Source organism: Nitrospirillum amazonense (genome assembly GCF_029594735.1).
Classification (GTDB): Bacteria; Pseudomonadota; Alphaproteobacteria; order Azospirillales; family Azospirillaceae; genus Nitrospirillum; species Nitrospirillum amazonense.
On record NZ_JARPAF010000001.1, the window covers coordinates 904,962 to 1,135,647 of the forward strand.

Genomic DNA, 230,686 nt, shown 5'->3' on the forward strand with positions numbered 1-230,686 from the left:
TGCGACGGCTCAGCGCCCTCTCCCCTCAGGATATCGCCAGCTACCGCGATCGTATGCTGGCCTGCGACTACGCCCCCGCCACCATGGTGCGGCGGATCAACCTGATCGCCACGGCCATCGCCCATGGCCGGCGCGAGTGGGGCATACACCTGCCAGCCAATCCCGCCGAAGCCAAGCTGACCGCCCGCCCCAAGGGCGCTGACCGCAAGCGCGAGCGGCGCCTGCAGCCCGCTAGGGTCGAGGTGACGCGTCAGCGCCATCCGGATACCGGTGCCGAGGCTGAACTATGCCACCACATCCCCGCCGAAGAGGAACGCCTGATGACAGGGCTGGCCGCCAGCAAGCACGGAGCCTGGCTGGTGCCCATGGCCAAGTTGGCGCTGGAAACGGCCGCGCGACAGAGGGAGATCTGTGCACTGGACTGGAGCGACGTGGATCTGGCGAAACGCGTCATGACCATCCGCGGCCTGTCAGGCGACGGCTCAAAGAACGGTGAAATCCGCAAGGTGCCGCTGTCCACCGCAGCGGTGGACGCCCTCCGCTCCTTCCCCTCTTACGGAAACAAGAATGGGCCTGTGGTAGGAGAGGACCAGAGGTTGCTGAAAGTGACCTTTGGCCGCGTAGTCGACCGCGCCGGCATCGCGGACCTGACCTTCCACGACCTGCGGCACGAGGCCACCAGCCGGCTGGCCAAGATCTACACCACCCCGCTGGAGCTGATGCGCATCACTGGCCACAAGACGCTGTCCATGCTGGCCAGATACTACCACGCGGACGCCGAGGAACTGGCGCAGCGGCTCGCTTGAGGCAAGCGCGCATGGCAGCGTGGTGCCGCCTGGGAGGCAGTGAACCGGCGTTCGACGGCCGTGAACGGCTGTTCAAGGGATGTGAAACACCGTTCATCATCAGAATCGTCGGGATCACGCCCCGGCACATGGTGTAGGGACGCATCCGCCGGGTCGGGCCAAGCAAGTCGTGAAAGAACCTTTGCTTCCCGGCCGGCACTGGCGGCGGCGACCCGCCGCTGGCACTTTGTCTCCGCGCTGTATCGGACGGGCTTCGGCAGGCTGGCCTTGGCCATGCTGACTCCGGTCCGCTCATGGACGCGGTCGACCTGGAACGAACCGCAAATCCTCTGCTTCTTATCAAAAGGAAAGTCCCAGCCACGGTCGCATTAACAGAATGTGAACACGAGGGAAGTATTAACTCCTAAGTATAGCCTATCCTGTAGCATTAATTTTGCGACCAAACAGACCGCAGGCCCATTTTTCGACCACTCCACTTTTCTCATTTCAATCACTTCTGCTCATACCTGCGTAATCACGGCCAGTCGAGACAAGTCGATTTCGAGAATTGGCAAAAAAATCGTGATCATTCGAAACGGCCACATTGTGGTATACTTACGTAGCCACCCCATAAATCTTCTTTCCGAAACAATGCTATAGGGGGCAGGCGGCGCCCCAGGCCGGGGGCCGTCCCATATCCACTCCTGTGCAGCTTGCCGGCAGTCTCGGCCCATGGAGTGCGGCGTTTTAACGCGCAACACCGACGTCTGGATTGTGGCGCCGGGTACAATCACGCGGACACAACTTTTAATTTTGCAGCTACATCACCTTTTGAATAGGGTCAAGTATTTGCCGATATCCGGCAAATACCAATACAATCCAAAAAATGGCATTTAACACTTTTTTAAGTTACACATAATCAGGATGCGCCATCGAATCAAATGGTGAAAACCATGAGCAGAACCGCATCAGTATCCATGAATTTTGGCGGCGTTAAGATTCCACATAACGCCTATATAATGACATCAAGCATCACGATTAATATCCTGTCCTTGGCGATGCCGATTGCCTTGCTACAGGTATATGATCGTATTTTGCCGAACCATACCATTGATACGATGTTCATGTTGGCGGGCGGAATTGTTACCGCGTTGCTGATGGAGCTGTTCCTACGAATTGCACGGCAGCGGATTTTCAGTACGCGTAGTGCCCAGTATGAAATATCCGAAAGTCGCCGCGCCATTTTTCATCTGCTGGACAGCGATATACAGGCGTTTCAGACGCACACCTCCGGCGCGCACATGGAAAGGTTGAATTCCATCGCGTCTTTACGGGATTTCGCGTCAGGCCAGATCATGGTCAGCCTGTACGACATTCCCTTCGTCGTCATCTACCTGGGCATCATCCTATACATCGGCGGCATCCTGACCCTGGTGCCGCTGGTCAGCATACTGGCCATCGTGCTGCTGGCCCTGCCGGCCATCCGCATGGCGCGCACCTCGCTGCTGCGCGTGGCGGAGGCGGAGGACAAGCGCCTCAGCTTCATCATCAGCCTGTTGAGCGGCATCCAGTCGGTGAAGGCCATGGCGCTGGAGCATCCGCTGCTGCGCCGATACGAGAAGCTGCAGGAGCGTCGCCTGGGCGAGAACCGCAGCGCCGAGCTGTCGGCCCAGCACCTGGGTGAGATCGGGCAATGCGTGGTGCAGGTCGCGGGCCTGCTGACCGTGGGCTTCGGCAGCCTGCTGGTGCTGCGCGGCCAGCTCAGCGTCGGCGGCCTGTCGGCCTGCGTGCTGCTGGTCGGCCGCGCCCTGTCGCCCATGCAGAACATCCTGCAGCTGTGGTCGCGCCTGCAGCAGGCCGCCATCGCCCGCGAACAGATGGACGCCCTGTACGCCATGCCGCGCGAACGCCACGCCATGGGCACGGCCGACGCCAACCAGACGCAGCCGCGCATGGTCCTGTCTGGCCTGTCCTTCGGCTTCAAGCCGGAACAGGAGGTGCTGAGCGGAATCGACCTGGAACTGAGCAAGGGCGAGATCATCGCCCTGGTGGGCCCCAACGGCAGCGGCAAGACCACCCTGCTGTCCCTCATGGGCGGCTTCTACCAGCCCAGCCGCGGCCGCATCACCCTGGACGGCCTGGATCTGGACCAGTACGACCCGGAATCGGTGCGCGAGGCCATCGCCTTCCTGCCGCAGCAAGAGATCCTGTTCCGCGGCACCATCACCGAGAACATCACCCTGTTCCGGCCCGAGTATGACGAGCTGGCCCTGGTGGCGGCGGAGCGGGCGGGCATCTCCGACCTCATCCACGCCCTGCCCCACGGCTTCGCCACCTTCGTGGGCGACGGCGCCACCGAGCCCCTGCCCCGGGGCCTAGCCCAGCGCATCGCCGTGGCCCGCGCCCTGATCCACAAGCCGCGCATCATCCTGTTCGACGATGCCAACTCCGCCGTCGACGACGAAGGCGACCGCCACCTGTTCGGCCTGATGAACGAGCTGCGCACCGAATGCGCGCTGGTCCTGGTCAGCCACCGGCCTGCCGTCCTGAAGCTGGCCGACCGCATCTACCGCCTGGCCGACGGCCAATTGGATCGCACCCTGGAGTTCGCATTATGACGCTTCTCCTCGACAGCGGGGCGTCCCAGCGGGACCCCATGCTCCGGCCCCCGGCCCTGCCGGTGCCCGCCGCCACGGTCAGCGTGAACTGGACCGAATTCCTGGACCCGCTGGCGCAGTTGCTGAACCGCCATGGCTGGTCCGGCTCCCGCCGTCAGATCCTGGAGGCGCTGCCGTCCGAGGCGCGGGCCAACCCCATGGCCGACCTACGCGACATCCTGGGCCGCCTGGGCTACGTCAGCGCCCTGCACACCGCCGATGGGTTCTCCCTGGATGATCTGCGCCGCATCGCCGGACCGGCAGACAAGGCCGTGGGCGTCATGCTGCACATTCCCCTGGGTGCGGCCCCCACGCTGGTTGAGGTGCTGGAGAACCGCTTCGTCGTGACGCGGCCGCAGGCCGAGGCCACGCCAGCGACCGCCGGGGGCGACGACGCCCTGCCCGCCGGCACGCTGGTGACCGTGCGCCCCGGCACCCTGCCCCACAGCGGGACGGAACGTCAGGGCTGGCTGCGCAGCCGCATCGGCGAGAGCACGCCGCTGATCTTCGCCAGCATGGCCCTGACCCTGATGGCCAACCTGCTGGCCCTGGCCAACCCGCTGTTCGTGATGACCGTCTATGACAAGGTCATCGCCGCCAACACCCCCTGGCTGCTGGTACCGCTAGGCATCGGCGCCATCGGCGCCTCCCTCTTCGAACTGACCATGCGCCGGCTGCGCAGCCACACCATGGCCCATGCCGGCGCCCGCCTGGGCTATGTCGTCGGCAACGCCGTGTTCGGCCGCCTTCTGAGCCTGCCCAGCGCCCTGACCGAGCGGGTCAGCATTGCCGCCCAGGTGGCCCGCGTGCGCGACATCGACCGGGTGCGCGACCTGCTGACCGGCCCGCTGGCCCAGGCGACGCTGGACCTGCCCTTCATGTTCCTGTTCATCGCCGCCATCTTCGTGCTGGGCGGCTGGCTGGGCCTGGTGCCGCTGGTGGCGGTCGGCGTCTATGGCCTGCTGGCTTTCGTGGCCAACGCCGTCACCCGCTATCGCGTCACCCAGGCCGCCGTGGCCAATTCCCGTCGCCAGGAACTGACGCTGGAGATTATCGAGCGCATGCGGTCCATCCGCACGCTGGGCCTGGTGGACATCTGGCGCGACCGCTACGACACCGTGGCCCGAAACGCGGCGGAAGCCAATCTGCGCTACGGCCAAGCCTCGGCCACCACCAGCACCATCAGCCAGATCCTGGGCACCATGACCGCCCTGGTCACCCTGGTGTTCGGCGTGCATCGCGTGCTGGCCGGCGACCTGACCACCGGCGGCCTGATCGCCAGCATGATGCTGATCTGGCGCATGCTGGGGCCCCTGCAGGCTGCCTTCATGGCCAGCGCCCGGGTGGGTCAGATCCGCTCCTCCATCCGCCAGATCGAGACCCTGATGGCCACGCCGCCGGAACGGTCGGAAACGGTGCGACCGGACCGCGTGGCCGAGATCCAGGGCCGCGTCTCCTTTACCCGCGTCACCTTCCGCTATCACCGTGAGCCGGAGCCCATCCTGGCCAACGTCGGTTTCGAGGTGGCGCCGCGCGAGGTGGTGGCCATCGTCGGCCGCTGCGGCGGCGGCAAGTCCACCGTACTGAAGCTGATCAGCGGCCTATACACGGCCCAGGGCGGCTCCGTCCGCATCGATGGCCGCGACATCCGCCAGTTCGACCCCATCCAGCTGCGCCGCTCCATCGCCTTCGTCACGCAGGTGCCGCAGTTCTTCCAGGGCTCTCTGGCCGACAATTTGCGCCTGGCCGCTCCCCTTGCCAGCGACGCCGAGTTGATCGACGCCCTGGACCAGGCCGGGGCGCTGGACACGGTGAAGGGCCTGAAGGACGGGCTGGACACCTGCTTCGACATGCACTCCGCCCCCCTGCCCACCGGCGTGCTGGCCCGCCTGTCGCTGGCCCGCGCCTACCTGCGCAACACCCCGCTGGTCCTGCTGGACGAGCCCATCAGCGGCTTCGACTTCGAGGGCGAGTTCGCCTTCATGTCGGCCATCGAGATGCTGCGCCAGCGGTCCACCGTCTTCTTCGCCACCCACCGCCGAGGCCACCTCGGCATCGCCGACAAGGTCCTGATCCTGGAGAACGGGACCACCCGTTACTTCGGGACCGCCGAAAAGGTTCGCGACCGTATTCCGAGAGGCATGATCTGATGCGCGCCGTAGCCCTGCCCAACTGGTTCCGCCTGCCTGAGTTCGCCTCCGACGAACTGGTCACCGACCCCGGCATCTCGCCCCTGACGCGCAGCACCATCCTGGTGGCCGGCCTCTGCCTGACGGCCGCCATCGCCTGGGCGGTGCTGACCCCGGTGCACGAGGTCGCCACGTCGTTCGGTGAGATCGTCCCCTCCCGCTCGGTCCAGGTGGCCCAGCACCTGGAGGGCGGCACCGTCGCCGAGATCCTGGTGAAACAGGGCCAGCTGGTGGAGGCCGGCCAGCCCCTGGTGCGGTTCGAGGGGGCCACCACCCGCTCCAGCCGCGATCAGTACACCGCCCGGCGCATCGCCCTGCAGGCGCAGATGGAACGGCTGCAGGCCTTCGCCGAGGACCGGCCGGCCGACTTCGCGCCTTATGCCAGCCAGCCCGACGTGGTGGACAACAACCGCCAGCTGCTGGCCGCCCAGATCGAAGCCAAGAGGAACCAGCGCGCCGTGCTGGCGAACCAGGGCCAGCAGGCGGCCGCCTTGCTGACCGCCAGCAAGCTGCAGCTGGCCTCGGTCATGACCGACCTGGACATCGCCGAGCATAAGGTTCAACTGCGTAAGGATCTGGTGGAAAAGGGGCTGAACTCCAAGCTGAACCTGCTGGAGGCGCAGCGCGACCTGGCCAGCGCCCAGTCGGAGAAAGCCCGCCTTGAGGGAGTCATCGCCAGCACCCAGCACAGCCTGGGTGAGAACAGGTCCCGCCTGTCGGAGTTGGACGGCCGCCTGCGGCAAGAGGCCCTGGACAAGCTGGAGACCACCGGCGCCCAGCTGGCGGAACTGAACAAGCTGATCGAGGGGCAGGAGGACCGGGTGGACCACCTGGTCACCGTGGCGCCCGTGCGCGGTATCGTCATGGAACTGCCGGTCAAGACCATCGGCGGCGTGGTCGCCCCCGGCGGGATCGTCGCCCGCCTGGTACCCGTGGATGACGAGCTGATGGCCGAGGTGCGCGTCTCCACCCGCGACATCGGTTTCGTCCGTCCCGGCCAGCCGGTGAAGGTGAAGGTACAGGCCTTCGACTACGCCCGCTACGGCCGCATCGACGGCACGCTGGACACCGTTTCGCCCACCACCTTCATGGACGAGCAGAAGAACCCCTACTACCTGGCCCGGGTGAAGCTGGCTGCCTCCTACGTCGGACATGACAGGGAACGCTACCAGGTGGTGCCCGGCATGACGGTTCAGGCCGACATCACCACGGGCGAGAAGACGGTATTCCAATACCTGCTGAAACCCATCTACACGACAGTGGACAGCGCCTTCCATGAGCGCTGAGCCCGCCGCCTGACAGCGGATCCGGGAGCGGCCTCGACACCGCCGCCCCCGCGACCGCCCCGCTTTCTCCGCCTCAACGACCGCGAGCGGGTGCCCGGCACCCGTCTCATTCCGGCCCCCCTTATGACGGGAACACCGCCATGGCTCAGCAGAGCGACAAGTCGTCGTCGAACGCCAAGACCCAAGCCCTTCGCGACCAAGCCGCCACGCAGCAGAACAGCCGGCCATTGAAGGCGCTGGAACGGCCGGGCGCCGACACGGCGCGGGACCCACGCTCTGAAAGCGGTTACCTCAGTTCCGTCCATAACGGCAGCCAGCTGGAAGGCGGCGCCAGCACCGTCCAGGCGCCGGCCACCGGCGCCTACGCCAACAACGTCACGGAGACGGCGGCCCTGTCCAGCACGGCGCCGTCGCTGCAAGAGAACACCACCGACCTGATCTCCAGCGGCGGCACCAGCAGCGGTGGCGGCACGTCCTTCCTCGGCGGCGGCGATACCCGCGGCGACCCGGTGGGCAGCGGCGGCACGGCGCCGGCCCTGACCTCCTCCACGGCAGCCCCGGCCCAGGCCCGCGCCACCGTCCTGCCCTCGACTGCCACCCCGGTCCACGCCGAATCCGCCCCCGCCGTGGCCGCCCCGTCCAGCCAGACCAATACCCAGCAGACCGCGCTGGACAGCACCAACACGAACACCAGCACCACGGCGACCAACACGGGCACGAATACCGGTGTCGGCACCGGGACTGGCACGGCGACCACGACCACCCCGTCCACGGGCGGCACGTCCCCTGGAACGTCGTCGGGCTCGTCCTCCACCGGCGGCACCGCCTCATCCGGCACCGACGCCGGCACAACCAGCGGGGGCACGACCACCGGCGGCACCAGCACCGGCGGCACGGATCATACCGGCACCGCCAGCGACGCCTCGACTGGCAACACCACCACACCGTCCACCGGCACGAACACGGGCACGGGCACCCAGGCCGGAACCGGCAGTACCGGAACCGGCGGCACCCAAGCTGGCGGCGGCAACACGGGCACCGGCTCGACAGACCCCACCACCGGCAGCGGTGGCACGGGCACCACCCCCACCGATCCCTCAACCGGGACTGGATCGGGCGGCACCGACCACAGCACTGATCCGACCACAGGCACGGGCTCCAGCGGTGTCGAGGCTGGCGGCGGCAACACCGGCTCCGGCTCGACCAACCCCACCACTGGCAGCGGCAACGGAACCTCCCCCACCGATCCCTCAACCGGGACCGGAACCGGCGGCACCGACCACGGCGCCGATCCGACCACCGGCACGGGTTCCGGCGGCGTTGAGGCCGGCGGTGGCAACACGGGCACCGGCTCAACCGACCCCACCACCGGTGGCGGTGGCACGGGCGCCACGCCCACCGATCCCTCCACCGGGACCGGTTCTGGTGGCACCGATCACGGCACCGACCCGACCACAGGCACCGGCTCCGGCGGCACCCAGGCTGGCGGTGGCAACACCGGCACCGGCTCGACCAACCCCACCACCGGCAGCGGTGGCACGGGAACCTCGCCCACCGATCCCTCAACCGGAACCGGCACGGGCGGCGCCGACCACGGCACTGACCCGACCACCGGCACAGGCTCCGGCGGCACCCAGGCTGGCGGTGGCAACACCGGCACCGGCTCGACCAACCCCACCACCGGCAGCGGTGGCACGGGAACCTCGCCCACCGGTCCCTCAACCGGAACCGGCACGGGCGGCGCCGACCACGGCACTGACCCGACCACCGGCACAGGCTCTGGCGGCACCCAGGCTGGCGGTGGCAACACCGGCACCGGAACGACCAACCCCACCACCGGCAGCGGTGGCACGGGAACCTCGCCCACCGATCCCTCAACCGGGACCGGCTCGGGCGGCGCCGACCACGGCACTGACCCGACCACCGGCACGGGCTCCGGTGGCACCCAGGCTGGCGGCGGCAACACCGGTACCGGCTCGACCAACCCCACCACCGGCAGCGGTGGCACGGGAACCTCGCCCACCGATCCCTCGACCGGGACCGGAACCGGCGGCACCGACCACGGCACCGATCCAACCACCGGCACGGGCTCCGGCGGTGTCGAGGCTGGCGGCGGCAACACCGGTACCGGCTCAACCGACCCCACCACCGGCAGCGGTGGCACCGGCACCACGCCCACAGATCCCTCAACCGGGACTGGCGCCACCGACCACGGTACTGACCCGACCACCGGCACAGGTTCCGGCGGTGTCGAGGCCGGCGGTGGCAACACCGGCTCCGGTTCGACCAGCCCCACCACCGGCGGCGGCACGGGCACCACCCCCACCGATCCGTCCACCGGAACCGGAACCGGCGGCACCGACCACGGCACTGATCCGACCACCGGCATAGGCTCCGGCGGCGTCGAGGTTGGCGGTGGCAACACCGGCACCGGCTCGACCAGCCCCACCACCGGCGGCGGTGGCACCGGCACCACGCCCACCGATCCCTCAACCGGGACCGGAACCGGCGGCACCGACCACGGCACTGGCCCGACCACCGGCATAGGTTCCGGCAGGGTCGAGGCCGGCGGCGGCAACACCGGCTCCGGCACGACAGACCCCACCACCGGCAGCGGTGGCACGGGCGCCACGCCCACCGATCCGTCAACCGGGACCGGAACCGGCGGCACCGGCCACGGCACTGACCCGACCACCAGCACAGGCTCCGGCGGGGTCGAGGCCGGCGGTGGCAACACCGGCACCGGTACGACAGACCCCACCACCGGCAGCGGCGGCACGGACACCTCCCCCACCGATCCCTCGACCGGAACCGGCGGCACCGACCACGGCACTGACCCGACCACCGGCACGGGCTCCGGCGGGGTCGAGGCGGGCGGTGGCAACACCGGCTCCGGCGCGACTGACCCCACCACCGGCAGCGGTGGCACCGGCACCACGCCCACAGATCCCTCAACCGGGACTGGCGGCACCGGCCACGGCACTGACCCGACCACCGGCACGGGCTCCGGCGGGGTCGAGGCCGGCGGCGGCAACCCCGGTACCGGCTCAACCGACCCCACCACCGGCAGCGGTGGCACGGGCGCCACGCCCACCGATCCCTCAACCGGGACCGGCGGTACCGACCACGGCACTGATCCGACCACTGGAACGGGCTCCGGCGGCGTCGAGGCTGGCGGTGGCAACACCGGCTCCGGCGCGACCGACCCCACCACCGTCGGCGGTGGCACGGGCTCCGGTTCCACCCCCACCGATCCCTCAACCGGAACCGGCGGCACTGATCCCGGCACCGGCACGGGTTCCGGTGGGACGACCGATCCTGGCACCGGTGGACACACCGATCCAGGTACAGGTGCCTCCATCAGCCTGACGCTGTCACCTGCACTTGGCCTGGAAGATCACTCCATCGGCGTTTCCATCTCCGTCGGCTTGCCCGCCTCAGGTGCTTCCGGAACCGTTAGCGTCACCATCGATGGTGTTCCGGCCGGCGCCACCCTGTCCGCCGGCATTGATAACCATGACGGCACCTGGACGCTGACCGGCGATCAATTGGTGGGCCTGACCCTCACCCCCCCGACTGACTACAGCGGCACCCTGAATTTGGGTGTGACAGCTCATGCCACGCTGGACGGCACGGATATCAGTGCCGCCGGCAGTCTGGCCGTCACCGTCGCCCCCGTGGCCGACGCCCCCACCCTGACGATCCTGCCCGCCGTTGGCCTGGAGGATCAGCCCATCGCCCTGACCATCGCCGCCGGGCTGCATGCCCCGGCGGATGGCGAGACCCTGTCCGTCACCATCGCCGGTGTCCCCGCCGGCGCCACCCTGTCTGCCGGCACTGACAACGGCGACGGCACCTGGACCCTGACCGGCGCCCAGCTCACCGGCCTCACCATCACTCCGCCGGCCGACTACAGCGGCACGCTGAACCTGTCCGTCACCGCCCATGCCGAAGTGGGCGGCACCAGCGCCGACACCACCGGCAGCCTGGCCGTCACCGTCGCCCCGGTGGCCGATGCCCCCACCCTGGCGATCCTGCCCGCCGTGGGCCTGGAGGATCAGCCCATCGCCCTTACCATCGCTGCCGGCTTGCACGCTCCGGCCGATGGCGAGACTTTGTCCGTCACCATCGCCGGTGTCCCCGCCGGCGCCACCCTGTCCGCCGGCACCGACAACGGCGACGGCACCTGGACCCTGACCGGCGCCCAGCTCACCGGCCTCACCATCACTCCGCCGGCCGACTACAGCGGCACCTTGACGCTGTCCGTCACGGCGGAGGCTGCGGTCAATGGCACCACTGCCGACACCACGGGCACCCTGTCCATCACGGTGGCGCCCGTGGCGGATGCGCCGGTGTTGAGCCTGCAGGCGTCGGTGGGGCATGAGGACCAACCCATCGCGTTGAGCATCTCCGCCAGCCTGGTCGATCCGGCACAGGGTGAGACACTGTCGGTGACAGTGGCCGGTGTACCGGCGGGCGCCCACCTGTCGGCGGGCGTGGACAACCACGACGGCACCTGGACACTGAGCGCCGGCCAGCTGACGGGCCTGACCCTGACGCCGCCGGCCGATTACAGCGGCACGCTGACCCTGTCCGTCACAGCCCATGCCGAGGTGGGTGGCACCAGCGCCGATACCACCGGCACCCTGGCGGTGACGGTCGACCCCGACACCGTGCATGTCGGCGTGGGCATCGACGCCCCGGGCCTGACCCTGCTGCCGGCCATCGGCCTGGAAGACCAGCCCATCGCCCTCACCATCGCCACCAACCTGCCCAACCCGCTGGCGGGGGAGACGTTGAGCGTCACCATCAGCGGCCTGCCGGCCGGCGCCACCCTGTCCGCCGGCACCGACAACGGTGACGGCACCTGGACCCTGACGGCCGTGCAGCTCACGGGCCTGACCATCACCCCACCCGCCGACTACAGCGGCACCCTGACCCTGGGCGTCACCGCGCATGCCGAGCTGGCGGGGGTGGAGGCCACCACCAGCGCCAACCTGGCCGTCACCGTCACCCCCGTGGCCGACGCCCCCACCCTGGCGGTCCTGCCCGCCATCGGGCTGGAGGACCAGCCCATCGCCCTCACCATCGGTGCCGGCCTGGTGGCCCCCGCCGCCGGTGAGACGCTGAGCGTCACCATTGCCGGCGTTCCTGTGGGCGCCATCTTGTCCGCCGGCACCGACAACCACGACGGCACCTGGACACTGACCGGCGTCCAGCTCACCGGCCTGACCCTGACACCACCGGCCGATTTCAATGGCACCCTGGCCCTGAGCGTCACCGCCCATGCCGAGGTGGCGGGGGTGGAGACCACGACCAGCGGCAGCCTGACGGTCACCGTCCTGCCGGTGGCCGACGCCCCCACCCTGGCGGTCCTGCCCGCCATCGGGCTGGAGGACCAGCCCATCGCCCTCACCATCGCCGCCGGCTTGGTGGCGCCAGCCGATGGCGAGACGCTGAGCGTAACCATCGCCGGCGTTCCCGTGGGCGCCACCCTGTCCGCTGGTACCGACAACCACGACGGCACCTGGACCCTGACCGGCGTCCAGCTGACCGGCCTGACCATCACCCCGCCCGCCGATTACAGCGGCACGCTGACCCTGTCCGTCACCGCCCACGCCGAGGTGGGCGGCCTGGAGGCCACCACCAGTGCCAGCCTGGCGGTCACCGTGGCGCCCGTGGATGTCTCCATCGGTGCCGGTGCCAGCATCGAGGCGCCCAGCCTGGTGGTCCTGCCCGCCGTGGGCCTGGAGGACCAGCCCATCGCCCTGACGCTGGCGGCCGGCCTGACCGCCCCGGTGGCCGGGGAGACGCTGCACGTCACCATCAGCGGCCTGCCGGCCGGCGCCACCCTGTCCGCCGGCACCGACAACCATGACGGCACTTGGACACTGACCGCGGCACAGCTGACGGGCCTGACCTTGACGCCGCCCGCCGACTACAACGGCACCCTGGCCCTGAACGTCACCGCCCATGCCGACGTGGGCGGCCTGGAAGCCACCACCAGTGCCAGCCTGGCCGTTACCGTCACGCCCGTGGCCGATATGCCCAGCCTGGCCGTCCTGCCTGCCGTCGGGCTGGAAGATCAGCCCATCGCCCTGAGCATCGCCGCCGGCTTGGCGGCCCCCGCGGCGGGTGAGACCCTGTCCGTCACCATCGCCGGTGTGCCGGTCGGCGCCACCCTGTCCGCCGGTACCGACAACCACGACGGCACCTGGACCCTGACCACCGCCCAGTTGACCGGCCTGACCCTGACGCCGCCGGCCGATTACAACGGCACCGTCACCCTGACCGTCACCGCCCATGCCGAGGTCAACGGCACCAGCGCCGACGCCAGCGGCAGCCTGTCGGTCACCGTCCTGCCGGTGGCCGACGCCCCCAGCCTGGTGACGCTGCCGGCGGTGGGCCTGGAGGACCAGCCCATCGCCCTGACCATCGCCGCCGGGCTGCATACCCCGGCCGATGGCGAGACCCTGTCCATCACCATCGCGGGCGTGCCCGCCGGCGCCACCCTATCCGCCGGCACCGACAACCACGACGGCACCTGGACCTTGACCACCGCCCAGCTGACGGGCCTGACCCTGACGCCGCCGGCGGACTACAACGGGACCGTCACCCTGACCGTGACGGCGCATGCCGACGCCAACGGCACCACCGCCGACACGACGGGCAGTGTGTCGGTCAGCGTGCTGCCGGTGGCCGACGTGCCCAACCTGGTGGTGCTGCCCACCGTGGGGCTGGAGGACCAGCCCATCGCCCTGACCATCGCCGCCGGCCTGGCGTCTCCGGCGGCGGGGGAAACCCTGTCCGTTGTCATCAGCGGCGTGCCCGTGGGCGCCACCCTATCCGCCGGTACGGACAATCATGACGGTACCTGGACCCTGACCGGCGTCCAGCTGACCGGCCTGACCATCACCCCACCCGCCGATTACAGCGGCGCGCTGAACCTGACCGTCACCGCCCACGCCGACGTCAACGGCACGGAGGCCACGGCCAGCGCCACCGTGGCCATCACCGTCCTGCCCGTGGCCGACGTGCCGAACCTCGTGGTCCTGCCGGCGGTGGGCCTGGAAGACCAACCCATCGCCCTCACCATCGGCGCGGGCCTGGCGACGCCGGCGACGGGGGAGACCCTGTCCGTCGTGGTGAGCGGCGTACCTGTGGGCGCCACCCTGTCGGCCGGCACCGACAACCATGACGGCACCTGGACACTGACCGGGGCACAGCTGTCCGGCCTGACACTCACCCCGCCCGCCGATTACAGCGGCACCCTGAACCTGACCGTCACCGCCCATGCCGACGTGAACGGCACCGAGGCAACGGTCAGCGGTGGTCTGGCGGTCACCGTCCTGCCTGTGGCGGATGTCCCTAACGTGGTGGCCCTGCCGGCCGTGGGGCTGGAGGACCAGCCCATCGCCCTGACCATCGCCGCCGGGCTGACGACGCCGGCTGCGGGGGAAACCCTGTCGGTGGTGGTGGGCGGCGTGCCGGTGGGCGCCACCCTGTCCGCCGGCACCGACAACCACGACGGCACCTGGACCCTGACCGGTGTCCAGCTGACCGGCCTGACTATCACCCCGCCCGCCGACTATAGCGGCACCCTGAACCTGACCGTCACCGCCCATGCCGACGTGAACGGGACGGAGGCCACGGCCAATGCCGCCGTCGCCGTCACCGTCCTGCCGGTGGCGGACATCCCCAACCTGGTGGTGTTGCCGGCGGTCGGACTGGAAGACCAGCCCATCGCCCTGAACATTGGCGCCGGCCTCACCACGCCCGCGGCGGGGGAAACCCTGTCGGTGGTGGTCAGCGGCGTGCCCACCGGCGCCGTCCTGTCGGCCGGCACCGACAACCATGATGGCACCTGGACCCTGACCGGTGTCCAGCTCACCGGCCTGACCCTCACCCCACCGGCCGATTATAACGGCACCCTGAACCTGACCGTCACCGCCCATGCCGACGTGAACGGCACCGAGGCAACGGTCAGCGGCAGCCTGTCGGTTACCGTCCTGCCTGTGGCGGATATCCCCAACCTGGTGGCCCTGCCGGCCGTGGGGCTGGAGGACCAGCCCATCGCCCTGAGCATCGGCGCCAGCCTGGCGACCCCCGTGGCGGGCGAAACCCTGTCGGTGGTGGTGGGTGGCGTGCCGGTGGGCGCCAGCCTGTCGGCCGGCACCGACAACCATGATGGAACCTGGACCCTGACAGCCGCGCAGCTGACGGGCCTGACCATTACCCCGCCCGCCGACTACAGCGGCACCCTGAACCTGACCGTCACCGCCCACGCCGACGTCAATGGGACGGAGGCCACGGCCAACGCCGCCATCGCCGTCACCGTGCTGCCCGTCGCCGACGTGCCCAACCTGGTGGCCTTGCCCGTGGTGGGCCTGGAAGACCAGCCCATCGCGCTCAACATCAGTGCCGGCCTGGCCGCGCCGGTGGCGGGCGAAGCCCTGTCGGTGGTGGTCAGCGGCGTGCCCACCGGCGCCGTCCTCTCGGCCGGCACCGATAACCATGACGGCACCTGGACCCTGACCGGCGTGCAGCTGACCGGCCTGACCATCACCCCGCCCGCCGACTACAATGGCACCATCACCCTGGGCGTCACGGCGCATGCCGACGTGAACGGCACCGCGGCCTCGGTGAGCACCGGCCTGACCGTCACCGTCCTGCCGGTGGCTGACATCCCCAACCTGGTGGTCCTGCCGGCCGTCGGCCTGGAAGACCAGCCCATCGCCCTGACCATCGGCGCCAGCCTGGCGACCCCTGCGGCGGGTGAGACGCTGACCGTCACGGTGAGCGGCCTGCCGGCCGGCGCCGTCCTGTCCGCCGGTACCGACAACCACGACGGCACCTGGACCCTGACGGGTGCCCAACTGACGGGCCTAACCCTGACTCCGCCTGCCGACTATCACGGCACCCTGACCCTGGGCGTCACGGCGCATGCCGACGTGAACGGCACGGACGCCGCCATCAGCGCCACTGTCGCCGTCACCGTGTTGCCGGTGGCCGATATCCCCAACCTGGCGGTCCTGCCCGTGGTGGGGCTGGAAGACCATCCCATCGCCCTGACCATCACCGCCGGCCTGGCGGCCCCGGTGTCGGCGGGGGAGACGCTGAGCGTCACCGTCGCCGGCCTGCCCGCCGGTGCCAGCCTGTCCGCCGGCACCGACAATCACGACGGCACCTGGACGCTCACCAGCGCCCAGCTGACCGGTGTCACCCTGACACCACCCGCCGATTACCATGGCAGCCTGAACCTGACCGTCACCGCCCATGCCGACCTGAACGGGACGGACGCCACGGCCAGCGCCAATTTGGCGGTCACGGTGCTGCCCGTGGCCGACATCCCCAACCTGGTGGTGCTGCCCACGGTGGGGCTGGAGGACCAGCCCATCGCCCTGAACATCGCCGCCAGCCTGACGGCGCCGGTGTCGGTGGGTGAAAGCCTGACGGTCACCGTGGCCGGCCTGCCCGCCGGCGCCATCCTGTCGGCCGGCACGGACAACCATGACGGCACCTGGACCCTGACCGGGGTGCAGTTGAGCGGCCTGACCGTCACCCCGCCCGCCGACTACAACGGCACCCTGAACCTGACCGTCACCGCCCACGCCGACGTCAACGGCACGGAGGCGACCGCCAGCGCCAACCTGGCGGTGACCGTGCTGCCTGTCGCGGATATTCCGAACTTGGTGACCTTGCCCGTGGTGGGCCTGGAGGATCAGCCCATCGCCCTGAACATCACCGCCGGATTGGCAAGTCCGGCGGCGGGCGAGACCCTGTCTGTGGTGGTCAGCGGCGTGCCGGCGGGCGCGACCCTGTCCGCCGGCACAGATAACCACGACGGCACCTGGACGTTGACCGGGGCTCAGCTGACTGGGCTGACCCTGACCCCGCCGGCCGACTACAGCGGCACCCTGAACCTGGCCGTGACAGCCCACGCCGACGTCAACGGCACGGAAGCCTCGGCCAATATCGGGCTGGCTGTCACGGTGCTGCCGGTGGCGGATATCCCCAACCTGGTGGCCCTGCCCGTGGTGGGCCTGGAAGACCAGCCCATCGCCCTGACCATTGCCGCCGGCCTGACCGCCCCGGTGGCGGGGGAAACGTTGAGTGTCACCATCAGCGGCCTGCCGGCCGGCGCCACGCTGTCGGCCGGTACCGATAATCATGACGGCACCTGGACCCTGACCACGGCCCAGTTGACCGGCCTGACCCTCACCCCGCCCGCCGATTACCATGGCACGCTGAACCTGTCCGTCACCGCCCACGCCGACGTGAACGGCACCGAGGCGACCGCCAGCGCCACCGTCGCCGTCACCGTCCTGCCCGTGGCAGACATCCCCAACCTGGCGGTCCTGCCCGTGGTGGGTCTGGAAGACCAGCCCGTCGCCCTCACCATCGCCGCCGGCCTGGTGGCCCCAGTGGCGGGGGAAACGCTGAGCGTCACCATTGCCGGCATGCCGGCGGGCGCCACGCTGTCCGCCGGCACAGACAATCATGACGGCACCTGGACCCTGACCACGGCCCAGTTGACCGGCCTGACCCTCACACCGCCCGCCGATTACCACGGCACCCTGAGCCTGGCCGTCACCGCCCACGCCGATGTCAACGGCACGGAAGCGACGGCCAGCGCCACCGTGGCCGTCACCGTCCTGCCCGTGGCCGACGTGCCCAACCTGGTGGTCCTGCCGGTGGTGGGGCTGGAAGACCAGCCCATCGCCCTGACCATCACCGCCGGCATCGCCACACCGGCGGTGGGAGAGACCCTGTCCGTGGTGGTTGGCGGCCTGCCGGCCGGCGCCACGCTGTCGGCCGGCACCGACAACCATGACGGCACCTGGACACTGACCGGGGCACAGCTGACCGGCCTGACCCTGACACCGCCGCACGACTATCACGGCACCCTGAACCTGACCGTCACCGCCCATGCCGACCTGAACGGGACGGAGGCGTCGGTGGGCGCCAGCCTGGCCGTCACCGTCGTGCCCGTGGCCGACGTGCCCAACCTGGCCGTCCTGCCCGTGGTAGGGCTGGAGCATCAGCCCATCGCCCTGAACATCGCCGCCGGCATCGCGGCCCCGGCGCCAGGTGAGACGCTGACCGTCACCGTCAGCGGCGTGCCGGTGGGCGCCACCCTGTCCGCCGGTACCGACAACCACGACGGCACCTGGACCCTGACCGGCGCCCAGCTGTCCGGCATCACCCTGACCCCGCCCGCCGACTATCACGGCACGCTCAGCCTGGGCATCACCGCCCATGCCACCCTGGCCGGTGTCGAGGCCACCACCAACGCCAGCCTGTCGGTGACGGTGCTGCCGGTGGCCGACATTCCCAACCTGGCGGTCCTGCCGGTGGTGGGGCTGGAGGATCACCCCATCGCCCTGACCATCACCGCCGGCATCGCCACGCCGGCGGTAGGGGAAACCCTATCGGTCGTCGTCACCGGCGTGCCCGTGGGCGCCACCCTGTCCGCCGGCACCCATAACGCCGACGGCACCTGGACGCTGACCGGCGCCCAACTGACCGGCCTGACCCTGACCCCACCCGCCGACTACCACGGCACCATCACCCTGGGCGTCACCGCCCATGCCGACCTGGCGGGGGCCCAGGCCTCGGTCAGCGCCAACCTGGCGGTGACGGTGCTGCCGGTGGCCGAGGTGCCCAACCTGGTGGCCCTGCCGGTGGTCGGCCTGGAAGACCAGCCCATCGCCCTCACCATCGCCGCCGGCCTGCCCACCCCGCTGGCGGGGGAAACCCTGTCCGTGGTGGTGGGCGGCCTGCCCGCCGGCGCCACCCTGTCCGCCGGCACGCATAACGGCGACGGCACCTGGACCCTGACCAGCGCCCAGTTGACGGGCCTGACCGTCACTCCGCCGCATGACTACAACGGCACCCTGAACCTGACCGTGACCGCCCACGCCGACCTGAACGGCACGGAAGCGACGGCGAGCGCAAACCTGACCGTCACGGTGCTACCCGTGGCCGACATCCCCACCCTGGCGGTGCTGCCCACGGTGGGGCTGGAGAACCAGCCCATCGCCCTGACCATCGGCGCCGGCTTGGTGGCCCCGGCCCTGGGCGAAACCCTGTCCGTCGTCGTCAGCGGCGTGCCGGTTGGCGCCACCCTGTCCGCCGGTACCCACAACAGCGACGGCACCTGGACCCTGACCGGGGGCCAGCTGACCGGCCTGACCCTCACCCCGCCCGCCGACTACACCGGCAGCCTGACCCTGGGCATCACCGCCCACGCCGACATCAACGGCACGGACGCGGCGATCAGCGCCAACCTGGCCGTCACCGTGCTGCCGGTGGCGACCATACCCACCCTGGTGGTCCTGCCCGTGGCGGGCCTTGAAAGCCAGCCGGTGTCGCTCAACATTTCCGCCGGGTTGGTTAGCCCCGTGGTGGGAGAGACGCTGTCGGTGGTGGTCAGCGGCGTGCCCGCCGGCGCCACCCTGTCGGCCGGCACCAACAACCATGACGGCACCTGGACGGTGACCGGGGCCCAGCTGACCGGCCTGACCCTGACCCCGCCAGCCAACTACCACGGCACCCTGGACCTGACCGTCACCGCCCACGCCGGCCTGAACGGTACGGACGCCGTGGCCAGCGCCCACCTGTCGGTCAATGTGCTGCAGGTGGCGGACATCCCGACCGTGGCCGTCCTGCCGGCCGTCGGGCTGGAAAACCAGCCTGTGGCGCTGAACCTCACCGCCGGCCTTGCCGCCCCGGTGGCGGGCGAGAGCCTGTCCGTGGTCGTCAGCGGCCTGCCCCTGGGCGCCACCCTATCCGCCGGCACCCACAACGCCGACGGCACCTGGACCCTGACCGGGGCCCAGCTGACCGGCCTGACCCTGACCCCGCCGCACGACTACAGCGGCAGCCTGAACCTGACCGTCACGGCCCACGCCGGCCTGAACGGCACGGACGCCACGGCCAGCGCCAACCTGGCCGTCACCGTCCTGCCCGTGGCCGACGTCCCCAACCTGGTGACCCTGCCCGTGGTGGGCCTGGAGAACCAGCCGGTGGCCCTCAATATCACCGCCGGCCTCGCCACCCCAGTGGTGGGAGAGGCCCTGTCGGTGGTGATCAGCGGCGTGCCCGTGGGCGCCACGCTGTCCGCCGGCACGCACAACAGCGACGGCACCTGGACCCTTACGGCCGCCCAACTGACGGGCCTCAGCATCACCCCGCCGCACGACTATCACGGCACCTTGAACCTGACCGTCGCCGCCCATGCCAGCCTGAACGGCACCGACGCGGTGGCCAGCGCCAACGTGGCCGTCAACATCCTGCAGATCGCCGACGTTCCCACCCTGGCGGTGCTGCCGGCCGTGGGGCTGGAGAACCAGCCTGTGGCCCTCAGCCTGACCGCCGGCCTGGCCGCGCCCGTGGCGGGGGAGACGCTGTCCGTGGTCGTCACCGGCGTGCCCGTGGGCGCGACGCTGTCCGCCGGCACCCATAACGCCGATGGCAGCTGGACCCTGACCGGCGCCCAGTTGACCGGCCTGACCCTGACGCCACCGGCCAACTACCACGGCACCCTGGACCTGACCGTCACCGCCCACGCCGGCCTGAACGGCACCGACGCCGCGGCCAGCGCGCACCTGTCGGTCAACGTCCTGCAGGTGGCGGATATCCCGACCCTGGTCACCTTGCCGGCCGTGGGCCTGGAGAACCAGCCGGTGGCCCTCAGCCTGACCGCCGGCCTCGCCACCCCCGTGGTGGGCGAGACGCTGTCCGTGGTCGTCACCGGCGTGCCGGTGGGCGCCACCCTGTCCGCCGGTACCCACAACGCCGACGGCACCTGGACCTTGACCGGCGCCCAACTGACGGGCCTCAGCATCACGCCGCCGGCCAATTATCACGGCACCCTGAACCTGGGCGTCACGGCGCATGCCGGCCTCAACGGCACCGACGCCACAGCCAGCGCCACCGTAGCCGTCACCGTGCTGCAGGTGGCGGACATCCCGACCCTGGTCACCCTGCCGGCCGTGGGCCTGGAGAACCAGCCCGTGGCCCTGAGCCTGACCGCCGGCCTGGCCGCCCCCGTGGTGGGCGAGACGCTATCCGTGGTCGTCACCGGCGTGCCCGTCGGCGCTACCCTGTCGGCCGGCACCCACAACGCCGATGGCAGCTGGACCCTGACCAGCGCCCAACTATCCGGCCTGACCCTGACCCCGCCCGCCAACTACCACGGCACCCTGAACCTGACTGTCACCGCCCATGCCGGCCTGAACGGCACCGACGCCACGGCCAGCGCCAACCTGGCGGTGAATGTCCTGCAGGTGGCCGACATTCCGACCGTGACCGTCCTTCCCGCCCTGGGCCTGGAGAACCACGCCATCGCCCTGACCCTGGGGGCCGGCCTGCTGGCCCCCGTGGTGGGCGAGACGCTGTCCGTGGTCGTCACCGGCGTGCCCGCCGGCGCCACCCTGTCGGCCGGCACCCACAACGCCGATGGCAGCTGGACCCTGACCGGCGCGCAACTGTCCGGCCTGACCCTGACCCCGCCCGCCAACTACCACGGCACCTTGAACCTGGCCGTCACCGCCCACGCCGGTCTGAACGGCACCGACGCAGCGGCCAGCGCCAGCATGGGCGTCACCGTCCTGCCGGTGGCCGATGTGCCCAATCTGAACCTGGGCACGTCGCTGGGCCTGGAGAACCAGCCCATCAGCCTGAACCTGGCCACCAGCCTGCCGGAGGCGATCACGGGCGAGACCCTGGCAGTGACCATCAGCGGCCTGCCCCTGGGCGCCACGCTTAACCACGGCGTCCTGCAACTGGACGGCAGCTACCTGCTGACCCCGGCGCAGCTGGCGGGGCTGACCATCACTCCGCCCGCCAACTACACCGGTACCCTGACCCTGTCGGTCGACGCCCACACTTCAGTCAATGGCACCAGTGCCGATGCCACCGGCAGCCTGTCGGTCACCGTGCTGGCCACGACCCAGGCGCCCACCCTGGCGGTCGCCGCCGCCGTGGGACTGGAGGATCGTCCCGTCGCCCTGACCATCGCCACCTCCCTGGTGGCGTCGGTGGCGGGTGAGACGCTGTCCGTCACCCTGACCGGCGTGCCGGCGGGCGCCACCCTTTCCGCCGGCATCCACAACGCCGATGGCAGCTGGACCCTGACCGGCGCCCAGCTGTCCGGCCTGACCTTGACCCCGCCAACCAACTACAGCGGCACGCTCAGCCTGGGCGTCACCGCTCACGCGGCCCTGGGCTCGGTGGAGAGCACCACCAGCGCCGTCCTGCCGGTGACAGTCACAGCCGTGGCCGACACGCCCCACCTGGCCGTCCTGCCCGCCAACGGACTGGAGGACCGCGCCGTCCCGCTGACCATCATGGGTAGCCTGACCGACACCGACGGGTCAGAGGTCATGAGCATCGTCGTCAGCGGCCTGCCGCTGGGCGCCACGCTGAACCACGGCATACTGCAACTGGACGGCAGCTACCTCCTCACCCCGGCCCAGCTGTCCGGCCTGACGGTGACGCCGCCTACCAACTACAGCGGCACCTTCAACCTCACGGTCACGGCGCACGGGACCGAGACCAGCAACCTGAACGACGCCGCCACCAGCCTGATCCTGCCGGTGACGGTGGCCGGCGTGGCCGATACACCCACCCTGGTAATGACCCCGGCCCTGGGCGTAGCCAACGCCACCATTCCCCTGGTAGTGGCCCCGGTCCTGGGCGACACCGACGGGTCGGAGCAGCTGTCGGTCACCGTATCGGGCGTCCCGGCCGGCGGCACGCTGAACCACGGCCAATTAACGGCCGTCCTAGCCAACGGCACAACGGTATGGTCGCTGTCACCCAGCGACCTGTCTGGTCTGACGCTGACTCCGCCGCACAACTACAGCGGCATGCTGAACCTGACCGTCAACGCCATCGCCACGGAGACCGGTAGCGGCAGCACGGCCAGCGTCAGCGGCACCCTGGGCGTCACCGTTCTTGGGTCCTTGGGCGTGCCCAACCTGCTGCACAGCGACGTCTCGGTCAGCTTGGGTGCGGCCGTGGGGGTGCAGGGGACGGCCACGGCGCTGGACCTCACCACGGGGCTGTCCGCCGCCGCGTCGGTGAGCGACCTCAACTCCGTCGTTGTCAGCGGCCTGCCCGCCGGCGCCTCACTGAATCACGGCATCCTGCAGCTGGACGGCAGTTATCTGCTGACGCCTTCTCAGCTGACGGGGCTGACCATCACCACGCCCTCCAGCTACAGCGGCAGTTTCAACCTCAACGTCTCCTACGGTGTCGGCGTCGGCGCACAGGCGGAAACGGTGGGCGGCACCCTGGGCGTGCAGGTCGCGGCCGTGGCCAATGTCGGCTCGGTCGTCACCTCGGCCGTCAGTGGGCTGTACCACACCGCGCTGGGCCTCAACGTCGTGGGCTCGCTGCTGGACACGGTGGGGACGCAGCAGCAGTCCTACATCATCGGCGGCGTTCCCAACGGCGCCCACCTGTCCGCCGGCATCAACAACGGCGACGGCACCTGGACGGTGCTGCCCAGCCAGATCACCGGTCTGACCGTCACCCCGCCCATCAGCTACAGCGGCACCATGAACCTGACGGTGACGGAAGTGGCGCGCGACGCGAACGGTTCCGTCGCCGTCTCCGCCACCCAGCCGCTGGCGGTCACGGTGGCCTCTGAAGTGGTGGGGGCGCTGACCGGCCTGCTGCTGACCCCCGTACACGGGTTGGAGGACACGGCCATCACCCTGGGCACCAGCCTGGTCAGCCTGAACCTGCTGGGGGCGGCCAGCGTCACCATCGCTGGCGTACCTGCCGGCGCCACCCTGTCGGGCGGCACGAAGAACAGCGACGGTACCTGGACGGTGGCCAGCGGCCTGCTGAGCACCTTGAAGATCACCCCGCCCACCAATGATGCCAGCGACTTCCAGCTGGGCCTTTCGGTCAAGGTGCTGGGCATCACCACCCAGATCGGCCTGCTGAACGTGCGGGTCGACGCCGTGGCCGACGCCCCCACCCTCACCGTTACCGGCTCCGCCAGCGTGACGGAGAACCATAGCATCCCGCTGACCATTACCGGGGCGCTGACGGACACCGACGGGTCGGAAACCCTGTCCTATGCCATCAAGGGCTTGCCGGCCGGCGCCACCCTCAGCGCAGGTCACTATAACGCCCTGACCGGCGACTGGGACCTGAAGGCGTCGGAAGTGGCCAACCTGACCCTCACCCCGCCCACCAACTACAGCGGCACGCTGAACCTGCAGGTGGTGGCCATCTCCTCGGAGTTGGAGGGCAACTACACCAGCACGTCGAAGAGCCTGTCGGTGACCGTCACCCCGGTTACGCAGCAGCCCATACTGACCATCACGCCGTCGACGGGAGCGGAGCATACGCCGATCGCCCTGCATGTCGGCGCGGCCCTGGGCGATACCGACGGGTCGGAACACTTCACCACCATCCTGGTATCGGGCCTGCCCGCCGGCGCCACCCTGAACCATGGCACCAGCCTGGGCGGCGGGGTCTATTCCCTGACCACTGCTGACCTCACCGGCCTGACGGTGACGCCGCCCACCGGCTACAGCGGCACGCTGAACCTGACGGTCAGCGCCACGGCGCAGGACGGCACGGCGGCCACGGCTACCACCACCGGCACCCTGGCCCTGACGGTCACGGCGGTGGCCGACGCCCCCACCCTGACCCTGCCCACCACGCCGGTGGCGGTGACGGCCGGGGCGGCCACGGCCCTGAACATCGCCGGGGCGTTGGTCGACACCGACGGGTCGGAGCGCCTGTCCGTCACCATCGGCAACGTGCCCACGGGTGCGGTGCTGTCGGCGGGCCTGAACAACGGCGATGGCACTTGGATCCTGACGGCGGCACAGCTGGCCGGCCTGAAGGTCACCCTGCCCAGCACCGTGACCAGTGACGTGAACCTGACGGTCACGGCCCACGCGCTGGAAACCAGCACGGGCAGCGCGGCGGACACCACCAGCACCGTCACCCTGCATGTGACCCCGGCCGCCGCCGGCGTCCATCTGGCGGCCCTGGATACGGCGACGACGGAGGATACGGCGGTGGCCCTGACCCTGGGCGTATCGACCGACAACCTGGACGCCAACGGCCATGTGTCGGTGACGGTCACCGGCCTGGCCAGCGACGCCGTGCTGAACCACGGCACCCACAACGCCGACGGCAGCTGGACGCTGACCACCGACGACCTGGCGGGCCTGACCCTGACCCCGGGTCACAATGACGCCAGCGCCATCACGGCGCACGTCGCGGCCACCGCCACCACCGGGGCCGGCGTCATCTCCACCACCAGCGGCGACGTCCACATCGCCGTCATGGCGGTGGCCGACGCCCCTACCCTGCAGACGACGGACACCAGCGGCAGCAACAACGGCCCCATCGCCCTGAACATCCAGTCTGCCCTGGTGGATACGGACGGGTCGGAAAACCTGCATGTCACCGTGGGCGGCCTGCCCGTGGGCGCCATGCTGACGGCGGGGACGGACAACCATGACGGCACCTGGACGCTGCAGTCGTCCGACCTGGCGCATGTGTCGCTGGTGCCCTCGGGCACCGAGACGGGCACGCTGGCCCTGACCGTGACGGCCACGGCGCAGGAGGCCAACGGCAACACGGCCAGCACCACCAGCCTGCTGCACGTGGCGGTGGCTGATAGCCATAACCTGGCGACCGACGGGCTGCTCGCCTCCGGCCTCAGCCTGTCGGCGGTCAGCGGCCAGACGGTCTCGCACGCCATCGTGTCACTGGACCCGCTGGCCTTCCACACGGGCGACAGCCTGTCGCTGGCCGGCCTGCAACTGGACACGACGGCGGACGGCCGCACCATGATCGCCAGTACCAATATCGAGGTGGTTGGCGGCGGCTTCGACAGCGTGCACCATAGCCTGACGCTCGCCGGCGACGCCGATGCCAGCACCTACCAGTCCGTCCTTCAGGCCTTGAACCTGAACGCCGGCGCCGACAACGGCACGCGGGCCATCAGCATCGACCTGTACGACCAGGGCGGCGCGCACATGGCGTTGGGTCACTTCGACCTCAGCCACACGGTGGGCACGGTGGGAGACACGTTGACGGCACTCAGTACAACCTTGAGCACGGGCCTGGACACCACCTTTGACAGCTCTACCTCGTCTTCGGGGCTGGACAGCGCCGTGGCCGATCCCTTCAGCGGGTCATCGACGGTGGACACCACCGTCCACCACGACACGACCATCCACACCGGGTTCTGACCACATCGGACTGAGAGATGCCAGAAACACCACGCGTGCTTATCGTCGACGACGATCCGGTCATGCGGGACCTGGTCAGCGTCATCACCATGGCCCAGGGCTTCGAGGTTCTGCAGGCCAGCGACGGGGCGGAAGGGTTGTCCATCATCCGCAACGCCCCGCGCATCGACCTGGTGATCAGCGACTGGGAGATGCCGTTCATGGACGGCGTCGAGTTCTGCCGCCAGATCCGGGCGCTGCATATGCCCAAATACATCCACGTCCTGCTGCTGACCGCGCGTCAGCGGCAGGCGGACTTCCTGGCGGCGATGGAGGCAGGGGCGGACGATTTCCTCAGCAAGCCCTTCAACCCGGCCATGCTGTCAGCCCGGCTGGGGGTGACCAAGCGCCTGCTGGCCCTGCAAAGCCGCCTGATGCAGAACAATGAGCTGCTGACGCGGACTAATGAACGGCTGACGGAAACCTACACCAAGCTGCAGGAGGATATGGACGCCGCCGCCCGCGCCCAGCGCCGCCTGCTGCCGGAACCGCTGAAGACCATGGGGCGGGCGCATTTCGCCTCCTGCCTGGTGCCATCGGCCGACATCTCCGGCGACATGTACAATTTCTTCGAGCTGCCGGACGGCTCCATCGGCTTTTACATGGTGGACGTCGCGGGCCACGGCGCCCGCGCCGCCCTGATGTCGGTGACGCTGAACCGCCTGCTGAACGCCGACGCCTTCGTCAACGGTGACGGGCGCCAGCACCACGGCCGGCCGCACGCGCCCCACTCCGTCGTGTCGGAACTCAACCGCCGCTTCGTGCCCGACAGCGAGATCGTGGACCACTTCACCATGATCTGCGGCGTGCTGGACCAGGACACCGGTCAGCTGCGTTTCTGCCAGGCCGGCCACCCCCACCCGGTGGTGGTGCCGCGGAACGGGGCACCCCACGCCGTGGGCTCCGGCGGATTCCCCGTGGGGCTGCTGGACGGCATGGACTACGATGACACCATCGTGTCGCTGGCACCCGGCACTCGAGTGGTGCTGCATTCCGACGGCGTGACGGAATGCGCCTCCCCTGACGGGGAGTTCTACGGCGAGGCGCGCCTGCATAAATTGCTGGATGAAGTACGGGAGCTGCCCATCGACCAGGTCAGCGACGCAGTGCGTGAGGCCCTTTACGCCTGGCGTGGCGGTACTGGTTTCGACGATGATGTAAGCGTACTGGCATTTGAAATTCATAGTTGAGGTCGGAGCAGCATGCTTACCATCACGCAAGCAAACGGTACCAACGTCCTGACCATCGACGCCGGCCGCCTGGACGCCGCAATCGCCGTTCGGTTCAAGGATACCTTCCTGGCGCAGGAACTGTCGCCGGGGCCGGTGCTGATCGACATGACGGGCGTGTCGTTCATCGACTCCAGCGGCCTGGGTGCCCTCATTTCCATCGTCAAGCACCTGAAACTGCCGGGCCGCCCGGGCATCTGCGGCCTGCAGCCATCGGTCAAGACCATGTTCTCGCTGACTCGTATGGATCGCGTCTTCGCCATATACCCCGACGTCGCCACCGCTCTCGCCACCCCTGCCCAGTGAGCCAGCCTCCATGGACGCCGGATCGATCCTGCACGTCTCGATCCGGAGTCGCCTGGAGGATGTCGGCTTCCTCACCCAATTGCTGGTCGATGCGGCCGGCCAGGCCATCCAGGCGGACTGGATCCTGCTGGAAATCGGCCTCGCGGAGGTGGTGAACAACGCCATCAAATACGCCGCCGGCGGCCTGCCCGACGGGCACGTCACCCTGAAGGCGGACATTCGGGAAGGCCAGCTGGTGGTGGAGGTCGAAGACAACGGCCTGCCCATGCCGTCCGACACCCAGTCGGCGTTCGAGCGGGCGGGCGACATGAGCGACGTCATGGCCCTGTCCGGCCGCGGCTTTTCCCTGGTGCGCCACTGCTTCAGCGACGCCCGCTTCCGCAACGAGGACGGCGTGAACCGCGTGACCCTGTACTACCCCCTGGCGCAAGAGACCGCCCCGCTGTGACGCGCTATTCCTTGCGGTGGCGCAGTAGCCAGATGATGGTGGAAATCTGGCAGAGGGCGGTCGCCAGGGTGAAGACGGTCACCAGGACGCTGCCACCACCACCGCCGGGCTGGGTGAACGGCAGGCCCAAGGCCACGATTGTAGCCACCACCTCGACCGCGAAGATGGCGCTGAGCAACAGGCGAACCAAGCCCTGGGTCTGGCTGGGCACGCGGCCCCAGAAGATCAGCGCCCAGTTGAGCACGAACCCACCAGCCCCGCCCCATCCAGCGCTTCCACCGGCTCAAGCTGCGCCCGCAGCTTGAGCGAACAGTCCAGGCCGATGCCCAGGAAAGTGATGCCCACCACCGCGAGCGCAGAATGGAAAGGGTGGCCGGGGAATGGACGTGAAGCGCACCTGGATTTTTGGAGATGGTTTGGCTTGAGGCGAGTTGCCAGCGCCCGGAGCCCTCGGCCCGGCGGTGCAGCGCTTGCGATGGGTGCCTGATGTGGCATACAGTCGTGACACACGCCGATCCACAAAATCTGGCGCCCTAATAACCAAGGCGATCAATCCCTTGGGCCTCGGTCGGCGAAACCTCCCCTAGGGGACGCCATAACTCCAGCGCTTTAGCTGAACTTTGCGGGACAGTTACGGGACAGTTCACCTCGCGGAACACTGCGAGGCCCCCGCCCGCTATGATCACCCTCACCCCCCGAGAGAATCGCGAAGGCCAAGTCCTAGGCTACCAGGCCAAGGTCCGTCGCATCGGCCACAAGCCCGTCTCCAAGACCTTCGAGAAGAAGAAGGACGCCGAGCGCTGGGCATCAAGGTCGAGGTGTGCTGCCGCCACCCCCGACAACTCCCCGCCGTTTGGCTATAGGCACCCGCAACGCTGGGGTCGCGGGCCAGCGCCAGATTGGCGCCCCCTATTTCCGGTTCTTTTTGACGATGGCCGCCGTGGTCGTCTCGACGTTGCGAGGCTTGGGCGTCGGCATCTGCTGGATGCGGCGGACGTTGCGGCCGTGGCCCTTGGCCTCCGTCACCAAGGCGCCATCCCGCATGACGAAGCGACCGCGAACCAAGGTGTGCACCGGCGCCCCTTTGGCCGCGTGGCCGTGGAAGGGCGTGCTCGAGCCCTTGGACTTCAGCTTGGCTGAATCCACCTGGGTTTCCCGCTCCATGTCGATGATCACCAAGTCGGCATCCGATCCCGGCAGCAGGGCGCCCTTGCGCGGATAGAGGCCAAAGGCCTTGGCCGGGGCGAGCGAGGTCATGCGCACATAGTCGGTCAGCGACAGGCGGCCGGCGCCCACTTGCGTCAGCATCAGCGGCATCTGCGTCTGCACGCCGGTGAAACCACAATCCGTCGTCCAGATGTCGTCGCGGTGCTTTTCCTCGTGCGAGTGCGGGGCGTGGTCGGTGGCAATCATGTCGATGGTGCCGTCCTGCACCGCGCGCCACAGCTGGTCCTGATGCGTCTTCTCGCGCACCGGCGGGTTCACGCGGATCAGCGACTTCTTTTCGGTGTAGGCGCGCTCATCCAGCAGCAGGTAATGCGGGCAGGTCTCCGCCGTGATGTCCACGCCACGCGCCTTGGCCTCCCGCAGGGGGCGCAACTCGTCACCCGAGGAAACATGCAGGATGTGGATGCGGGCGCCGGTCCACTCCGCCAGGATGGCGGCGCGGGACACGGCCTCCGTCGCCACCACCGGCGGCCGGGCGTCCAGGTGGGCCAGCGGGTCGCAGCGGCCGGCCTCCCGCAGCTTCTTGGACCGGCGCGCCATGATGGAGGCGTTCTCGGCGTGCAGGGCGATGCGGTAGCCGTGCTTGGCCACGATCTCGAAGCCCTCCAGGATGGCGCCGGTGGGCGGCGACGGCAGGTTGCCGAAGGTGTTGCCCATGAAGCACTTGAACCCGGCCACGCCGCCCTCGATCAAGGCCTCAAGTTCCGTCAGGTTCTCCTCCCCCAGCAGGCCATAAATGCCAAAGTCGACATAGGCTTGCTCGGCGGACTTCAATTTCAGGTTCAATGCCTCCACCGTGCCGGTGGGCGGGTTGGTGTTGGGCATCTCGAACACCGTGGTGACGCCGCCCATGGCGGCGCTGGCCGTCCCCGTTTCCCACGTTTCCTTGTGGGTGTAGCCGGGGTCGCGGAAATGCACATGGGCGTCGATGGCACCGGGCAGGACGTACTTGCCCTGAGCGTCCACCACCTCCGCCGCCTCGGGCATGGATTCAGCGGCGCCGATGGACAGGATGGCGCCGTCCTTGATGGCGATGGAGGCCTGGAACTGGGCGCTGTCCGTGACCAGCGTGGCGCCGTTGATGACGATGTCTGCCTTCATGATGCTTTTCCCGCGAGGATGCCTAAATCGGATGCCGAAATCGTATGGAGGGGTCAGAGGACGGCCCAGCCGCCATCGACCGGCAGGTCGATACCGGTGATCTGCTTGGAAACGTCGGACGCCAGGAACAGGCAGGCGGCGGCCACGTCGCGGGCGGTGCTGATGCGGCGCAGCGCGTACTCGGCCGCGTGTTCGGCGATCACCTCCTCCTCCGTCAGGCCGCGGGCCTTGGCCACGGCGGGCATCACCTTGGTGCGGAAGCGCGGGCCGTCCACCATGCCGGGGGCGACGATGTTGACGTTGATGTTGTGCGGCCCCGCCTCGATGGCGGTGGACTTGGTGATGCCGCGCAGTCCCCACTTGGAAGCCGAATACGCCATGCGGCCGGCGCGGCCGCGCAAGCCGAAGGTGCCGCCGACATTGACGATCTTGCCATAGCGGCGCGCGATCATGCCTGGCAGCACGGCGCGCATGGTGTTGAAGCAGCCGGTCATGTTCAGACGCACGATCTCGTCAAAGGCCTCCGGCGTGGTGTCCCACGCGGTGGTTCCCACCGGGCCGGTACCGCCCGCCACATTGACCAGCACGTCCACCTGGCCGAATGCTTCGACCGTTGCCGAAACGGCGGCATCGCACTGCGCGGCGTCCAGCACATCGCACGACAACACCAGCGCGCGCACGCCCAGCCCTTCTATTTTTGCCGCCAGATCATTCAGCGGCGCCATATCGCGCCCTAATATCGCAATATCCGCTCCTTCCTCCGCAAAAGAAAGACAGATTTCCGGCCCCATGCCCTTGCCAGCACCTGTGACAAGAATCTTCTTTCCTGCAAGGAACAGATCCATTTCATTCCTCTATATTGCTTCAGGCAACTATGGATATTTGGTCAGATTTAGATCAATCTGGAATGTAAGGTCGGATGGTCAGCACCCACCCCGTTGACATTAAAGATAAGCCGTTGCCACAGTTGTGCTAAAGCTGGGGTGGGGCGTAGCCAAAAACGAACAGGGATCCGTCATGGCTCTGCGTAATCAGCGAATTTGGATCTACATAAACGAGGTCGCCCGCATCGGATCGGTCCGCCAGGCGGCGGAACGGCTGAACGTCACCCCCTCCGCCTTGCTGCGGCGCATCCAGGATGTGGAGCACGACCTGGGCGCCCCCATCTTCGAACGTCATTCCTCCGGCGTCCGCCTGACGGCGGCCGGTGAGGTGCTGATCCGCTGGATCCGCTCGCAGTCGGCGGACCTGCGGCGCGTCTATTCGGAGATCGAGGAACTGTCCGGCCTGCAGCGCGGCGAGATCAGGCTGGCTTGCAGCCAGGCGGTGGCGCGCGGCTTCGTGCTGCGCCAGGTCGCCGCCTTCCGCAAGAAACACCCCAACGTGCGCTTCAAGATCACGGTCACCGACCATTCGACGGCCATGCGCCAGCTGACCGCATTCGATATCGACCTGGTGCTGATTTTCCGCCCGCTACGTCATCCCGAGCTGCACCCGATCATGTCGATCGGCCAGGGTCTGGTCGCCATCATGAGCGCCGACCATCCGCTGGCGGCCAAGGACATCCTGCGACTGCGCGAGTGCGCGGAGTATGAGACCGCCATGCCGGAGTCATCGTTCGGCGGGCGTGAGATCATCGAGAACCGCCTGGCGGCCAGTTCGGCCAAGCTGTCCATCGGCGTGGAGTCCAACAGCTTCGACCTGCTGGGCGACCTGGTGGCGGTGTCCAACCTGATCGCCTTCCAGATCGACATCGGCGCCGACCTGTGGCGCAACGACCCGCGCTATGCCGTGCGCCGCATCAGCGACCTGGACCGTACCTATGGGCCGCTGGTCCTGGGCCAGTTGAAGGGGCGCCCCCTGCCCCTGGCCGCCGCCAAGTTCGCCGAGCAGATGGCCCGGGAACTCAACGACTGCCGGTCGCTGCCCACGCTGGGCGACTATTACCCTGAGGAGGAGCAGATGCCCTTCGAGGGTCAGCCGACGCCGCTTCCGTAAAGGCGGGCGGCCGCTTCGGCGGAGACGAAGCCCTCCTCCACATCGCGCGCCACCAGGTCCGCGGCGCGCGATGTGGCCGCCCCCAGGCCGGCGCCGCCGGGAATGTCCAGAATCAGCCGATCACCTGCCGGAATTTGCTGAAGGCCCTTGGCCCGCATCGCCTTGCCTGACGCCAGACGCACCGACCCTTGCGAACCGTCACCGCCGCCGTCCCGGCCCTGGGCGGGATGGTCCACACGCTCGAACATGGCCAGCACCTCGAAGGCGCTGCCGTCGCGCATCGCCACCTCCACCCGCTGGCCCAGGCCGCCGCGCCGTTCGCCGATGCCGCCGCTGTCCGTCAGCAATTCCTTGCGCCAGATAACGATGGGGGCGCTGTTCTCGGTGATCTCCACCGGCATGGCGCGCACGCCGCTGGGGAAGGCGGTGCCGGACAGGCCGTCCTGGTGGGGACGCGCGCCCGAACCGCCGCTGTTGAAGAAGATGGCGTCGAAGCTGTCACCGGCCTGGGGCTCCCCCGCCGGCTGGCGGCCGCGTAGCTGCACGCTCCACAGACAGGAGCTGCCCTCCGCCGGCACCCGGTCCGGGATGGCCTGAGACAGGCAGCCGAACACGAGGTCGGGCAGCATCTGGCCGATGACATGGCGGGCGGCCACCGGCCAGGGCCGCTGGACATTGACGATGCTACCCTCCGGCGCCACCACCTCGAACGGCAGCAGGGCGCCGTAATTGTTCGGCACCTCCGGCGAGATGACGCAGCGCAGGCCGAAGATGGTGTAGGCACGGCAGTAATTGAGCACCACGTTGATGCCGCGCGGCACGCAGGCGTCGGTGCCATCATAATCCACCAGGATGCGCTCACCCTCGATGGTCAGGCGGGCGCGCAGGGTGATGGGATGGTCATAGCCGTCGATGGTCAGGCTGCTGGTCCAACTGCCCTGGGGCAGCTTGGCGATCTCCGCCCGCGTGGCGGCCAGCGAGCGGTCGACGATATAGTCGGCGACACCGGCCAGATCCTCCAGCCGGAATTCCGCCAGCATGGCGCTGAGCCGCCGTGCCGCTGATTCGTTGCTGGAGATATAGGACAGCACGTCGCCCCGCACCTGCAGCGGCGTGCGCACGTTCAGGCACAGGATGTCCAGCAGGTCCTGGTTCAGCACGCCCCGGCTGGCCAGCTTCATCAGCGGGATCTGCAGGCCTTCCTCGAAGACCGACCGGCCGTCCGGCCCCTGGCCCAGGCCACCGATGTCCACCTGGTGGCAGCAGACGCCGAACAGCCCGACGATGCGACCCTGATGGAAGGCGGGCGACAGCACGGTGACGTCATGCAGATGGCCGGCCGTCAGCCAGGGGTCGTTGGTGATGAAGTGATCCCCCTCCGCCATCGTCGGCACGGGGAACTTGGCCAGGAAATGCCGCACGCCGGCCGCCATGGAGTTCACATGGCCGGGGGTGCCGGTCACGGCCTCCGCGATCAACCGGCCCTGCAGGTCGAACAGGGCGGCCGACAGGTCGCCGGCATCGCGCACCGTGGTGGAAAAGGCCGTGCGCATCAGGGTCTGGGCCTGTTCCTCCACGATGGAGATCAGGCGGGTCCAGATCACCTGGGTGCGCAGTTCATTCAACGCTGCCGTCATGGCGGTTAACCTTCCTCACGCCGGGTCAGGATGAGATAGCCATTGGCGTCCATCCAGGCATCGAAACGGGGCGAAACCACCGTGGTGGTCTCACGCTCGGTGATCAGGGCCGGCCCCTGGATCCGGTCGCCCGGCCGCATGGCCTCGCGCCGCACCAGGGCGAAGGACAGCGCGACGCCGCTGTCGGGGTCAATCACCGGCCGCCGCTCCGTGACCTCCACGTCGCGGGTGGCCGTCACCATCGCCATATCTTTAGGCTTCCAGGCCGGCGATCCTACGGTCACCCGCCAGGTCAGCGCCTCGATGGGCAGGTCCAGGGTCACGCCGCCGTACTGGGTGCGGTAGGCCGTCTCAAACGCCGAACGCAGCAGGTCCACATCCTCGGGCACCAGCGTGCGGGCCGGGATCTCGAACGGGATCTCATAGCCCTGGTCCTTGTAGCGAGCCAGGCAGGTGCGCCGTTCCACCTGGGCCGCACCCGGGGCACCCGCCTCCACCAGGGCCCGCGCCTCGGCCGTCATGCCGTCCAGCAGGCTGTTGAGCCGGTCGAGGTCCAGCTGGTCCAGCCGCAGGGTCAGGCTGCGCGCCATCTCATAGGACACCGGCGCCCGCAGGAAGCCGATGGCGGAGCCGACACCGGCACCCGACGGGATGATGACCTCACGGATGCCCAGCTTCTCGGCGAAGCGCGCGGCATGCACGGGAGCCGCACCCCCGAAGGCGATCAGGCTGCGGTCATCCAGGGTCATGCCCTGTTCCACGGCGTGGACACGGGCCGCACTGGCCATGGTTTCGTCCACGATCTCGCTGACGCCGATGGCCAGCGTCTCGGCCTTGCCGTCCCAGATGCCCAAGGCCGCCAGGGCGTCGTGGGAGGCGCCGGCGTTCAGCGTGACCTTGCCGCCGGCGAAGCGCGAGGGGTCGATGCGGCCCAGGGTGATGTCGGCGTCCGTCACGGTGGGGCGGGTGCCGCCCCGGCCATAGGCGGCCGGTCCGGGCTCGGAACCGGCGCTGTGCGGGCCCACCGCCAGGCGGCCGGCGTTGTCGACCGAGGCGATGGAGCCGCCGCCAGCGCCGATCTCCACCATCTCCACCACCGGGATGCGCAGCGGCAGGCCGCTGCCCTTGCGGAAACGGTGGGCGCGGCCGACCTCGAACACCTGCGAGGTTTGGGGCGTGCCGTCGTTGATCAGGCAGATCTTGGCGGTGGTGCCGCCGACGTCCAGGGCCACCACCTGCCCCACGCCCCGCTCCGCCGCCACCGACGCCGCGAAGATGGCGCCGCCCGCGGGGCCGCTTTCCACCAGCCGCACGGGATAGCGGGCGGCAGCGTCCACGGTGGTGAGGCCGCCGGATGACAGCATCAGGTACAGCGGGCAGCTGAAGCCCATGGCCTTCAGCTTGTCATCCAGGCGATGCAGGTAGGCGTCGACCAGCGGCTGGACGTAGGCGTTGGCGACGGTGGTGGAAAAGCGCTCATACTCCCGCATCTCGGGCGAGACCTCCGACGACAGCGACAGGCTGACGCCCGGCATCTCCGCCGCCAGGATCTCCGCCGCCCGACGCTCATGGCTATCGTTGGCGTAGCTGTGCAGGAAGGCGATGGCCACGCTGCGGATGCCCTGCTCCCGCCACTGGGCCGCCGCGGCGCGCACCGCATCGCCGTCCAGCGGCACCAGCACCTGGCCGCGCGCGTCCATACGCTCCGCCACGCCGACGCGCAGCCGGCGCGGCACCAGGGGCTGGGGCTTTTCCATGCCGATGTCGTACTGGTCGAAGCGGCTTTCGCTGCCCAGGGCCAGGACGTCGCGGAAACCCTCGGTGGTCAGCAGGGCGGTGGGCACGCCCCGCCGTTCGATCAGGGCGTTGGTCGCCAGCGTGGTGCCGTGCACCACCAGCGACACCTCGGCCGGCGCCACGCCCGCCTCGTCCAGCAGCAGGCGCACGCCGTCCAGCAAGGCCCGCTCCGGCGCGTCGTAGGTGGTCAGCAGCTTGGTGGAATGCCGGCGGTCGCCCACCTCCAGCACGATGTCGGTGAAGGTGCCGCCGATGTCGGCGCCGATACGCGCGCCCCTGGGCGTGGACGGGCCGCGGTCAGTTGTAGATGTCATGGGGATTCTTGGACAGCGTGGAATAGAAGCGGGCCAGATGGTCGGCGACGCGTACGGGCTTGTACTTCGGCTCGGCACCCGCCAGCAGCTCGGGCAGCGGGGCCACGACGACATCGCGGTCGGGGTTGGCGAAGTAGGGCACGGAGAAGCGGCGGGCGCCGTCGCGGTTGCGCACGCGGTGATAGTTGGACAGGAAGCGGCCGTTGGACCACCACATCATCATGTCGCCGACATTGATGGTGAAGGCGCCGCGCACGGGCGGCGCCTGGATCCACACGCCGTCGCGGCGCTTCACCTCCAGCCCGCCGATGTCCTGCTGCGCCAGGACGGTGAACGGCCCTTCGTCCGTGTGGGCCACCATGTTGGACACCTCATCCTGGGCATCCACGGGCAGCGGGGGGTAATAGTTCATGCTCAGCTGCGAGGCCGGCTGGTGGAAGCAATCGTCGAAACGGTCCTCCGCCACGCCCAGGCCCAGGGCGAAGGCGCGCAGCAGCTCGCGGGAAAAGGTCAGCATGGCGGCCAGGTAGTCCTCGCTGGCCTGCTTGAAGGCCGGCATGTCGTCGGGCCAGCGGTTGGGCTTGTCGAAGATATCGGCGTGCCGCATGTCGCGCGGGTTGGCCGGCCATTCGTGCTGCAGGCGATATTGCTCGAACATGCGGGTGTTGCGCGACAGCGGCTGGGCCTCCGGCGCGGGAATCCAGCCGCGATACCAGTCCGGCGTCGCCATGGCTGTCCGGCGGTCCGCCTTGTCGCGGGAGAAGAAGGCGTCAGCCTGGCCAAAGATGCCGTCCACCGTCGCCTGCGGCACCCCGTGACCCGCCAGGTAGAAGAAGCCGATCTCCTCACAGGCGTGCGCGATCTCGGCGGCCACCCGGCAGCGCGCGGCCGCATCACCCGACAGGAACGGCGCGAAATCGATTAAAGGTAATTCAGCCAGGGAAATGGCGCTCGCGGCGGCAATATCGTCCGCGCTGCGTTCGCTTCTGCTCATTTCAACCTCCGAGACTATTCTTTGAGCCCACCCCGTCAGGCGGCCCAGTGCTTAGGACGGACGGCCCGTTGCGATGATGATTACGGCAACGCGGCAAGGCAATGCGGTGCTTTTTCCTGACGGCGCCGTGGCCGAATGATCACTGTTGCAGTATCCCGCAGGCGCAATAGTTGGCTTGGCCCGCGAAATACCAGTCAATCCTCCGGTGGAATCTCCACCCGCAGACCGTCGTGGTCCGGCGTCAGCGTGATCTGGCAGGACAGCCGCGACGTGTCGCGGCGATGCGCGGACAGGGCCAGCAACTCGTCCTCCTCTTCCGTCGCCGTCGATGCCGGCTCGACATAGACGTGACAGGTGGCGCAGGAACAGCAGCCGCCGCACATGGCCAGCACCTCATCGAAGCCGTGGTCGCGCAAGCCCTCCATCAAGGTCGTGCCCGTGTCCATCTCGACGGCGCGGCCGGTGCCGTCCCGGCTGACAACGGTGATGATCGGCATGGGTGTCCCTATCCCCCAGGAAAATGAAGCCAGGCAAGACCAGGCAAGAAACGAAACCGGTCACGCGGCGGCGGCCAGGTCCTTCAGCGGAACGCTAACGTCGGCCACGGCGGCCGGGTCACAGCGGGCACCACCCTCCACCAGGGCGCGGCCCTGGGTGTAGTCGCGGATGGCGTTGACGCAATCCAGCGCCACCACCCGGCCGGCGCGGAAATAGACGATGGAAAAGCTGCGCGCCGCCGGGTCGCCCCGCAGGACCGCTGCGTCATGGCCGGCCGACAGGCCCACGGTCTGCAGCTTCAGGTCATATTGGTTGGACCAGAACCACGGCACCGCGTGATAGGGCTCCGCCGCCCCGGTCAGTGCCTTGGCCACGGTGATCGCCATGTCGTTGGCGTTCTGCACCGATTCCAGGCGGATGCGCCGGCCGGCGGCATAGGCGTTGGCGTGCAGGGCGCAATCGCCGATGGCGCGGATATCGGGCAGCGAGGTACGGCAGAACGCGTCGACCACGACACCGTCGCCGCCTTCGGCCCCCGCCGCCAGCAAAGGCTCCACCGCCGGCGTGATGCCGATGCCCACCACCACCATCTGCGCCGGGATCAGGGCGCCATCCGCCAGCCGCACGCCGGTTACCCGCCGCCCGTCCCCGACGATATCCTGCACCTGGGCGCCCAGGCGCAGGTCCACGCCCTGCGCGCGGTGTTCATCCTCATAGAAGCGGGACAGTGCTTCCCCTGCCACGCGGCCCAGCACGCGGTCCGCCTGTTCCAGCAGGACGACGGGCTTGCCAGCCGCGCGCAGCACCGCCGCCGCCTCCAGCCCGACATAGCCGCCGCCGATCACCACCACCCGCTCCACTGCCGGCAGTTCCGCCCGCAGGGCATCAGCGTCGGCGCGGGTACGCACGGTGTGCACGCCGGCCAGATCGCCACCCGAGCAAGCCAGGCGCCGGGCTCGGCCGCCGGCCGCCCAGACCAACTGGCCATAGCCGAAGACCTCGCCCCCGGCCGTGGTCACGGTATGGGCCGCCGCGTCCACCGCCACCACCCGACGCCCCGGCAGCAGGGTGACGCCGCGCGCCTGCCAAAAGGCAGCGGGGCGGATCAGGATGCGCTCGAACGGCTTGGCGCCGGACAGGTAGTCCTTGGTCAAGGGCGGGCGTTCGTAGGGCAGCTCCGGCTCATCCCCGATCAGGGCGATGCCGCCGGTGTAACCCCGCTGGCGCAGCGTGACGGCCACCTGGGCACCGCCGTGCCCCGCGCCGACGATCAGAACGTCGTGCTGCATGTTACCCTACCCGCCAAACGGCCTTGTGACGCCGCCGGCCGGGTCTGGCGGGCGGTCCTGTTGATGATTACGGCAACGCAACAGGCCGGGGCGGTGCTTTTTTCTACAGACGCCGTGGCCAAATGATCACTTTTTCCCGACCCGGCCGGCGCATTAGTGATTCTATGGAACAAAGGGATGTTGGGTCGAACCATGGAACGGGCACTGACGGGCGCACTGGCGGGCAAAGCGGCACTGGTGACGGGGGGAACGCGAGGGCTGGGCCTGATGCTGGCGCGCACCCTGGCGGATGCCGGCTGCGCCGTCGCCGTAATCGGCCGGGACCCGCAAGCGGGAGCCAGTGCCTTCGATCACCTGCAGGCCCGCGGCGGCCCGGTGTGCGCGCTCAGCGCCGACGTCACCGACGAACAGGCGATGAAGGCCGCCGCCGCCGAGGCCGAAGCGCGCTTGGGCCCGCTGGACATCACCGTCTGTGCCGCGGGGGTCAGTTCCCCCCGCGCACCCATCTGGACCAATTCCGCCGACACCTACCGTCACTGCTTCGACACCAATGTGCTGGGCGTGTTGAACAGCCTGACGGCCACCCTGCCCGGCATGGTGGCGCGCGGCGGCGGCAAGGTCATCGTCATCGGCGGCACTTATGGCCACAAGGGGGTGGCCGGCTTCTCCGTCTACGCCGCCTCGAAATGGGCGCTGCGCGGGCTGGTGAGGTCCGCCGCGCTGGACGCGGCACCGCATGGCGTCACGATCAACATGATCTCGCCCGGCGGCGTGGACGGCGAACGGTTGCGCCGCCTGTTCCGCCAGTCGGCGGCAGCCAATGGCGAGCCCGAGGACGCGCCGTTGAAGCGCTTCACCGCCGGCACGGCGCTGGGGCGGCTGGTGGGCGAGGATGACGTCGCCGCCGCCATGCTGCATCTGCTGGGCCCGGGCGGGCGGATGATGACGGGCCAGGACATCGTGGTCGATGCCGGTATGGTCGTTTAAGTCATGGTCGTGTAGGGCATGGTGATTTAAGGAGAGCTTGAGACATGAGCGATTTGAGCGGCTTTCGGCGCGAAACACAGATCCTGCACGCGGGCCGTGACCCGAAGGCCAATCACGGCGTCGTGAATCCACCTGTCTACCATTGCTCCACCGTCCTGTTCGACAGCGTGGAAGCGCTGCTGGAAACCCGCAAGGACCGGGCGTCGGGCGCCTATGTCGGCTTCACCTACGGCCGTGAGGGGACGGAGACGACCCGCGCCTTCGAGGACGCCGTAACCCTGCTGGAGGGCGGCTACCGCGCCGTCACCACTTCCTGCGGGCTGGGGGCCATCTGCGCTTCGCTCACCGCCTTCCTGTCGGCGGGCGACCACCTGCTGATCGTGGACAGCCTGTACGGCCCCGCGCGCGCCTTTTGTGAGGATTTCCTGCGCAAATTCGGCGTGGAGATCACCTATTACCGCCCCACCATCGGCGCCGGGATCGAGGCGCTGTTCCAGCCCAACACCAAGGTCGTCTATCTGGAGTCCCCCGGCTCGCTGACCTTCGAGATGACGGACGTGCCGGCCATCACCAAGCTGTGCCGGGCGCGGGGCATCAAGACCATCATGGACAACACCTGGGCCTCGCCCGTGTGCTTCCGGCCGCTGGAACATGGCGTCGACGTCTCGGTCAACGCCGCCACCAAGTACATCTCTGGCCATTCCGACCTGATGCTGGGCATCGCCGTCTGTACGGAGGAAGCCTTCATCCCGGTGAAGAAGACGGCCTCGGGCTCCGGCTACTGCGGCGGGCCGGACGACGTCTACATGGCCCTGCGCGGCCTGCGCACCCTGGCGCTGCGCATGAAGCGGCACCAGGAATCGGCCCTGCGCGTGGCCCTGTGGCTGCAGCAGCGCCCGGAGGTGGCGCGGGTGATGTACCCAGCCCTGCCCGACGACCCCGGCCATGCCATCTGGAAGCGCGACTACGACGGCGCGTCGGGCCTGTTCGGCGTGGTGCTGAATGCCTGCACCGACGCGCAGTTCGCCGCCATGCTGGACCATATGGACCTGTTCAAGCTGGGCTACAGCTGGGGCGGGTATGAAAGCCTGGTGGTGCCGACCTACCCGTCCGACCTGCGCTCCGCCGTAACGTGGGAGGCGCCGGGCCCCTCGCTGCGCCTGCATGTCGGCCTGGAGGACCCGGAGGATCTGATCGCCGACCTGGAGCGGGGCTTTGCCCGCCTGGCCGCCGCCCGCTGACCCCAAGCCCTAGGAAAGTTCCCATGACCCTGATCGACATCACCGCCGGCGGCTTTCGCTTCACCGCCCGGTTGGAGGAAGAGCTGGCGCCCGTCACCTGCGCCCGCTTCCTGGCCATGCAGCCCTATGACGAGAAGCTGATCCACGTGCGGTGGAGCGGCGAGGGCTGCTGGATCCCCATGGGCGACACGCCCTATGACCTGCCGTGGGAGAACGCCACCCGCCATCCCGCCCCCGGGCAGTTCATCTTCTATCCCGGCGGCTACAGCGAAACCGAGATCCTGCTGGCCTACGGCGGCGTCGCCTTCGCCAGCAAGCTGGGCCCGCTGGCCGGCAACCACTTCCTGACCATCATCGAGGGCCAGCAGCAGCTGCCGGCCCTGGGCCGCAAGGTCCTGTGGGAAGGGGCGCAAGCCATCAGCTTCCGGCCCCGCGCATGAGCGCCCCCTCCCCCGCGCACCCTTTCCTGGACGGCCAGCCCAAGGCCCTGTTCATCGGCGGCCGCTGGCAGGCGACGGACGCGGTCTTCGAGACGCGCAACCCCGCCAACGGCCAGGTGCTGGCCACCGTCGCGCGCGGCACGGCGCGGGAAGTCGACGCCGCCATCACCGCCGCCCGCACGGCGTTCGAGGATGGGGCCTGGCCCCGCTTCTCCCCCGCCGACCGGCAGCGCCTGCTGCTGCGCCTGGCGGACCTGCTGGAACGGGACGCGGAAGATTTCGCCCGCATCGACACCCTGGAAATGGGATCGCCCATCCGGCACACGCGCGGTAGCGTGGCCCTGCTGGTCGATCTGCTGCGCTATTACGCCGGCATGGCGCGGGGGATCGAAGGGCTGACGGCGCAGCCGTCCGACCGGGACATGTTCGCCTGCACCCTGCGGGAGCCCGTGGGCGTCTGCGGCGCCATCATCCCATGGAACGGGCCGCTGTGGGCCTCCGTCCTCAAGCTCGGGCCCGTGCTGGCCACCGGCTGCACCCTGGTGTTGAAGCCGGCGGAGGACGCCTCGCTGGCGCCGCTGATGCTGGCGCGCCTGGTGGAGGAGGCCGGCGTGCCGCCCGGCGTCTTCAACGTCGTCACCGGCTTTGGAGCTGAGGCGGGCGCCGCCCTGGCGGCCCATCCGGGCATCGACAAACTGGCCTTCACCGGATCGGACACCACCGGGCGCGCCATCGCCGCCGCCGCGGGCGCCAACCTGACGAAGCTGTCGCTGGAGCTGGGCGGCAAGTCGCCCAACATCGTCTTCGCCGACGCCGACCTGGACGCGGCCGCCCGCGCCGCCGTCATCGCCGCCTTCGCCAATTCCGGGCAGGTGTGCAGCGCCGGCACCCGCCTGTTCGTGGAGCAGTCCGTGCATCGGGAGTTCGCCGAGCGGGTGGCGCGGATCGCCCAGACCTTGCGCATCGGCGACGGCATGAATCCGGACACTGATCTGGGCCCCCTGGTCAGCGCCCGCCAGCTGGCCCGCGTCTGCGGGCATATGGACGACGCCCGGACCGCCGGCGCCACGGCCATCAGCGGCGGGGCCCGACTGGGCGGCGCCGGCTATGACCAGGGCTTCTTCTTCCCGCCCACCGTGCTGGTGGACGCGCGCGACGACATGCGCGCGGTGCGGGAGGAGATTTTCGGCCCCATCCTGGCCACCCTGCCCTTCACCACCGAGGATGAGGTCGTCACCCGGGCCAACGCCACCCCCTTCGGCCTGGGTGCGGGGGTGTGGACGCGCGACGTGGGCCGGGCCCATCGCCTGGGCCGGCGCCTGCGCGCCGGATCGGTCTGGGTCAACTGCTACAACGCCATCGATCCAGCCATGCCCTCGGGCGGCATGAAGGCCAGCGGCTATGGCCGCGAATATGGCCGTGCCCACCTGGATGAGCATCTGGAGACCAAGAGTCTGTGGATCAGCTCCCGCTGATCCCGTCAGGCGCCGGGGTCCCGGTCGAGGCCTACAGCCACTTGGCCACGGTGGGCTTTTGGAATACCTGCAGCTGGTCGATCAGGCCATCGGCATCCGGGTCCAGGGCGATGCCGGCGCGATGCTCGGGCGGCAGGAAGCGCTGGGCGATCATGGTGTCGACAAAGGCCATGAATGCGTCGAAATAGCCGCCGACGTTCAGCAGGCCCACCGGCTTGTCGATGTCGCCCAGCTGGTTCAGGGTCCAGGCCTCCATGAACTCCTCGGTGGTGCCGATGCCGCCCGGCAGGGCGATGCAGGCATCGGCCAGGGTCAGCATCCGTTCTTTGCGCGCCCGCATGCCGTCCACGATCTCATGCAGGCTGAGCGTGGGGTGCAGATGGTCCTTTTCGAACAGGCGGCGGGTGATGACGCCGTGGACTCGTCCGCCTTCCGCCAGGGCGGCGTCGGCCAGGATGCCCATCAGGCCCTTGTGCGTGCCACCATAGACGATGCCGATGCCCCGGCGCGCCAGCGTGGCGCCCAGCTGCGCAGCGGCGTCCTTGAACGCGTCGCCCAGCCCGGTGTTAGACCCGCAGAAAATCGCAATATTCTTCAGCGCGCGCGTGGCGGCAGCAGGCGTTTCGACACTCATGTCGTGAGGCATCCCCTGGTGGAGCGAGCAGTCAAAGCATAGGTCATGGCAGGGGCCTATACAACGCGACGGCCGGTTTGTTTCGGCACCGCCCTGCCGCCGTTTAGGCAACGGGGCCGGTATGCACCCGGGTGCATACTGTGGAAAACCACGCGGGCGCACGACAGCACCCTGCGAATTACTGGCACGGGTCCCGCTTTCAACCGAACACGCAACCGGCGCGCGGGCACGAACGCGCGCGGGGCATCGCATAAGGCCGCCTGGCACCAAGGAAGAACAGGAACAACCGCATGACTCCCGAACAGAACGCGCTGATCACCCGGTCGGGCCCCGATACGTCACTGGGCAAGCTGCTGCGGCGCTATTGGCAGCCCATCGCCCTGGTGGAGGAGTTGGAGGGCGCCCGCCCCGCCAAGGCGGTCCGCGTGCTGGGCCAGGACATGGTGCTGTTCCGCGATGAGGCCGGGCGCCTGGGCCTGCTGGACCGCGACTGCCCCCACCGCAACGCCGACCTGGCCTTCGGCCGGCTGGAGGGCGGCGGCCTGCGCTGCCTGTTTCACGGCTGGCTGTTCGACGTGAACGGCAACTGCATCGAAACCCCGGGTGAACCGGCGGGCAGCAAGCTGTGCACCCGCATCCATCAGCGCGCCTATCCGGTGGTGCAGAAGAGCGGCATGGTCTTCGGCTATCTGGGCGACGGTGATGCGCCGGCCTTCCCGGACCTGGACTGCTTCATCGCGCCGGACAGCCACGTCTTCGCCTTCAAGGGCTATCTGGACTGCAACTGGCTGCAGGCGCTGGAGGTCGGCATCGACCCCGCGCACGCCAGCTTCCTGCACCGCTTCTTCGAGGATGAGGACGCGGCCGGCAGCTATGGCCGCCAGTTCCGCGCCCAGTCCGCCGACAGCGACATGACCATGACCCAGGTGCTGCGGGAGTATGAGAACCCCGACATCAGCGTGGAGAAGACGGACATCGGCCTGCGCCTGACCTCGCTGCGCGCGCTGAACACCGGCGACACCCATGTGCGCGTCACCAACCTGCTGTTCCCCCAGGCCTTCGTCATCCCCCTGTCGGAGACGATGACCATTACCCAGTGGCATGTGCCCATCGACGATGTCAGCTGCTATTGGTACGCCGCCTTCACCGGCTTCGCCGAGCCCGTGAACAAGGAAGAGATGCGCCGCCAGCGCCTGCAACTCTACACCCTGCCCGACTACAAGCCGCGCCTGGGCCGCCACAACGACTATGGCTATGACGTGGTGGAACAGCGCAGCCGCACCTACACCGGCATGGGCGAGGACATCAACGTCCACGACCAGTGGGCGGTGGAAAGCCAGGGCCGCATCCAGGACCGCACGCGCGAGCACCTGGGCACGACGGACAAGGCGATCGTCGCCTACCGCATGATGCTGATGAGCCAGATGCGCAAGTCCGACCAGGGTGAGGCGCCCCTGCTGGTGTTGGACGCGACCGCCGCGGCCGGCGTCACCGGCCCCGCCACCGTGGACGGTGTCGCCAAGGCGGGTGAGGACATCCAGGCCTATTGGCAGCGCACCGACGCCCGCCGCCGGGCGCAGGCGCCGTGGACCGCACCCGTCAAGGCCAGCGCCTGATGCCGGCCTTCATCGAACGCCACGGCCTGTGGACGGACGACCAGCGGCGCCAGGCGGATGAAGTGCTGGCCCGGCTCAAGGGCGAGGACGTACGCCAGGTGCGCCTGTCCTTCCCCGACATGCACGGCCTGCTGCGCGGCAAGACCCTGCTTCCCGGCGCCGTGCCGGGGGCCTTACGCGACGGCTGTGCCATCACCTCCACCCTGTTGCTGAAGGACACCGCCCACCGCACGGTGGTGCCGGTGTTCACCGCCGGGGCCGGCATCGGCAACGCCGACCTGCAGGGCGGCGGCGACGTGGTCATGGTGCCTGACCCCGCCACCTTCCGGCACCTGCCCTGGGCGCCGGGCACCGCCTGGATGATGTGCGACCTCTACCACGCCGATGGAAGGCCGGTGGCCCTGTCCACCCGGCGGATCGCACAAGCGGCGACGGCGCGGCTGGCCGATCTCGGCTTCGACTATGTCAGCGGGCTGGAGGTGGAATTCCATCTGACCCGGCTGGTCGATCCCAAGCTGGCGCCTGCGGATTCCGGGCAGCCGGGCATGCCGCCGGAGGTCACCCTGCTGCACCAGGGCTACGCCTATCTGACCGAGCAGCGCTTCGACCAGATCGAGCCGGTGCTGGACATCCTGCGGCGCGACTGCCTGGCCCTGGGCCTGCCGCTGCATTCGCTGGAACTGGAGTTCGGGCCCAGCCAGTGCGAGTTCGTGTTCAGCCCCGGCAGCGGCATCCAGCCGGCCGACGACATGATCCTGTTCCGCAACGCGGTGAAACAGATCGCCCGGCGCCACGGCTACCATGCCAGCTTCATGTGCCGGCCGCAGTTGCCCAACGCCATGTCCAGCGGCTGGCATCTGCACCAGTCCCTGCGCGACCGCAGGACCGGCGCCAACGCGTTCGCGGCGGCGGATGGCGCGCCCAGGCTGTCCCGCATCGGCCGGCTGTTCCTGGCCGGCCTGCTGCGGGGCGCCGCAGCGGCCACGCCCTTCAGCACCCCCACCATCAACGGGTACAAGCGCTACCGCGCCAACAGCCTGGCGCCCGACCGGGTGGCCTGGGGGGAGGACAACCGGTGTTAGGGGACACATAGAGTTGGAGTGAGGCGGGATCTGGCGGGACATACCGGGATCCTATGGGACAACCCAGGCAATCCGGGCAGTCCAGGCCCACCACGAGGTGCGCGGACGGGGCGGCGTTGAAGTTGGACGGCGCGGGCGTCCGGGGCGGTTTCGACACATGAAATTGGAGAAGGTCGGCGGTCGGCGCAAGGGCTCTTAGAGGGCTCTTAGCCGGGCCGCCGCTGCTATTCAGGTAGCCCCAATTCCAGCACAGGTTCTGGCCGCGAACGAGAACCCTTGGCAGCCGAGGCGGCGTAACCACCGCGCGCGCATTAGTATTCGATGACACCATATGGCGCGAATATTCATGTAAGAACAGGCCGAAAACCGAAAACCTATCCCTGTAGTCAGGCAACACTAACGCCATCTTAACAAATACCTCCGCACAGTCCCAGGCGGGGCGTACGCCCTGGGGGTTAGCTGCATGCGGCTATGGAGGTACTTGCACTACCTCTACGGTGGCCGGGCCGGCCGGTCCACCACCCCCGCCTTACGCCCTGGGGGGTAAGGCATATCCTTATGGGGTAAGACAGGGTTGTCAACTCTTAGGATATGTATGGCGCGTTAATGCTACCTATTGGAATACATAGGTAATCAGTTAGCCGGCCTCGCGATCTGTCATCCCCTTGACACTATTGGCCATTCTGGCCTTCTCGCCCTCCGATGCACTTCCTAGCCATTCATAGCCGCGGAGGAAAAAATCCGTCAGCTTCTCCGGCGGCATATCTAAGATGCCCGGCTGGTGCCGGATGGCATCACAGAAGCCCAGCAGGGTAGAGCGAAGACGATCCCGATCCAGTGGAGCTGGGGACGCTCCCCATTCGGCCACCGGCTGCTGCAAGGCGTTCGCTCGAGCGCGCATTTCCCCTTCGCCTGTCAGAAGCCAGTGCAGGGAAACATCGTAAACGGAAGAAATCCTAGCAAGGGTGCTGATCGACGGCTCTGTGGTGCCGCGCTCATAGGTTCCCAGTGTGTCCGGAGCCAAGTCAAGAGCCTCGGCAGCGTCAATACGCTTCATCCCACCTCGGGCGGTAATAAGGCGCTCTGCAAAGGCGCTTTTGGGCTTAAACGGCGGGGCCATTCCTGGAACTTTCCTGGAACTGCGGTTCCCTGCTGCGCTCTGAGTTCCAGAACTCGCGCAAGCCATTGAACCAGCTATAAAAACGATAAATCTTCGGCATTGCGTTCAGGGACGCGGCTTGGAACTTATTTTTCTCGCCATCGACGCTTGCAAAGACGACAAATCTTCGTCATTATCCCTCTCATAACGAACCTTTCTTCAAAGAACCCTTCTTCGACCCTACGGAGCCATGCCGGGCAATCCGTGGAAAGGAGCACTATAGCATGGGTTGGCATCCTGCCGACATCCGAGCGGCCGTCGAAAAACGCGGCAAAACGCTGAAGGACGTGGCGCTGGCCGCCGGCATCCATGCCGATGCCTGCCGCTTCGCTCTTCGCCATCGCCACGTCCAGGGCGAGCGCGCCCTGTCCGAATTCCTGAAAATCCCGCTTTGGGAGCTGTGGCCCGACCGTTGGTCCGTTCATGGCATCCGCCTCGATCACCGTACGAAGGAACTCCGTCAACGCCACAACCCTAAGGCGGTGGTTGGTGATGTGTCCTGTCAGAAAAGTAGGGCTGCCTGAACATGGTTAACGAAACGAAGTCGCCGAAGATCGGTGAGGAATTCGACGCCGACATCATTGACATCGAGGTTGGGGAGCGCCTGCGGGAGGTGGACCCGGCCCGGGCGATGCTGGTCGCATCCAGCATGCGGGATCGGGGGCAGTTGACGCCCATCCTGCTGAAGCGCCGCAAGGCCAAGACCGGGGCGCCCTGCTGCGTGTGCTGGCGCGGGGGGAGCCGGGGGCCACCCGCATCGAGAACCGCATCGGCGAGCCCGCGGCCAACCCCTACCTCTACCTGTCCTCCCAGATGCTGACCGGCCTGGCCGGCATCGAGGCCGGGGAGGAACCGCCGCCCGCCGTCGACAGCCCCTATATGGCCGAGGCCGAGGCCCTGCCCACCAGCCTGGAATCGGCCCTGGTGTTGCTGGACCGCAGCGACATCCTGCGCCGCGGCTTTGGCGACGGCTTCGTCGATCACTTCCTGATGATCAAGCGCGCCGAGGTCGCCCGCTACAACAGCACGGTGACCGACTGGGAACACCGCGAATATTTTGATTTGTACTGAAGGCGCGCCAAAGTGAAACGCCCCGGTCAGCCGATCGGGGCGTTTTCTCTGCTGGCGCCTCACTTTTCCTAGGATGCGACTGCGTCCGCCGGGGCGAGAACCGAAGGGCGGAGCGAGGAAGCCAAGGCGGCGGAGGCCGCCGCCCGGCGCCTGAGGGCGAAACTAAAGCGTCGCCCCGCCGTCGATGACCAGTTCCTGGCCGGTGATGTTCCGCCCACCGGGGCCCACCAGGTACAGGACCATCGCGACGATGTCCGACGGTTCGCTTGGACGGCCAAGCGGGATCCCCATGTTGGCGACGTAGCGGGTCAGCGCCTCATCCTCGCTGACGCCGTCCTGCTCCGCCCGAACGCGCCAGGCGGCCTTCATGCGGGGCACAGCCACGGGGCCGGGGGCGATGTAGTTCACGGTGACGCCATCGGGCCCCGCCTCCAGCGCGGCGCTGCGCGACAGGCCGCGCAGGCCCCATTTGGAGGCGCTGTAGCTGGACCGGCCGGCGCGGCCGCGCATGCCGTGGTTGCCGCCGATGTTGACGACGCGCCCACCCTTGGCCGCCCGCATGACGGGCAGCAGGCGCGACAGCACGATGAAGGGCGCGCGCAGGTTGGTGGCGATGACGTTGTCGAAATCCGCCACGCTGAATTCCCCGATGGGCGGGGACAGCGGCCCGGTGGTGCCGGCGGCGTTGACCACCACGTCCACCCGGCCAGCCGTCCATTCCAGGAAGCGGGTCAGCGCCTGGTCCAGGGCCTCGGCGTCGCGCACGTCCACCGTCAGGACCAGGGCGTCGCCCCCCTGCCCGCGCAGCCGGCCGGCCAGTTCCTCCAGCGCCGCCGTCCGGCGGCCCGTGATGGCGACGTCATAGCCGGCGGCGCCCAGCGCCAGGGCGATCTCGCTGCCGGTGCCGGCGCTGGCGCCCGTGACCAGGGCCACAGGCCGTTCACGCGTCGTCCCCTGGGGGGCCACTTACATCGCCTCCGCGAAATAGCGGCGGTTGGATTCCGCCTGGATCTTGTAGATGGAGCTGCCGGCACGCGACGGGAACGGCAGCTTCACGTAGTTCTGCTCAAACCGCACCTCGCTGGTCGGCGGGCCGGCGACGATGCGGCTGTCGTACTCCTCCCAATCCACCTTGTAGAACAGGGGAAAGGCGTCGGTGGCGGCGTATTCGTAGAACAGGATCCGGCGCGACCTGCCGGAACGGTTGACGCTGGAGCCATGCAGGGTCATGGGGTGGTGAAAGCTGACGGTGCCCGGCGGGCCGGCCAGCAGCGCGGCCTTGTCCAGCGCGATCTGGCTGACGTCCACGGCGCCGGCGAAATAGCCTTCCTCGTCATGGTGGTCCAGCAGTGGCCCCTTGTGGCTGCCGGGGATGACCTGCATGGCGCCGTTCTCGGCCGAGGCGCCATCCAGCATGATGGAAGCGACACAGGTGGACATGTTGGTGTGGGGGGCGAAGGCCCAGTCCTGATGCCATTCCAGTGCTGCGCCGCCGTTGGCCGCCTTCATGTTCATCTTGGTGTGGTTCAGGCGGATGTTGGGCCCGATCAGCCGGTTCAGCACGTCGACGATCTTGGGATGGCCGGCCAGGCGGGCATAGAAGGGATCGATGCGGTTGGGCTTCTTGATGCGCTGGATGGTGCGCTTGCCGTTGGCGTCCTGGTCGAAATCGAACCAGGCGTCGTCGGCGATGCTGTCGGCCGCGCGCGCCTCGATCCGGGCGGTCAGCTCCAGCAGTTCATCCAGCACGGGACCGGCCAGCAGGCCCGGCACGACGGCGTAGCCGTGGGCGCCGTAATGAGAGACGATTTCGTCGACGTTCATCCTCAATCTTCCTTCGGCAAAGGCAGGTCGGTGACGACCATGTGCGCCTTGTAATGCGTGATGCAGAGCGGCAGGCGGGCGGCGCGGGCGGCGATCTGGCCGGTGGCGCCGCAGGCCCAGAAAACGGGGACCTCGTCGGGGTTGAGCCGGGTCAGGCCATGGCCGCCATAGCTCCGTTCCAGATCCCGAATGCCCAGATCGCCGGGTAGCCCCAAGGACACCGGCGCGCCGTGGAAGGCGGGGTAGCGGGCCGACAGGATGGTGGCCTTGATGGCGTCGGCCGGGCGCAGGGCCCGCATGGACACCACCAGCTTGCCGGCGAAGGGTCCGACGGGTGTGGTGTCGCGGTCGGTCACATACATGGCCGAGACATTGCCCTCATCCAGGTGGCGCAGGCGCACGCCGTGACGCTGCAGCAGCGCCTCGAAGGAAAAGGAGCAGCCCAGGACGAAAGCCACCAGGTCATCGCGCCAGAAGGCACTGGCGTCGACCGGCGTGTCCACCAGTTCCCCATCGCGGAAGATCATATAGCCGCCGGTGTCACGGGCGATGTCCATGTCCTGGGCCAGGGACGGGATGGCCCGTTCCCCCGGCGCGCTGCGGCCCAGCAGGGGCAGCGCCTGGGCATTGGCGCGGCAGTAGGCCTCGAACGCGTCGGCATAGTCCGCCGGCACGGCCACCAGGTTGCCCTGCACCACGGTGCGCGCCACCAGGTTGGTGAAGCCGGTGAAACGGCGTTCCCGTATGGCCCGGCGTACCGCCACCGGGTCGGCGGGATCGAACGCACCGGCCACGCCGGACCTCGCGTCAGGATGTGACATCAAGCTCATGGCGCCGATCATATCCAGCAAGGGTGTTGCCGGGAGTTGCTATTTTTTGCCCCGGCCGTTGCCGAAGCGGCCCTGGGTTTATGCTGTGGCCAGGGTATGGGTGGTGGAAGACCATCACCATCGGGACAAGACCATGGCGCGCATCCTGATCATCGGCAGTTCGGCCGGCCTGGGGCGGACGGTGGCGCAAGGATGCCGGGCCGACGGCGGCTGGGTCGCCATGGCGGATGGCGCCACCGACGCCACCGGCCCCTGGGACCTGTACATTCCCGTAAATCCGGCGGATCCGGAAGCCCCTGCCCGCGCCATGGAAGCCATCCGGGCCGACCAGGGGGCGCTGGACGCCGTGGTGGTCGCCGCCTCGCTGGTGCAGACCGCCCCGGTGGGCCAGTGGACGGCGGCGATGTGGGATGAGGCGGCGGCCATCAACCTGCGCCTGCCCTTCCTGGCGGCGCAGGCGGCCCTGGACCTGCTGGGCGCCTCCCCCAATGCCAGCATCATCTTCATCTCCTCCACCGCCACGCTGCGCGGGCAGCCGCTCACCCATGCCTATCAGGCGACCAAGGCGGGGCTGGCCGGGCTGGTCCGCAGCCTGGCGGCAGAGCTGGGCCCCAGGGGCATCCGGGTCAATGGAACCTTGGTCGGCTGGGTGGACACGCCGCAGACCCGGGCCTTCTGGTCGAAACAAGAAGACGCCGACGCGGCGCGCCAGGCGGTGGACAGCCGCATCCCCCTGCGCCGCCATGGCGGGGCCGAGGAAGCGGCGGCCCTGGTCCGCTATCTCATCTCCCCCGCCGCGTCCTACGTCACCGGCACCATGATCCCGGTGGACGGCGGCGACACGGCGGTTTGAGTTTAAGAGGCTGAAACGGCCGGCGCCGATCGGCGCTGCGCGCCCACCACACCCGGCAACGCCACCAGGGCCACCACAAGGCCGGCCAGGGCGATGGCGACATAAACACCCCAGGCCGATGACGCGAAGTAGAGGGTGGGCGTCAGGAACGACGCCAGGGAAACGAATTGGTTGACGGTGCCGGCCATCGTGCCGCCCCCCAGCGCCTGGCCGGCGACCAGCGGCATGGCCGCCATACAGACACCCGACAGGGCGCCGAAGGTGAACAGCCAGCCCATCAGCCCCGCCACCGCCAGCACCAGCGGACTGCCCGGGAAGAACAGCAGGAACTGTGCCACCATGCCCACGCCCACCATGATGGTGAACAAGGTGCGGGGCGGGAAATCGCGGGCCAGCAGGGTGCCGGTCACGGTGCCGCCCAGCAGGACGGCCGCGATCTTCGCCACCGCGACGATGCTGGCGGACGCCGCCAGGGACACGCCGTGCACCTTGGCCAAGTAGGTGGCGGCCACCAGGCTGGTGCCATAGGAGATCATGCTGGGCAGGGCGGCGCTGACCGCCAGTTGCAGCACGTCCCGGCGTCGCAAGGCGGCGAACAGGCGGCCGACCTGTTCCCGGACGGGCACCCCATCGGCCTTGCGCGGCGGCACCTGGGGCAGGAACACGGTGCCGAGCCAACACAGCAGCATGAACGCGCCGTGCAGCGCCGGCGCCACCCGCCAGTCAGCCGCGGTGGTGAACGGCGCCGCGACCAGCAAGCCCAGGGAGAATCCGACGGGGGCGTAGGTGGACCACAGCGCCATGGCCCTGGTGCGGGTGGCACCGTCGAGCCCGCCCATCAGCATGGCGGCGCCGCCGTTCAGCACCCCGACATAGCCGACACCGGCCAGCAACACACCGACGTCCAGCAGCCAGACATCCCGCGCCAGGAAAACCACGGCGTCGGCCAGGGCCAGCACCGGAGCGGCCAGCACCAGGGTCCGACGCGGCCCGATGCGGTCGACGATGCCGCCGCCCACCATGGCCATGATGGCCGCCGGCAGGGAGAACAGGGCGATGGTCAGGCCGATGGCGGCGGCCGGGGCCTGCAGATCGGCGGTGATGCGGACCGTCAGCGGCGACAGGATGCCGACCAGCGACATGGCGCCCAGCCCGATGCCGTACACCACCAGGATGGCCAGCCATCCGCCCCGCTTTACCGCCGTCGCCATCATCGTGCCGCTTTCCCACATGGGTCCCCAGACGCCAACTGTGAGGCGCCGGCGCGTCCCAAGCAAGCCGGGTACGGGATTAGCACCGGGCCGTTCACAAAAACCGCACCACGGCCGCGTTGTCGCCCGGGCAACGGCCCATGGTAGAAACGGACACGGGGGAAATGAAGGCACGGCCCTAGGCTGTGGACCATCCATCACCACGACAAAAAGATCGGACAGCGTATGGTCAGGATTTCCAAGCGCGCGCTTCTGTACTTTTCCCTGGCGCTGCTGTCGGGAACGGCCCTGGCGCGGGCCGCGACGCATAGCGCGCCCGACATCGAGGGCGACGGCGGCGTTTCGGCCTTTTACCGCTGGGACGCAGCGATCACCCAGCCAGGCCTGCCCTTGCGGGAGGAGACGTTCCCGGCCACCCTGTCGCGGCCCAAGGTGGCCGGGACGGCGCTGCGCATCCTTTACACCGCCACCAGCGGCGTCGGGCGCGGCCTGGTGCCCGTGTCCGGCATCGTCTACCTTCCCGCCGGCGCGCCGCCCCCGGGCGGCTGGCCCATCCTGGCCTGGGCCCACGGCACCACCGGTTTCGCCGATGTCTGCGCCCCCTCCTGGCGGGGCCAGCCGGCGCGGGACGTGGCCTATCTGCAGCGCTGGATGGAGGCCGGCTTCGCCGTCGTCGCCACCGACTATGAGGGGTTGGGGACCAAGGGCGTCCACCCCTACCTGCTGTGGAAGTCCGAGGGCCGGTCCATCCTGGACGCCGTGCGCGCGGCCCTGAAGGCCAAGCCGGGCGTGCTGCGTAATCAGGTGGTCATCGCCGGACAGTCCCAGGGGTCCGGCGCCGCCCTGGGGGCCACCTACCTGGCGCCCGACTACGCACCGGACCTGCACGTCCTGGGCACCGTCGCCACCGGCCTAGTGGTCACCTTCGCTGGCCCCCAGGGCGATGGCTATGTGAAGAAGCCGGAGCAGTACACCGACCCGCGCCAGATGGATCCGGGCTTCGCCATGCTGCGCATCGCCGGCATCGACCGCGCCCTGCATCCGGAACTGGACCCGGCGGACTTCGTCACGGCCAAGGGCCGCCCCCTGCTGGACGCCGCGCGCACCTCCTGCCTGCACGACCTGTTCGCCTTGTCCAAGGAAAAGGGCCTGACGGGGGAAGAGGTCTTCGTCCCCGACCTGAAGCCGCTGGACGCGGACATGGAGCCCAACTTCGTTCTGCCGGTCGCGAAGATGACCGTGCCCATCTTCGCCGGCACCGGCCTGGCCGACGGCATGGCCGGCACCGCCGGGCAGTACAACGCCGTCAAGGCCATGTGCGACGCCGGCACCAGGGTGCAATGGCACGTCTATCCCGGTCTCAGCCACAACGGCGCCGTCAACGGTTCCCTGGCTGACAGCCTGCCCTTTGTCCAGGCCCTGCTGAAGGGTGAAACACCCAAGGGCAACTGCGCGGGCATCACCCCGCCGGGGCCCGTGCAGGCGTCGACGCCAGGCATCCCCTTCAACGATTGAAGAGTTCCCCGGCAACAAGAAGGGCGGCGGCACCATCACGATGCCGCCGCCCCAGTTTCAAGCCTACGGGAAACTTCAGGGAAACACGGGATCAAGGCAGCGGCGTGAGAACCTCCCCCACGCCGCCGCGGGAGGCCACCGCTGATCGACCATGATCAGCGGTGGCACGCATCAGTAGCGGTACTGCGCCGTCAGACCGATGGTGCGGGGGCGATAGCCCTGATCGTAGTACAGCGTGCCGCCGACGCCGTCGTGGTTGCGCGCCAGCACATCGGTGGAGTTGGTGACGTTGTCGACGAACAGCGACAGATCCAGGCCCGAGAACCGGGCGCCGGCCCGCAGGGACAGATAGTTGGTGGCCCCCAGGGCGTAGAGGCCGGCGTCATAGCCGTAGGTGCCCTGGATGTTCTGCTGGATGTTCTTGCTGGCGAAGCTGTAGTCGGCACGCAGATAGCCGACGACGTTCTCGTTGACCGGCATTTCACCCTCGCCATAGACGTGGCCAGACCACAGCGGCCCACCGATGCGCTGGCCGGCCGCCTTCAGCAGCAGGTTGTTGCCACCATAGATGTTCTCATCGTAGGTGATGTGGGTATAGCCCAGCTCCGTGCCGAAGGTCAGGCCGCGTACGGGTCGGATGGCGGCGGACAGCTCCATGCCCTTGCCGGTGGCCTCACCCAGGTTGGAGATGTAGGAGAAGCTGCAGGTCGGCAGGCGGATGGACTGCTGGATGTTCTTCCACTTCAGCAGGTAGCCGCTGGCGTCCAGGCTCACCATGCCGCCGAACAGCTTGTTCTTGCTGCCGCCCTCATAGGACCAGAGGTTGTCGGACTCATATCCGGTGGGGCTGGAGGTCAGGCCCAGGGTCTTCAGATCGCTGGCGCAGAATTCGCTCGCGACCGCCGCCTGAGCGCCGCCGGGGCGGAAGCCTTCGGTGGCGGAGGCGTAGAGCATGTGGTCCGTGTCCAGCTGGTAGGAGACGCCGACCTTGGGCGTCCAGGCGCCCTCGTTCTGACCCACCGTCTTGACGGTGCGGACGCCGCCGTTGGTGGGGCCGTCCTTGGTATCGGTGAAGTCGAACTCATCCAGGGTGTAGCGTACCGCCAGGGTGACCTTCAGGTCCTCCATCGGCTTGATGTCGATGGCGCCATAGCCTGCGTACTGGTGGTCGTTGGCCGAGACCAGGTTCACGTAGCTGTAGCGGTTGTCGTACTGCTTGTAGCCGTTGACCAGCACCCCCGGGAAACGGCCCGAGCCCGTGTAGTTGGTAAAGTACTGCCGGGTGCGGGAGTAATAGGCACCCACCGTCCAGTCCACGTACTTGTTGTCATAAGACTGCGCCCGCAGTTCCTGCGTCAGGTTGCGCTGGTTCAGCGTCAGGTAGTCGGCCGTGTTGGACAGGGTCTTGTTGGAATAGCTGCCGAAGGGGTTGCCTGACCGCAGGAAGGAGAAATAGGTGCCGTAATCCAGCGTCTGGTCCTGCTGACGCTCGAAATAGGACGTGTTGGAAATGATGTCGATGTTGTCCCACCGGTACTTCATCGCCAGGGCCGGCATGGTGAAGCGGTCGCGGGTCGGTTCCAGGTTGGCGACACCGGTCTTGTAGTCGGCATCCCCGGTGTTGCCGTAGCCTTCCCAGTAGTCATTGCGGGCGTTGGACTTTTCCAACTGATAATAGATGCTGGGCGTGATCGTCAGGTCCTCGATCGGTCGCCATGAAGCGGCCAGGCGGGCCTCCCGCGTGTCGCTGAAGTTGACGTCCTTGTCGATGACCGTGTTGGTGCCCTGCTTCACCTGGTCGATATAGCCGCCGCTATGCTGGTACCAGGCGCTGGCACGCACCGCCAGGGTATCGGAAATCGGCCCGCCGACGGCGGAGCCGGCCTCATAGCTGGCGGCGCCGTTGTAGGTGGAGGCAACCTCCGCCCGGGAATAGATCTCCAGCTTGTCGAAGCTGGGCTGGGGGGTGATGAAGCGGACAGCGCCGCCCTCCGCGCTGGCGCCGAACAAGGTGCCCTGCGGCCCGCGCAGCACCTCCACCCGCTCCAGGTCGAACACCTTGGGATAGGGGTTGCCGCCGTAGTAGCCGACGTTGCGAATCTGGATGGGCGTGTCGTCGATATAGATGGCGGTGGTGGCCGAGCCCACGTCCGAGGACAGGCCGCGGATGTAGATGTTGGTGCCGTTGTTCGCGGTGACGCCCGCCGACGGCGCGAAGCGAAGGGCGGGCGTGACCCGGGCGATATCGTCGATCTTGCGGATGCCCTCCTGGTCCATCTGGTCCTGGCTCAGGGACGCGACGGACAGCGGAACCTTGCTGATGCTTTCACCGCGACGCTGCGCGGTCACAATGATCTCCGTGAGCCCGTCCGCATCCGACGCCGGCTGAGCCTGGGCCCAGGCCGCCGTGGCGCCAACGACAAGGCCGGCCGGGGCAGCTGACAGAACAAGAAAGGCCAGGCCGGCGCGACGGACCGGCAAGCGGCGGGTACGTGGATGACGTTCAGACATAAAGAGTCCCCCTTACCTGAAACATTAGTGCCCCCTGCTGTTTGTTATGTCGCTTGTGAGCCGCGTACCTTGCGGTACGGGACCTTGGATGCGACTGCGGTTATTTCGGCATCCGTCCAGCAGGACCGTGCCACCAGGACGGTAATTTTCACCAGTTCCGCTATCGCCCGCTGGCTGGTAGTGCTGGCTGGTGGCTGGCTGCCGCATGTCCCGACAGCCCTCATCGTCCGGGGAAAATGCGGCCAAGGCCATTGCAAGAACGGAACAGTCCCGTTGCTAAATCCGTGCGACGGCATGCCGTTGTCGGGGGCGCACAGCGGCGCTGCGGAACTGGCAACCGAAGGGACCCCCGTTTCCGTTACCCTCTCTTCCCCGTCGCCCTATCATGGTGGGCTGCAGCCGGAAACCGTCGGAGCGAGCATGTCGGATCAGACCCCCCTGGTCGTGCGGGCCGGGCATCTTATCGCCTCTGCCGACCAGGCCCCCGCCGGTCCGCATGAGGTGGTCATCGCGGATGGCAAGGTCGTGAGCGTCCGTCCTGTGGACCATGACCAGCTGGCGCCCGATGAGGCCCGCCTGTTGCTGATGCCGGCCCTGGCCAACGCCCATGACCATGGCCGCGGCCTCGGTCCCCTGGCCTTTGGCGCGACGGACCAACCCCTGGAGACCTGGCTGCCCGACCTCGCCCGCCAGCCGCCCCTGGACTTCTATCAATGCGCCGCCATCGCCTTTTCCCGCATGGCGGAATCCGGTATCGGCGCCGCCAATCACTGCCACAACACGCAAAGCAGCCAGACCTTACTGGCCGAAGCCGAGGCGGTGTCGCGGGCGGCGCGGGACGTGGGCATCCGCGTGGCCTTCTGCTGGCCCTTCTTCGATGCCAATCCTGTCGTTTACGGGGACCTGGAGCCCCTGGCGGCGCACATGGGCGCGGCGGAATTCCAGGCGTTGAAGGGCCGGGAGGCCAGCATGCGCGACTGCGCCACCAACCTGGCCCTGATGGATCAGGCACGCGCCTTCGAGCATGCGCTGTTCACCCTGCAATATCATCCCGTCGGGCCGCAATGGGTTCAGCCCGCCACGCTGGCGGCGATCGCCCGCGCGTCGATGGAGGATGGCCGGCGGGTGCATATGCATTTGCTGGAAACACGCCACCAGCGGGCTTGGGCGGACCAGCGCTACCCGGACGGCATCCTCCGCCATTTCGATGCCATCGGCTTGCTCTCCCCGCGCCTGACGGTGGCGCACGGCGTCTGGCTGCGCCCGGATGAGTGCGCCCTGCTGGCTGACCGGGGGGTCACGGTGGTCGTCAACACCTCGTCCAACCTGCGCCTGCGGTCGGGCGTGCCGCCCATGGGCCTGCTGGCGCAAGCCGGTACGCCCCTCGCCTTCGGGCTTGACGGAATGAGCCTCGATGATGACGACGACATGCTGCGGGAGATGCGCCTCGCTTATCATCTGGCGGGCGCGGCGGCGGGCGACGGTGAAGCGCTATCGCCGGCGGATGTGTTGAAAGGCGCCTGGGAAACAGGGCGTCATACCATCCTCGGCAACGATGGTGGCGGCCGCCTGGCGGTGGGGGCCCCCGCGGATATCATGGGCGTCGACTATGCCACCATTGCCCACGACGCCATGACATCCAGGTCAAACGTCCTTTCCCTGTTGATAGGCCGCGCGCAAAAACGCCACGTTCGGCTACTTGTTGTCGGCGGCCGTGCTGTTTTCAGCCGGATGAACGTTTCGACGTCTGGCCAAGACCCATCTATTCTTTACCACAACAGACTATTTCCGACTGATCAGGCCCTCACCGAATCAGAGGAGAGTAAAATAAGAAAATATCAGTCGCTATTGAGGCTATATTACGACATTAAACAAACCCCAAGATGAAAGTGATATTGCGAACCACACCGGAATATTCCCTGAAGGAACTTAGTGTCAGGTAGATGATCTGGCGCTGATTGGAATTCGTTCTCCCGTCAAATTCTTCAGTGTGACATGCCTTATATGGATGCGGCCTGATCGCGCCGATCCACACTTTGATGTCGCTTATCTAAAGGGATCAAGGCGATCACCTGCTCCAGGCTCGTGTCCTCGGTGCCGGATCATCTGATCATCACCAAGCTTGCATCAGAGCCAATTGATCATTCCAATTAATTGGGCCGCTGCCGGATTGTATGATAGCGGGATAAGATATCGATCCAATCGGAAGCCCTGACTTACAATCACATCATCTGGCGCCGCGCCAAATCGCCGAAAACGCCGCCTTGGGCGATAAGGTCGGCATAGCTGCCGTTTTCCACCAGGCGTCCCTGGTCCATGACGAAGATGCGGTCGGCCTCGATGATGGTGGACAGGCGGTGGGCGATGACCACGCGGGTGGCCCGCAATTCGCGCACGCTTCGCGTCACGATGGCTTGGGTAGTGTTATCCAGGGCGCTGGTGGCCTCATCGAACAGCAGGATGCGCGGCCGGCCGGCAAGGGCCCGCGCGATCATCAGCCGCTGCTTCTGCCCGCCGGAGATCACTCCCGCCCCTTCCGCGATCACCGTGTGCATGCCCATGGGCATGGCGCGGATGTCCTGGTCCAGGCCGGCCAGGCGCGCCGCCTCCCACGCGTCGTCCACCGTCAGGCGGGTGGAGGCGCCGATGATGTTGGAGGAGAGGGGACCCGGGATCAGCTTGCCGTTCTGCAGCACCACGCCCAGTTGCCGGCGCACCGCCCCCAGATCCAGGCCCGCCAAATCCTGGCCGTCGTAATAGATGGCGCCCCCCTGAGGCCGCTCGAACCCCAGCAGAAGGCGGAACAGGGTGGATTTGCCGGACCCGGACGCGCCGACGATGGCCACGAATTCCCCCGGCCGGATGCTGATCGACACGTCGTCTAGGATCAGGGGACCGTCGGCGCTGTAGCGGAAGCTGACATGGCTGATGTCGATGGCGCCCGTGAAGGGCCGCGGGGCGGCCTGCACCCGGTTGGGTTCGGGCATCGCCTGCAGCAGGGGGCGCAGGCGTTCGTACAGGGGGGCCGCGCTCAGCGCATTGGTCAGCGCCATGGTCATGGCCAGGGTGGCGGCGAAGAACTGGCTGAAGGCGGCGTTGAAGGCGGCGAAGGCCCCGGTGCTGAGTGGCGCCGCAGCCTCCACCGCCGCGAACAGGCAGAGCGAGGCCAGGACGACGTAGCCGGCGTTGAACACCTCCAGCCTGTCGCCCAGGCGCTGCACACCGAAGCTGAGCGTCTTCTGCTGGGCGAAGCGCGTCGCCCACAGGGCGAAGGCGCGCTTCTCCGCGCCGTTGGCGCGCAGCTTGGCCATGCCGGTCAGCAATTGGAAAACGCGGGAGGCCAGGTCGCCCTGCACGGCGATCATGCGCCGCTCCAGCCGCAGGCGCAGCAGGTTGATGCCCACCGCCGCCGCCATGGCGATACCGGCCAGCAGGGCCACCAACAGGCCCAGGCGCCAATCGATGGTGAAGAGGAAGGCGAAGCTGGCCAGGCTGAAGATCCAGCTTATCAGGGCCGACTGGGCGCTTTCGCTGATGCTGTGCAGGATCTGCGTGGCGCCGAAGATGCGCTGCGTCAGATCGCCCGCGGCGTAAGTCCGGAAGAAGGGGGCCGGCAGGCGCAGCACGCGCTGCATCACCGCCGCCTGGACACCGATGGCCGCCCGCGCGTCGACCCGCAAAAGCGCGATGGCCCGTGTCAGCTCAAAGGCGCTGACGCCCAGGGTGGCGGTCAGCAACAGCAGGATGAACTGTCCCAGGCGTCCCGGCCCCCCCGCCGGGATGACGGTGTTGATCAGGGCGCCGGTGGCCACGGGCACGCCCAGGCCCAGCACGCCGCCCAACGCGCCCAGCAGCAGCAGGCGGGCGATGTCGCGGCCGCTGCCGCGTAAGGCGAAACGCGCAAGGCTCCACAGCGTGATCCGCTCATCCGGCAGGGGCCGGTAGAAGACGAAGGCCTGGGTCTCCAGCCCGGCCGCCTGCCGGGCATCCAGCCGTACCCGCGTCCCGGCGGCGGGGTCCCAAAGCCACAGCCCGTCGCCGCGCGCGGCCGGCAGCAGCGCCACGGGCGCGCCGTCCTTGCGGAAGGCCAGCAGGGGCATGGCGCCGTCCCGCCACCAGTCGCGGCCGGTCAGGGCAACGACACGCCAGGCGGCACCGGCCTGGCGGGCCAGGCTTTCCAGGCGCTGGATGGGGGCATCGGCGGCGGAGGCCGACACGGCCGGGGTGATGCCGGCGGCGCGGAAGACCTGCCGGCAGGCATCGACCAGGGCGTCGCCCGTGCCCAGCAGTACGGCGGAATCCGCCGCCTGCCCGGCCAGCACCTGGGCCAGATCACCGATGGACGAGGCGAACATGCGGCCGTCGGCTCGGGCCTTGTCCTGTAGCCGTTGATCGAGGGAGTTATCGGTCATTGGTCGGTCGCGATCAGGGTGCTGTAACGGCCGCCCAGGGCCATGAGCGCGTCATGGCTGCCCCGTTCGGCGATGCGCCCGCGATCCATGACGATGATCTCGTCACAGTCGCGGATGGTGGACAGGCGGTGGGCTACGATGAGACAGGCGCAGCCACGGCGGCGCAGATTGCCGTCGATGGCCTTCTCGGTCAGTGGATCCAGGGCGGACGTCGCCTCATCCAGTACCAGCACGCGCGGCCGCCCGGCCAGGGCGCGCGCAATCTCCAGCCGCTGGCGCTCTCCGCCGCTGAAGTTGGCCCCCGCCTCCTCCACCGGCGCGTCATAGCCGCCGGTCCGGGCCACGATGACATCGTGGATGGCCGCATCACGGGCGGCGCTGACCATTTCCTCCGGCGGCAGGGTGCCGTCCCACAGGCTGAGGTTGTCGCGGATGGTGCCGGCGAACAGGTAGACGTCCTGGTCGACGCTGCCCAAGGTGGCGTGCAGCCGGTCGCGGGCGATCTGGTCGCGTGGAATGCCGTCCAGCAGCACCTGCCCCTCCCATGGTTTCAACACGCCGGTGACCAGGCGGGCCACGGTGGACTTGCCGCTGCCCGAGCCGCCCACCAGGGCGACGCGGCGGCCGGGTTCCAGCGTCAGGCTGAAATCCTCGATCAAAGGCGCCTCCAGCCGGCTGTAGCCGAAGCGCAGGTTGCGCAGCTCCAGCCGCCCGGCCAACGCCCCCCCCTCGGACGCCCCGCCCTCCGGCACGCCGTCCCCAGACCCGTCAACGGCGGCGGGGAAGTTGAGGACATCGTCCAGGCGGGCCATATCTCCTTGCGCCTCCTGCAGCTTGCCGGCCAGGCCCATCAGGTTGGTCACCGGCTGGGTGAAGCTGGCCATCAGGCCCTGGAAGGCGACCAGCATGCCGATGGACATGCGCCCGTCGATCACCCGCAGGCCCCCCAGGCCCAGGATGGCGACGGAAACCAGCGCGTTCAGCAGGTTGGGCAGCACGGCCAGCAGGCGGGTGTTCAGCTCCAGCCGCTGCTCGCCATTGATGACCTTGGCCAGATGGCCGGACCAGCGCGCGAAGAAATCCCCCTCGCCGCCCGTGGCCTTCAGGGTCTCGATGGTCTCGACGCCCCCCATGGTGACGGCCATCAGCTTGCCCCGGTCCTGCAGCAGCCGCAGATTGTCATCCCGCCGCTTGCGCGCGATGGCCCTGAGGACCACCAGGTTCAGCGCCGTGATGGCGATGCCGGCCAGGGTCAGGCCCACGTCGTAGGTGGCCATGATGGCGGCGTAGAACAGGACGGACAGGACGTTGACGGCGTTGGTGGCGAGGTCGCCCGCCAGCAGATGGGCCACGCGGTCGTTGGCGGTCACGCGTACGCTGATGTCGCCGACATAGCGCTGGTTGAAGAATTCGATGGGCAGGCGCAGCACATGCCAGAAAAAGCTGGCGGAGGATTGCAGCGACAGCCGCATCTCCAGGCGCAATAGTTGCGACTGCTGCAGGGCGGTCAGCCCCATGCGCAGCAGCGCCGTGACCAGCATGCCCAGCAACAGCGGCGGCAACCAGCCATCCAGGCGCTTGATCAGGATCTCATCGATGAACACCTGGGTGAACACCGGCAGCGCCAGGCCCGGCAGCACCAGGGCCAGGGTGGCGATGACGACGAAGGCGAAGGCGGCACGCACGCCGTGCAAACGGCTGGCCAGCGCCCTGGCCAGGCTGGGCTCGTTGCCGCCCTTCTGGAAATCGGGCCCCGGCGCCATGGACAGGGTGACGCCGGTGTAGCCGTCGCTGAATTCCGCGTCCGTCACCGTGCGGGGGCCGGTGGCCGGGTCGTTGATGTGGACCACGCCCTTGCCGAACCCCTCCACCACCAGGAAGTGGTTGAAGTTCCAGAAGACGATGGCGGGCATGGGCGCCTGGCGCAACTGCCCGATGTCATAGCGCTTGCCGCCGGCGGTCAGGCCGTAGGCGCGGGCGGCCTTGACCACGTTGCTGGCCTTGCTGCCGTCGCGGGAGACGCCGCAGGCGGCACGCAACTCCTCCAGCGACACGTGGCGGCCGTAATGGGCCAGCAGGATGGCCAGGCTGGCGGCGCCGCACTCCACCGCCTCCATCTGCAGGATGGTGGGGGTGCGCAGCCGGCGCTTGAAGGGAAGACCGGCCATCAGTCGCGCACCCGGCTGGGCGAGGACTTGTCCAGGAAGGGGAATAGCAGGGCGATGGGTCGGCGGCTTTCCAGCACGAAGCTGCCACTGCACAGCGTGCCGCTGCTGATCTCCAGCTCGTCGCCGGCGGGGGAGGACCAGCGGTAGCCGCTTTGCGACCGCGTATCGGGCACCAGATCGACCTCCACGGCGATGGGGGGCCCCTCCGGCGCCAGTTCGTCCACCAGGGCGGGGTTGGGCAGCAGGGCCAGCATGCCGGCCTGCGTCGCCGGATATTTCGATACCGAGCGCACCCGGCCGATGAGATAGCCGTCGCGCTCCCTCAGGCTGGTGACGGGGGAGATTTCCGTGGTCATGCCCGGCCGCAGCAGCTTGGCGTTGCTGGAGGGCGGCAGGTACAGCACGGCGCGCAGCGGGGACTCCCCGTATTCCATGCTGACGATGGGGTCGCCGGGCTTCACGGCGTGGCCGTTGGTGGCCATGACCTCCACCACCTCGCCGTCATGGTCGCTGATCACCCGGTGGTCCAGCGCCGCCTCGAAGCGCAAGCGGTCCAGTTCCTGCTGCGCCTGGGCGCGGGTCTCACCAGCACCCGGCCCGGTGGCGGTGGCCAGGGTGCGCACATAGGCCTCGGCGGAGGCGATCTGCTGCGCCAACGCCGGGTCGATGATACGGCCCAGAACCTGGCCCTTGGCGATGTGCTGGCCGGGGCTGAGATGCTCCATGTCGGCCACCACACCGTCGACCACCGCCACGACGTTGAAGGTGCCGCCGTCATGGATCAGCACACCGCGCCCCATCATACGCGATGGCAGGGTGCCAAAAACGGCCCAGGCCAGGATCGCCGCCAGCAGGACGGCGGACGCCCACAGCGCGATCCAGGCGCGCGCCGGCGTCACCTGGACCAACTGGTTCAGCTGTTCCGGGGAGGACAGGCCGTCCAGGGCCGCCTTGCGGAAAATCGGATTACTCATGCCCCCAATGCCCCCATCAGCGCCCCATCACATGAAAATCGGGATGGGATTCAAGTCACTCTCGGCCAACGGCCGCTCCAGCCAGCCCAGGCGCACCGGCACGTCGTAAAGCCGCCCCGGCGCGAAACGCGCCCAGTAATGGCGCAGGCCCGGCACCACCACCTTCACCACCGGCAGGCCCACGTCGGCCCGCGTCTGGTCCAGCACCAGCATCTCGAGCCCGGCACGGTCGAGGATGGACAGGCAATGGTCGATGTCGGCCAGGAAACCACCGGTGTGCTGCACCGGAAAATCCGCCAGCCGCACGGGCGCTCGGGTCCCGTCGGCGGCCAGATAGGGCTGGTTCGCCAGCGTGGCGCCGGTCAGCCAAGCCACCGTGTCCGGCTCCTCCAGCTCGGCATCCTGGCCATCATCGGCCAGGCCCAGCAATTGGTTCATTTCGGCGAAGGCGCGCTGCAGGGCGATGCGGGCGTCCAGGTGGCAGCCCATGCCCATCAGGATGCGCTCGGCTGGTGTTCCCACCTGCCGGGACAGGGCCACGAACACGGGGATGCCCAGGTCGGTGGTCAGGTCCAGGGCCCACACTTCCCGCCCGTAGCGGTCGCGGTAATGGTCGCGCAGTTGGGTCAGGTAGGGATCACCGAAGCCGTCGACCGCCACCGCCGGGCGCGCCAGGCGGTTGTACCACCAGATGGCGGCGGCATCGCGCTCCACCAGCTCGAAAAAGCCTTGCAGGATGGCCTCTTCCCGGGTGTTGCCGGCGGCACTGCCGTTGGAACAGCCGACGGCGTAAAAGTCCGGCGCGTCGCGGCCTCGGACGTTGTAGTACAGCAGCTGCGTGGGCAAGTGGCGGTGCCGCTGCCGGGTCAGCGACCAGACGGGCGTCCAGTCGATCACCGCGTCGTCCGGCAGCGGATGAGGCGTGACGTTGAAGGCCGATCCCTTGGCGTTTTGCGCCACGCGGTCGGCGAACTGGGCGTCGCTGTAGTGCATCACGGCATTGGGGTGGATGGCCTGGCCCACATCCCAATCCCGCCAGGCCCGGGGGATGCGCACCTCCCCGCCCGACAGCTCGCCGCTGTACCGCTCAATGGCCTCGCACAGGGCACTGGCCTTGGCCTGGGCCTCCGACACCCCTTTGCCGGAGGCGTTGCTGCGCAAATTGCGTTTCAGGTCGTTCAGGCTTTCCATGGGGCGGGCGGCGTTGGTGCCCGCGGTGTAGACATGGGTCAGGCCCTCGCCCGCCGGCCCGGCCCGCTCCAACGCGCGCACCACGCCGGTGATGGGACTGACCAGGTGCGCGTAGGTGGCCAGGGTCGTCTCAGGCGCGACGCTGCGGTGCCCGCCGTCGGCGCGGAAGGCGGCCGTGCCCATGCGCAATTCCAGGGGACGGGCCACCGGCACCGGGGCCTTGCCGCAGGCGGGGCAGGCCGGATTGCGCGCCAGGACGTGGGCCTGCTGCGCGAGGGTGGTCAGGTCCAGGCTCAGCACCCGTCCCGTCAGGCCGCAGGGCGCGCCGGCCAGGATCAGGGCGGCCGCCGCCACCGCGTTCTGGCAGGTCGCGGCATGGACGGCGGGCAGCAACGCCCGAACCGGCCGTGGGGCCTCCCGCCCCTGCTGGTCGGCGGCCAGGCGGAACAGGGCGCGGTTGCGGGCCAGGCGCCGCTGCAGACAGCACCAGCATCCCGTCTGATGTGGGACGAAATGCGGGCCCAGCCATTGCTCCCGCCCGCCCGTACGCAGCAGCAGCCAGGGCCGGCCGCTGGCCAGGGCGGCGGCGTTGATGGTCGCCAATTCCGGATGCAGGTAGTCGTCGGCCGCGACGATCCACAGATCTGCCCCATCGGCCGTCCCCTCCTGCAGGCCGGCCGCCACCAGGGCGGCGCGCAGGGGGTCGGCATCCACCGGTCCCACCGCGATCACCGCCACGCGCCGGGCCGCCAGGGCATGGCGCGCGGCCGGCGCGTCCACGCCGACCGCGTGCCAATAGGCCGCCTCCGCCCCCGTCTGATCCGGGGCCGCCTCCACCAGATGCCCTGCCCGCTCCAGCAATCCCAGCACGTAGTAGACGCGGGCCGCGTCCACCCGTCCGGCCAGCGCGTCGACGATGGCGTCGGTAGTGTGCCGGCCGTCCAGCAAGGGCACGATCCCCTCGTATACGGCGCCGTGCAGCGCCCTGCCGCCGTCTTCCGACAGCAGCAGGACGCCTTCGCCCGGGAAAACCGTCGCCTGGAGATGCGCCTTGAGGAGGGGAATTCTCAACATCGGATCCGCAACGCCGCGCTGTTGGATACGCTCAGATGCACCGCCGGGTGGGATTGCCGGGGGGCTTGGGCTTCACCACGGCGGGACCGCCGCAGGAGAAGGCGAAGCGCCCGCCGGCGACGGCGTCCAGATCGGTGTCGCTGATATCCGTGGGCTTGGCCGGCAGAACCAGGGTGTAGGCAGTGTCGGTGTTTTCCACCACGCGGAATGTCACCCCGGCGGGCATCGCCACCCCCTCCGCCGCCAGCACGGCCGCCGGGTCGGCCAGCAGCCGCGCCTTATAGGTGTCGTCGCTCCAGGCCTTGGCAACGATCTTGCCGTAGGCCTTGGCATTGTCATCGGTCTGCATGCTCTTCTTCCCTTCTCTTATGTCGTGATGGTCAGGCGCAGGCCAGCGCCGGTGTCGGCTGCATAAGCTCGGCCAACAGGTCGCGCATGGCGTCATCGCCGGGATAATCGTCGCCCCCGCCCATGACGCGCGCGGTGTTGAACGCCTCCCGCGCGATGATGGCCCGGTCCCACGCATCCAGGCTGGCAATGAACTCCAGGCTTTCGTCGACATGGCCGATGTCGCTGCCCACGGCGCTGTGCACCCGCAGGCACCGGGTGGCGAAGACGCCGGCCGGCAAGGCGGCCTCCACCTCGGCGATGACCTCGGCGGTCACGTTCAGGCTAGTGCGTTCCAGGACATAGGCGTAGCCCAGCACGGCGATGGGTTCCGGGGATTCCGCCAATTCCCGGTGCCGTTCGGCCAGGGCCATCGCCGTGCGGGGGCGCAGGCGTTCCACGAAGGTCGCCGCTGGCAGGCCCAGGGCCTCCATGTCCAGCCAGGCCAGGGTGTCGTGCCCCGTCTCCTCCTCCGCCACGTGGCGACAGTGGGCGGCAACGGCGAGCTGGCCCCGCTCCTCCAGCCGGTCGGCCGCGCGGCGCATGGCGCCCGGCGTGACGCCCGTGGTGCGCCAGCCGGCGGCCAGGCCGTGGACATAGCGCAGGAACACGTCGCGCTGGGCGGAGGACGGACGCGGCCCGGTGGCGGCGGCCACGGCGGCGGAGAAGCCGGCATACATGGCACCGGACATCAATTGCCGCGTCGACCGTGCCGAGCCCTGCGCCGACAGGGCGTCGGCCGGGCCGGCCTGCCATGGCGGCAGACGGTGCAAGCGGAACCGCTCGTCGGAGGCTTCCAGATACAGGCCGCCGGGCAAAGACAGGCGTTCGGAAAAGTCGCTCATGGTCAGGGTCCCCTCACACGAAAATGGGAATGGGGTTGAGTTCGGCCTCGGTCAGCGGCCGGTCCAGCCAGCCCATGCGCACGGGCACGTCGTACAGCCGGCCCGGGGCGTAGCGCGCCCAGAAGTGGCGCAGGCCGGGGACGACCACCTTGACCACCGGCAGGCCCAGTTCCGCCCGCGTCTGGTCCAAAACCAGCATCTCCAGGCCGGCGCGATCCAGGATGGACAGGCAGTGGTTGATGTCGGCCAGGAAGTCGCCGCTGTGCTGCACGGGGAATTCCTCATACCGCACCGGCGCCTGGGCCGGGTCGGGCGCCAGATAGGGCTGGTTCGCCACCGTGGCCGTCTGCAGCCAGTGCAGCGTTTCCGGATCCTCGATCTTGCCCTCCACCTCGGCGGTGGCCAGGCCCAGCATCTGGTTCATCTCGGCATAGGCGCGCTGCAGGGCGATGCGGGCGTCCAGATGGCAGCCCAGGCCGAACAGGATGCGCTCCTGCGGGGCGTCGACCTCGCGGGACAAGGCGACGAACACCGGGATGCCCAGGTCCGACGTCAGGTCCAGCGCCCAGGTCTCCCGCCCATGCTTTTCCCGGTAATGCCGGGCGATGCGCGGCAGGTAGGGATCATTGAAGGTGTCGGTCGCGACACCCCAGCGGCGCAGGCGGTTGTACCACCACAGCGCGGTGGCATCGCGCTCCACCAGTTCGAAGAAGCCTTGCAGCAGCGCCTCCTCCCGGGTGTTGCCGGCGGCGTTGCCGTTGGAACAGCCCATGGCGTAGAAGTCCGGACCGCTGCGCCCACCGTCGACCCCGTAATAGACCAGCTGCGTGGGCAGATGCTTGAACCGCTTCTCGGTCAGCGACCACAGGGGCGTCCAGTCCACGGCGTGATCATCGGGCAGCGGAAGGGGCGTGACGTTGAAGACCGATTGCTTGGCGTTTTGCGCCTCACGGTCGGCGAACTGGACCTCGCTGTAGCCCATGACCGCGTTGGGGTGGATGGCCTCCCCCTCGGGCCAGTCGCGCCAGGCCCGGCGCACCCGCACCTCATCGCCCGCGATCTCGCCGCTGCTGCGCTCCAGCGCCTCGCACAGGGCGCTGACCTTGGCCTGCGCCTCTGACACGCCCTTGCCGGCGCTGCTGCTGCGCAGGCTGCGCTTCAGGTCGCGCAAGCTGCCGATGGGCCGGGCGGCGTTGGAACCCGCGACATAGACATGGGCCAGCGTCTCATCCGGCGGCGTCGCCGGCTGCAACATATTGACCACCCCGGTGATGGGGCTGACCAGGTGCTGGTAGGCCGCCAGCGTCGCTTGTGGCGGCACGCTGCGGTGCCCGCCGTCGGACTGGAAGGCCGCCCGCGCGGTGCCCAATTCCAGTGGCCGCGCCACCGGTTCCGCCGGCGTGCCGCAGGCGGGGCAGAGCGGGTTGGGCGTCAGGACGTGGATTTGCTGGGTATGAGTCACCCAGTCACGGCTGACCACCTGGCCCTTCAGGGTGCTGGGCAGGCCCGCCAGGATCAATGCCGCCTCCAGCGCCACGGCGTGGCAGGTGGCGGCCAGGGTGACGGGCAGGCCGACGGGCGGTACCAGCGGACCCTGCACGTCCAGCTTAGCGGCGGCGAAGCGGTGGGTGGCGCGGTTGCGCGTCAGCCGCCGCTGCAGGCATTCCCAGCAGGCCGTGGCGCCGGGTTCGAAATAGGGGCCCTGCCACTGCTCCCGCCCACCGGCGCGCGTCAGCACCCAGGGCCGTTCCGCCGCCAACGCCCGGCTATTGATGTCCCGCAACTCCGGCCGCAGATAGTCGTCGGCCAGCACGATCCACAGGTCGGCCAGCTCGGGTGTTTCTTCCGCCAGGCCCGCCGCCGCCAGCGCCGCCCGCAGGGGGGCTGCGTCCACCTCGCCGACCGTCATGAGCGCCACGCGGCGGGTGGCGTGCGCATCCTGAACCGCCCGGGCGTCGGCGCCCGCCGCCTGCCAGAAGCCGGCGACGGACGGGGCGAGATCGGGCGACGGCGCCGCCAGATGGCCCTGCTCCTCCATCCGAGCCAGGGCGAAGTAGACGCGCGCGGCATCCACCTGTCCCGCCAGGGCGTCGGCGATATCATCGGCCGAGCGACGGCCGTCGATCAGGGGCACGACCTTCTCATACGCGGCACCGTGCAACACCTTGGCGCCGTCCTCGGTCAACAGCAGGACACCTTCGCCAGGGATGACGGCGGCGCGCAGGTGCGCCTTCAGGGCGGGAGTTTTCAACATGGATAGGGTGCCGCGTTCGTCTGGGTGGGGATGGGTCAGAACATCGGGGCGCAGGCCGAGTGGGCCGCCAGGTCGAAGCCGCCGGACACCACGTCCAACTCCTCGTCGCTGAGGTCGGCCGGCCGGGCCGGCAGCACCAGCGTGCAGGCGGTGGCGGTGTTCTCCGCCACGGTGACGGCCATGCCCGCCGGAATGTCCACCCCCTCGCCCCGCAGGACGGCCACGGGGTCGGCCTTAAGGCGAGCCTTGAAGGCGTCGTCAGCCCAGGCCTTGGCGACGACACGGCCATAGGCTTTGGCTTTTTCCTCATGCGTCATGGCGCAATTCCTCTCGCGGTCAGGGGTTGAATGGCTATGCAGCCCGGTCAGATGGCGCAGTTGGCGCAACACAGGCACCAGTTGGCGCAGTAGGAGGGGTCGCCCCCGCCCACGACGCGGCCCAATTCCTCTTCGGTCAGGTCCACGGGCTTGGCCGGCAGCACCAGGGTCCGGACGGCGTCCGTATCCACCGCCACCCGGACGGTGACGCTGGCGGGCAGATCGACCCCCTCCTCCCGCAGCACCGCCTCCGGATCGGCCAGCAGGCGCGCTTTGAAGGCGTCGTCAGCCCAGGCCTTGGCGACGATCCGGCCGGTGACGGCGGCGTTCCCCTGGTTCATCCCTTCCCTCATGGCCATTGCATGAAGCTGTCGTAACAGACGGCGGACAGGGCGCCGGCCGTGCCCTCCAGCACGTCCTCGGCCAAATCCCAGGGCCGCATCGGCAACACCAGGGTCTGAACGGCGGCAGTGTCCTGCAGCACCTGGACGAGGGCGCCGACCGACAGGTCGATGCCCTCCTGCCTCAAGACCGCCGCAGGATCGGCCAGCAGCCGCGCCCGATAGGCCTCGTCCCCCCAAGCCTTGGTGATGATGTCGTCGATCGCCGCGTCGCTTTCCGCCTCCGTCATGGCGGCATCAAAAGGTCGAGCCGCAAGGGATGACGCACAGGATGGCGCCGGCGGCGGTGCTGTCCAAATCCTCGTCCGACAGGTCGGTGGGCCGGGCCGGCAGCACCAGGGTGTAGGCGGTGCCGCTGTTCTCCACCACGTTCAGGGTGACGCCGGCCGGCACCTCCACCCCCTCGGCCTTCAGCACCGCCGCCGGGTCGGCCAGCAGGCGCGCCTTGAAACCCTCGTCGGTCCAGGCCTTGGCGATGATGCGGCCGCCGACCTTGGCGTTCTCTTCGTTCAGCATTTCCTCTTCCTTTTCGGAATGTCACAGCATGGGGGGGCCCCCGTGGCGGCATGCACCGCCACCGGACGTCTCTATCGGGGCCTTAAAACATGCTCAGGCACGCAACGCAGAAAGCGCCGCCCCCCGAGGCACCGTTCAGGTCATCATCCGACATGTCCGCCGGCCGCGCCGGCAGCACCAGGGTCTGGACGGCGGCGGTATCCTCCACCACCTTGAAGGTGATGCCCGCCGGCAAGTCGGCGCCCTCGGCGGTCAACACGGCGGCGGGGTCGGCCAGCAGGCGGGCCTTGTAGCCCTCATCGGCCCACGCCTTAGCGATGATCTTGCCGGTGATTTTCAGGTTTTCTTCGTTCGTCATGTCACTGTTCCTTTCATGATCCGGCATCGGCCGGACTTTAGAGGGTGAAGCACCAGCCGAAGCCGCCGCCGACGCCGTCCAGTTGATCGTCGGACAGGTCGGTGGGCGGAGCCGGCAGGATGAGGTTGAGATGCGTGGCGGTGTTCTCCACCACGCTGACGGTCACGCCCGCCGGGAAGTCGACGCCTTCGGCCGTCAGCACGGCGGCGGGATCGGCCAGCAGCCGGGCCCTGAAACGATCGTCGGACCAGGCTTTGGCGATGATCTGGTTTAGAGTGTTCGCGCTCAGCATCGCGCCCTTTCCCCCATGCTTCTTGGGCCGGCATTCTTTCAAAGAGTGATCGGACGAAGGGCGCCCCGGGACATTTAGGAGATGCCCGAACCAAAGGGGTCAGAAGGTGTACAGCTTGGGCGGAACCCCCGGCCCGGGGACCGGCCGGCCGCCGGCCAGGTCGCCGAGATCCTCGTCCGACAATTCCGACGGCCGGGCCGGCAGCACCAGGGTCTGGACGCCGGCGCCATCCTCCACGATCTGGAAGGTGACGCCTTCCGGGAGGTCCAGGCCCTCGGCCTTCAGCACTGCGGCCGGATCGGCCAGCAGGCGGGCCTTGAAGCCGTCATCGACCCAAGCCTTCGCGATGATCTTGCCGGTGATCTTCGCCGTCTCTTCGTTCATCATGTCTTGGTTTCCTTATATCTCAAGGACCGCACAGGCACATGCAGCGGGGCCAAGGCGTTCCGCCGGCGATGCCCGCCATGTCTTCATCGGTCAGGTCCGCTGGCCGGGCCGGCAGCACCAGGGTTTGGACGGTGTCCGTATCCTCGATCACCGTCAGGCGAACGCCGGGCGGCACCACCACCCCTTCGGCCGCCAACGTGCCGGCCGGGTCGGCCAGCAGGCGCGCCTTGAAGGCGGCATCGGCCCACGCCTTGGCGACGACCCTGCCGTATGCCTTATCAGTGTTCCCCGACATCTCCCCGCCCTCCCCGCCGGATGCCTTAGAGGCAAAAGTCGCTGGACATGACGCAGCTGCACCAGCCGCCCGCGACCTCGTCCAGGTCGTCGTCGGACAAGTCCGTCGGCCGCGCCGGCAGCACCAGCGTGTACCGGGTCGGCGTGTTCTCCAGCACCGTCACGGTCAGGCCCGCCGGCACGGCCAGGCCCTCGGCCTGCAGGACCGTCACCGGATCGGCCATCAGCCGTGCCTTGAACCCATCGTCGGACCAAGCCTTGGCCACCACCCGGCCATAGGCCCGGGCGCTGTCTTCCCCCACCATCTCGTCTCTCCTCGATGTCAAACGCCTTGATGCCAAAAGGAAAGTTCGGTCCCCGTCAGAGCTAGGCCCCGAACCTCAGAGACTGAGTTCACAGATAACGCTCCAGCGGCAGGCGCCCCCGGCGGCCCGGTCCAGGTCTTCGTCGGACAGGTCCGTCGGCCGCGCCGGCAAGACCAAGGTCTGGACCGTGGCGCTGTCCTCCACCACCTTGAAGGTGACGCCGGCCGGTAGCGCCAGGCCTTCGGCCTTCAGGATCGCGGCCGGATCGGCCAACAACTTGGCCTTGAAGCCCTCATCGGCCCAGGCCTTGGCGATGACACGACCGGTGATCTTCAGGTTCTCTTCCGCGTTCATGCTCATACTCCCCCATCTTGAGTGGCGCAGCCGACTGCTTGCCCAATACCGGTCGCCTTCGTACCGTTATTGACGTGGCCATGTACTGGCTGCCGATCTCGAGTGAGAGTATTTACGGGGCCGGATCTTGTCTGTAGAACAAACGCGCGACACTGGCTGTCGCACACCCCTGTATGGCAGTGTCCCTCATGCAGCCCATGCCCACCACAGCCCAGGCACCGTCCCGTGTGGCCGTCGCGATCGTCGAGGACGACGCCGGCTTCCTGGACGCGCTGCGCCAGGCGGTCCGGACCGCGGACGATCTGCGGCTGTCGGGCGTCGCCGCCACCCGCGCCGACGGGCTGGCGTTGCTGGACGGGCCGCCGGCAGACGTGCTGCTGGTCGACCTGGGCCTGCCCGATGGCAGCGGCATCGACATCATCCGCGCCGCCGCCCAGCGCTGGCCGGAATGCGCCATCATGGTCAGTTCCAGTTTCGGTGATGAGACGCACGTCATGCGCTCGATCGAGGCCGGGGCGGCGGGCTATCTGCTGAAAGACAGCGCGCCGGTCCGCATTGTCGATGAAATCCGCAGCCTGGCCGCCGGCGGCAGCCCCATCAGCCCCATCATCGCCCGGCAGATCCTGCTGCGCTTCCGCGACCGTGGGACGGACCTGACGCCCCCGCCGATGGCCGAGACCGGCCCGGCCGGGACGGAAGCCCCGGAGGAGACCCCATCCCTGCTGTCGCCGCGCGAGAAGGAAGTGCTGTCCCTCATCACCAAGGGCTTCACCACGGTGGAGGTGGCGCGGATGCTGGACCTGTCACACTTCACCGTCCGCACCTTCGTGCGGCGCATTTATAGCAAGCTGGAGGTCACCTCCAAGGCGGAGGCCATTTATGAGGCCAGGACGCTGGGCCTGCTGAACGGTTGATCCCTTGGCCCCGCGACCGCCGCTGATGACCTTCCGTCCCGCGTCCCTGCTGGCCGCCGCCGTCCTGCTGTTCTCCGCGATGTCGCTGCTGATCGCCGGCGTCCATGACATGGTGGGTGAACCGGGGAAGGCCGTGCACCTGACGCGGGCCGAGATTCTGCTGGCCGACGGTGGCACGCCGTCCCGGCCACCCACAACGTTGGATGGCGGGTCGCCGACCGGCGCCTGGCAGGCTATCGGCCTGCCTTATGCCGAACCCATGGTTCCGGTCGATCGCACCGTGCCGGCCATGGCACCCGGCTATCCCGCCAACACCTGGATCCGGCTGTCGGCACCCGACCTGACGGCGGGGCCCGGTCCGATGGCCCTGTATGGCGCCCGCATCGACACCGACGGCCCCTACGCCATTTACGTGAACGGCAGGCTGGTGGACTGGCAGCAGCGGCAGGGCCGCCCGTGGAACGGCCTGTTCACACCCCTATGGGTGGTGCTGGACCAGGACGCCAATGGCGGGCCGCCGACCGACATCCTGATCCGCCTGGACCACGCCCCGACCACGCCGGTGGCCCTGTCCACCCTGTGGCTGGGGCCGGAACCGGCCTTGAACCTTCGCCACCGCGTGCGTCAGCTGCTGCAGCGTGAGCTGCCCATGGCGTTGAACTCCGCCTTCCTGGCGGTCGGTGTGTTCGCGCTGGTCGTCTGGTTCCGGCGCCGGCACGACACCGGCTATCTGCTGTTCTTCGGCCTGGCCGCGATCTCGTTCGCGGCCCATCTGCATTTCTACCTGGATGTGCCCATCACCAGCGACTGGTTCGCCTGGCTGACCATCAACGCCCTGTTCTGGCTGATCGTCATCCTTCACCTTTTCCTGCGCATGTTGCATGGCCGGCCGCTGACGCTGCTGACCGGCGCCGTGGTGGGCGTGACCAGTATCCTGACCTTTCTGACCCTGCCCATGGTCGGCGTCCTTCCGGTGCTGCCCAGCACGCCTGTCATCGTGCCCCGCATCTACGCCGTGGCCCTGGTGATGGCGGCCACGGTCAGCGTGGTGGGCGTGGCCTGCGCCTGGCGCCGCTTCCCCGAGGCCAGATTGCTGGCCGCCGCCCTGGCCATCTGCACCGTGCTGGGCCAGACCGATTGGATGATGCACAACCATGTGCTGAGCCCCGAGGGATGGTTCCTGGGCGCCTACACCAATGCCGTGACCTTCGCCATGTGCGGCACCGTGCTGTACCGGCGCTATATCGCCGCCATCGCGGAGGTGGAACGGGTGAACGCCAGCCTGGCGGAACGCCTGCGCGCCCGGGAAGCCGAACTGGAGGTGAGCCACCAGCGCCTGCGCGAGGCCGAACGGCGGCGGACCATAAGCGAGGAGCGCCAGCGCCTGATGCAGGACATGCACGATGGCGTGGGCGCCTCGCTGATCAGCGCCATCCGCTCCGTCGAAAAGGGAGCGGTGGACGACACCAAGGTCTCGCAAATCCTCAAGGGTTGCCTGGACGACCTGAAGTTGGCCATCGATTCCATGGAACCGGTGGATGCCGACCTGCTGCTGCTGCTGGCCTCGCTGCGCTACCGGTTGGAACCGCGGCTGGAAGGCTCCGGCATTACCCTGGTGTGGAACGTACAGGACTTGCCGACCCTGGAATGGCTGGACCCGTCCAGTGCCTTGCACATCCTGCGCATCCTGCAAGAGGGCATCGCCAACATCCTGCACCACGCCCAGGCCAGCCGCATCCGCCTGGACACCATCCCCGACACCCAGGGTGATGCGCCCGGTGTCCGCGTCACCATCGAGGACGACGGCCGGGGCTTCGACGCTGAAGCGACCGTGGCCTCCCCTTCCGGGCGCGGCCTGCGCAACCAGCAGCGCCGCGCCCAAGCCCTGGGTGGCATGGTCGCCTGGAATTCCAGCCCCTCGGGCACCCGTTTCAGCCTGTGGCTGCCACTCAACCGCGACATGCCCGTGGCTGCCGGCTGACGCCTTCGCGAGCGACGGAACTTAAGCTCCCATAGCGGCCGCGATTGATACGGCCGGCGCTCGGACACCCCAAGGGCGGCGCCAATGGGAAGTGAATCCGTCCGCTGATTCCGGACGGGGACCAACCCGTATCTGGATAATACGGCTGGACCTTAGAAAAAGATGTCTTCCAGATCGTCCGCCGTGGCGGCCGGTCCGGGCACCGCCGCTGGCGCCTGGTTCTTTCCGGGCGCGAACCGGTCCAGCACCTGGCGTTCGCGGGCCATGGTGTAGCTGCGGGCCATCTGGGCGATCAGCGGCTCGGCCCGCGCTGGGACGTTACCCAGGTGCGGGCCCGGAGCGAGGAGGGCCAGGTCGGCTGCGGCCTGCCGCAGCACCTGGCCCATTTCACCATGTGCGGCGGCCCGATCCACCGTTTCCTGCAGAAGGTCCACCACCGTCTCGCCATCCCGTTCCAGGGTCTGCAGGGCGGCAGCGAGGTTCTGGCCGGCGGTTCCCAAGCGGGCGATGGAACGCGCCATGATGTCGGCCATGGCCGCGGTATCCGCAGCACTGGTGTCGCGCGCCTGCCCCGACAGGCTGGCGGCGATGGCGGCGATTTGGTCCAGTTCGCCCATCACGCCGTTGGCCTCCACCGCGATCTCATTGGCGTAGAGGCGCAATTCCTGCGCGATGATCGACAGCGGCCGACCAACGGTGCCCAGCCGGCCACAGCGTAGGCTGGTGTTCAGGCCCATGATGCGGATGTCCGCCTCCAGGGCGCGCATGGTGCCGATCTGGCTGGCCAGCCGCGTGGTCGCTTCCGACACCGACGCTGCCACCTCGTCAGCCTGGCGCCGCGCCGCGCCATAGCCCTGCAATAGGGCATCGACCTCTGCGACCTCCCCTTCCAGTTCACCCACAAAGGTGCCCTGCTGGCTGCCGGAGGCACCGAAGGCGTCATGCCCCAGGTTCAGGATGTCGCGGGCGTCGCGTGCCAGGTCGCGCAGCGAGGTCAGTATCTGCCCGATCTCCTGCGCCAGTTCGTCCGCCGTGTCGTCCAATTGCGCCGCCTGCAGGCGGCAGCAAAACCCCGTGGTCGTCGCCACGTCATCGGGGGTGGGGGCGCCGTCAGGCTGGCGTGGACCGGCCTGGGCCGCCATCTCCGACACCAGGCCCAGGGCGTAATCGACATGTTCCATGCGCTGGCGCGTGATGTCCCCCACCTGCAGCGCCATGACCGCCAGGCCGATGCGCTTGGCGATGTCCTGGGAACGCTGGCCGACGGTGGCGGCGATGGCGCCCGCCCGCCCGCCACGATCGACCACCGTGCCGATGCTGTGGGCCAGCCGCTGGGGAACGGTGCGGATGGCGGTCGCCTGCCGCGCATCCAGGGCGGATTGGTCGGCGGCGGCGGCCTGCAAGTGCCGGCCCACACCCGCCAGTTCAGCGGCGAATTGGTCCAGGCTGGCCTGCGCCAGCCCCAGTGTGCGCCGGATTTCGGTGGCGAAGTTCATGAACTCGGCACTGGTGTCGCCGATGACCGCCGCGGCGATCTTGGCGTTGGTGGCCAGCATGCCGACGCCCTTGATCGACTTGTCCATACGCGCCAGCCTGCCGGTTATGGCCGTGACCAGCGCGGTCAGCGTGCGGAAGGACCCCGCCTCGCCGCCGGGGTTCAGGGCTGAGACGAAGCGCGCCACCTGCGACAGATCCTGCGTGGCCAGGCGCAGGCCGTCCCCCTTCATCTCGTCGGACAGCGTATCGAAGGTGCGGGTCAACGCCGTCAGGATGTCAGCCGAGGTTTCCAAGCGGCGGCCGATATCCAGGAAACGCGTGTCGGTCGATATGGACGCGGCCCTGATCGCCTTGGCCACGGTATCCAGATCCCTGCCCATGCGTATCCCCAGTCAATTTTTCGGCGTGTTGATGGCCACTTTTCATCAAACAAGTAAATTGGTGGTTAATACTGGAGTGACCATTCACCCATGTGGTGATGTGGCATCATAATGAACCCGTGAACGTTGGACCGCCCCTCGCCCGCCTAACATCCCCCAAAGAGGGGGCGGCCTGGACGCCAATTGTGATGAAGTGTGACTTCTGGGCGATGACTGTAATGGTTTCAGAATTTTTGTTAATTGCCTATTTACATTGAATTTTATTCAAAATTCTTTCCGGCCATATTGATATATATCAGTCAATATGCCGGTTGTCATTTACACTTTATCAACCAACTACCCATAAGGTGCGTCAGTCCATCCGGTTTGATTGGCATTTGCGTTGGGAAAATTCTTTTAAAGGCAAATCCTTCTCACTGATCAATAAATTCGCGACCGGCGAATACCGGCCGCAAAAGGCGAACCCATGTTCTTTTCAAAGCAACTCAAGCGGGGTGCCTATGATGCCGAAATCCTCGAATGACGATGTCGGGAAAGTCGTTTTTGAGGGCGCCCGCACACTGCGTAACGCCGAAGAGACACATGCGGCCCTCCTGAGCGCGATGAAGGCCCATGCCGTTCTGGAAATAGACTGCGGCGCGCTGGACGAGGTGGACATCAGCTTTGTCCAACTGCTGCTCGCCGCCCGGAAAAGCGCCAGGGATGCCCAGCGGGTACTCAAGCTGGCGCAGCCGGTTTCCGGGCCGCTGCGCGACACGCTGCACCGGGGCGGCTTCCTCATGACCGCAGAACTGGCGGCCGGTGTCCCCGCCCCCGCCGACCAGACCACCGATAGCGATTTCTGGCTGCACACGGAGGCACGATGATGGCCAAGACCGTCCTGAGCGTTGATGATTCCTCCAGCGTCCGCCAGATGGTGAAGCTGACGCTGTCCGGCGCCGGATACGACGTCGTGCAGGCCAGCGACGGCGCCGAAGGGCTGGCCAAGGCCAAGGACACGGTGGTGGACCTGGTGGTCACCGACCTGAACATGCCGGTGATGAACGGGCTGGACCTCATCCGCGCGCTGCGCCAGCTGCCCGCCTATCGCGGCGTGCCGATCCTGTTCCTGACCACGGAATCCGATGCCGAGATGAAGCAGGCGGCCAAGGCCGCGGGTGCCACCGGCTGGATCACCAAGCCCTTCCAGCAGGAACAGCTGGTTGCCGTCGTGCGCAAGGTTCTGGGCGCATGAGCACGCTGGACCCGGCCACCATCTTCCGCCAGGAAGCGCAGGAACTGCTGGAGCAGCTGGAGCAGGCGCTGCTCGACCTTGAGCATGCGCCGGACGACGACGACCTGATCAACAGCGCCTTCCGCGCCCTTCATACCGTGAAGGGATCGGGGGCGATGTTCGGCTTCGATGCGGTGGCGGCCTTCACCCACCATGTGGAGACGGCGTTCGACCTGGTGCGCAAGGGCAAGGTGGCACCCAGCCGCGCGCTGATCGCCGTGGGGCTGGCGGCCAAGGATCACATGCGGCTGCTGATCGAGACGCCCGACCTGGCGGAGGCCGCGGACGGCGACGCCATCCTGCAGTCGCTGAAGCAGATCGTGGGCGGCCCGTCGCCATCCATGGCGGCGGCTGAAGCCGCGCCGGAGCCGGAGGATGCACCGCAGGGAACGTCCCCGGAAGGCACGTCCACCTGGCGCATCCGCTTCCGGCTGGCCCGGGACGCCATGGCGATGGGAACCAATCCCCTGCTGCTGCTGGACGAGTTGCGCGGGTTGGGCGTGGCCACGGTGGTGGCGCGGACCGAAGGTGTGCCGGCGTTGGAGGAGATGGCGGCGACGGAGTGCCACTTGGCCTGGGACGTCGTGCTGACCACCAGCCAGCCCCGCACCGCGATCGAGGAAGTCTTCATGTTCGTGATCGACGACATGGAGTTGTCGATCGACGCCATCGGCATGGCCGGCGAAGGCCGCCGCATCGGCGAAATCCTGGTGGACCGGGGAGATGTGGCGCAGCAGGCGGTGGACGCCGCCGTGGCCGCGCAGATGCCCCTGGGCACGTTGCTGGTCAAATCGGGCGAAGTCTCCCCCGACACCCTGGCGGCGGCGCTGGCGGAGCAGCAGCATGTGCGTACCGGCCTCGGCGCCGCCGGGACCGGTCCCTCGGCTCTGCCAGGGAACCCGCAGGGCGGGGTCAAGGGCGCCGCCAAGGCGGTGGACAGCATCCGGGTGCCGGCCGAGCGGCTGGACGAGTTGATGGACAGGGTCGGCGAACTGGTGATCGTGCAGTCCCGCCTGTCGCAGGTCGCAGCGTTCAGCAACGACGCCGAAGTGAAGGCGATCGCCGAGGAGATCGAGCGCCTCGCGCACGAGCTGCGGGACACGACCATGGGGGTCCGCACGGTGCCCATCGGGTCCCTGTTCGGGCGTTTCCGCCGGCTGGTCCACGACTTGGCCAACGAGCTGGGCAAGCGCATCGAACTGGTAACGGTGGGTGAGGAAACCGAACTCGACAAGACGGTCATCGAACGCCTCAACGACCCGCTGATCCACCTGATCCGCAATGCCATCGACCATGGCCTGGAGGCGCCGGAGGGGCGCGCGGCGGCGGGCAAGCCGGCGGCGGGGCGCATCACCCTGACCGCCTGCCATGCCGGGGCCGAGGTCATGGTATCCATCAGCGACGACGGCCGGGGCCTGGACCGCGCGCGCATCCAATCCCGCGCCGAGGACCAGGGACTGATCCCGGCCGGCGCCAAGCTGTCGGACGCCGAACTGTTCCAGCTGATCTTCGAGCCCGGCTTCTCGACCGCGAAAGAGGTGACCAGCCTGTCCGGCCGCGGCGTGGGCATGGATGTGGTGAAGCGCGCCATCGAAGGGTTGCGCGGCAAGATCGATATCGCCAGCACGCCCGGCGAGGGCACCCGGCTGACCCTGCGGCTGCCGCTGACGCTGGCCATCATCGACGGCCTGCTGGTGCGCGTCGGCACCGGGCGCTACGCCTTGCCCCTGTCGGCGGTGGAGGAATGCGTGGAACTGTCGGCGGAGGAGGACGCGCGCTCACGCGGGCGCAGCTTCCTGAACATCCGGGGCGACTTGGTGCCCTTCCTGCGCCTGCGCGAGCTGTTCCAGGTGACAGAGCTTCCGGACCGCTACCAGAAGGCGGTGATCGTCTCCTTCGGCGGGCGGCGGGTTGGCCTGGTGGTGGACCAGGTGATCGGCAATCACCAGACCGTGATCAAGTCGCTGTCCAAGCTGCACGCCGATGTCGAGACCTTCGCCGGCGCCACCATCCTGGGCGACGGCGCCGTGGCCCTGATCCTGGACATCGCCAACTTGGTCAAGCTGGGCATGGCCTACGAGAACCGCTTCAAAGCCGCAAGCTGACGGCAGGGGGACATCATGACAGCATGGAAAAGCGGCGCGCCGCTGGAAGTCCTGACCCTGGGCCTGCAAGGCGAGGTTTTCGCCCTGGAGGCGGCGCACGTGCGCGAGATCCTCGACCTCATTCCCGTGACCGGCGTGCCCAACAGCCAGCCCTTCGTCGGCGGGCTGATCAATGTGCGTGGCAAGGTGGTGCCGCTGGCGGACCTGCGCCTGAAGTTCGGGATGGAGCTGCAGCCGCCGACCATCGACACCCGCATCGTCGTCACCGAGGTGATGATCGACGGGGACCCCGTGATCGTCGGCATCCGCGCCGACAAGGTGTACGAGATCACCCAGATGGCGGCCTCCGCCCTGGAAGAGACGCCGCGCATCGGTATGCGCTGGCGGCCGGAATACATCCGCTGCATCGCCAAGCGCGGTGCCGAATTCATCGTTGTCCTGGACCTGGAACGCATCTTCTCCCGCGGTGACGCGCGGGACGATGCGGCCACCCCATCCCAACGCTCCGCAGCCTGACGGGAGAACCTGATATGCGTGTTACCATCAAGCTGAAGTTGGCGTTGACCTTCGCCTTCATCATCATGCTCAGCACCGCCACGGCGGGGTTGGGCATCAGCAGCCTGGCCGCCATCAACACCACGATGCGCGACATGATCGCCGGCCCGGTGCAGAAGCTGCAATGGGCGGAAGAGGTGCTGGTCAACCTGGTCCAGATGGTGCGGGCCGAGAAGAACATGCTTCTTTCGACCAACCCCGAGCAGATCGAGAAGTACGACCAAGAGATCACGCGCTATCGCCAGGACTTCGCCGACCTGGTCGGAAAGGTCCAGGCCATCATCAGCGCGGAGGGCAAGCCGAAATGGCAGGCGCTGCAGGCGACCTGGCAGCAGTTCCTGGCCGCCGACGACAAGATGCGCGAGCTGGCCAAGCGCGGCGAACAGGCCAAGGCCCTGGAGATATCCGTGGGACCGGCGCGCCAGCTGGTGGGTGAGGCGCAGCGGCAGTTGGCCGACATCATCGAGCTCTACCGCACCCAGATGGCGCGCGCCGATGCCGACGCCGTCGCCCAATACGAAAGCGCGCGCCTGATGCTGGCCGTCGCCGTGCTGGCGTCGCTGCTGGTCGCCGTGGCGGCCGGAACCTGGATCGCGCTGGGCATCAGCCGCGGCCTGAACCGGGCGGGCGCCTTGGCCCAGGCCGTGGCGGACGGTGACCTGACCCGCACCGCCGAGGTGACGTCGCGCGACGAGGTGGGCGACCTCATGCGCCATATCAACAGCATGGTCGAGAAGCTGCGGGGGGTCGTGGGCGAGGCGACGTCGGCGTCGGAGAACGTGTCGTCGGGCAGCCAGGAGCTGTCGGCGACGGCGGAGGAGCTGTCGCAAGGGGCGACGGAGCAGGCGTCGGCGGCGGAGGAAGCGTCGGCGTCGATGGAGCAGATGGCGGCGAACATCAAGCAGAACGCGGACAACGCCAGCCAGACGGAGAAGATCGCGCGGCAGTCCGCGGCGGACGCGCAGACCAGCGGCGAGGCGGTGACGCGGGCGGTGCAGGCCATGCGGACGATCGCGGAGAAGATCACCATCGTGCAGGAGATCGCGCGCCAGACGGACCTGCTGGCCTTGAACGCGGCCGTGGAGGCGGCGCGGGCGGGCGAGCACGGCCGCGGCTTTGCCGTGGTGGCATCGGAGGTGCGCAAACTGGCGGAGCGCAGCCAGACGGCGGCGGCGGAGATCAGCACCATGTCGTCGCAGACGGTGCAGGCGGCGCAGGAGGCGGGTGAGATGCTGACGCGCCTGGTGCCGGACATCAAGAAGACGGCGGAGCTGGTGGCGGAGATCAGCGCGGCCTGCCGGGAGCAGGACATCGGCGGGGAGCAGATCAACCAGGCGATCCAGCAGCTGGACAAGGTGACGCAGCAGAACGCCAGCGCGTCGGAACAGATGTCGGCGACGTCGGAGGAGCTGGCGGCGCAGTCGGAGCAGTTGCAGGCCAGCATCGCCTACTTCCGGGTGGATGGGGCAGCGCCCGCGTCGGTCGCGGCCGCGCGCCGGCCGTCGCGGCCGGTGGCCAGCGCCGCCAAGCCGGCGCCCGCACCCGCGCGCCCGGCGAACCTGCGGGCCGTGAATGGGCACGGGCACGGACACAATGGCCGCGTGGTCCCGGCGTCGGTTCGCGTCGGGGCCGGGCGCAAGGCCGCCGCCGGCTTCGCCCTGGACCTGAGCAACGGCGCCGGCGATGCGCGCGACGCCGAGTTCGAGAAGTACTGAGGTCCCGAGGCCATCATGAACAGCCTGACCCAAACCTCGCGGGAGGCGCAGTTCGTCACGCTCGGCATCGAGCGCGAGATCTACGCTGTCCCGGTCGAAGCGGTGGTGGAAATCCTGGACATGCGGCCGGTGTTCCGCATCCCGGAAACCCCGCCCTACCTTGTCGGACTGATCGACGTCCGGGGCCGGGGTGTGCCGGTGATCGACCTGCGGCTGAAGCTGGGCCTGTCGCCCGGCATCCCCTCCGAACATACCCGCATCCTGGTCCTGCATGTCCCGATCAACGGGCGGGACATCGCCCTGGGCCTGATGGCGGACCGGGTGTTCGAGGTCCTGCCGCTGGACCTAAGCCAACTGGAGACACCGCCGGACATCGGGGTGTCGTGGCGGTCCGATTACATTCGTGGCGTGGGCCGCCGCGGCGACGGCTTCTTCATCGTCTTCGACCTGGCGACCCTGTTCACCGCCGACGAGGCGTCGGTCATCGGCCGCAAGGCTCCACCGGACCTGGCGGCCAGCACTGCCGCATAGCCGCTGCCGGTGCCCCTTAAGACAATTCGACGATCAAGGATCCTTCGCGATGCGCATGACCATCAAGCTGAAACTGGGGCTGACCTTCGCGGTCATCGTCGCCTTGTCGACCACCAGCGCCGTCTTGGGCCTACAGAAACTGGCCGCCCTGGATGAAAGCCTGCACCACATGGCCCAGGGGCCGATGCAGCAGATCAAGGTGGCCCAGGATCTCTACACCGACCTCATGACCGTGACGCGGTCGGAAAAGAGCCTGCTGCTGGCGGACAGCAAGGAGCTGGTGAGCCAGTACGAGGCGCGGATCGCCAAGGAACAGCAGGCCCTGGAGGCCGACCGCGCCAAGCTGGACTCCCTCACCAGCGGTGAAAGCAACAAGAAGGTGGCGGCCTTTACCGCCGTGTGGAAGCAATTCCTGCCCATCCAGAACCGGGTCATCGCCCTGGCGAAAAGCGAGCAGCGGGATGAGGCCGTGCGCCTGTCCCGCGTCGAGGGGCGGCAGGTGCTGGACAGCGCCGACGCGGCACTGGACGAAGTGGTGGCCCTGGCCCAGGCGAACATGACGCAGACGGAGGCCGCCGCCACCGCCCAGTATGACGCCGCGCGGACGGTGCTGATCGCCACGGTCGCCGTCTCGCTGGTGATCGCGCTGGCCGCCGCGACCTGGATCCTGGTCAGCATCAGCCGGGGCCTGCAGGGCGCCATCCGCCTGGCCAACGGCGTCGCCCGCGGCGACCTGGACCAGTCGCTGGCCGTCAGGTCCGATGACGAGATCCGGGACATGGTGACCGCGCTGAACACCATGATGGACAATTTGCGGGCGACGGCCGGCATCGCCGACACGGTGGCCAACGGCGACCTGACGGTGGAGGCCACGCCCCTGTCCGACAAGGATACGCTGGGCATCGCGCTGAAGCGCATGATCGCCAACCTGCGGGCCACGGCGCAGGTGGCCGACACGGTCGCCGACGGCGACCTGACGGTGGAGGCCAAACCCCTGTCCGACAAGGATGTCCTGGGCCTGGCGTTGAAGCGCATGGTCGAGAAGCTGCGGGACGTGGTGGGCGAGGCGACGTCGGCCTCGGACAACGTGTCGTCGGGCAGCCAGGAGCTGTCGGCGACGGCGGAGGAGCTGTCGCAAGGGGCGACGGAGCAGGCGTCGGCGGCGGAGGAAGCGTCGGCGTCGATGGAGCAGATGGCGGCGAACATCAAGCAGAACGCAGACAACGCCAGCCAGACGGAGAAGATCGCGCGGCAGTCCGCGGCGGACGCACAGACGAGCGGTGAGGCGGTGACGCGGGCGGTGCAGGCCATGCGGACGATCGCGGAGAAGATCACCATCGTGCAGGAGATCGCGCGCCAGACGGACCTGCTGGCGCTGAACGCGGCCGTGGAGGCGGCGCGGGCGGGCGAGCACGGCCGCGGCTTCGCCGTGGTGGCATCGGAGGTGCGCAAGCTGGCGGAGCGCAGCCAGACGGCGGCGGCGGAGATCAGCACCATGTCGTCGCAGACGGTGCAGGCGGCGCAGGAGGCGGGCGAGATGCTGACGCGCCTGGTGCCGGACATCAAGAAGACGGCGGAGCTGGTGGCGGAGATCAGTGCGGCCTGCCGGGAGCAGGACATCGGCGGAGAGCAGATCAACCAGGCGATCCAGCAGCTGGACAAGGTGACGCAGCAGAACGCCAGCGCGTCGGAACAGATGTCGGCGACGTCGGAGGAGCTGGCGGCGCAGTCGGAGCAGTTGCAGGCCAGCATCGCCTACTTCCGGGTGGAGGGGGCTGCAACCGCATCGGGCACGGCCGCGCGCCGGTCGTCGCGGCCGGTGGCCAGCGCCACCAAGCCGGCGCCATCCCCCGCGCGCCCGGCGAACCCGCGGGCCGCGAATGGGCACGGGGCCGGACACAATGGCCGCGCGGCACCGGCAGCCGTGCGCGTCGGGGCCGGGCGCAAGGCCGCCGCCGGCTTCGCCCTGGACCTGACCAATGGCGCCGGCGATGCCCGCGACGCCGAGTTCGAGAAGTACTGAGTGTTGGCGGATCACGGGGAGGCGGTTCCCAGGGCGGCAGCGGTGGCTGCCACCGACCGCCTCGGCGCACGCGACTTTCGTCGGCTGGCCGCCTTCATCCAGGATTACAGCGGCATCAAGATGCCCGAGAGCAAGCGGACCATGGTCGAGGGCCGCTTGCGCAAGCGGGTGGTGGCGACCGGTGCTGCCGACCTGGCGGACTATTGCGCGCGTCTTTTCGACGGCGGCGGCCTGGCAGATGAGGCCATCCATCTGATCGACGTCGTCACCACCAACAAGACAGAGTTCTTCCGCGAGCAGGAGCATTTCCGCATCCTGGCGGAGGTGGCGCTGCCGGAGCTGCTGGCCCGGCGCCGTGCCGGGCCCTACACCAGCCTGAAAGTCTGGAGCACCGCCAGCTCGATCGGGGCCGAACCTTACACGCTGGCCATGGTCCTGGCCGATGCCAGCCAGCGTCATGGCGGCTTCCGGGTCGACATCGTGGCCACCGACATCTCGACCCGCGTGCTGGAAACGGCGGCCACCGCCATCTATCCGGAGGAGATGATCGCCCCCGTGCCGCCGGAAATGCGCCAGCGCTACCTGCTGCGCTCCAAGGACCGGGCCCGGCGCCTGGTGCGCATCGTGCCCGAACTGCGCCGCATGGTCCGGTTCGGCCGGCTGAACCTGATGGACGCGACATACCCGGTCGATCGCGACCTGGACGTTATCTTCTGCCGCAACATCCTGATCTACTTTGACAAGCCGACGCAGCAGGCGGTGCTGGCCCGCCTGTGCGATCACCTGCGCCCCGGCGGCTACCTGTTCCTGGGGCATTCGGAATCCCTGGCGGGATCCGGCCTGCCGATGCGTCCGCTGGGCGCCAGCGTCTTCCGGCGGGAGTAACCCGCCATGCCCCCCAAGATCCGTGTGCTGGTCATCGACGATTCCGCATCGGTCCGCCAGGTCATGACCGACATCCTGCAATCCGATCCTGAGATCGACGTGATGGCGACGGCGTCCGACCCGTTCGTCGCCGCGCGCCGCATCCAGCAGGAGGTGCCGGACGTCATCACCCTGGATGTGGAGATGCCGCGCATGGACGGCATTACCTTCTTGCGGCGACTGATGTCACAGCGGCCGGTCCCGGTGGTCATTTGCTCCTCGCTGGCCGAGGCCGGATCGGAAACGGCCAACCAGGCCTGGGACGCGGGCGCCGTCGACATCATCCTGAAGCCCCGCGTGGGCACGGCCGAGTTCCTGCAGGACGCGAAGATCCGTATCTGCGATGCCGTGAAGGCGGCAGCCCGGGCCCGGCTGAAGCATGTGCCCGCGGCCCCGCGCGTGCGCGAGCCGGAGCGCAAGCTGACCGCCGACGTCGTCCTGCCGCCCCCGCTGGTCCGCCACCACGCCATGGCCCGGACCACGGAAACCGTGGTCTGCATCGGCGCATCGACCGGGGGCACGGAATCACTGCGGGTGGTGTTGGAAGGGCTGCCAGCCGCCAGCCCGGGCATCGTGGTGGTGCAGCACATGCCGGAGAAGTTCACCGAAGCCTTCGCCCGCCGGCTGAACGGCCTGTGCGAGATGGAGGTCAAGGAGGCGGAGGACGGGGACACGGTCATGCGCGGGCGGGTGCTGATCGCGCCCGGAAACCGCCATATGCTGCTGCAGCGCAGTGGCGCCCGCTATTACGTCTCGGTCAAGGACGGCCCCCTGGTGTCACGCCACCGGCCGTCCGTCGATGTGCTGTTCCGGTCGGCGGCCACCCATGTCGGCCCCAACGCCGTCGGCATCCTCATGACCGGCATGGGCGATGACGGCGCGCGCGGACTGCTGGAAATGAAGGGGGCCGGCGCCCATACCATCGCCCAGGACGAGGCCACCTCCGTCGTCTTCGGCATGCCGCGGGAGGCCATCGCCCTGGGCGCCGCCGGCAAGATCCTGCCCCTCGATCAGCTGGCCACGGAAATCATCCGGGCGGGCAACCGGTGATCCGGCATCCTCATCCCATGCGGGGGCGGCGCTGACCTACCGCCGCAGATGGAACTCACGGCGGGCATTGGACCAGTATATTTTGTCGATCACGGCCTTCGGCAGGCCCAGGCCCTTGACCTCGGCGTTCAGCGCGTCGATCCGCTGGCTGCCGGTGGTGGCCAGGTATAGCCAGTCCGAGCGCCAGAAATGATCGGCCTCCGCCGTGATTCCACCCTCTTCACGGGGCGGGTTCTGGGCGCGCTCCTGCGGTGAGGGCGGGTTGTCGGTCAGGTCGGTGCCGTACAGCAGCCGGTCCTGGTAGCGGATGAAGAAGGCCCGCACCTTGTCGTGATCGCGCACCGACTGGTACTGCACATTGGTCAGGCGGGCAGCCAGGTCCACCACCGCGTTGGGATGGGCGTCCAGAAACTTGGCCAACAGATCGACGTCCCATTCCAGGCTGCCCATGTGCGCCCCGTCCACCACCAGGTTGGGATGGCGTTCAATCATCCGGTCGCGCGCGGCCAGGATGGTCTCAAGGCTCGGCTGCTCCGGATGCAGGTACATGTGGTACTCAGGGTGCTCGCGGAAATAGCTGCGGTCGTTTTCCGTCGTCATCTGGTCCAGGGGCAGCCAGCAATTCTTCGGCTCGCCCTGATGCGCGATCAGCGGGATGCGCCTTTCCGCCAGATGGTTCATCACCGGGTCGAAACCGGGATCGTCGAGCATGATCAACTGGCCCTGGGCGTTCCTTTCCACCATGCCGATGTTCTTCCACACCTTGACCGCCAGCGCGCCCTGGGCGAATTCCGCGTCCAGGTGGCGGATGGTGGCGGCGGCCCATCCTTTCCCGCCGTATCCCTTCATGGAAAAGGTGGTCGCGAAGTGAAAGCGCTTTGGGTCTTCGGCCCTCAGCGCGTGCGCCACCTTGGCCTGGTCGGCCAGCGGCGGGAAATCGGGATAATCGACATTGATCGACAGCAGCTCGAACCCATCCTTCCGGGCGATGTCGAGGAACTCGGGCCCCTGCCGGTTGGCGTGGACATGGGCGTCGAATTTGGGGACCGAGGCGAAATCCGCCTCGGTGTAAAGCGCGTCGTCGGCGTTCGCCGCGAACGCGATCAGCGTCACGGCGAACGCCAGTGCAAGCTTGGACATGGGGTCGCCCTCAGAACTGATAGGCCGCGCCGGCCACGAAGGTGCGGCCATAGGCGGAATATCCGGCGCCGACGCCGCTGGTGCTCTGGCCCACGGACTGGCCAGGCGCCCAGGGCAGCAGCGGGTTGCCGTTCAGGTAGGTCCGCGCCACCGAGTTGGTCAGGTTCTTGGCCTCGACATAGACGTCGAAGCCATGCAGGAACTTGTAGTGGACGCTGGCCGTGACCCAGTCGAAAGAGTCGGCCTTGGCCGGCCAGCCGGGCACCTCGGTGCACATCGAGCAGGCGTAGGTGTAGCCCGACGCGTGGTCCCAGGTGATGTCGCCGGACAGCCCATCCTTGTCGTAGATCAGGCTCAGCGACGAGGTGATCGGTGGCACCGGGTCGATCGCGCCCAGCGATTTGCCGTTCTGGTCGTAACCCTGGCTGCTGGTGGCGGTGAACTGGGCATGGATGCCCACGCCCAGATCGGTCATGTGCTGCCAGGTCAGTTCGATGCCGGCGAAGGTGCTCTTGGCGCCGTTGGACGGGGCCGTCACCGTCCACAGGAAGGGTGTGCCAGGCACGGTGCCGGGCGGGCCGCCGACGTACTGCATGGTGCCGAGATCCACATTCGTCGTCACCCCCTCATAGATGTCGTCGCGGATCCGCTTGCCGAACAGGGCGACGGTGAAGGCGGCGTGCGGCATGTAGTACCACTCGGCCGACAGGTCCGCCTGCCAGGCCTTGATGGGGCGCAGGCCGGCGGTGCCGCCGTAGAACAGCTGGGGCTCGCCGTTGATGGCGTTGTTGGACGAGGTCGGCGCCAGCTGGTTAAGGTTTGGGCGCGACAGGGTCTGGGCCACCGCCGCGCGCAGCTGCAGTTCCTCCGGCATGGCCCAATAGGCGAAATTGGCGGACGGCAGCGGGATGATGTAGGAGCCATGCGAGTTTGAGGCCTGGCCGGTCGCGTATTGCACGTTCCAGGTCTGGGTGGCGCCGACGGCGGTCGGGGTCCATAGCGACACCGGCACGGCGGCGGCGGTGCTGGCGTCGGTTTCGGTGCGCACCACGCGCACGCCGATGTTGCCCGACCACCGCGCGCCCGACATCTCCGCCTCGACATAGAAGCTGTCGGTGCGTTCCTTGACGCTGTAGGAGTTGTAGGGGTTTTCCTGCGGCAGGGTCTGCGAGAAGTCGAACGGCGTGTAGGGTGCTGCGCAGACGGTCGGGTAATTCTGGCAATAGAAGGGGTTGGGCTTGCCGTTCAGGCTCCTTAGGAAGTTCAGCAGCGCCGCCGAATTGAGGCGCGGCAGTGTGGTCGGGAAGGACCCGCCGGCGCCCTGCATGAAATTGGGCGGGCTGACCATGGTGACCACGTCATAGCCCTGCGAGGCGAAGGAATAGGGGTTGCACTGGATGGGGCAGCCGGCCGTGTTGTATAGGGTGCCGTACTGGCCCGAGCCGTTGTCCCAGTCGTTGCTGATGTCCAGGCGGCTTTTCTCGCGCCGCGTCTCCCCCCCGCCAAAGGTGAGGCGGTCGATGAAGAAGGCGTTGACGTCATAGGTGCCGTCGAGATTGATGCCGCGCACCTGGTCCTTCACGGTGTAGCCGTTGAGACCGACATAGTGGGTCGACCAGTATTTGTTGTCGTTGAGGAAGCCGGAGTTCATCAGCGCCGTGTAGGAGCAATAGCCGGCATTGGTCGAACTGGCCGTTCCCGACGGGCAAGCGCTGAGGCCGAGCTGGCTGGGCGGGATGGCGACGTTGAGGCTGGGCAGTCCGCGCACGGTATCGGACATGTTCAGGATGTCCTCGGCATAGGGCGTGGCGGACACCAGGCCGGCGGTCATGAAGGTGTCCTTGCCGCCCTCGGGCCGGTCGGCGGCGGAGCGGTAGGCGTCCACCGCCAGGGACAGCCGTGACGTGGCCTGCCACTTGGCATTGATGCCGACCAGGCTGGTGTCGACCTTGCGGGCCACGGTGTTGTTGACCATTTCCGGCTGGAAGTCATTGACCGACACGCCGCTGATGATGCCGTTCTGGTAGATGGCGTTGTTCCAGGTCGGATTGCCGTTCTGGTCGCTGCCGTAGGGGAAGTAATAGCTCTCGTTATAGCCGACCTGGGGGTCCTGCAGCCGGGTCCACAGGCCATCAACGGCGATCTTCAGCGTGTCGGTCGGGCGCCATTCGATGCTGCCCGAGACCGCGTCGCGCTTCTTCTCGTCATAGATCGAGCCGAAGGTGATGCAGCAGGGCGTCGCCGCCAGGGCGCGCGGGTTGCCGCTGCCATCGAACGGATAGGTGTTGGGGCCGTAGATGTTCTGCTGGTAGGCGTTCAGCGAGTCCGTACGGATATTGTTGTCCGAATGCACGGCGCCGATCAGGATTCCCCAGGTGCCGGTTGAATCGGTATCGGACAGGAAGGCCGTATATTTCTGGCCGTGCAGGGTCGACATGTCGTTGTAGTCGCCCTCGGCATGGACGCCGCCATGCAGGCCGGGATTGTCGAAGGGGCTGGCGGTGCGCAAATTCACCGTGCCGCCGATGCTGCCCTCCAGCGCCGACGCCTGGGGTGATTTCAGCACGTCGGCGGCGGTGATCACCTCGGACGGCAGCACGTCGAAGGCCAGGTCGCGGCCGTCATCGTCGGTGGCCAGGACACGGTTGTTCCAGGTGACGATATTGTACTGCGCGCCCAGGCCCCGGACGCTGACCTTCTGCCCCTCGCCGCCGGTGGTGCGCGAAATGGTGATGCCGGGCAGATGCGCCAGTGAGTCGGCGACGTCCGCGTCCGGAAAGCGCCCCAGCTCGGTGGAGTTGATGGAATCAAGGACGACCGATGCGTTCCTTTTCACCTCCAGCGACTTTTCCAGGTCGGCGCGGATGCCGGTGACCACGATCTCCTCCAAGTCGCCCGTGGCGGATGGGACATTGGTGGATTGGGCCCAGGCCCCGCCCCCGCATCCCATCGCCAAGATCATCGGCAGGATCCAGGCGCTTTGCGGCGTTCTTTGAGTCGTCTTCAGACCTCTCCTCATTCCTTCCACCTCCTGTTCGGTCGCGGCATTCGAGGCCGCTTTCATTTTGATGCGAGCGTCGTCACCTGCTCGCGGCTGAAACGGATCCCGGCGGCGCGGGCGGCATAAAGGGCTGCACCGACCACGGGGGTCAGCAGCGGCGGCTGCAGGTGATAGCGATGGCCGCCGGCCTCAAGCGCCGCAGCGAAGGGGTCGAGCACCAGGGCGCCGGCGCGGAACACCCCGCCAACGTACGACAGGGCCAGTTCCTCGCCGTCCGGCACGCCCAGACCCGCGCGGACGGCGGCGGCCAGACGGGCCAGTTCGCCCCCGGCCCGGACGAAGATCGCCGTGGCCGCCGCGTCGCCGGCCTGTGCGGCGGCGGCCACGGTCTGCGATACCTGGGCGACGGCGCTGCGCGCAGCACCGCCCGGCCTGTTGACCAGGCCGCACAGGTCGATGTCGCGGGCCAGCTGGAAGCGGGCGCGGACCAGATCGAGCAGCGGACCGGGCGGCATGCGCCCGTCGCTCATCTTCGAGAACAGGGCCAAGCCCTCGCGGCCGATCCAGTGGGCCGATCCCTCGTCGCCGAAGATCTCGCCCCAGCCGCCGGCGCGGGCGCCGCGGCCCTGGTATTCGCCGTAGGCGATCGAGCCGGTGCCGGCGGTGATGACGATGCCGTCCTCGCATGCCAGCGCGCCCGCCCAGCCCCCGACCATGTCGTTGCCGCAGCTGTACCGGCCGCCGGCAACGGCGGCACCGGCGGCATCCGTCAAGACGGGATCGGTGGCCGGATCCTCACCCAGGGTGGGCAAGCCGAAGAAGGCGTGGCGGATGGCGGATGGCGTCAGACCGGCCTGGGCCAGCACCGCGCGCACGCCATCGTTCAACACCGCGCGCAACCCCTCGACCCCGACCTCGGGATGGTAGGAGGAGCCGCCCTCATGACGGGCCAGCACTGCGCCCTCGGGGTTGAGCAGCAGGAAGGCGGTCTTGGTGCCGCCGCCATCGACGCCAAGGAACATCAGGTCCTCCCCGGCTCGGGATAGATGGTCACACCCTGCACCACCCGGTTGACCGCGCCGGTGCGGCTGGGGTTGTCGGGCGTGCGGCCCAGGGCCAGCGAACGGCCGAGGGCGAAGGCCTGGGCCCAGGCCAGATAAGGGAAGCTCAGCTCGGCGTCGGATGCGGCTTCCAGCCCGGGCAGCAGGTCGGCGCTCAGGCCGTCCAGGCCGTCCCCCTGCCCCGCCAGCACCAGCAGCCTGCCGGCGATGCCGTCGCCGGCGATCTCGCGCACCACGTCCAATTCGTAGCGGCGCGCCTGCGGGTCGTTGGACAGGAACAGCACCACCAGAGTCTGGCCGTCGACGAAGGTTTTCGGGCCATGGCGGAAGCCCAGCGGCGTCTGGGCCATGGCGACGATCTCGCCATCCGTCAGTTCCAGCAGTTTCAGCGCCGCCTCGTCCGCGATGCCCGCCAAGCCACGGCTGCCGAGGTAGACCACCCGCTTGAATCCGCCGTTGGCGGCAGCCGCCAGCGAACCGCCGTGATCGGCGCAAACCTGATCCGCGGCCGCGCCTATGCGGGCGACGTCGATAGGCTGCGCCGGCAGCAGGATGCGCCGCGCCGCCAGCGCCATGGAGGTGAAGCTGGATGTCATGGCGAAGCCGCGGTCGTGGGTTGCCTCCGGCAGCAGCGCGACCAGGCTGCCCGGCCTGCCGTGATGGCGCCGATACAGGGCGCCGTCGCCATTGCAGGTGATGATCAGATGGCGGCAGTCGGCCAGGTAGGTCTCGGCGATCTCCGTGGCGGCGACGCTCTCAGGGCTGTTGCCCGAGCGGGCGAAGGACACCAGCAAGGTCGGCACGTCGCGCTGCAGAAGCTGGGCGCCACCCACCACCATATCGGTGGTGGCGATCGCCTCAACCCGGCGGTCGAGGCCGGCCAGCAAGTCCGGCACCAGCGAGCGGCCGATATAGTCGGAGCTGCCGGCGCCGGTCAGCACCACCCGCAGGTCGCTGCGCGCCATCAAGGGCGCCAGGAACGCCTCGGCGCGTGGGCGCAGCACCTGCACGAGCTGCTCGGTGGCGGCCCACATGGCAGGCTGCTGGCGTATCTCGCGCGCCGTCCACCCGCCGCCGCGCGCCTCCAGCTCGTCGGCGGCCAATCCGGTGAAAGTCATTAATGGGTGCTCCGTTGATCGCAGGCGCGGGAGTACGGGGTCAGCGTCTCCCGGATGTGGTGGATGACGAGGTCCTCGCCCTTCAGGGCCAGCGCGCCGGCGCGGATCGCCTCATAGGCGGCGGGCATGTACTGGCTGACCAAGGCCAAGGGGGGCGGGTCGGCGTCGAACGCGGCGCACAGGCGGCGAACCGCGCGGGCGACCCGTCCGGTCGGCCAGTAGTAGCGGATGCGGTCGGACAGGCTGTATTGCAGCTGCAGGTCCAGCTCAGCGCCCCGCCCCCCGTAATAGGGCTTCCAATAAGTCGGGTCGTCACGCATGGCCGCCAGCACGGTGTCGCGCAGGCTGGCGGACCGATCGTCGCCCTGCCATTCCTGGCCGATGCGGTCCAGGGCCCACAGCGCCTCCCTAAGGGCGAAGGTGACGCCGGGACCGACCTTGAGGATGGCGAAATGGTCGCGCACCAAGGCGGCCAGGGCGGCGGCGCTTTGGTAATCGGTGGAATGGGCCTCGAACACCAGATGCGGCTGGCCTTCGATCGAGGCGCTCAGCTTCCGGGCCTTGGCCGGCACGTAATCGACCACATGGTGGTTGTCGAACTCGACGCCCGGCTGGACCACCAGGCCGACCACCCTTTCCCATGCCGCCTCCAGCCCGTGCCGGACGAAGGCCTGGCGATGCGCCTCGATGGTGGCGCGCGCCGCGTCCGGGTCGGTCACCGCCAGTTCATCCAGCGCTTCCTGCGCGCCGCCGGGGACCGGCACTTCCGAGCCGATGACATAGACCGGCGGTTCGCCGCCGGCGTCCTTCCAGGCCGCCTCGGTGCGTTCGCACAAGGTGGCGGTGCGCTCGGCGATCACCGCGTCTGAAAGGCCGCGCGGATCGCCGCCGCAGGACATCGAGCAATCGAGATGGATCTTGCGGAAACCGGCCGTCACATAATCCGCCACCATCACGGCGGCGCGCTTCATCGCTTCGTCCGCGTCCATCGCCCGCCAGGCGTTGGGGCCGAGATGGTCGCCGCCCAGTAGCACCCGGTCACGCGGCAGGCCGGCCTCGTCCGCCAGGCCCATGACCAGGTCGCGGAAGCCGTCGGGGCGAAAGCCGGTATACCCCCCCTCCTGGTTCACCTGGTTGGAGGTCGCCTCGATCAACGCCTGGCCGCCCGCCTCGCGGGCGTGGCGCAGCGCCGCCTTGATCGCCAGCGGATGGGCGCAGCAGACGGAATAGATGCCGACCGGTTCGCCGGCGCGGTGCCGTTCGATCAGATCGAGTATCGCTTTCATGCCTGGTCCTCGGGTTCAATGGTCAGAAGGGCCGCCGCGGCGAAGGCCAGTCCGATGCCGACCAGCTTGGGCAGGGCGGGCACCAGCCCCAGCGCCGCCAGCGAAATCAGCGCGGTGATCAGCGGGGCGCCGGCATTGGCCAGCGGCGAGACGACGATCGCCCGGCCGTGGCGGAAGGCGTAGACCAGGGTCAGCGCCCCAATCGAATTCAGGATTTGGGTGGCGGCGGCCAGGCCCGGGCCAGACCAGCCGTAATTGATCGGCTGTGAGAAGTCGGTCATGGCCAGCGCGACGGGGGCCAGCAGCAGCCCGGTCAGCGCCATATAGGCGAAGATGGCCTCGGCGCTCATCACCGGCGCCGCGTATTTCATGAAGAAGCCCTGCACGCCCCAGGCGACCAGCACCAGCAGCGCCAGCACGAACCAGGCCAGGCCCTGCCCGGCCCCAGCGCCGCCCGGCGAGAAATCGAACAGCGGCAGCGCCACCAGGGCGCACAAGATGCCCAGGCCGCCGATCCAGGTCACCCGCTCCCGCAGGATGGCGGCCGACAGGACGATGGTGACCAGCGGCGACAGGGCGATGACCGGGAAGATCAGATAGGTCGGGCCGATCCGCACCGCGTGGAACAGGACCATCTGGCCGCCGGCGCCCAGCAACCCGACCGCCGCGCCATAGATCAGGGAGCGGCGATCCCATGGCCAGTTCCAGTCGACCCGCCACAGGGCGTACAGCGCCGGCGGGATCATGGTGAACGCCCACACGACATAGATCAGCGTTTCGGGAAAACCGTTTTCCGCCGGGGCACCGGCGAAGGCGCCCCACACCCCCCACAAACCGGTGGTCAGCAGCGCGAAGAGCAGCCAGGGACGGCGATAGGCGGGGATGGCCATACTGGACACGCGGCACTCTCTTGAGGTTTGTTTTGCTAAGTTTCGTTTTCTTGTCACTTCGCGACCTTATCGAAAGAAGATGGAAAACGCAACACGCTGAATCGTGCGCTTGGACGCGAAACCCTGGCGGGCGGTTTTTCCAATTGACGCGCCTGGGCAAGTGCCGCACTCGTAGGCGACCAAGGCCAGGAAAACGAAAGATGAGCATCAAGCGCGATACCAGCGAGCGGCGCAGCCAGATCAGCGCCATGGTGCGCCAGCACGGCAGCGTCCAGGTGGCGGACCTGGCCAAAAGGTTCCGCGTTTCGATGCAGACCATCCGCAAGGATTTGCACTTCCTGACGGAGCACGGCGTCATGGCCCGCTCTTATGGCGGCGCCATCGCCTCCGACGTGGTCGCCTCGGCGACAACGGCCGCCATCGAATCCCCAGTCGCGGCCAAGCTGGAGTTGCAGCACGCGGAGAAGGAGCGCATCGGCCGCTTCGCCGCCAGCCTGATCAATCCTGGTGAGTCCATCGTGCTGGATTCCGGCACCACCACCCTGCAAATCGCCCGCTTCCTGCCGGATATCGAAGACCTGACCGTCGTCACCAACGACCTCAACATCGTGACCGAGCTGGCCGCCAAGAGCCATATCCGCGTGGTGCTGATCGGCGGGGAGCTGCGCCGCAAGAACATGGCGTTCTACAGCGCCCAGACGGTGGCGGCGCTGAGCGAGTTGGCGGTCGACAAGCTGTTCCTGGGCGTCGACGGCATCGACATCGACCGGGGCGTCACCACCCATCACGAGGCCGAAGCCATCCTCAACCGCAAGATGGCCGACGTGGCACGCCAGACCATCGCCGTCACCGACAGTTCGAAATTCGGCCGGGTCTGCCTGCATCGCATCATCGGCGTGGGCGAGATCGACATGCTGATCACCGACGAGGCGGCACCCGATGCCATCGCCACCGCCTGCCGGTCGCTGGGCGTGGATTTGCGGCGGGTATAGCGACGCAAGTTTCGTTTTATTGCGATACCCCTATTGAATTTCGATTTCGTTCGCCATAGCCTTGGCAAACGAACGACATCGACAATCGTCTGGACTCGCCATGAAGCAGCCCTCCTCGCGCCGCGCCTTTCTCAAGATGACGACGAGCCTGGCGCTGGCCGCGCCCATGGCCACGCCGATGCGGGCGCTGGCGGCGCCGGGGAGGGTGGTGGTTTTCGCGGATGACCGGCTGCGCATCGAATTCGACAATCAGATGCGATCGCGCATCGCCCTGGTGACGGAGGGCAAGCCGCTGTGGCTGACCGGTTTCGACGCCGGGGAGACCCTGTCCCTGGTCGGCGGCCATGACGCCATATTGTTCGCGCTGCGCGACACAACCTCGCAGGCCATCAACGACCGCCATGGCCCCGGCCGGCAGGTCCGCCTGGCCGGTCTGTCTGGGCAGGGCATCGAAAAGACCCTGACCCTGCGCCAGTACGCGCGCTACCCCGGTGTGGCGTTCATGCAGGTCTCTTACCGCAACACCACCGCGAAGGCCGTGGCGGCGACCGGCTGGCGCAACGGGGCGCATCGCCTGCTGCCACCGGGGCTGCAACCGGGCGGTTCGGTCCCCGCCTTCTGGTCCTATTCCGGCGGCACCTATGCCGACCGTCGCGACTGGCTGCAGCCGGTGAAGGCCGGTTTCGCCCAGGACAACTACCTGGGCATGTCCTCCTCGGATTACGGCGGGGGCCCGCCAATCGTGGACCTGTGGCGGCGCGAGGGCGGCCTGGCCGTGGGCCATCTGGCGCCCGTGCCGGAACTGGTGTCGCTGCCGGTCAGCGAGGACAAGGGCGGCGCGCGCCTGGCCCTGACCGCCGTGCGCGATGTCGTGCTGGCGCCCGGCGGGACGTTCGACACGCTGGAAACCCTTGTGGCCGTGCATGCGGGCGATTACTTCGCGGCGCTCGATGCCTACCGCCGCATCGCTGCCGACCGCGGCGTGCGGCCACCGCAACCCTCCGCCGCCTCTTTCGAACCCATCTGGTGTGCCTGGGGCTATGAACGGTCGTGCACGCCGGAGCTGATCGAGGCCACATTACCCAAGGCCAAGGAATTGGGGCTGGACTGGGCGGTGATCGATGACGGTTGGCAGAAGGCAATCGGCGACTGGGTCGTCGACCCCGCCAAATACCCGGGCCGTGAAGCCGATTTCCTGAAACTGGTGGGCGGCATCCGCCAGGGCGGCCTCAAGCCGCGCCTGTGGTATGCGCCGCTGGCGGCGGCGCCCGGCAGCGATCTGCTGCACGACCATACAGACATGCTGCTGCTGTCCAAGGAGGGGGCGCCCCAACTGGTCACGTGGTGGAACAGCTTCTACCTGTGCCCGGCCTATGAGCCGACCCGCGCCCACACCGTGGCGCTGGTGAGGAAGTTCCTCGGCGACTGGGGATTCAAGGGGCTGAAGATCGACGGGCAGCACCTGAACGGGGTGGCACCCTGCTACAACCCGGCGCACAACCATGCCCGGCCCGAGGAGTCGGTCGAGGCCTTGCCCGGCTTCTTCCGCGCGATCTACGAAGCGGCGATGGCCATCGACAAGGACAACATCGTCGAACTCTGCCCCTGCGGCACCGCCTACAGCGTCTACGACTTCCCCTACGTCAACCAGGTGCCGGCCTCGGACCCTGAGTCCTCGTGGCAGGTGCGGTTGAAGGGCAAGACGCTGAAGGCGCTGATGGGCCCGTCGGCGCCCTTCGCCGGCGACCATGTCGAGTTGTCAGACGGTGGCGACGACTTCGCCTCCACCGTCGGAATCGGCGGGATCGTCTCGACCAAATTCACCTGGCCGATCGACCCCAAGCCCAAGGATTCCTTCCTGCTGACGCCGGAGCGCGAGGCCCACTGGAAGAAATGGATCGGGCTGTACCGCGACAAGCGCCTGGCCGAGGGCCTCTATCGCGGCGACGTCTACGACATCGGCTTCGACAAGCCGGAAGGCCACCTGGTGGAAAGCGACGGACGCTATTACTACGCCTTTTACGCACCGCACTGGAGCGGCCCCCTGACCCTGCGCGGGCTGCCGGCCGGGGGCCGCTTCCGGGTGCGCGACTATGTCGACGACCGCGATTTCGGCATCATGCCGGCGGCCCATCCGGTACTGACGGTCAGCTTCGAGAAGTCGCTGTTGCTGGAGGTGTCGCCGGCGTGAGCATAGGGCCTGCTTTCAAGGCGCGCCCTGGGCCGGAAGCCCGGGGCGCGCCTTTAAGGCAGGTTTCGGTTCAGGCCGAGGGTAGGAGCCCCCGCGCGAAGTCGCGGTAGGAATGCAGCGGGCGGCCCAGGATGCGGGTCAGCCGCTCGACATCGCCGGCTTCGGGGATCATGCCGTCGCTGACATAACGCTCGGCCATCAGGCGCATCTCGTAGGCCATCCACTTCGGCATGAAGCCGGCCATGGTGCGCTCGAAGCCGCTGGGGTCGTCACCGCCATAAGCGATCGGACGCCCCAGGATGCCCGACCAGATCGCCGCCACATCGGCACCCGTCAGCGTATCGGGGCCCACCAGGTTGATGGTTTCGACCGGCACGTCGGCCGGCCCCTGCCGGCGGCGGATCAGCTCGATGGCCGCGACCTCGGCGATATCGCGGGCGTCGACCATGGCGACCCCCTTGCCGCCAATCGGCATGGGATAGACGCCGTGATTGATGATGACGTCCTTGATCATCAGTTCATTGTCGATGAAGTAGGTGGGCCGCAGGATCGTGGCGCTGGAACCCATCTGTTCGATCATGCGCTCGGCCCCCAGCTTCACCGCGAAGTGAGGCACGTTGACGAAGCGATCGGCATGGATCACCGACAGGTAGACCAGCCGCCGCACGCCCGCCTCTCGGGCGATGTTGAGGGTGATGATCGCCTGCGTGAATTCATCGCCGGTGACGGCGTTCAGCAGGAACAGCGTGTCCACGCCGGCGAAGGCGGCGCGCAGCGCGTCGATGTCCAGCAGATCGCCCTGCGCCACGTCCACGCCGGCCGGGAAGTCGGCCTTGGACGGGTCACGGGTCAGCACCCGGACAGGGGCACCGCGCTTGACGAGCTGGTCGACGACATGGCGGCCGACGCGGCCGGTGGCGCCAGTAACAAGGATGGTCATGGGGATCACTCCAGGTTGGGGTCAGAAGACACCCCTGTAAATGACTGATCCAAATTCCACCCGATAGACGCCGATTTTGGACATGTCGTCCCGCTGATGGGACAGTCGGCCCAATCCAGCGGCGCGTCCGGTCAGCCGCAATTCCGCAGGACTCGACAAAACTCCACAATTGGTCTCCAGGCCGCGGGGTATATTGCCCTCGAAAGCGACAACGCACCCGAACCGACCAACACTTCCGTGGAGTTACGATCATGAGCATTTCTTCCATTGGCGGGTACGCCAGTTCCGTCGCCGCCCTGTATCGCCCCGCCGCCCCCACCGCGACGACCGACACCACCGCCAGCCAGGCCGCCCCGCAGCAGCCCGCCACCCTGGATCGGGATGGCGACGGCGACGTGGACACGGGCGCCGTCGACAAGGACCGGGGCAACAACATCAATATCAAGGCCTAATCGCGCCCGCGTCGCGGGCGGCGGCACGTCCCTTTCAGGGGCGCCCCTGTCGCCGCCCACGCCGCGTCCAATCCAATATTCGCCCCCACCATGGGCGACAGTCGACTTGGCTCCCCTGTTCGCCAATAATCAGGCATGGATCGAATACTGCTCGTTGACGATGATGTCGCGCTGGTGGACATGCTGCGCGAGTATCTGGAACAGGACGGGTTCGCCGTCGACGCGGCCCATGATGGCGCCGCATGCTTCGACCATGCGCCGGAGGAATTGGACCTGATCGTGCTGGACGTCATGCTGCCCAAGCTGTCGGGTTTCGATGTCCTGAAACGCCTTCGCCAACGATCCGACGTGCCCGTCATCATGCTGACGGCCCGCGATGACGACGTCGACCGCATCGTCGGTTTCGAAATCGGCGCGGATGACTACGTGCCGAAGCCCGTCAATCCCCGCGAACTGGTGAGCCGAATTCGCGCCGTCCTGCGCCGCGTCAACGGCGGGGCCAACAAGGCGCCGGCGGACCTGCAGGTGGGCAGCGTCCGGCTGAACCCGACCGCCCGCGTCGCCTGGAACGGCGAATGGCGGCTGGACCTGACCTCGGCGGAATTCAGTCTGCTGGAACACCTGCTGCGCGGCGCGGGCCGCATCATTTCGCGGGATGAGCTGTCGGCGGCGGCGTTCGGCCGGCATCACGCGGCCGGCGCCGATCGCAATGTCGACACACTGGTGAGCAAGGTCCGCCGTAAACTCGACGCCACCATCATCGATGGCGAGCAGCCTATCAAGACCATCCGCAATGTCGGCTATCTTTACGCCCTGCCCCCATCGTGACGGGGTGGGGATCTGTTCCGATGGCCACGATCTTCCGGCACCTTTCCCGTCTTGCGCAGGCCGCTTGGCTGTCCGGCGCCATCGTGGTCGCCGCCCTGGGGGCTGGTGCCGCCCGGGCGCAAGAGGCCGAGCCGGCGGACAGCTATGTGCCGGGCCAGGGGTTCAACGTCGGCCCGGTCAACCTGGCGGGCTATTCCAGCCTGGTCGCGAGCCTGCCCGACCAGGGCCGCAAGACCCTGAGCGTTGAGGATCTCAGTCTCTACGCCAGCGCGCATGTCGGCATCTTCGTCAACCCCTTCATGGAGGCCGAACTGACGGGGCTCAACCTCCTGCCTTGGGCGAAGGGGGATGACGGGGGCGATGGCGGAAAGGGTCATGGCTATGTCGTGCTGGAGCGCCTTTACGACGACGTCCAATTGCCGGACGGCCTCACCATACGGTTCGGCAAGATGCTGGCGCCGGTCGGCGACTGGAACCAAATCCACGCGGCGCCACTGGTGCTGTCAACGGTCCGGCCGGCGGCGACTTACCGCGGCTTCAGCCAGTACGCCACCGGCCTGTCGGTGTTGTATAACGATCCCGAGGCCCGTTGGCCGGACGTCCAGGTCTACTGGCAGCCCATGGACGAATTCTCCGCGCGGCCGGACAGCATCGTCGATGACCATTACCGCCTGGTCGAAGGCCTGCACGTCAGCTTTCCCCTGGGCCTGCTGGACAAGGTGGGGTTTTCGGTTCAGCGCACCATCGACCGGCTGGGGGTGGAACAGCATCTGGCGGGGGTCGACTTCCGGTATACGATGGGCCCGGTGACATTGCAGGGTGAAGGGGTGGTGTCCTCCCTTTCCCAGCCGGCTGGCGTGCAGACGCCGCGCAGCCTGGAGTGGAGCGCGTACGTGGCGCCGTCCTACGCCTTCGATGACCGGTGGTCCATCTACGGCTGGTACGAGATTTATGATGGGCGCGGCACCGCGTCCGCCAGCGCCGGGCAGGCCGGCCCTGCGAGCGACGGGACGGCCCAGGACGTCCTGGCCGGCTTCGCCTTCCGGCCGCAGCCGGCCATGGTCTTCAGGCTGGAATACCTGTTGAACGTCGGTGGGCCGCCGGTCAACCCCACCGGCCTGTTCGCCTCCTGGTCCGTGCTGTTCTGATGCGGCGGCGGCGGCCCCTGCTGGCGGTTCTGATAGGGTTGTTCCTGTCGGATATGGCGCGGGGAGAGGACATCCTGGTGGTGGCCAATCCGTCGGTAACCCTGGGCCACCCGCTGAGCACCGGCGATGTCGCCGCGATCTACTTGCTGCGCCTGACCTTATGGCCCGACGGGAACGCGATCATCCCCGTGAACCGCGAAATCTCCAGCGAGGTCCGCACCCGCTTCACCGCCGGCGTCCTGCACCAGGATAACGCCAGCCTGATCGTTTATTGGAATGAGATGCACTTCAAGGGTAAGGCACCGCCGGTGGTCCAGGAATCCGAACAGGCGCTGCTCACCTTCATTCGCCGGGTGCCGGGCTCGGTCGGGTACGTCAGCGGCGGCGGCGGGGTGCCGGAGGGTGTCGTGGTCCTGGCCAGGTTGCCCGTCGCGGCCGGCTCCGGCGGGGGCGGCCCATGAAGGCCGCCATCGGCAGTTCCATCGGACGCAAGATCGTCGGCGCGCTGTTGGCGATATACCTGCTGACCTATGGGCTGACGGCGGCGGTGGTGTACACCGGCGTGCACCGGTCATTGCTGGATTCCGCCGAAGGCGGCCTGGCCCAGGTGGCGGACCTGAAATACCAGCGTCTATGCAATCGGATGGACGAGCTGGCGACGGACCTGACCGCCTGGGCCCAGCTGGAGGTGATGAACGACCTGGTGTCCGGCGACGTTGACCGGCGGATCGGGACGACGCTGGAGGCGCTGCAGCGCCTATACGGGCTGGCGGGTGGGATTTACGCCTTCGATGCCGGTGGCGCCCTGATTGCCGACGCCGATAGCGACGACGGCGCCCCGCCGCGCGGCACCCGCCTTCCGGCGGCCTGGACCGTGACGGCCCACGGCGTCACCTTCTTCGACAAGCATCGGAACCCGCTGGGGGGCGGGGAGGTCGTCGCCCTGGCCATTCCCATCTTCGGCAGCTTCGCCCCGGATTATCGCGTGGGCACCCTGGTCATCGCCCTGCCATGGACTATGGTCGAGACGCTGTTGAGCGGGGTGGAACTCCGCACGGTGCTGGTCCGCCGGCCTCCCCATCCCGCCGTCCTGTCCAGCGCGGCCGATCCCGACATGGACAGGGAAAGCCACATCACCGGCCGTTCCGTGCAGCGGGATGGCCTGCTGCGGTCCTGGCAGGTGGTCGTTTCGCAACCGATGTCGGTCGTGACGCGGCCCTTGCGCCGGGTCGCGCTGGAACTGGCCCTGCTGGGCATCCTGCTCGCGGCGCCCATCTTCGCCTTCGTGCGCTGGATGGGCCGGCGGCTGACGGCGCCCATCATGGAACTGACCCGGGCGGTGCGGGTCATCGCCGACACGGACCAGCTGGACATCCAGGTCCCGGTCACCAGCCAGGACGAACTGGGCTTCCTGGCCCGCTCGTTCAACCGCATGACGGCCAGCCTGCGGAACGCCCGGGCGGAGCGTGACCGCAGCATGCGCGACCTGGAACACCTGAACCTGACATTGGAAGGCAAGGTGGCGGACCGCACAGCCGAGCTGGAGGCCGCCGTGACCGCCCAGCGGCGCCTGATCAGCGACATCTCCCATGAGATCAAGTCGCCGCTGGCCCGGCTCAGCATGGCCTTGGGCCTGGCCCGGCGCCAAGTGGAACCGCAGGCCCCCCGCCACTTCGACCGGATGGAACAGGAGATCGCGGCCGTCGCCGCCCTGGCCTCGGAACTGCTGACCCTGGCCCGGCTTGAAGGGGCGGCTGCGGGGTTGCAGCGGGCCCCGGTGGACCTGCCGGACCTGCTGCGCGCCATCATCGCCGATGCCGCCTATGAACGGCCCGACCGGCAGCGTGACCTGGCCCTGGTGGTGGCGCCGGACTTGCCGGACGGCGGCGTCCTTCCGGGTAACGCCGACCTGCTGCGCCGCGCCATCGAGAACGTCATCCGCAATGCGCTGTTCTATACGACGGCGGGGGTGCAGGTGACCGTGACCCTGGCGACGCCGGCGGCGAACGCCCCCACCGGCCTGAGCCTGACCGTGGCCGACAGGGGCCCGGGGGTATCCGACGACGCCATCGGGCAGCTGTTCGATCCGTTCTACCGCGCGGATCCGGCCCGGGCCCGCGACACCGGCGGCACCGGCATAGGCCTGACCATCTGCAAACGCGTGGTGGAACTGCATGGCGGAGCGGTAAGGGCGACACACAACCATCCCACCGGGCTGGTGGTCGAAATCACCCTGCCCGCCATGCCGCACACGCCGCAGAACTGAAAATAACCGGTGGGCAAGTCCACACAACTCCACGACGCGCGGCCCTAGCATGGGACCCATCGCTTCACCGCCCTGACGGCGGCCGAGGCGCGGTTCCACCAGCGAAGGCGCGGCCCCATGAATGCGAACCCCCATCCCCGCCCCGTCCCGACGGAAGACGCCTGCAGGTCCGTGTCGGCCCAGGCGAGGCTTACCGACATCGTGGTCCTGTCCGCCGGTCATCCATCCCGGCCCGCCGTTGAGCAGCTGGTCCGCGAAACCTATGCCCAGGCTTATGGCGCGCGCATAGGCCGCTTTCCCCGCCTGATGATGGCGGCGTTCGATCAGCACGGGAACCCCGCCTGTGCCGCGGGCGTGCGCACCACCGCCGATGGTTTCTTTTCCGAAGCCTATCTTGACCAGCCCATAGAGCGCGTCCTTGGCCAGAGGAGCGGGCGCCACGTGCACCGCGCGCGGGTGTTTGAGATCACCACCCTGGTCAGCCGCCGCGCCGACCTGTCCGCCGGCTTTTTCCACAGCCTGGCCTGCCGGGGGGCCCTTGATGGCTACGACTGGTGCTTTTTCACGGCCACGTCGCGCCTGCGGCAGCTGTTGGCGCGCCTTTATCCGCCCCTGCTGGTCCTGGCCCAGGCGGACCCCGGCCGCCAAGCCGATGCCGCCGCCTGGGGACGTTACTATGAAAGCGCCCCGGCCGTGTGCGCGGCGGATGACTGGCCGTTCCTGAGCCCCACGCCGACGCGAACGGCGGAAGCGGCTGCGGGGGCGGCGCATGCATGAGATCCTGCGCGCCATCCGCCGGCACGCCGCCGTCACGCCCCACCGGCCGGCGGTCACCGACGGCATCTCGTCCCTTGATTATGCGGAGTTGGCGGCCCGCGTCGCCGGCGCAGCGCAGGCGCTGACGGCGCTGGGGGGAGCCGGCCCGCGCCCTGTGGTGGGCATCCTGGGCGCCAACCGTGTCGAATGGGTCGTGGCCCAACTGGCCATTTGGCAGGCGGGCTATACCGCCGTCCCGCTGCCGCCCTTCTTCTCTGCCGCCCAGTGCCGGCACATCGCCGCCGACGCCGGCATCACCCATATCATCCACACACCCGACGCGGATCCGGGCCCAGGCGGTCCCTTGGACCTGCCCCTCCAGCCCGTCCCGGCCATGACCGCGGCCACCGCGGCCCTGGACCTCGCCGGAACGGCGCGGCAGGTCATTTACACCTCGGGCAGCACGGGCACGCCGAAGGGCGTGCTGCTGGAGGGGCGCCAGCTGTCATGGAGCACCCTGGCGCTGGCCCAGGCCATCGACGCGCGACCCGACGACCATTACCTCAGCCTTCTGCCCATGGCGCTGTTGCTGGAGACCCTCTGCGCCATCACCATGCCGCTCAGCGCCGGTGCGCGGGTGACCCTGATGCCCGGGCTCACGGACCGCATGGGTGGTCCAGCCCCCGGCCCGGCCCCCTTGCGGCTGGCCGACGCCATCACCGCCGCGGCCCCGACCTGCCTCATGCTGGTGCCCCAGCTTCTGGCCGCCTGGGTGACGGAGCTGGAGCGGACGGGCGGCACGGTCCCACCGGGGCTACGCCTGGTAGCCGTGGGCGGGGCGGCCATTCCCCCCGCCCTGGCCGAGAGGGCCTGGGCCCTGGGCATTCCCGTGCACGAAGGCTATGGCCTGTCCGAGTGCTGCTCGGTCGTGGCCTTGAACCGGCCCGGCCAGCGGCGGCCTGGCACGGTGGGCCGGCCCCTGCCCGGCCTGCGCGTGACCCTCGACGGGGGGGAGATCGTGGTCACCGGCCCGTCGGTCATGTCGGGATATCTGGGGACGACGCCAGCGAATGAGCCTGCCGGCCCGGCGACCTGGCGCACCGGCGACCTGGGGACCTTCGATGACGACGGTCACCTGACGGTCCATGGACGGCGGGACGCCCTGATCGTGACGCCCGGGGGGCGCAACATCAGCCCGGAATGGGTGGAGGCGCATTTCCTGAACGACCCCCGCCTGTCGCACTGCCTGCTCAGCGATGGCGGAATGGACGGGCTGGCGATGCTGCTGGTTCCGGCGCCGGCGGCGGAATCATGGTTCGAGGCCGCCGGGAACGACGCCATCGCTGCCTTGGCATCGACCGCCGCCGCCGGCCTGCCTGCCTATGCCCGGCCCCGCCGGCATCACGTAGCACCACTGCGCGACCTGGCAGCGCGCGGCCTGCTCACCGCCAACGGACGGCTGCGCCGCCGAGAAACCACGGCGGCCTACCACCTGCAGCTCCATCCACCGGCCATGCCGGCGATCCCGACCCCGCTGGACCATTCGACCACCAACCATTGACGGAGGCCCCCTTGCCCGACACCTCACCAACACCCTATCAGCGCCTGCTCGCGGAGACCGCCCAAGCCCGTGGCGCCTTCCTGTCCATTCCCGTGCTGAGCATGGCAATGGATGGGGCCGTGCCGCTGCCGCTTTATCGTGATTTCCTGGCGCAGGCCTACCATCATGTGCGCCATACCTGCCGGCTGCTGGCCCTGGCGGCGGCCCGGACGAACGACGAGGATTACCGGGCCGCGCTGTTCGACTACATCACCGAGGAACAGGGGCACGAGCAATGGATTCTGGACGACATCGACGCGGCGGGCGGTGATGCCGCGCGGGTGGCCGCATCCGTGCCGGGCCAGGCCTGCCGTGTCATGCTGGCCTATGTCTACGACGCCATAGAGCGCGTCAGCCCTTACGCCCTGCTGGGCATGGTCCATGTCCTGGAGGGCATGTCGACGCTGCTGGCCTCCCGCGCGGCCGATGCCCTGCAACGGGCCTACCGGAGCGACGGCACCGCCGGCTTCCGCTACCTGACCTCCCACGGGGCGCTGGATAAGGAGCATGTGGCCTTCTTCCAACAGCTGGTCGATGGTTTGCGCGCCCCGGAGGCGCTGCCGGTCATCGCCGACACGGCGAACATGGTCTATCGCCTCTATGGCGACATCTTCCGCGACCTGAGCCGGGGCTTGGACAGCGCGCAAGGAGATGCTTGCCATGCCGCATGACTCCGCCTCAAGCGGCATGACCGCGCTGATCACCGGCGCCGGCTCGGGCATAGGCCAGGCGCTGGCCGTCGAAGCGTCGCGGCGGGGGTTGGGGCTGGTTCTGGTCGGACGGCGGCGCCCGCCGCTGGATGCCACCAAGGCGCTGTTGCGACCCGGCACGCGGTGCCTTGTCCTGCCAGCCGACGTGACCCTGGCCGAGGATCGCGGGGCCCTGGTGGACGCTGTGCGGGACCATGCCGGCGGGCTGGACTTTCTGGTGAACAACGCGGGCCTGGTATGGGCGGGGGCCTTGTCGACCCTGGACGACCGCACGCTGACCGCGCTGGTGGCCACCAACCTGATGGCACCGCTGGCCCTCACGCGGGACTTCCTTCCGCTGCTGTCCGCCGCGGCCGGGCGGGTGGTCAACATCGGTTCCCTGCTGGGGGATATTCCCTATCCCCTGTTTGCCGGCTATTGCGCGTCCAAGTATGGCTTGCGCGGCCTGTCCGACGCCTTGCGGCGGGAACTGCGATGCCAGGGCGTGGGCGTGACCTATGCCGCACCGCGGGGCGCCCGCACGCCCGCGACGGAGGCTCTTGAACCGCTCCTGGCTTTGCTGGACATGCCGACGGACCCGCCGGCGGCCATCGCGAAACGGATATGGGCCGCAGCATTGGCCGGCGCCGACACCGCCTATCCCGCCGGCCCGGAACGCCTGTTCGTCCTGCTCCAGCGCCTATTCCCCCGCCTGGTCGATGCCGCGGTGCGGCGCCAATTGCGGCGCGGTCCCCTGGACGCGCTGATGGCGCCGCCGGTGCCAGCACCGCAGCCCGGCCGTCGCACCAGCCCCCGCGTCGATTGCCTGCCCCTGGTTTAAGCTTTTGTTTCGTCATGCAATTCACGCCTCGGATGAGCCCGTCCGAGGCGATTACACTCTAAAAGGAACCGCCGCCTATGGATCATACCCTCACGCCTAGGGCGCGCCGATTGGCCCTCGCCATGACGGTCGCCCTCCTCCCCCTGTCGGTACCGGCGGCAGGGCATGCGTCGCCGATGGAAAGCGAGGCCATCGCCCAGACGGTCGCGACCGATGCCACGCCATCCGGGATGCTGACCGCCCTGGCCGGCGTGGAACGGGAATGGTCCCACATCTCGTTCGAGGTGACGGATCACGACGCGCGCGTGCAAGCCATGACGGCACTGGCCGACCAGGCCGGCCAGCTGGCATCGCAATACCCCGGCCATGCCGAACCTCTGATCTGGCAAGCCCTGACCCTCGGCAGTCTGGCCGGCTTGAAGGGTGGCATGGGCGCGCTTTCCCTGGCGCGCGAAGCCCGCACGCTGCTGGAGACGGCAGGGCGCTTGGACTATCGCGCGGTGGGAGGTGCTGTGCCCACCAGCCTCGGCTCCCTCTATTACAAGGTGCCTGGCTTTCCCCTGAGCTTCGGCGACGATGACAAGGCCCGCCGTTACCTGGAGGAAGGACTGGCGATCAATCCCGATGGCTTGGACGCCAACTACTTCTATGGCGACTTCCTGTTCGAACAGGGGGATTACCGCAAGGCGGCGGAGGTGCTGGCGCACGGCCTGGCCGTGCCGCTCACCCCCGACCGGCCCGTCTGGGACGCGGGACGGCGCGTCGAAATCCGCTCGCTGCTGAAGCGTGCGCAACAGAAACTGGCGGCCGGGTGATGGACGCCTTCAATCAGCTGGCGCGGCCGCCGATCCGTTTCCGCGCGGCCTGGCACGCCCTGGGTAGCCAACTGCGCCATCCCACCGGCGTCCTGGGGCATTTGCTGGGCTTGGTCATGAACCGCCTGAACGCCCATCCCAACCGGGTGGCGGTGGAGGCTTTGGCGCCCCGCCCCGGCGACACGGTCCTGGAACTGGGCTGCGGTCCGGGCCATGCGCTGGCCCTGGCTGTGAAAGCGGTGGGGCCAGCCGGCACCGTCCACGGCATCGACCAGTCGGCGGTGATGCTGCAACAGGCGGCCAAGCTCAACCGGCAGTCCCGACAGCAGGGACAGCTCCACCTTCATCTCGGCCGTTTTGATACGCTGCCGCTTCCGGCCGGCGCGGTCGACGGGATGCTGGCGGTCAACGTGGCCTATTTCTGGCAGAACGCGGCCGATGTCCTGCGGGAAGCGCGTCGCGTGCTGCGACCGGGCGGACGGCTGGTGGTTTACGTGACGGACGCGGCCACCATGCAGCGCTGGCCGTTCGCCGGGACCGGCACCCACCGCCTGTTCACGCCCCTGGACCTGCGGGCCATGCTGCTGGCGGGCGGCTTTCCCGGTGCCGGTATCTCCATCCGATCCGTGCGGCTGGGGTATGGGATGACCGGCCTTGTCGCCATTGCCGAAAACCAGCCCTCCCGCCCGTTGCGACAGGTTGGCGCTGAATTATAGGCAATCTTTATGTGGAATCGAAAATCAAAAAACGGCGAACCAGCAACAGAGAACAGTTTATGAGAATACCGGTTTTGCACAATGGTCTTTTATTTAGACCATCACCAGCAAACAAAACATACGCAGTTTGACGTATTAGGATTTCGCTTTCCCACCCCCATCCTGCCCCTGAAGCCGACGCTGGGGACCTGAGTTCCCGGCACCGATAACGGCAATGGGACCTAAGGACGGGGGAATACATCATGTCGGGCATCATCAACACGACGCAACGCCGCCTGCGCTTGGCGCTTTTGGCCACGGCCCTCACCCTGCCCGCCCTGGCGGCGCAGGCGGGCGAGACCATTTCCGCCGGCGGCGACAAATCCATCACAGTGGGCCTGGGCGTGCGCGCCAGCTTCACCAGCGTGGAGGATGGGGCGCCGGACGGCACCTCGCGCTCCGCCGATTTCAACCTGGACAGCGTGCGCCTCTACATCAGTGGCCAGCTGACGCCCATGATCAAGGCCACCTTCAACACAGAGCGCGACAGCGCCGGCCGGGTGGAGGTGCTGGACGGTTACGCCCAGTTCGAGCCGGCGGACGGCATCAACCTGTGGGTGGGCCGCATGCTGCCGCCCAGCGACCGTGCCAACCTGGACGGCCCCTATTATCTGAACACCTGGGCCTACCCCGGCACCGTGTCGCAGTACCCGGCCAAGTTCGCCGGCCGCGACGACGGCGCCACTGTCTGGGGCAAGCTGCTGGACAAGAAGCTGGTCTATTCCGTCGGTGCGTTCGAGGGGCACAACCGCATCACCGGCGCCAGCAACCAGTCCGACAACCTGCTGTACGCGGGCCGCGTCGCCTATAACTTCCTGGATGCCGAGCCCGACCCCGGCTACTACACCAGCAGCACCTACTATGGTTCCGTTGACGTGCTGACCCTGGCCTTTGCCGCCCAGTACCAGCAGGACGGCGTGGGCACGCTGGCACGCCGGGGCGACTACACCGCCTGGAACGTGGACGGCCTGTTCGAGAAGAAGCTGGACGGCATCGGCGTGGTGACGCTGGAAGGCGCCTATTACCAGTACGACACCGGCGGCGTGGCCGACGTGCCCAGCAGCTTCGGCGGCGCCGGCCCCACCGACAATGTCGGCGGCCTGACCCAGGGCAAGGCCTATCTGGTGGGCGGCGCCTTCCTGTTCCCGGCCAAGGTGGGCTGGGGCCAGTTCCAGCCCACGGTGCGCTACCAGCATTTCGATGCCGACCTGACCGGCATCTCCACCAGCCAAACGGACCTGGGCGTCAACTACATCATCGACGGCCACAACGCCCGCATCAGCGCGGAATACGTCATCACCAGCACCACCGGCAAATCCGACGGCAACGCCGTGGTGCTGGGCGTGCAGCTGCAGTTCTGACAGCGGCAGGACGCGTCGGCGGCCAAGCGCATTTGAACCGGACCATACGTCAAACGCCCCATGGGGTTCTCCCCGCCCCCACCCCTATCCTGCCGGCGGCGGCTAGCCACGCCACCTTGCCCCTGGCCGGGGCCCTTTCTTGAGGGAACGGGACCACGGGGGCTTCCTTACAGCCCCGCGACCGGTAAAGTCGGTCGCGGGGCCGCCTCTTTGGGAAAGAAGCACGGGGAACGATGGGGGATAGCAGGGCCGCCATTAAGGCGGGGGGCATGAGCGCGCGGCAGCGGATCGTCAGGGAACGGCGCCAATACAACCAGCTGGCCGCCAGCCAGACGCTGGAGGACTACGCCCTGCGCTTCACCGCCACGCGGGCGCGGCGCTGGTCGTCGTTCCGCGTGGCCAACACCGCCTTCGGCGCCATCAGCTTCCTGGCGTGCGAGGCCATCGGCGGCAGCGCCACCCTGACCTATGGCTACAGCAACGCCAGCGCCGCCATCCTGGCCGTCGCCGTCCTGATGTTCCTGGTGGGACTGCCCATCACCTATTACGCCGCCCGCCATGGCGTGGACATCGACCTGCTGACCCGCGGGGCGGGCTTCGGCTATCTGGGGTCCACCCTCACCTCCCTGATCTACGCCAGCTTCACCTTCCTGCTGTTCTCGATCGAGGCCAGCATCATGTCGGCGGCCCTTCAGATGGCGCTGGGAATCCCGCTTTGGCTGGCCCACATCGTCAGTTCCCTGGTGGTCATCCCCATCGCCGTCTACGGCATCCGCCTGATCAGCCGCATGCAGCTGCTGACCCAGCCCATCTGGCTGCTGCTGCAATTGACGCCCCTGGCCTATCTGGCGCTGAACCACGGCGCGGACCTGGCCGCCTGGCGGGAATTCCCCGGCGCGCTGGGCCATGCCGATGGCCATATCGACCCGCTGCTGTTCAGCATGGCGGCCAGCATGCTGCTGTCCCTGCTGCCGCAGATCGGGGAGCAGGCGGACTACCTGCGCTTCCTGCCCACCCTGCGCAAGACCGGGCGCTGGGCCTGGTGGACGGCCCTGATCACCACCGGGCCGGGCTGGGTCGCCATGGGCGGGCTGAAGCTGCTGGCCGGTTCCTTCCTGGCGGTGGTGGCGTTGCGCCATGGCCTGTCGGCGGAACAGGCCACCCAGCCGACAGAGGTGTTCTACATCGCCTTTCAGGAGATGCTGTCCTCCCCCACCATGGCTTTGGTCCTGACCGGCGTCTTCGTCGTCGTCTGCCAGATCAAGATCAACGTCACCAACGCCTATGCCGGGTCCATCGCCTGGTCCAACTTCTTCTCCCGCCTGACGCACAGCCATCCCGGCCGAGTGGTTTGGCTGGTGTTCAACGTCATCCTGGCCCTGATGCTGATGGAGCTGGGCATCTTCCGCGTGATCGGCGGCATCCTGGGCCTGTATGCCAACTTCGCCGCCGGCTGGATCGGGGCGCTGACGGCCGACCTGGTGGTCAACAAGCCCCTGGGCCTGAGCCCGCCGGGCATCGAGTTCAAGCGCGCCCACCTCTATGACATCAACCCGGTGGGCGTGGGCGCCATGGCCCTGTCGGTCGTGGCCTCCACCCTCGCCTCGCTGGGCGCCCTCGAGCCGCTGCTGGGGCCCCTGCCCCAGGCCATGGCACCATTTATCGGCCTGGCCGTGGCCTTCGTCACCGCCCCCCTGATCGCCAAGGCCACCCGGGGCCGCTTTTACCTGGCGCGGCCTGACACCGACCTGCCCGCCGATGCGGCGGAGGCCCGCTGCGTCATCTGCGAGAACGTGTTCGAGCGGCGGGACATGGCCCATTGCCCCGCCTATGCCGGCGCCATCTGTTCCCTGTGCTGCACGCTGGAAAGCCGCTGCCACGATCTGTGCAAGAAGCAGAGCCGCATCACCGACCAGTTGGCCCGCCTGATGGAAACCCTGCTGCCCAGCCGCATGGCGGGCGGCGTGCGCACCCGCACCGCCCGTTTCCTGGGCGTCATGGCCGTGTTCACCCTGGTCAACGGCGGCCTCTTGTCCTTCATCGGCATGCAGTATGGCACCGCGGTACCGGAAGCGCGCGGCGTGGTCGCCACCACCCTGTGGATCGTCTTCTTCGCCCTGCTGATCGTCTCCGGCGTCGCCGCCTGGCTGCTGGTGCTGGCCCTGGAAAGCCGCCGCGTGGCGGAGGAGGAGACGGCGCGCCAGACCGGCATGCTGATGGAGGAGATCGAGGCGCACGAGCGCACCGACGCCGCCTTGCAGAAGGCCAAGGAGGTGGCGGAGGCCGCCAACGTGGCCAAGAGCCGCTACATCATCGGCATCAGCCATGAGATCCGTACGCCGCTGAACGCCATCTTCGGCTATGCCCAGTTGCTGGAACGCGACGCCAGCATCAGCAACCCGGACGGCGTGCGCGTCATCCGCCGCAGTGCGGAGCACCTGTCCAACCTGGTGGACGGCCTGCTGGACATCAGCAAGATCGAAAGCGGCCTGCTGCGCCTGACCCGCGACAAGGTACGGCTGGTGGAATTCCTGGACCAGATCGTGGACATGTTCCGCCTGCAGGCCGCCGCCAAGGGCATCCAGTTCCACTACGACCGCCCCGCCTACCTGCCGGCCTTCGTCCATACCGACCAGAAGCGCCTGCGCCAGATCCTGATCAACCTGCTGTCCAACGCCCTGAAATACACGGCCCAGGGCCACGCCACCCTGCGCGTGCGTTATCGCAGCCAGGTGGCGGAGTTCGAGGTGTCGGACACCGGCTTCGGCATCCTGCCCGAGGACAGGGAGCGCATCTTCGAACCGTTCGAGCGGGGGCGGATGGCCAACGCCCGCGCCGTGCCCGGTACCGGCCTGGGCCTGACCATCACCCGCCTGCTGACCCGCATCATGGGCGGGGAGATCGCCGTGGCCAGCGTGCCCGGCCAGGGCAGCACCTTCACCGTGCGCCTGCTGCTGTCGGAGGCGCAGTCCGGCCCGGACGACCCGCCGGCGGCTCGGACCATCCACGGCTATGCCGGCCCGCGCCTGCGCGTGCTGGTGGCCGATGACGACCCCGACCATCTGGCCCTGATCCAGAACCTGCTGCGGCCGCTGGATTTCCTGCTGTTCGCCGCCCGCGACGGGCGGGAATGCGTAGCGCTAGCGCGGGAGTGCCGGCCGGATCTCGCCCTGCTGGACATCTCCATGCCCCACATGACGGGGTGGGAGGCGGCGGCGGCCCTGCGCGATCTGGATCTGCCGCGCCTGAAGATCATGATGGTGTCGGCCAATGCCCACGACTACACCCCCGGCCGCGACGCCGCGGGCGGGCAGGATGGCGGCAGCGCCGCGCACGACGCCTTCCTCATCAAGCCGGTGGACATGGACGTGCTGCTGGAACGCATCGGCGCGCTGCTGGGCCTGGAGTGGCTGTACGCCCCCGCCGACGCGCCGCCGCCGGCCATGGCAGCCGATGTCGTGCCGGCCCTGGCCCAGCCGCATCTGGAAGCGCTGTGGCAGCTGGGCCGCATCGGCCATGTGCGCGGCATCGAGGCCAAGCTGCGCGAGCTGGAGGCGGAGGACGCGGCCACCGCCGCCTTCGCCGCCCAGCTGCGCACCCTGGTGCGCGCCTTCGACCTGAAGCGCTATATGGCGGTGCTGGAGGCGGCACGGACACAGGCGGGAGGGAGTGATGGCGGTACAGGCGATGGACAGGACCGGGTGGAGCATGGCGATGACTGATGCCGTTCAGGCCGCCCCCGCCCGCCGCGACACCGTGCTGGTGGTGGATGACACGCCGGAAACCCTGGGCTTCCTGACCGACGCCCTGGACCAGGCGGGCCTGACCGTGCTGGTGGCGACGGACGGCGAGGGCGCCCTGGCGCTGCTGGAGCAGGTGACGCCGGACCTGGTGCTGATGGACGCCGTCATGCCCGGGCTGGACGGGTTCGAGACCTGCCGCCGCCTGAAGCGCGACCAGGCCCTGGCCCACCTGCCCGTCATCTTCATGACCGGCCTCAGCGAGACGGAACACGTGGTGCAGGGCCTGCAGGCCGGCGGCGTCGACTATGTCACCAAGCCCATCGTGGTGGATGAGCTGATGGCCCGCATCCGCGTGCATCTGGCCAACGCCCGCGTCGCCTACGGCGCCCAGGTAGCGCTGGACACCACCGGCCGCTATCTGCTGGCGACCGACGCGCGCGGGCGCTTGCGCTGGTGCACGCCCCAGGCGCAGCGCCTGCTGGCGGCCTTCTTCCCCGATGATGGGTCCGGCGGGAACACCCCCGACCGCCTGCCCCCGGCGGTGGCGGAGCGCCTGGCCCAGCTGCGCCGCGACGGCGCGCCGTCCATCCTGATCGACGGCCCGGACGCGAACGATACCCGCCGGCTGGAGGTCACCTACCTCAGCCAGACGGAACCGGACGAATTCCTGTTCCGCATCAGCGAGACCGGCGCCGGCCGCGAGGAACGCGCCCTGCAACAGGCCCTGGGCCTGACGGCGCGCGAGGCTGAGGTGCTGGTGTGGATCGCCCACGGCAAATCCAACCGCGACATCAGCGACATCCTGGGCATCAGCCCCCGCACGGTGAACAAGCACCTGGAGCAGATCTTCGTGAAGCTGGGGGTTGAGAACCGGGCGTCCGCCGCCGCCGTGGCCGTAAGGGTGATGGCGGGGTAGTGTTCCACCCTGAAATGGGCGCCTCCGTACTCCCCCGATGTTGCCGCACTACGCGTCAGCGCTTAGACTTCCCATAGCGCAGATAGCCGGAGGATGCCGTGGCCAGCCTCACCATCCGAAACATGGAAGAACCATTGGAGAGCCGCCTACGGGCCCAAGCCGCCGGCCATGGACGTTCCATGGAGGAAGAGGCTCGGCACATCCTGCAAGCCGTTCTGGTCCATGATCTACCGCCGGCGCCGACTGATTTGGCAGGATCGATCCGCCGTCGCTTCGCCCCGTTCGGTGGCGTGGAGCTGGCGTTGCCCCCACGTGAGCCATTACGTAATCCGCCCAGCTTCCCGGAATGATTATTCTTGATACCAACGTGCTATCGGAGCTGATGCGCCCGGCGCCATCGGATGCGGTTTTGCGTTGGCTTGACCAACAACCCCCGTCCTTATTGTTCACCACCACCATCACCCAGGCTGAAATCCTGTCAGGCATCGCCCTGCTCCCAGAGGGACGTCGGCGGGTCGGTTTGGAGAATGCCGCGCTACAGATGTTCGTCGCCGACTTCGCCGGCCGAATATTGCCCTTCGACACTCAGGCCGCGATTTCATTTGCGGGCATTACAACAGTGAGACGCCAGGCTGGGCGCCCCATCTCCACCCTGGATGCCCAAATCGCAGCGATTGCCCACTCGCTCGCCGCCACAGTAGCCACCCGTAATACCGACGATTTCTCCGGCTGCGGCGTGTCGCTGATCAATCCTTGGACGCCATAGTCTACTCTCAAATGTTCACCAGGTGCGCCACCTCCGCCGCCGTCTCCTCCCGCGTGCTGCCGGCGCGGATGATGCGGCCGCGCTGCATGACGCGGTAGCTGTCGGCGAAGGACCAGGCGAAGTCCAGGTACTGTTCCACGATCAGGACGGTGACGCCCAGGTCGGCGCGGATGCGGCGCAGGGCGTCCTCGATCTGCTGGACCACGGAGGGCTGGATGCCTTCCGTCGGCTCGTCCAGCAGCAATAGGCTGGGCTGGCCCGCCAGGGCGCGGCCGATGGCCAGCTGCTGCTGTTCGCCGCCGCTGAGCACGCCGCCCTTGCGGTTGATGATTTGCGCCAACTTGGGGAACAGGTCGAAGATGTGGTCGGGCACGCCCGCCTTCATCGCGCCGCCGCCGCGGCCGGCCAGGGCGGACAGGCCGGTCTCCAAATTCTCCCGCACCGTCAGGTGGGGGAAGATGTGGCGGCCCTGGGGAACGTAGCCGATGCCGGCGCGGGCGCGCTGGTGGGGGCCCAGGGCGCTGACGTCGCGGCCCTGGAAGGTCATGCGGCCGGCGGTCAGGCGCTGGGCGCCGATGATGGTCTTCAGCAGGGTGGTCTTGCCCACGCCGTTGCGGCCGATCAGCGCCACGGCGCCGCCGGCCGGCACCGCCATGTCGATATCCCACAGGACCTGGCTCTGGCCATAGGATGTCGCCGCCCCGGTGAGCGTCAGCAACGGTTCAGACATGATGGGTGTTCTCCTTGGCCCGGCCCAGATAGACGGCGGCGACATCCGCGTCGGCCCGGATGGCGGCCACGCTGCCCTCCTTCAGGAACTGGCCCTGGTGCATGACGGTGACGCGGGCGTCCAACTGCTCCAGGAAGCTCATGTCATGGTCGATGACCAGCACGGTGTGCTGGCCCACCAGGCGGCGGATCAGGGTGGCCGTCTGGCTGGTTTCCGCCGGGCCCATGCCGGCCGTGGGCTCGTCCAGCAGCAGCAGGTCGGCGCGCGTCGCCACCACCATGCCGATCTCCAGCCACTGCTTCTCACCATGCGCCAGCTGGCCGGCGGGGGCGGCGGCGCGGTCGGCCAGGCCGATGGTCTCCAGGATGTCGGCCACGCGGGCCTTCTCCTCCGCCGCCACGCCGTGGCGGAAGGATGACCACCAGCGACGGTCGCGCTTGGCGGCGATCATCAGATTGTCCACCACCGACAGGCCGGGCAGCACGCCCGGCGTCTGGAACTTGCGGCAGATGCCCCGGCGCACGATCTCATGCTCCGGCAGGTGGGTGATATCCTGGTCCTTGAAGATCACCCGGCCGCTGGTGGCCCGCACCCGGCCGATGATGGTGTCGCACAGCGTGGACTTGCCCGCCCCGTTGGGACCGATCAACACCCGCAGGGTGCCCCGGTCCAGGGTCAGGCTGAAGCCGTTCAGGGCCTTGAAGCCGTCAAAGTCCACCGTCACCCCATCCACCGCCAGCAGCAGGTTGCTGGCGGGGGCGGTGGTGCCGATATGGGACGCGGTCGCCTGCGCGCTCATTTCGCCTCACCAATGATCAGGGTTTTCAGCCGCTTTCCCAAGCCGGCAGCACCAGCATCGGCCATCAGACCGGCCAGGCCGCCGGGCAGCAGGGTCACCACCAGCACGAACACCAGACCCAGGGCGTAGAGCCACAGGTCGGGGAAGGCGCTGCTGACCCCATCCTTGGCCAGGTTGACGGCCAGGGTGCCGGCGATGGCGCCGGCCAGGCTGTTCCGTCCACCCACCGCCACCCAGATGACCATCTCGATGGAGGGCACCACGCCCACCAGGGCCGGCGACACCACGCCGGCGTGCAGCGTGAACAGCGCCCCGGCCAGGCCGGCCAGCACGGCACCGATGGTGAAGGCCACCACCTTGAACGGCGTGGGGTCGTAGCCCAGGAAGCGGATGCGGTTCTCACCATCCCGGATGGCGCGCAGCAACAGGCCGTAGCGCGACGCCATCAGGGCGCGCAGGGCCACGAACACCCCCACCACCAGGGCCAGGGTCAGCCAGTACAGGCCATGCGCCGCCGCCGGCGTGCCCAGTTCCAGGCCCATCACGGTCTGGAAATCCGTCAGGCCATTGAAGCCGCCGGTGGAGGGCTGCTGGCTGATCAGCAGGGTGGCGAAGGCCAGCGCCAGCGCCTGGGTGATCAGGGCGAAGTAGACGCCCCCCACCCGCCGCCGGAACACCGCCCAGGAGAACAGGGCCGCCAGCGCGCCCGGCACCAGCACCACGCCCAGGATGGCGACCAGCGGGCTTTTGAACGGCACCCACCACCAGGGCAGCGCGTCCAGGCCGCTCCACACCATGAAGTCGGGCAGGTCACCGTCGGCCAGCGCCGCCAGCTTCATGTGCATGGCGATGGCGTAGCCGCCCAGGCCGAAGAATACCCCCTGGCCCAGGCTGAGCACCCCGCCCTGGCCCCACACCAGCACCAGGCCCATGGCCAGCAGCGCCATGGCCAGGAAGCGGGCCAGCAGGTTCAGTTCATAGGCCGACACCAGCCAGGGGGCCAGGGCGGCCAGGACCACCACCGGCAGCGTCAGGGCCATGGGCCGGCCTAGGGTGACGCCCGCCAGGCCCCCCGACAGCGGCGTCTCTTTGCGCATGCTCATATCCATGCCGTCCTCCTTCATGTGCACCTCACGCGTCCAGCGCGCGGGACCGTACGGCCACCACCCCCTGGGGACGGAACTGGATGAACCCGATGACGAACAGCAGCAGCAGCACCTGCGCCAGGCTGACATCCACCAGGATCTGCACCAAGGCCGAGAACAGCCCCACGATCAGCGAGGCGATGGCCGTGCCCTTCAGGCTGCCCAGGCCGCCCAGCACCACCACCAGGAAGGCCGGCACGACATAGCTTTGCCCGACATTGGGGGTGACGGGGCCCAGAAGGGCCAGCACCACCCCCGCCAGGCCGGCGATGCCGGTGCCCAGGCAGAACACCGACAGATCCACCGCCCGCACATTGATGCCCGCCGCCGCCGCCATGCCCCGGTCCTGGTTCACGGCGCGCACCAGCAGGCCGATGCGCGTGCGGGCCAGCAGCAGGCTGAGCGCACCCATGACGGCGAACGCCACCGCCAGAATGAACAGGCGGGTGGCGGGTATGGTCAGCCCCTCCAGCAGGCCGGACTGGACGGTATAGGCGTGGTTCAGCCACTGCGGCGCCCGCACGTCCACGCCGATGGCGCCGAAGATGTTGCGCGCCGCCTGCTGCAGGATGAGGCTGACACCCCAGGTGGCCAGCAGCGTGTCCAGCGGCCGGGCCGACAGGCGCTTGATCAGCGTCGTCTCCAGCACCGCGCCCACGGCGGCGGCACCCAGGAAGGCGACGGGCATGGCGGCCAGGATGCCCAAGGGCCCCGGCACCACCTGCAGGGTCAGGTAGGCCAGGTAACCGCCCAGCATCAGCATCTCGCCATGAGCCATGTTGATGACGCGCATGAGGCCGAAGCTGAGCGCCAGGCCCAGGGCCGCCAGCACGTACAGCGACGCGACGCTGAACCCGTTGAAGATTTGCCCAGCGATAAGGGGCCACTCACCCATTTCTTTTCTCCCTCATACGCCGGGCGTCGGCATCCGCCGGCTTGGCTGATCCTCGCTCCGGCGCCCGCGGTCGCGGGCTACTACGGCAAGAGGCCGAGCCTCTTGCCGTTGGGATTCATCAGCTCGCCGGGCACTTCTTGCCCGGGAAGACCAGCGGGTCGTAGGGGTCGGGGTCGATGGTGCCCTTGGACTGCCAGATGATCTTGAACTGGCCGGTGGGGTCCAGCTGGCCGATGTAGCCGGTCTGCACCAGGCTCTGGTTGGCGGCGAACTTCACCTTGCCCATGGCGGTGTCGAGATAGTCCAGCGCCACCGCCGCCGCCCGCACCTTCTCCGGATCGAAGCTGCCGGCCTTCTCCACCGCCGCCTTCCAGGCGTAGACATCGACATAGCCATGGACCATCGGGTCGGTGACGGCCGCACCGGCGCCGAACTTGGCCTGATAGGCGGCCACGAACTTTTTGTTGGCCGCACCGTCCAGGCTCTGGAAATAGTTCCAGGCGGCGTAGCTGCCCTCCACCAGGCTGGGGCCCATGGCCACGGCCTCCTGCTCGCCGATGCTGAAGGACATGACGGGCAGCTTGGCCGAGGGCAGGCCGGCGGCGGCCATCTGTTTGAAGAAGCTGACGTTGCTGTCGCCGTTCAGGGTGCTGAAGATGATGTCCGGCTTGGCCGCCTGCACCTTGGCGATGACGGCGCTGAAGTCGGTGCCGCCCAGCGGCACGTATTCCTCACCAGCCACCTTCAGCTTATCTGCGTCGATATGCTTCTTCAGGATCAGGTTGGCGGTGCGGGGGAAGACATAGTCGGAGCCGATGAGGAAGTAGCTCTTGTAGCCCTTCTCCACCGCCCAGGTCAGGGCCGGCAGGATTTGCTGGTTGGGCTGGGCGCCGGAATACATGATGTTGGGCGAGCACTCGTTGCCCTCGAACTGCACCGGGTACCACAACAGGCTCTTCAGCTTCTGGAACACCGGCAGCATGGCCTTGCGGCTGGCGGAGGTCCACCCGCCGAAGACGGTGACAACGCCGCCATCCTGCACCAGCTTGGTCGCCTTCTGGGCGAAGATGGCGGGGTCGGACGCGCCGTCCTCCACCACCGGCTCAATCTTCTTGCCCAGCACGCCACCGCTGGCGTTGATCTCTTCGATGGCCAGGATCTCGGCGTTCTTCACCGTGACCTCGCTGATGGCCATGGTGCCGGTCAACGACTGCAGCACGCCCACCTTCACCGTGTCGGCGGCCCAGGCCGTCGCCGGCGCCGACAGGCTGGTCGCCGCCAGCAGCAGGGCCGCGAGACCGACCGGCTTGTACATCCCCCTCATCACCATCCCCTTCCCGTTCGCTTTGGTCTTTCGCCGCCATGGACACGGCGGCCACGGGGCAAAGGCTAGGGCCGGTAGAGGGAACCGGGTATGGGGCGTTTAACGTAGCGGCCCGGAACGGAGGCCGGCACGGGGAGGCATCCCACGGCCCACTTCCCGCACGGAATTGCGCGTGCACCCGCGTGCCGCATTGCATTCCCAGCCGGCGTAGCCTACCTCTAGCGGCATGCCGCGCCGCCCACGTCCCCCTTCGCGGAAGACGCCCGCCTTCCCCGCCCACCGGCTGGGCATGGTGGCGGCATGCTTGCGCGGCCTTGTCATGGCATTCCTGCTGCTGTCCTTCCTGGGCGCCACCACGGTTCAGGCCATGCCGGTGGATTTGCCCACCGCCGGCACTACGGGCCCGGCCATGCCCGACGATTGCCCGATGGTCCATTCCGCCGGCACACCGGCCAAGGGCGGGCCCTGCCACGGCTTGAACGCGGCCTGCCTCAAGCAGATGGGCTGCCTGGGCATCTCGCTGCTGCCGGAGCGAACCGGCCAGCCCACGGCGCCGGTCGTTTTCGGCGACGCCTTCTTCTGGCACCCGTCGGCCTCCATGGCCGGCCTGTCCATCACGCCGGAACCCTTCCCTCCCATCGCCGCGTGAGCGGGGCGCCCTGAGGGTGCCCCTGTCGCCTCGGGGCATCGACGCCCGAGGCCTATTCACGCCGCCGGCATCGCTATGCCGGCCCCGATACCCTTTCGGGAAGGGAAGCCTCATGACCCGATACATCCATGCCCGCACGGCCACCGCCGTGGCGGCGTTGGCCCTTATGCTCGCGTCCGGCACGCGGGCGGATATCATGCCCACCCCTGACGCCCCGGCGCTGGGCGCCAGCCTGGACGGCCTGCTGGACGCCGCCCGGCAGCTGAACCCATCCCTGCAGGCCGCCGCGCTGGAAACCGCGGCCGCCGATGCCGGGGCTTCCGCCGCCGGCGCGCTGGAGGATCCGACCTTCCGCGTCAACTCGGACGAGGTGGACCGCACCAGCGGCCCCCGCATCAACAAGACCTACATCACGGTGGAGCAGGAGTTTCCCCTGTGGGGCAAGCGCGACCTGCGCCGCAGCGCCGCCCTGGCGGCGGTGGACGCGGCACGGGGCCGGGAACGGGCGGTGGGCCTGGAACTGGAGGAGCGCATCAAGGGCACCTTCGCCCTGTACGCCGCCGCCTCGGCCGCCCTGGCCGTTAACGGCGACGTCCTGCGCCTGGATCGCCAGATGGCCAGGAATGCCGCCGACCGTTATGGCCAGGGCCTGGGTAGCCAAGGCGACGCCCTGACGGCCGCCGCCGAAGTGGCCCGCACGGAGGTGGAGAACGCCCGGCTGACCGCCGACCGCACCGCCGCCGCCGCGCGCCTGAACGCTCTGCTGGCGCGTCCGGTGGATGCGGCCCTGGCCGCCCCCTCCGGCGGCCGTCCCCTGCCGGTGTCCACCCCACCCTTGACGGTGCTGGCCGACCGGGCCCAGGCCGACAACCCCCGCCTGGCTGCCGGATTGGCGGAGGTGCGCGGCGCCGAGGAAGAACGCCGCCTGGCCGCCAAGGCCTGGTACCCTGACCTGACCTTGGCCGTGGGCGCCATCCAGCGCGACAACGGCCCCACCGGCTATACCGCCACCGTTGGCTTCAAGATCCCCCTGCAGGCGGAGCCGAAGCGGGCGAGGGAACGCCAGGCGGTGGCCAAGGCCAACGCCAGCCGGCAGAGCTTGGCCGCGACGGCGGCGGACATCGAGGGCGACTTGGCCGAGGCGCTGGCGGCGCTGACCGCCGCCCGTCAGCAGGCCGGGGTATACCGCGCGCAACTGCTGCCAGACCTCGGCGGCGCCCATGACGCCGCCCTGGCCGCCTATGGCCGGGGGCAAGGCAGCCTGGCCGCCGTGCTGGAGGCGGAGCATCGCCTGCACCAGGCCCGCCTGGATTTGCTGCGGATCGAGGTCGAGGGTCAAAAGGCTCTGGCTGCCCTGGAACGCCTGGTGGGAGGTCCGCTATGACCCGCGCCCGCTTCCTTATTGGCCTGGCCATCGCCCTCACCGCTACCCAGGTGGCCCAGGCTGAGACGTCGCCCCAGACATCCGCCGACAAGGGCAAGGTTCTGTACTACCGCAACCCTATGGGGCTGCCCGACACCTCGCCTGTGCCCAAGAAGGACAGCATGGGCATGGACTATCTGCCGGTCTATGCCGAGGGGGCCGAGCCAGCGGGCACGGTGCGCATCGCCCCCGGCAAGCTGCAGACCCTGGGTGTGAGGACCGCCCCGGTGGAGGAAGTGCCGGCCCTGGCGGGGTCCGTGCAGGCCACCGGTACCATCGCCCTGGATGAACGGCGCCAGGTCGTGGTGACCACCCGGGCGGAGGGTTGGGTGGAGACATTGGCTGTCGCCGCCACGGGCGACACCGTGCGCCGCGGCCAGCTGATGGCCCAGCTTTACGCCCCGGACCTGCTGACGGCGGAGAAGGAGTATCTGCTGGCCCGGTCTCTGGCATCGGACGGCCATGCCGACATGGGTCATGGCAGCTCGGCCGACCTGGCGACCGCCGCCTTGTCACGCCTGAAGGCGCTGGACATCCCTGCGGAAGAGATCGCGCGGTTGCAGCGGAGCGGCGAGGCCGCCAGCCGGATACCGATCCGGGCGCCGGCGGACGGCGTGGTCATCGACAAGCCGGTGGTGGCAGGCATGCGCGCGGGCCCGGGCGAGCCGCTGTACCGCATCGCCGACCTGTCCACCGTCTGGCTGGTGGCCGAGGTGGCGGAGCGCGAGGTGGGCCTGGTGCGGCCCGGCCAGATGGCCCACGCCACCCTGACGGCCTATCCCGGGCGCCGTTTCGACGGGGTGGTGGACTTCATCTACCCCACCCTGTCGCGGGAGACGCGGACGGCCCGGGTGCGCATCGTGCTGCCCAACCGCGACCGCGCCCTGCTGGCCGACATGTACGCCAGCGTGACCATCAACACCCCGCGCGCCGGCAGCGACAGCGGGCCGCCGCTGGTGATTCCGGAATCCGCCGTCCTGGACGGGGGCACCCGCCAGACCGTGCTGCTGGATCTGGGCGACGGCCGCTTCCAGCCGCGCGCCATCCATCTGGGCGTACGGGGCGATGGCAAGGTGGAGGTGCGCGACGGCCTGCGCAAAGGTGATCGCGTGGTGGTTGGCGCCAATTTCCTGATCGACGCGGAAAGCAACCTGAAGGCGGCCTTGCAGGCATTCACCGCCAGTGCGGGGGGACAGCCATGATCGCCCGCCTCATCGACTGGTCGGCCGCCAACAAGGTGCTGGTGCTGGCGGCCACCCTGTTCATCGCCGCGCTGGGCGCCTGGTCCTTGCGGCACACGCCGCTGGACGCCCTGCCCGACCTGTCCGACACCCAGGTCATCGTCTACACCGATTATCCCGGCCAGGCGCCGCAGGTGGTGGAGGACCAGGTGACCTATCCCCTGTCCACCGCCCTGCTGGCGGTGCCCCGGTCCAAGGTGGTGCGCGGCTTTTCCAACTTCGGTGTGTCCTTCGTCTATGTGGTGTTCGAGGAGGGGACGGATCTCTACTGGGCGCGCTCCCGCGTGCTGGAATATCTGAACGTCGCGCAAAAACGGCTGCCGGCCGGCGCCACGCCCTCGCTGGGGCCGGACGCCACCGGTGTGGGCTGGGTCTACCAGTATGTGGTCCAGGGTGCGGGCCGCACGCTGGCCGAACTGCGCGGCATCCAGGACTGGCTGGTGCGCTACCAGCTGGCCAAGGCCGACGGCGTGGCCGAGGTGGCGGCCCTGGGCGGGTTCGAGCGCCAGTACCAGGTGGTGGTCGATCCCCGCAAGCTGCAGGCCTACGGCATCCCCCTGTCGGTGGTGTCGGACGCCGTTCGCGCCAGCAACCGCGATGTCGGCGGCCGCACGCTGGAAATGGCGGAGACCGAATACATGGTGCGCGGGCGGGGCTATCTGCGCGACGCCGGCGACCTGGAGCGGGTGGTGCTGAAGGCGGATGCCGGCGGGGCGGCGCCCGTGCTGCTGCGCGACGTGGCGCGGGTGGAGCTGGGGCCGGACGAGCGGCGCGGCATCGGCGAGCTGGACGGCCGGGGCGAAGCTGTCGGCGGCATCGTGGTCAAGCGCGACGGCGCCGACGCCCTGACCACCATCGCCAGCGTCAAGCAGCGCCTAGCGGAGCTGCTGCCGGCGTTGCCGGAGGGCGTGACCCTCAAGGCGGTGTACGACCGGTCCGACCTCATCGACCGGGCCATCGAGACGCTGAAACATACCTTGCTGGAGGAAAGCCTGATCGTGGCGGCGGTCTGCGTACTGTTCCTGTTCCACGTGCGCAGCGCCCTGGTCGCCATCATTACCCTGCCCATCGGCATCCTGGCGGCCTTCGCCGTCATGCGGCCGCTGGGCATCGGCGCCAACATCATGAGCCTGGGCGGCATCGCCATCGCCCTGGGCGCCATGGTGGACGCCGCCATCGTCATGATCGAGAACGCCCACAAGCATGTGGAACGGCTGGCGCCGGGCGAGCCCCGGGGCCCCGCCCTGCTGGCGGCGGCGCGGGAAGTGGGGCCGTCGCTGTTCTTCAGCCTGCTGGTCATCGTCGCGTCCTTCCTGCCGGTGTTCGCGCTGGAGGCGCAGGAGGGGCGGCTGTTCAAGCCGCTGGCCTACACCAAGACCTTCGCCATGGCCGGCGGCGCCCTGCTGTCCGTCACCCTGGTGCCGGTGCTGATGCTGTTCTTCGTGCGCGGCCGCATCGTGCCGGAGGCGCGCAACCCCCTGAACCGCGCCCTGATCGCGGCCTATCGTCCGCTGATCACGCTGGTGCTGCGCTGGCCCAAGGTGACGGTGGTCGCGGCGGTCCTGGCCCTGGCGGCCACGGCCTGGCCGGTGTCGCGCCTGGGCTCGGAATTCATGCCGGATTTGAACGAGGGCACGCTGCTGTTCATGCCCGTCACCCTGCCGGGCATCTCCGTCACCAAGGCGGCGGAGCTGTTGCAGACGCAGGATCGCATCCTGAAATCATTCCCCGAGGTGGCGTCCGTCTATGGCAAGGCTGGACGTGCCGCTACCGCCACCGACCCCGCCCCGCTGGAGATGAGCGAGACGGTGGTTACCTTGAAACCTCAAGACCAGTGGCGGCCGGGCCTGACCCTGGACGGCCTGGTGCGGGAGATGGACCAGGCCCTGCAACTCTCCGGCGTCAGCAACGCCTGGACCATGCCCATCAAGGCCCGCATCGACATGCTGTCCACCGGCATCCGCACGCCGGTTGGCGTCAAGGTGTTCGGGCCCGACCTAGCCGTGCTGGAACGGCTGACAACAGCGGTGGAGACGGCGGTACGTGGCGTGCCCGGCACCACCAGCGCCTATGCCGAGCGCCTGGGCGGCGGCCATTACCTAGAGATCACACCCGACCGCGACCGCATCGCCCGCTACGGCCTCAGCATCGACGCCGTGCAGCAGATCGTGGCCACGGCCCTGGGCGGGGAGACCGTCACCACCACGGTGGAGGGGCGGGAGCGGTATGGCGTCATCGTCCGCTATCCCCGCGACCTGCGGGACAGTCCCCAGGCCATTGCCACCCAGGTTCTGGTGCCACTGCCCAATGGGGCCATGGTGCCGCTGGGCGACCTGGCCAGCGTGGCCCTCACCCAAGGCCCGCCGTCCATCCGCACCGAGAACGCGCAGTTGGTTGGCTATGTCTATGTCGACATGCATGGTCGCGACGTGGGCGGTTATGTGGCGGAGGCGGCGCGGACCGTGGCGGCCAAGGTCAACCTGCCACCAGGCTATCGCCTCGAATGGAGCGGACAGTTCGAGTACCTGCAGCGGGCCAAGGCCAAGCTGGCTTTGGTCGTCCCCGCCACGCTGGGCGTCATCTTCATTCTGCTGTACCTGAACTTCGGACGCCTGGCGGAAACCCTGATCGTCATGCTGTCGGTGCCCTTCGCCCTGGTGGGCGGCGCTTGGTTGCTGTGGGCCCTGGGCTACAACATCAGCGTCGCGGTTGCCGTGGGGTTCATCGCCCTGGCCGGCGTGGCGGCTGAGACGGGGGTGGTGATGCTGATCTACCTGGACCACGCCTGGTCGGCCACCTTGGCCCAGCGGACGCGCGAGGGCGCCCCGGCAACACCCGCCGACCTGCGCGCCGCCATCCTGGAAGGAGCGGTGGAGCGGGTGCGGCCCAAGATGATGACCGTGGTGGCCATCATGGCCGGCCTGCTGCCCATCCTGTGGAGCACGGGCACGGGTTCCGAGGTCATGCGCCGCATCGCCGTGCCCATGGTGGGCGGCATGGTCTCCTCCACCGTCCTGACCTTGCTGGTGATCCCGGCGCTGTATGCTCTGGTGAAACGGCGCCCCGTCGGATAAGGGCGCAAGGGGCGCGGTCGTCACGGCCGCGCCCCGCCTTCCAAGGATATCCAATGCCGTCACCGCGGGGATGGCGCGCACGCCGCCCGCGCGGCGGCATCGTCGTGCATCGCCGCCGAACTGGCGCCCAGCCGCCGGGCGGCCGTCACCTCCGGCCCGCCCAGCAAACTGATCAGCCCCGCCAGCAGCGCCGCCACCGCCAGGACCAGGAACACGTACAGGGGATCGGCACTCAGCGTGCCGATGACGCCAATGACCGAGGGCCCCAGGATGCCGCCCACCCGGTTCAGGCCCACCGCCACCCCCAGACCTGTGCCGCGCACCTCGGTATGGTAGGTCATGGCCTGATAGTTGTTGAGCACGGCCTGGGCGCCGAAGATGCAGAACCCGGCCGCCGCCACCAGCGCCACCGTCGCCGGGCCGCCGCTGACCACGCCCAGCCCCGCCATGGCCAGGACGGCCAGCAAATACCCGCCGGCCATGGTCTTTACCCGGCTGCGCCAATGGTCGGCCAGCCAGCCGGCGGCCATGCCACCGAAGATGGACGCGACCATGATGAGGGTGCCGTAGGCGAAGGCCGAGGAAACCGCCGCCCCCCGTGCCACCACGATGGTCGGCAGCCAGCCCGTCAGGCCATGCACGCAAAAGAGGCTGAGGAAGCCCACCGCCCAATGCACCAGGGTGTTCCGGCGGTATATCGGCGCCAGCAGCACCCCAACCGCCGCCTTGGGCGCGCGCCGCGGGTGGACCAGCGCCGCCGTATCGTAGAGCCCCGCCCGGTCGGGCCGCAAGGCTGCGAGCAGCCGCCGCACCTGGCCGAAATCCCCCTTGAGGGCCAAGTACTGCACGGATTCCGGCAGCCATAGCGTGGCAGCGACGGCGACCAGACCTGACAAGGCGCCGGTGTAATAGAGCGCCTGCCATCCATGGACGGCGGTCAGGAAGACGCCGGCGAGGCCAGCGCAGATTCCTCCAAGCGACAGCCCCAGCTGAAACACCCAGGTGACATAGGTGTTGGCGCAGCGGGCCGGCGTCCATTCGTTCAAATAGGTCAGCACCAAGGGGGTCACCATGCCCAAGGCCAGGCCCAGCACCAGCCGGCAGACGGCGAAGGCCACCGGCCCCTGCACCACCAGGGCCAGCACCAGGTTGGCGGCCATCAGCAGCCACAGGGCCGCCACCAGGACACGCCGCCGGCCATAGCGGTCCGCCAGCAGGCCCTGCAGGACCGAGCCGATGGCTAGGCCGAAAATGCCAGCCGACAACATGATGCCGATCAGGGAGGGCGACGGCTGCCAGCTGCGGCGGACCAAGGGAATGACATAGGCGGCGTTGAACAGGTCATAGCCGTCGAAGAACATGATGAGGCCCATCAGGAGGGCGAACCGGCGATGGAAGATCCCCATCGGGGCCGTCGCCAATTCCTCCGCCGCGTTAACCGCCGTCGCCATGCCCTACCTCCCTGTCGTTCTTCTTTGATTTCATAGGCCCGGTAATCCGGGGCCCAGTAATCAGGGGCCCGGTAATCAGGCCATTTGCCGTTCCAAGGCCACCCAGTGGGCGGCCCAGTCGTCCGGGCGCGTCCCTACCCCGTAAACGTAATTGTCGGGCCTGACCAGGGCGGCGCTGCAGGCATGGGTCTTGAACCAGGCCGCCAGCACACCGTCCGCCTCCTCAAGGCCACCAGCACCAACGCGCACCAGCGCCAGTCCCGGCAGCGCGGCCACCGCCTCCGGCCCGGTCCAGTCATCCACGATGACCAGCCGCCAGCCGGTGCCGGTCAGGCTATCCAGCCGCCGGCGGCGGCCGTCCACGTCCAGGATCCAGGGTTGGGGAAACAGGGTGCCGTTGGCGGGGTGGGGCGTGACCGCCAGGAGCCCCTCCTCCAGCCGGGGCAGCACGTTCTGCCGCGGTTCATCCCGCACCGGCCCGCCGGCCTCGGCCAGCAGGCGACGGTCGCGCATCCGGGCCAGGTCGCGGTCGCGCTCGCAAATGACGGCGCCGATGGCCTTGATGCGGCCGGTGAGGTCGCGCACATGACGCGACCGTTCCACGCCATAGCTGTCCAGCAGGCCCTCGCCACCATGCCCCTCCAGGACGGCGGCCAGCTTCCAGGCCAAGTTGGCCACGTCGCGGATCCCCTGGCACATGCCCTGGCCCAGGAAGGGCGGCTGCTGATGGGCGGCGTCACCGGCCAGGAAGGCCCGCCCGCGCCGCCACTCATGGGCCACCAGGGCGTGGAAGCGATAGCTGGCCTGGCGCCACAGGGTGCCGTCCTCCGGCGTCAGCCAGCGCGACAGCAGGCGCCAGGCCCCCGCCTCCGTCGCGGCCTCGCGCGGATCCTCGCCCTCGTTCAGGGAGATTTCCCAGCGGCGGTGGTTCCCGGGCCCGATGACGTAGGTGGCCGGACGGTCAGGATCGCAGTACTGGACGCTGACGGCCGGCAACTTGGCCTGACCACGCTCGTTCACCCGGACATCGACCACCAGCCAAGGCTCATCGAAGGCTAGGTCGTCCAATTCGATCCCCAGCAAGGTGCGCACCAGGCTGGACGCGCCGTCGCAACCGATGACGTAGCGGGCGCGTATCGCCTTCGCGGCGCCCATCGCATGCCGCAGCGCCAGGGTCACGCCACCAGCATCCTGCTCCAGCCCTTCCAGGGTCACGCCCAGGTCCACCGTCACCGACGGCAGCGCCCGCGCCCGATCGCGCAGGATGGCCTCAACCGGCGGCTGAGTGAAGACAAGGGACGGCGTGTAGCCCAGGGGGAAGGGCGGCGCCACAGTGGTGAAGCGTTTGATCAACTGGCCGTCCACGCCGTAGTACTCCGACGGCGTGAAGGGTTCGACCCACGGTTCCACCGCCTCGGCCACGCCCAGATGCTGGAACACGCGCATGATCTCATGGTCCAGCGCGATGGCCCGGGGCTTGTCATAGACCTCGGTGCTGCGATCGCAGACATAGGTCCGCACCCCCGCCTGGCCCAGGAGACCCGCGGCCACGGCGCCGGACGGGCCGAAGCCGACGATGGCGACGTCGTAAACCTCCGCCATCTCAGCCGACTTCATCCTGGCCAACCTCGTCTTGAATCATGTTGGCCAGCAGGCCCACGCCTTCGATCTCCACCTCCACCCGGTCACCGGCGCGCATCCAAACCGGCGGCGTGCGGGCGAAGCCCACGCCGGCGGGGGTACCCATGACGATGACGTCGCCCGGCTCCAGCGTCAGGCATTCGGTCAGAAGGGCGATGGTTTCGGCCACGCCCCAGATCATGCTGTCGGTGTTGGCGCTCTGCATCACCTGGCCGTTCAGACGGCATTGGATGGCCAGGCCAGCCCCGCCGGCGGGTAGGGCGTCGGCCGTCACCAGTTCAGGCCCGAAGGCGCCGGTGCCGTCGAAATTCTTGCCGATGGTCCATTGCGGCGTGCGCTTCTGGTAATCCCGCACCGAGATGTCGTTGAAGCAGCTGTAGCCGAAGACATGCGCCAGCGCCCGGTCCTGCGGGATATGGCGGCCGGCCTTGCCGATGACCACGGCCAGCTCCGCCTCATAATCCAGCTTTTCCGAGACGCGCGGGCGCAGCGCCGGCGCGCCCGCGCCGATCAGCGAGGTGGCGGTGCGCATGAAGAACCAGGGATAGTCCGGCTTCTCCCGCCCGCCTTCCTTGGCGTGGTCGTAGTAGTTCAGGCCCAGGCAGATGATCTTGCCCGGCCGGGGCACCACCGGCGCCAGGGTCAGGGATGCGCGGTCCAGGCGGGGCGCGGCGGACGCCAGGGCTGCCTTGCCCGCCGCGACCAGATCCACACCGGCCAGCAAGCCGGCGGTGACGTCGGCGGGCACCTGGGGCTGGGCCTGGTTCAGGTCGATGACGGCGTTGCCATCGACGACGCCCAGGCGGGGACCGGCTTTTGAGGTGTAGGTGACGAACTTCAAGGGAGCCACTCCTGAGAAAAGGTAAGGGAGATCAGCCGGCGGGTGCGAAGAACACGGCGCGTTGCGCCTGCTTCAGCGCCAGGGACGGCGGTTGGGAAATGCCCCACTGATCGACGCGGCCGGGCGGCCAGGTCCAGTTCTCCGGCGCGCCGGTGGGATAGCTGTCGTCCACCTGCTGCACCTCGGCCGTGTATTCGATGACCACGCCGAAGGGACCGATGAAATAGTTGAAGCCGTTGTTGCCGGGCCCGTGCCGGCCGGGACCCCATTCGATGGCGTAGCCGGCGTCGCGCATGCGGCCACCACCGCGCATGACAGACTCCAGATCCGGCATGAGGAAGGCGATGTGGTTCAGGCTGTCGGTATCGGCATCGCCCAGGGCCACGCTGTGGTGGTCGGGACCGCAACGCAGGAAAGCCATGATGCGGGTGCGGTCCGAAAGCTTGAAGCCCAGGGCCTGCTCAAAAAAGGCCTGGGTGCGGGCCACGTCCCGGCTGTTCAGCACCACGTGCGTCAGGCGGATGGGACGGTCCGGCACCTCGCCCGCGTCGGCGTGTTCCGCGTCACCGTGGACGAAGCGCAGGATGCGCCCGTCCGGATCCGCCACGGTCAGCCCCATCCCGCCCCCCGGCTCCGTGACCGGGCCCACGGGCGCCAGGATGCGACCGCCCGCCTCGACCACCGTCCGCGCCAGGATGTCCAGCGCCGACAGGCTGCGCGCCTGGAAGGTGACATTGCGGATTTGCGTCACCGGCCCCGCATGCAGGGACAGCAAATGATGCGCGGCGCCGGTACCCCGCAGATAAACGGCGTCATGGGTCCGGGCAACGACGTCCAGATGCCAGACCCGGGTGTAGAAATCCTCGGCCACGGCCACGTCGGGCACCGTCAGGGCGACGCTGCGCAGGCCGGCGACGTGGGGTGAGGCGATGTAAGGGGATGGGGTCATGAGCGTCCTCATCAGGGCCAGGATGGACGGCGTCACCCGTGCACCAAACCGGCGCCGGCCACGCCGTGGATGCAGATGGCCTCATCCTCGTCGCCGGTGCCGCCGCTGGCGCCCACCGCGCCCAGGATGGTGCCGGCCATGTCCTTGATGACCACGGCCCCGGTCTGCGGGATGAAGCGCCCCTGCCCCGTGGCGGCCAGGGCGCCGAAGAAGGTGGGGTTGTCCTGGGCCCGCTGGTGCAGGGCGCGGGAGCTGGCGCCCATCGCCACGGCCGCCCAGGCCTTGCCCAGAGCGATGTCGGTGCGGAACATGCTGGCGCCATCCTCGCGCTGCAGGGCCTTCAGGTTGCCGCCCTCATCCACCACGACCACGGCCATGGGGCGATGGCCCTGGGCCCGGGCGTGGGCCAGGGCGCGGCCGAGGATGTCGTTGGCTTGGGCAAGGGTCAGGGTCATGGGGTATGCCTCCAGGGATCAGCGGGCTGATCCCATGCCTATGGGGTAGAGCGGATCCGGGCTGTCGTGGGGGATGTCGGACGCCTGCGCCGCCACCGCCGCCATGCTGCGCGGCAACTCCACCGGCAGGTGGCCTTGGGGCGCGGCCTTGCCCGTCACCACGTCCAGCAGGGCGGTGTCGCTGACGCCGAAATCAACATAGAGGCGGGCCGCCTTGTCGCGGATGTCGGTCAGGATGGCGGGGCGGTCCAGATAGACGCTGACGACGGCCGGCACCTTGGCCGCCACCGCCGCCTTCAGCACCTCATAGTCCGCGTTGCCGTCATGGAAGCCCAGGTCGCCCTCATGCTGGATCTGGCCGAAGGTGTAGTTGGGGTGCAGGGTCTGGAAGGGCGCCGACAGGCGCAGCAGCGCCACGTCGGCCTGTTTCAGGTCATCCACCACCGTCAGTCCCGCGGCCCTGGCGACCTCGGCGGAGACACCGCGCAGGTAGACCTTGCGGCCCATGAGTGGCGCAGGGCCGTTGCCCGCCTCCAGCAGCACCATGGCGCGGGCCTGGGCCGCCAAGCCCTCGGCCTTGAAGGCCGGGGCACCCACGACTTTGGCGGCGGCCGCGGCATCCACATAGGGATTCTCGAACAGGCCCTGCTGGAACTTCAGGGCCAGGACGCGGCGTACCGACTGGTCCAGCCGTGACGGCGCCACCAGGCCCTGCCTCACGGCCGCCAGCAGTGGGGCGGGATCATCCACGCCGCCGAACTGGTCCAGCCCGGCCAGCAGGCCCTTGGCGAAGCGCGCCGGGGCGGACAGGTCCTCCACGCCCCAGGCGGTGGAGAACCCATCGAAGGTGGGTTTGGTCCCCGGCGGGAAGCCGCCGCGGCAGGCCTGGTCGCAATCGTTGGCGATGGCCCAGTCGGACAGGACGATGCCCTGGAAACCATAGGTGTCGCGCAACAGGTCGGTCAGCAGCCATCGGCTGAAGCCGGCACCCACCGGTTCCGCCGGCCGGCCCTCCACCACCATGTCCTTCAGGATGGAATAGGTGGGCATGACGCCGGCCACATGGGCCGCGAAGGCGCCCTTGAAGGGCAGGACATGCAGGTCGAACTGCGCCGGCCGCACCACGGAATAGCGGCCATAGCTGTTGTGGCTGTCGAAGCCATCCTGCGCGGCGCCATAGCCCACCCAGTGTTTCACGATCGCCGAAACGCCGGTGGCGCCGGGCCCGTCGTCCCCACCCTGGAAGCCCTCGACATAGGCCTGCACCAGACGGCGATCCAGGTCTGGATCCTCGCCGAAGGTGCCGTTGATGCGGGGCCAGCGCGGCTCCGTCGCCACATCCGCCATGGGCGACAGGGTTTGGTGTATGCCCACCGCCCGGTATTCCTGGCGCGCAATGTCGCCGAAGCGGCGGACCAGCGCCGCGTCACCGATGGCGCCCAGGCCCAAGGCCTCCGGCCATTGCGAGAAGCCGGCGGACGCGATGCTGGCACCGGCGGTCATCTGGAAGTGATGGCGCGGGTCGCTGCTGAGGGTCAGCGGTATGCCCAGGCGTCCACCCTCCGCGATTTCCTGCAACTGATTGTTCTGCTCCGCCAATGCCTGGGGCTTGGCGATCTGCCGGGTCGTCATGGTGGTGACCGCCAGGTCGCGGATCAGGTGCGCGGCGGCGGCGAAATCATAGGGCCCGCGCATGGTCGCGAAGGCGAAGCCGCCCTCCGGCGGCGCCGTGCCGTGCAACAGGGTGCCGGCCTTCTCCTCGACCGTCATGCGGCCCAGCAGGTCGGCCACACGCGCGGTCACCGGCAGGCGCCAATCCTCGTAGGGGTCCAGCACGCCGTTGCCGTTCAGGTCGCGAAAGGCCAGGCCATCCACTTCCAGCAGGGGCTTCACCCGGCTGCCCAGCGCCGGCTGTGGCGGGCCGCCGGCGGCGGGAACGGCCAACAGCAGGGCCAAGGTCACGGCAGCGCTCAGGCGGATGGTGGGTCGCATGGCCCTGGGGCCCCCTGTGACATTGGGAAAAGGGGGCGTGCCGCCCGGAAGGGCAAAGGGCGGCACGCCCAGGGGAAGCGAGGCACAGCCTCGGAGGAAGGTCAGAACCCGGCCTTGACCCGGACGCCCATGTAGCGTTCCCAGTCCCGCGACAGGCCGGCGATGATGACGTGGCCGCTCCAGAACTGGCTGTCGACCAGGCTGCGGTAGTTATGCTTGTCAAAGACGTTGTTGACGAAGAACTCGGCCGACCAGTCGCTGTCGCGGCCGTGGATGCCGGTGCTGAGGTTCAGGATGCCGAAGCCGCCCTGCACCGTCAGCGGGTTGCCCAGCGGGTCGTATTGCACCCGGCTTTGGTATTTGTAGAAGGCCCCGAGGTCGGCATCGAACGGCAGGCTGGGCAGCGGCACGATGTAGTTGGCCGACAGGTTGAACTTCCACTTGGGCGAATAGGGCAGCTGGGAACCGGCCAGGTTCTTCTGCACGCTGCTGCCGCCGCTGCCGACGACACAGCCCTGGGCCACGGTCTGCCCCTTGTAGCAGGGGGCGTTGGGCAGGTCGTCGATGGTGGCGTTGATGTAGGCGACGTTGGCGCCCAGCCGCAGGTCCTTGATCGGCACCGCCGTGACGTTCAGCTCCACACCCTCGGTCTTCACCTTGCCGGCCGCCAGCGTCTTGAACACGGGTGCCGCCGTGGGGTCGTTGGGCGGCAGATAGATGGTCTGGACGGGGAAGTTGTCGTAGTCGGCATGGAACAGGTCCACATCCACCATCAGGCGGCGGTTGAACCATTCGCTCTTGGCGCCGATTTCCACATTGTTGACCACCTCGCTGGCCAGGGGCACCAGCTTCGCCCCGGTGGCGGCGGTGACGTTGTCCTCGGTATCGTAGGATTTGCCGGATTCCGCGTGGGCGTATGTCACATAGGACATGACGTTTTCCACAAAGCGGTGCTGCAGGCTGGCCTCCCCCGACAGGAAGGAATAGGAGGTGTCGCCGACGTTATCGAGGCTGACCTTGGTGTAGGTGGGCCGGAACAGCCAGTTGTAGTCCAGCTTGTCCGACTGGTACCGCAGGCCGCCGGTCAGCGAGGTGTCGGGCAGGAACTGCCAAGTGGCGCGCGCATAGCCGGCCGTGCTTTGCGTTCCCGACGTGCGGTACCAGTCGGTGGGCGCGATGGCGCGGCGGTAGTCGTACTTCACCTCCAGGTCGCTGTAGATGAAGCCCACCAGGTACTTCACCGGCCCCGTGTCGTCGGAGCTGAAGCGCACCTCCTGCACCGTGTTGTCGCTGTTGCCCCGCTGGTGGAAAAAGCGATCGGCCGGCGCCACCGGCACGTTGATGGCGACGAAGTCACCCGTGACGTTCTGGTCGCTGCTGGCGAAGGAGGTGAGGGAGCTGAGGGTGCCGAAGTCGAAGTCATAATCCAGACGCAGGGTGCCGCCGCTGTCACGCGCCGCCGCCGTGGAATAGCGCGAGGAGGCGTAGGCGTTGTTGTCCGGGCCGATGGTGACGCCCGGTTCCAGCTGGCCGATGGTCAGCTGCGATGCCGCCGGGGTGGTGTCGAACCGGGACAGCACCTTGGACGACGCGTCGGCATAGACGATGGCGCCGGACGAGGCGGCACCCGTGGTCGACTGCCCGCCAACGAAGTCCGCCTGGGTCAGCTGGTTGAAATAGCTGGCATTGACCGTCAGCTTGTCCGTCGCCTGCCACTTCACCTTCACCCGGGCGCCCCGGGTGTCCTGGCCACCCAGCTTCTTGCCCAAGGTGACGTTGTGGACGTTGCCGTCCCACTTGTCCTCGAAGGCGGACAGGCTGAAGGCCAGGTCATCCGCCAGCGGGCCGGACAGGAAGGCGCTGACCTTGGTCTGGCTGTCGTCCGTCTGCTCCGCGCTGACCGTACCGGTCCAGCGGGTCATGGACGGGCTGCGGGTGACGATATTCACCAGGCCCGCCGCCGCGTTGCGGCCCGAGAGGGTGGACTGCGGCCCGGGCAGCACCTCGATGCGCTCCACATCGCTCAGCTCGTTGGCCAGCGAGGCCCAGGTCGGCTGGGGCACGTCGTCGAGCACGATGCCCACCTGGGCGGGCAGGTTCTGGGAAATCGGCAGGGTGGAGATGCCGCGCATGGCCAGCGAGCGCTGGCCCGGGAGGTTGCCGGTGACGCCGCCCTGCAGCGACGGGGCGATGGCCGACAGGTCGGACAGCTGGCTCACACCCGCCTGGCTCAGCGCCTCCGGCGTCACCACGTTGACGGTCTTGGGAATGTCCTGGACGTTTTCCGAGCGCTTCTGCGCCGTGACGATGATTTCCTGCAGCCCGAGGTCGTCGTCGACCGTACCGCCGGCCGCCTGGCCCGCCGCCCACGCCGTCCCCGACAGCATCAGGGCACCCGCCGCCGCGGACGCCAAAAGCGCCATACCATGCCCGTGATGGCTACGCATCTCTCGATCCTCCCTGAATTTCTTTTTGCCCGCCCCGCTGGGAAGCCCGTGTCCCGGATAAGGCGGTTGATGCCGGTCGCCGGCTGGCCGGTGCCCCTTAGGGGTAGCCCGGACGCCAGTCAGCGGCTGGATGTCCGCATTACAATCGGCTGCTGAATTGTTGTCTAATAATAAGATTGGCATATCTTATAACCTGGAGTTTGAACTTACCTTCCACCTACCCCGGCCCTTCCCCCATGAAGATCGATCCCCGCCGCCTGATGGAATTCCTGGCCGTGGCCCGCCACGGTTCCTTCAACAGCGCCGCCGCCGCCTCCCGCGTGTCGCAGCCGGCGCTGTCCAAGAACATCGCGTTGCTGGAACGCGAGACGGGTGTGCGTCTGCTGGACCGGGACCGCACCGGCGCCCGCCTGAATTCCTTCGGCGAAAGCCTGGTGCACTATGCCCAGGCGCTGGAAACGCTGCTGGAGCGGGCCGCAGAGGAATTGTCGCTGAAGCAGCAGGGGATCGAGGGGCCCCTGGCCATCGGCGTCACGCCCGTGGCCGCCGCCGCCCTGGTGCCCCGCGCGCTGGAGGTGATGACCCGGCAGACGCCGCGCGTCATGGTCTCGGTGGTGGAGGGGCTGGACGATGAACTGTCCCTGCATTTGCGGCAGGGACAGCTGGACCTGATCGTCGGCCCCCTGGGCGTGGGTCCCCACTATGAGGATTTGATCGAGGAGCCGCTGTTCATGGACAGGGCGGAACTGATCATGAGGCCGGACCATCCCTTGGCGACGGCCGCCACCCTCTACCTGCGCGATCTGCAGCCGGCGTCCTGGGTGCTGCCCAGCGCGGGCAGCGTGTTCCGTCGTCAGCTGGAAACCTTGTTCGTCACCGCCGGCACCCGCTGGCCCACCGGCGGCATCACCACCAATTCCATCCTGGCCATCAAGTCCATCGTCATGACCACGGACAGCGTCGCCCTGATGTCGCCCCAGCTGACGGCCGTGGAAAGGGCGGCCGGCCGGCTGCGGAGCATTCCCCTGGCCGACGCACAGGCGGTGCGGCCCGTCGGCCTGATCCTGAACGCCAAGGCGCCTCGCAGCCCGCTGGCGGCGCGTTTTATCGCGATCATGCGCGACATCATCCTCAGGGACCTGCGTTCGGCCTGAGGTGACGGCGCTGCGGACGGGGGGCCGCCCGGGGCCTATTCGGACGCGGTGTGGTCGGCGATGTAGCGTTCCAGCGCCGTGGCCGCGTTCAGCATGTGGGCGCGCATGCGGCGGGCGGCCGTCTCGCCATCCCCCTCGGCGATGGCGGCCATCACGCTGTCGTGTTCCTGGCGGGAATGGGCCATGCGGTCGCCGTGGCGCAGCTGGGTCCGGCGGAAGGCGTTCAGCCGCTTGCGCACCGCCATCGCCTGTTCCGCCATGAAGCTGTTGTGGGTGGCCCGGTAGAGGGTTTCGTGGAATTCCCGGTTGAAGGCGTCATAGGCGTCGACGTCGCCCCGCTGCACCATCTCCAGGGAATCCCCGTGCAGCCGCATCAGGCGGCTGCGTTCCAGTGGCGTCATGCGATGCGTGGCGAGGCGCACGCACATGGCCTCGATCTCCGCCGTGGCCTCGAACATGTCCATGATGCGTTCCGGGGTCAGCCGCGTCACGACCACGCCCCGCCGGGGGCGCATCTCCACCAGGCCACTGACGGCCAGCTGGCGCAACGCCTCACGCACCGGGGTGCGCGAGGCGCCGAACCGGTCCGCCAGATCCTGCTCGTCCAATTGCATTCCGGCGGGCAGGTCGCCCCGGGCGATCTCGTCCGTCAGCGCGTCACGGATGCGGTCCGAGAGCAGCGCCCGCTCCTCGGACAGGCCTTCCGTCAGGTCGACGACCGCGCTCATGATGTCTCAGCCCCCCACGATGCCCCGGACGATAAGATAAAGGATCGATGGGGCGACAAGGCAACCTAGACCTGTATGGAACGTGGCCGTCAAGGCGCCGTAGGGCACCAGCCGCCGATCGGTCGCCGCCAGCCCGCCGGAAACGCCGCTGACCGTTCCCATCAGGCCGCCGAAGACCATGGCGCTGCGCGGATTGTCCAGGCCGATGGCCTTGGCCACGATCGGCGTGCCCACCATGACCAGCACCGCCTTGAAGACGCCGGTGGCGATGGACAAGGCTATGACCGCCGAACTGGCACCCAGGGCCGCACCGGTCACCGGGCCGACGATGTAGGTGACGGCGCCGGCGCCGATGGTGGTGATCGACACCGCGTCGGTGTACCCGAAGGCGACCGCGATCAGGGAGCCGACGATGAAGGGCAGGATGGTGCCCAGCGCCAGGGCCAGCGCGCCGACCGCGCCCGCCTTGCGCGCCTGGACCACGTCCACCTCGAAGGCCGTGGCGACGATCGCGAAGTCGCGCAGCATGGCGCCACCCATGAGGCCGATGCCGGCGAAGACCGGGATGTCCACGACCCCCTTGTCCCCACCCGTCCACAGGCCGGCGGCGAAGGCGGCCGCCAGCCCGATGACGATGGCGATGGCCGAGCCGTGGACCCGGCCGAACAGAAGATGCTTTGAAATCGCGTTCGACAGCCACATCACCAGGCCGACGATGGCGAACGCGGTCAGCAGGGCATTGGCGGACAGGGCGTGTTTCAGGATTTCCATGACCCGTCCCCCGTCAGACCGTAGGCTCGCCGGCGGACGGCGTGCGCGCCCTGGCCTTGGCTTCGATCTCATCCATGGTCTCACCCTTCTTGCCGATGCGGCTGATCAGGGCGACGGTGGCGAAGCAGACCAGCACGGCGGCCACGCCGGCGATGAGCACCAGCGGCCCGCTGCGCGCCGCCACCAGCACGTTCTGCTGGGCCGCCATGGCCACCACGATGGGAATGTAGAGGGCGCCCCAGAACTCGACCCCGAACTTGACGCCGGCGGTCATCAGCCCCCGGCGGGTGAGCCACAGCCGCGCCGCGATCAGCAACAACATGGCGATGCCGACACCGCCGACATTCGCCTTGACCCCCAGGGCGGACCCCAGCAGGTCGCCCAGGAAGCCGCCCAGAAGGGTGCAGATGGCAAGCAAGGCCACACCGGAGATGGTCATGGGAGACCTCCCCCGCGCACCGGTCGATCAAAACGCAAAGCCGCCATCGTATCCCTCCCGTGCATGCAGACTCTGCCGGTCCGCAGATTTAAAAATACACGACATTGAATTTTACGCAATTGAGGATACATTATCGGCGACAAATCCACCTTGCGCATACGAAGGTCGATCATGCGGGATTGGAACACCAAGGGCCGGGACAGGCAGGCGCGGCTGGAGGCGGGCCTGCGCTTTGCCACGGACAAGATCGTCGCCGCCCAGGACCTCGTCGCCTTCCTGGAAGCGACCCTGCGCCCCGGCGACCGGGTCTGCCTGGAAGGGGACAACCAGAAGCAGGCGGACGTGCTGGCCAAGGCGCTGGCGAAGGTGGACCCGGCCAAGGTCAACGGCCTGCACATGGTGCAGTCGGGCGTGGTCCTGCCGGAACATCTGGACATCTTCGAAACCGGAATCGCCCGGCGGCTGGACTTCTCATACTCCGGCCCGCAGTCGGCGCGGATCGCGCGCATGATGTTCGGCGGCCAGATCGAACTGGGCGCCGTCCACACCTATCTGGAGCTTTTCGCCCGCTACTTCATCGACCTGACGCCCCAGGTAGCGCTGATCGCGGCGGTCAGCGCCGACAAGGACGGCAACCTCTATACCGGCCCCAACACGGAGGACACACCCACCGTCGTGGAGGCGACCAGCTTCGGCAAGGGCCTGGTCATCGCCCAGGTGGGCGAGATCGTCGACCGGGTCCCGCGCGTCGACATTCCAGCCGACCAGGTTCATTTCGTGGTCGATGCCGGCCGTCCCTTTTATGTCGAGCCCCTGTTCACCCGCGACCCGGCGGCCATCACCGAAACCCAGATCCTGACGGCCATGCTGGCCATCAAGGGACTGTACGCCCCTTACGGTGTGCGCCGGTTGAACCACGGCATCGGCTTCAACACCGCCGCCATCGAACTGCTGTTGCCGACCTATGGCGAGCGGCTGGGCCTGAAGGGCAAGGTCTGCACCCATTGGGCGCTGAACCCCCACCCCACCCTGATCCCCGCCATTGAAAGCGGATGGGTGGAGCAGATCCATTGCTTCGGTTCCGAAGTGGGCATGGAAGACTACATGCGTGCCCGGCCGGACATCTTCTTCACCGGTCCCGACGGGTCGCTGCGGTCCAACCGGGCCTTCTGCCAGACCGCCGGCCTGTACGCCTGCGACATGTTCATCGGCTCCACCCTGCAGATCGACTTGGCGGGCAACAGCTCCACCGTCACCGGCGGCCGGGTCGCCGGATTCGGCGGCGCGCCGAACATGGGGTCGGACGCCCGCGGCCGCCGCCACCCCAGCGCCCCCTGGCTGCGCGCCGGCCAGGAGGCGGACCCGGACGGTCCGCCGCCCCTGCGGCGCGGCCGCAAGCTGGTGGTGCAGATCGGGGAAACCTTCGGCGACGGCAACGCACCCATGTTCGTGGAGCGCCTGGGCGCGCTGGACCTGGCCGACAAGCTGGACCTGGACCTGGCACCGGTCATGGTCTACGGCGACGACGTCACCCACATCGTCACCGAGGAAGGCATCGCCAACCTGCTGCTATGCCGTGACAAGGATGAACGGGAACAGGCCATCCGGGGCGTCGCGGGCTATACCGAGGTCGGGCGCGCCCGTGACCGCACGATGGTGGACCGGCTGCGCGAACGCAAAGTCATCCAGCGGCCCGAGGATCTGGGCATCGATCCCTTGGACGCCGACCGGGGCCTGCTGGTCGCCCATTCCATTAAGGACCTGATGATCGCCTCGGGCGGGCTCTACCGGCCGCCCAGCCGCTTTCGCAATTGGTGAGGCCCCGCCCCATGGAAAACCTGCGCTACGAACTCAGCACCACCAAGCCCGCCGGCGGCACCCGCGCCGTCGGCCTGGTGGGCGTCGTCGCCTCCGGCAATCTGGAAGTGCTGCTGGAACGGGGGGAGGCGCCCGACCGGTGCGTTATCGACATCGCCACCCCGGCCCATGGCTTCGCCGCCCTCTGGCAGGCGGTGACGGCTGACTTCGCCGTCCGCATGGCGGCGGGCGGATTGCGCATCACGATCAACGACGGCGGCGCGCGGCCTGACACGGTGGCGCTGCGCCTGGCCCAGGGGGTGCGCCTGATGGAGAAGCCGGAATGACCAGTCCCTCCCCCACCCGCCATAGCTGGTATGAGGAGTCGGCCCGGGGCCGCCTGGCCCACCTGCTCGACCCCGGCAGCTTCACGGAATTCCTGGGCCCCGAGCGGCGGGAGTTCAGCCCGCACCTGGGGCTGTTCAACCTGCCGCACCAGCTGGACGACGGCATCATCGTCGGCACCGGCAGGCTGGATGGGCGGCCCGTCCTGGTGGCCGCGCAGGAAGGCCGCTTCATGGGCGGCGCCATCGGCGAAGTGCACGGCGCCAAGCTGACCGGGCTGCTGCGCGCCGCCCGCCAGATGAAGCGCGACGTGGTCATCCTGTTCGACACCGGCGGCGTGCGTTTGCAGGAGGCCAACGCCGGTGAACTTGCCATCTCGGAAATCATCCGCGCCACGCTGGACGCCCGGGCCGAAGGCGTGCGGGTGGTGGGACTGCTGGGCGGCCGCGCCGGCTGTTATGGGGGCGGCAGCCTGATCGCCGGCTGCTGCTCCGCCCTGGTCATTTCCGAACAGGGCCGGCTGTCCGTCTCAGGCCCGGAGGTCATCGAGACCAACAAGGGCGTGGAGGAGTTCGATTCCCGCGACCGGGCGCTGGTCTGGCGCACCATGGGGGGCAAGCATCGCTATCTGATCGGCGGGGTCGACCTGTTCGTCGATGACGATGTCGCGGCCTTCCGCGCCGGCGCGGTGGCGGCCCTGGAACGACCAGCCACCCTCGACCAGGCGGTGCTAACGGCCGAACAGGCGCGGCTAGAGCGCCGGCTGGCGCGCTTCGGCGACGCCGCTGACGGCACGGAGGTCTGGGCCCGGCTGGGCGTTGCCCATCCCGCCGGGGTCCCGGACCTGGACACAAGCGCCTTCCTGACCATCGCGACCAGAAAACGGGAGGGCGCCGATGCGGCCCGCTAACATCCTTTCCTCGCTTTTCCCGGCCGGTCATGACGTCACGGAGGCGGGCGGTCTTCTCGGCGGCAGCGGCCGGCTTGATCCGCAGACCCCGGTGGACGTCGTCGGCATCAGCGGCAAGACCTACCCCGGCGTCGATGAGGCCCTGGCGCTGGCCGGCCGCATCCTGTCCATCGCCGATCGGCCGGACGCCGCCCCCCTGCTGTTCCTGGTCGATTCCGGCAGCCAGCGGATGAGCCGCCGCGATGAGCTGATGGGCCTCAGCGAAACCCTGGCCCACCTGGCCAAGGCGTTGTGGCGGGCGGAGCAGGCGGGCCACCGCACCATCGGGCTGCTGTACGGCGGCAGCGCCGCCGGCGCCTTCATCGCCACCGCCCTCGCCTGCGGCTCGCTGGTGGCCCTGCCCGGCGCCTGGCCCGAGGTCATGGACCTGCCGTCCATGGCGCGCGTGACCAAGCTGTCGCTCGAAGTGTTGACGGAAAAGGCGGCCGGCACCCCCGTTTTCGCGCCGGGCCTGGACAACCTGTTCGCCACCGGCGCCATCGCGGAGATATGGGACCCGGACCAACCGCTGTGCGATCAGCTGAAGGCGCTGCTGGCCACCACCCGAGATGATGACGGACGGGCGGGGTGGGGCCTGGAACGAGGCGGCCGGGTGAAGGCCGCCGCGATCGCGCGGGAAGTGCAACGGTTGGCGCTGGCCCATGGTTGACCTCGCCACCCTGCGCCGCCATGACCTGGTCCACCTGTCCCCCGAGGCGTGGCGTGGCCAGGTGACCGGCCTGGTGGAGGAGGTTGCCGACTGGGCGGATTTGGGCCGCCCCGCCATTTTCCGGCAGCGTGTCTGCGCCGACCCCGATGGCGCCGTCCCGCTGGGCCTGCCCCTGCCGCCGGGCATGGGGCGCAAGCGGCTGGCCCTGTCCTGTCCCCCCGCCGCCGTGGCCCGGGTGGCGCCGCCGCCGCTGCTGCGCGACGCCCGGTCTTCGGCACCCGCCGCCTGGCGGCCGGTGATCGAGGCTTTGTTGGGCGCGGATACGTCCTGGCGCTGTTTCGGCAGCCTGGCGTGGCAGCACCTGACCGGCCTGCCCTACCTGACCGACGCGTCCGACCTGGACCTGCTGGTCCCCTGCGCCAGCGGCGCCGACGCAGCACGGATCACGGCGGCGCTGGGCGGAATCGCCGCCTGGGCCCCCATGCGCCTGGACGCGGAACTGGTATCCTTGGATGGCGGCGCCGTGCAATGGCGGGAGTGGCTGTCGGATGCCCCCCACCTGCTGGTCAAGACCCGATCCGGGCCGGCCCTGGTCGCGCGGGAGGCGCTGTTCCCATGACGATGCCGCAGACAGCATTGGCCCAGCCACCCCTCCCCGTCCTGGCTCCTGATCACCGAACCAGCCCGGACTGGATCGGCCGGCAGGCGGTGCAGGCCCTGATCCTGGAGGTGGAAACCTGGCCCAAACCCGGCCTGGTCAGCCATATCGACACCGGCGCGCACCGGGACATGGACGCGGCCCTGTTGCGCCTCAGCGCCCGAACGCTGGAGCCATACTTCGTCGCCCTGGCCGAGGCCGGTGCCGCCGACGCCGGCATGGACCGCCTGCGCCTGATCGGGCTGGAGGCGGAGGCGGCGATGCGCCAGGCCACCGGCAACGTGAACACCCATCGCGGGGCGATTTTCGGCCTGGGCCTGCTGGCGGCGGGAGCGGGGCTGGCCGGGGCCTGCGCCTGGCGGCAGCCCTTGGGAATTCTGGTCGCCGCGCGCTGGGGCCGCGAAATCACCGCCAAACCGCAGGAAGCCGCCAGCCACGGCGGCATCGTGGCGCGCCTCTACCGCGCCGGCGGCGCCCGTGAAGAGGCCGCCGCCGGCATGCCGTCGGTCTACGATGTCGCGCGCCCGGCCCTGCGCGAGGGGCGCCGCCTGGCGGCGGGCGATGAGGAGGCAGCGCGCGTCCACGCCTGCATGGCGCTGATCGCCACCGTGGGCGACAGCAACCTGCTGTATCGCGGCGGGGTCGACGGGCTGGCCTTCGCGCAGGCGGCGGCCCTGCGCTTCCTGCGGGACGGTGGCGTCGGGTGCCGGCACTGGCGCTGGGCGGCCAAGACCATCCATGACGACTTCGTCGCCCGCAATCTCAGTCCCGGCGGCTGCGCCGACCTGCTGGCCATGGCACTGTTCACGGAGGCGCTGGAATCGTGAGTCTGGCCCTGCTCTGCTCCGGCCAAGGCCGGCAGGATCGTGGCACCTTCGCCTTGCTGCCGGATGAGCCGGCGGCGCGTCCCATCCTCGACGCCGCCACTGCTCTGCTGGGCGCGCATCCCGCCGAATTCTGCCGGACGGCGCCGGAGGAGGCCCTGCACGCCAACCGGGAGGGGCAACTGCTGTGCGTGGCCCGCGCCCTGGCCGCCGCGGCCACCCTGTTCCCGCACGGGGCTTCACCGGAAACCATCGTCGCGGGCTACAGCGTCGGCGAAATGGCCGCCTGGGGCATTGCCGGCGTGTGGCCGGCCGCCGACACCCTGGCGCTGGTCGACCGGCGGGCGAAGGCCATGGACAGGGCCGGCGGCCCGGACGACCAGCTTGCCCATGTGCGGGGATTGTCGCGCGAGGCGGTGGAGCGGCTGGCCCGGCGGTTCGACTGCGCCATCGCCATCGTGAATCCCGGCCGGCTGTTCATCGTCGGCGGGACCCGGGCGGCGACGGAGGCCTTCTGCGCCGCCGCCCTGGACGCCGGCGCCGCGCGCGCCGGCCCCATGAACGTGCACGTCGCCTCCCACACGCCGCGCCTGGCCGACGCGGTGGTGCCCTTCGCCACGGCCCTGGCGGCGGTGCCAGCCAAAAGCCCCGCCCTGCGCCTGATGACCGCCAGCGGCGCCACGCTGGTGGCGCGGCCGGACCGGGCACTGGCCGGGTTGGCCGGGCAACTGGCTGAAACCATAGACTGGGCGGCCGTGCTGGAGGCCCTGGCCGAACGTGGCGTGACAACGGTCCTGGAACTGGGGCCAGGCCGCGCCCTGGCGGACATGGCGGCGGCGGCCCTGCCCACCGCCGAGGTCCGCGCCCTGGACGATTTCCATAGCCTGGCCGGTGCGCGGGCGTGGCTGAAGGATCGTCTGGGCCGGTGTACGGCCGGTGTCGGGGAATGATATGTCTCCATGGTTCAGCGATTGATTGGAGGCTTCCCAGACATGACGACGGACGTTCCCCAGCGCACCGCCGACCATCCCATCGACCCGGACATCCTGGCGCGCTGGTCGCCCCGCGCCTTCGACGGGTCCACGCTGGACGACGCGACGCTGGCCACCCTGTTCGAGGCGGCACGCTGGGCGCCATCGGCCTTCAACGCCCAGCCCTGGCGCTTCGTTTACGCCCACCGCGGCACCCCGGAATGGGAGTCGCTGCTGTCCGCCCTGGTGCCGCGCAATGCCGCCTGGGTGCAGCACGCCTCCGTCCTGCTCTTCGTCCTGTCCGATACCCTGTTCCTGGCGCCCGGGCAGACCGAACCGGTGCCGGCCACGACCAACAGCTTCGATGCCGGCGCCGCCTGGGCCCTTCTGGCCCTGCAGGCGCAGAAGCTGGGACTGCACACCCACGCCATGGCCGGCTTTGACCGGGCGCGGGCCACCGAGGTCACCGGGGCCGGCGACCGCTTCCGCATCGAGGCGGCCGTGGCCATCGGCCGCAAGGGCGACCCAGATACATTGCCGGAGCCGCTCCGGGCCCGGGAGTTCCCCAGCCCCCGCCGCCCCCTGGCCGAAACCGTCCATCGGGGCCGCCTGCCCTGACCATCAGGGAAGCGGCCGGCACCGCCGCCGCTTCCCAACCGCGCTTCCCATTCCCCGCAAGCAAATGCCCAGGCGCCCCTGATCAAGATCAGCGGACGGCATTTGATATGCTGCACCGCAACGCATAGGCCGTGGCCACCCAGGCCGGGCCGGTAAAAATGCGACGGGCAGTTGGGTCCCGCCGGGACCCTGACGGTGCCGATGCCGGCACCCTTCATAGAGGGGAATAGCGCCATGACCGTCCTCGGCCCCGTGGCGGAGCCTGTTTCGGCCGCGCGCATGACGCCGGCCCAGGCCCGCATCCTGTTCGCCGCCACCATGGGCAATTTCATGAGCGCCACGCCGGTGCTGTACACCGTGTTCGGCATGGTGCTGATCCCCATTTCCCAGGAATTCGGCTGGCCCCGGGCACAGGTTTCGGGCGTGCTGGGCCTGGCGGCGCTCTGCGCGGCGGCAATGGCCTTCGCCACCGGGCCGCTGGTCGACCGTTATGGGCCGCGCCGCCTGATCCTGATGGGCAGCCTGTCGTTCGCGGTGGCGCTGGGCCTGTTCTCCTTGGCGCCGGCCCGGGTGCTGCCGTTCTACGGCCTGTTCCTGCTGGCCGACATCGCTGCCGCCTTCGCCTCGCCCATGACCTACAGCAAGGCGGTGTCCGGCTGGTTCGACCGGGGGCGCGGGGCGGCGCTGGGCTTCGCCGGTGGCGTGGGCAACGGCCTGGGCGCCACGGTCATCCCCATCATCGGCGGTGTGCTGTTGTCGCGTTTCGACTGGCGGGTGACCTATCAGGGCATGGCCCTGATGGTGGGGGCCATCGGCTTCCCCATCCTGCTGCGGTATTTACGCGACCCGCCGCCCGGCGGCCTGCGGGACGCGGGGCCCGCGCGGGCGGAAACGATGACGGCCACGGCCAACGACCTGACCCTGCGCCAGGCGATCGGCACCCGCGCCTTCTGGATCACGGCCCTGGCCATCGGCCTGTGTGCCGCCTGCATGACGGCGATGTTCACCAACGTCGTGCCGGTGCTGACGGAGCGGGGCTTCGCCCTGGCCGACGGGGTGACGGTGGTAACCGTCTTCGCCCTGGTGTGCGCCGTCGCGCAATGGCTGATGGGCCTGGTGCTGGACCGCATCGCCACGCCGCTGATCCTCGTGCCCTTCTATCTGCTGGGCCTGGGCGGCCTGCTGCTGCTGCAATACGGGCCCAGCATGCCCTGGCTGGTGGCGGCCGGGGTCATGATGGGCTTGGGCCTGGGCGCGGAGTACAGCGCCCTGCCCTTCCTGGTGTCGCGCTATTTCGGCTTCCGCAGCTATGGCGCCATCGCCGGCGTGCTGTACGGCGGCATCAATGTCGGCATGGGGCTGATCCCCTTCGCCATGAACGGCATCTTCGACGTCTATCGGTCCTACGATCCGGCGCTGCACCTGATCCAGGGCCTGATGCTGGCCGCCACCGCCGCCTTCCTGTTCCTGCCGTCGTACGGCAGGCCGCTCAGGGGCTGACGCGAGACTCCCGGGGCATGAAAAAGGCGGGGCGCGAACCCCGCCTTTTTCATTTCCGCCTATGCCTCAGCCGAACAGCTTGGCCGCCAGCGTGGCGACATGGGCGCCCTGGAAGCTGGCGATGCCCAGTTCCGCTTCCGACGGCTGGCGGGAGCCGTCGCTGGCCGACAGCGTGGTGGCGCCGTAGGGCGTGCCGCCCTGCACCGCGCCCAGTTCACCCAGGCGGGGCTCGGCGTAGGGCACGCCCACCACCACCATGCCGTGGTGCAACAGGCTGGTGTGGAAAGACAGCAGGGTGCTTTCCTGGCCGCCATGCTGGGTGGCGGTGGAGGCGAAGACGCTGCCGATCTTGCCGATCAGCTTGCCCTGGGCCCACAGGCCGCCCGTCTGGTCCAGGAAGTTGCGCATCTGGGCCGCCATCATGCCGAAGCGGGTGGGCGTGCCGAAAATGATGGCGTCATAATCCGCCAGCTCTTCCGGGGTGGCGATCGGCGCCTCCTGGTCCAGCTTGGCATAGGCCTTCTCCGCCACGTCACGCGGCATCAGTTCCGGCACGCGCTTCACCACCACCTCGGTGCCGGCCACGGACTTGGCGCCGTCGGCCACGGCGTAGGCCATCTTCTCGACATGGCCCCAGGTGGAATAGTAAAGGACAAGGATCTTCGCCATCGTCAGTCTCCAGGCGGGTTACGGGTGCCCGGCATATGCCATGGGCCCCACGGCCCGCCAAGGCATGGGCCGCCAGAGGCAAGTTCCCGGGCAGTTCTGGACAAGACGGGCAGGATGGCCTTCCCTACCCTCACACTCGCGACGGACCTGGTGTCGTGGATGCTGGGACATCCCCATCGGACGGTCCGCGAGACAGGAGTAGTGAGGAGAGGTTGTTGGAAACCCTCGAAGCCCTGCGCACGCGCCCCCTGAAGCCCGGTTTCGGCGCGGAAATTCTGGATGTGGATCTGAAAACGGCCTCATCGGCGGAAGTGGACTTGGTGGTGGAGGCCTTCCACCGCCACGGCGCCATCCTGCTGCGCGGCCAGGATTTGGATCCCGCCGGCCTGAAGGCCTTCCTGGGCCGCTTCGGTCCACTGGAGGGCCACACCCAGAAGCAGTTCACCCTGCCCGACCACCCCGAGGTCTACATCCTGTCCAACAAGGTGGTGGACGGTAAGCCCATCGGCGCCCACAACGACGGCGTGGGTTGGCACACCGACTATTCGTACAAGGCAGAGCCGGTGATGTGCACCATGCTGTACGCGGTGGAGGTGCCGGCCGAGGGCTCGGACACCCTGCTGGCCGACCTGTGCGCCGCCTACGACGCCCTGCCCGAGGAGCGGCGGGCCCAGCTGGACGGGCTAAAGCTGCACCACAGCTATGAATACTTCATGACCAGCCGCCAGTACCTGCGGGTGGACCAGCTGAGCCCGGAACTGAAGGCGGAGAATCCGGACGTCATCCACCCTCTGATCCGCACCCATCCCGCCGACGGGCGCAAGGCCCTGTGGGTCAGCACCGGCACGGTGAAGGAGGTGGTGGGCGTGCCCAACCCCCAGGGGCTGGAACTGCTGGATGAGCTGGTGGCGTTCGTGACCCAGGACCGCTTCGTCCATGCCCATAAATGGCAGGTGGGCGACATCCTGATCTGGGACAACCGCTGCACCCTGCACACCGGCACCCTGTACGACGACAAGAAGTACACCCGCCTGATGCACCGCATGTGGGTCAAGGGCGACCGGCCCTTTTGAATTCCCTCAGACGCCGGGCGGCCACGTCCGTGGCCTTGGCTATCCTCGTTCCGCCTTGCGGTGCTCACTCCGGGGCCGGCGGTCGCCGGCCCTGGGTTCAGTATGGTCGATCTCCGAAGACTGGCCGTGGGCAGGATCCCCACGGCCACTTTTTTACCGATGGGGCGTTTGATGACGACGACAAGACCGCGCACCTGGCTGATCACCGGCGTCAGCTCGGGCTTCGGCCGGGCGCTGGCCCAAGCGGCGCTGGACCGGGGCGATCGGGTTTGGGGCACCGTGCGGAGCGAGGCCGACGCCGACGCCTTCCGCGCCCTGGCGCCGGATCTGGCCCGCGCGCCCATCCTGGACGTGACGGACGAGGCCGCCGCCCACCGCGTGGCCGCGGCGGTGGAGGCCGATAGCGGTGGCATGGGTGGGGGCATGGGTGGGGGCGGCATCGACATCCTGGTCAACAACGCCGGCTATGGCCTGGTGGGCGGGGTGGAGGAAACCAGCCTGGCCGACGCCCGCGCCCAGTTCGAGGTCAACGTCTTCGGTGCGCTGGCGATGATGCAGGCCGTGCTGCCCTACATGCGCGGCCGCCGGGCCGGGCACATCGTCAACATCACCTCCGTCTCCGGCCTGGTCGGCTGGCCCAGCCTGGGCCTTTACTCCGGCAGCAAGTTCGCGCTGGAGGGCATCACCGAGACCCTGGCGCAGGAGGTGGCGCCCCTGGGCATCAAGGTGACCATGGTGGAACCCGGCGGCTTCCGCACCGACTTCGCCGGCCGCTCGCGCAAACGCAGCGGGGCGGACACGGACCGTCCGGACCTGGCCGCCGACTACGACGCCACCGTTGGGGAATGCAAGCGCATCCTGGCCAGCCATGCGGGTCAGGAGCGGGGCGACCCCGCCCGCGCGGCGCGGGCCATCCTGAAGGCCCTGGACGCGGAAACCCCGCCCCTGCGCCTGCTGCTGGGCGAGGACGCCGTGGGCTACGCGACCATGAAGCTGACCGGCCAGCTGGCCGATATCGAGGCCTGGCGGGCCGTGTCGGTGGACACCGATTTCCAGGCGTGACGCCCACGACGGAAGCCAAGCGCGTTCAACCGGGAACGCGCTTGGCTCCAGCGCCTTGACCAACGAACGGCGTCACGCCTCGATGCGCGCCTGGCCCCAGGCAGCCGCCACATCCGCGCTTTCCACCAGCAGGGCGCAGTTCTTGGACAGGGCGTGCAGCGCCCCCCAGTGCAGGGCCGGCTCATAGGCGGCGCAGGCGTCAGCCACGATGAAGACGTGGAAGTCGCGATGGAAAGCGTCGCGCACCGTGCAGTCGACGCAGCATTCGGTGGTGAAGCCGCAGACCACCAGGGTGTCGATGCCCCGCGCCCGCAGCCGCGCCTCGAAATCCGTGCCGGCGAAGGCGGAGAACAGCACCTTCTCCACCTCCATCTCGCCCGGTTCCGGCGCCACGCCGTAATAGTCGGCGCCAGGGGTGCCGGCGCGGCAAATGCCCACCGCCTCCGCCGGCCAGCCGCGCCGTTCGTAAAGGGCCTTCAGGGCCGCGCCGTCCGTTTCCGGCCGGGTGATGACGCGGATGAAGACGGGCGGCACGCCGGCGGCGCGGGCGGCGGCCAATAACGGGCGGATGCGGTCCAGCGTCGGATCGACCACGCCCAGATCCAGGCCCGCCTGGCCGATGGCGCCCTCGGGCGCGATGAAGTCCACCTGCGGATCGATGACCAGCAGGGCCGTGCGATCCGGCCGGATCATGGGTGCCAGCGCCGCCGCCGGCACCGGCGGGTCCAGCGTCAGGGTGACCGTTACAGGCCCGGCTGGGATGCCCTCTTTCGGGATGGTCGGCATCAGTAGGGCCTGTCCCCGGCGACGGTGACACGGAAGCCGGAGCGGACGTTGGGAAAATAATCCCACACGGCCAGATGCTGCACGGCGCGGTTGTCCCAGAAGGCCACCGAATAGGGTTCCCAGCGGAAGCGAATTTGGAAGTTCGGGTTCTTCACATGGTCGAACAGCAGGCCCAGCACGGCCTTGCTCTCCTCCTCCGGCACGCCCTCGATGCGGGTGGTGTAGGAGGAGTTCACGAACAGGCACTTGCGCCCCGTCACCGGGTGGGTGCGCACCACCGGGTGGCTGTTGCAGGGGTAGCGCTTGTCGTAATCCTTGAACAGCGCGTGATAGACGGGGTTGGCGTCATGCACCGCCGTCAGGCCGTCCAGATAGGCCTTCATGCGGTCGGACAGCGCGTCGTAGGCGGCATACATGCTGGAGAAACAGGTATCGCCCCCGACCGGCGGCAGGGTGTGGATGTAGAGGATGCTGCCCAGCGGCGGTTCCGCGTCGCAACTGAGGTCGCTGTGCCAGTTCTCCCCCGCGACGTACTTGGAATTGGCGTCCGCGTGAATGGCCACGATCTCCGGATGGCCGTCGATGCCGGGCACGGCGGAATGGATGGCAAGGCGGCCGAAGTGCCGGCCGAAGGCCTTGTGGGCGTCATGCGTCAGGGCCTGCTGGTCACGGAAGAAGATGACCTGGTAGCGGGCGAAGGCGTCCTTCACCTCTGCCACCTGCAGGTCCGTCAGCGGCTGCGACAGGTCGATGCCCAGCAGTTCCGCCCCCAGCGCCACGGCGCTGGGCTTCACGCGGAAGCTCTGATACTCGCGGATGCCGTTGTCCATGGCGCGTCACACCTTAGCGGGAAAGGCCTCACGGATGGCCGGCAGCACCTCTTGGGCGAAGCGCGGCACACCGGTGATGTAGTCGGGGAAGATCAGCATCATGCCATCCAGGTCGCAGCCGCCCAGCATGTCGATCAGCTTGGCGGCGATCGTCGCGGGCGCGCCCACCAGATGGCTGGACATGAAGCCGGACTTGGCCTTGGTGGTGAAGTCGTTCTGGCGTCCGATCTCCACGTCCAGGAAGCCGTAGGCCTTCATCATGCCGCGCCAGGCGCCCTCGTCGAAGCCCTCGACATACCGGGCGGCCAGGGCCTCGGCCTCCGCGTCCGTGTCGCCCAGCACCAGGGTCATCATGGAATAGGTCTTGATGGTGCGCCCGGCTTCTTTCGCCATGGTCTTGGCCATGCCGCTGTTCTTGGCCAATTCCTCCTTGCTGGAACCGGACAGGAAGATGGCGTCCATCTCATTGATGGTGAAGGCCATGCCCCGCTTGCTGGACCCGGCGCAGACCAGGAAGGGCCGGGAGAACGGCTTGGGATCGGACTGGCAGTCCGTCAGGGTCACGTACTTGCCCTGGTAATCGACCGTGTCCTCGGTCCACAGCCGCTTGATGGCGTGCACCCATTCCTCGGCGAAGGTGTAGCGCTCGTCATGGTCCAGCTCATCCCGCCAGGCGCCCATCTGCTCGAACTCGCCCTTGTACGAGCCGTTGACGACGTTCAGGCCGGCGCGGCCCTGGCTGATGTGGTCCAGGGTCATGATCATCTTGGCGGTCACGGCCGGATTCTGCAGCAAGGTGTGGACGGTGGCCCACACCTTGACCTCCTTCGTCACCTCCGCCAAACCCGCCATCATCATCTGGCTTTCCATGGCGTAGCGCCAATGCTCGGTCGCGCCGCCGTAGCCGCGCCACTTGGCCATGGCCATGATGAAGTCGTAGCCGGCACCGTCGGCCAGCTGGGCCACCTGGCGGTTATAGGCGTAGGAGCCGTCGATGCGCGGGGCGGAGGAGGATAGGATCCAGCCGCCGTTGGCGATGGGCAGGAAGATGCCCAGGTCCTTGCCGCCCGCATCGGAGGGCAAGGGCGCGCGCTTCAGTTCGGTCGTCTGCGTCATGATGGAACCAGGCCTCCCTTAGAACGAGTAATTGACGCTGAACAGCATCTGCCGCGGCGGAATGTACTGGTTGCTGACCACGCCGCTGCCGTAAGGGTCGGTGTAGCGCCCGGAGATACCAGCCCGGTCCAGCAGGTTGGTGACGGTGAAGGTGGCCCGCCACGGCCCGCTTTGCGGGGTGTATTCGAAGAACAGGTTCACCTGACTGTACGACGGCACGTGATCGGTCCCGGCCTCGTTGAACACCCGCGCCTGGTAGTCGCTGCGGAACAGCAGCTCGGCCCGCGACACCAGGGTACCGTATGCGCCCAGGGTTTGCTGCCAGCTGGCGTTGACGCCACCGGCGGCACCCGGCATGTCGGGCGGGGTGTTGCCCTTGACGTTGATGGACTGGGCGGCCCGGATGGCGAACCACTGAGCGCTGTAGGGATATGTCACGCCGGCGGCCACGGCCTTGGCGGCGGCGGCATCGGCCAAGCGCCGGTCCAACGCCAGGTAGGTGTCGGGGATCTCCCCGTCCATCAGGGTCAGGTTGGCGCCCAGTTCCAGCCGGTTGTCCAGCAGGCGGTACTTCGCCTCGACCTCCGCACCCCACATGTTCACCTGGGGGATGTTGCCGATGCCGCCGCTGTAGGGCACCGGATCCTCCTCGATGTACTGCATGTTGTTGTATTTGGAGTAAAAGGCCGACAGGTTGACGTTCAGGTGGTTGGCCAGGAAGCGGTTCTTGGACCCCAGCTCAAAGCTGTCCACCGTCTCCTTGTCGTAGCTGCCGGAGACGACCATGGCGCTGCTGGTGCCGGTGTTGACGCCGCCGGGCTTATAACCGCGCGACCAGCTGGCGTAGACCATGTTGTCCGGTGTCAGGTCGAAGTCGGTCTCCGCCTTGCCGGTCAGGGCGTAGACGTTGGTGGAGCGGGGCGACGGCTTGCCGTAGTAGTCAGAGCCCCAGCCGTCATACTGGTCGACATTGTAGCGCACGCCGCCCGTGAGCCGTAGGCGGTCGGTCAGGTGATAGGTCGCCTGCACGAAGGGCGCCACGCTGTCGCGGTCCACCGACGACAGGTTCTCATAGCTGAGGTTGGCCGGCAGGGCGGCAGGCGAGGTGTTGGTGGGCAGCACCGGCGTCGGGTCACTGCCGTTGGTGCCCTTGTATTCCACCACGTACTGGCTGCTGTGGGAATGCATGTAGAAGACACCGCCGATCCAGTCCAGGTCGGTTCCGGGGTTGGAACTGAGCGTCACCTCCTCCATGATCGCGCGGCTCTTGGTGTTCCAGGCCGCCACAGTGTCGTAGCCGCCGAACAGCGCCACGGTGCTGCGGTCGCTGTCGAACGACTGCTTGGCATCCATGTACTGATAGCTGCTGATGGACTTCAGGTTGGCGAACGGCAGGGAGTAGTTGACCGTCAGCGTATCGACATCCATGGCCAGCTTGAACTTGGCCGGATAGTCCTGGGACACCTGGCGCGGGTCGCTGTCGGGATCGTCCAGCGCCTTCAGGGCGGCCCCATGGTGGTCGTCGTCGAAATGCTGGCCCGTCAGGGTGATGGTCAGGTTGTCGGTCGGCTGCCACAGGCCCGACAGCTTGTAGTTCACATTGTTGGCGTCGTCCAGGTCATAGCCGCCGGGCACGCCCGTGGCGGTGGAATAGCCGTCGTGGCTGGTCTTCTGCACCACGGCGCGGATGGCGGCCGTGTCCCCCACCGGCACGTTCAACGCGGCCTTGCCCATGGCGTAGCTGTAGTTGCCGAAGGTGGCGGTCGCGTCGCCGGACAGCTTGCCCAGTTCCGGCTGTTTGCTGATGACGTTGATGGCGCCGCCGGTGGAGCTTTGCCCGAACACGGTGCCCTGCGGCCCGCGCAGCACCTCGACATGGTCCACGTCCAGGAAGCCCAGGTTCAGCGCGATGTTGTTGGGGATGTAGACATTGTCGATGTGGAAGGAGACGCCCGGCTGGGTGAAGAAGTTCTCCGGCGTCTGCGAGCCCACGCCGCGGATGGAGACGATGACCTCAGACCCGCCGCTGGGGGTGATCTGCAGGCCCGGGACATAGCCGTTCAGGCCCAGCGGCCCGGTGACGTTGCCCTTTTCCAGCGTATCGGCGGAAACGGCGGTGACCGACAGCGCGGCCTTCTGCAGATCGACCTGGCGCTTCTCCGCCGTGACGATGATGGGTTCCAGCGCGTCCAGGTCGGCATCGGCGGCACCGGCCGGCGCGTCCACGGGGGCCGGCGGGGTTTGGGCGTAGGCGGAGGCGGCCGTCATCATCGCGGCCGCCAGGAATCCATGCCAATAGCGCAGCTTCACATCTCTCAACATGCCCGACCCCCATTCTTTGGTAGATGACGATGTGCATCGTCTTGAGGTCAAGCATGCGGGCATCCCGCGAAGTATTCTTGTTATAGGACGCCCGGGAATTTGCCTGAATTCACCATTCCCCATGCCCACCATGCACCCCTGCCACAGTTCATTATTTTACTTTTACCGCCAGACGCGCGGGAACCACCCGCAGCCCTTGCCACGGATGGTGCCCACCTCGCCAAATTTAATGTTGTTATTCTTTGAGCGTGCTCAGCTTACGGGCACCTGGGCGATGGCGCCCTGGGACCCATCATCCGGCGCGGCCGCGCGCCGGGCGAAAGGGCCGGTGCCGGCCAGCACCGGCCGCCCCAGCAGCGCCAGGGGAACGATGGCCGCCACCATCAGCACGGCATAAAGGTAGAAGATGGGGGCGAAGGTGCCGATCTGGTCGGCGATGGCGCCGGCCGCCACCGGCCCTGCCGCCGCCACGGTGGTGATGGTCCACACCATGCCCAGCACCTGCGACCCGATGTCCTTGCCGAAATATTCCAGCAGCAGGACGCTGGCGGCCAGATAGGCCACACCCCAGCCGATACCGAACGCCAGGGCGAAGGCGCCGATGCCGACCAGGGTGCCGGCATGGGCGAACAAGGCGATGCCGACGACCTGCATAGCCAAGCCCAGGACCAGCAGCCGCCGGGTGGACATGATCTCGCACAGCGGCCCGGCCACCCCCTTGGCCACCGTCATGACCAGGGCCATGGCGGCCAGCGCGAAAGCCGCTGTATCGGGCGCCACGCCCAGGATGCCCAGATGGTTCAGCGCCACGCTGTTGATGGTGGTGACGCAGGCCATGGTCATGGTCATGGAGGCGGCAACGGCCAGGAACTGCGGCGTGGCGATGGCGCTGCGATAGGTCCAGCCCGTCGCGGTGATTTCGGCCGGGCCCGCAGACGCCCCCTCGGCACCCGCCGGCGGCTCGGCCTCGATGGCACGGTCGCGCAGGCACAGCAGGTTGACCAGGGTGACGGCCACGGCGACACCGGCCATCTCCATCCAGTAGACGCGCCAGTCCGCGCTGAACGCGACGATGGCGCGGGCCAGCGGCGGGCCAACCACGCCGCCGAAAGCGCCGATCATGAGGTAAAGGCCGATCATGCGGGCCGAGCGGCGCGGAAACCAGCAGGCGATGGCGTAGATGGCCGGCACGTTGCCGGTCAGCGAATAGCCCAAGCCCAGCAGCAGCATGGCCGCGTAGAAGGCCAGCAGGCCGTGGGTGTACGAGGCCAGCATGTAGGCCGCCACCAGCACGAGCCCACCCAGGGCCATGGTGTAACGGGGCCCGATGCGCTTCATCAGCGTGGTGGGGAAGACGCTGGACAGGCCGCAGGCGATGCCCAGCAGGGAGAAGCTGAAACCGGCCGCCTTGAAGGACCAGTGCAGTTCGCCAACCATGGTGTAGAGCACCACGCCCAGCGAGGCGAACGTCGCGGCGTTGAGGAAAAAGAAGCTCAACGACACCGCCGCCAAGACCAACCACTCTCGCCGCATCAGGAAACTCCCGGGCTCATGGGTGTAAGTCATCACCGAAACGCTATCAGCCGATGCGGTCGCCGCGCTTGCCAACAGGCGAACAAATTCATGCCGAAAACGTTCGCCCACTGTGATGATAGGCACACTTAACGGTTCTATCGCCTAAAAAAACAGCGATCCTAAATTTGCCCAATAATTAACCAAATCAGCGCACGGGCCAAACCGGACGCGGGGTCAGTCCGGCGCGAGCCAACAGCGCGGCCTGGGATGCGCGCGCCTGCCGCCGCAGGGCGTCCTCATCCACCGTCAGGCAGCGCCCGTCCCGCACGACAATCCGACCATCGACCACCACGTCGCGGACCGACCGGCCGTCAGTACCCCACACCAGGTGCAGGGCGGGATCGCCCGCCACCAGGAAAGGGGCGGAAAGGGAATCGTGCACCACCAGGTCGGCCCGCTTGCCCACCTCCAGCGAGCCGATACGGTCGGCCATGCCGATGGCCCGCGCCCCATCGATGGTGGCCAGGGCGAAGGCCGTATCGGCCCCGAAACAATGGGCGTCTAGGCTCATGTCCCGAGCCAGGCCGGCAGCCAAAGCAGCGGCGCGGTGGATGTCCGGCAGGTCACCGGCGTTAGGCGCGTCGCAGCCCAGCGCCACCCGCCCGCCGCGTAAGGCCATCTCCGCATGGCGCCCGGCCCGGCTGACGCCCTGGGCCAGGCGCAGGTAGGCCCAGGGGCAATAGGCCACCGCCGTGTCGCTGGCCAGCAGCGCATCCATCTCGGCATCGTCCAGCCAGACGGCATGGGACAGCAGCAGGTGCGGACCCAGCACGCCCAGGTCGGCCAGGTGCAGCAGCGGCCGCCGCCCCGACCGGCGCAGGTAGGCCGCCACGTCGGCCTCGGTCGGGGAGATGTGCATGGTCATGCCCACGCCCCGCCGGCGTGCCAGCTCTGCGGCACCGGCCAGCAGGGCGTCGCTGGCAAGGTCATGCCCCACCAGGGTCACCCACCCCTCCACCAGCCCGCCTTTCGGCAGGCCATCCAGCACGGCCGCCTGGCGGGCCAGCACCTCATCCGTCGGCGCGGCGTAGGGGGCGTCGGAAACGTCCCAGCCCCAGCAGCCCACCGCCGCCCGGATTCCGGCACGCGTCAGGCCGGCGGCCACGCGAAACGGGTGGGCCACGGTGCCGGCCTCCACCAGCGTGGTGGTGCCGTATTTCAGAGATTCCACGGCGGTGAGCGTGGCTGACAGCTCATCATCATCGGCGGTGTGCGCGCCGTGGATGGGCACCGCCCAACCGAAGATGGACTCGTCCGACGACTGCCGGTCCGGGATCAGGCTGCGCACCAGCGGGTCCCCCGTCAGGTGCTGGTGAGCATTGATCAGGCCGGGCGTGATCAGGCCGCCGCCGGCATCCAGCACCGGGGCCGCCGGCCAACGCGCCCGCAGCGCCTCGGCCTTGTCCACGGCGATGATCCCGCCGTCGGCGATGGCCACCCCGCCCTGGCGCCAGACCGTGCGGCTGGCATCCATGGTGACGACGTCGCCGCCCAGCACCAGCAGGTCCGGTGCCGGCATGCCGGCATCCCGCCTCACGGCGCCCGGCCGCACAGCGCCAGGGCCGCCATGGCGTACAGGCGCGTGCAGTCCACCAGGTCGTCGATGCTGGGCCGCCAGCGGCGCGGCCCCATGGTCACGGACGGGATGCGGTTCATGTTGAAGACATTGTGGTCGCGCCACATGCTGGAATAGACGGAATTGCTGATGGGCTGCGGCCCGCCCCGCACCCGGCCGTGGGCATGGTCCAGCGCCCTTTGCAGCGGCCGCACCGCGGCGGGGTCGGCGGTGAAGCCATGACGCACGGTGTAGGGCTGGATTTTGACGTCGCCGAAGCCGGCCTCGCGGAAGGCGCGCTTCAGGTCGCGGTCCACGGCGGCGATGGTCTGCACCGGGGTCAACGCCACCTGGACATAGACGTTGCACACCTCGCTCGCCGCCCCCATGGCCTGCGGCGTGCCGCCCCGGATGGCGCCGATCTGCACCTTGGGCACGGCGGTGCCGCCCGGCCCCTCGTACCGGTGCTTGACCTCATACTCCCGCGCCCAGCGCTGGATGATCTCGATGGCCGGCGCCACCTTGACCAGGGGACTGGGATGGTCGGCCAAGGCCTCGGGATGGGTCAGCAGGGGCGTGAACACCCCCTGGCCATAAATCGTGACGCGGAAGTCGGCATAGCCGCACGCCGTCCAGTTGACGCCGAAGTCCGTGCCCTCGGCCGAGATGACGTAGTCCGGCGCCACCCCGCCATGGGACATCAGGTAGCAGGCGCCCAGCTCCTTGCCCAGATAGTCGACCCCGCCCCGCTCCTCTGCCGGTTCGGGGCCGATCTCGCCCGGGCAGGCGGTCAGGTATAGGAGGCCGCTGAGGTCAATGCCCGCCTTCTTCAGGGCCTTGGCCGCCATCAGGAAGCAGGCCATGGGGCCGCGGTCGTTGCCCACGGCATGGCCGAAGAAAGTCTCCCCCTCCAGCCAGGCGCCCAGCCATTGCGGGTCCGCCACCGTTTCCGGGCGATAGGTGTATTGGTCCGTCTCATCATAAAACGGACTTTCGGTGTCCAGGTGGCTGGTGAACAGCAGGTTGGGTCCGTCCCCCTTGCCGCCATAGGTGCCGATGACGTTGAAGCGGTGCTCCAGCAGCCCGGCCTTGCGCGGGGCGAAGCCGTTCTCCGCCATCCAGCCGTGGACGAACTCGCCCGCCCGGCGCTCCTGGCGCATGGGCGAGGGGATGCCGCACAGGTCCAGCACCAGTTTCACCAGCTCATCCCGGTCGATGGCCCGGGTGATGGCGGCCGCCTCTTCATCGGAAACCTTCAGCGCCACGTCATGCGTCGTCATGCCCTATCCCCTGCCCCATGCATTGCCTGGATGCGTTACTGGGCCCCGCCCCTGTGCGCGGGTGCCGTCAGGGGATCATAGGCGGCCCCGTTCCCCCCGCTCTTGCCGATTAACGCATGAAAGCTTGCCCGGGCGGAACCATGGGACGGCGGCGGCGTGCTGGCGAAAGCGGCCATGCGCGTGCAGGCAAGATCGCCGCATCGGGCGGCCCTAAGGTTTTCCCCATGAGGGCGCCCCCGGCGGGGCCGCCCGGATGCTTCAACCAGGGGGACCCATGACCGTTCAATTGGATCGCGCCGCTGCGGCGGAACGGCACAAGATCCGGCCGACGCTGCACCTGCTGCCGGCCACGCCGCGCACCGTGCATTGGGGCTATTTCACCCCCGACCAGGCGCCGGCCCTGACGGTCAAGAGCGGCGACATCATCCAGGCGGAGGCCATCACCCACCATGCCGGCGACGCCCCGGACCTGATGATGGACGAGGCGGTGGCCCGCATCTTCAAGGAAATCCCGGAGGCCGACCGCAACCCCGGCGTCCACATCATGACCGGCCCCATCCATGTCGAAGGCGCCAGGCCCGGCGATATGCTGGAGGTCCACTACCTGAAGATGACGCCCCGCACCCGCTACGGTTCCAACCTGGCGGCCAACTGGGGCCATCTGTTCAAGGAGATGGGGGAGAAGGAGCGGGTGACGATCTATGAGATCGACGCCATGAGCCAGCAAGCCCACGCCCTCTACGCCTATGACTTTCCCGGCCGCTATGACGTGCCGGGCAAGATCACCAACTGCCCGGAATGCGACCGTCAGAAGGCACTGCCCGGCGTGCGCGTGCCGGTGCGCCCGCACCTGGGCACGGCCGGCGTGGCACCGAACGTGGCCGGACGGGTCAGCACCATCCCGCCCGGCCTGCACGGCGGCAATATCGACAACTGGCGCATCGGCGCCGGCGCCACGATGTACTATCCCGTCCAGGTCGACGGCGCGCTGTTCTCCATCGGCGACCCGCACGTCTCACAGGGCGATGGCGAGTTGAGCGGCACCGCCATCGAGGCATCCCTGAACGTCATGTTCCAGGTCTTCCTGCGCAAGGACTTCCGCTTCCCCTCCCCGCTGCTGGAAACGCCGGACTGCTGGATCGTGCACGGCTTCGACCCCGACCTGAACGTGGCCATGCGCAACGCCTCGGTCGACATGCTGAAGCTGCTGACCGAGGAGCAGAACCTGAGCCGCGACGACGCCTATTCACTGATGAGCATCGCGGCGGACTTCGGCGTCACCCAGGTGGTGGACGGGACCCAGGGCATCCATGTGCGCATCCCCCGCGGCGTGTTCCCGCCGCGCGAGGACTGAGGCCGCGACGATCAGACAAACAAGGGGCATGGCGTGGGGGTTCAAACGATGAAGCACTCTTTCCTGAATGACGCCTTTTTCAGCGGCCTGGACAGTTCGGCCCTGGGCGTGGAGGCGGCGGAGACCTTGCCGCCGCTGTGCTACACCGACCGCGAATTCTATGAGTTCGAGAAAGAGGCGCTGTTCAATCACGAATGGCTGTGCGTGGGACGGGAATCGTGGGTGAAGGAGACGGGCGACTACTTCACCACCAGCATCATCGATGAACCCATCGTGGTGGCGCGTGGCCGGGACGGCGTGATCCGCGCCATGTCCAGCGTCTGCCAGCACCGCGCCATGCTGGTGGCGGAGGGGCAAGGCAACACCCGCGCCTTCCTGTGCCCCTACCACCACTGGTCCTACGGGCTGGACGGCCAGCTGATCGGCGCGCCGGCCATGGAGAAGACCTGCAATTTCGACAAGAAGGACATCAAGCTTCCCCAGTTCAAGGTCGAGGTCTGGCACGGCTTCATCTTCGTCAACTTCGACCTGGATGCCCCCGCCCTGGCTCCCCGGCTGGCGGCGCTGGAGGGGGTGATGGCGCCCTATTCCATGGCGACGCTGAACGGCCCGGCCCCGGACCGGGACATCAAGTTCCCCTGGAACTGGAAGGTGATGTTCGAGAACAACAACGACGGCTATCACGCCAACCGCCTGCATGGTGGCGCCCTGCATGACTTCGTGCCCTCGCGCCTGGCCGCCTTCCCCGATGACCTGCCGGCCGACACGGCGGGCTATTACCGCACCAACGGCACCCTACACGCCGACGCCAGCTTCAACCCCACGCAGAAGGCCATCCTGCCGGTCTTCCCCGCGCTGGGGGAGGCGGAGCGCAACCGCATGCTGTTCGTCAACGTGCCGCCCACCCTGTCCCTGGTCATCACCAGCGACATGATCATCTATCTGATCCTGCGGGCGGATGGGGCGGAGACGCACCTGATGGACCAGGGCTATCTGGTGGCGCCGGGCGCGCTGGAGGACCCGCTGTTCGACGACAAGCTGGCGATGAACAAGCATTCCACCGCCGCCATCATCGCCCAGGATCTGCATGTGGATGAGATGGTGCAGGTGGGCCTGCGCTCCCGCCACGCCATCCGCGGCCGCTATTCCTGGCAGGAACAGGCGCAGCGGGAATTCAACGGCTGGCTGGTGCGGCGCTACCAGGACACCTGGGCCCGCGTGAAACCCACCGCCTGAGCCTGATAAAGCGCGGCACGAGGTCCATCTCGTGCCGCTAGGCTGCGACCGCAGCCGCCGGAACCTTTCGGGCAGCGTAGCGGACCGAAAGGTGGGGATAAGGCAAGCCGGCGGATGCCGGCGCCCGCCGCCTGAGGGACTAAAAAATGACCACTAACCGCCTACCCACCATCTTCTTCGGCCATGGCAGTCCCATGAACGCCCTGGAGGACAACGTTTGCACGCGGGAATGGACCAGGATCGGGGGGCTGCTGGGTGCGCCCAAGGCCATCCTGGTCATCTCCGCCCACTGGTACACACGGGGCACGGCGGTGACGGCCATGGAACGGCCGCCCACCATCCATGATTTCGGCGCCTTCCCCCAGGCCCTGTTCGACGTGCGGTATCCCGCACCGGGCAGCCCGGAACTGGCCAAGCGCGTGGCGGAGGTGCTGGCGCCCCTGCCCGTGATCCAGGACCAAAAGTGGGGCCTGGACCACGGCACCTGGTCGGTGCTGGTGAAGGCCTTCCCCAAGGCTGACATTCCGGTGGTGCAGCTGAGCATGGACGGGACCCAGCCGGCCGCCCACCATTTCGAGGTGGGACGGCGGCTGGCGGCCCTGCGTGACGAGGGCGTGCTGATCGTCGGCACCGGCAATGTCGTCCACAACCTGGGACGCATGAACTGGGACCCCAGCACCCCGCCCTATCCCTGGGCGGCCCGCTTCAACGACCTGGTGAAGCAGTGCATCGCCAGCGACACGCCCCAGCCCATGATCGACTTCCAGAAGGCCGGGCCGGACGCCGCCGCCAGCATCCCGTCACCGGATCATTTCCTGCCCTTCCTCTATGTGCTGGGCACCCGCCAGCCGGGCGACGCCGTGACCCTGGTCAACGACCGGGTGGAACATGGATCGCTCAGCATGCTGACCGTCGCCTTTGGCGACCTGGCCGCCTGACAGGGTATGGGACGATGAACGGCGCTGATGACTGGTTCCCCGTGCGCGTCACCGCCAAGGTGCGGGACGGGGGCGATGTCTTCCTGTTCGACCTGGCCGACCTGGCGGGCGCCCCCCTGCCCGCCTTCCAGCCCGGCGCGCACATTGATGTGGCAGTGGGTGGGGCGGTGGACGGCCCCGGCCTGACGCGCCAGTATTCCCTGTACAGCGCGCCGGCCGATACCCGCCGCTACGGCATCGCCGTGCAGCGGGAGGCCGAGGGACGCGGCGGATCGCGCACCCTGTGCGACATGGTCGCGGCGGGCGATACCGTGCGCATCCGCCGGCCCCGCGCTCTGTTTACCCTGGCGGCGGATGCAACGTCGCATGTCATGATCGCCGGCGGCATCGGCATCACGCCCCTGCTGTCCATGGCGTCGCACCTGGCGGGGGAAGGCGGCGTCACGCTGCACTACCTGGTGCGCCGGCGCGACCGCGCCGCCTTGCTGGACGCCGCCCGCCAGGCGGTGGGACCGGATAACCTGCACCTGCACGTGACGGCGGAAACGGGGCGGCCCGATCTGGCCCGGCTGATCGGATCGCCAGCGCCGGGCCGCCATCTCTACCTCTGCGGCCCCGCCCCGCTGCTGGACGCGGCGACCGCCGCCGCCGGAGGCCTGGGCTGGCCGGAAAGCCATGTCCATCTGGAACGCTTCGCCGCTGATGCCGTGGCGAACGCCGGCGCCAACCGCCCTTTCCTGCTGCGCCTGCGTTCCACCGGTGCCGTCATCCCCGTCATGGCGGACCAGACGGCGGCCGAGGCCCTGGCCGGCGCCAATGTGGAACTGCCCATTTCGTGCGCCGAGGGGGTGTGCGGCGCCTGCATCACCGGTGTGCTGGACGGCACGCCGGAGCATCGCGACTGCGTCCTGACGGAGGCGGAGCATAAGGCGAACCGCCTGTTCACCCCCTGCTGCTCCCGCGCGGTCAGCGAGATGCTGGTGGTGGACCTTTAGGGCCCCAGCCTGGACCCCAACGCCGCAAGGTCCAACGGCGCCCCGCAGGTGGGGCGCCGTCGCCGTTTATGGGCCGGCCCTATTCCGCGAACTGACGGGCGGCAGTACCCTCCGTGCCCGCGCCAGGCGGCACCTGGAAATCGCCGTTGTCGTTATCAGCCAAGCCCGCCGACTGGCGATAGGCGCGCGGGGTGGTGCCATAACGGTCGCGGAAGGCCCGGCTGAAGTGCGCCGCCTCGTTGAAACCCCAGCGGAAGCAGATTTGGGAGATCCCCAGATGGGCGAAGGTGGGATTGATCAAATCATGCCGGCAGCGTTCCAGCCGGCGGTTGCGAACATAGCCGCTGAAGGTCTGGTCGACCTCCTTGAACAGCTTTTGCAGGTAGCGGGCGGAGCCACCATATTCGTTGGCCACGTCCTCCAGCGTCAGGTCGGGATCGCTGAGCCGCGTCTCAATGATCTGGCAGATGCGCTGCAGCGCCATGGAGCGGATGCCGGCCGACCCGCGCGCCGTCTGCACCTGCGGATTGTCGGCCAGGGCCGTCATCAGGAACTCCGACAGCGCCATGTCAATGGGTCGCAGCGGACCTTCGGTCAACGTGCCGAATGTTTCTGCCAAAGCCTTGAGCATTCCCGAAAGCACGTGCCCAATTCCTGACCGCCCCGGCAAATGCAAAACACCGAAAGATAGCGGCGTTATCAATCGAGGGTTGACCGCCGACTTGGGAATGAGAGCGTAAAGGACCTGGAATTTGGTGCTGAAGGACAACGAGGCGGGGATTCCCGTCTGGCCATAGATGATATCCTGCGGCGCCAGTTCCAGTTTACCACCCGGATGAGTCAAGGTGGCGCTTCCCTCGATCAAGACAATCAGCCAGACGGCGTCCACCTTCTTCATCAGGCGGCCGGATATTTCCTGCGGCGAGGAAGTGATGCGGGCGAATTCGATACCAAGAGGTGACTTGAGGCAAAACAATTTGGCGAAGAAGTCTTCGTCTTCCGGCAAATGGTCCAGTGGAAGCTTCAGTTTCTCCAGCGCATCGCGCCATACGTCGCGACGCTGCTCAACGGGGAACTGATCGGTGATCAAGTGCCATGCGGTCATCGGAACCCTCGCGCCCCCGTGTTGTCAGGCGACAGGCCGCCCCTGATAGGCGGCCGCGACTACCGGATTAAGCGCAACATCCATACCGTTAAGAATCAAAATCATTTAGCCGACAGGCGACCGCAAGCGCCAGGCACCGGTCCGGCAAGCCGTTGGCTCACGCATCGGCGATCGGGGATGCCAACGGGTCCGGCGGTTCCAGCGAGGCGGTGTCGGCGACCGGCCATTCCGCCATCAGCCGCCGTCGCCAGACGCGCGGCGCCTCACCGCTCTGCTTGTTGAAAAAGCGGGAGAAATAGGCCGGATCCTCGAAGCCCAGCTCATAGGCCACGGCGGCGATGGTCTGGCCACTGTAAAGGATCAGGCGCTTGGCCTCGGTCATGAGCCGGTCCTGGATCAGGCCGATGGCGGGCCGCCCGGTGACTGCCAGGCAGGCCGCGCGCAGGGTGGACGAGGAGGTGCGCAGCTCCGTCAGGTAAGCGTCCAGCGGCCGGTGGCTGCGGTAGTGCCGCTCCACCAGGGCGCGGAAGGCCGCCACCAGCGCCACCTGGCCGGAACGGCCGCCGGATGCCGCGCCCGTCACCTCGGCCGGCCCCGCCACCCGCAACAGGGCGGCCAACAGCAGCAGCATATGCCCCTCCGCCGCCGCGCGGTGGCCGGCACCCTGGCCGCGCATTTCATGCAGGATGCCATCGGCGGCGGTCAGCACGCCGGCGAAGGCCTGCCCCTGCCCCGCCATATCCAGGCAGGCGGGTTCCCGCGCCAGGACGGCAAAGGCGGGATCGCGCTGGGCCAGGCCGCGCAGGATGCGGTCCGACAGGGTGACGACCCAGCCTATGGTGCCGCGGGCGAAGGCGAAGCCGTGCACCACGCCGGCCGGCACCAGGATCAGGGTAGGCCCGTCGAAGGTCCAGGTGCGCTGGTCCGCCTGCACCCGCCCCCCGCCCTCGCGGATGGCCAGGAACTGCACCAGATCCCCATGCTGGTGCGGGCGGATGCGCCAGTCCACCAGGCTGCTGCGATCCTCGATCAGCTCCACATGCAGGAAGCGGTCCTCGGCCGTGGCCGGCGCCTCGCCATACAGCGAGAAGACAGGAATGTCCGGTCGGCTCATGACCGCCGCGTCGGCGTGGTGGAAAAATGCCAAGGATAGATCGATATGGCCAATAACATGTATCGATGAATTGGATAGTCAGGTTGCGGCGATCCGTGAGGCGGCCAGACGGTTATCTTGGGCGATTGTTGCGAAAAAATCCAATTTTTGTGAACCGCTGTCCATTCCGGGAGGCCTTGCCCACCCCTATCGTTCCGGGGTCGGCCGGCCTGATCCAGGCGGTCCAGGATAAAAACCCAGGCTCGGGAGGGCCCACGCTATGGTCGCAACACCCAAGATCCGCACCCAGGTCGGCATCATCGGCGCCGGTCCCGCCGGCCTGTTCCTGTCGGAACTGCTGCACAGGCACGGCATCGCCAGCGTCATTCTGGAATCCCGCACCCGGGAAGAGATCGAGGGCACCATCCGCGCCGGCGTGCTGGAGAACTGGACCGTTGACTTGATGAACCAGCTGGGCGTGGGGGAGCGCATGATGCGCGAGGGCCATTTCCATACCGGCATCACCCTGCGCTTCAAGGGGCAAAGCCACCATCTGGACATGGTGGAGCTAACCGGCGGCAAGAAGGTGACGGTCTATCCCCAGCATGAGGTGATCAAGGACCTGGTGGTCCACCGCCTGGCCCAGGGCGCCGAAATCCATTTCGGCGTGAGGGACGTGGCGCTGCACGACATCGTCACCGACCGGCCGTTCATCACCTACGCCCAGGCCGACGGCACGCCCGCCGTGCTGACCTGCGACTTCATCGCCGGCTGCGACGGCTTCCACGGCCCCAGCCGCCAGGCCATCCCTGCAGCCCAGCGCAAGGAATTCCAGAAGATCTACCCCTATGGCTGGCTGGGGATCCTGACAGAGGCGCCGCCGTCCCACCATGAGCTGATCTACGCCCGCCATGATCGGGGCTTCGCCCTGCTGAGCATGCGGTCGCCGGAGATCCAGCGCCTGTACATCCAGTGCGATCCCAAGGACGACATCGCCCTGTGGCCCGACGCGCGCATCTGGTCGGAATTGCACCAGCGGCTGGAAACGGTGGACGGCTGGACACTGACCGAGGGGCCCATCATCCAGAAGGGCATCATCGCCATGCGCAGCTTCGTCTGCGAGACCATGCGCCACGGCCGGCTGTTCCTGGCGGGCGACGCCGCCCACATCGTGCCGCCGACCGGCGCCAAGGGCTTGAACCTGGCGGTGGCCGACGTGCTGGTGCTGTCCCGCGCGCTGGAAAAATTCTACGCCCAGGGCGATAGCGCCGGCCTGGACGCCTATGCCGCCACCTGCCTGGCGCGCATCTGGAAGGGCGAGCGCTTCTCCTGGTACATGACCACGATGCTGCACACCGATGAGGCCGCCAGCCCCTTCGAGCATCGCATCCGCGAGGCCGATCTGGATTACGTCGTCAGTTCCCGCGCCGCCGCCACCGCCCTGGCCGAGAACTATGTGGGGCTGCCCATCTGACCCCCGCGATATGACCCACCCGACGCGGCGGCCACCCGGCCGTCGCGTTGTTCTTGACTCATAGCGTTGATATCAACGTAAATGGGTCATGTCCAAGACGCTCGACATCGCCGCCACGGCCCTGGGCGCCACGATGCCCGACGCCACCGTGCCCTATGCCACCACGCTGCATGTGCGCGACCATTGCCTGTGCCTGCATCTGCAGCGCGCCGCCCGCCGGGTGGCCCGGCGGTTTGACGAGGCCCTGCGCCCGGTGGGCCTGACCAACGGCCAGTTCTCGCTGCTCATGTCGCTCAACCGGCCGATGCCCGCCCGCCTGGGCCCGGTGGCCGAGGTGCTGGCGGTGGACCGCACCACCCTGACGGCGGCGTTGAAGCCGCTGGAGCGGGACGGCCTGCTGACCGTCACCGTGGATCCGGAGGACAGGCGCGGCCGCGTGCTGGCCCTGACCCCTGCCGGGCGCGACCGGCTGGCGGCGGCCTTGCCCATCTGGCGCACGACCCATGCGGAGGTCGAGGGCTGGCTGGGCGCCGGCGATACCGGTCAACCGGGCCCCGACCGCCTGCGGGCGGACCTGGCCGCCCTTTCCTGAACGGCAAAAACCGACGGAGGAGTTCGTGACCATGGATGCCCCCACTCTGATACCGGCCGACCAGTTGGCCCGCGACAATCCTGTGCGCTTCCCCAACGAAAGCGCCGAGTACCGCGCTGCCCGCACCGCCCTGCTGGCGGAGGAGATCGAGCTGCGCCGCCATCTGGAACGGGTGGCGGCGCAGCGCCGCGCCCTGCCACCCGGCGGCCCGGTCACCGGCGATTACCGCTTCGTGGGCGAGGATGGTGCCACCACCGACTTCGCCGGCCTGTTCGGGACCAAGGACACCCTGGTGCTCTACAGCTACATGTTCGGCCCCCAACGCCAACGCCCTTGCCCCATGTGCACCAACCTGCTGGGCGGTTGGGAGGGCAACGCCGCCGACATCGGCCAACAGGTGTCGCTGGCCGTCATCGCCCGCTCACCCATCGACAAGCTGCTGGCCTGGAAGCGGGAGCGCGGCTGGCGCCACCTGCGGCTCTACAGCGACGCCGACGGCGCCTACTCCCGCGACTATTTCGGTGTGCTGCCCGACGGATCGGAGGTCCCGGCGCTGAACGTCTTCACCCGGCGCGACGGCACCATCCGCCACTTCTGGTCGGGTGAGATGACCGGTGCCACCGCGGATCCCGGCCAGGATCCGCGCGGCACGCCCGACCCGGCGCCGTTGTGGATGGTACTGGATTGCACACCCGGCGGCCGGCCGCCACACTGGTATCCCAAGCTGGATTACACGCCTCACGGGTAATTCGGCTGATACCGGAAGGACGGGTGCATTGGCGAACACACGGCGGGTTCTACTTCAACATCCTCCCGCCCCCAGCCGATGTCTGCCCCATGTCCCGTCCCCTCCGCCACGCCGCCACCGGCCTGTTGCTGGCCTTGGTGCTGACCCAATGCGCCCTGACCGCGGTAGTGCGGAACGAGCCGCCGCACCTTGCGCAGAAGGCACGATGACGACAGCCCCGCCCACGTTATCGTAAAGCCCTCCCCGTGGTTGACGAGGCTGGCCGGATGGACATCGACACCCTGGAAGACCTGCTGGCCACCGGCATGGTCCGCGACGCCCGCCTCACCGCCATGGACTGGCGCGACCTGGACGCTGCCGGCTGCCAGTTCGAGAACTGCGTGTTCGAGGACGTGCGCTTCACCGCCGTCGACTTCAGCGACGCCCGCTTCCACGATTGCCAGTTCATCCGCTGCCGCCTGTCGCACGCCAAGCTGCGCGACGCGGTGCTGGAGGAGTGCCGCTTCATCGACCCGGAGGACAAGACCGCCGGCTGCACCCTGGCCTTTAGCGACCTGCGGGCCGCCCGCCTCAGCCGCTGCGACCTGTCATTCGCCACGCTGGACCGCTGCACCCTGTTCGAGGTGGAGGCGGAGGGCTGCACCTTCCTCGGCGCGCGCTTTCACCTGGTGGACTTCCACCACGCGCTCAGTCGTACGCAGACCTTGCATCGCGCCACCTTCCGCGACTGCACCTTCGAACTGGCCGACCTGTCACGGCTATCGCTGCGCGACGCCGTGATCACCCGCTGCCGCCTGCGGGAAACCGACCTGCACGCCACCGACCTGACGGACGCGGATCTGCGCGACAGCGACCTGTTCCAGGCCATCGTCACCGACGCCAAGCTGGATGGCGCCGACCTGCGTGGGGCGGAGGTCAGCGGCCTGGATATCCGTCAGTTGGCGGGATACAGCGGCTTGAAGATCGCGGGCGACCAGCAGCACCTGCTGCTCGCCGCCGCCGGCATCGAGGTGTGCGGAGACGGTGCCTGATCTGCCTTTCCCCCTCGGCGACGCCATCCGCCGCTGGCCGGCCAGTACGAGTAGTTCCCAAATACTTCCTCTATTTAACGCATTAACCCTTTTGGGGATGTGCTAAAAGCACGCCAGGGGTAGATGCCCACACGGGGAATGGGGTGTGGGCCCAGCAGGGGAAGAAGCGGGGGGAAGAATTGCAAACGAAGAGCTTTCACTTCGGTGAGTGGCTAGTCGATGCGCAGACCTGCACATTGAGGCAAGACCGGGGGAGTCATGAGTCCGCCCTGCAGACCTTGAAGGTCGAGCCGCGGGCCATGGACGTCCTGCTGGCCCTGTGTGAGCGCTCGGGCCAGATCCTAAGCGCGGAAGACCTGTTGCACCTGTGCTGGGATGGTCTGGCGGTAGGGGAGAACCAGGTTCATAAGGCGATCACGCAGTTGCGCAAGCTGCTGGGCGATACCGCCGGTGACCCCAGGTACATCGAAAACATCCGCAAACGCGGTTACCGCACCGTGGCCACGGTCACCCCCGTCGCAGCGGATGGCAAGACAGCCGTCCTGGACATGTGGATCGACACCTCGCCCTTCGTCGGCCTGGACGCCTTCGATGAGAGGCACGCGGCCGTGTTCTTTGGCCGGGACACGGCGACCGCCCAATTGCGCGCGACCGTGGCCGCCCAGGTCGCCGGCGGGCACGACCTGGTACTGATCCTGGGGCCCAGCGGCAGCGGCAAGACATCGCTGGTGCAGGCGGGCCTGATTCCGTCCCTAAGGTCGCGGGACCGGCTTTTCCCCTTGCTCGGTACCAGCGTCCTGGATCTGGGCGATGTCCAGGACATTCCCCTGCCTCTGGCCGTCGGCGGCGCTCTGCTGGACCTGGAAGTTGACGGACGCCCCCTGCTGCAGGGGCTGAGCGCCGACGCCATCGGAACGGCCCTGACCGGGGTTGACCGCCCCCTGTTCCTGGACGAAGCGATCGGCCCCCCTCGGGACGGCCGGGCCATCCTGTTCATCGACCGCCTGGAAGCGGTGTTCCATGACGCCACCGTTGGCGAGGCGCAGCGGTTGCAGTTTTTTACCGCGCTGGGTCATTTGGCGCGCAGCGGACATATCCTGGTCATCGCCGCTTGCCGCAACGATTTCTACCCTGACGTCGCCGGCGAACCGTTGCTGATGGCCGCCAAAGCCCGAGGGGGACATTTCGACCTGGGACCGCCCACGCGGGCCGAGATTATCCACATGATCAGGTTGCCCGCCATCGTCGCCGGTCTTCGTTTCGGTACCGATCCGGAAACCGGTGAGCGGTTGGACGACATGCTGTGCGACGCGGCGGCGGACCAGCCGGATGCCCTGCCCCTGCTGCAATACACGCTGCACGAACTCTACCTGCAACGCAGTACCAGCCGCGAACTGACGATCGCCGGCTATCGCGCCCTGGGTGGCCTGGGTGGTGCCATCGGCAGGCGGGCCGACGCCACGCTGGAGGGGCTTCCCGCCACCAGCCGGGCCGCCCTAAGCCGCGTCCTGTCGCTGGTCGTCACCGTGGGCGCCAGCGACGAGGCGGCGCGTAGCCGGCGCATCCCCTGGAGCGCCCTGGCCACACCTGAGGAACGGACCCTGGTCGACACCTTCGTGCGGCAACGGCTGTTCGTCTCACAAGTCTATGACGGTGAACCGGTGTTCGGTGTCGCCCATGAGGCCATGCTGCGGCAATGGCCTCGGGCCGCCGCCTGGATCGCTGACCACCGTCGCTTCCTCAAAGCCCGCAGCCGAATGGAGGAGGCGGCGAAGCGCTGGACGGCGGAGGGGCGCCGCGTCGATCTGTTGCTGCCCCGGGGCCAGCAACTGGAAGAGGCGCGGGAATTGGCCGACTTCGCCCCCATACCCCTGGATGCCGGGGTGCGCGCCTACATCGACGCCTCGGCGGCGCGGGCACGGCAGGCCGAACGACGGCGCCTGGTGGCCATGGCCAGCTTCGCCGTCATCGCCGTCATCGCGGGCACGCTGGGCCTGATGGCCCATCAGGCGGAAAAGGCGGCAGACCAACGCAAGCGCCAGGCCGTGGACCTGATGAACTTCATGGTCGGCAACTTCGCCGACAAACTACGCCCTTTGGGCCGACTGGATCTGCTGTCGGACATCGGGGAAAAAGCCCTGAGTTATTTCAGTCAAGAAAACTTGTCATCACTCACCGCAGAAGACCGAAACCAGCAGGCGCGTGCCTTGCAAACCTTGGCCGAGGTGGCGCGATCGCGCGGCGACCCGAAAAGCGCGCAGGTGGCCTTGGCCAGGGCGAAAAGCTTACTTGATACAAATTTGGCAGAGGGCCTGGAAAGCCAGGAGCTGCTGAAGGACCTGGGCGCCGATGCCTTCTGGATGGGCCAGATCAGTCTGGACCAGCGTGACGTGGCGCAGGCCGAGACCTTCTTCCTGGACTATGAACGCTATAGCCAACGCATGGTGGCGCTGGCTCCCGACGATGTCGACGCGTGGATCGAACTGTCGTACGCCCGCACCAATTTGGGATCGACGGCCCAAGCGCGGGGCGACACCCAGGCGGCCCGGACGCTGTTCGAATCGTCCCTCGCCCTGAAACGCCGCGCCCTGGAGCGCCGCCCCGAAGACCGCAATCTGCGCAGCGGCATCGCCAACACCCTGTCATGGTTGGGATCGGCCAATGAGACGGAGGGGGAGTTGCGGGAGGCGCTCTCTTTCTTCGGCCAGGAGAAAGAGCAGTTCCAGTCCCTGCGGGCCACGGCACCGTCGGAACTGCTATGGACCTTCCGCCTGGTGACGTCGCTGTATCGCCGGGCGCGCCTGCTGTACGCGCTGGGTGATCTGGATGCGGCCGCCGAAGAGCTTGGCCAGGCGCAGTCCCTTATCCAAGACCTGACGGCCCGCGACGCCAGCAATCAACTTTGGCAACAGACGCAAATCAAGCTCCGCGTGTTCGCGGCCGAGATTCTGAATGGCCGTCAGAAGTTTGACGAGGCTTTGGTCATTCTCCGCGCGAACGCCGGCGTATTGGCGCAATTCGCCCGGAGTTCAGGGACGGCGGAATGGCAGTTGGCCGAAACCGACAACCAACTTCATGTCGCGGGAACTTTACTTCGCTTGAACCGGATAGATGAGTCGGTCCACGCCGTGGAATCCGCCTTGGGCAAACTACGCATCATGCCTGAGGACCGGCAACAGGACCTGAATTACCGCCAACAAATGGCACGCGGTTTGCTGCAAAAAGCAATGGCCCATATCGCCAGAAACGAAAACGACTTGGGGAAAAAGTCATGCGAAGAATCCTTGCCCCTTTCTCGTTATCTTATTGAGAACAATCAAAAGAGCTATTATAATATAGACACTTGGATTCGCGTTAATTTATGCATCGACAATGGGGCTTCTGTTTTAGATAACATCTCCAAGCTCGAAAAAATTGGATACCGCGATCCCAGTTACTTATATTTTCTCTCTCAGTTTAAAAAATGAGGAAACCGCGATGGCCACGACTGTCATTCCGATCACTGTCACGATTACGCCCGATGAGGCCGGTTACACCTGGACGTATGATGGCCCCGGCGTCGATCCGTCGAGCGGCAATATCACGCTTTCGGATCAGAATCCGACCCAGATCGTCTATCAGTTGGCCGATGGCCTGCAAGACACCTACAATCTCGTCTTCGCCAATTTGTCCCCGGCCCATTGCGTGACCGCTCAGGTGACCCAGATCACTTATGGTGATTCAGTGATCACGATCGATGACGCGAATGTCTGGGGTGCCACTGGTCGCCAGCCGTTTGGCTTCATCCTGGTCGCCCGGCTGAACGACGATACCGGGACGGCCATTCTCAGCCCCGATCCGGAGGTCGACAACAATCCGCCAAGCCGTCCGCCTGCGGAATGAAATAATGCGATCCCTGCCTCCGGTGTCACCGCGGGCAGGGATCGCATGAACGCGAGCTTTTCCGATGCGGCAACATTGGACAGCGAATAAACCGGGACCGACGGGGGGGACTATCGCGTCAGCACGGAATCAGTCTGGAACCCAGCGCAATACCGGTTCGGCGAACTCGATGCCGGCCATGGCATCAGCCCAGTCTGCCAGGCGCTTAAGACCAACGGTGGCCCATTCGGCCGATGTGCCGGCATCGATCACGGCACGCACCTGTCGACAGTCGTTCCGTACCACCGCCAAGGCGTCCATAGCGGACGACCGCGGGGCGGTGGTTTCGACCAGCCTGTCAATCAACAGCGCCAACTGGGCGGCCTGACGTAGCGCCGGCCCAGCGCCAGCCCACCACTCCAGCGCCAAGCCCATCGTCGCCAGGGTGTCCACCGGAATGGGCGCAGGCTTGGCGGTGGCTAGTCCGACCTGGGCGGCACCGCGCAACAATAGGCCCGCCTCTTCGCTCCCCTCGGCCCCAGCCAAGCCGATGTTGGTGATGGCGACCGCAATGGGCCCGCCCTGGGCCAGCAGGCCTTCCGTCAGGCCCTCCGAGACCGCGTCCAACTGACCATCCACCATGGTCACCATGGCCCGGAAGTGCGCGAGATCCGCCTCCGCCGCCGGACCTGATTGGCTGGCGATGCGCTGCAAAGGGCCGATATAACTGGCCCCGAACGCCAATTGGTTGACCACCCCATCGCAGAGGGCGCAGATGGTTGGCCCTGCGGCCCCCGGCCGGGTGATGAGGGCCCGGTAACTTCCCTGGTCGCTCCGCCCTTCCCGGACCAACTGCCGGCAGTTCAGCGCCAGGGCGATGATGCCGTGGCCGACCAGGCCCTGGTGAAACCCTTTCCACAAGGTGTTCTGCCAAAACCGATATTCGGTCGCCAAGCCCGGCGCCTGCCGGGCGACGACCCCCGGCAGCCGGCCGTTTCTGAGAGCACTGAGGCAGCGGGCGAGCGCGATCAGCCGGTTGCACAGGTCCAGGATGGGAAGCGCCATGCCGCTCATGAGGGCACCGCTCATAAAGGCAGGGACGGCAGCCGAACCATACCACCGTCTGGCGTCATGCGGTGAAGGTCCCCCTTGCCGTCACAGTGGTAGGCCACGTCCGTGTCACTGGCGAAGACGGCCGTCGCTTCCGAGGTCACATAGGTTCGGCACGGCGGCTGCACCCTCGTATCAATATGCCAGAGGGCCCCCGCCCCGGAGGCGATGCCCAACTGCTCACCGGTCGACAGCTGGGCGATGGCGTTAACGCAGGCCCCCACCTGCCGGGGGGTGCCACCAGCCAGCGCGTCGTAAAGGTAGGCACGGTTGTCGGCATCCACCATGCCCAGCTTGTTGCCATTGGCCCGGATCGACAGATAGGCGGCGCGCCCCACCCGCCCCCAATTCTGTCGGGCGGGATTGTAGCGGTAGAGCGTCTGGCTGTTGTTGGTGAGGGCGAAGACGACGCCGCCCGCGACGGCGATCTGGGCGGCGACATCCGGTCCCGGCAGCATGGGCAGGGCTGTCCAACTTTTGCCCATGCCGTTGTAGCGGTGCACCCGCCCGTCCCCCGCGGCCTGATTCACCGCGTAGATCGTCCCCTGCCCTACGGCGACGCACGACGCGGGGAAGGCGGAGATGGTGGTCCAGACCTGGGTGAAGCGATCATACAGCTTCACATGATAGCTGGAGGGAGCCCCGGCGTCGGATTGAACGGAGGCGACCGGCGCGCCGTCGATCGCCACCAGATCATAACCGTCGCTGACACAACTCAGGGCCGTGACCTGCATATCGGTCCAGCCGGGCGCCGACGGCGAATGATGGTACATCCGCCCCGAGGCGGCGATGCGGAAAACGTCGTCCCCTGCCACGGCGACGGTGGACGGCGCGCTGAGATGCGTGGGCGAGGGCCACAGGTACAGGGACAGCGCATCGGACAGGCCCGCATCGGCCATGGCGGCGCCCCACTCCCCCCGCGCTGCCGAGAGATCATCGTCGTCCAGCGCGGTCGACACCTCGGACGGCAAGCGCCCCAGCAGCCAGGCCAGCGCCGCCAATTCCTCCTGCGCGGCCTGCACCATGGGCGCCACGCCCATCAGCTGGACCCGCATTCCGGCCAGGAGCATCGCCGCGGCCTGCTCCTGCCGCCACCGGTCGAGCTTGACCTCGATCAGCGCCTCAAGCTTGCCAAGCTGGCCTTGGAGGAAGGGCAGGTCGATGGCGCCGTTGTGCGTACCGACAACCCCACCGGGGATCATCGACCAGCCCAAGGGATTCCAGCACATCGTCAACCCTACCACCCCCACGGCCACGGAGGAGGCGCCGCCCAGGCCGGCGTCAATGATGCGGCTGGTCTCGGCCGCGATGCAGGCCTGGGCATGGTGGACGGCCATGGTCATGGCCTTGGCCTCGCCACCGTGGGCCGCCAACAGTTGCCCAAGCACACCGGCTTGGGCGGCGTCCGCCAGGGCCGTAGCGGTGGTCGCCAGCCATTGCCCCTGCTGGGTGACCATGCCGAGCAGGGCGGAGACCGCTTCGCTCCGCCGCCGGACGGCCCTTTCGCAGGCTTTCAGGGGATGGGCGCACGGCAACCGGCCGGCACCTTGGCCGGACCGCCCCGCCAGGGCGTCGTCCAGAACGCGGGTCATGTCCGCCAGCAGACGTGGCAACGACGCCAATTGGGAAAAGACGCTGGGCAGTTCGGCGCCCCGCCGGGGCGTGATCCAGGTCCCGGCCTGCGCCTGAAACGTCGCGAACTGATCCCGGAAGGCATCATACGACGCTTGTGGTGACGGCACCCCGGATTGCGGAAAGGGGGATTGCGGTACGGGATAGGCGTCCCCGAACAGAATGGCCGGCATCGACGCCTGCGTCAGCGCGAAAAGATAGCTGCTGGTCGCCGCCAGGCTTAAGGTCGCGGCCGTGGTCCGCTCCGCCAACGTCTGGGCGATCCGGCCCAGCCTGGTCGCGGCCGGCTTGCGCGCCGGCAACCGGGCATGGACACCGGGACCCGCCAATATGCGGCGCCCCAGGGTCGCCTCGGGCGTCATGATGGCCGGCATCGTCGCGTTCATGCCCAATTCCCCTCCGCTGCAGTTCCTGCCGCTTCCCAAGGAAAGCTGACCGATGGAGGTTAAGTCGGCTGTTCGCGCGCCAGTCCTTCTGAAATTCTTCTCTGTGATAACAAATTGATTTTATTAATGATTTTTCAGGGCAGAAAATCATGCAAAAAAGGCCCGGTCGGGTGGACCGGGCCTTTCCAGCACCTCGAAGAAAAACGGTCAGCAGTCGAAGAACACCGTTTCCTTGTCGCCCTGCAAATGGACGTCGAAGCGGAAGGTGGGCACGTCCGATCCTCCCTGGCCCCCGGCCTGCCGCGTGGCGATCAGGGTCTGGCGGCGGTTCACCAGCTCGATGGACAGCAGCGCCGGATCGGCGGCGTTGGCCTCAGGACGGTCATCGAAATAGATGCGGGTGTGCAGGTGGATGTTGATGCCGCGCGCGAACAGCAGCAGGGAGCAGTGGGGCGCCTGCGGCCGGCCGTCGACCCAGGGCGTGGCGCCCGGGCGTATGGTCTCGAACCCCCAGAGGCCCGTCTGCGGATCGGCGCCGACGCGGCCCCAGCCCCGGAAGCCGGGTGCGTTGTAGGTGCCGGTGCCGTCGGCCTGCCACAGCTCCAGCATCACGTCGCGCAAGGGGTGGCCGGAGCCATCCCACACCACGCCCTCGATGCGGATCCGCTCGCCCGGCACGCCACCGCCCGCCAGGACGTGCAGCTTTTCCTGGGTGCGCAGGTTCAGGCCGGCGAAATGCGGCAGGCAGCCGATGTGGACATAGGGGCCGCCGGTCTGCGAGGGGGTTTCCTTCAGGTACTGGACAGGCATGGCTCAGTTCCCTTCCGGCCGGTTCTCAAAGAAGGTGGAGCGGCGGCCGCGCAACACGATGTCGAAGCGGTAGACCAGGCTGTCGAAGGGCACCATCTCGTTCATGTCCAGTTTGGCCACCAGCATGTCCACCGCCGCCTTGTCACGGATGGTGCCGATGATGGGGCACAGCGGGATCAGCGGGTCGCCCTCGAAATACATCTGGGTCACCAGGCGCTGGGCGAAGGCGTTGCCGAACAGCGAGAAATGGATGTGCGAAGGGCGCCAATCGCTGTTGTGGTTCATCCAGGGATAGGGCCCCGGCTTGATGGTGCGGAAGAAATAGCGCCCGTCGTCGTCGGTGACGCAGCGGCCGCAGCCGCCAAAATTGGGGTCCAACGGCGCCAGGTAGCGGTCATTGCCATGGCGGTAGCGGCCGCCGGCGTTGGCCTGCCACACCTCGACCAGGCTGCCCTTCACCGGGCGCCCCATCTCATCGACCACGCGGCCGTGGACGATGATGCGCTCACCAATGGCTTCGCCGCCGGTGGTGATGTAATTGCGGATCAGGTCGTTGTCCAAAGGGTCCAGGTCGCCGTGGCCGAACACGGGGCCGGTGCGCTCACCGATCGATTGGCGCAGGGACACCAGCGCCTTACCGGGGGAGCGCAGCACGGATGTCTTGTACGGCGGCGTGAAGGCCGGCGGATGCCAGGCACGGTCGCGCCGGGTGAATTCTCCAGTATCGCTACTCATCTCAGGTGCCGTCCTCCCGGGATTGGTTCTTGAGAGGGGGCACGATGCGGCGCCCCCATCTTTCACCCCCACCCTAGACCAATCGATAGTCCTGAAAATCCCATGCATGGGCATATAATCCATCGATACGATTCATGGATAAGCCGAGGCCAGCGTGGGCAGCTTCGATCATCTGGGCGTGGACGGCCACCTGCTGCGCCTGTTCGTGACGGTGTATGAGGAGGGGTCGGTCTCGGCCGCCGCGCGGCGGCTGGACATGGCGCAGTCGGCCGTCAGCCACGCGCTGAACCGGCTGCGCCGCCTGGTGGGCGACCCCTTGTTCGTGAAGTCCGGACGGCGCATCGTCGCCACCCAGCATGCGGAGCACCTGGTACCCCAGGCGCGACTGCTGATGGACGGGCTGAAGGCCCTGACGGCCGGCGATGGCTTTGACCCGGCGCAGGCCCGCTTGTCCTGGACGGTGGCGGCCAACGACTTCCAGCGCGACCTGCTGCTGCCCCGTTTCTACACCCGGGCGGCGGCGCAGCTGGCCGACCTCCGTCTGCAAGTCATCCCGTCCGGCCGGCCCACCAGCGAGATGCTGAGGGAGGCGCGCTGCGACCTGCTGATCTCCCCCGCCCCGCCGGAGGGGCTGGACATCATCCAGAAGCGGCTGTTCGACGACCGCTACGTCTGCGTCTTCGACGGCGCACGGCGGGTTGCCCCCACCAGCGCCGCCGCCTTCCTGGCCGGGCGCCACGTCACCGTGGTCCACCCCTCGGCCGACCCGCTGAACTTCGACAAGGCGCTGGAGGGGCTGGGCATCCACCGCGACGTGGTGGTAACGGTCGCCAACTTCTCCGGCCTGGCGCCCTTCCTGCGCGGCACCGACCTGGTCGCCTGCGTTCCCAGCCGACTGCACGGCCTGGAACTGCGGGAGTTCCAGGCCGCCCCCCTGCCCGCCGACCTGCTGGCCGCCGCCCCGCCGGGCACGGACACCCTGCGCATGTACATGGCCTGGCACCTGCGCGGCCAGCACGACCCCGCCCAAGCCTGGCTGCGCGGGCAGCTGGAGGCGGTGGCGCGGGAGATGGGGGACGATGCCTAAGCTGCCGGGGCCTCGAGAGCCGCGAATACCTCCGCCGCCTGGTGGAAAGCGGTGTTGGCGGCCGGCACGCCGCAATAGATGGCGCTCTGCAGGATCACTTCCTTGATCAGGTCCTTGGACACGCCGTGCTGCAGAGCGGCGCGGACGTGCATCTTGAACTCCTCCCCCCGGTTCAGGGCGATCATCATCGCCAGGGTCAGCAGGCGGCGGGTGGGGTGGTCGATCGCAGGCCGCGTCCAGATTTCCCCCCAGGCATAGCGGGTGATGAGGTCCTGAAACTCGGTGTTGAACTCGGTGCGGCCGGCCAGCGCGCGGTCGACATGGGCCTCCCCCAGCACGGACTTGCGGGTCGCGAGGCCCAGGTCGAAACGGTCTTGCTCATCCATGGGTCTGCTCCTCAGGCCAGGAAATCGATCAAGGCGGCGGTAAAGGCCTGCGCCTGCTCGACATTCGACAGATGCGCGGCCTCCAGCATCACCAGCGTGCTGCCCTTGATGCCGGCGTGCAGTTCCTGCGCCTTTTCCGGCGGCGTGGCGGGGTCCTGGGTACCGCCGATGACCAGGGTGGGCACGGTGATGGCAGCCAGTTGCGGCCGCTGATCCATGTCGCGGATTGCGGCGCAGCAGCCGACATAGCCCTGCGGCTTGGTGGCCAGCAGCAGGCGGCGCACCCGGTCCACGGCATCCGGCTGGGCGGCCACGAAGCCGGGGGTGAACCAGCGCTGGATCACCGCCTCGGTGACGGCCGCCATGCCCTGGGCGGCCACCAGATCCATACGACCCTGCCAGCTTTCCGCCGGGCCCATGTAGGCGGCGGTGTTGGCCAGCACCAGACGATCCAGCCGATGGCCGGCGTTGATGCCCAGCCACTGACCCACCATGCCGCCCTTGGACAAGCCGCAGAACCGGACGCGATAAATGTCCAGCTCATCCAGCAGGCCCAGCACGTCCTGGCCCAGCCGCTCCATCGTATAGGGTCCGGCCGGCGCGTCGCTGGCGCCGTGGCCCCGGCTGTCATAACGGATGACGCGGTAGTGTTGGGCCAGGGCCGCCATCTGCGGTTCCCACATCGCGATGGCGGTGCCCAACGAATTGGACAACACCAGGGGCGGCGCATCGGCGGGACCGTCGATGCGGTAGCTCAGATTGCAGCCATCATCCAAGGTGATCAGGGGCATGGCGCGGTTTCCTCATGCGTCACGGGAAAGGGTGCGGGCGGCCAAGGCCCGGCGGACGAACTGCGGCGCCATGCCCAGATAGCCGGCGGGGTCCAACGCCGCCGCCAGCTGGGCCGGCGACAGGTGGGCCGTGACCTCCGGCAGGGCGGCCAGCACGTCGCCCAGGCTGCGTTTCTCGGCCACGGCCAGGCGGCTGGCCCTTTCCACCAGGCTGTGCGCCGGGCCCCGGCCCAGGGCCTGCCCCAACGCCATGACCACCGATTCCGACATCAGCAGGCCGCGGGTGACATCCAGGTTGGCGCGCATACGGGCAGCATCCACTTCCAGCCCGGCCATGGTGTCGGCCATAACGCGGAGGCTGCCGCCCACCAGGCGGAAGATTTCCGGCAAGGTTTCCCACTCCGCATGCCAGCCGCCCAGGCCGCGCTCCTGCTCCTGCGGCAGGGCGGCGAACAGGGTGGCGACCAGGGGCGGTACGCGGGTGGCGGCGGACAGCGCAACGGCGCAGGCCACGGGATTGCGCTTGTGTGGCATGGCGGATGACCCGCCCTTGCCGGCCTCCGCCGGTTCGAACGCCTCGCCCACCTCGGTCTGCATCAGCAGCGACAGGTCGCGGGCCATCTTGCCCAGCGCGCCGGCCACCAGGCCCAGCGCCGCGCCCAGCGCCGCCAGCCGGTCGCGGTGGCCGTGCCAGGGCAAGTCGGGCAAAGTCAAATCCAGGTCAAGCGCCAGGGCTGCCGCGACATCCAGCCCCCGGTCCCCCAGGGCGGCCAGGGTGCCCGCGGCGCCACCGAACTGCAGTACCAGGCAGTCCTGCCCGGCCGTGGCCAAAGCCCGCCGGGCGCGACCGACGGCGGCCATCCAACCCGCGGCCTTCAGGCCGAAGGTGGTGGGCAGGGCCTGCTGCATCCAGGTGCGCGCGGCCAAGGGCGTCTCGGCATGGGTCGCCGCCAGACGGGCCAAATGCCCCTCCAGGATGTCCAAGTCCTTGTCCATCAGCGGCAGGGCCTGGCGGATTTGCAGCACCAGGCCGGTGTCCATGATGTCCTGGCTGGTGGCGCCCCAATGAACGAACCGGCTGGCGTCGGGATCAGCCGCCGCCACACGCGCTGTCAGCGCCTTGACCAGGGGAATGGCGGTGTTGCCGGCCTTGGACGCGGCATGGGCCAGGCCATCCAGGTCGAAACGGTCGGCCCGGCAGTGGGCGGCGATGGCGGCATCGGCACCCAGGGGAATGATGCCCAGCCCCGCCTCCGCCCGGGCCAAGGCCGCCTCAAAGTCCAGCATGCCCTGCACGGTGGCGGTATCGGTGAACACCGCGTCCACCGCCCCGCCCCGGAACAGCGGGTCCATCAATCCAGGCATCTCTCATTCCTCCCCGCCAATCTTGAAGGCGGTGGCCACGATAGCATCGGATCGGCAGGAATGAGCCATGCCACGCATCAGGAACAGCTGTGCATTTGCGAACAAATGTTCGACAGACGAACATCATAGCGATGCCGTGGCCAGCCCCGGGTTCTCGACGTTGTTTGGCCCCACCGTCTCGGGCATAAAGGAACTGACGCTTCCCTTGTTGATCAGACCTTTGGCGACCGACGCGCGCCAGCCCGACAAAGGCGAGCCGGATGTGTGGTTAGGATGTCTTTGAGTGCGTGACCTGTTTCGCCGTATCGCCCGCCAAGTCGCTTATCGCAGCCGCCTGCTGATCACACGCACGGCCGATTACGCCGAGTTGCTGCTTTTCCCCCCACCCCCCGCGGTGGGCCGCATCGAGAAAAGCTGGACCGGCCAGGTGCCGCTGGATGGCGCGGCCCGGGTGGCCGTCTTCATGCACTTCGCGCGGACCGATACCATCGCCCCCTATGTCCGCTATCATGTCCGCAAGCTGCGGGAAGCGGGCTTCGCCGTGGTCTTCGCCAGCAACACGCCCTGCCTGAGCGACCAGACGGTGGCGCCCCTGCTGCCGGACGTGGCGCTGGCCTTTTCCCGCCAGAACATCGGCTGGGATTTTGCCGCCTATCGCGAGGCCATCTCCTTGGTGCCGGCGTTGGAAGAGCGCGAGATGCTGCTGATCACCAACGACAGCGTCTTCGGCCCCCTCTATGACCTGGAACCCCTGATCGCCCGCGCGACACCGGCCGAAGCCGACATCTGGGGCAGCACCGACAGCTGGGAGCGCCATTATCACCTGCAAAGCTTTTTCCTGCTGTTCCACCAGCGGGCGTTGCGCTCCGAAGCGTTCCGGCGGTTCTGGGATGGCGTCCGCTGCTTCCGCCGCAAGCATTGGATCATCGAGAAATATGAGATTGGGTTGACGCGGATGCTGCAGGACGGCGGGCTGCGCTGCAAGGCGCTGTTCCCCTACAACACCGTCACCGAAACATTCATGCGCTCCCATACGCCGCGAACCGCACCGCCCAAAGCGGACAGGACATCGCCGGCCGCGTACGCGCAAATGCTCGCCAACCGCATCAAGGCTTCCATTCCCATCAACCAGACCCATTTTTTCTGGTACGAGCTGACGGTGGGACTGGGCTTTCCTTTCATCAAACGCGAATTGCTGCAGAAGAATCCGGCCAACATTCCCAATGTTGGTGATTGGGAACACGTTGTATCCAGGGTTTCCAACTATGATCCCGGCCTGATCCGCGAGCACCTTTCACCACGGTAACGTAGAAGTAGCGACGTTTCTTTCATGCACCGACCTGCCGGGTTTGGGGCCTGCGTGATAGTCGACAGCTTTGCTTTCAGAACGCCAGCGTATCGCCTATAATGGGTATTCAAGGCGGGGGATTTATCGGTTTCATGTCTGACACGTTCCTTAAGATGCTCAAGAAGGGTGTCCGACTGCCGATGCTGTTGGTCGATGGCGCGGATTTGGCGCGCTGCCTGGCGACTCCCGTCCTGCCCCGGCTGGCCACGGTCAAAGCCAGCCTTCCCGGCCACTTGCCGCTGGACGGGGCCCGCAAGGTTGCCGTCTTCAACCATTATGACCAACGCGGCATCGTTCACGACTATGTCGTCTATTTCGTCGCCAAGCTGGCGGAGGCCGGCTATGCCGTCATCTTCGCCAGCAACTGCCCCAAATTGTCGGCCAAGGAAACCGGCAAGGTGCTGCCGCATGTCGCCTGGGTGCTGAAACGGCGCAACGTCGGCTGGGACTTCGGCGCGTTCAAGGACGCCATCGCCCTCATCCCCGACCCCGGGGCCCTGGACCAGCTGTTGATCACCAACGACAGCATCTATGGCCCCCTGCAGGATCTGACGGAGGTGGTCCGCCAGGCGGACCCGGCCCAGGCGGGTATCTGGGGATTGACCGACAGCTGGGACCGCCACTTCCACCTACAGAGCTATTTCCTGATTTTCCATCACGCGGCGCTGAAGCATCCCAGCTTCCTGAAGTTCTGGAAGAAGGTTCGTTATTACCGGCGCAAGCGCTGGGTCATCCGCGATTATGAAATCGGCATGACGCGCTTCTTCCTGCGTGCCGGCATCCAGTGCCGCGCCCTGTTGCCCTACCGCAGCGTGGTTTCAGAAATTTCGAAGCCGCTGAACGAGGCGCTGGACCGGTCCAAGCAGCAGGACGCCGTGGTCGACAACCATGGCAACAGCCAAGGGCAGATCCTGCCCTATCTGCGCCAGCTGCAAAAGGCCATCAACCAGGGACGGCCCCTGAACCAGACCCACTATTTCTGGGATTACCTGGTGGCCCGCAAGGCCAGCCCGTTCATCAAGCGTGATCTGCTGCAGCGCAATCCCGTTGGCATCCCCTGCGTGCAGCGCTGGGAGGAGGTCATCCGCGCCTCCTCGCCCTCATACGACACCAGCCTCATCCTGCATCATCTGCAGCTGTCGATGCGCAACCGGGTGCATTAAGAGGGCGGGTGCATTGAGGGGGCAGGTGCGTCCCTGTCAGCGGACCTCACCATGGAAGGCGCGGGCCTCCAGGGCCTCCACCACCTGCGGCGCGCGGGGGTCGCCCGCCTTGGCCGCCCGGCGAGCCCACTGCAGCGCCGTTTCCACGCCCGCCGCGCCGTCATGGGCGGCGATCAGCTCGGCCAGGGTGCTCATGGCTTCACCGCTGCCGGCAGCCGTGGCCCTTTCCAACCAAGCCCTGGCCTCCGCCACGGCGGCGTCCCGTTGCGCCCCATGCGCTTGGCCCCCATGCCCCTGGGCCAGGAGCATGCGCGCCAGATTGACCTGCCCCGGCACGTGCCCCTGTTCCGCCGCCCGGCGCGTCCAGACCAGGGCGGCGGCATCGTCTTGCGGCAAGCCAGCCCCGGTGGCATAGGCGCGCCCCACCCGGAACTGGGCCGACGCGCTGCCCTTCTCCGCCGCCTGGCCGTACAGGATCATGGCCTGGGCCTCATCCTTTTCCAGGCCATAGCCGTGATAGTGCAGGACACCCAGGTTGTAGAGGGCGTCGGCATGGCCGGCGTCAGCCGCCATGCGGAAATACTGGGCGGACTTGGCATAGTCCTGGGGAACGCCCTCGCCCCCCAGGTGACAGATGCCCATACGGAACTGGGCCGGAACGAAGCCGCTATCGGCCGCCTTGGTGAACCATCGCACCGCTTCGAACACATCCTTGGGCAAGCCACGTCCGCCGGCGTAGGCCAGCCCCAACGCCATCTGTGCCCCGGCATGGTCGCGGTCGGCCGCCGCCTGGTACCACTGCGCCGCTTCGATATCGCTGGGAACACGGGCCAGCCGCCCGGCGTGCAGGTCCCCCAGCAGGGCCATGGCCTCGACATCGCCCTTCACGGCGGCGCGACGCAGCCAAGTCTCCGCCGCCGCGCCATCCTGGGCGACGTTCTGGCCGCGCATGTACATGACGCCCAGCGACCGCTGGGCCGCCGCCACCTGCAGGTCCGCCGCCTGCTTCAGGGTGACCACGCCACGGTCCAAGTCCTGGGGCGTGCCCTCGCCCAACATATAGGCCATGGCCAGATAATAGATCGCGGTGGGATTGCCGACGGCTGCCGCCTCTTCATACAGGCGTACGGCGGCGGCCGCGTCCGGCTCCCCCAGATCGCCGCTGGAGAGGATCATGGCTAGGCCCACCTTGGCCGCGTGGCTGCCGGCGTCCGCGGCGCGGCGGTACCACTCGGCGGCTTGCACCGGGTCGCCTTCCGGCCCGCTGCGCCGTGACAGCAGCCAGCCCAGCAGCACCTGGGCCTCGACATGGCCCTGGATTGCCGCCTTCTCCGACCACAGGCGCGCCTGCGTGATGTCCATTGGCAGATGGAAGGTGCTGCCGGTGTCGCCATCCGCCGGTGCGCGGCCAATGCCGTTGGCGTAGAGGGCGGCAAGGCGCGCCTGAGCATCGGCATCGCCCGCCCCCGCGGCAGCCGTGATCCAACGGACCGCCGCCGCCGGGTCCGGCAGGACGCCGCGTCCCTGCATCAGCGCATCCGCCAGCCCGCGCATCCCCTCGATTGAGCCCGCCCGGGCCGCAGCCGCCAACGCCCGCGCCGCGGCGACATCATCGCCGCGGGCGGCCAGGCGACGGGCCATGGCTAGAGACCAATCAGCGGATGACCGGCCGATCCGCCACGTCGCCACCCGGTCTATCAGCGTCGAAAAGCCGACCATGACCCGCCGCGTGCCGCAGTAGTGATCCCCCAGATGCCGTTCAAACGGATGCCGATCAAGGCTCGCGCATCCCCTCGGACGCCTGACGCAGCACTGTCTCCATCAGGTACATCAGGATAGTGCGGCGCCCTACCATGATGTCGGCGCTGAGCGGCATACCCGGCACCAGGTGCACGCCGTCCTTGCCGACATTGTGAAGCTTGACCTCAGTGATCTCGATCCGCCCCCGGAAGAATCGCCGCGTGGTCGGCTGGCCGTTATCCTGGCGGGTGAAGCTGTCGTCGCTGACGCTGCGCAGGATGCCCTTGGCCGTGCCATGCTCGATGAAGCGATAGGCGTCCAGCTTGATCTCGACCTTGTCGCCCAGCTTGACGTGGCCCTGGTCGGCACCGTCCAGGTCGACCTCCGCCTCCAGGGGCGCATTGGCCGGCACCAGGGTCACCAGCATATCGCCGGTCTTGGCGACGGAACCTACGGAAATGTCACCCACGGACAGGATGGAGCCGTCCTCTATGGCGCGCATCTCGACCAAATCGTTGCGGCGTTCCGCCTTGGACAGGTCGTCCCTGGCCTTCTGCAGGTCCGTCCGCTTGCTGGACAGATCCTGGGCCAGATCCGCCTGCCACTGATGCAAGAAGGACTCCCGCTCCGACCGCAGGGCTTCCAGGTCGTGCGACGCCGAGCGCGCCTGCTGTTCGGCGCTGGCCAGGTTGCGCATCATCTCGGTGCGGCTGTCCTGCGCCAGCAGGGTGTTCAAACGGCTGCCGTATTCCTTCTTTTCCAGCTTGGCGCGCATGTCCTCGATCTCCGAGGTCACCGCCACGCGGGATTTGAAGTACTCCATGTCCCGCTGGCTGCGCACCATGGTGGACTGGGCTGATTCGATCTTCTGGTCGTAGTTCGCGAGCTTGGCCTTGTACTCCGCCTGGCGCGACCGCCAGACGGACAGCTGCAACGCCGCCTGCGTCGTCGGCTCCGCCCCGGGGTCGTAGACCGCCTTGGCCTGCTCCGCCTCCAGGCGGGCGACCTCGGCCGCCAGCGACGCCACCTGGTCGCGCAGCTGCGAAGCGTCGGCGGACGCGAAGGTCGGGTCCAGCGTCACCAGCAGGTCGCCCTTCTTCACCTCCTGCCCCGGCCGCACCATGATGGACCGGACGACGGAGGTGTCTAGCGGCTGCACCACGATGCTGGGGGTGCGCGACACCACCTTGCCGGGGGCCGTCACCACCTCATCCAGCTTCACCACGGAAACCAGGATCAGGGCGACGGCCACCATGGCCGACAGGGTGTACAGCGTGCTGCGCACCGGCTTGGGATACGGGGCCCCCACGACCGCAGCGATTTCCGACTGGAAGTCGTTGATCGCCTGGGCGACGACGGCGTCACTCCCGCGGGGCGTCGGGACCAGAGAGCGCGCGCTCATTGGGAACTCCGGAAGATTGATGGCGATTCTGCTGGAACCAAAGGTGACGATAGATATCGCACCGCTGGAGCAATTCTTCATGGGTGCCGACGTCGTAGACCCGTCCGCGCTCCATCACCACGATCATATCGCAATCCACCAGCGAGGTCAGGCGATGGGAAATGACCACCATCGTCCGGCCTTCGGAGATGCGCTGCAGGTTGCTGTTGATGATGGCTTCGCTGTCCGGGTCCAGGGCGCTGGTCGCCTCGTCCAGGATCAGGATGGGCGGATCGACCAGCAGGGCACGGGCGATGGCGATGCGCTGGCGCTGGCCACCGGAGATATTGGTCGACCCCTCGGCCAGGAAGGTGTCGTAGCCGCGCGGCAGGCGCTCGATGAACTCCTCGGCGCCGGCCATGCGGGCGGCCTCGATGATCTCTTCGAACGAGGCGTCGGCCCGGGCAGCGCCGATGTTCTCACGCACGCTGCCGCTGAACAGGAAGTTGTCCTGCAGCACGACGCCCAGGTTGGAGCGCAGGTGGCTGATGTCCATCTGGCGCAGATCGACACCGTCGATCTTGATCAGGCCGTCGTAGTCCTGGTGCAGGCCCTGCAGCAGGCGGGTCACGGTGGTCTTGCCCGAACCGCTGCGCCCCATCACGCCGACCACACTGCCCCGCGGGATGTCGACGGTGACCCGGTCCAGCGCCTTGTTCTGGGCGCCGGGGTAGCGGAAGCTGACATCCTCGAAGCTGATGTGCCCATGGAATCGCGGGCGCAGGCCATGATCCGACCGCAGATCTTCCGGCGGGATGTTGACGATGGAAGCGACTTGGCTGATGGCGCCGCGCACCTCCTGAAGCTGCTGCAGCATGCCGGCGATCTGGACCAGCGGCTGGGTGGCGCGGCTGGCCAGCATGGTGAACGCCACCAGCGACCCGGCCAGTGCCGACTGGTCAGAAGATAGCGCCATATAGCAGCCCAGCAGCAGCGTGCCGGAATAGGTCAGCTTCTCCAGCGGCTGCAGGATGGTCTGGGGCTGGTTGGCGATCAGCGCCAGGTTGCGGTGGGCCTTCACCGCCTGGGCGCCCCGCATGTCCCACCCGCGCCGCTTGCTGCCTTCCAGCGCCAGCGACTTGATCGTCCGCATGCCATGGATGCTTTCGATCATGAAGGAGTTCTTGCGGGTCTCCGCCTCCACCACCTTGCCGTGATAACGGCCGATCACCGGCATGTACAGCAGGACGACCAGGAACATGACACACGCAATGCCCAGCACCCACAAGCTGAGGATCGCGTTCATGAAGAACATGGCGGGAATGATGACGATCAGGGTCATCGTGTCCAGCGCGGTGCCGAACAGCTGGCCTGTCAGGAAATTACGCACACGCCAGATTTCGTTCAGGCGGTGATTGATGAGGCCCGTGGACAGGCCTTCGAATACCTCGATGGGCAAGCCGAGCAGACGGTCATAGACGAAAGCGGTCAAGCGGCCGTCGATGCGGGCGGTGCCCTCCGCCACCAGGTAGCGGCGCAGCCACCCGAAGGCGGTGTCGAAAACGATCACGAACCCCACGCCGACGGCCAGGACCACCAGGGTGGACATGCGCTGGTGCACCAGGACGCGGTCGACCACGACCATGTAGACCAGCGGCGGCACCAGGGAGAAAAAGCTCATGATCAGCGCGGCCAAGCCCACGTCGCGGAAGATGCGGCGTTCCCGCAGCACCTCCCCCATCAGCCAACCCAGCCCGAACAGGCCCCGCTCCTCCGCCTCGGTGTTCTTCGGCTTCAGCAGGACGACGTCGCCGGCCCAGATCTCATCCAGCGCGATTTCGTCCAGAGGACGGGTCTGGTTGGCCTGACCTGGCTCGCGAACATAGATGATGGGCGGGGAAACGCTGGGCGACACGCCGGTCAGCACCAGGGCGGTCCCGTCCTTCAGGCACAGGATGGCGGGGACAGCCCGGCCCAGGCGCATCAGCTGCCGCCAGTTCATGCGGACGGCCCGGGCCTCGAAGCCCTTCTCATCGGCGGCATGCACCAGGACTGCGCGCTTAACCTCGCCCTCCCCCTCGGCATAGGTCCGGACCAGTTGCTCTCGCGAGAGATGGACGCCGTGGTGCTGCGCCACAAGCAGCAATGCGGTGAGCATCGTGTGATCCACGATGGCCCCGTTCATGGTCGATGAATCTGCGCTCACGTCATCCGCCGTACAGAACCCCAATGTGCCGGCCTGTTCCCCTTTCGGGCAGGGGCCGGTCCCCCTTTGCGCGCGACCTTAGCGCACTCATAAAAGAAACGGCAAATTCTACATATGCCTGCCCCGGATTTTCTGCCCGGTTAATGTGTCATTTAAATGAAACGACGAATTAAGTCCCTGCCGGCGCGGGACATCCGAACCGCGCCAGGGCTTGGCGCCAGGCGGGTACAGCCTGAGTGCGGGCGTCGAATCGCGCCCTCACCGTCTCCCTCGCCTTTTGCCGCAGGGGTGCCAGGGCCGGCCCGCGATCCAGCGCCTCTACCACCCGGCTGACCAGCATGCCCGTGTCGAAGAACGGGAACAGCAGCCCGTTCACCCCATCCCGCACCACCTCCGCGACCGGCGGCGTGTCGGAGGCGACCAGCAAGACGCCACAGGCCATGGCCTCCAGCATCGACCAGGACAACACGAAGGGATAGGTGAGATAGACGTGCGCGCTGGACAAGCGCATCAGGTCCAAAAATCGACCGTGGTCAAGCGGCCCCAGGAAATGCACGCGGCTCGATTCCAGCGCCGGCCCCACCTCCGCCATCAGGTGCTCGCGCCAAGTCCCCCCGCCCGCGGGTGGCGGACCATAGCTGACGCCATCCCCCCCGGCCACCACCACCCGTGCCCGGGGCCGCCGCCTCAGGATTTCCGGCAGCGCGCGCATGAAGACGTGGAAGCCCCGGTAAGGTTCCAGGTCCCGCGCCACGTAGGTCACCACCTCGTCCCCCTGGGTGATGACCGTGCCGTCGGGCAGGGCAAAAGCCGGCACCGGTCCGGGACAGGCCAGGTCGGTGTCTATCCCCTCATGCATGACCTGCAGACGGTCGCGGAAGGCGGCCGGATGAAGCGAGCGCTGCCATTCGGTCGGGCAGACGCCCAAGTCCGCAGCCTCCAGCCCCAGCAGGTTGACGACGTTCAGCGTGCGCACACGGGCTAGATCGTCCAGGGTAACGGGGAAAAGCGGGTCGAAACCCACGTCCGCTCCCCGACTGTGATAGTAAAACTCAAAGTAACCAACAAGTGGAACGTCCGGCCACAAGTCTTTCAGATAAAGCGTATCGCCGAAACCGCAATGGCCGATGATCAAATCGGGACGATATCCTTGCTGCGCCATCCCCACGGCATCCCGCAGCGCGCACTGCCCGCGGATGACATGGTCGGCGGCACTCACCAGATAAGGGTGGGTGCCGGCAGCCACGGCGGGCATGTCCCTGTAAAGCTGCGGGGTCAGGCCCGGCAGCCGCCACTCCTCCCGCTGTCCCAGACCGCGTACCTCGACCCGCGGATCGGCCAGCAATGACAAGGCCAGGGGGCGAAATTGGCCGGGAAAGTCCTTATGCAACAGCAAAACCCGAAACATGCCAGCGCGCTTCCCCATCATCCCGGACCGCCGGCAGCCCCCGGGCGCCGGCCCGTCGCGTATTCTCGTGGATGGTCGCCGGGCTTGTCCACGGCGATTGGGTCCACGCCTATTACGTCCACGCCTGTCCGCCGCAGACGGGCGCTGGACAAATCCGCCGGCCCTCGGGCACAACCGGACGGACAGCCCCTGCCACGCCATAAGGCGAGGGGACGCACTGCAGAACGGAAGCATTTCGCATGGACATCCGCTGGCCCTCCGCCGACGCCCCGACCATCGCGGCCCTCTGCCCGGTCTGTGGCGACGCCGGCCCCCATGCGCCAACCCTGACCGTTCCCTGGGGGGGGCCTCACGATCCGGATTGGGTGTTGCTGTCCTGCCGGCGATGCACCGTCCGCTTCTCCACGGACCGGACGGTGGGCGACTACAGTCACGACACCGGCGTCTTCATCGCCGCCACGGACCTGTACCTGGAAATGGGCGCGGGCTTGGACGTAATGCTGGAGCCCATGGGCTGGCTGAAGCCGGGTGAGGGCCGCCTGCTGGACATCGGCGCCAACATCGGTTTCATCAGCGATTATGTCGAGGTGGCGCTGGGTTGGAAAGCCAAGGGCTACGACCCATCCCGCGCGTCGGAGCTGGGCCGCCAGTGGCTGGGCCTGGACATCGTCCCGGACTATTTCACCGAAGATACCCCCCTGCCCGTCACCTATGATGTGGTGGCCGCCTTTGAATTGCTGGAGCATGTCCCGAACCCGGTCCCCCTGCTGAAAACACTCAGCCGGGGCCTGAACGACACGGGCATCCTGGTCCTGACCACGCCGGACGGCGGGGTGCTGAAGCCGGAAACGCCGGCCTCCATGATGTGGCCCATCATCAGCCCCGGCTCGCACATGACCCTGTTCACCGCGGTCTCGATGGAAACGGCGCTGCGCGCGGCGGGCTTCACCCACATCAGCGTGACGCCCGTCGCCGGCATCCTGCGCGTCCACGCCTCACGCGTGCCGCTGCCTACGGGCGTGAAGGACGGCTGTGACCGCGCCCTGTTGAGGGAATACCTGCGCCGGCGCCTGGCGCCCGAGCGCCTGCCCAAATATGACCGGCTGGAGAACGGCTTCCGCTATCGCCTATTCAAGGAACTGGTCAACTTCGGCTTCCCCGAAGAGGCCCAGGAGGTATTCAAGCAGATGGTGGCGCAGGTCCGCGCCCGCTTCGGCATCGACCTGGATGATCCGGAAAGCCTGGTGGTGCCGCCCAATCCGGTGGACCTTGAGGAATTCACCCGGCGTGAGCCCGGCAACCTGATGACCTCGCTGCATTTCAAGTCCATCCTGGTCAACAACGCCGACAATGACGCCGCCCGGTCGGCCTGTTACGCCGCCGCGGCCGTCTTGGCGGGCGTGACGCTGCGCCGGGTACTGCAGCGCCTCAGCATGGATAATGGCGAGGCCGGCACCGCCATCCCGGCCGCCCTGCGCCTGGCCCTGCAAAACCTGGCAGTGCAGGGCGCGGACATCCGGCCCCTGCTGACCCTGGTGGAAGCGACGGATTCCACCACCGGCTTCATGCTGACCCCCACGGACCGGGACGCCCTGCGCGGCGACCTGAAGGCCACCCTGGCCACCCTGGGCATGCGGCAAGCGGAGACCCTGGACCAGCCGGTCGAAGTGTTGCCGGGCGACGATTGCGTCACCCGCCTGATCAACCTGGCCCGCCCCGCCGCCTACCAGGCCGCGCGGCAGGCGGCCATCGACACCATTGGCAGCAATCGTAAACCGGCCAAAGTCCTGGCCCTGCTGGACCAGGCGGTGAGCGACCCGCTGCTGCGCGACTGGCCGGACACCGTCACCTTGTGCGCCAAGGTGGCCCTGATCCGCCTGGTGCGGCTGCGGGCCCATCGCCTGGCCGCCCGCGTCTACGAGCGCTGGGGCGACCCGTCCTGGCACGAGGACGCGCCCGTGGCTGCCGCCCTGGCCCTGATGGCGGAGTCCCGCTATCCGTTACCCATCCGGCTGTACCGCCGGCTGCGGCAGCGGCTGGCCGCCTGACGTCAGAAGGGCGGCCACAACTCCGCAGGGCGGCCAATGAACCAGCGCCGGCCGGCCAGGATAAACCCGTCAAGGATGCGGTGGGCAATGCTCCGCCGCGTGGGGACCCGGTGCATCGCCGGCCTCCTTCTGGAATAAGGGATGGTTATGGGAACCCGGCTGGCCCGAGGCGCGCCCCAGGCCAGCCCTAGAGCGGAACGCGATCAGGTGGAGTCACCTGATCGTGTAAATCCGCTCTATCATGCACAGGTTAAGAGCAAGCCGCGATGATGGCTGATCGCAGCTTGCCCTAGCCCGCTTAGAAGCCGGATAGCACCAGCTTGCCCCGGGCCGTGCCGCTTTCGACCACGGCATGGGCCCGGCGCAGGTTGGCAGCGCTGATCACCCCCAAATCCTGGGTAATTGTCGTGCGCAGCACGCCCGCATCCACCAGGCGCGAGACCTCACGCAGCAGCTCATGCTGGGCGATCATGTCCGGCGTCTGGAACATGGAGCGGGTGTACATGAACTCCCAATGCAGGGAGATGCTCTTGCGCTTCAGCAGGGTGATGTCCAGCGGCTGGGCCGGATCGTCGATCAGCGCCAGCTTGCCCTGCGGCGCCATCAGGGCGGCGATGGCGGGGAAGTGCTGCTCCGTCGCCGTCAGGCTCATGACATGGGTGGCGCCGCCGACCGCGATGGCCCGCACCTGGGGTTCCAGCGGTTGGCGATGGTCGATGACGTGATGGGCGCCCATGGCCAAGCTCCAGTCCCGCGTTTCGGGACGCGAGGCCGTGGCGATGACCGTCAGACCGGTCAGCCGCCGTGCCAATTGGGTGGCGATGGAGCCGACGCCGCCGGCACCGCCCACGATCAGCAGCACGCCGGCCGTGCCGTCATTCCCGGCGCCGGCCGGCAACCGCGCCACGCCCATCCGGTCGAACAGCATTTCCCAGGCCGTGATGCTGGTCAGCGGCAGGGCCGCAGCCTCCGCCGCCGTCAGGCTGGTGGGCTTTGGGCCTACGAGGCGTTCATCGACCAGATGGAATTCGGCGTTGGTGCCGGGGCGTTCCAGCGCGCCGGCGTAGAACACGGCGTCGCCAACCTTGAACAGCGTCGCCTCCGGCCCGATTGCGACCACCGTGCCCACGGCGTCCCAACCCAGGATGCGCGCGGCGCCGTCCACCGGGGCGGCGTTGCGTCGAACCTTGGTATCCACGGGGTTGACCGAGATGGCGTCCACCCGCACCAGCAGGTCCCGGCCGGTAGCCACGGGGATGGGAAGCTCCAGATCCACCAGACTGTCGGCCTGGTCGATGGCTTGGTTCTGATAGTAACCGACGGCTTTCATGATGAGGCACCTTGTTGACCAAGGGGTTGAGGGCGAATGCCACCATCAGCGGCGGCGTGCACTCCCCCAAAATTCCCTATTCCGTTCTGATCATCAATTGACAGGATCAAAGACACGCTATTCAATTATGAATAGCTATCGATGGGAAAAGCCGATGGATTGGGACGACCTGCGTTATTTCCTGGCCATCGCCCGGCACGGCACCCTGTCAGGCGCCGCCCGCCAATTGGGCGTCAGCCAGCCCACGGTGGGACGGCGGCTGGAGGCGTTGGAGACCCGGCTGGGCACCCGCCTGTTCCAGCGCACGCCGACCGGCTACGTCCCGACCGAAGCGGGCACAGGCCTGGTGGCCGGGGCGGAGCGCATGGAGACCGAGGCGCTGGCGGCGGAACGGGCCGCCACCGGCCTGGACGTGGGGCTGGAGGGCGCGGTGCGCGCCACGTCGCCGGAATGGGTGGGACAGTGGCTGCTGGGCCCCCATCTGGCGCGTTTCCACGGCGCCCACCCCGGCATCACTGTGGAGCTGGTGACCGACGCCCGGCTGTACAGCCTGACCCGGCGGGAGGCGGACGTCGCCTTCCGCTTCCACCGCTTCGACCAGAATGAGATCGCGCAGCGCCGGGTGGCCACGGTGGGCTTCGGTCTTTATGCGGCGCCGGCGTATCTCGCGCGGCACGGCACACCGAATTTCACCAGCGGGGCCGCCGGCCACAGCCTGATCCTGATGAACGAAAGCTTCGGCGGCTTGGGTGATCTGCCCTGGCTGTTGGCCCTGGCGCATGACGCGCGGCACGCCCTTAGGACCAACAGCCGCGACCTGCAGGCCGTAGCCTGCGCTGGCGGCGCGGGGCTGGCCGCCCTGCCCCATGTCATGGCCCAGGCACGTGGATTGGTGGCCGTGGACACGCCGACCCCGGCCCCGCCGCGCGAAATCTGGGCCGGCGTGCATCGTGATGCCCAGCGCACGCCCCGTATCCGCGCATTTCTCGATCACATGGCGCAGGCGATGTCCCGCTAGGCTTCAACCGTCCTGGCCCGCCGGGCCCAGATTGGCCGCCAAGCCGGCGCGCAGTTCATCCACCTGGGCCTTCAGCGCCTTCAGGCCGTCCAGGTTGAGCCCGGTGGCGCACAGGATGGCCTCCTGCACCGTACCCAGGTGATCCTGCAATGCGCGGCCAGCCCCGGTCAGGGTGACGCGCACCAGGCGCTCGTTCTGTGGGTCGCGCTGACGGCTGACAAGGCCCGCCGCCTCCAGCCGCTTCAGCAAGGGCGTCAAGGTGCCGGAATCCAAATCCATCTGTTCGCCGATGGCCTTCACCGTCAGCCCGTCCCCGGACCACAGCACCAGCATCACCAGGTACTGCGGATAGGTCAGGCCCAGCCGGTCCAGCAGCGGCTTATAGGTGCGGTTGAACAGATGGGCGGCGGAATAGATGCTGAAGCACAGCTGGTTGCTCAGCAAGGCGACCTTGTCCGACGGGCCCTTGCCGGCCCCGGCGGCGCCCATACCTTGGTGCGTGGTGTCCTGATGGTCTTGGGCCATGATGACGCCCTCACTTGTCCAGTGGCCCCAGGGAAATGGGGGCCAGTCCACGGCAGGCTAGCATCCCGTCACGAATTGCGCGCAATCGATTTGCGCATAGTGACTATGCCAACTAACAAATTGCGCACAATTCGTTATCGCGCAATTCTTGCCTCACCGGCGCCGATGACCCAGCCGAAGCCCGGCGGGACCGGCCCCAAAAGTTAATCCAACCAGTTGAAACCACGGAGATGATCATGCCCATCCTCTACACCACTTCCGCTACCGCCACCGGTGGCCGTGAGGGCCAGGCCAAGTCCGTTGACGGCATCCTGGACGTCAAGCTGACCACGCCTAAGGAACTGGGCGGCGCCGGCGGCAATGGCACCAATCCGGAGCAGCTGTTCGCCGCGGGTTATTCCGCCTGCTTCCTGGGTGCTCTGAAGTTCGTGGCCGGCAAGGCCAAGGTGAAGGTGCCGGAGAATGCCACCGTCAGCGCCCAGGTGGGCATCGGCCCGCGTGAGGATGGTACCGGCTTCGGCCTGGACGTCGCCCTGACCATCACGCTGCCGGGCATCGACGCCGAAACCGCCAACAGCCTGGTCCAGCAGGCCCACATCGTGTGCCCCTACTCCCACGCCACCCGCGGTAACCTGGACGTTCGCCTGAACGTCGCCTAAGAGGCTTTCAAGCGCCGGCCCCCTCCCGGCGCCTTGAAGGAAAGGCCGGCGTCGCCTGATCACGATGCCGGCCTTTCCCATTCCACTAACCGGTTGCTCGCCTATTCGTAGGCGATATCACAGGACAGACCAGGTTGGCGCGCCGCCTCGATGGCGCGATGGACCAGGGCCAAGGCCTCGAAGGCCGGCCCCGGCCCAAAGGCCAGAGGGGCCCGGGCGGCCAGAGCGTCCGCCACGTTGCGGTAAAAGTCCTGGTAGCGGCCGGCCTCAAGCGCCACCTCTTCCCGCACCACCGCGCCGGCGCGCTCGGTATGCAGCAGGGCGGGGGTGGTCACCACGGCCCAGCCCGCGTCGCCGGGCTTCACGCCGGCGGCCATTTGCGCCTCTTGGACGTCGCCCTTGGGAATGACCAGGGACCCCTTGTCGCCATGGGCCACCAGCACCGGCCCCGGCTCGCGCACATAGGTGCTGGACCGCAGGATGACCCGGTGGTCGGCATAGCGGAAGCGAACGTCGAAATAATCGGTCGCCCCCTCCGCCCGGCGTAGGGAGCGCATCTCCGCCATCACCGACAGAGGACGGCCGAACTGGCGCAGCATGCCGTCCGCGAGGTGGACGCCCAGGTCAAACCAGGTGCCGGCACCCGGCTGCTCATCCTCCTTCCAGGCCTTGTGCGTCACGTGAGCGCGGTAGCGGTCGTAGTGCCATTCCACCTCCACCAGCCGGCCCAGGTCGCCGGCGGCCAGGTGACGGCCCAGGGTCAGGTATTCGGCGTCCAGGCGCTTGTTGTGGAACACGGCCAGCAGGCGGCCCGCCGCCTTGGCCTGGGCCATCAGTTGGCGCCCCTCTTCCAGGGTGATGGTCATGGGTTTTTCCAGCACCACATGCTTGCCCGCCGCAAGCGCCGCCTGGGCCATGGGGAAATGCAGGGCGTTGGGGGTGTTAACCACCACCAGCTCAACGACCGGGTCGTCCAGGATGGCCTGGAAGTCCGCCACCACGCAGGCCCCGGCCGGCTCTGTCCCATCGGCGCCGGAGCGTCGCAGGATGGCGCGCAGCGCCAGGGCTGGCTCCGCCAGAATAAGGGGGGCATGGAACACCCGGCCGGACAGGCCGTAGGCGCACAGGGCGGTGCCAATCATCGTCTACGCTCCTCCTTAAGGGCGGAAACATTACATTAACCAGCGATTTACAGTATCCAACGCCATAAGATCAAACAAAATTGCCTATTAATGAATTAACATCGCAACCTAACCCATAATTTCCAATCAAAATTCTCAAATTTGGTGGCGCGCAAGCACGATGACCCTATATGACTTTTCCGAGAAGGCACCGCACGTATCGATACTGGACTGACGGCGATCAATTAGCGCCTTCATCGAATGCCTATTCAGAAGCCATATTTCCGAATTCCTGTTCCGAAGTCCTAATTTTGTATTCACCCAATCCCAAAGGACGCGTGATGAGCTTTGCCGGGATCCCCGCCACCGCGCCCACCCCCACCGCGCCCACCCAAGGCGACAAAGCCAGGCTGTGGTCCATCTTTGTTCATTTGCTCTATTTGGTCGGGGCGTTTCCGCTGGGCTTGGTCATGGCCTACATCAAGCGGCCGGACTTCGCGGGCACCATTTACGAAGGCCACATGACCTTCGCCATCCGCACCTTCTGGATCTGCGCGCTATTCACCCTTTGCGCCCTGGCACTACGGGTGGTTGGCATGGAATTCATCACCCTGTTTATCGGCAGCATCTGGGCCGTCGTCCGGGTGGTGGTGGCCCTGACCCGTGCCATTGACGCCAAGCCCATCCTGAACCCCCAAGGCTGGGTGATATAAACGACGAATGGCCGCCAGCCCGGCCGTGGCGACGCAGGCCGACGGGTGGCGCACAGACCGTATCCGGTCACGACCCCCGTGATCGCCGACGGCGGTAACGCTTTATATACTGTTCCCAGGCAATAACGCATTTCAAAGCATGGTGCCCCACCGGCACGATGGTATAGTCCTTAATGTTTTTCTGGCAAACCATCGGTCGCAGCCGGGTGGTTTCGCCAAGAACATGAGGCGCCGGGGGGTGGGTTTCGGCGCCTGCCGTCCGTGTCGCCACGGGGAACACTTGGCCACGCGGAATACTTGGGGGCATGTCTATGCGGGTGGTTTTCCCCGGTTTATGCTTCAGCACCGATGATCAGGGCATCGCCTTCAGCCACAACCCGTGGCTGGTGCTGCTGTCATACTTGACCGCCGTCTTCGCCTCCTTCGTCGCCCTGAACATGGCGGAACGCATGACCGGTTCGACCGGCCGTTCCCGCCTAGCTTGGCAGTTGGGCGCCGCCAGTGCGCTTGGCGGCGGCATCTGGGCCATGCATTTCATCGGCATGCTGGCCTTCCAGGTGGCCTTGCCCGTCGCGTGGGAGCCCACGCTGACCCTGGCGTCACTGCTGACCGCCATCGTTTTCGTCGCCTTGGGCCTGGAAGCGGTTCGCCACGGCCGCAACAGCGTCACCCGTTTCACGCTGGCCGGCACGGTGGTGGGTCTGGGCATCGCCGCCATGCATTACACCGGCATGGCCGCGATGGAGGTGCCGGGCCGGATCGCCTATCGCCCGGGCCTGTTCGCCCTGTCCGTCCTGGTCGCCATGGCCGCCGCCACGGTGGCCCTGATGCTTTCCGTCAGCCTGAAGCACGGCTGGCACCGCGCGCTGGCCGCCCTGATCATGGGTGTCGCCATCTGCGGCATGCACTACACCGGCATGACGGCCACGGTGCTGACCCTGGACCCTCTGGCCCCCGCCCCGGCGGACGTGGATCGCGGGCCGCTGGCCATCATTGTCGCCGGCGCCACCTATGGCCTGCTGATGCTGGCACTGGTGACCGCGTTCGCCGATCGCCGTCTGAACGCCGCCGCCGAGCGTGAGGCCCAGCGCCTGAAGGCGGCCAACCGCGCCTTGGAGGCTGAGGTGGAGGAGCGCCGGCGGGCGGAGGAGGAACTGCTGCGCGTGCGCGAGGGATTGGAGGAAGCGGTGGCGGAGCGTACACGCGACCTGGCCGCCGCCCGCAGCCGGGCCGAGGCCGCCAACCAGGCCAAGTCCGAGTTCCTGGCCAGCATGAGCCATGAACTGCGCACGCCGCTGAACGCCGTCCTCGGCTTCGCCCAACTGATGGAATACAACAAGGCGCGCGAGCCGATGACGCCCAAGCAGGAACGGGGCGTTCAGCAGATCGTTAAGAACGGCAACCACCTGCTGCGTCTGATCGATGAGGTGCTGGACCTGGCCCGCATCGAGGCCGGGCAACTGACGCTGTCGCTGGAACCGGTGGATCCCCGCCTGGTGGTGGAGGATGTACTGAACGCCTTGCAGCCGGTGGCGGAAAAGGCGCGGGTGGCCATCGCCGCCGTTTTGCCCGAAGCGGCCCCGCCCGTCCTGGCCGACCGCACCCGTCTGATCCAGGTTGTCAGCAACCTGCTGTCCAACGCCGTGAAGTATAACCGCCCCGGCGGCACCGTGCGCATCACTTTGGGCGCGGCCTCCACGCCAGGCCGGCTGTCGCTGTCGGTGCAGGACACGGGCGAGGGCATCGCGCCGGACAAGCTGGGCGACCTGTTCCAGCCCTTCAACCGCCTGGGCCAGGAATACAGCGACATTCCGGGCACGGGCATCGGCCTGACCATCACCCGCCGGCTGCTGTCGGCCATGGACGGCACGATCGAAGTGGCCAGCGTGCTGGGTGAGGGCAGCACCTTCACCGTCAGCCTGCCGGTAGCCCTGAACGTGATCCCCGAACCGCGGGCGCCCGGTGCCGAAAACAACCCGCTGGCGCAGACCCGGCCCCGCACCATGCTGTATGTCGAGGACAACCCGTCCAACATCCAGCTGATGCGCGACCTGATGGACACCGTGCCGGACACCAAGCTGCTGATCGCCGCCGACCCGGTGACGGGCCTGGATCTGGCCATGGGCCATCAGCCCGACGTTATTGTGCTGGACATCAACCTGCCGGGTATGAGCGGCTTCGACGTGTTGGCCCGGCTGCAGGACCGGGAGGAGACCCGCGACATTCCCGTCCTGGCCCTGAGCGCCAACGCCCTGCCCCGCGAAATTGAGAAAGGCCTGCGCGCCGGATTCCGCCGGTACCTGACCAAGCCTTTGAACGTGCAGGAGTTCATGGAGGCCTTGGCCGACGCGATGGAGCCGGTCGATGCCGTTTGACGCCACCGACCTGGTCAAGAACGCCCGCATCCTGGTGGTGGACGACCTCGCCGCCAATGTAGAACTGATGGAGGGCGTGCTGGCCGCGGCCGGCTATACCAACATCACGGGCACCTGCAACCCGCGTGAGGGCCTGGCGCTGTACGGTTCCCTGGCGCCGGACCTCATCCTGCTGGACTTCCGCATGCCCGGCATGGATGGTCCCGCCTTCATCCGCGCCGCCCATGCGCTGAGTCCGGGCCTGCGCCCGCCCATTTTGGTGGTGACGGCGCAAGGCGATGAGCAGACCCGCCGCACGGCGCTGGAAGCCGGCGCCCGGGACTTCATTTCCAAGCCCTTCGCCTTATGGGAGATGCTGGCCCGCGTGCAGAACCTGCTGGAACTGCAGATGCTGCTGCGGGACAAGGAAGCCCAGGCCAGCCGCCTTGAGGCGGCCGTGGCCCAGCGCACGCGCGACCTGGAGCACACCCACCTGGAGGTGGTGCGGCGCCTGTGCGCCGTGGGAGAGTTCCGCGATGACGAGACCGGCCGCCACGTCAACCGCATCGGCGCCCTCTCCGGCCGCATCGCCCGCCTGGCCGGCTGGCTTGAGCCGGACGCCGAGCTGCTGGCCAGCGCCGCCCCCCTGCACGATATCGGCAAGGTCGCCATTCCCGACGCCATCCTGCTGAAGCCCGGAAAGCTGAGTGATCCGGAATGGCAGGTGATGAAGACCCACGCCGACGCCGGCGCCGGCATCCTGAGAGGCAGCAAGATTCCCGTCCTGGATCTGGCGGCCGAAATCGCGGTCTCCCATCATGAAAAGTGGGACGGCAGCGGTTATCCTCAGGGCCTGGCGGGCGAGGCCATTCCGCTGTCCGGCCGCATCGTCGCCGTGGCCGACGTGTTCGACGCCCTGCTGTCCCGCCGTCCCTATAAAGAGCCTTGGACGGCGGGACAGGTCTCGGACCACCTGCGCGCCCAGTCCGGCCGCCACTTCGACCCGGTACTGGTCGATCTGGTCCTGTCCAACCTGGACGAGTTGCTGGCGCTGCGGGTGGAGGTCGGGGTGTGACGCCCCCGCCGGCGCGGCACCGTCCGCACCATTTGCCGGGGCCGCGCCGTTGGCGGGCCAGAGCCGGCCATGCTCAGCGATCCAGCGGCATGGCTTGATCGAGAACGTCGGAGCGTGACAGCCGGGTGGCATGGCCCGGGAAATCCACCCACGGGCCGATCAGGTCGCCCGTCATGAAGGTGCAGCCCGCTTCTTCCGCCACCTGTTCCATCTCCGGCGTGTCGATGCCGTCGACCAGGATATGGAGCCCGCGACGGCGGGCCTCCGCCCCCGCGAGATAGAGATCCTGGATCAGCCGGCCGCGCGGGATGGAGCCGCCAAGGGAGACGTTCACCCCCTTCACGCCCGCAGCGGCGAAGGTGGCTTGGGCCTGGGATGACACGTCCGCGCAAATCGTCACGCCCCGGCCCATGGGCCGCAGGGCACTGACCAGCTCCGTCAGCCGGCCCACCGGCACACCATCCGGCACGCCCATCAGCTGGTAGGTGATGAAGGGTCGCAGATGGGCAGGGACATGGCTGGCCAGATCCAGATAGGCGCGGCGGCGGCCGGTTCCCGCCAGCGTCTCGAAATGCACCGGCAGGGCCAGATAATAGCGGAAGCGGTTATCGTACAGCTCCAGATAGGCATCCACCGCCTGCCGCAGGGTCTCACGATCCAGATCCAGGATTTCCTGCAATCCGTTGGCGGTGCCGACGGAGGCGACACCGCCGGCCGGCGGTGTCAGCGTGTCATAGCCATAAACATGATGGCGCCCCCCCACCCGCTGGCGGCGGGGACTGGCGATGTAAAGGCTGAGCGCCTGGCCCCGCACGTCCCACACGGGGCGGTACACCACCTCCAGCGGGCCCAGTACCGGGCGCAAATGGGCCCAGGGGTCATCATCGCCGCCCTTGGTCGCGGCGACGGCGGCGGCGGCCACGGCCTGTCCCCGCCCAACCTCGGCCAGCGCGGCCGCGGCCTGGGCCTGCGAAAAGGGGGCCTGCGACAGGGGGGCCTGCGACAACAAAGACTGCGAAGGGGGAGATTGCGAAAGAAGGGCTTGCGACGATGGCTGAGGCGCCGGGGAGCGGCCCGAGGACGGCGGCTGTTCCGGCGTTTCGGCGGCGCCGCCGGCCGGCGCCAACGGCGCTGTTTGTTGGACGTGCGCCACCATCCTGGCCAGCAGGTCAGCCAGCCGCTCGGGCTTCAGCACCAGGTCGCCCGAGGCCTCGCGCGCGGCCGTGCGCACGACAATGCTGGCAAGGTCCGGCTCGCCCAACAGCAGGCGCTGCAGCTCCTGCATCACCTTGGCGCACACAAGGCCGGCCTGGATGGGGTTCAGCCGGGCGAAGACGACCACGTAGGTCTCGGTGCCGTAGCCGTAAAAGACGTCATCCGCCGTCAGGTTCTGACGCAACAGCTTCTCGATCATGCCGTGCACCCGGGCCTGTACCCCATTCCAGCGCGGCCCCAGCCTTTCCTTCAGGCTTTCCAGGCCGACGAACTGGACACAGCCGGCGGCGGCGGCCTTGCGCGGCCCCAGCACGGCCTTGAGACGCTGACGGAAGACAACCTCCTCCGGGCCCAAGCCGCCGGCGTCCAGATCAAGGGCGGCGTCGGGATTGGGAACCATCATGCCACGCCCGGCGCCAGGCGCCGGCTCTTCCGAAAACCAGGCGATGATGCGGCTCAACAATCCCGGCATGGCAACTGCCTCCATGCTGTCCCGATCCAATCTCGCCACCTTAGAAGGCGCGTGGTTAAGAAAAGGCTAAGACCGCCCGATGGGCATACGCATAATGGTGGGACCGCCCGTAACTTCAATCCGGGGTCGATGCCATGGCTTCACCCATAACGCCCGGGCGGCCGCCCGGGTTTGCACTGTCCAAAGAAAAAGGCCGATCCCGACGGGACCGGCCTTCTTCAAGTCGCGCACCTCGGGCCGAAACCCTTTTCCGGATTCAGGTGAATTCCTGGAAGAAGTCGTTGCCCTTGTCATCGATGACGATGAAGGCGGGGAAGTCCTCCACCTCGATGCGCCAGATGGCTTCCATGCCCAGATCTTCGAAGGCAATGCATTCCACCTTCTTGATGCAGTCCTGGGCCAGGCGCGCGGCGGCACCGCCGATGCTGCCCAGATAGAAGCCGCCGTGCTTCTTGCAGGCATCGCGCACCGCCGGGCTGCGGTTGCCCTTGGCCAGCATGACGAAGGAACCACCCGCCGCCTGGAACTGGTCAACGAAGCTATCCATGCGGCCGGCCGTGGTGGGCCCGAAGGAGCCGGAGGCATAGCCCGTCGGCGTCTTGGCCGGGCCGGCGTAATAGATGGGGTGGTTCTTGAAATAGTCGGGCAACGGCTGTCCCGCCTCCAGGCCCGCGCGCAGGCGGGCGTGGGCGCTGTCACGGGCCACGATCAGGGGGCCGGTCAGGGAGACGCGGGTGCGGATGGGGTACCGCGACAGGGTCTCACGGATTTCCGACATGGGGCGGTTGAGGTCGATCTTCACCACCTCGCCCGCCAATTGGCTGTCGTCGATCTCCGGCAGGAAGCGGGCGGGATCGTGCTCCAGCTCCTCCAGGAAGATGCCGTCGCGGGTGATCTTGGCCAGCGCCTGGCGGTCGGCCGAGCAGGAGACGCCGATGCCGATGGGCAGCGAGGCGCCGTGGCGCGGCAGGCGGATGACCCGCACGTCGTGGCAGAAGTACTTGCCGCCGAACTGCGCGCCGATGCCCATGGTCTGGCTCAGCTTGTGGACGGCGGCCTCCATCTCCAGGTCTCGGAAGGCGTGGCCGCTTTCCGAGCCCTGGGTGGGCAGGCCGTCGTAATAGCGGGCCGAGGCCAGCTTCACCGTCTTCAGGTTCATTTCGGCGCTGGTGCCGCCGATGACGATAGCCAGGTGGTAGGGCGGGCAGGCCGAGGTGCCCAGCGACTTGATCTTCTCTTCCAGGAAGGGCAGCAGCCGGTCGGGCGCCAGCACCGACGGCGTGGCCTGGAACAGGAAGGTCTTGTTGGCCGAGCCGCCGCCCTTGGCCATGAACAGGAACTTATAGGCGTCGTCACCCTCGGCGTAGATGTCCACCTGCGCCGGCAGGTTGGTGCGGGTGTTCTTTTCCTCGTACATCGACAGCGGCGCCACCTGGCTGTAGCGCAGGTTGCGCTTGGCGTAGGCGTCCAGCACGCCGCTGCCGAGCGCGGTCTCGTCACCGCCCTTGGTCCAGACGCGGCGGCCCTTCTTGCCCATGATGATGGCCGTGCCGGTGTCCTGGCACATGGGCAGGATGCCGGAGGCGGCGATGGAGGCGTTCTTCAGCAGGTCCAGCGCCACGAAGCGGTCGTTGGGCGACGCCTCGGCATCATCCAGGATGGCGCGCAGCTGGGCCAGGTGGCCGGGGCGCAGCAGGTGGTTGATGTCGATGAAGGCCTGTTCGGCCAGCAGGCGCAGGCCCTCGGGCTCGACCTTCAGGACCTCTTCCCCGTCGAAGGTCGTGGTCGACACGTAGTCGCTGGTCAGCTTGCGGTAGCTGGTGGCGTCCTTGGCCACGGGGAACAGCGTGAACTCCCGGCTTTCACCGCCGACGTCTGGCATTGGGGCTCTCCCGATAATCCGGCCCGGCCGGTGCGTTCCGGCGGGCCCTGGTCACGGGCGGCTCCCGTGGCCGGCGGGGACCTTACGCCACCCGTCCGCCCCTGTCATCTGCGCCGCGCGCAACACCTCCCCCTTATGTTGACACCCCAACCAGCGTGCGCGGCTTCGCCGCACCCGGAACCTTCCCGCCCCCCTCCGGCGTTATTGCCCCGTCCATAGAGGAGGAAGAGGCATGAGCCGCAGCGTCGCCGACATCATCGTGGAAACCCTGTTCGACGCCGGCGCCCGGCGTTGCTATGGCGTGCCGGGTGACACCCTGAACCACGTCACCGACGCCATCCGCCGCAGCGAGATGCGCTGGGTCCATGTACGCCATGAAGAGGCGGGCGCCATGGCAGCCGGGGCCGACGCCCTGCTGACGGGCGAACTGGCGTTGTGCGCGGGATCCTGCGGACCGGGCGGCCTGCACTTCATCAACGGCCTGTATGAAAGCCATCGCAACCGCGCCCCCGTGGTGCTGATCGCCAGCCAGATCACGCGGGATGAGCTGGGCTTCGACTTCCCCCAGGAGGTCGACTTCAAGGCGGTGTACAAGGCCGCCAGCGTCTTTTGCGAGGAGATCCGCACCCCCACGCAGGCGCGGCGCATGACCGCCATGGCGGCCCAGGCGGCGCTGACCAAGCGCGGGGTGGCCGTGCTGATCGTGCCTGTGGATGTCTCCAGCGCCGACGCGCCGGAGGAGCCCGCCTTCACCGCCCATCGCACACGGCCGGTCGTGCGTCCCAGCGAGGGCGAGCTGGACCGCATGGCCGAGCTTCTGAACGCCGGCGGCAAGATCGCCATCTATGGCGGAGCGGGATGCGAAAATGCCCATGACCAGGTCGTTGCGATAGCGGAACGATTGCAGGCGCCGGTGGCGCGCACCTCCCGCGCCAAGGACTTCCTGGAGCCGGCCAACCCCTATGACGTGGGCATGACCGGCATCTTCGGCACGGCCGGCGGCTATCAGGCGCTGATGGACTGCGACACGCTGCTGCTGCTGGGCTGCGACTTCGCCTGGCGGCAGTACTATCCGCAGAAGGCCACCATCATCCAGGTGGACATCGACGGCGCCCACCTGGGCCGTCGCCACCCCGTGGATCTGGGCGTGGTGGGCGATGTCGCGCCGACACTGGAGGCGCTGCTGCCTCGCCTGACCCCGCGTGAGGACCGCACCTTCCTGAACGCGGCGCTGGACCATGCCGCCAAGGCCGAGGCCAAGCTGGAGAAGCGCGCCGTGGCCGGCGAGGGCGACACCATTCACCCGCAATACCTGACGGAGACGGTGGCGCGCCACGCCGCAGCCGACGCCGTATTCACCGCCGACGGCGGGTCGCCCATGGTGTGGTGCCTACGCCATGTGCCGGCCACGGGCCAAAACCGCACCGTCGTCAGCCTCAGCCATGGCACCATGGCCAACGCCATGCCCCAGGCCCTGGGCGCCCAGGCCGCCTTCCCCGGCCGGCAGGTCATCTCCCTCTCCGGCGACGGCGGCCTGGCCATGCTGATGGGCGACCTGCTGACCACGGTGCAGGAAAACCTGCCCATCAAGGTGGTGGTCTACAACAACGGCTCGCTGGGCTTCGTGGAACTGGAACAGAAGGTGGAAGGCCTGCTGGATACCTATACCGACCTGAAGAATCCCGATTTCGCCCGGGTGGCGGAGGCCATTGGCCTTTGGGGGCGCCGCGTGGAACGGCCACAGGATCTGGACAACGCCGTGCGCGACTGGCTGTCCACCCCCGGCCCGGCCCTTCTGGATGTGAAGGTCGACCGCTATGAGCTGGTGATGCCGCCCAAGGTGGAAATGGCCCAGGTGGTGGGCACCGCCCTCTATTCCGCCAAGGGCATCCTGGCCGGTCGGGGCGGGGAGGTGCTGGAATTGCTGGAGGGGGCGGTGCGCCCCTGATCCGGGCGCGCAGCCAAAGGTTGATTGCCACCGGTTGGTCACAGGCCGGCCGGTGGCCGCGCGACTACTATCGCAGGCAGGGAGCCACGCCGTAAAAAAGGCCACCGCCACCAGCCGCGCCACCCCGCGCCCTCTTTGAAAAGCGACCCGATTTCCGACCACGCTGGCTTTGCCAGCGCGGTTGTCGCACGCGCGCCTGTCCGGCCCCACGCCCACGGCGTCCTCCCCCGCGTCAGCCCGCCGGCGGCACCAGGCGGGAGGAACCCCGAGGGATTCGCCATGAGCGACCTGCGTCTCCGCCCCGTATCCACGCGCCTGAACCGGATCGCCCGCCTGCGCCTGTTGCTGCTGGCCTCCGCCGCCCTGTGGCCGGCGGCGGGCCACGCCGACACCGCCCCCACCACCCTGCCGACCGGTGGCAGCGTGGCGGCGGGTAGCGCCAGCATCAGCCAGTCGGGCGCCGCCATGACGGTCAACCAGACCAGCCCGCGCGCCGTCATCACCTGGCAGGACTTCAGCATCGGTGGCAACGCCGGTGTCACCTTCCACCAGCCGGGCCCGGCCTCGGCGGCGCTGAACCGGGTGCTGAGCGGCATTCCCTCGGACATCCTGGGCAAGCTGACGGCCAACGGGCAGATCTTCATCGTCAACCCCGCCGGCATCACCTTCGGCCGGGGCGCCAGCGTCAACGTCGGCGGCCTGGTCGCCTCCACCCTGGATATCGCCAACCAGGACTTCATGGCGGGCACCTACACCTTCCAGCGCAACGGCAGCACCGCCACGGTCGCCAACCAGGGCGCGCTGACGGCGGCCAGCGGCGGCTATGTCGGCCTGCTGGCGCCAGAGGTGATCAACGACGGCGTCATCACCGCCAAGCTGGGCAGCGTGGTGTTGGCGGCGGGTGAGAAAGTGACGCTGACCTTTGATCCAAAGGGCGATAAAGGAAGTGTCAGCGTGGCGGTTGATCCGGCCGCCATCCGCACGCTGATCGTGAACCACCAGATGATCGCGGCGTCCGATGGGCAGGTCGTGCTGGCTGCAAAGTCGGCCGACGCCTTGCTGGGCGGCGTCATCAACAACACCGGCGTGATCGAGGCGAGCGCATTGACCAGCCACGGCGGCGTCGTGACGCTGGAGGCATCGACCGGGATCGACAGCGGCGGCACCATCGCCGCCGATGGCGCGGGCGCGGGTGACGGCGGCACCATCCGCCTGAAGTCGGATGGCGTGACCACCGTCGCCGGCACCCTGAGCGCCAAGGCGGGTGCTGCCGGCGGCGATGGCGGCACCATCGAGACCTCAGGCGCCACCCTGTCCATCACCGACATCCATGTCGACACCACCGCCCGGCGCGGCCACACCGGCACCTGGCTGCTGGACCCCGCCGACCTGATCGTGGGCCCCGGCGGCCCCGGCGCCGTCAGCAGCGGCACGGTGGAAACGGCCCTGGCCACCACCAACGTCACCCTGCAGACCGGGTCCACCGGCAGTGGAAACGGCGACATCCTGGTGGCGGGCGCCATCGCCTGGACCGGACCCAACAGCCTGACCCTGAACGCCTACCGCGACATCACCGTCAGCGCCGACATCCGCCACGGCGGCACCACGGCCGCCGGGCTGACCCTGAACCCCGCCCAGGGGGGCAGCGGCGGCCTGGACGTGAACCAGGGCGCCAAGGTCACGCTGGCCGCCCCGGGCGACGGCCTGTCCATCCAGGGCCAGGCCTACACCCTGGTCAACAATCCTGCGCAGTTGCAGGCCATGGCCGGCGACCTGGGCGGCCACTACGCCCTGAACGCCGATTTGGACATGTCCGGCTTCGCCTACACCGCCGTGGGCGATGGCGCCACGCCCTTCTCCGGCGCCTTCCAGGGCCTGGGCCACGGCATCGCCAACCTGACCGTGGGTGGCAGCGGCTTCAGCTATGTCGGCCTGTTCGGCGGCAATTCCGGCACGCTGAACGACGTGTCGCTGTCGGCGGTCATTGCCAGCGGCACCCAGAATGTGGGCGGCATCGCCGGCTGGAACGCCGGCACCATCACCAATAGCCAGGTCACGGGCACCATCGCGCTGACCAGCCTATGGTCGGAACGGGTTGGGGGGCTGGCCGGCACCAACGCGGGCACGATTGCCTCAAGCCACGCCGCCGTGGCGGTCAGCGCCGGCGACCACACCACCCGCATCGGCGGCCTGGTGGGCCAGAACGACGGTCTGATCAGCGCCAGCTATGCCCTGGGCAGCGTGACGGCGGGCACCCGCACCGGTGGCGACAACGACCTGCCGGACGACGGCACCGTCCTCAACATCACGCCGCCCCCCATGCCCGGCAGTGGCATCGGCGGCCTGGCCGGCGGCAACAGCGGCACCATCCTCGACAGCTACACCGTGAACCGGGTGACGACCGGCAGCCTGTCCGCCAACGTCGGTGGGCTGGTGGGCGACAACCAGGGCCGCATCTTCAGCAGCTTCTCACTAGGCACCGTCGCCGCGGGTCCCAGCGCCAGCCAGGTGGGCGGGCTGGTCGGCCAGAACGGTTTCATCCGGCTGTTCGATCCGCACTGGCCGCCGCCCGTCTCCCTTGCCGGCACCATCATCGACAGCTATTCGGCGGCCACCGTCACCGTGGCGGACAGCGCCTACAGCGCCGGCTGGGGCGGCCTGGTGGGGCTGAACCAGCTGGGCGCCATCACCAATTCCTACGCCGCCGGCGGCACCTTGGGCAACGGCGTGGCCGGCCTGGTGGGGGTGAACGCCGCCCTGATCACCGGCAGCCATGCCGGCGACGCCGTCACCAACGCCGCTGGCCTGGTCAACACCAACGGCACATACGGCACCATCGCCAGCAGCTACGCCACCGGCGACGTCGGCGGCACCGGCAATTTGGGCGGTCTGGTGGCCTACAACTACGGCACCATCAGCGCCAGCCACGCCACCGGCAGCGTCATTGCCCGCTTCGCCGGCACCATCGCCGGGCCGCAGACGGTGGGCGGCCTGGTCGCCTACAACAGGGGCGCGGTCACAGACAGCTACGCCACCGGCGCCGTGGAGGGCGTCAGCGGGACCGGCGGCCTGGCCGGCGTGAACTACGGCATCATCACCACCAGCCACGCCAACGGCGCCGTCACCGCCCGCGACGACAGCGGCCTGGTGGCCGGGACCGACATCGGCGGACTGGTCGGCCTCAACAGCGGCGGGACGATTGGGCAGAGCTATGCCACCGGCCGGGTGACGGCCGGTAACCGGGGCCAAGCCCTGGGCGGCCTGGTAGGCGGCAACGCCGGCACCATCACCGACGCCTATGCAACCGGCGCCGTGCAGGTCGGGAACAGCGTCAGCGGCGTCGGCGGGCTGGTAGGCCAGAACGACGGCCTGGTCAACCACAGCTTCGCCCTGGGCGCCGTGACAGTGGGCAACAGCGTCACCGGGGCCGGCGGACTGGCCGGAACCAACGGCGGCACCATCACCAGCAGCTACGCCACCGGCCTGGTCAACACCGGCACCCTGGCCCAAGGGGTGGGTGGGCTGGTTGGCGCCAACAGCGGGCTGCTGGGCGGCGACCAGGCCGGCGCCACCATCACCGTGGCCGGCGGCGCCGGCACCGGTGGTCTGATGATCGGGGGCCTGGCGGGATCGAACAGCGGCACCATCACCGACAGTTCCGCCACCAGCGCCATCATCGCGCAGACGTCCGGCACCGTCGGCGGGCTGGTCGGGTTGAACAGCGGGGAAATCCGCCGCAGTTGGGCCAGCGGCGACATCAACGCCAACTATCGCGTCGGCGGACTGGCAGGCGTCAACAGCGGCACCATCAGCGACAGCCATGCCACCGGCACCATCAGCGACACGGTGGCCGGCGTCACCACCTTCCCCGGCTATGCCGGCGTCTATGTCGGCGGCCTGGTGGGACAAAACCTGGACCTGGTCAGCAACAGCTACGCCACCGGCGCCATCAGGGACAGCGGCTACGGTAGCTATGGCCTGGGCGGCTTGGTGGGATCCAACAGCGGCACGGTCACCAACAGCTACGCCCTGGGCACCGTGCTGGGCAGCGCCCGGGGTGACGCCGTGGGTGGCCTGGTGGGTGAGAATTTGGGCTTGGTCGCCGCCAGCCACGCCGGTGGCACCGTCTCCTCCGGCGGGCGGGATGGGGAGGTCGGCGGACTGGTGGGCAGCAATGACGGCACCATCACCGACAGCTACGCCACCGGCGATGTCTTCAACGCCCCGGAAAGCGGCGCGATCGGTGGCCTGGTGGGCAGGAACAACGGCCTGATCAGCCACAGCTACGCCACCGGCAACGTCAACGCCCAGACCGACAATTCGGTCGGCGGCTTGGTGGGCATCAACGCGGGCACGGTCACCGACAGCCGCAGCAGCGGCACCGTCTCGGGCCTCAGCTTCGTCGGTGGCCTCATCGGCAACAACAGCGGCACGGTGGTGAACAGCGGCAGTGTCAGCGACATCCTGACCAGCAACCCGCCGAACTATGCCGGCCTGCTGATCGGCTACCAACACACCAGCGGCACCATCGTCAACAGCGCCGGCGCCGGCACCATCACCACCGGCACCATCGTCGGTGGCTCCACCGCCCAGATCGGGGGCACCGGGTTCTGACCCTGGCGGGCCGGCGCCTGGGCAAGGGGCGCCGACCCAGCCTTTTCCGAGAAAATAGGCCATTGCTGCTATCCCGCGTTGCGCCTAGCCTTGTGACCAGGGAACGGTTGTGGCGGATCGGGAGGCGGCTATGGGGCATGGCCAAGGGAACAGGCGGCGCAACGCGATCGCCTTCGCCCTGGTGCTTGGGCTGGCAGTGCCGCCACCCTTGGCCCTGGCCCAATCCGGTGGGGGCTCACCCCCAGCCGGGGACGCCATTGTCCCGGGGGCCGGGGTGCCGGAAAACGATGCGGACACCGCCGAGACCGTCGTGGTCACCGGTATGCGCCTGAAGACAGAAAGACTGCAGGAAATCATCGGCGATTTCGTGCGGGACCATGGGAAGCGCGCGCCGTACAGCGACCAGATCGCCCGTTGGGACAGGGCGGTATGTCCACAGGTGCAGAACGTCCCGGCGGATATCAGCGCCTTCATCACCACGCGCATCCGCGCCATTGCGCAAGCCGTCGGGGCGCCGACCTCTCGCGCATCCTGCAAAACCAACGTGGACATCTTTTTCACCGACCAGCCGCAGAGGCTCATGGACGCGGTGGCGGATAAATATCCCCGGCTGCTGGGCTATCATTTCGTGCACCAGGCCAAGGCGCTGTCCCAGGTCACCAGACCCATCCAGGCCTGGTATGTCACCTCCACCAGCAACGGCATCCTGACCGCCATCGACGATCCCTACCAGATGAGCTTGGGCGGCGGTCTGGGCAGCCGGCTTTCCACCGGCGGCCTGCGCCCGGTTCTGACCCACGTCCTGATGGTGGTGAACACCGACCGGATCCTGGGCCTGAAACTGGGCGCAGTTGCGGATTACCTGGGCGTCCTGGCGCTGGCTCAGCCCAAGGTCCTAGGCCAGTGCGGCGACCTGCCCAGCATTCTGGACCTGTTCGCGGCCAATTGCGCGGACGACCAGAAGACCGCAACCCTGAGCGCGGCGGACAAGGCCTACCTGGAGGGCCTTTACTCCATGGACCCCTGGGAAACCGGCGTCCTGCAGCGCAGCAGCATCTCCCTGCACATGCGGCAGAGCTTCGGCGCGCCTTAAAACGGTCCCGTCAGCCAAGGGGTGGTGGCGCGGTGAACTGGGCGATGTCGGCCAATCCCAGGGCTTGTTCAATGTCCGCGATTTGGTGGACCGCGTCGTCAAACCCGTCCTTGCCGAATTTCTGGTGCTCGATCTCCTCGAACTTGTCCCCCATCTCGTCCAGCTCGTGCCCGGACAGGGCTTGTTTCCATGCCGTGAAAACCACGGTGTCCTCATGGGCGGCATGGGCCCGGTACATCCGGACCAGGGTCTCCATCGCGCGGGCCATCGGTTCCCGGTCGGCGGTCCCAATCGCCCCCTTGCCGGTCACACCCAGGATGTAGTCGGTGATCTCCCGCCCGCGCTGGTGCTGCGCCGTCAGCACGTCGGGATAGGCCGCCACCGGGCCCTGGAGCTTGCGGATCGCCGGGAAGATGTGGGCCTCCTCCAACAGGCGCTCGTGGTAATCCTCGCCAAACGTGCGGAACAAGGTCGCCGCCCGCTTCAGGGCCCCGGCGTCGATGGTCCCGGAGTCGGCTGCCCCGTCGTTCGCGCGCAGGCGCGCGGCAGCCTCCGTGTAGGCGAACAGGGCCCGGCGCAGCACGCCGTGCTCACGCATCAGGTCTTCCACCGCACCGACGTCCTTTTCGCTGCCTGCCCCTTCACCGCATCCGGCCAAGGCCAAGCCTGTGGCCACGACGACGCCGGCTGAACCGGCGTGAAGGAATGAACGGCGACGCTGATCCACTGTATCCATCGGTTCCTTCCCTTCGGCAACGGCCCCTTCGGCAGCGGCCCCTTCGGCAGCGGACCAATCGGCGACCCCGCCACCCGCAGAACGCCGGTACGGCGGAGCGGTTCCGGCACACATCGCCCAACCGACTTTATCTCATTTTGATGCACCGCAACGCAGCCATGCGGATCTTCTGCGATGGATTCTGATAATCAGTCTCAGGTGGCCGTTGACATGGCGCAAATCGGCAAATAAGAGTCGCTCGCAATCTTAACAAAGGGTATAACCGCGGAGCTCGATAGCCGGGATCCGCGCGGGGAGCCAACCACATAGCGTGGCATCAAGGTGGGGACCGTCATGTCGAGCAACCGCAACATCATCATCGCAAGCCGGGCCAAGACGCCCCGCACGCTGGCCCGCACCGCCCTGGGCCTGGCGAGCGTGGGCCTGGCCGGCGGCGCCCTGCTTTCCCTGGGTGCGCAGGCCCAGACGGCGACGGCGCCCGCCACCCAGGGCGGCACGGGCCAGTTGCCCACCCTGTCGGTGCAGGACCAGGACGCCGCCCCGGCGCAGGACTATCGCACCGAGCGGTCGTCCAACGTGAAGCTGACGGAAAAGCTGCTGGACACGCCGCAATCGGTCACCGTCATCTCCGGCCAGGAGATGAAGGACCAGGGCGTCACCACCCTGCGCGATGCCCTGCGCAACGTCGCCGGCATCAGCCTGGCGGCCGGTGAAGGCGGCGCCCAGGGTGACAGCCTGACCCTGCGCGGCTTCAGCGCGCGGTCGGACATCTTCCTGGATGGCCTGCGCGACTTCGGCAGCTATTACCGCGACAGCTTCAACTACCAGTCGGCCGAGGTGCTGAAGGGCCCGGATAGCGCCATGTTCGGGCGCGGTTCCACCGGCGGCACCATCAACCAGGTGAGCAAGACACCCACGCTGGAGGCCATCACCGCCGGCACCGCCACCCTGGGCACCGACGGCATGAAGCGCCTGACGGCGGACGTGGACCGCGCCATCGACGCCACCACCGCCGTGCGCCTGAACGCCATGGGCACCAGCAGCTTCGTCGAGGGCCGCGACGGCGCCAAGAACGAGCGCTACGGCTTCGCGCCCTCCGTCGCCTTCGGCATCGGCACGCCCACCCGCGTCACCATCAGCTATCTACACCAGTCGGAAAACGACCGGCCGGACTACGGCATCCCCTTCCTGCTGGGCCAGCCGGCGCCGGTGGACTACCGCACCTACTACGGTTTCCACAGCGACTACCTGAAGACCGACGCCAATGTCGTGACCGCCGACGTGCAGCACGACCTGACGTCCGGCATCACCCTGGAAAACCAGTTCCGTTACGGCAACTACTACCGCAACGTCCGCATCACCGAGCCGCAGCTGGTGAACGCCAACGTGACGCCAGCCACCGTCGGGCCGCTGTCGGGCGTGGCCATCAAGCGCAACGCCATCACCGTGCGCAGCGTGGAAACCACCCTGGACGACCAGGCCACGGCCTCCGCCCGGTTCAACACCGGCTTCCTGGAACACCATCTGGTGACGGGCGTGGAACTGTCGCGCGAAACCTCGGACCCGACGCGCACCGCCTGGACCGGCGTTCCCACCACCACCCTGCTTAACCCCAACGAGTACCAGACCTTCGCCGGCGTGGGCACCATCTCGTCCCGTGTCAGCACCACGGTCGATACGGTGGCGGTGTTCGCCGTCGACACCATGAAGTTCAATGAGCAGTGGTCGCTGGTCGGCGGTTTCCGCTACGACCACCTGGACACGGACTACAAGCAGACCGTGGCCCCGGCCGCCGCCTTCTCCCGCACCGACAGCCTGCCGTCCGGCCGCGCCTCGCTGGTGTTCAAGCCGACGCCGGAAAGCAGCCTCTACGCCAGCTTCGGCACCTCGTTCAACCCGTCGGCCGAGCAGCTGTCGCTGTCCGCCGCCACGGCCAACCTGGATCCGGAAAGCAACAAGACCTACGAGGTCGGCGGCAAGATCGACCTGTTGCACGACGCGCTGAGCGTGCGCACCGCCCTGTTCCAGACGGAAAAGGACAACGCCCGCGTCACGGACCCCAACAACTCCGCCCTGAACGTGCTGGGCGGCGACCAGAAGGTGAAGGGTGTGGAGCTGGAGGTGACCGGCCGTATCACCGAGGATTGGCAGGTCAGCACCAGCTACGCCTACATGGACGGCCGGGTCATCAAATCCACCACCTTCAGCCAGGTGGGCCGCGGTCTGCCCAACGTGCCGCACCACACCTTCAACCTGTGGACCACCTATCAGGTGACGCACCAGCTGCAGATCGGTGGCGGCGCCAACGCGGTGTCGCAGCGCATCGGCAGCTCCAGCCCGGTGGCGGCCACCAACCTGATCAACACCGTGCCCGGCTATGTCACCTTCAACGCCATGGCCAAGTACGACATCACGGAAAAGATCAGCATCCAGGCCAACATCATCAACCTGACCGACCGCGACTACGTCGACCAGATCCATCCGGCCCACCTGGTCCCGGGCGAGGGCCGCACCGTCCAGTTCACCGCCAACTTCGCCTTCTGATCCACCCATCAACCCCAGACCATCCCAACCCTCGACCATCCAAGGCGGCACCCATGCTTCTTCACATTCCCGGCGTCCTGACCCAGGAGCAGGTCGCCTGGTGCCGCCAGCGGATGGAAACCGCCGATTGGGTGGACGGCCGCGTCACGGCCGGCCACCAGTCGGCCATGGCCAAGAACAACGCCCAGATCCCGGCCGACCATCCGGCGGCCCGGGCCATGGGCGACATGATCCTGGCGGCGCTGGAAAAGAACGCCCTGTTCCTGTCGGCGGCCCTGCCGCTGAAGGTCTTCCCGCCGCTGTTCAACCGCTACGCCGGCGGCCAGTCGTTCGGCATCCACGTGGACAACGCCATCCGCCAGATACCCGGCACGCCGCACCGCGTGCGCACCGACCTGTCCGCCACCCTGTTCCTGGCCGATCCCGACGAATATGACGGCGGGGAACTGCTGGTGGAGGACACCTACGGCGAGCATGAGGTGAAGCTGCCGGCCGGCGACATGGTGCTGTACCCGTCCACCAGCCTGCACCGCGTGGCCCCGGTGACCCGGGGCGCCCGCATCGCCTCGTTCTTCTGGATGCAAAGCATGGTGCGCGACGACGGGGAACGCACCCTGCTGTTCGATCTGGATACGACCATCCAGGATCTGAACCGCGAGGCCGCCGGCCAGCCCGCCGTGGTGCGGCTGACCGGCATCTACCATAACCTGCTGCGCCGCTGGGCGGAGGCCTGACGCCATGATGAAGACGCTGCGCTTCCTGCACCTGTGGGTGGGCCTGATCCTGGGCCTGCCCCTGCTGGCGCTGGGCCTGTCGGGCACCGCGCTGGTGATCGAGCCGGAGTTGCGCGCCGTGTTCACCCCATCAGTGCCGGCCTCGCCCGCCGATGCGGCACCGCGCAGCGTGGCCGAGGTGGTGGACGCCGCCGCCGCGGTGGCGCCTGCGGGCGCCAAGCCCGCCAGCTACGCCGCCCCGTCCGCGCCAGGCGGAATCGCCACCGTGCGCTTCCAGGCGCCGCGCCGCACGCCGCAAGGTGGAGAGCACGCCCATAGCCAGGGCGGCCCCCGTCCGCAAGGCGGCGGCATGCCCGGCATCAGCGTGCACATCGACCCGGTCACCCTGGCGGTGGTCAGCACCCCGGGCCTGGACGCCACCATCGGCTGGATCCACCGCCTGCACGGCAATCTGCTGATCCAGGATCGCAGCGGCCGCGACCTGGTGGGATACCTGGGCGTCATCATGACGGCGCTGGGCGTCACCGGCCTGGTGCTGTGGTGGCCCCGGCCCGGGCAATGGCGCCAGTCCTTCATCGTGCGCAAGGCGGCCAAGGGCGCCCGCTTCCACCGCGAGCTGCACGGAGCCGCCGGCATCTGGGGCCTGGCCGTCTTCCTGGTGGTCAGCGTCACCGGTGTGGCCATCGCCTTCCCCCAGAGCATCGCCGCCGGTGTGGGTGCGGTGCTGCCCATGGCGGCGCAGACCCAGGGCTTCGCCGTGCCCAAGGTGACGCCGCGTGACAGCGTGGACCCGGCCGGCGTGGATGAGGCCGTGGCCATCGCCCTGGCGGCCTCCCCCCGCCCCGGCCTGGCCCTGCGCGGCGCCAGCCTGCCGCAGAGCCCGGACCAGGCCATCCGCGTGGTGCTGGCGCCCCTGGGCGGCGACGCCCCCAGCGCCGTCACCCTGATGGTGGACCCCTGGGCCCGCCAGGTGGTGGAGGTGCGGGACCCCAGCACGCAGGCGGCGGGCAACAAGGTCACCGGCTGGATGCGCCCCCTGCACGAGGGCGAAGGGCTGGGCCCCGTCTACCGCGTCCTGGTGGCGCTGAGCGGCCTGCTGCCCACCCTGTTCGCCATCACCGGCACGTCCATGTGGTGGATTAAGCGCCGAAACCGCAAGGCAGGCGCCGCCCGCGCCGCCGCCATCCTGCAATCCGCCGCGGAATGACCACCGCCAACCGTTTCACGACGCGTCAGGGCAGCGACGCAATGCTTTCAAAGAGGGGCACGACCAACATGGCGACCAAGTTGCTGAAGCAGACGGCCGCCGCCAGCTTGACGGCGGCATTGGGCTTAGGGGCGACCAACGCCTGGGCGCAGGAGGGGGCGGCCCGCACCGCCGCCACCACCGTGCCGCACGACCTGTCGGCCATGGGCATGTTCCTGAACGCCGATGGGGTGGTGAAGGCCGTCATCCTGGGCCTGCTGGCGGCCTCCGTCGTCACCTGGACCATCCTGCTGGCCAAGGGGCTGGAGCTGCGCGCCGCGCGCGGCCGCCTGCAGGGCTCGCTGGACAAATTGGACGAGGCCCCCTCGCTGGACGTGGCGGCCAGCCAGCTGACCGGTGAGGGCGACGCCCTGGCCCTGGCCTTCGCCCGCGCCGCGACAGCCGAACGCGCCCAGTCCGAAGGCCTGCCGGCCGAGGGTGTGAAGGAACGCGTGGTGCTGCGGCTGGAGCGGCTGGAGGCCAAGGCCCGGCGGGCCATCGTGCGCGGCACCGGCGTGCTGGCCACCATCGGCGCCACCGCCCCCTTCGTCGGCCTGTTCGGCACCGTCTGGGGTATCATGAACAGCTTCATCGGCATCTCGAAGACGCAGACCACCAGCCTGGCCGTCGTGGCCCCCGGCATCGCCGAGGCGCTGCTGGCCACCGCCACCGGCCTGGTGGCCGCCATCCCGGCGGTGGTGGTCTACAACGTCTTCGCCCGCAAGGTGGACGGCTACCGCGTGCTGCTGGCCGACGTGTCGGCCGGCGTGTTGCGCCTGGTCAGCCGCGACCTGGACCGGGAGCAGGCGGGCATGCAAGGGGCGGGTGCCCCTCGGGCCCGCAGCCGCGCGGCGGAGTGACCCGGATGGCTGCCCGTCTTTCCCACGGCGGCGATGAGCTGGCCGAAACCCACGAGATCAACGTCACGCCCTTCATCGACGTGATGCTGGTGCTGCTGATCATCTTCATGGTGGCGGCCCCCCTGGCCACCGTGGATGTGCCCGTGGACCTGCCCTCCTCCAACGCGCCGCCCCGGCCACACCCGGAAAAGCCCGTGACCCTGACCATCCGCGCCGACCTGACCCTGGCGATCAACGGCGCCGACGTGGCGCGCGACGGCCTGGCCGCCGCCCTGGACGAGGCCGCCGGCGGCGACAAGGACCAGCGCATCACCCTCAGCGCCGACCGCGCCGTCTCCTACGGCGACCTGACGGCGGTGATGAACAGCCTGCGCACGGCGGGATACCTGAAGGTCTCGCTGGTGGGGCTGGACGGCGGCGGGGCCCCGTGACGCCATGGCGATGGCATCGATGAACAAGGACGGCGGCGATCTTCCTGGCGAGGACAGGCCTGGTGAAGACAGGCGCGCACGCCTGGTCTGGGGCGGCAGTTTGGCCCTGGTGCTGGCCGCCCATGCCCTGGCCCTGCCCTGGCTGATGGCACGCTCCACCCTGGAACCGCCGCCCCCTCCGCCGCCGCTGCAGATCGACCTGCCGCCGCCCCCGGCGCCACCGCCACCCGCACCGCCCAAGCCCGAGCCCCCGAAGCCGGAGCCGCCCAAACCCGCGCCCAAGCCGCCGCCGCCCAAGCCGGTGGCGGTGAAGCCCCTTCCCCTGCCGCCCCCCCCGCCGGTGCCGCCGCAGGCCGCCCCGATTGCGACGCCGCAACCCGAGCCGCCGCCCAGCAAGGCAGTGCAGACGTCAACCCCGGCACCGGAGGCGCCGCCCGCCCCGCCGGCACCGGCCAGCAAGGGCCCGGACAGCTATGAGGGCCGGCTGATGGCGCATCTTTACCGCTATCTGCGCTATCCCGCGCAGGCGCGGCAGCGTCACCAGGTGGGCACCGCCTTGGTGCACTTCACCCTCGACCGGACGGGCCACGTGCTGAGCGTGACGCTGGAGCGCGGCTCCGGCTTCGCCCTGCTGGATGAGGAGGCGGTGGCCACGGTGCGGCGGGCCGACCCGTTGCCCCCCGCCCCGGACGACAAGCCCCTGGATTGGACCATGCCGGTGGATTTCAGCCTGCTGCGCTGATCTCCCCGGCCCGTCATTTCCGTTGCGCCCCAAGGCGCCACTGGTCAATTATTTTGACCGCACCACCGCGCCGCCGCCGCCGAAAGCAGGCGGCCGGAGACGGTGGGGCAGAGGAAACGCTGACGGGACCCCATGAAGGACAGCATCCGGCCGGCCAAGCTGGCCGACACCATCGCCGAGCATCTGGAACAGCTGATCGTGGAAGGCAGCCTGCGCCCCGGCGAAAAGCTGGTGCCGGAGCGGGAGCTGGCCGTGCGCTTCAACGTCTCCCGCCCCTCGCTGCGCGAGGCGCTGGAGAAGCTGGAGCAACGCGGCCTGTTGCGCAGCGGCCGGGGCGGGGCCACCTTCGTCGCCCCCTTGCTGGGCCCCACCTTCACCGAGCCGCTGCACGCCGTGCTGGCCGCCCGGCCCGAGACCACCCTGGATTACCTGGAGTTCAGGACGGAGGTGGAGGGGGCTGCCGCCTACTACGCCGCCCTGCGCGCCACCGACGTGGACCGCGCCCAGATCCAGGCCCGGTTCGAGGCCATGGAGGCCGCCCACGGCCATGACGAGGCGAAAGAAGAGGCGGACGCCGATGCGGAGTTCCACCTGGCGGTCTATGAGGCCACCCATAACGTCGTGATCCTGCACATCATGCGCGCCCTGGCCGAAATGCTGCGCCAGGATGTCTTCTTCAACCGCGCCAAGCTGTACCAGCGTACCGGCGTGCGCCAGCTGCTGCTGAGCCAACACCGCGCCCTGTATGAGGCGATCATGAAGGGCGACCCGGCGGCGGCGCGCGCGGCCGCCGAGGCGCACATCAACTTCATCCGCGACGCCCTGGTGGAAATCTCCCGCGCCGACGCACGGCTGGAAGCCTCACTGCGCCGCATCGCCGGCGGGGATATCGTGGCCGCCGACAAATAGGGTGGCGAGAACGGCTCTCGATTGGCGCCAGCGCTCACTTTTTGAAGACCACCGCCATCGCTTCCGCGCGCCCCATCGCCAACCCATTGATAAACAATCATTAACCAAACTGGCACGGTGTTTGAGTAAGCGCCCCCGACAGAACAGGGGGAAAAAACTCATGTCGTACAAACGGCTCGTGATCGCCGTCATCGTGTTGGCGGCCGCCGCGGCGGCGCTGTGGTTCAGGGCGGAATGGCTGGTGGGCACGGCCCTGCGCGCCCGCTTCAGCCCCTCCGTCACACTGGCGCCCAAGCCCTCACCCACCAGCATCGCCGACGCGCGCGGCCAAGACCTGGACGATTTGCTGGTGCTGCTGGACCTGGACCGCAGCTTCACGGCGGAGGGGCGGGCCGCCTTCACCCAGGGGGTGGCGGACCTGCGCGCCCGCGTGGGCGAGATGGATGCCCCCACCTTCGTGATGGAGGTGGCGCGGCTGGTGGCCCTGGCCGGCAACGGCCACACCGCCGTGCAACTGTTCCCCAAATACGCGGAGTACGGCGTGGCGCCGGTGCGCCTGGCCTGGTTCGACGACGGCCTGTACGTCATTGGCGCCGCCGATGCCCAGGCGGGTCTCCTGGGTCGCCGGGTGGTGGCCATCGACGGCCACCCCGCTGACGACATCCCCGCCGCCGTGCGGCCCTATCTGACCGGCACTGACGAGCATGCGCGGGCCCAGGGCATCAACCTGCTGGTCTGCCCCGCCCTGCTGCGCGCCGTCTGGCCGGAGACGGACGGCCGCCACCTGGCGCTGACCCTGGCGGATGAGGCGGGCGGCACGATGCAAACGTCGCTGGAGGCCGGCCCCATGGCCAGCGCCGACAGCCTGCGCTGGCTGCCGCAGGCCGCCGCCTTCACCCATCTCTATGGCGGCAAGACGGCCAGCCTGGAGACCCGCGCGCTGGACCACCAGGGCCTGTACCTGCGCCTGAACGCCGTGATGGATGATGACAAGGGCCCCCTGACCCGGCAGCTGGAGGCCGTTGCCGCCAGCGCGCCGCCGGGCGGCTGGCGCTGGATGGTCATCGACCTGCGCTATGACGGCGGCGGCGACTACACCAAGACGGTGGACTTCACCCGCCGCCTGCCCACGCTGCTGGCCCCGGACGGGACCCTGTGGCTGCTGACCGGCAACGCCACCTTCTCCGCCGCCATCGTCACCCTGGCCCGCGCCAAGTACTACGCCGGCGCCCGCGCCCACATCATCGGCCAACGCGTGGGCGACCGCGACACCTTCTGGGGCGAGACCGGCGCGCCCCTGGTGCTGCGCAACACCAACACCACCGTGGGCTATGCCACCGGCATGCACGACTGGGTCCATGGCTGCCACGACATCACGCGGTGCTTCTGGCTGAACTACGCCTTCGGCGTCGCCGCCGGCGACCTCAGCCCCGAACAGGAAGTCGGCTGGCGCTTCCCCGACTTCGCCGCCGGGCGCGACACCGTGATGGAGGAAGTGCGCGACCTGCAGGAGGCCAAGCGCGGCGGTGGCGAGCGGGCGGCGGTGCCGTAGACGTCAAAGTCGAATCTTCTACCGCTGGTATTGTCATCCTGGGATTTTGCCCGCGTAATGGGCGAAACCAACGGGAGGGCCCCTCATGAGCAAGCTGACGCTGTACTTCATCCGCCATGCCGAAAAGCCCGAGGCCAGCTGGCCTGGGCCCGGCCTGACCCTGGACGGGACCAAGGACAAGGAGTCCCTGGTCATCCGCGGCTGGCAGCGGGCGGGGGCCTGGGCGGCGTTGTTCGGGGCGGGGCTGGAGGGCAGCACCTATGCCAAGCCGGCGGCGGTGTATGCGGCGACGCCAGGGACCACGGTGAACAAGGGGCCCAGCAAGCGGCCGTTCGAGACGGCCTCGCCCCTGGCGGCGCGCCTGGGGCTGGAAGTGCCCAACACCACCTACGGCAAAGGGCAGGAGGCGGCGCTGGTCAAGGAGCTGCTGACCCTGTCCGGCGTGGTGCTGGTGTGCTGGGAGCATCAGGCCATCGTGGAGAGCATCATCCCCCTGCTGCCCGTCCGCCGGGGCAAGCCGCCCACCGCCTGGCCGGAGGACCGCTTCGACGTCGTGCTGCGCTTCAAGCGCAAGGAGGGCGGCAAGGGCGACGGCTTCGCCTTCAAGGAGCTGTATCCCCGCCTGCTGGCCGGGGACTCCGATACGCCCCTGTGAAACGCCTCACCGTATGGCGCGCACCCATCAGAGGCGCGCGCCGGTGATGCCGGCCACGATGCCGGGCCACCAATAATCGGCGGTGAAGGAGCAGGTGGCGACGATCACGAAGGCCGCCGTCGCCAGGAGCACGGCGGCGGCGGCGTAGGCCAGCGGCCCGTTGGCCCGTGACCCGTTGGCCAGTGACCCGTTGTTGGACTGGGCGCGATCGGAGCGGATGGCCAGTTCGGCCACCGCCAGGTTGGGCACGTAGAAGAAGAACACCATCACCGCGTCGAACCAGCCGGTGAAATGGCTGGTGTGGCCCAGCCGGCCCATGGTCAGGAACCAGAAGCCGTATTCGATGCGATACAGCCAGGAACCGACCGTCAGCGCGAACAGGCGGATGGCCCAGGCGCGGTGCTGGTCATACCGGCGGGCGCGGGCATGCGTGTAGGCCAGCACCGCCGCCAGCGACATCAGCGCGCCGTAAGCGCCGAACCCCAGGTTCATCATCGTGCCGCCGAGCGTACCGGTGGTGAGGACGTAGGCCAGGCCGCCCAGCCCGGCGAAACCGGCGCACGTCACGTACAGCCGCCCCAGCCAGCGGTGCAGCCCCGGCACCGCGCGCCGGACACCGCCCATCAGCTGGATGGGGCCCAGCAACAGCAGGATGCCGCCGGCGATGAAATGCGCGCCGATGGCGGCCGTGGCCACCGGCGCGCCAGCGTCGTGCAGGGCCGGCAACGACTCATTCCACCGGGCGGCCGTGCCGTTGACCGCGGTGCCGCCGAAGAAGGCCAGGATGTAGGCGCCGAAGATGGCGCCGCTGGCCCAGGTGACCGCGACCAGCTGCCTCATGCTCCAGCGCAACGCCCGGCCCCCAAGTTCAGCGCCCGCCCCCCGGACGGCGACCGCGTCCAATGCCGCTGTCATGGTTCCCCCCAATCAATACATGCGCTCGCCCGAATACGCGCCCGCCTGAGGCGCCGAGCGAGCCGAACATTCCTCTTTTCCGTGTATGGATAGGCTGTCAAAAGTCAAGCCTGGGCCGCCATGGCGACGGCGTTGGTCCATCGCCCGATGATGTCCACCCACGGATGAAGGTTTAACGCATGAGCATGGGGATTTCCTGCCTGGCCGATGTCGAGCGTATCGAGGCGGTCCCGCTGGCCGAGCGGAACCTGCCGGCGAACAGCTATGAGATGATCGCCACCGGCGCCGCCTTGAACCCCGATGCGCCCGCCTTGTCCTTTTTCCTGCGCACCCGGGACCAGGCGCGACCCTACACCCTGACCCATCGCGCGCTGCTGGCCCGGATCACCCAGGCCGCCCACATGTTCCGCCACCTGGGGATAGGCCGGGGCGACGCGGTGGCCATCCTGCTGCCCAACCTGATCGAAACCCACCTGGCCATCTGGGGGGCGGAAACGGCGGGCATCGCCTTTCCCATAAACCCCCTGCTGGAGGCCGACCAGATCGCCGCCCTGCTGCGGGCGGCGGATGCCAGGCTGCTGGTCACCCTGGGCCCGGCGCCGGGCAGCGCCCTCTGGGAAAAGGCCTGCGCGGCCCTGGTGGAGGCGCCCTCGGTGCGCCAGATCCTGACCGTCGATCCCCTGCGCTATCTGCGCTCCCCCCTGGCGCCCATCGCCCGGCTGCTGGCGGCCCGGCGGCTGCGCGCCACCCGCCTGGATGTGCCCGTCCAGGACATGACGCGCGCACTGAAGCGCCACGAGGGCGGACGGCTGACCTTCGCCGCCCCCGCCGCCACGGACATCGCCTCCTACTTCGCCACCGGCGGCACCACCGGCCTGCCCAAGATCGCCCGTCGCACCCATCACAGCGAGGTGTTCGACAGCTGGGCCATGAACCAGGTGCTGGGCGGGACCGCGGCGCAGCCGGTATTCTTCTGCGGGCTGCCCCTGTTCCACGTCAATGGACAGCTGGTGACGGGGCTGGCGCCGCTGGGGCGCGGCGGGCATGTCGTCATCGGCACGCCCCAGGGCTATCGCGGCGAGGGCGTGCTGCGCCACTTCTGGGAGATCGTGGAGCGGCACCGCATCGCCTTCTTCTCCGGTGTGCCCACCGTCTATTCGACGCTGCTGGAACAGCCGGTGGAGGGGCATGACCTGTCCAGCCTGGAACTGGGCATGTGCGGGGCCGCGCCCATGCCGGTTGAGCTGTTCCGCCGCTTCGAACAGGCGACGGGCGTGCGCATCCTGGAAGGCTATGGCCTGACCGAGGGGGCCTGCACCTCCAGCGTCAATCCGCCGGCCGGGGAACGCCGCGTCGGCTCCATCGGCTTGCGCCTGCCCTATCAACGGATGAAGGTGGTCATCCTGGACGACCAGGGCGGTTATGTCCGCGATGCCGCCGTGGGTGAGGTTGGGATCGTCGCGCTGAACGGCCCCAATGTCTTCGAGGGCTATACCGACCCAGCCCGGGAAGGCGGCACCTGGCTGGCCATCGCCGGTGAGCGCTGGCTGAACACGGGGGATCTGGGCCGGCAGGATGCCGACGGCTATTTCTGGCTGACCGGCCGCCGCAAGGAACTGATCATCCGGGGCGGCCACAACATCGACCCCGGCGTGATCCAGGAGGCCCTGGCCGCACATCCGGCGGTGGCGATGACGGCGGCGGTGGGCCGGCCCGACGCGCACGCCGGTGAGTTGCCCGTCGCCTATGTCCAGTTGCGTGCCACCGCGACCGCCACCAGCGAGGAGCTGCTGGCCCACGCCTGCGCCCTCATTCCGGAACGGGCCGCCTGGCCCAAGGCGGTGCGCGTCCTGGACGCCCTGCCGCTGACCAGCGTCGGCAAGGTCTTCAAGCCGACCCTGGTGGGGTACGAGATCGCCGACGTCGTCCGGCAGGAGGGCAAGACCGCGGGCCTGGACCATATCGAGGTCGACGTCGTGCTGGATCCGGATCGCGGCCTGCTGGCCCGGATCAGGGCCCAGGGTGACAGGCAGGCGCTCGGCCGGCTTCTGGGCCGTTA

General features: G+C 68.2%; 180 protein-coding genes (1 of these 180 running past the window's edge). 97 read left to right on the plus strand and 83 right to left on the minus strand.

Annotation, left to right across the window (positions count from 1 at the left end):
• From P5F91_RS03690 to P5F91_RS03725, 8 genes are all read left to right on the plus strand, one after another.
• Positions 1 to 806: site-specific integrase (locus tag P5F91_RS03690; protein WP_277906542.1), on the plus strand; the 806-nt coding region annotated here is incomplete at its 5' end.
• 998 nt (positions 807 to 1,804) lie between these two features.
• Positions 1,805 to 3,403 carry a peptidase domain-containing ABC transporter gene (locus P5F91_RS03695; RefSeq protein ID WP_277906543.1) on the plus strand — a complete coding sequence of 533 codons (1,599 nt, stop codon included), beginning with the start codon at positions 1,805 to 1,807 and terminating at the stop codon, positions 3,401 to 3,403.
• Positions 3,400 to 5,592, plus strand: coding sequence for a peptidase domain-containing ABC transporter (locus P5F91_RS03700; protein WP_186455027.1), 2,193 nt, complete (start codon positions 3,400 to 3,402; stop codon positions 5,590 to 5,592). The genes P5F91_RS03695 and P5F91_RS03700 overlap by 4 nt, the downstream gene beginning before the upstream one ends.
• A complete protein-coding gene (locus P5F91_RS03705; protein ID WP_277906544.1) occupies positions 5,592 to 6,917 on the plus strand; it encodes an HlyD family type I secretion periplasmic adaptor subunit in 1,326 nt (441 codons plus the stop codon). Before P5F91_RS03700 ends, P5F91_RS03705 begins: the two co-directional genes overlap by 1 nt.
• A gap of 140 nt (positions 6,918 to 7,057) precedes the next feature.
• A complete protein-coding gene (locus P5F91_RS03710) occupies positions 7,058 to 26,155 on the plus strand; it encodes an Ig-like domain-containing protein (RefSeq protein ID WP_277906545.1) in 19,098 nt (6,365 codons plus the stop codon).
• Positions 26,156 to 26,190: 35 nt separating this feature from the next.
• Entirely contained in the window at positions 26,191 to 27,384 is a 1,194-nt protein-coding gene (locus P5F91_RS03715; RefSeq protein WP_186455025.1) for a PP2C family protein-serine/threonine phosphatase, read from the plus strand.
• A gap of 12 nt (positions 27,385 to 27,396) precedes the next feature.
• Positions 27,397 to 27,729 carry an STAS domain-containing protein gene (locus tag P5F91_RS03720; protein ID WP_145613769.1) on the plus strand — a complete coding sequence of 111 codons (333 nt, stop codon included), beginning with the start codon at positions 27,397 to 27,399 and terminating at the stop codon, positions 27,727 to 27,729.
• 10 nt (positions 27,730 to 27,739) lie between these two features.
• The gene (locus P5F91_RS03725) at positions 27,740 to 28,177 is read left to right on the plus strand and encodes an ATP-binding protein (protein WP_145613768.1); all 438 of its coding nucleotides are present in this window, start codon (positions 27,740 to 27,742) and stop codon (positions 28,175 to 28,177) included.
• Between the two features lie 4 nt (positions 28,178 to 28,181).
• Here P5F91_RS03725 and P5F91_RS03730 read toward each other — a convergent pair whose 3' ends face one another.
• From P5F91_RS03730 to P5F91_RS03740, 3 genes are all read right to left on the minus strand, one after another.
• Positions 28,182 to 28,421, minus strand: coding sequence for a hypothetical protein (locus tag P5F91_RS03730; RefSeq protein WP_145613767.1), 240 nt, complete (start codon positions 28,419 to 28,421; stop codon positions 28,182 to 28,184).
• 665 nt (positions 28,422 to 29,086) lie between these two features.
• The gene (allB, locus tag P5F91_RS03735; protein ID WP_145612182.1) at positions 29,087 to 30,505 is read right to left on the minus strand and encodes an allantoinase AllB; all 1,419 of its coding nucleotides are present in this window, start codon (positions 30,503 to 30,505) and stop codon (positions 29,087 to 29,089) included.
• Between the two features lie 53 nt (positions 30,506 to 30,558).
• A complete protein-coding gene (locus tag P5F91_RS03740) occupies positions 30,559 to 31,350 on the minus strand; it encodes an SDR family NAD(P)-dependent oxidoreductase (RefSeq protein ID WP_277906546.1) in 792 nt (263 codons plus the stop codon).
• Positions 31,351 to 31,522: 172 nt separating this feature from the next.
• Here P5F91_RS03740 and P5F91_RS03745 point away from each other — a divergent pair, with 172 nt between their 5' ends.
• A complete protein-coding gene (locus P5F91_RS03745; protein WP_145612184.1) occupies positions 31,523 to 32,503 on the plus strand; it encodes a LysR family transcriptional regulator in 981 nt (326 codons plus the stop codon).
• Here the strand turns inward: P5F91_RS03745 and P5F91_RS03750 are convergent.
• The 5 genes from P5F91_RS03750 to P5F91_RS03770 all read right to left on the minus strand — a co-directional run bounded on the left by P5F91_RS03750 (position 32,482) and on the right by P5F91_RS03770 (position 39,032).
• Positions 32,482 to 34,140, minus strand: coding sequence for a hydantoinase B/oxoprolinase family protein (locus tag P5F91_RS03750; RefSeq protein ID WP_277906547.1), 1,659 nt, complete (start codon positions 34,138 to 34,140; stop codon positions 32,482 to 32,484). The genes P5F91_RS03745 and P5F91_RS03750 overlap by 22 nt on opposite strands.
• Positions 34,141 to 34,145: 5 nt before the next feature.
• Positions 34,146 to 36,251, minus strand: coding sequence for a hydantoinase/oxoprolinase family protein (locus P5F91_RS03755; protein ID WP_277906548.1), 2,106 nt, complete (start codon positions 36,249 to 36,251; stop codon positions 34,146 to 34,148).
• Positions 36,235 to 37,245, minus strand: coding sequence for an isopenicillin N synthase family dioxygenase (locus P5F91_RS03760; protein WP_277906549.1), 1,011 nt, complete (start codon positions 37,243 to 37,245; stop codon positions 36,235 to 36,237). Before P5F91_RS03760 ends, P5F91_RS03755 begins: the two co-directional genes overlap by 17 nt.
• 194 nt (positions 37,246 to 37,439) lie before the next feature.
• Positions 37,440 to 37,742, minus strand: a complete 303-nt coding sequence (locus tag P5F91_RS03765; RefSeq protein ID WP_145612188.1) for a 2Fe-2S iron-sulfur cluster-binding protein — start codon at positions 37,740 to 37,742, stop codon at positions 37,440 to 37,442.
• Between the two features lie 60 nt (positions 37,743 to 37,802).
• Positions 37,803 to 39,032, minus strand: a complete 1,230-nt coding sequence (locus P5F91_RS03770) for an NAD(P)/FAD-dependent oxidoreductase (RefSeq protein WP_277906550.1) — start codon at positions 39,030 to 39,032, stop codon at positions 37,803 to 37,805.
• A gap of 177 nt (positions 39,033 to 39,209) precedes the next feature.
• On the opposite strand from P5F91_RS03770, the gene P5F91_RS03775 reads away from it, so the two are divergent.
• Genes P5F91_RS03775 through P5F91_RS03790 form a run of 4 tightly spaced genes read left to right on the plus strand, consistent with a single transcriptional unit; the run spans position 39,210 to position 43,175 of the window.
• Positions 39,210 to 40,019, plus strand: coding sequence for an SDR family NAD(P)-dependent oxidoreductase (locus P5F91_RS03775; protein ID WP_277906551.1), 810 nt, complete (start codon positions 39,210 to 39,212; stop codon positions 40,017 to 40,019).
• Positions 40,020 to 40,063: 44 nt separating this feature from the next.
• Positions 40,064 to 41,260, plus strand: a complete 1,197-nt coding sequence (gene metC / locus P5F91_RS03780) for a cystathionine beta-lyase (protein ID WP_145612191.1) — start codon at positions 40,064 to 40,066, stop codon at positions 41,258 to 41,260.
• Between the two features lie 23 nt (positions 41,261 to 41,283).
• Positions 41,284 to 41,700, plus strand: a complete 417-nt coding sequence (locus P5F91_RS03785; protein WP_277906552.1) for a DUF3830 family protein — start codon at positions 41,284 to 41,286, stop codon at positions 41,698 to 41,700.
• Positions 41,697 to 43,175: an aldehyde dehydrogenase family protein gene (locus tag P5F91_RS03790; protein ID WP_277906553.1), complete on the plus strand. Its 1,479-nt coding sequence runs from the start codon at positions 41,697 to 41,699 to the stop codon at positions 43,173 to 43,175. The genes P5F91_RS03785 and P5F91_RS03790 overlap by 4 nt, the downstream gene beginning before the upstream one ends.
• Positions 43,176 to 43,206: 31 nt before the next feature.
• Here P5F91_RS03790 and P5F91_RS03795 read toward each other — a convergent pair whose 3' ends face one another.
• Positions 43,207 to 43,809, minus strand: coding sequence for an LOG family protein (locus tag P5F91_RS03795; protein ID WP_277906554.1), 603 nt, complete (start codon positions 43,807 to 43,809; stop codon positions 43,207 to 43,209).
• Positions 43,810 to 44,099: 290 nt separating this feature from the next.
• On the opposite strand from P5F91_RS03795, the gene P5F91_RS03800 reads away from it, so the two are divergent.
• Both P5F91_RS03800 and P5F91_RS03805 read left to right on the plus strand, forming a co-directional pair.
• The gene (locus P5F91_RS03800) at positions 44,100 to 45,425 is read left to right on the plus strand and encodes an aromatic ring-hydroxylating dioxygenase subunit alpha (protein WP_277906555.1); all 1,326 of its coding nucleotides are present in this window, start codon (positions 44,100 to 44,102) and stop codon (positions 45,423 to 45,425) included.
• Positions 45,395 to 46,507, plus strand: a complete 1,113-nt coding sequence (locus P5F91_RS03805) for a type I glutamate--ammonia ligase (protein ID WP_277906556.1) — start codon at positions 45,395 to 45,397, stop codon at positions 46,505 to 46,507. Before P5F91_RS03800 ends, P5F91_RS03805 begins: the two co-directional genes overlap by 31 nt.
• A gap of 637 nt (positions 46,508 to 47,144) precedes the next feature.
• Here the strand turns inward: P5F91_RS03805 and P5F91_RS03810 are convergent.
• Positions 47,145 to 47,693, minus strand: a complete 549-nt coding sequence (locus tag P5F91_RS03810) for a helix-turn-helix domain-containing protein (RefSeq protein ID WP_338424064.1) — start codon at positions 47,691 to 47,693, stop codon at positions 47,145 to 47,147.
• Between the two features lie 197 nt (positions 47,694 to 47,890).
• Here P5F91_RS03810 and P5F91_RS03815 point away from each other — a divergent pair, with 197 nt between their 5' ends.
• Positions 47,891 to 48,190, plus strand: coding sequence for a helix-turn-helix domain-containing protein (locus P5F91_RS03815; protein WP_277906558.1), 300 nt, complete (start codon positions 47,891 to 47,893; stop codon positions 48,188 to 48,190).
• Positions 48,191 to 48,308: 118 nt separating this feature from the next.
• Positions 48,309 to 48,737, plus strand: a complete 429-nt coding sequence (locus P5F91_RS03820) for a type I glutamate--ammonia ligase (RefSeq protein ID WP_277906795.1) — start codon at positions 48,309 to 48,311, stop codon at positions 48,735 to 48,737.
• Between the two features lie 162 nt (positions 48,738 to 48,899).
• Here P5F91_RS03820 and P5F91_RS03825 read toward each other — a convergent pair whose 3' ends face one another.
• The 3 genes from P5F91_RS03825 to P5F91_RS03835 are packed head-to-tail and all read right to left on the minus strand — an operon-like array spanning position 48,900 to position 51,391.
• Entirely contained in the window at positions 48,900 to 49,703 is an 804-nt protein-coding gene (locus P5F91_RS03825) for an SDR family NAD(P)-dependent oxidoreductase (RefSeq protein WP_277906559.1), read from the minus strand.
• Positions 49,704 to 50,561, minus strand: coding sequence for a phytanoyl-CoA dioxygenase family protein (locus P5F91_RS03830; protein WP_145612196.1), 858 nt, complete (start codon positions 50,559 to 50,561; stop codon positions 49,704 to 49,706).
• A 2-nt stretch (positions 50,562 to 50,563) separates the two neighbouring features.
• A complete protein-coding gene (locus P5F91_RS03835) occupies positions 50,564 to 51,391 on the minus strand; it encodes a D-glutamate cyclase family protein (protein WP_277906560.1) in 828 nt (275 codons plus the stop codon).
• A gap of 103 nt (positions 51,392 to 51,494) precedes the next feature.
• On the opposite strand from P5F91_RS03835, the gene P5F91_RS03840 reads away from it, so the two are divergent.
• Positions 51,495 to 52,244 (plus strand): SDR family NAD(P)-dependent oxidoreductase, encoded by a 750-nt coding sequence (locus P5F91_RS03840; RefSeq protein ID WP_277906561.1) that lies wholly within the window; start codon positions 51,495 to 51,497, stop codon positions 52,242 to 52,244.
• Positions 52,245 to 52,246: 2 nt separating this feature from the next.
• Here P5F91_RS03840 and P5F91_RS03845 read toward each other — a convergent pair whose 3' ends face one another.
• Complete coding sequence (locus P5F91_RS03845) at positions 52,247 to 53,458, minus strand: MFS transporter (RefSeq protein WP_277906562.1); 1,212 nt, start codon at positions 53,456 to 53,458, stop codon at positions 52,247 to 52,249.
• A gap of 222 nt (positions 53,459 to 53,680) precedes the next feature.
• Between P5F91_RS03845 and P5F91_RS03850 the strand changes: the two genes are divergently transcribed.
• Positions 53,681 to 54,970 (plus strand): lipase family protein, encoded by a 1,290-nt coding sequence (locus tag P5F91_RS03850; RefSeq protein ID WP_277906563.1) that lies wholly within the window; start codon positions 53,681 to 53,683, stop codon positions 54,968 to 54,970.
• Between the two features lie 171 nt (positions 54,971 to 55,141).
• Here P5F91_RS03850 and P5F91_RS03855 read toward each other — a convergent pair whose 3' ends face one another.
• Positions 55,142 to 57,319, minus strand: a complete 2,178-nt coding sequence (locus P5F91_RS03855) for a TonB-dependent receptor (protein ID WP_277906564.1) — start codon at positions 57,317 to 57,319, stop codon at positions 55,142 to 55,144.
• A 246-nt stretch (positions 57,320 to 57,565) separates the two neighbouring features.
• Between P5F91_RS03855 and P5F91_RS03860 the strand changes: the two genes are divergently transcribed.
• Positions 57,566 to 59,368, plus strand: coding sequence for an amidohydrolase family protein (locus P5F91_RS03860; protein WP_277906565.1), 1,803 nt, complete (start codon positions 57,566 to 57,568; stop codon positions 59,366 to 59,368).
• 335 nt (positions 59,369 to 59,703) lie between these two features.
• Here P5F91_RS03860 and P5F91_RS03865 read toward each other — a convergent pair whose 3' ends face one another.
• The 17 genes from P5F91_RS03865 to P5F91_RS03945 all read right to left on the minus strand — a co-directional run bounded on the left by P5F91_RS03865 (position 59,704) and on the right by P5F91_RS03945 (position 74,010).
• Positions 59,704 to 61,893 carry an NHLP bacteriocin export ABC transporter permease/ATPase subunit gene (locus P5F91_RS03865; protein ID WP_277906566.1) on the minus strand — a complete coding sequence of 730 codons (2,190 nt, stop codon included), beginning with the start codon at positions 61,891 to 61,893 and terminating at the stop codon, positions 59,704 to 59,706.
• Positions 61,890 to 64,061, minus strand: a complete 2,172-nt coding sequence (locus tag P5F91_RS03870) for an NHLP family bacteriocin export ABC transporter peptidase/permease/ATPase subunit (protein ID WP_277906567.1) — start codon at positions 64,059 to 64,061, stop codon at positions 61,890 to 61,892. The genes P5F91_RS03865 and P5F91_RS03870 overlap by 4 nt, the downstream gene beginning before the upstream one ends.
• The gene (locus P5F91_RS03875) at positions 64,061 to 65,035 is read right to left on the minus strand and encodes an NHLP bacteriocin system secretion protein (protein ID WP_145612204.1); all 975 of its coding nucleotides are present in this window, start codon (positions 65,033 to 65,035) and stop codon (positions 64,061 to 64,063) included. Before P5F91_RS03875 ends, P5F91_RS03870 begins: the two co-directional genes overlap by 1 nt.
• Positions 65,036 to 65,062: 27 nt before the next feature.
• Entirely contained in the window at positions 65,063 to 67,300 is a 2,238-nt protein-coding gene (locus P5F91_RS03880; RefSeq protein WP_277906568.1) for a TOMM precursor leader peptide-binding protein, read from the minus strand.
• A 31-nt stretch (positions 67,301 to 67,331) separates the two neighbouring features.
• Complete coding sequence (locus P5F91_RS03885) at positions 67,332 to 67,649, minus strand: NHLP leader peptide family RiPP precursor (RefSeq protein ID WP_145612206.1); 318 nt, start codon at positions 67,647 to 67,649, stop codon at positions 67,332 to 67,334.
• Positions 67,650 to 67,680: 31 nt separating this feature from the next.
• A complete protein-coding gene (locus tag P5F91_RS03890) occupies positions 67,681 to 68,532 on the minus strand; it encodes a hypothetical protein (RefSeq protein ID WP_277906569.1) in 852 nt (283 codons plus the stop codon).
• A gap of 13 nt (positions 68,533 to 68,545) precedes the next feature.
• Complete coding sequence (locus P5F91_RS03895) at positions 68,546 to 70,786, minus strand: TOMM precursor leader peptide-binding protein (RefSeq protein WP_277906570.1); 2,241 nt, start codon at positions 70,784 to 70,786, stop codon at positions 68,546 to 68,548.
• 35 nt (positions 70,787 to 70,821) lie between these two features.
• Positions 70,822 to 71,103, minus strand: coding sequence for an NHLP leader peptide family RiPP precursor (locus P5F91_RS03900; RefSeq protein ID WP_277906571.1), 282 nt, complete (start codon positions 71,101 to 71,103; stop codon positions 70,822 to 70,824).
• 47 nt (positions 71,104 to 71,150) lie between these two features.
• Positions 71,151 to 71,444: an NHLP leader peptide family RiPP precursor gene (locus P5F91_RS03905; RefSeq protein WP_277906572.1), complete on the minus strand. Its 294-nt coding sequence runs from the start codon at positions 71,442 to 71,444 to the stop codon at positions 71,151 to 71,153.
• A gap of 8 nt (positions 71,445 to 71,452) precedes the next feature.
• Positions 71,453 to 71,734: an NHLP leader peptide family RiPP precursor gene (locus tag P5F91_RS03910; RefSeq protein ID WP_277906573.1), complete on the minus strand. Its 282-nt coding sequence runs from the start codon at positions 71,732 to 71,734 to the stop codon at positions 71,453 to 71,455.
• 7 nt (positions 71,735 to 71,741) lie between these two features.
• The gene (locus P5F91_RS03915; RefSeq protein ID WP_145612212.1) at positions 71,742 to 72,020 is read right to left on the minus strand and encodes an NHLP leader peptide family RiPP precursor; all 279 of its coding nucleotides are present in this window, start codon (positions 72,018 to 72,020) and stop codon (positions 71,742 to 71,744) included.
• Positions 72,021 to 72,102: 82 nt separating this feature from the next.
• The gene (locus P5F91_RS03920; RefSeq protein ID WP_145612213.1) at positions 72,103 to 72,378 is read right to left on the minus strand and encodes an NHLP leader peptide family RiPP precursor; all 276 of its coding nucleotides are present in this window, start codon (positions 72,376 to 72,378) and stop codon (positions 72,103 to 72,105) included.
• Between the two features lie 37 nt (positions 72,379 to 72,415).
• Positions 72,416 to 72,670: an NHLP leader peptide family RiPP precursor gene (locus P5F91_RS03925; protein WP_277906574.1), complete on the minus strand. Its 255-nt coding sequence runs from the start codon at positions 72,668 to 72,670 to the stop codon at positions 72,416 to 72,418.
• A 99-nt stretch (positions 72,671 to 72,769) separates the two neighbouring features.
• On the minus strand, positions 72,770 to 73,057 hold the full coding sequence (locus P5F91_RS03930) for an NHLP leader peptide family RiPP precursor (protein WP_145612215.1): 288 nt from the start codon (positions 73,055 to 73,057) through the stop codon (positions 72,770 to 72,772).
• Between the two features lie 19 nt (positions 73,058 to 73,076).
• Positions 73,077 to 73,352: an NHLP leader peptide family RiPP precursor gene (locus tag P5F91_RS03935; RefSeq protein ID WP_277906575.1), complete on the minus strand. Its 276-nt coding sequence runs from the start codon at positions 73,350 to 73,352 to the stop codon at positions 73,077 to 73,079.
• Positions 73,353 to 73,377: 25 nt separating this feature from the next.
• On the minus strand, positions 73,378 to 73,656 hold the full coding sequence (locus P5F91_RS03940) for an NHLP leader peptide family RiPP precursor (RefSeq protein ID WP_145612217.1): 279 nt from the start codon (positions 73,654 to 73,656) through the stop codon (positions 73,378 to 73,380).
• A gap of 75 nt (positions 73,657 to 73,731) precedes the next feature.
• Positions 73,732 to 74,010: an NHLP leader peptide family RiPP precursor gene (locus P5F91_RS03945; RefSeq protein WP_145612218.1), complete on the minus strand. Its 279-nt coding sequence runs from the start codon at positions 74,008 to 74,010 to the stop codon at positions 73,732 to 73,734.
• Between the two features lie 188 nt (positions 74,011 to 74,198).
• Between P5F91_RS03945 and P5F91_RS03950 the strand changes: the two genes are divergently transcribed.
• Entirely contained in the window at positions 74,199 to 74,924 is a 726-nt protein-coding gene (locus P5F91_RS03950; protein ID WP_145612219.1) for a response regulator, read from the plus strand.
• A 25-nt stretch (positions 74,925 to 74,949) separates the two neighbouring features.
• Complete coding sequence (locus tag P5F91_RS03955; RefSeq protein WP_145612220.1) at positions 74,950 to 76,905, plus strand: sensor histidine kinase; 1,956 nt, start codon at positions 74,950 to 74,952, stop codon at positions 76,903 to 76,905.
• 152 nt (positions 76,906 to 77,057) lie between these two features.
• Here the strand turns inward: P5F91_RS03955 and P5F91_RS03960 are convergent, their stop codons facing one another.
• Positions 77,058 to 78,782, minus strand: a complete 1,725-nt coding sequence (locus tag P5F91_RS03960) for a chemotaxis protein (protein ID WP_246134486.1) — start codon at positions 78,780 to 78,782, stop codon at positions 77,058 to 77,060.
• Positions 78,783 to 79,129: 347 nt separating this feature from the next.
• Between P5F91_RS03960 and P5F91_RS03965 the strand changes: the two genes are divergently transcribed.
• From P5F91_RS03965 to P5F91_RS04005, 9 genes are read left to right on the plus strand one after another with little or no spacing between them, the layout of a single operon-like run.
• Positions 79,130 to 79,648: an STAS domain-containing protein gene (locus P5F91_RS03965; RefSeq protein WP_246134487.1), complete on the plus strand. Its 519-nt coding sequence runs from the start codon at positions 79,130 to 79,132 to the stop codon at positions 79,646 to 79,648.
• Complete coding sequence (locus tag P5F91_RS03970; RefSeq protein WP_186454873.1) at positions 79,648 to 80,016, plus strand: response regulator; 369 nt, start codon at positions 79,648 to 79,650, stop codon at positions 80,014 to 80,016. The genes P5F91_RS03965 and P5F91_RS03970 overlap by 1 nt, the downstream gene beginning before the upstream one ends.
• Positions 80,013 to 82,160 (plus strand): chemotaxis protein CheA, encoded by a 2,148-nt coding sequence (locus tag P5F91_RS03975; protein ID WP_277906576.1) that lies wholly within the window; start codon positions 80,013 to 80,015, stop codon positions 82,158 to 82,160. The genes P5F91_RS03970 and P5F91_RS03975 overlap by 4 nt, the downstream gene beginning before the upstream one ends.
• A gap of 15 nt (positions 82,161 to 82,175) precedes the next feature.
• Positions 82,176 to 82,676: a chemotaxis protein CheW gene (locus P5F91_RS03980; protein WP_145612224.1), complete on the plus strand. Its 501-nt coding sequence runs from the start codon at positions 82,176 to 82,178 to the stop codon at positions 82,674 to 82,676.
• A gap of 14 nt (positions 82,677 to 82,690) precedes the next feature.
• Positions 82,691 to 84,430, plus strand: coding sequence for a methyl-accepting chemotaxis protein (locus tag P5F91_RS03985; protein WP_145612225.1), 1,740 nt, complete (start codon positions 82,691 to 82,693; stop codon positions 84,428 to 84,430).
• 15 nt (positions 84,431 to 84,445) lie between these two features.
• A complete protein-coding gene (locus P5F91_RS03990; protein ID WP_277906577.1) occupies positions 84,446 to 84,961 on the plus strand; it encodes a chemotaxis protein CheW in 516 nt (171 codons plus the stop codon).
• A gap of 49 nt (positions 84,962 to 85,010) precedes the next feature.
• A complete protein-coding gene (locus P5F91_RS03995) occupies positions 85,011 to 86,984 on the plus strand; it encodes a HAMP domain-containing methyl-accepting chemotaxis protein (protein ID WP_277906578.1) in 1,974 nt (657 codons plus the stop codon).
• Positions 86,985 to 87,026: 42 nt separating this feature from the next.
• A complete protein-coding gene (locus tag P5F91_RS04000; RefSeq protein WP_277906579.1) occupies positions 87,027 to 87,869 on the plus strand; it encodes a CheR family methyltransferase in 843 nt (280 codons plus the stop codon).
• 6 nt (positions 87,870 to 87,875) lie between these two features.
• Positions 87,876 to 88,958, plus strand: a complete 1,083-nt coding sequence (locus P5F91_RS04005) for a protein-glutamate methylesterase/protein-glutamine glutaminase (protein WP_277906580.1) — start codon at positions 87,876 to 87,878, stop codon at positions 88,956 to 88,958.
• Between the two features lie 36 nt (positions 88,959 to 88,994).
• Here P5F91_RS04005 and P5F91_RS04010 read toward each other — a convergent pair whose 3' ends face one another.
• The 6 genes from P5F91_RS04010 to P5F91_RS04035 all read right to left on the minus strand — a co-directional run bounded on the left by P5F91_RS04010 (position 88,995) and on the right by P5F91_RS04035 (position 97,454).
• Entirely contained in the window at positions 88,995 to 90,098 is a 1,104-nt protein-coding gene (locus tag P5F91_RS04010; RefSeq protein WP_277906581.1) for an amidohydrolase family protein, read from the minus strand.
• Positions 90,099 to 90,108: 10 nt separating this feature from the next.
• Complete coding sequence (locus P5F91_RS04015; protein ID WP_277906582.1) at positions 90,109 to 93,060, minus strand: TonB-dependent receptor; 2,952 nt, start codon at positions 93,058 to 93,060, stop codon at positions 90,109 to 90,111.
• Between the two features lie 98 nt (positions 93,061 to 93,158).
• The gene (locus P5F91_RS04020; RefSeq protein ID WP_145612231.1) at positions 93,159 to 94,121 is read right to left on the minus strand and encodes an N-acetylglucosamine kinase; all 963 of its coding nucleotides are present in this window, start codon (positions 94,119 to 94,121) and stop codon (positions 93,159 to 93,161) included.
• Positions 94,121 to 95,278, minus strand: coding sequence for an AgaS family sugar isomerase (locus P5F91_RS04025; RefSeq protein ID WP_145612232.1), 1,158 nt, complete (start codon positions 95,276 to 95,278; stop codon positions 94,121 to 94,123). The genes P5F91_RS04020 and P5F91_RS04025 overlap by 1 nt, the downstream gene beginning before the upstream one ends.
• Positions 95,278 to 96,564, minus strand: coding sequence for a D-tagatose-bisphosphate aldolase, class II, non-catalytic subunit (locus P5F91_RS04030; protein ID WP_145612233.1), 1,287 nt, complete (start codon positions 96,562 to 96,564; stop codon positions 95,278 to 95,280). The genes P5F91_RS04025 and P5F91_RS04030 overlap by 1 nt, the downstream gene beginning before the upstream one ends.
• Entirely contained in the window at positions 96,561 to 97,454 is an 894-nt protein-coding gene (locus P5F91_RS04035) for a DMT family transporter (protein WP_145612432.1), read from the minus strand. The genes P5F91_RS04030 and P5F91_RS04035 overlap by 4 nt, the downstream gene beginning before the upstream one ends.
• A 200-nt stretch (positions 97,455 to 97,654) precedes the next feature.
• Between P5F91_RS04035 and agaR the strand changes: the two genes are divergently transcribed.
• Together agaR and P5F91_RS04045 are read left to right on the plus strand one after the other, a co-directional pair.
• Positions 97,655 to 98,446, plus strand: a complete 792-nt coding sequence (gene agaR / locus P5F91_RS04040) for a transcriptional repressor AgaR (RefSeq protein ID WP_277906583.1) — start codon at positions 97,655 to 97,657, stop codon at positions 98,444 to 98,446.
• A gap of 100 nt (positions 98,447 to 98,546) precedes the next feature.
• Entirely contained in the window at positions 98,547 to 100,637 is a 2,091-nt protein-coding gene (locus P5F91_RS04045; RefSeq protein WP_277906584.1) for a glycoside hydrolase family 36 protein, read from the plus strand.
• 70 nt (positions 100,638 to 100,707) lie between these two features.
• On the opposite strand, the gene P5F91_RS04050 is transcribed toward P5F91_RS04045, so the two are convergent.
• Complete coding sequence (locus P5F91_RS04050; protein ID WP_277906585.1) at positions 100,708 to 101,577, minus strand: SDR family oxidoreductase; 870 nt, start codon at positions 101,575 to 101,577, stop codon at positions 100,708 to 100,710.
• A gap of 251 nt (positions 101,578 to 101,828) precedes the next feature.
• Between P5F91_RS04050 and P5F91_RS04055 the strand changes: the two genes are divergently transcribed.
• The 16 genes from P5F91_RS04055 to P5F91_RS04130 all read left to right on the plus strand — a co-directional run bounded on the left by P5F91_RS04055 (position 101,829) and on the right by P5F91_RS04130 (position 118,513).
• Entirely contained in the window at positions 101,829 to 102,029 is a 201-nt protein-coding gene (locus P5F91_RS04055) for a hypothetical protein (protein WP_277906586.1), read from the plus strand.
• Positions 102,030 to 102,164: 135 nt separating this feature from the next.
• Complete coding sequence (locus P5F91_RS04060; protein WP_145612238.1) at positions 102,165 to 102,857, plus strand: response regulator transcription factor; 693 nt, start codon at positions 102,165 to 102,167, stop codon at positions 102,855 to 102,857.
• A 20-nt stretch (positions 102,858 to 102,877) separates the two neighbouring features.
• Positions 102,878 to 104,005 (plus strand): hypothetical protein, encoded by a 1,128-nt coding sequence (locus P5F91_RS04065; protein WP_277906587.1) that lies wholly within the window; start codon positions 102,878 to 102,880, stop codon positions 104,003 to 104,005.
• The gene (locus tag P5F91_RS04070; protein WP_145612240.1) at positions 104,005 to 104,466 is read left to right on the plus strand and encodes a hypothetical protein; all 462 of its coding nucleotides are present in this window, start codon (positions 104,005 to 104,007) and stop codon (positions 104,464 to 104,466) included. Before P5F91_RS04065 ends, P5F91_RS04070 begins: the two co-directional genes overlap by 1 nt.
• Positions 104,463 to 106,271 carry an ATP-binding protein gene (locus P5F91_RS04075; protein ID WP_277906588.1) on the plus strand — a complete coding sequence of 603 codons (1,809 nt, stop codon included), beginning with the start codon at positions 104,463 to 104,465 and terminating at the stop codon, positions 106,269 to 106,271. The genes P5F91_RS04070 and P5F91_RS04075 overlap by 4 nt, the downstream gene beginning before the upstream one ends.
• A 117-nt stretch (positions 106,272 to 106,388) precedes the next feature.
• Positions 106,389 to 107,048, plus strand: coding sequence for a thermostable hemolysin (locus P5F91_RS04080; protein WP_277906589.1), 660 nt, complete (start codon positions 106,389 to 106,391; stop codon positions 107,046 to 107,048).
• Complete coding sequence (locus P5F91_RS04085) at positions 107,041 to 108,588, plus strand: AMP-binding protein (protein WP_277906590.1); 1,548 nt, start codon at positions 107,041 to 107,043, stop codon at positions 108,586 to 108,588. Before P5F91_RS04080 ends, P5F91_RS04085 begins: the two co-directional genes overlap by 8 nt.
• Positions 108,589 to 108,599: 11 nt before the next feature.
• Complete coding sequence (locus P5F91_RS04090) at positions 108,600 to 109,298, plus strand: iron-containing redox enzyme family protein (protein ID WP_211107012.1); 699 nt, start codon at positions 108,600 to 108,602, stop codon at positions 109,296 to 109,298.
• On the plus strand, positions 109,288 to 110,157 hold the full coding sequence (locus P5F91_RS04095; RefSeq protein WP_145612244.1) for an SDR family NAD(P)-dependent oxidoreductase: 870 nt from the start codon (positions 109,288 to 109,290) through the stop codon (positions 110,155 to 110,157). Before P5F91_RS04090 ends, P5F91_RS04095 begins: the two co-directional genes overlap by 11 nt.
• A gap of 122 nt (positions 110,158 to 110,279) precedes the next feature.
• Positions 110,280 to 110,972: a tetratricopeptide repeat protein gene (locus P5F91_RS04100; protein WP_277906591.1), complete on the plus strand. Its 693-nt coding sequence runs from the start codon at positions 110,280 to 110,282 to the stop codon at positions 110,970 to 110,972.
• Positions 110,972 to 111,688, plus strand: coding sequence for a class I SAM-dependent methyltransferase (locus tag P5F91_RS04105; protein ID WP_145612245.1), 717 nt, complete (start codon positions 110,972 to 110,974; stop codon positions 111,686 to 111,688). Before P5F91_RS04100 ends, P5F91_RS04105 begins: the two co-directional genes overlap by 1 nt.
• 242 nt (positions 111,689 to 111,930) lie before the next feature.
• Positions 111,931 to 113,088: a porin gene (locus P5F91_RS04110; RefSeq protein ID WP_277906592.1), complete on the plus strand. Its 1,158-nt coding sequence runs from the start codon at positions 111,931 to 111,933 to the stop codon at positions 113,086 to 113,088.
• A 269-nt stretch (positions 113,089 to 113,357) separates the two neighbouring features.
• Positions 113,358 to 116,810, plus strand: a complete 3,453-nt coding sequence (locus P5F91_RS04115) for a hybrid sensor histidine kinase/response regulator (protein WP_277906593.1) — start codon at positions 113,358 to 113,360, stop codon at positions 116,808 to 116,810.
• Positions 116,803 to 117,747: a response regulator gene (locus tag P5F91_RS04120; RefSeq protein ID WP_277906594.1), complete on the plus strand. Its 945-nt coding sequence runs from the start codon at positions 116,803 to 116,805 to the stop codon at positions 117,745 to 117,747. Before P5F91_RS04115 ends, P5F91_RS04120 begins: the two co-directional genes overlap by 8 nt.
• Before the next feature lie 98 nt (positions 117,748 to 117,845).
• Positions 117,846 to 118,097 (plus strand): FitA-like ribbon-helix-helix domain-containing protein, encoded by a 252-nt coding sequence (locus tag P5F91_RS04125; RefSeq protein ID WP_145612248.1) that lies wholly within the window; start codon positions 117,846 to 117,848, stop codon positions 118,095 to 118,097.
• Positions 118,094 to 118,513 (plus strand): type II toxin-antitoxin system VapC family toxin, encoded by a 420-nt coding sequence (locus tag P5F91_RS04130; protein ID WP_145612249.1) that lies wholly within the window; start codon positions 118,094 to 118,096, stop codon positions 118,511 to 118,513. Before P5F91_RS04125 ends, P5F91_RS04130 begins: the two co-directional genes overlap by 4 nt.
• A gap of 7 nt (positions 118,514 to 118,520) precedes the next feature.
• On the opposite strand, the gene urtE is transcribed toward P5F91_RS04130, so the two are convergent.
• The 5 genes from urtE to urtA all read right to left on the minus strand — a co-directional run bounded on the left by urtE (position 118,521) and on the right by urtA (position 123,406).
• Positions 118,521 to 119,243 (minus strand): urea ABC transporter ATP-binding subunit UrtE, encoded by a 723-nt coding sequence (urtE, locus tag P5F91_RS04135; RefSeq protein ID WP_145612250.1) that lies wholly within the window; start codon positions 119,241 to 119,243, stop codon positions 118,521 to 118,523.
• Positions 119,236 to 120,042: an urea ABC transporter ATP-binding protein UrtD gene (gene urtD / locus P5F91_RS04140; RefSeq protein ID WP_277906595.1), complete on the minus strand. Its 807-nt coding sequence runs from the start codon at positions 120,040 to 120,042 to the stop codon at positions 119,236 to 119,238. The genes urtE and urtD overlap by 8 nt, the downstream gene beginning before the upstream one ends.
• Complete coding sequence (gene urtC, locus P5F91_RS04145; RefSeq protein ID WP_277906596.1) at positions 120,039 to 121,145, minus strand: urea ABC transporter permease subunit UrtC; 1,107 nt, start codon at positions 121,143 to 121,145, stop codon at positions 120,039 to 120,041. Before urtC ends, urtD begins: the two co-directional genes overlap by 4 nt.
• A gap of 28 nt (positions 121,146 to 121,173) precedes the next feature.
• Positions 121,174 to 122,082 (minus strand): urea ABC transporter permease subunit UrtB, encoded by a 909-nt coding sequence (gene urtB, locus P5F91_RS04150; protein WP_145612252.1) that lies wholly within the window; start codon positions 122,080 to 122,082, stop codon positions 121,174 to 121,176.
• 118 nt (positions 122,083 to 122,200) lie between these two features.
• The gene (gene urtA, locus P5F91_RS04155; RefSeq protein ID WP_246134491.1) at positions 122,201 to 123,406 is read right to left on the minus strand and encodes an urea ABC transporter substrate-binding protein; all 1,206 of its coding nucleotides are present in this window, start codon (positions 123,404 to 123,406) and stop codon (positions 122,201 to 122,203) included.
• Between the two features lie 304 nt (positions 123,407 to 123,710).
• Between urtA and P5F91_RS04160 the strand changes: the two genes are divergently transcribed.
• The 4 genes from P5F91_RS04160 to P5F91_RS04175 all read left to right on the plus strand — a co-directional run bounded on the left by P5F91_RS04160 (position 123,711) and on the right by P5F91_RS04175 (position 129,793).
• Positions 123,711 to 124,055 carry a hypothetical protein gene (locus P5F91_RS04160; RefSeq protein WP_277906597.1) on the plus strand — a complete coding sequence of 115 codons (345 nt, stop codon included), beginning with the start codon at positions 123,711 to 123,713 and terminating at the stop codon, positions 124,053 to 124,055.
• A gap of 112 nt (positions 124,056 to 124,167) precedes the next feature.
• A complete protein-coding gene (locus P5F91_RS04165) occupies positions 124,168 to 125,439 on the plus strand; it encodes a TolC family protein (RefSeq protein ID WP_277906598.1) in 1,272 nt (423 codons plus the stop codon).
• Positions 125,436 to 126,680 (plus strand): efflux RND transporter periplasmic adaptor subunit, encoded by a 1,245-nt coding sequence (locus tag P5F91_RS04170; protein ID WP_277906599.1) that lies wholly within the window; start codon positions 125,436 to 125,438, stop codon positions 126,678 to 126,680. Before P5F91_RS04165 ends, P5F91_RS04170 begins: the two co-directional genes overlap by 4 nt.
• On the plus strand, positions 126,677 to 129,793 hold the full coding sequence (locus P5F91_RS04175) for an efflux RND transporter permease subunit (protein WP_277906600.1): 3,117 nt from the start codon (positions 126,677 to 126,679) through the stop codon (positions 129,791 to 129,793). The genes P5F91_RS04170 and P5F91_RS04175 overlap by 4 nt, the downstream gene beginning before the upstream one ends.
• A gap of 59 nt (positions 129,794 to 129,852) precedes the next feature.
• On the opposite strand, the gene P5F91_RS04180 is transcribed toward P5F91_RS04175, so the two are convergent.
• The 7 genes from P5F91_RS04180 to P5F91_RS04210 all read right to left on the minus strand — a co-directional run bounded on the left by P5F91_RS04180 (position 129,853) and on the right by P5F91_RS04210 (position 139,569).
• Positions 129,853 to 131,244, minus strand: coding sequence for an MFS transporter (locus P5F91_RS04180; protein WP_277906601.1), 1,392 nt, complete (start codon positions 131,242 to 131,244; stop codon positions 129,853 to 129,855).
• 75 nt (positions 131,245 to 131,319) lie between these two features.
• Positions 131,320 to 132,861, minus strand: a complete 1,542-nt coding sequence (locus P5F91_RS04185; protein WP_277906602.1) for a bifunctional 3-(3-hydroxy-phenyl)propionate/3-hydroxycinnamic acid hydroxylase — start codon at positions 132,859 to 132,861, stop codon at positions 131,320 to 131,322.
• A complete protein-coding gene (locus tag P5F91_RS04190) occupies positions 132,848 to 133,726 on the minus strand; it encodes a fumarylacetoacetate hydrolase family protein (protein ID WP_145612258.1) in 879 nt (292 codons plus the stop codon). The genes P5F91_RS04185 and P5F91_RS04190 overlap by 14 nt, the downstream gene beginning before the upstream one ends.
• Before the next feature lie 31 nt (positions 133,727 to 133,757).
• On the minus strand, positions 133,758 to 134,675 hold the full coding sequence (locus P5F91_RS04195) for a VOC family protein (protein WP_277906603.1): 918 nt from the start codon (positions 134,673 to 134,675) through the stop codon (positions 133,758 to 133,760).
• 32 nt (positions 134,676 to 134,707) lie between these two features.
• On the minus strand, positions 134,708 to 135,130 hold the full coding sequence (locus P5F91_RS04200; protein WP_277906604.1) for a GlcG/HbpS family heme-binding protein: 423 nt from the start codon (positions 135,128 to 135,130) through the stop codon (positions 134,708 to 134,710).
• Between the two features lie 18 nt (positions 135,131 to 135,148).
• On the minus strand, positions 135,149 to 137,122 hold the full coding sequence (locus tag P5F91_RS04205) for a glycoside hydrolase family 3 protein (protein WP_277906605.1): 1,974 nt from the start codon (positions 137,120 to 137,122) through the stop codon (positions 135,149 to 135,151).
• 101 nt (positions 137,123 to 137,223) lie between these two features.
• Positions 137,224 to 139,569: a TonB-dependent receptor gene (locus P5F91_RS04210; RefSeq protein ID WP_186454847.1), complete on the minus strand. Its 2,346-nt coding sequence runs from the start codon at positions 139,567 to 139,569 to the stop codon at positions 137,224 to 137,226.
• A 236-nt stretch (positions 139,570 to 139,805) separates the two neighbouring features.
• On the opposite strand from P5F91_RS04210, the gene P5F91_RS04215 reads away from it, so the two are divergent.
• Positions 139,806 to 140,723 (plus strand): LysR family transcriptional regulator, encoded by a 918-nt coding sequence (locus P5F91_RS04215; protein ID WP_277906606.1) that lies wholly within the window; start codon positions 139,806 to 139,808, stop codon positions 140,721 to 140,723.
• Positions 140,724 to 140,758: 35 nt separating this feature from the next.
• Here the strand turns inward: P5F91_RS04215 and P5F91_RS04220 are convergent, their stop codons facing one another.
• Genes P5F91_RS04220 through madL form a run of 3 tightly spaced genes read right to left on the minus strand, consistent with a single transcriptional unit; the run spans position 140,759 to position 142,661 of the window.
• Positions 140,759 to 141,451, minus strand: a complete 693-nt coding sequence (locus tag P5F91_RS04220) for a GntR family transcriptional regulator (protein WP_040846232.1) — start codon at positions 141,449 to 141,451, stop codon at positions 140,759 to 140,761.
• Positions 141,452 to 141,457: 6 nt separating this feature from the next.
• Positions 141,458 to 142,222 carry a malonate transporter subunit MadM gene (gene madM / locus P5F91_RS04225; RefSeq protein WP_145612264.1) on the minus strand — a complete coding sequence of 255 codons (765 nt, stop codon included), beginning with the start codon at positions 142,220 to 142,222 and terminating at the stop codon, positions 141,458 to 141,460.
• Positions 142,223 to 142,235: 13 nt separating this feature from the next.
• Positions 142,236 to 142,661 carry a malonate transporter subunit MadL gene (madL, locus tag P5F91_RS04230; RefSeq protein ID WP_040846234.1) on the minus strand — a complete coding sequence of 142 codons (426 nt, stop codon included), beginning with the start codon at positions 142,659 to 142,661 and terminating at the stop codon, positions 142,236 to 142,238.
• Between the two features lie 171 nt (positions 142,662 to 142,832).
• Here madL and mdcA point away from each other — a divergent pair, with 171 nt between their 5' ends.
• From mdcA to P5F91_RS04275, 9 genes are all read left to right on the plus strand, one after another.
• Complete coding sequence (mdcA, locus tag P5F91_RS04235) at positions 142,833 to 144,479, plus strand: malonate decarboxylase subunit alpha (protein ID WP_277906607.1); 1,647 nt, start codon at positions 142,833 to 142,835, stop codon at positions 144,477 to 144,479.
• A gap of 11 nt (positions 144,480 to 144,490) precedes the next feature.
• Positions 144,491 to 144,805: a malonate decarboxylase acyl carrier protein gene (mdcC, locus tag P5F91_RS04240; protein WP_277906608.1), complete on the plus strand. Its 315-nt coding sequence runs from the start codon at positions 144,491 to 144,493 to the stop codon at positions 144,803 to 144,805.
• Positions 144,802 to 145,713, plus strand: a complete 912-nt coding sequence (locus P5F91_RS04245; RefSeq protein ID WP_145612267.1) for a biotin-independent malonate decarboxylase subunit beta — start codon at positions 144,802 to 144,804, stop codon at positions 145,711 to 145,713. Before mdcC ends, P5F91_RS04245 begins: the two co-directional genes overlap by 4 nt.
• Complete coding sequence (locus P5F91_RS04250; RefSeq protein ID WP_277906609.1) at positions 145,700 to 146,422, plus strand: biotin-independent malonate decarboxylase subunit gamma; 723 nt, start codon at positions 145,700 to 145,702, stop codon at positions 146,420 to 146,422. Before P5F91_RS04245 ends, P5F91_RS04250 begins: the two co-directional genes overlap by 14 nt.
• A complete protein-coding gene (gene mdcG, locus P5F91_RS04255; protein ID WP_277906610.1) occupies positions 146,415 to 147,041 on the plus strand; it encodes a malonate decarboxylase holo-[acyl-carrier-protein] synthase in 627 nt (208 codons plus the stop codon). The genes P5F91_RS04250 and mdcG overlap by 8 nt, the downstream gene beginning before the upstream one ends.
• The gene (gene mdcB / locus P5F91_RS04260) at positions 147,038 to 147,907 is read left to right on the plus strand and encodes a triphosphoribosyl-dephospho-CoA synthase MdcB (protein WP_277906611.1); all 870 of its coding nucleotides are present in this window, start codon (positions 147,038 to 147,040) and stop codon (positions 147,905 to 147,907) included. Before mdcG ends, mdcB begins: the two co-directional genes overlap by 4 nt.
• Positions 147,904 to 148,854, plus strand: a complete 951-nt coding sequence (locus tag P5F91_RS04265) for an acyltransferase domain-containing protein (RefSeq protein ID WP_277906612.1) — start codon at positions 147,904 to 147,906, stop codon at positions 148,852 to 148,854. Before mdcB ends, P5F91_RS04265 begins: the two co-directional genes overlap by 4 nt.
• Before the next feature lie 42 nt (positions 148,855 to 148,896).
• A complete protein-coding gene (locus P5F91_RS04270) occupies positions 148,897 to 149,493 on the plus strand; it encodes a nitroreductase family protein (protein WP_277906613.1) in 597 nt (198 codons plus the stop codon).
• 234 nt (positions 149,494 to 149,727) lie between these two features.
• Entirely contained in the window at positions 149,728 to 150,993 is a 1,266-nt protein-coding gene (locus tag P5F91_RS04275; RefSeq protein WP_186454848.1) for an MFS transporter, read from the plus strand.
• A 66-nt stretch (positions 150,994 to 151,059) separates the two neighbouring features.
• Here the strand turns inward: P5F91_RS04275 and wrbA are convergent, their stop codons facing one another.
• Positions 151,060 to 151,662, minus strand: a complete 603-nt coding sequence (wrbA, locus tag P5F91_RS04280) for an NAD(P)H:quinone oxidoreductase (RefSeq protein ID WP_088874388.1) — start codon at positions 151,660 to 151,662, stop codon at positions 151,060 to 151,062.
• A gap of 215 nt (positions 151,663 to 151,877) precedes the next feature.
• On the opposite strand from wrbA, the gene P5F91_RS04285 reads away from it, so the two are divergent.
• Positions 151,878 to 152,735 (plus strand): TauD/TfdA dioxygenase family protein, encoded by an 858-nt coding sequence (locus P5F91_RS04285; protein ID WP_246134493.1) that lies wholly within the window; start codon positions 151,878 to 151,880, stop codon positions 152,733 to 152,735.
• Positions 152,736 to 152,906: 171 nt separating this feature from the next.
• A complete protein-coding gene (locus P5F91_RS04290) occupies positions 152,907 to 153,797 on the plus strand; it encodes an oxidoreductase (protein WP_277906614.1) in 891 nt (296 codons plus the stop codon).
• 72 nt (positions 153,798 to 153,869) lie between these two features.
• Here P5F91_RS04290 and P5F91_RS04295 read toward each other — a convergent pair whose 3' ends face one another.
• From P5F91_RS04295 to P5F91_RS04325, 7 genes are all read right to left on the minus strand, one after another.
• Positions 153,870 to 154,583, minus strand: a complete 714-nt coding sequence (locus tag P5F91_RS04295) for a cysteine hydrolase family protein (protein ID WP_145612275.1) — start codon at positions 154,581 to 154,583, stop codon at positions 153,870 to 153,872.
• Entirely contained in the window at positions 154,583 to 155,413 is an 831-nt protein-coding gene (locus tag P5F91_RS04300) for a TauD/TfdA dioxygenase family protein (protein WP_277906615.1), read from the minus strand. The genes P5F91_RS04295 and P5F91_RS04300 overlap by 1 nt, the downstream gene beginning before the upstream one ends.
• 6 nt (positions 155,414 to 155,419) lie before the next feature.
• Positions 155,420 to 156,529 (minus strand): LLM class flavin-dependent oxidoreductase, encoded by a 1,110-nt coding sequence (locus tag P5F91_RS04305; RefSeq protein WP_277906616.1) that lies wholly within the window; start codon positions 156,527 to 156,529, stop codon positions 155,420 to 155,422.
• A gap of 18 nt (positions 156,530 to 156,547) precedes the next feature.
• Positions 156,548 to 158,851: a TonB-dependent receptor gene (locus P5F91_RS04310; RefSeq protein WP_277906617.1), complete on the minus strand. Its 2,304-nt coding sequence runs from the start codon at positions 158,849 to 158,851 to the stop codon at positions 156,548 to 156,550.
• A 252-nt stretch (positions 158,852 to 159,103) separates the two neighbouring features.
• The gene (locus tag P5F91_RS04315) at positions 159,104 to 160,384 is read right to left on the minus strand and encodes an MFS transporter (RefSeq protein WP_277906618.1); all 1,281 of its coding nucleotides are present in this window, start codon (positions 160,382 to 160,384) and stop codon (positions 159,104 to 159,106) included.
• 187 nt (positions 160,385 to 160,571) lie between these two features.
• Complete coding sequence (locus tag P5F91_RS04320) at positions 160,572 to 161,945, minus strand: amidohydrolase family protein (protein ID WP_145612279.1); 1,374 nt, start codon at positions 161,943 to 161,945, stop codon at positions 160,572 to 160,574.
• 14 nt (positions 161,946 to 161,959) lie between these two features.
• Complete coding sequence (locus tag P5F91_RS04325) at positions 161,960 to 163,261, minus strand: zinc-binding metallopeptidase family protein (RefSeq protein WP_145612280.1); 1,302 nt, start codon at positions 163,259 to 163,261, stop codon at positions 161,960 to 161,962.
• Positions 163,262 to 163,535: 274 nt separating this feature from the next.
• Between P5F91_RS04325 and P5F91_RS04330 the strand changes: the two genes are divergently transcribed.
• The 4 genes from P5F91_RS04330 to P5F91_RS04345 all read left to right on the plus strand — a co-directional run bounded on the left by P5F91_RS04330 (position 163,536) and on the right by P5F91_RS04345 (position 167,784).
• On the plus strand, positions 163,536 to 164,615 hold the full coding sequence (locus tag P5F91_RS04330) for an acetamidase/formamidase family protein (protein ID WP_145612281.1): 1,080 nt from the start codon (positions 163,536 to 163,538) through the stop codon (positions 164,613 to 164,615).
• Positions 164,616 to 164,663: 48 nt separating this feature from the next.
• Positions 164,664 to 165,851, plus strand: a complete 1,188-nt coding sequence (locus P5F91_RS04335; RefSeq protein ID WP_145612282.1) for an aromatic ring-hydroxylating oxygenase subunit alpha — start codon at positions 164,664 to 164,666, stop codon at positions 165,849 to 165,851.
• 146 nt (positions 165,852 to 165,997) lie between these two features.
• Entirely contained in the window at positions 165,998 to 166,789 is a 792-nt protein-coding gene (ygiD, locus tag P5F91_RS04340) for a 4,5-DOPA-extradiol-dioxygenase (protein ID WP_145612283.1), read from the plus strand.
• 14 nt (positions 166,790 to 166,803) lie between these two features.
• A complete protein-coding gene (locus P5F91_RS04345) occupies positions 166,804 to 167,784 on the plus strand; it encodes a PDR/VanB family oxidoreductase (protein WP_145612284.1) in 981 nt (326 codons plus the stop codon).
• Between the two features lie 79 nt (positions 167,785 to 167,863).
• Here P5F91_RS04345 and P5F91_RS04350 read toward each other — a convergent pair whose 3' ends face one another.
• Both P5F91_RS04350 and P5F91_RS04355 read right to left on the minus strand, forming a co-directional pair.
• Positions 167,864 to 168,889 (minus strand): AraC family transcriptional regulator, encoded by a 1,026-nt coding sequence (locus P5F91_RS04350; protein WP_145612285.1) that lies wholly within the window; start codon positions 168,887 to 168,889, stop codon positions 167,864 to 167,866.
• Positions 168,890 to 169,046: 157 nt separating this feature from the next.
• The gene (locus P5F91_RS04355) at positions 169,047 to 170,003 is read right to left on the minus strand and encodes a helix-turn-helix domain-containing protein (RefSeq protein ID WP_145612286.1); all 957 of its coding nucleotides are present in this window, start codon (positions 170,001 to 170,003) and stop codon (positions 169,047 to 169,049) included.
• A gap of 259 nt (positions 170,004 to 170,262) precedes the next feature.
• Between P5F91_RS04355 and P5F91_RS04360 the strand changes: the two genes are divergently transcribed.
• The 6 genes from P5F91_RS04360 to P5F91_RS04385 all read left to right on the plus strand — a co-directional run bounded on the left by P5F91_RS04360 (position 170,263) and on the right by P5F91_RS04385 (position 177,709).
• Positions 170,263 to 171,456: a 4-hydroxybenzoate 3-monooxygenase gene (locus P5F91_RS04360; RefSeq protein ID WP_277906619.1), complete on the plus strand. Its 1,194-nt coding sequence runs from the start codon at positions 170,263 to 170,265 to the stop codon at positions 171,454 to 171,456.
• A gap of 88 nt (positions 171,457 to 171,544) precedes the next feature.
• Positions 171,545 to 172,048, plus strand: coding sequence for a MarR family winged helix-turn-helix transcriptional regulator (locus tag P5F91_RS04365; protein WP_246134495.1), 504 nt, complete (start codon positions 171,545 to 171,547; stop codon positions 172,046 to 172,048).
• A 31-nt stretch (positions 172,049 to 172,079) separates the two neighbouring features.
• Entirely contained in the window at positions 172,080 to 172,796 is a 717-nt protein-coding gene (locus P5F91_RS04370; protein WP_277906620.1) for a DUF899 family protein, read from the plus strand.
• 266 nt (positions 172,797 to 173,062) lie between these two features.
• Complete coding sequence (locus tag P5F91_RS04375) at positions 173,063 to 173,827, plus strand: pentapeptide repeat-containing protein (protein ID WP_277906621.1); 765 nt, start codon at positions 173,063 to 173,065, stop codon at positions 173,825 to 173,827.
• A 143-nt stretch (positions 173,828 to 173,970) separates the two neighbouring features.
• Positions 173,971 to 177,294, plus strand: a complete 3,324-nt coding sequence (locus tag P5F91_RS04380) for an nSTAND1 domain-containing NTPase (RefSeq protein WP_277906622.1) — start codon at positions 173,971 to 173,973, stop codon at positions 177,292 to 177,294.
• A 10-nt stretch (positions 177,295 to 177,304) separates the two neighbouring features.
• Positions 177,305 to 177,709, plus strand: coding sequence for a DP-EP family protein (locus P5F91_RS04385; protein WP_145612290.1), 405 nt, complete (start codon positions 177,305 to 177,307; stop codon positions 177,707 to 177,709).
• Positions 177,710 to 177,838: 129 nt separating this feature from the next.
• Here the strand turns inward: P5F91_RS04385 and P5F91_RS04390 are convergent, their stop codons facing one another.
• The 4 genes from P5F91_RS04390 to pcaH all read right to left on the minus strand — a co-directional run bounded on the left by P5F91_RS04390 (position 177,839) and on the right by pcaH (position 182,361).
• On the minus strand, positions 177,839 to 178,762 hold the full coding sequence (locus P5F91_RS04390; protein ID WP_277906623.1) for a hypothetical protein: 924 nt from the start codon (positions 178,760 to 178,762) through the stop codon (positions 177,839 to 177,841).
• Between the two features lie 11 nt (positions 178,763 to 178,773).
• Positions 178,774 to 180,816, minus strand: a complete 2,043-nt coding sequence (locus P5F91_RS04395; RefSeq protein WP_277906624.1) for a Kelch repeat-containing protein — start codon at positions 180,814 to 180,816, stop codon at positions 178,774 to 178,776.
• Positions 180,817 to 181,023: 207 nt separating this feature from the next.
• Entirely contained in the window at positions 181,024 to 181,626 is a 603-nt protein-coding gene (gene pcaG, locus P5F91_RS04400; protein WP_277906625.1) for a protocatechuate 3,4-dioxygenase subunit alpha, read from the minus strand.
• 3 nt (positions 181,627 to 181,629) lie between these two features.
• A complete protein-coding gene (gene pcaH, locus P5F91_RS04405) occupies positions 181,630 to 182,361 on the minus strand; it encodes a protocatechuate 3,4-dioxygenase subunit beta (protein WP_145612294.1) in 732 nt (243 codons plus the stop codon).
• A 154-nt stretch (positions 182,362 to 182,515) separates the two neighbouring features.
• Here pcaH and P5F91_RS04410 point away from each other — a divergent pair, with 154 nt between their 5' ends.
• Positions 182,516 to 183,448: a LysR family transcriptional regulator gene (locus P5F91_RS04410; RefSeq protein ID WP_277906626.1), complete on the plus strand. Its 933-nt coding sequence runs from the start codon at positions 182,516 to 182,518 to the stop codon at positions 183,446 to 183,448.
• On the opposite strand, the gene pcaC is transcribed toward P5F91_RS04410, so the two are convergent.
• From pcaC to P5F91_RS04425, 3 genes are read right to left on the minus strand one after another with little or no spacing between them, the layout of a single operon-like run.
• Positions 183,445 to 183,834, minus strand: a complete 390-nt coding sequence (gene pcaC, locus P5F91_RS04415) for a 4-carboxymuconolactone decarboxylase (RefSeq protein ID WP_145612296.1) — start codon at positions 183,832 to 183,834, stop codon at positions 183,445 to 183,447. The two genes, P5F91_RS04410 and pcaC, sit on opposite strands and share 4 nt — an antisense overlap.
• An 11-nt stretch (positions 183,835 to 183,845) precedes the next feature.
• Positions 183,846 to 184,625, minus strand: a complete 780-nt coding sequence (pcaD, locus tag P5F91_RS04420; RefSeq protein ID WP_145612297.1) for a 3-oxoadipate enol-lactonase — start codon at positions 184,623 to 184,625, stop codon at positions 183,846 to 183,848.
• A gap of 12 nt (positions 184,626 to 184,637) precedes the next feature.
• The gene (locus P5F91_RS04425) at positions 184,638 to 185,990 is read right to left on the minus strand and encodes a 3-carboxy-cis,cis-muconate cycloisomerase (RefSeq protein ID WP_277906627.1); all 1,353 of its coding nucleotides are present in this window, start codon (positions 185,988 to 185,990) and stop codon (positions 184,638 to 184,640) included.
• Between the two features lie 283 nt (positions 185,991 to 186,273).
• Between P5F91_RS04425 and P5F91_RS04430 the strand changes: the two genes are divergently transcribed.
• Together P5F91_RS04430 and P5F91_RS04435 are read left to right on the plus strand one after the other, a co-directional pair.
• A complete protein-coding gene (locus P5F91_RS04430; RefSeq protein ID WP_277906628.1) occupies positions 186,274 to 187,296 on the plus strand; it encodes a rhamnan synthesis F family protein in 1,023 nt (340 codons plus the stop codon).
• A 134-nt stretch (positions 187,297 to 187,430) separates the two neighbouring features.
• Positions 187,431 to 188,501: a rhamnan synthesis F family protein gene (locus P5F91_RS04435; protein ID WP_277906629.1), complete on the plus strand. Its 1,071-nt coding sequence runs from the start codon at positions 187,431 to 187,433 to the stop codon at positions 188,499 to 188,501.
• Positions 188,502 to 188,537: 36 nt separating this feature from the next.
• Here the strand turns inward: P5F91_RS04435 and P5F91_RS04440 are convergent, their stop codons facing one another.
• From P5F91_RS04440 to P5F91_RS04455, 4 genes are all read right to left on the minus strand, one after another.
• Positions 188,538 to 190,142, minus strand: a complete 1,605-nt coding sequence (locus tag P5F91_RS04440; RefSeq protein WP_277906630.1) for a tetratricopeptide repeat protein — start codon at positions 190,140 to 190,142, stop codon at positions 188,538 to 188,540.
• Positions 190,143 to 190,275: 133 nt separating this feature from the next.
• The gene (locus P5F91_RS04445) at positions 190,276 to 191,643 is read right to left on the minus strand and encodes an HlyD family type I secretion periplasmic adaptor subunit (RefSeq protein ID WP_246134497.1); all 1,368 of its coding nucleotides are present in this window, start codon (positions 191,641 to 191,643) and stop codon (positions 190,276 to 190,278) included.
• Positions 191,603 to 193,780: a peptidase domain-containing ABC transporter gene (locus P5F91_RS04450; protein ID WP_246134498.1), complete on the minus strand. Its 2,178-nt coding sequence runs from the start codon at positions 193,778 to 193,780 to the stop codon at positions 191,603 to 191,605. Before P5F91_RS04450 ends, P5F91_RS04445 begins: the two co-directional genes overlap by 41 nt.
• Positions 193,781 to 193,997: 217 nt before the next feature.
• Positions 193,998 to 195,236, minus strand: coding sequence for a glycosyltransferase (locus P5F91_RS04455; RefSeq protein ID WP_277906631.1), 1,239 nt, complete (start codon positions 195,234 to 195,236; stop codon positions 193,998 to 194,000).
• A gap of 239 nt (positions 195,237 to 195,475) precedes the next feature.
• Between P5F91_RS04455 and P5F91_RS04460 the strand changes: the two genes are divergently transcribed.
• Positions 195,476 to 197,284 carry a class I SAM-dependent methyltransferase gene (locus tag P5F91_RS04460; protein ID WP_277906632.1) on the plus strand — a complete coding sequence of 603 codons (1,809 nt, stop codon included), beginning with the start codon at positions 195,476 to 195,478 and terminating at the stop codon, positions 197,282 to 197,284.
• Positions 197,285 to 197,582: 298 nt separating this feature from the next.
• Here the strand turns inward: P5F91_RS04460 and P5F91_RS04465 are convergent, their stop codons facing one another.
• Entirely contained in the window at positions 197,583 to 198,614 is a 1,032-nt protein-coding gene (locus P5F91_RS04465) for a zinc-binding alcohol dehydrogenase family protein (RefSeq protein ID WP_277906633.1), read from the minus strand.
• 154 nt (positions 198,615 to 198,768) lie between these two features.
• On the opposite strand from P5F91_RS04465, the gene P5F91_RS04470 reads away from it, so the two are divergent.
• Positions 198,769 to 199,632 (plus strand): LysR family transcriptional regulator, encoded by an 864-nt coding sequence (locus P5F91_RS04470; protein ID WP_277906634.1) that lies wholly within the window; start codon positions 198,769 to 198,771, stop codon positions 199,630 to 199,632.
• Between the two features lie 3 nt (positions 199,633 to 199,635).
• On the opposite strand, the gene P5F91_RS04475 is transcribed toward P5F91_RS04470, so the two are convergent.
• Positions 199,636 to 200,157 carry a MarR family winged helix-turn-helix transcriptional regulator gene (locus P5F91_RS04475; protein ID WP_145612306.1) on the minus strand — a complete coding sequence of 174 codons (522 nt, stop codon included), beginning with the start codon at positions 200,155 to 200,157 and terminating at the stop codon, positions 199,636 to 199,638.
• Between the two features lie 236 nt (positions 200,158 to 200,393).
• Here P5F91_RS04475 and P5F91_RS04480 point away from each other — a divergent pair, with 236 nt between their 5' ends.
• Positions 200,394 to 200,816, plus strand: coding sequence for an organic hydroperoxide resistance protein (locus P5F91_RS04480; RefSeq protein ID WP_088875190.1), 423 nt, complete (start codon positions 200,394 to 200,396; stop codon positions 200,814 to 200,816).
• Between the two features lie 101 nt (positions 200,817 to 200,917).
• Here the strand turns inward: P5F91_RS04480 and P5F91_RS04485 are convergent, their stop codons facing one another.
• Positions 200,918 to 201,958: a Gfo/Idh/MocA family oxidoreductase gene (locus P5F91_RS04485; protein WP_277906635.1), complete on the minus strand. Its 1,041-nt coding sequence runs from the start codon at positions 201,956 to 201,958 to the stop codon at positions 200,918 to 200,920.
• 170 nt (positions 201,959 to 202,128) lie between these two features.
• Here P5F91_RS04485 and P5F91_RS04490 point away from each other — a divergent pair, with 170 nt between their 5' ends.
• From P5F91_RS04490 to P5F91_RS04500, 3 genes are all read left to right on the plus strand, one after another.
• On the plus strand, positions 202,129 to 202,650 hold the full coding sequence (locus P5F91_RS04490; RefSeq protein WP_277906636.1) for a DUF4870 family protein: 522 nt from the start codon (positions 202,129 to 202,131) through the stop codon (positions 202,648 to 202,650).
• Between the two features lie 311 nt (positions 202,651 to 202,961).
• Positions 202,962 to 205,025, plus strand: coding sequence for a hybrid sensor histidine kinase/response regulator (locus P5F91_RS04495; RefSeq protein WP_186454855.1), 2,064 nt, complete (start codon positions 202,962 to 202,964; stop codon positions 205,023 to 205,025).
• A complete protein-coding gene (locus P5F91_RS04500; RefSeq protein WP_277906637.1) occupies positions 205,015 to 206,079 on the plus strand; it encodes an HD domain-containing phosphohydrolase in 1,065 nt (354 codons plus the stop codon). Before P5F91_RS04495 ends, P5F91_RS04500 begins: the two co-directional genes overlap by 11 nt.
• A 73-nt stretch (positions 206,080 to 206,152) precedes the next feature.
• Here P5F91_RS04500 and P5F91_RS04505 read toward each other — a convergent pair whose 3' ends face one another.
• Both P5F91_RS04505 and P5F91_RS04510 read right to left on the minus strand, forming a co-directional pair.
• Entirely contained in the window at positions 206,153 to 207,766 is a 1,614-nt protein-coding gene (locus P5F91_RS04505) for an EAL domain-containing protein (protein ID WP_277906638.1), read from the minus strand.
• Positions 207,767 to 208,022: 256 nt separating this feature from the next.
• Complete coding sequence (locus P5F91_RS04510; RefSeq protein ID WP_145612312.1) at positions 208,023 to 209,648, minus strand: fumarate hydratase; 1,626 nt, start codon at positions 209,646 to 209,648, stop codon at positions 208,023 to 208,025.
• Between the two features lie 232 nt (positions 209,649 to 209,880).
• Here P5F91_RS04510 and P5F91_RS04515 point away from each other — a divergent pair, with 232 nt between their 5' ends.
• The 3 genes from P5F91_RS04515 to P5F91_RS04525 all read left to right on the plus strand — a co-directional run bounded on the left by P5F91_RS04515 (position 209,881) and on the right by P5F91_RS04525 (position 217,303).
• A complete protein-coding gene (locus tag P5F91_RS04515) occupies positions 209,881 to 211,596 on the plus strand; it encodes a thiamine pyrophosphate-dependent enzyme (protein WP_277906639.1) in 1,716 nt (571 codons plus the stop codon).
• 279 nt (positions 211,597 to 211,875) lie between these two features.
• Entirely contained in the window at positions 211,876 to 216,210 is a 4,335-nt protein-coding gene (locus P5F91_RS04520; RefSeq protein WP_277906640.1) for a beta strand repeat-containing protein, read from the plus strand.
• 274 nt (positions 216,211 to 216,484) lie between these two features.
• Entirely contained in the window at positions 216,485 to 217,303 is an 819-nt protein-coding gene (locus P5F91_RS04525; RefSeq protein WP_277906641.1) for a hypothetical protein, read from the plus strand.
• Positions 217,304 to 217,313: 10 nt separating this feature from the next.
• Here P5F91_RS04525 and P5F91_RS04530 read toward each other — a convergent pair whose 3' ends face one another.
• Entirely contained in the window at positions 217,314 to 218,039 is a 726-nt protein-coding gene (locus tag P5F91_RS04530) for a hemerythrin domain-containing protein (protein ID WP_145612316.1), read from the minus strand.
• 333 nt (positions 218,040 to 218,372) lie between these two features.
• Between P5F91_RS04530 and P5F91_RS04535 the strand changes: the two genes are divergently transcribed.
• The 9 genes from P5F91_RS04535 to P5F91_RS04575 all read left to right on the plus strand — a co-directional run bounded on the left by P5F91_RS04535 (position 218,373) and on the right by P5F91_RS04575 (position 227,712).
• Positions 218,373 to 220,583: a TonB-dependent receptor gene (locus tag P5F91_RS04535; protein WP_277906642.1), complete on the plus strand. Its 2,211-nt coding sequence runs from the start codon at positions 218,373 to 218,375 to the stop codon at positions 220,581 to 220,583.
• Between the two features lie 53 nt (positions 220,584 to 220,636).
• A complete protein-coding gene (locus P5F91_RS04540) occupies positions 220,637 to 221,317 on the plus strand; it encodes a Fe2+-dependent dioxygenase (RefSeq protein WP_145612317.1) in 681 nt (226 codons plus the stop codon).
• Positions 221,318 to 221,321: 4 nt separating this feature from the next.
• On the plus strand, positions 221,322 to 222,524 hold the full coding sequence (locus P5F91_RS04545; protein ID WP_277906643.1) for a PepSY-associated TM helix domain-containing protein: 1,203 nt from the start codon (positions 221,322 to 221,324) through the stop codon (positions 222,522 to 222,524).
• A gap of 68 nt (positions 222,525 to 222,592) precedes the next feature.
• Positions 222,593 to 223,423: a tonB-system energizer ExbB gene (gene exbB / locus P5F91_RS04550; protein WP_277906644.1), complete on the plus strand. Its 831-nt coding sequence runs from the start codon at positions 222,593 to 222,595 to the stop codon at positions 223,421 to 223,423.
• 5 nt (positions 223,424 to 223,428) lie between these two features.
• On the plus strand, positions 223,429 to 223,854 hold the full coding sequence (exbD, locus tag P5F91_RS04555) for a TonB system transport protein ExbD (protein WP_145612320.1): 426 nt from the start codon (positions 223,429 to 223,431) through the stop codon (positions 223,852 to 223,854).
• A gap of 10 nt (positions 223,855 to 223,864) precedes the next feature.
• Complete coding sequence (locus P5F91_RS04560; RefSeq protein WP_277906645.1) at positions 223,865 to 224,596, plus strand: energy transducer TonB; 732 nt, start codon at positions 223,865 to 223,867, stop codon at positions 224,594 to 224,596.
• 132 nt (positions 224,597 to 224,728) lie between these two features.
• Positions 224,729 to 225,505, plus strand: coding sequence for an FCD domain-containing protein (locus P5F91_RS04565; RefSeq protein WP_145616531.1), 777 nt, complete (start codon positions 224,729 to 224,731; stop codon positions 225,503 to 225,505).
• A gap of 160 nt (positions 225,506 to 225,665) precedes the next feature.
• Positions 225,666 to 227,057: a hypothetical protein gene (locus P5F91_RS04570; RefSeq protein ID WP_277906646.1), complete on the plus strand. Its 1,392-nt coding sequence runs from the start codon at positions 225,666 to 225,668 to the stop codon at positions 227,055 to 227,057.
• Positions 227,058 to 227,142: 85 nt separating this feature from the next.
• Positions 227,143 to 227,712 (plus strand): histidine phosphatase family protein, encoded by a 570-nt coding sequence (locus P5F91_RS04575; RefSeq protein WP_277906647.1) that lies wholly within the window; start codon positions 227,143 to 227,145, stop codon positions 227,710 to 227,712.
• A 27-nt stretch (positions 227,713 to 227,739) separates the two neighbouring features.
• Here the strand turns inward: P5F91_RS04575 and P5F91_RS04580 are convergent, their stop codons facing one another.
• On the minus strand, positions 227,740 to 228,552 hold the full coding sequence (locus P5F91_RS04580; RefSeq protein ID WP_277906648.1) for a DUF2306 domain-containing protein: 813 nt from the start codon (positions 228,550 to 228,552) through the stop codon (positions 227,740 to 227,742).
• Positions 228,553 to 228,806: 254 nt separating this feature from the next.
• On the opposite strand from P5F91_RS04580, the gene P5F91_RS04585 reads away from it, so the two are divergent.
• Positions 228,807 to 230,686, plus strand: the 5' portion of a protein-coding gene (locus P5F91_RS04585) for an acyl-CoA synthetase (protein WP_211107018.1). It continues 28 nt past the right edge of the window; the window shows 1,880 of its 1,908 coding nt (coding positions 1-1,880); it begins with the start codon at positions 228,807 to 228,809; its stop codon lies beyond the right edge, outside the window.

Excerpts from the sequence above, each read along its gene's own strand:
- P5F91_RS03705 (WP_277906544.1), top strand. The coding sequence starts at position 5,592 with ATGCGCGCCGTAGCCCTGCCCAACTGGTTCCGCCTGCCTGAGTTCGCC.
- P5F91_RS03970 (WP_186454873.1), top strand. The coding sequence starts at position 79,648 with ATGGCCAAGACCGTCCTGAGCGTTGATGATTCCTCCAGCGTCCGCCAG.
- P5F91_RS03940 (WP_145612217.1), bottom strand. The coding sequence starts at position 73,656 with ATGGTGGGGGAAGACAGCGCCCGGGCCTATGGCCGGGTGGTGGCCAAG.
- urtD (WP_277906595.1), bottom strand. The coding sequence starts at position 120,042 with ATGAGCGCGCAGGCGACCGCGTCCCATATCGGCACCACCGCCCCCGCC.
- P5F91_RS04270 (WP_277906613.1), top strand. The coding sequence starts at position 148,897 with ATGACGACGGACGTTCCCCAGCGCACCGCCGACCATCCCATCGACCCG.
- P5F91_RS04390 (WP_277906623.1), bottom strand. The coding sequence starts at position 178,762 with ATGAGCGGCATGGCGCTTCCCATCCTGGACCTGTGCAACCGGCTGATC.
- P5F91_RS04480 (WP_088875190.1), top strand. The coding sequence starts at position 200,394 with ATGCCCATCCTCTACACCACTTCCGCTACCGCCACCGGTGGCCGTGAG.
- P5F91_RS04460 (WP_277906632.1), top strand. The coding sequence starts at position 195,476 with ATGGACATCCGCTGGCCCTCCGCCGACGCCCCGACCATCGCGGCCCTC.
- P5F91_RS03745 (WP_145612184.1), top strand. The coding sequence starts at position 31,523 with ATGGCTCTGCGTAATCAGCGAATTTGGATCTACATAAACGAGGTCGCC.
- P5F91_RS04455 (WP_277906631.1), bottom strand. The coding sequence starts at position 195,236 with ATGTTTCGGGTTTTGCTGTTGCATAAGGACTTTCCCGGCCAATTTCGC.
- P5F91_RS04085 (WP_277906590.1), top strand. The coding sequence starts at position 107,041 with ATGCATGAGATCCTGCGCGCCATCCGCCGGCACGCCGCCGTCACGCCC.
- P5F91_RS04220 (WP_040846232.1), bottom strand. The coding sequence starts at position 141,451 with ATGAGCGCGGTCGTCGACCTGACGGAAGGCCTGTCCGAGGAGCGGGCG.
- P5F91_RS04065 (WP_277906587.1), top strand. The coding sequence starts at position 102,878 with ATGGCCACGATCTTCCGGCACCTTTCCCGTCTTGCGCAGGCCGCTTGG.
- P5F91_RS04395 (WP_277906624.1), bottom strand. The coding sequence starts at position 180,816 with ATGAACGCGACGATGCCGGCCATCATGACGCCCGAGGCGACCCTGGGG.
- P5F91_RS03930 (WP_145612215.1), bottom strand. The coding sequence starts at position 73,057 with ATGATGAACGAAGAGACGGCGAAGATCACCGGCAAGATCATCGCGAAG.
- P5F91_RS03800 (WP_277906555.1), top strand. The coding sequence starts at position 44,100 with ATGACTCCCGAACAGAACGCGCTGATCACCCGGTCGGGCCCCGATACG.
- P5F91_RS04100 (WP_277906591.1), top strand. The coding sequence starts at position 110,280 with ATGACGGTCGCCCTCCTCCCCCTGTCGGTACCGGCGGCAGGGCATGCG.
- P5F91_RS04200 (WP_277906604.1), bottom strand. The coding sequence starts at position 135,130 with ATGACCCTGACCCTTGCCCAAGCCAACGACATCCTCGGCCGCGCCCTG.
- P5F91_RS04425 (WP_277906627.1), bottom strand. The coding sequence starts at position 185,990 with ATGCCTGGATTGATGGACCCGCTGTTCCGGGGCGGGGCGGTGGACGCG.
- P5F91_RS04570 (WP_277906646.1), top strand. The coding sequence starts at position 225,666 with ATGTCGTACAAACGGCTCGTGATCGCCGTCATCGTGTTGGCGGCCGCC.
- pcaG (WP_277906625.1), bottom strand. The coding sequence starts at position 181,626 with ATGCCTGTCCAGTACCTGAAGGAAACCCCCTCGCAGACCGGCGGCCCC.
- P5F91_RS04320 (WP_145612279.1), bottom strand. The coding sequence starts at position 161,945 with ATGCCGGCACCGGACCTGCTGGTGCTGGGCGGCGACGTCGTCACCATG.
- P5F91_RS04275 (WP_186454848.1), top strand. The coding sequence starts at position 149,728 with ATGACCGTCCTCGGCCCCGTGGCGGAGCCTGTTTCGGCCGCGCGCATG.
- P5F91_RS04365 (WP_246134495.1), top strand. The coding sequence starts at position 171,545 with ATGTCCAAGACGCTCGACATCGCCGCCACGGCCCTGGGCGCCACGATG.
- ygiD (WP_145612283.1), top strand. The coding sequence starts at position 165,998 with ATGACCACTAACCGCCTACCCACCATCTTCTTCGGCCATGGCAGTCCC.
- P5F91_RS03725 (WP_145613768.1), top strand. The coding sequence starts at position 27,740 with ATGGACGCCGGATCGATCCTGCACGTCTCGATCCGGAGTCGCCTGGAG.
- P5F91_RS03935 (WP_277906575.1), bottom strand. The coding sequence starts at position 73,352 with ATGTCGGGGAACACTGATAAGGCATACGGCAGGGTCGTCGCCAAGGCG.
- P5F91_RS04375 (WP_277906621.1), top strand. The coding sequence starts at position 173,063 with ATGGACATCGACACCCTGGAAGACCTGCTGGCCACCGGCATGGTCCGC.
- P5F91_RS04465 (WP_277906633.1), bottom strand. The coding sequence starts at position 198,614 with ATGAAAGCCGTCGGTTACTATCAGAACCAAGCCATCGACCAGGCCGAC.
- P5F91_RS04355 (WP_145612286.1), bottom strand. The coding sequence starts at position 170,003 with ATGAGCCGACCGGACATTCCTGTCTTCTCGCTGTATGGCGAGGCGCCG.
- P5F91_RS03760 (WP_277906549.1), bottom strand. The coding sequence starts at position 37,245 with ATGAGCAGAAGCGAACGCAGCGCGGACGATATTGCCGCCGCGAGCGCC.
- exbD (WP_145612320.1), top strand. The coding sequence starts at position 223,429 with ATGGCTGCCCGTCTTTCCCACGGCGGCGATGAGCTGGCCGAAACCCAC.
- P5F91_RS04035 (WP_145612432.1), bottom strand. The coding sequence starts at position 97,454 with ATGGCCATCCCCGCCTATCGCCGTCCCTGGCTGCTCTTCGCGCTGCTG.
- P5F91_RS04205 (WP_277906605.1), bottom strand. The coding sequence starts at position 137,122 with ATGCGACCCACCATCCGCCTGAGCGCTGCCGTGACCTTGGCCCTGCTG.
- P5F91_RS03740 (WP_277906546.1), bottom strand. The coding sequence starts at position 31,350 with ATGGATCTGTTCCTTGCAGGAAAGAAGATTCTTGTCACAGGTGCTGGC.
- P5F91_RS03810 (WP_338424064.1), bottom strand. The coding sequence starts at position 47,693 with ATGGCTTGCGCGAGTTCTGGAACTCAGAGCGCAGCAGGGAACCGCAGT.
- P5F91_RS04120 (WP_277906594.1), top strand. The coding sequence starts at position 116,803 with ATGACTGATGCCGTTCAGGCCGCCCCCGCCCGCCGCGACACCGTGCTG.
- P5F91_RS03835 (WP_277906560.1), bottom strand. The coding sequence starts at position 51,391 with ATGAGCTTGATGTCACATCCTGACGCGAGGTCCGGCGTGGCCGGTGCG.
- P5F91_RS04180 (WP_277906601.1), bottom strand. The coding sequence starts at position 131,244 with ATGGCGACGGCGGTTAACGCGGCGGAGGAATTGGCGACGGCCCCGATG.
- P5F91_RS04575 (WP_277906647.1), top strand. The coding sequence starts at position 227,143 with ATGAGCAAGCTGACGCTGTACTTCATCCGCCATGCCGAAAAGCCCGAG.
- P5F91_RS04385 (WP_145612290.1), top strand. The coding sequence starts at position 177,305 with ATGGCCACGACTGTCATTCCGATCACTGTCACGATTACGCCCGATGAG.
- P5F91_RS04325 (WP_145612280.1), bottom strand. The coding sequence starts at position 163,261 with ATGACGACGCATGACGTGGCGCTGAAGGTTTCCGATGAAGAGGCGGCC.
- exbB (WP_277906644.1), top strand. The coding sequence starts at position 222,593 with ATGGCGACCAAGTTGCTGAAGCAGACGGCCGCCGCCAGCTTGACGGCG.
- P5F91_RS04490 (WP_277906636.1), top strand. The coding sequence starts at position 202,129 with ATGACTTTTCCGAGAAGGCACCGCACGTATCGATACTGGACTGACGGC.
- P5F91_RS04170 (WP_277906599.1), top strand. The coding sequence starts at position 125,436 with ATGACCCGCGCCCGCTTCCTTATTGGCCTGGCCATCGCCCTCACCGCT.
- P5F91_RS04110 (WP_277906592.1), top strand. The coding sequence starts at position 111,931 with ATGTCGGGCATCATCAACACGACGCAACGCCGCCTGCGCTTGGCGCTT.
- P5F91_RS04540 (WP_145612317.1), top strand. The coding sequence starts at position 220,637 with ATGCTTCTTCACATTCCCGGCGTCCTGACCCAGGAGCAGGTCGCCTGG.
- madM (WP_145612264.1), bottom strand. The coding sequence starts at position 142,222 with ATGGAAATCCTGAAACACGCCCTGTCCGCCAATGCCCTGCTGACCGCG.
- P5F91_RS04195 (WP_277906603.1), bottom strand. The coding sequence starts at position 134,675 with ATGACCCCATCCCCTTACATCGCCTCACCCCACGTCGCCGGCCTGCGC.
- P5F91_RS04535 (WP_277906642.1), top strand. The coding sequence starts at position 218,373 with ATGTCGAGCAACCGCAACATCATCATCGCAAGCCGGGCCAAGACGCCC.
- P5F91_RS03880 (WP_277906568.1), bottom strand. The coding sequence starts at position 67,300 with ATGTTGAGAATTCCCCTCCTCAAGGCGCATCTCCAGGCGACGGTTTTC.
- P5F91_RS04055 (WP_277906586.1), top strand. The coding sequence starts at position 101,829 with ATGAGCATTTCTTCCATTGGCGGGTACGCCAGTTCCGTCGCCGCCCTG.
- urtB (WP_145612252.1), bottom strand. The coding sequence starts at position 122,082 with ATGGGTGAGTGGCCCCTTATCGCTGGGCAAATCTTCAACGGGTTCAGC.
- P5F91_RS04530 (WP_145612316.1), bottom strand. The coding sequence starts at position 218,039 with ATGGATACAGTGGATCAGCGTCGCCGTTCATTCCTTCACGCCGGTTCA.
- P5F91_RS04505 (WP_277906638.1), bottom strand. The coding sequence starts at position 207,766 with ATGCCGGGATTGTTGAGCCGCATCATCGCCTGGTTTTCGGAAGAGCCG.
- P5F91_RS04050 (WP_277906585.1), bottom strand. The coding sequence starts at position 101,577 with ATGACCATCCTTGTTACTGGCGCCACCGGCCGCGTCGGCCGCCATGTC.
- agaR (WP_277906583.1), top strand. The coding sequence starts at position 97,655 with ATGAGCATCAAGCGCGATACCAGCGAGCGGCGCAGCCAGATCAGCGCC.
- P5F91_RS03770 (WP_277906550.1), bottom strand. The coding sequence starts at position 39,032 with ATGCAGCACGACGTTCTGATCGTCGGCGCGGGGCACGGCGGTGCCCAG.
- wrbA (WP_088874388.1), bottom strand. The coding sequence starts at position 151,662 with ATGGCGAAGATCCTTGTCCTTTACTATTCCACCTGGGGCCATGTCGAG.
- P5F91_RS04370 (WP_277906620.1), top strand. The coding sequence starts at position 172,080 with ATGGATGCCCCCACTCTGATACCGGCCGACCAGTTGGCCCGCGACAAT.
- P5F91_RS04335 (WP_145612282.1), top strand. The coding sequence starts at position 164,664 with ATGAAGCACTCTTTCCTGAATGACGCCTTTTTCAGCGGCCTGGACAGT.
- P5F91_RS03915 (WP_145612212.1), bottom strand. The coding sequence starts at position 72,020 with ATGCTGAACGAAGAGAACGCCAAGGTCGGCGGCCGCATCATCGCCAAG.
- P5F91_RS04310 (WP_277906617.1), bottom strand. The coding sequence starts at position 158,851 with ATGTTGAGAGATGTGAAGCTGCGCTATTGGCATGGATTCCTGGCGGCC.
- P5F91_RS04115 (WP_277906593.1), top strand. The coding sequence starts at position 113,358 with ATGAGCGCGCGGCAGCGGATCGTCAGGGAACGGCGCCAATACAACCAG.
- P5F91_RS04005 (WP_277906580.1), top strand. The coding sequence starts at position 87,876 with ATGCCCCCCAAGATCCGTGTGCTGGTCATCGACGATTCCGCATCGGTC.
- P5F91_RS03955 (WP_145612220.1), top strand. The coding sequence starts at position 74,950 with ATGACCTTCCGTCCCGCGTCCCTGCTGGCCGCCGCCGTCCTGCTGTTC.
- P5F91_RS04445 (WP_246134497.1), bottom strand. The coding sequence starts at position 191,643 with ATGAGCGCGCGCTCTCTGGTCCCGACGCCCCGCGGGAGTGACGCCGTC.
- P5F91_RS04350 (WP_145612285.1), bottom strand. The coding sequence starts at position 168,889 with ATGACCGCATGGCACTTGATCACCGATCAGTTCCCCGTTGAGCAGCGT.
- P5F91_RS03765 (WP_145612188.1), bottom strand. The coding sequence starts at position 37,742 with ATGCCGATCATCACCGTTGTCAGCCGGGACGGCACCGGCCGCGCCGTC.
- P5F91_RS03975 (WP_277906576.1), top strand. The coding sequence starts at position 80,013 with ATGAGCACGCTGGACCCGGCCACCATCTTCCGCCAGGAAGCGCAGGAA.
- P5F91_RS03775 (WP_277906551.1), top strand. The coding sequence starts at position 39,210 with ATGTTGGGTCGAACCATGGAACGGGCACTGACGGGCGCACTGGCGGGC.
- P5F91_RS03910 (WP_277906573.1), bottom strand. The coding sequence starts at position 71,734 with ATGACGGAGGCGGAAAGCGACGCGGCGATCGACGACATCATCACCAAG.
- P5F91_RS04015 (WP_277906582.1), bottom strand. The coding sequence starts at position 93,060 with ATGATCTTGGCGATGGGATGCGGGGGCGGGGCCTGGGCCCAATCCACC.
- P5F91_RS03695 (WP_277906543.1), top strand. The coding sequence starts at position 1,805 with ATGACATCAAGCATCACGATTAATATCCTGTCCTTGGCGATGCCGATT.
- P5F91_RS03925 (WP_277906574.1), bottom strand. The coding sequence starts at position 72,670 with ATGCTGAGCGCGAACACTCTAAACCAGATCATCGCCAAAGCCTGGTCC.
- P5F91_RS04095 (WP_145612244.1), top strand. The coding sequence starts at position 109,288 with ATGCCGCATGACTCCGCCTCAAGCGGCATGACCGCGCTGATCACCGGC.
- P5F91_RS03785 (WP_277906552.1), top strand. The coding sequence starts at position 41,284 with ATGACCCTGATCGACATCACCGCCGGCGGCTTTCGCTTCACCGCCCGG.
- metC (WP_145612191.1), top strand. The coding sequence starts at position 40,064 with ATGAGCGATTTGAGCGGCTTTCGGCGCGAAACACAGATCCTGCACGCG.
- P5F91_RS03850 (WP_277906563.1), top strand. The coding sequence starts at position 53,681 with ATGGTCAGGATTTCCAAGCGCGCGCTTCTGTACTTTTCCCTGGCGCTG.
- pcaD (WP_145612297.1), bottom strand. The coding sequence starts at position 184,625 with ATGCCCCTGATCACCTTGGATGATGGCTGCAATCTGAGCTACCGCATC.
- P5F91_RS03750 (WP_277906547.1), bottom strand. The coding sequence starts at position 34,140 with ATGACGGCAGCGTTGAATGAACTGCGCACCCAGGTGATCTGGACCCGC.
- P5F91_RS03795 (WP_277906554.1), bottom strand. The coding sequence starts at position 43,809 with ATGAGTGTCGAAACGCCTGCTGCCGCCACGCGCGCGCTGAAGAATATT.
- P5F91_RS03870 (WP_277906567.1), bottom strand. The coding sequence starts at position 64,061 with ATGGCCGGTCTTCCCTTCAAGCGCCGGCTGCGCACCCCCACCATCCTG.
- P5F91_RS04215 (WP_277906606.1), top strand. The coding sequence starts at position 139,806 with ATGAAGATCGATCCCCGCCGCCTGATGGAATTCCTGGCCGTGGCCCGC.
- P5F91_RS03905 (WP_277906572.1), bottom strand. The coding sequence starts at position 71,444 with ATGAACCAGGGGAACGCCGCCGTCACCGGCCGGATCGTCGCCAAGGCC.
- P5F91_RS04450 (WP_246134498.1), bottom strand. The coding sequence starts at position 193,780 with ATGCTCACCGCATTGCTGCTTGTGGCGCAGCACCACGGCGTCCATCTC.
- P5F91_RS03995 (WP_277906578.1), top strand. The coding sequence starts at position 85,011 with ATGCGCATGACCATCAAGCTGAAACTGGGGCTGACCTTCGCGGTCATC.
- urtE (WP_145612250.1), bottom strand. The coding sequence starts at position 119,243 with ATGTCTGAACCGTTGCTGACGCTCACCGGGGCGGCGACATCCTATGGC.
- P5F91_RS04025 (WP_145612232.1), bottom strand. The coding sequence starts at position 95,278 with ATGACTTTCACCGGATTGGCCGCCGACGAGCTGGAGGCGCGCGGCGGC.
- mdcA (WP_277906607.1), top strand. The coding sequence starts at position 142,833 with ATGCGGGATTGGAACACCAAGGGCCGGGACAGGCAGGCGCGGCTGGAG.
- pcaH (WP_145612294.1), bottom strand. The coding sequence starts at position 182,361 with ATGAGTAGCGATACTGGAGAATTCACCCGGCGCGACCGTGCCTGGCAT.
- P5F91_RS04300 (WP_277906615.1), bottom strand. The coding sequence starts at position 155,413 with ATGGACAACGGCATCCGCGAGTATCAGAGCTTCCGCGTGAAGCCCAGC.
- P5F91_RS04020 (WP_145612231.1), bottom strand. The coding sequence starts at position 94,121 with ATGTTCCTTGGCGTCGATGGCGGCGGCACCAAGACCGCCTTCCTGCTG.
- P5F91_RS03755 (WP_277906548.1), bottom strand. The coding sequence starts at position 36,251 with ATGACATCTACAACTGACCGCGGCCCGTCCACGCCCAGGGGCGCGCGT.
- P5F91_RS03845 (WP_277906562.1), bottom strand. The coding sequence starts at position 53,458 with ATGATGGCGACGGCGGTAAAGCGGGGCGGATGGCTGGCCATCCTGGTG.
- P5F91_RS03700 (WP_186455027.1), top strand. The coding sequence starts at position 3,400 with ATGACGCTTCTCCTCGACAGCGGGGCGTCCCAGCGGGACCCCATGCTC.
- P5F91_RS04560 (WP_277906645.1), top strand. The coding sequence starts at position 223,865 with ATGGCATCGATGAACAAGGACGGCGGCGATCTTCCTGGCGAGGACAGG.
- P5F91_RS04030 (WP_145612233.1), bottom strand. The coding sequence starts at position 96,564 with ATGAAAGCGATACTCGATCTGATCGAACGGCACCGCGCCGGCGAACCG.
- P5F91_RS03815 (WP_277906558.1), top strand. The coding sequence starts at position 47,891 with ATGGGTTGGCATCCTGCCGACATCCGAGCGGCCGTCGAAAAACGCGGC.
- P5F91_RS04580 (WP_277906648.1), bottom strand. The coding sequence starts at position 228,552 with ATGAGGCAGCTGGTCGCGGTCACCTGGGCCAGCGGCGCCATCTTCGGC.
- P5F91_RS04510 (WP_145612312.1), bottom strand. The coding sequence starts at position 209,648 with ATGCCAGACGTCGGCGGTGAAAGCCGGGAGTTCACGCTGTTCCCCGTG.
- P5F91_RS03945 (WP_145612218.1), bottom strand. The coding sequence starts at position 74,010 with ATGAACGCGGAAGAGAACCTGAAGATCACCGGTCGTGTCATCGCCAAG.
- P5F91_RS04105 (WP_145612245.1), top strand. The coding sequence starts at position 110,972 with ATGGACGCCTTCAATCAGCTGGCGCGGCCGCCGATCCGTTTCCGCGCG.
- P5F91_RS04130 (WP_145612249.1), top strand. The coding sequence starts at position 118,094 with ATGATTATTCTTGATACCAACGTGCTATCGGAGCTGATGCGCCCGGCG.
- mdcC (WP_277906608.1), top strand. The coding sequence starts at position 144,491 with ATGGAAAACCTGCGCTACGAACTCAGCACCACCAAGCCCGCCGGCGGC.
- P5F91_RS04290 (WP_277906614.1), top strand. The coding sequence starts at position 152,907 with ATGACGACGACAAGACCGCGCACCTGGCTGATCACCGGCGTCAGCTCG.
- P5F91_RS04305 (WP_277906616.1), bottom strand. The coding sequence starts at position 156,529 with ATGACGCAGACGACCGAACTGAAGCGCGCGCCCTTGCCCTCCGATGCG.
- P5F91_RS04080 (WP_277906589.1), top strand. The coding sequence starts at position 106,389 with ATGAATGCGAACCCCCATCCCCGCCCCGTCCCGACGGAAGACGCCTGC.
- P5F91_RS04250 (WP_277906609.1), top strand. The coding sequence starts at position 145,700 with ATGCGGCCCGCTAACATCCTTTCCTCGCTTTTCCCGGCCGGTCATGAC.
- P5F91_RS04330 (WP_145612281.1), top strand. The coding sequence starts at position 163,536 with ATGACCGTTCAATTGGATCGCGCCGCTGCGGCGGAACGGCACAAGATC.
- P5F91_RS04315 (WP_277906618.1), bottom strand. The coding sequence starts at position 160,384 with ATGCGGCGAGAGTGGTTGGTCTTGGCGGCGGTGTCGTTGAGCTTCTTT.
- mdcG (WP_277906610.1), top strand. The coding sequence starts at position 146,415 with ATGGTTGACCTCGCCACCCTGCGCCGCCATGACCTGGTCCACCTGTCC.
- P5F91_RS03900 (WP_277906571.1), bottom strand. The coding sequence starts at position 71,103 with ATGACGCATGAGGAAAAAGCCAAAGCCTATGGCCGTGTCGTCGCCAAG.
- P5F91_RS04165 (WP_277906598.1), top strand. The coding sequence starts at position 124,168 with ATGACCCGATACATCCATGCCCGCACGGCCACCGCCGTGGCGGCGTTG.
- P5F91_RS04045 (WP_277906584.1), top strand. The coding sequence starts at position 98,547 with ATGAAGCAGCCCTCCTCGCGCCGCGCCTTTCTCAAGATGACGACGAGC.
- P5F91_RS03865 (WP_277906566.1), bottom strand. The coding sequence starts at position 61,893 with ATGACCGATAACTCCCTCGATCAACGGCTACAGGACAAGGCCCGAGCC.
- P5F91_RS03895 (WP_277906570.1), bottom strand. The coding sequence starts at position 70,786 with ATGTTGAAAACTCCCGCCCTGAAGGCGCACCTGCGCGCCGCCGTCATC.
- P5F91_RS03875 (WP_145612204.1), bottom strand. The coding sequence starts at position 65,035 with ATGAGTAATCCGATTTTCCGCAAGGCGGCCCTGGACGGCCTGTCCTCC.
- P5F91_RS04175 (WP_277906600.1), top strand. The coding sequence starts at position 126,677 with ATGATCGCCCGCCTCATCGACTGGTCGGCCGCCAACAAGGTGCTGGTG.
- P5F91_RS04360 (WP_277906619.1), top strand. The coding sequence starts at position 170,263 with ATGGTCGCAACACCCAAGATCCGCACCCAGGTCGGCATCATCGGCGCC.
- P5F91_RS04470 (WP_277906634.1), top strand. The coding sequence starts at position 198,769 with ATGGATTGGGACGACCTGCGTTATTTCCTGGCCATCGCCCGGCACGGC.
- P5F91_RS04075 (WP_277906588.1), top strand. The coding sequence starts at position 104,463 with ATGAAGGCCGCCATCGGCAGTTCCATCGGACGCAAGATCGTCGGCGCG.
- P5F91_RS04565 (WP_145616531.1), top strand. The coding sequence starts at position 224,729 with ATGAAGGACAGCATCCGGCCGGCCAAGCTGGCCGACACCATCGCCGAG.
- P5F91_RS04495 (WP_186454855.1), top strand. The coding sequence starts at position 202,962 with ATGCGGGTGGTTTTCCCCGGTTTATGCTTCAGCACCGATGATCAGGGC.
- P5F91_RS03985 (WP_145612225.1), top strand. The coding sequence starts at position 82,691 with ATGCGTGTTACCATCAAGCTGAAGTTGGCGTTGACCTTCGCCTTCATC.
- pcaC (WP_145612296.1), bottom strand. The coding sequence starts at position 183,834 with ATGGATGAGCAAGACCGTTTCGACCTGGGCCTCGCGACCCGCAAGTCC.
- P5F91_RS04515 (WP_277906639.1), top strand. The coding sequence starts at position 209,881 with ATGAGCCGCAGCGTCGCCGACATCATCGTGGAAACCCTGTTCGACGCC.
- P5F91_RS03920 (WP_145612213.1), bottom strand. The coding sequence starts at position 72,378 with ATGACGAACGAAGAAAACCTGAAAATCACCGGCAAGATCATCGCTAAG.
- P5F91_RS04520 (WP_277906640.1), top strand. The coding sequence starts at position 211,876 with ATGAGCGACCTGCGTCTCCGCCCCGTATCCACGCGCCTGAACCGGATC.
- P5F91_RS03830 (WP_145612196.1), bottom strand. The coding sequence starts at position 50,561 with ATGAACGTCGACGAAATCGTCTCTCATTACGGCGCCCACGGCTACGCC.
- madL (WP_040846234.1), bottom strand. The coding sequence starts at position 142,661 with ATGACCATCTCCGGTGTGGCCTTGCTTGCCATCTGCACCCTTCTGGGC.
- P5F91_RS04435 (WP_277906629.1), top strand. The coding sequence starts at position 187,431 with ATGTCTGACACGTTCCTTAAGATGCTCAAGAAGGGTGTCCGACTGCCG.
- P5F91_RS03710 (WP_277906545.1), top strand. The coding sequence starts at position 7,058 with ATGGCTCAGCAGAGCGACAAGTCGTCGTCGAACGCCAAGACCCAAGCC.
- P5F91_RS03950 (WP_145612219.1), top strand. The coding sequence starts at position 74,199 with ATGCAGCCCATGCCCACCACAGCCCAGGCACCGTCCCGTGTGGCCGTC.
- P5F91_RS03790 (WP_277906553.1), top strand. The coding sequence starts at position 41,697 with ATGAGCGCCCCCTCCCCCGCGCACCCTTTCCTGGACGGCCAGCCCAAG.
- P5F91_RS03885 (WP_145612206.1), bottom strand. The coding sequence starts at position 67,649 with ATGCAGACCGATGACAATGCCAAGGCCTACGGCAAGATCGTTGCCAAG.
- urtC (WP_277906596.1), bottom strand. The coding sequence starts at position 121,145 with ATGAGCATGCGCAAAGAGACGCCGCTGTCGGGGGGCCTGGCGGGCGTC.
- P5F91_RS03990 (WP_277906577.1), top strand. The coding sequence starts at position 84,446 with ATGAACAGCCTGACCCAAACCTCGCGGGAGGCGCAGTTCGTCACGCTC.
- P5F91_RS04245 (WP_145612267.1), top strand. The coding sequence starts at position 144,802 with ATGACCAGTCCCTCCCCCACCCGCCATAGCTGGTATGAGGAGTCGGCC.
- P5F91_RS04500 (WP_277906637.1), top strand. The coding sequence starts at position 205,015 with ATGCCGTTTGACGCCACCGACCTGGTCAAGAACGCCCGCATCCTGGTG.
- urtA (WP_246134491.1), bottom strand. The coding sequence starts at position 123,406 with ATGAGGGGGATGTACAAGCCGGTCGGTCTCGCGGCCCTGCTGCTGGCG.
- mdcB (WP_277906611.1), top strand. The coding sequence starts at position 147,038 with ATGACGATGCCGCAGACAGCATTGGCCCAGCCACCCCTCCCCGTCCTG.
- P5F91_RS04485 (WP_277906635.1), bottom strand. The coding sequence starts at position 201,958 with ATGATTGGCACCGCCCTGTGCGCCTACGGCCTGTCCGGCCGGGTGTTC.
- P5F91_RS03720 (WP_145613769.1), top strand. The coding sequence starts at position 27,397 with ATGCTTACCATCACGCAAGCAAACGGTACCAACGTCCTGACCATCGAC.
- allB (WP_145612182.1), bottom strand. The coding sequence starts at position 30,505 with ATGAAGGCAGACATCGTCATCAACGGCGCCACGCTGGTCACGGACAGC.
- P5F91_RS04345 (WP_145612284.1), top strand. The coding sequence starts at position 166,804 with ATGAACGGCGCTGATGACTGGTTCCCCGTGCGCGTCACCGCCAAGGTG.
- P5F91_RS04440 (WP_277906630.1), bottom strand. The coding sequence starts at position 190,142 with ATGGCCCGTCGCCTGGCCGCCCGCGGCGATGATGTCGCCGCGGCGCGG.
- P5F91_RS04185 (WP_277906602.1), bottom strand. The coding sequence starts at position 132,861 with ATGAAGTCGGCTGAGATGGCGGAGGTTTACGACGTCGCCATCGTCGGC.
- P5F91_RS03960 (WP_246134486.1), bottom strand. The coding sequence starts at position 78,782 with ATGGGCAGGGATCTGGATACCGTGGCCAAGGCGATCAGGGCCGCGTCC.
- P5F91_RS04060 (WP_145612238.1), top strand. The coding sequence starts at position 102,165 with ATGGATCGAATACTGCTCGTTGACGATGATGTCGCGCTGGTGGACATG.
- P5F91_RS03980 (WP_145612224.1), top strand. The coding sequence starts at position 82,176 with ATGACAGCATGGAAAAGCGGCGCGCCGCTGGAAGTCCTGACCCTGGGC.
- P5F91_RS04475 (WP_145612306.1), bottom strand. The coding sequence starts at position 200,157 with ATGGCCCAAGACCATCAGGACACCACGCACCAAGGTATGGGCGCCGCC.
- P5F91_RS04070 (WP_145612240.1), top strand. The coding sequence starts at position 104,005 with ATGCGGCGGCGGCGGCCCCTGCTGGCGGTTCTGATAGGGTTGTTCCTG.
- P5F91_RS04295 (WP_145612275.1), bottom strand. The coding sequence starts at position 154,583 with ATGCCGACCATCCCGAAAGAGGGCATCCCAGCCGGGCCTGTAACGGTC.
- P5F91_RS04545 (WP_277906643.1), top strand. The coding sequence starts at position 221,322 with ATGATGAAGACGCTGCGCTTCCTGCACCTGTGGGTGGGCCTGATCCTG.
- P5F91_RS04210 (WP_186454847.1), bottom strand. The coding sequence starts at position 139,569 with ATGCGTAGCCATCACGGGCATGGTATGGCGCTTTTGGCGTCCGCGGCG.
- P5F91_RS03890 (WP_277906569.1), bottom strand. The coding sequence starts at position 68,532 with ATGAGCGACTTTTCCGAACGCCTGTCTTTGCCCGGCGGCCTGTATCTG.
- P5F91_RS04010 (WP_277906581.1), bottom strand. The coding sequence starts at position 90,098 with ATGTCCAAGCTTGCACTGGCGTTCGCCGTGACGCTGATCGCGTTCGCG.